Below are 230686 nucleotides of genomic sequence, written 5' to 3' on the forward strand. Positions count from 1 at the left end.
GACTGGGTGACCATGGTCGCCGCATCGACCCCGTAGAGCTCCCGGACCCGCACGCAGGTGTCCCAGGTGCGGTACCCGTGCGGATCGGCCGTCACCAGCTCGGCGGGGACGCCCTGTTCCACGAGGTAGTCGGTCATGGTGTCGGTCTCGCGGCGGGAGACCTCGCGGTTGTCGCCGGAAACCAGGACCCGGTTGACCTTGCCGGCCGCCACCAGCCGAACGGCCAGGTCCAGGCGGCGGGCGAGCAGGGGAGAGGGCCCGTCGGACCAGGCCGCGGCGCCGAGCACCACGGCGACCGGCCGGTGCGGGACGGTGTCGACGGTGCCGCGCCGGCCCGTGCTGGCGAGGTAGGTCCAGGCGAAGGGGCCGAGCCCGAGAGCGCACACCCCAGCGCCGATCGCCGCGATCCACATACCCACTGACCCGTGACCTCCCGCTCTCCGCGCGGCCCCTGCCGCGCCCCACCATCATGGCGCACGGGGGGAGCCCTCGGTCCGGTTCGTCACGGTCGTCCCGGGGTGCTTAACCGCTCGGCACGGGTCGTCCGTGCGGGGGCGTCGGGGTCAGCCGAAGAGGTCGGCCCACCCGCCCTGCTTCTTGTGCCGCACCCGGAGGGTGCCGCCCTGGCTCTTGCCGGTGATGACGAAGTGCGGCGCGTTCGGGCGGCGGATGGAGTCGATGTCGGAGCGCAGGCTGCCGAACCAGGAGGAGTCGACGTCGACCTCGGCGGTGGCGCCCTCGGGCAGGATCAGGTCCGCGCTGCCCCAGGAGGTGTCCAGCCAGACCTCCACGACGGGGGTGGTGAGCTGGGCCTGGCGGAAGTCGAGTTTGGTGTTGTTGAAGCGGGCGTCGACCTCGACCCGGTGGGGGACGGTCCACTCCCCCTTGCGCACGACGGGGTGGCCCTGGGCCTTGAGGACCAGCGGCTGTCCGCCCACGAGGGGGCCCGCACCGAAGGCCGGGAGCGTGGCGCCCGCGGCTGGCCGGGCGATCTCGGGGCTGCTGATGCCGCCCGCCCCGGCGGGGAGGTCGAACACGATGGGTTCGAGGTCGGCGTAGGTCTTGGCGGCGTAGACCGCGCTGAGGCGTTCGTCCAGTTCGTCGAGGTCCAGACGCCCCTCGCCCGCGGCCTCGCGCAGGATCTCGGCGACCTGGTCGCGTTCGGCGTCCGAGATACGCATGCGGCTCTTGTCGTTGGGGGACACGTGCTCGGCCCGCTCCTTCCACCCGGTTGGTCGCGTCCAACGTTAGAGCATGGTTCGCGCGCGCAGGGAGCCGCGAACCCGGCGGAGCGGTCGGCGGCCGGGGACGGTTCTGTCACAGCCGTGGGGCAGGATGTCGGGAAAGGTCGGCCGGAGTCCCCGCTTTGGACGGTACCGGGACTGGGTACCGCTTCTCTAGGGTGGTTGAGGACTCTGCCGGGGTAGGACGGACCCCGGCAGAGTCCTGAACCACGCGTACTGCTTCCCCCGGGTGTGTCCACGATCCCGCACCGCGCCGCTTCCCGCACAGAGCGTGTCCGCAACCGGCCAGACAGCGATATCGCGGCACCGCAGTCCCGTGTTTCCCGCCTCTTTCCCGACCCGGGAGCCCTCCTTTCCCGCCCCGGGGAGCCTTCCTCGGTTTCGGCCTCCCCGCCCCCTGCCGGGCCGATCCGCCTCCCCACCCGGTCGGAACAGGCTCACGCCCACTCGGGGTCCGAGTTTCGGTCAGCAATATAACCGCCCTTTCGGCCACCACCGCACCCCAAGGAAGCGCAGGTCACGGAAAGCCTTCCCCAGCCCCGTGGAAAAGCCACGGAACGATCTCGAACACCCTTGCGTAAAACATCATTTGAACTGCGCAGACACGGAACCGCAAGCGATCCGGGGAGCTGCCGAGAATCGTCCCCCGAGCGGCGTTTGCCCAAATTCCACGGCGAGCATGTCTCAGGTGTGAGCGAAGCCCGAAAACAGGCTTTCCCGTACACGAGGACCACCCGCTCCGAACGTCCGCTCCGACCGTCCAGAAGAGCCGCCACCAGGTCGAAGACCGGAGGAATCCACAACGTGTCCGCCCTCGCGATCGCACCGACGTTTCTCAGCGACTTCACCCGCCTCACCCCCGACGTCCAGCTCGACACCCTGGCCGTGATGCGCGCCTACCAGGCGGGTGACCGTCCCGGGCTGGAGTCCGTCGCCGGCGCCGCCGACCCCCGGGTCCGGGTCGTCACCATCGCCCGTGACTGGTCCGGCGTCGTCGTCCCCGACCCCGACGCCGCCCCCGGACCCGATGAGGCCGAGGAGGCCGGCTCCGACGACCCGCCCTACCGGCTGCTCACCGTACGACCGCGTGCCGAGGCCCTCCGCTACGCCCGGAGCCTGCGGCCGGAAACCCTGCCAGACGCCCCCGCCGGGGCGGACGCCGCCGCCCCCGCCCCGGTCGGCCCGCCCGAACTCGCCGGCGCGCTCAACGCCCCCTTCGCCCAGTGGCAGATCACCCTGCACCCGGACCAGCACCAGGTGACCGAGGGCCACTTCAACGGATCGGTCCAGGTCACCGGGGGTCCCGGAACCGGCAAGACCGTGATGGCACTCCACCGCGCCGCGCACCTGGCCGAACTGGACGCGGCGGCCCACCCCGAGGACGCCCGCGAGTCCGTACTGCTCACCACCTACAACCGCGGGCTGGCCCAGTCCCTGGCGGAGCGGCTCGACCAGCTGCTGCCCGACCCCAGCACGCGCTCCCGGGTGCGGGTGTCCACCATCGACAGCCTCGCGCGCACGGTCGTGCAGTCGCACACCGGTGTGGCGCCCCGCATGGCGAGCAGGGACGAACTGGCCCAGCGCTGGCGTGCGGTCGCCCTCGCCGACGGACTGCCCTTCTCCGGGCGCTTCCTGGTCGACGAGTGGGAGCAGGTCATCCTGGCCAAGGGCCTGGAGCTGCTGCCCGACTACATCCGGTGCGAGCGCAGCGGCCGCGTCCAGCACCTGGCGCCCGAGCACCGTCGCCAGGTCTGGGAGACGATTCGGCGCTACGCGGGTGCGATGCGGGTGGAGGGCCTGTGGTCCTACCCGCAGCTGGCCGGTGAGGCCGCCCGCATGCTGGGCCGGTCCGGGCCGCTCTACCGGCACGTGGTGGTGGACGAGGCCCAGGACCTGCATCCGACGCAGTGGCGGATGCTGCGCGCCGCGGTCCCGGAGGGCCCCGACGACCTGTTCATCGTGGGCGACCCGCACCAGCGGGTGTCCGACAACCGGGTTTCCCTGGCCTCGCTCGGCATCAACGTGCGCGGCCGCGGCCACCGGCTGCGGGTCAGCTACCGGGTCACCCAGGAGATCCTGGACTGGAGCATGCCGGTCCTGGGCCGCCGGTCCGCCCTGGGGATGGACGACGACGCCGACACCCTGGCCGGGTACCGCTCGCTGCTGCGCGGGCCGGCGCCGGTGGTGCGCGGCTGCGCCAGCCGGGCCGAGGAGCTCAACGCGCTGGGCGAGTGGGTCCGGGTGTGGTTGGAGGCCGGGGTGAACCCGAGCGAGATCGCGGTGGCCGGGCGCAACCACTGGGTGGTGCGCGGCATCGCGAAGGAGCTGGAGGCCCGCGGGGTGGCGACCACGCCGTTGGAGGGGGCCGGAGCCCTCTCGGCGGTCCGGGTCGGGACGATGCACCAGCTGAAGGGCCAGGAGTTCCGTTGCGTGGCCCTGCTCGGGGTGAGCGAGCACCTGCTCCCGCCCAGGGCCGCGCTCGAGGCGGCCGAAGGCGACCAGGTGGCGTTGGAACACGTCTACCAGCAGGAACGGACACTGCTGTTCGTGGCCTGCACCCGGGCCCGGGACGCGCTGTACGTGTCGCACGTGGGCCAGCCCAGCCAGTTGATCTCGCAGGAGTGGTGACCGGGTCAGGGCGCCCGGACCGGGTGCCCTGAGCCGCCCGGCCGCACACGGCAGGACGGGGGCACCGCGTTCACGGTGCCCCCGTCCCCTGCCTGCGTGCTCTCCCCGCGGGTCCGGCGGGAAGGTTCGAGGTGGTCAGGCGCCCCCGCCGTACTGGCCGTCCAGGTCGGGGATGGTCATGGTGTCGGAGGACGCCATCGGGTTGGCCACGTCCACATCGGTGACGTACATGATCGGGAGCAGGAGCGGCGGCGGGAAGTCCGGGGTGAAGGTCAGTGGGATACCGAGGATCCGCACGTGCATTCGGGTCACGTGCATCTCCACGTCACCGGTGAGGTTCATGGTGGGCAGGCCGAGGCTTCGGCGCGCGCCCGCGTCGTCGAACCACAGTTCGCCGTTGCTGACGTCACCGCTGCTCATCGTGAGCCGGAGGTAGCGCCGGGGGCCGTCGGCGGTCGGGCACTCGACCACGCCCCCGTACCAGGCTCCGTACATGGTGAGGCTGTCGGCGGTGAGACCGGAGTCCCGGACCGACCCCCGGAAGCAGTCGTAGTCGGAGTCGACCATGACCTCCGGGAGATCGTCCTCCTCCTCGGCGGCCTGGCACGCAGTGACCGCGTCGAGGAACTCCTCCTCGTCCTCGACGACGGCGGCGTCTCCGACCCGCAGTTCGCACTCCTCGGGGTTGCCCTCCTCGGGCTCCTCGGCGGCCTCCTCGTCCTCGGGGCCCTCCTCCTCGCCGTCGGTCTCCTCCCCGTCCGGGCCCCCGGAGCCGTCCCCGTCGGGGGCGGTCCCATCGGGTTCCTCGGAAGGCTCCCCGGAGGGCTCCTCGGAGGGCTCCTCGGAAGGCTCCCCGGAGGGTTCCCCGGACGGCTGTTCCTCGGACTGCTCACCGTCGTCGGGGAAGAACCAGTCCCAGGGCCAGCCCGCGGCGGGGGCAGGCGCCGAGGCGAGGGTGACGGCCGCGGCGAGCGGCAGGGCGACCGCGGCCAGGGGCCGGTGCCCCCCGCGCGGATCGGTGACGGTCGAGGCCCGGTGGGACCCGGGGCCGTCGTCCTCGGACGCTTCGGCGCGGGTTTCGGTGCCGTCTCCGGCGGAGGGTTCGTCGTCCTCCGGCCCGGGGTCCGCGGGGTCCTCCTCGCGGCCCCCGGTGTCATCGGGGGCCGGTGCGCCCGCCCGGCGGCGCCTGCGGGGGCGCCGCCGGACGTGGGGGGCCCACGCGAACATGAGAGCTCCGCCGACGATGCCGAGCAGCATCCCGATGACGAACCCACCGAAGTTGGAGGTCACGAAGGAGACCAGCGCGAGCATGAGTCCGACCAGGCCGAAGAACACGTGCTGTGCGGGCTGGAGCCAGCCCAGCACGCCGAGCGTGATCAGCAGGAGGGCGATCAGGGCGCCGGAAACCCCGGCGATGCCCGCGTAGATGATCAGGTCGATCGGCAGGATCAGGCTCTGCGCGGCCGGTGCGACCAGCAGCTCGACTCCGGCCGCGATGAGGAGGACGCCGCCCCAGAACGGACGGGTCCGTCGCCAGTCACGGAACCGTCCCCATCCCGAGCGGAGCAGGGTCAGTGGGTGGGCCATGGGATCAGAAGCACTCGTGGTTGCCGGGCTTGACCGCCAGGTTCAGCCCGGTCATCCGGAGCGAACCCGAGCTGACCGCCCACGAGGTCATCTCCATGTCGGAGACGGTGATGGAGTCGGCCTGGAGGCCGAAACCGCCCTCGGGCCCCTGCCCGTTCTCCGCCTTGTCCAGGGTGCTGGCGTCACGGCCGATCTCGATGGCGCTGAACTCGGCGTTGCCCTGGAGCTGTTCGATGTCGATGACCATGTTGCTGCCCTCGACCGGGCTTTCGGCACCCGCGTTGATCACCAGGGTGGCCTCACCGATCGGCAGGTCCCACAGGGAGGACAGGCACAGGTTCTCCAACTCGGAGGAGTTGACCGTGGACAGGCCGACCGCGCGGGAGGAGCCGTCCACCGAGTTGGCGACATCGCCGTACTGGCTGAAGCCGCTCCCGGAGAACGAGTCCGCGGACAGCTTGAAGCTGTCCCCGGAGACCGCGAAGGAGGCCGCGAGAAGACCCTGGGTGGTCATCCCGCCGAGAACCGCGGCCGCCACGAAACCGGGGACCGCGACGAGGGCGAACCTGCGCCAGCGTGTTCCGCCACTGCCTTCGTGCTGCTCAGGCGCTTCCTGAGGCACCTCGGGGGCCTCATCGTGGGCCTTGGGCATGTGTACCTCCAGTGTTCCGTCGCGGGAAGGGCGACGAGGGGGAACGAAACTTGCGCCGAAGCACGCCACGCGTGTTACATGGAACACACCTTACTCGGCGGTAGTGACGAACATTACAATATGAATTGTCACATTTCTAGATGGCGCATTCATCGTTGCGGACTCGTATCCGGCGCATTACGGGCATCCGCTCCTGACCTGGAGAGAGACCCCACCCATGTCCCCTGAGCGCACAGAAGCCCCCGCCGCCGACGGAGCCCCAGCAGCAGACGGTTTCGACTACGACGTCCTCGTGGTCGGCTCCGGTTTCGGCGGCTCCGTGAGCGCCCTCCGCCTCACTGAGAAGGGTTACCGCGTCGGCGTCCTGGAAGCGGGCCGACGTTTCACCCCCGAGACCCTGCCGTCATCCTCCTGGGACCTGAAGAACTTCCTCTGGGCCCCGAAGGCCGGCATGTACGGCATCCAGCGCATCCACCTCCTGCGCGACGTGATGATCCTGGCCGGAGCCGGTGTCGGAGGCGGTTCGCTCAACTACGCGAACACGCTCTACCACCCGATGGACGCGTTCTTCCAGGACCCGCAGTGGCAGCACATCACCGACTGGAAGTCGGAGCTGGCGCCCTTCTACGACCAGGCCCGGCGCATGCTCGGCGTGCGCACCAACCCCACCCTCACCCCTTCCGACGTCCACCTGAAGGCCGTCGCGGAGGACATGGGCGTCGGTGACACCTTCAAACTCACCCCGGTCGGTGTGTGCTTCGGTGACGGCGACGACGGCGAGGGCAACAAGGCCGCCCCCGGCGAGTCCGTCGGCGACCCCTACTTCGGCGGGGCGGGACCCGAACGCAGGGCCTGCAGGGAGTGCGGCGAGTGCATGACCGGCTGCCGGCACGGGGCCAAGAACACCCTCACCGAGAACTACCTGTACTTCGCGGAGCGCGGCGGCGCCGAGGTGCACCCCCTGACCACGGTCGAGCGGCTGCGCGAGCTCCCCGGGGCCCGGGGCGGCGGATTCGCGGTCGACACCGTGCGCACCGACGCGCCCCGGCGCCGGGAGAACGCCCGCACGTTCACCGCGCGCCAGGTCGTGGTCGCCGCCGGGACCTACAACACCCAGACCCTGCTGCACCGGATGCGGGACAGCGGAATGCTCCCCCGGCTCTCCGCGAAGCTGGGCACCCTGACCCGGACCAACTCCGAGGCCCTGGTCGGCGCCATGAGCAAGCAGGTACCGCCGCCGGAGGACCTCACCCGCGGCGTGGCCATCACCTCCTCCATCCACCCGAACGAGAACACCCACATCGAACCGGTCCGCTACGGCAAGGGCTCCAACGCGATGGGGCTGCTCACCGCGATCCAGGTACCGGGCGGCGGGAGGATCCCGCGCTGGCTGCGCTTCCTCGGCCTGGCCGCGCGCCACCCGTACGTGTTCATGCGCAGCCTCTCGAACCGGCGCTGGTCCGAGCGGATCATCATCGGCCTGGTGATGCAGTCCCTGGACAACTCCCTGACCACCTCCGTCAGGCGCGGCCTGTTCGGCGGGAAGAAGCTCACCTCCCGCCAGGGCCACGGGGAACCCAACCCCACCTGGATCCCCGAGGGCCAGGAGGCGGCCACCCGGCTCGCCGAACGGATCGACGGATACCCGGGCGGCACGGTCGGCGACATCTTCAACATCCCGATGACCGCGCACTTCCTGGGCGGCTGCCCGATCGGCGACAGCCCCGAGAGCGGTGTGATCGACCCCTACCACCGGCTGTACGGGCACCCCGGGCTACACGTGGTGGACGGTTCCGCGGTCACCGCGAACCTGGGCGTGAACCCGTCCCTGACCATCACCGCACAGGCCGAGCGGGCGATGTCGATGTGGCCGAACAAGGGCGAGGAGGACACCCGGCCGGAGCAGGGCGCGGAGTACCGGCGCACCAGACCGGTCTTCCCCAGGGAGCCGGCGGTCCCGGCCGGCGCCTTCGCCGAGCTCCGCTTCACGAAGTCGCTGCCGCTGTCGGTGGTCGACTCCACCGGAGCCGCTGAGGAGTCCGCCGAGGGGTCCGGGGGGAAGTCGGCCGGGGTCGCCGCCGAGGAGCCCGGAGCCCGGTAGATCGTTGCAGCCGACTCCTGGGGTACAGGTGACGGTGCTTGTTGGGGCCCGGACACCGCCGGTCGAGCACGGCGAGCCCGAACTCCGCGGTGTCGGGCCAGGAACCGTGCTTGGGAGCGTGGTGGATCTCCAGCCGCTGGGCCGGCGCGAGTGCCTCGGATGACCCGAAGGCCCCATACAGCGAGGCGGTGGTGCGGGTGTTGGAGGTGTCCGCCACCAGCACCACCGCCTCGGCGCCGGAATGGTCCACGGTGAGCGCGACGACGTGCTTCCCCAGCAGTCGCAGTGACCTCGGGCGCGCCGGGTCGGCGGAGCCGAACAGGCCGGGGGGGGCGGTCCGTCGGCGCCCTCGCCGGGCCGCTTCTCCCGGGGCACGTCTTTCTCCAGACGCCGGAGCCCCGCTTCGGCCTCCAGCGAGATCTCGGACCGCCGTCCGCACACGTAGTCACGGACCGTCGAGCACGGCTCCTGCTCAAGAATCCACCCACGCGGCCCGTACACCCACGTGCTCCTGACACGAGCGTGGCCAACGCAGCACAGCGCGGTCCGGCCGATCAGTCCAAGGCCCCCGTTGCTCCGTCAGTGGCACGTGGCACACCTTGGAAACAAGGTTTACGACGCACGGCCGACAAGGCCTGCACCTCCCCCGTGCGCCGCATCACCGGCGTCTCCCAGTTGGCGCAAGCCCCGCTTGAAGACGGCGCTCAGCCTCCTTCGAGTTCCCGGCGCACGGTAGCGGCGATGCGGGTGAGTGCGACCCCGAGATGGCGGCGCTGAGCGGCACTGAGCGGATCGAACACGAGCCGTTTGACCTGCGCGACGTGTTCCGGGGCGCTCTCGACGAGTTTCTGCCGACCGGCGTCGCCCAGGACGGCGAGGGTGTATCGACCGTCGCCGGGGTCAGGCCGGCGGGTGACCCAGTCGCGGGCTTCGAAGCGGTCCATCACCTTCGACAGGCGGGGCTGGGTGCTGTCGCAGACCCGGGCCAGGTCACCGAGGCGCATCGTGCCCTCGTCCGCCATGGACAGTTGGGCCAGCACCCCGTACTCGAAGTTGGAGATGCCCGCGTCTCGCTGCAACTGACGATCGAGGGAAGCCGGGAGGGCGATGACAACCGTGAGGAGCGCCTGCCATACGTCCTGTTCGTCGTCGTCAAGCCAGGCTGAATGGGTGTCCATGAACCCCACCATACTTGCCCGGGCAACTCGAATCACTTGCCTAGGCAACTCAAGATGAGCTACTTTTTACTTGCCCAGGCAAGTGAAGGAGCTGATTCCGATGACCGACACGAGCAACCTGCCCCCTCCGGAGGGCCTGACTTCCCCCTTCCCGTCACGCGCACCAGCTGCGGCCTACGACGACCTGCTGGCCAGGGCCCTACCGCAGACGCACGAGCAGCGCGTCTGGACCCCCTCCGACGGCCCCCTGCCCAGCCTCTTCGTCAGCCACGGGGCGCCGTTCACCCTCGACGATCCACAGTGGCTCGGCGACCTCTTCGGCTGGGCCCAGTCGATGCCCAAACCCCGGGCCATCGTCGTCGTCTCGGCACACTGGGAACGGGCGCCGGCCGCGATATCCGGAGCCGCGGCGGGCACCCCGCTGCACTACGACTTCAGCGGGTTCCACCCCCGCTACAAGACCCTTCCCTACGCGACCCCGGACGCCACCGACCTGGCTCGGCGACTCACGGGCCTGCTGGGCCGGACGCCGGTGCACGAGTTCACCGACCGCGGTCTCGACCACGGCGCCTACATCCCGCTCATGGCCATGTACCCCGCGGCCGACATCCCGGTCGTGCAGCTCTCGATGCCCAGCCTCGACCCCGGCGCACTGCTCAAGCTCGGGGCACGCCTGCGGCCCCTGCGCGCAGAAGGCGTTCTCGTTCTCGGCTCGGGCTTCATGACGCACAGCTTCGCCGTCTTCCGCCAGCCGGAGCTCGCAGCCGACACCACGGCCTTCGACGAATGGGTTGTCGACACTCTCACTCGAGGCGACGTCGACGCCCTCACCGACTACCGCGACAAGGCACCCAGCGTCGCGGTCGCCCACCCGACGGCCGACCACTTCGTCCCGCTGCTGCTCGCCGTCGGTGCCGCCGATGACCCCGGCAGTGCCGTGAGCGCCATCGACCGCATGGTGACGGGCAACTCCATCCGGTCGGTGCAACTGGCCTGAGCGCATCGAAGCGCCTCACCTTCCCGCCTGATCGCCTCATCCCTCGGCGACGACATCAACACACCCCTGGAGGAAAGTGCCATGAAGGCAATGCGTTTCCACGAGTTCGGCAGCAGAGAGGTCCTGCGCTACGAGGACGTCGATCGTCCGGTTCCCGGCCCCGGGCAGGTTCTGGTGCGGGTGGCGGCCACGTCGTTCAACCCGGTCGACGATCACATCCGTGCCGGCGCCCTGGCCGGGATGCTCCCGATCGCGCTTCCGTACGTGCCGGGGCTCGACCTGGCTGGCACGGTCGCTGAACTCGGCGCGGACGTGACAGGCCTGGAGATCGACGACCGGGTCGTGGCGATGCTGCCCCTCGACTCCGCTGGCGGTGCCGCCGAGTACGTGCTCGCCCCGGCCGGGTCCCTTGCCCCGGCGCCCCGGACGATCGAGCTGGTCGACGCAGCGGCGCTGCCGCTGACCGGCCTGGCGGCCTGGCAGACGGCGTTCGAACTCGCCGAACTGAAGCCCGGTCAGACCGTCCTGGTCAACGGGGCAGGGGGCGCGGTGGGCAGCCTCGTGGTGCAGCTCGCCGTCGACGCGGGAGCGCACGTGACCGCGGTGGACTCGCCACGGCACGCCGACCGCCTCCGCGGCTACGGCGCGGACCGGGTCGTCGGCCCCCTCGCGCCCACTGCGGGCCCGGCCGCCGTGGGCGGTCCGTTCCAGGTCGTGGTGAACCATGTGCGCGTTTCCCCGGAGGAGCTCGCGCGCCTGACGAACTACGTCGCCGACGGCGGGATCGCCGCCAGCACGGCCGGCCCGATTCCCGGGGCCCCCGACCGGGGGGTGCGCAGCGCGAGCCTGTGGGTCCGCAGCGACGGAGCCCAGATGACCGAGCTGGTCGCCAAGGTAGACGCAGGCAAGCTCCGGCTCCACGTCGCCGCCCACCGCCCGGTGGCCGAGCTGGCCGCCGTGCATGAGGACTTCGGCGCCGGGCGGCTGCCCGGCAAGACGGTCGTGCTCGCTCCCTGACCACACCCTGACCGCGCCCGACCGGGCCGCCCGCCGTTACCGCTCCCGCCGGTGGGCGGCCCGGAAGTCCTGACAGCGGACGCGACCGGTCCCCGTCGGCACCGGCGAGGCCCGGACCGCCGCATCGGCGGCCTCGGGGTCCCCGACGCCGAACCCACCGCATGGCAGCGCGCCGCCGACGCCGGCCAACGGCAGGTCGAGTGACGGTTCACCACCGAAGACGCCCACGTCGAACTCCGTCACCCGTATTCCAGGAGTCAGCTGCGAGGATCTACTGGTTGTACTGACCGGAGGCGTTCGCGGCGTGCTCCGGGGGATCTCTTCTACGAAGGTCTTGCTCGTGGTGCGGTCCTCGCGGTGGGGACAGCGCTGGGGGCGGAGGTCGGGTGAGCCGAAGCGCTGGGGAGGCCGTCCGGCGGTTCCCCGGGGGCCGGAGGAGGCACGGGGTCCGGGGGTGCTCAGCAGGACTCAGGAGGGGCCGGGGAGGCCCTCCATGTCCTGGCCCGCCTGGTCCTGCGTCTGAAGGTGCTCCATGGCCTCGGCGAAGTGGTCGCCCAGGACGTTGGTGAGGTGGTGGGCCATCTCCTGGGCCAGGACCGCGTCCACGGCCTGCTGGGCCAGGGGGCGCACCCGGCGGATGAGCTCGGCGATCTGGGCGACGTCCTCGCTCTGGATCACGGTCCCGGGGGCGTGTTCGGTGATGATGTGGTCGGCGACCAGCCGGACCATGTGCTCGGAGACGTCACCGATCTTGAGCCGGAGGTTCTCCGCGATGTCCAGGACCGAGTCCACCGTCATGCCGAGCTTGACCAGTTCGACGCCGGCGTGGAAGAGGCGGGGGCTGGGGACCCGGAAACGCAGCCCGTCGCGTTCCAGCACACCGAGGTCCAGAGCCCGCTTTATGGTCTTGGGGGTCACCCCCTTGCCGAACAGTTCCCGCAGGTCCCCGAGGCTGACGTAGTCGGCTATCTCGTCGCTCCAGGCGTCCCCCACGGCGGACTCGAAGCCGAGGATCTCGGAGAGGTCGCCGCCGCGCTCCCACACCTGGAACATCTCGCCGATGTTGGCGAAGGTGTAGCCGCGGCGGAGCAGTTGGCCGATCAGCCGCAGACGTGCCAGATGCGCTTCGGAGTAGATGCCCACCCGGCCCTGGCGCCGGGGCGGCGCGAGGAGTCCTCGGTCCTGGTAGACCCGGACGTTGCGCACCGTCGTGTCGGCGAGCCGGGCGAGTTCGTCAATACGGTATTCGGCCATGGAACCAGCCTAGAGACCCCGGAGAGCCGTACTCATCAGTAAATCCGTCCCTCGGCGCCGTTGAACGTTGTCAACAGAGATTGTAACGTTCTAGAAAATCGGAGTGAACGGGGTCACATAACGCGAACCGCCCGTTCGGCGCGCCTCCGGCACGGAACACCCCCTGGAGGGATCCATGTCCGCGGGAAACGTCCGCACACCGAAGCTCACCGACCGCGAGGACATCGCCAAACGCCTGCTGCGCGGCTCCGCCAAGGCCTCCTTCGACCCCCTGGTGGAGATCGACTGGGAGGCCCCCCTCGATGACAAGTGGGGCATGCGCCCGGAGCGGGTGTCCATCTACGGCACCCACCTGTGGGACCGGCTCAGCGAGGACCAGCGCAGGGAACTGTCCCGGCTGGAGATGGCCAGCACCATGGCCACGGGCATCTGGTTCGAGACCATCCTGATGCAGATGCTGGTCCGGCACGTCTACCACAACGATCCCACGTCGCTGCACGTCCAGTACGCCTACACCGAGATCGCCGACGAGTGCCGCCACACGGTCATGTTCGCGAAGGCGATCGAGAAGCTCGGTTCCAGGGCCTACCGGATCGACCCCGTGGCCCACGTCCTGGGCAACGTCTTCAAGGCCCTCGCCCACGGACCGCTGATCTTCGCCGGCGCGCTCTTCGTCGAGGAGATCCTCGACCAGCTCCAGCGGGAGATGATCGACGACGAGAGCATCGAGCCGGTCGTGCGCTCCACCTCCCGGATCCACGTGATCGAGGAGGCCCGGCACATCCGCTACGCCCGCGAGGAGTTCCACCGCGACTGGATCGGGCGCGGCAGGCTGGACAAGGCCTACAGCAGGCTCGTCCTCGGCCTGGTCACCTACTACTCGGCCACCCGGCTGGTGCACCGGAAGGTCTACGAGCGGGTCGGCCTCGACCCGCGGGAGGCGCACCGGACGGCCCGGCGCAACCCCCGCTTCATCGACAGCAAGACCGAACTCTCCCGCAAGGTCGTGAGGACGCTGGACACCGCCGGGGCGATCTCGGGCCTGGGCCGGTACTTCTGGAAGAAGGCCGGGCTGCTCGGCCGATAGTGCCCCGATCGTGACCGGGGCGGACTCCGGGGTCGCGCGCCTGTTCGCGCGGCCCCGGAGCCGTGTCCGAGCACATCCGCCCCGACCTGCGACTGAGCCCCCGGGCGCCGACCGCCCCCACCCGGGCCGGGACACGGCGCCCGGCGCCGACCGGCACCCCCGAACCTTACTCGCGAGTAAATTTCCGGCTACTACCCATTGCATTGTGACAATGGCCGTTGTAACGTTCCGGCAATGACTGTGGAGGAGATCACATGACGACCCCCTTGCCGCGCCACCTGAGCCGGCTGTCCGGCCAGAACGCCATCGTCACCGGCGCCTCCGGCGCGTTCGGCAGCGCCACCGTGGCGGTCCTCCGCCAGCTCGGTGTCAACGTCGTCGGCATCGACCGCAAGGCCGCCCCCGGTGTCATCGCCTGCGACATCACCGACGACCAGCAGGTGCGCGAAGGGGTCGCCGAGGCGATCGAGCAGCTCGGCGGACACCTGGACCTGCTCGTCCACTACGCCGGGGTCGGCCCGTCCGTGGACATCGGCCACATGCCCGACGCCCACGCCCACCAGGCGCTGGAGGTCAACCTCCTGGGCACCTGGCGGGTCACCGCCGCCGCGATGCCCGCCCTGCTCCAGAGCCGGGGCCGGGTGATCGTCACCGCCTCGCTGCTGGCCAACCTCCAGGTCCCCCTGGCAGGCGCCTACACCGTCTCCAAGCGCGCGGTGACCGCCTACTCGGACGCCCTGCGCGCCGAGTACGGCACCCACGTCGGCGTGACCACGGTCTACCCCGGCTTCGTCGACACCCCCATCCACGAGAGCTCGCGCGCCACCGGCGCCTCGCTGGACGGGGTGGTCCCCGCCGAGACCAAGCGGGACACCGTGATGACCGTGGTCCGCGCCGCGGCCGCCAAACGCCCCCCGCGCGACGTCGCCTGCACGGCCTTCGGGACCGCGGCCCTCCACCTGACCAAGCACTTCCCCGCCACCACCGAACAGATCGTGTCGCTCCAGCTCGGCCTGCTCCTCACGGACGGCGCCTTCGCGGACGCGGAGATCGCCCAGGGGCTCCACGCACGCCACGGTTCCCCGCACGCCAAGACCAGCGTTTCCTGAGGAGGAACGAGAGATGACCGCCGAAGTAGTCGCCAAGCCCAAGGTCACCGACCGCGAGGACATCGCCAAGCGCCTCCTGCGCGGCTCCGCCAAGGCCTCCTACGACCCCCTGGTCGAGATCGACTGGGACGCCCCGGTCGACCCCGACATGTGGGCGATCCGGCCCGAGCGCATCTCGATCTACGGCACCCACCTGTGGGACCAGCTCAGCGAGGACAAGCGCAAGGAGCTGTCCCGCCTGGAGGTCGCCAGCGTCGCCACCATCGGCATCTGGTTCGAGACCATCCTGATGCAGATGCTGGTCCGGCACGCCTACCACAACGACCCCACGTCGCTGCACGTCCAGTACGCCTACACCGAGATCGCCGACGAGTGCCGCCACACGGTCATGTTCGCGAAGATGGTGCGCAAGCTCGGCTGGGAGACGCACCGGCTCGACCCGGTCACCTTCCACCTCGGCCGCGTCTTCAAGGCGATCGCGCACGGACCGCTGATCTTCGCCGGCGCGCTCTTCGTCGAGGAGGTCCTGGACCAGCTCCAGCGCGAGGCCGTCCCGGACGAGCAGATCCTGCCGCTGGTGCGCGCCGTGGCCCGCATCCACGTGACCGAGGAAGCGCGCCACATGCGCTACGCCCGTGAGGAGTTCCAGCGCGACTGGCCCGAGCGCAGCGCCCTCAACAAGGCCTACAGCCGGATCGTGCTCGGCCTGGTCGCCTACTACTCCGCGACCCGCCTGATCAACCCGAAGGTCTACGAACAGGTCGGACTCGACCCCAAGGAGGCCTACCGGGTCGCCAAGGGCAACACGCACTGGGTCGAGACCAAGACCTGGGCCGCCCGCAAGGTGGTCAACACGCTGGACACCGCCGGGGCGATCTCCGGCCTGGGCCGGTACTTCTGGAAGAAGGCCGGGCTGCTCGGCAGCTAGCCGACTCCCCGAGGGGCACTCCCCCTCCCAAGAACGCCGCCGTCGGAAGGCGAAACGCGCCACGTCTTCCGGCGGCGGTCCCCCAGACGTCGGGGGCTGAGAGCGGACGCGCCACGCGCTCAGCCCCCGACACCCTCCCCCCGGGGGCGAAACGCGCCACGTCCCCGGGGACCATACTTACCGGTCGGTACGCAAGACTCCACGGCCGAACCGGGACGCACGAAGGGAACAGCATCGTGACCGAAGCAGTGCCGCACTACCGGGTCGCCGTCATCGGCACCGGATTTGCCGGGATCGGTATGGCTGTCCGCCTCAGGCAGGCCGGTCTCAAGGACTTCGTGATCCTGGAGAGGGCCGACGGCATCGGCGGCACCTGGCGCGACAACTCCTACCCGGGCGCCGCCTGCGACGTCCCCTCGCACCTGTACTCGTTCTCCTTCGCGCTCAACCCCGACTGGAGCCGGACCTTCTCTCCGCAGCCCGAGATCTGGGACTACATGAAGCGGGTCGCCGGTGAACACGGCGTGGACCAGCACGTCCGCTACAACAGCGACGTCCGGGCCGCGCACTGGGAGCCCGGGGACAACCGCTGGCGGATCGAGACCACCGACGGCACCGTCACCGCGCAGTTCCTGGTCAGCGGCGCCGGCCCCCTCGCCGACCCCACCTACCCCGACATCAAGGGCCTGGACACCTTCGAGGGCAAGCTCTTCCACTCCGCCGAATGGGACCACGACCACGACCTGACCGGACGCAGGGTCGCCGTGATCGGCACCGGTGCCTCCGCGATCCAGTTCGTACCGAAGATCCAGCCGAAGGTCGGCAGGCTGACGCTGTTCCAGCGCACCGCCCCGTGGGTGATGTTCCGCCACGACCGCGACATCACCAAGGCCGAGAGCTGGCTCTACCGGAACGTCCCCGGCGCGCAGCAGATCGCCCGCAAGAGCATCTACTGGGGCCGCGAGAGCTACATCTTCGGCTTCGCCAAGAACCCCAGGCTGCTCGGGATCGTGGAACGCCTCGGCCGGGCCAACATCAACCGCAGCGTCAAGGACCCCGACCTGCGCGCCAAGCTCACCCCGAGCTTCCGCGCCGGGTGCAAGCGCATCCTGATGTCCAACGACTACTACCCCGCGCTGGCCCGGCCCAACGTGGACGTGGTCACCGACGGCATCGTCGAGGTCCGGCCGAACTCCGTGGTCACCCGGGACCCCTCCGGCGAGGAGACCGAGCACGAGGTCGACACGATCATCCTCGGCACCGGCTTCCAGGTCACCGACCCGCCGATCGCGCACCGCCTGTACAACTCCGAGGGCCGCTCGCTCGCCCAGCACTGGGGCAGCAACGTCCAGGCCTTCCGCGGCACCACCGTCAACGGGTTCCCGAACGCGTTCGTGCTCGCCGGCCCCAACACCGGCCTGGGCCACACCTCACAGGTGTTCATGATCGAAGCGCAGATCCGCTACACGATGGAGGCGCTCAAGTACGCGTGCCGCAACCGGGTCGACCGCCTGGAGCCCCGCCCCGAAGCCCAGCGCGCCTACAACAGGATGATCGACAAGTCCATGCAGGGAACCGTGTGGGTGACCGGGGGCTGCGACAGCTGGTACCTGAACGAGGAGGGCCGAAACACCACCCTGTGGCCCACCTTCACCTGGAACTACGCCCTGCGCACCCGCTGGTTCGACCCGCACAACTACGACCTGCGCCGTGTCCCGCGGGGCGGCGGAAAGCGCAAGGACGCCGTCCCGGCCTGACGGGACCAGAGAAGGAGAAGCATCATGAGCGGGTTCGACGACGGGGAAGAGGAGTACCGGGGCACGGTGACGGTCCTCCTCTCCGAGGAGTCCTCGGAGGACTTCGAGGTCCAGGCCCACCTGGCCGGGCACTTCTCACCGCTGACCGGTGACTACCGGTGGAAGGGCCGCCTGTCGGCCGAACCCGGGATCACCAGGGCCTACGAGCGCGGTGTGCGCACCGTCATCGTGCGCACACCCGACGGCCACGAGGGGGTCGGCACACTCGACACCCCCAACCTCTGGGGCGGGCACCCGGTCAACGGGTCGGGCACCCCGCCCTTCGCGGTCCCCCAGATCGACCTCGACGACTGAGGCCGCCCCGAAGACGTCCCTCCAGTTCACGCGCCGACCTGGAGGGACACCCCCCGCGCCGCGGCGGTCGCACCGACCGCCGCGGCGCTCCCCCGAGTGAGAGGTAACCCCTGATGGCGACACGACACGTGGGCCACGCCCAGGAACTCAAGGTGCGTTCCGCCGACGGCACCCGGCTGCACGTCGAGGTACGCGGACCAGCCGACGGCCCGACGGTGGTCCTCTCCCACTGCTGGGCGACCTCCCTGGCCTCCTGGGGGCCCGTGGTCCGGGAACTGGACCCGAGCCTGCGGGTGGTCCTCTACGACCAGCGCGGGCACGGCCGTACCCAGACCCCCATCACCCGAGCCGGGTACGGCACCGAGAAGCTCGCCGACGACCTGTGCGCGGTCCTGGAGGCGACCGTGCCGGAAGGGCGCAGGGCCCTGGTCGCCGGGCACAGCATGGGCGGCATGACCGTGATGGCCGCGGCTCCGCGGGAGACCTTCAAGGAGAAGGTCGGCGCCGTGCTCCTCACCAACACCGGATGCACCGACCTGCCGAGGAAGTCCAGCGCCATTCCCCTCCCCGGTGCTCTCGGCACCCTCGGCGCCAGGATCTTCCTGACCGCGCCCCTCCCCCTGGGCCCGCCCAACGCCCTGTCCGCGGAGATCTTCAAGTTCCTGGTCATGGGCAGGAACACGGACAAGGCCACCAAACGCCTGTGCGCCAAGCTCGTCCACGACTGCGGCAGCATCCCCCGCGGCGAGTGGGGCAGGGTCCTCACCGAACTGGAACTGGACGACTCCACCCGTCAGATCACCGCCCCGACCGTGGTCGTGGGCGGAGACGAGGACAAGCTGACCCCCGCGTGGCACGCCCACCACATCGGAGACCTCGTGCAGAACTGCGAGGAGGTCCGGGTGCTCCCCGGTCTCGGGCACATGGGACCGCTGGAGGCGCCCAAACCCCTCGCCGAGCTGATCGACAAGCTGACCTTCACCCACATCGTGTCGGCCTGACCTCCCCACCCCAGAAGGTCGTCCGGGTGACGGCTCCCCGCCGCAGCCAACCCCTGGGGTTCTGCCGCGCCGCTCAGGCTCCTGCGCCCCAGGGCCATCCGCCGCAGTAACCCGCACCACCCCAACCCCCTGCACCCCAGGGGGTTGAACGTGCACCTCCAGGTGACAGACCCCAGGGGATCATGAACCCGGACCATGCGCCGTAGTAACCCGCACGGCCCCGACCCCCTGCGCCCCAGGGGGTTGAACGTGCACTTTCCGGTGGCAGCACCCCAGGGGGTTCAGGCCCTCATCATCCGCCGTAGTAAGCGGCACAATCCCGATCCCCTGCCCCCCGGGGGTTGAGCGTGCGCTTCCAGGTGGCAGCACCCCTGGGGGTTGTGAACCTCCGCTTTGCGCTGTCGTAAGCCGCACGGCGCAAACCCCCTCAACCCCAGGGGGTCACAGAACGTGCGCCTTGTGTGTCCTCCCCCGGTGGTGGGGGTTGGCCGAAGAGCGGTGGGCGGCGCCCGGACACAGGGGGTTTTCGCCAGTGCTGGGGACACGTGTCTCCAGAACACACCAGTAGTCCAGGGGGGGTTGGCGAGCTACGGGCCTCGCCCTTTTCCAGAACCAGACGTAGCAAGATCAAGCACGTCCCGCGAGGTGCGTAGCGGCCTCTGAGTACGCCCTACACCAGCCCCCACAGGGCCCAGCCGGACGAACACCGGGCTCAGACCACCCCAGGGGGGTGTCCTGAACCCCCACCACCAACCGTTTGAACCCGCACCCACGCAGACCCCCGCACCACAACAGGTCTTGAACCCCCACCACAACCCGCCCGAACCCGCACCCGCACACCCCTCAGCTTTCCCTGACCAGGGTTGGGATCACGTGCTCGGAAACCTCCGAGTGCACCTGGTGCAGGCGGGCCTGGACAGCCCTCCTCAGTTTGGCCAGACACTCGACCAAGGTGATGTCGTCACCGACCAGCCCGCCCTTGGCCACCACGGGCGTACCGTCCAGCGGGCCCCCGCTGAGGTGACCGTGGACGGCGAGCGGGACGATCTCACCGCCGACGTCGAAGGCGTGCACGTCCAGTTCGTCCAGGAGGCTGGCGACGAGGTCGCCGCCGGTCAGGTACAGACCGCTGGGCAGCGCCTGGGCCCCCACCGTGTCGGCGAGCTCGTTGACCACGTCCGCGACCAGACCCGCGATCCGGCCCGGCAGTTCGGCGCGGGCCTGGGCGGGGAGCTCCCGGACCCGTTCGGCCGTGGTGACCATCCGCAGCACACACAGCTCGGGGAAGCCCGAAGAGGACAGCTGTGTGGTGAGTTCTTCGGCAACCTCGTCGGCGTGGTCGCTCTCGGGGTCCGCCAGGGCTACCGCGTCCACGTCCACGAACCGCACGGCGCCGGTACGGGCCACTGTGGCCAGTTGGCGGCGGGTGAGCTCGGTGGTGCTGCCCGCGACCGCGAGCAGCGGTCCACGGGAACCGGCCTGGCCGCGCAGGCGCAGGGCGTAGGCGAGCAGGGCGCCTGTGGGTCCCGGGTCGACGGCCACCCAGACGGTGCCGTCGGAGTGGTGTGCCGCCGCTGCGGCCTCGGCGATGTCGGTGAGGTGCTGCTCGCTGCTGGCGTCGCAGACCACGATCGGTTCGTCCCCGGCCAGGAGCTCCGCGGTGAGCATCTCCTGGGTGATCTGACGGACCGGCACATGCCGGACGGCGAGATCGGTCTGGGCTCCGAGGATGTCGGCGACCACGCTGGTGGTCATCGGGCAGAGGGGGTCGACCGCGAGTTCCGTGCGTTCCAGCGGTGTCCCGTTGAGCAGCTGCACACCGTCCTCGGTGATCCGACCGGAGCCGGGGAAGGCGGGGGTGAACAGCACCCGGACCCGGGTTTCGGTGGGTACCCGGTCGCGGACCGCGTCGTAGGCGGCCTGGATCTCGGCGCCGATGTTGCCGCGCAGGGTGGTGTCGGTGCGTTTGACCACGAGGCCGACCGGCCATACCGCCTCAACCACGTCGGTGACCAGGTCAGCGGCCTGTTCAGCGGGGACGTGCCGGCTGTCCAGGTTGGCGACGACCACGTCGTAGTCACCGGCGACCCGGCTGACGTGCTCGGGGGTCACCGTGGCCACGCGCATCCCGGTACGTGCGAAACGGGCGCCGGTGGCGTTGGCACCGGTGAGATCGTCAGCGACCACGAGAACCTGGGCCACGGCGCTTCTCCTTCGGTGTGGGAAACCCTCGATCAACCTCCTTCCAACATAGGCCCAAGGTGAGGGGCCGGGGACCTTGTCCACAGGCCGGTTCCCCGTTGACCGATCCCGGAAAGCGGACGGGGGCGGCCTCGGGAAGGTTTCCCGGCCCCGGAAAACGCAGGTCCCCTTCCTTCAGGACCCGCGCACCCCTCCCACGAAGTCGGGTGGAAGGGGTGCGCGGAAGCGGACCGGTCGACCGCGTGCAAGCAACCCGGTCAACCTGCTCAAGACACTCAGACGAACGCCCTCTCCCGGGGCAGGTTCACCAGCACGAGCCCGCCGACGGCGACGAGCAGGAGCGTGAAGTGCACCTGCTGGACGGGGCCGAAGCTGATCCAGTAACCGAACCAGAGGCCGCCGACCAGGAACATCAGCGCCAGCCCGGCGAGAGCGCTCAGTGCGACGTTGCCGAGCCGGGTGGCGCGTGTTCCGTCGCCCCGGCCCAGAGCCAGGAGCAGGTGGGCGGCGGCGGCCCACCAGAGCAGCGCGGAGGAGACCGCCTGGTAGGCGATCACCCCGTACAGGGCGGGGGCGGCCAGGTCACCGGAGAGAGCACGGCCGAGCAGCCCCTGTCCCTGGTGGGGGTTGCCGACCATGTCCTCCATGGTGAGGACTCGACCGATCAGGTGGATGTTGGTCCCGCTGTCGGTGATGTTGTTGATCATGATCAGCGTGAGCCAGGCGGCCATGCCGACCAGAACGAGCAGTTGGGGCAGGATCAGGCCCGTCCCGGTGCCGGTCGGGGACGCTCGCCTGTGGGGCTTGGTTTCCGTGGTCATGCACGGTCTCCTGTCGTGGTGGGGGTCAGGGGGTGGTTCGACGGTGCGGCCCAGAGGGCGAGCGCACATCCGCACACGCATTCGGAACCGTGGCCGCCGGGGGGTGCGGCAGGGGCGGGGTCGTGCACCCGGGGCCAGCCCCGTTGCGAGGCGTGGCCGAGCAGTGCCGGATCGCCGTCCGCCCGCACGTGCGGATGGCCGACCGCCTCCAGCATCGGAAGGTCGCTGATGTGATCGCCGTAGGCGTGGCTCGATGCCGGATCGAGCCCGTGCCGCTGGGTGTACTCACGTACGGCCTCGCCCTTGGCGGGCCCGATCATCGGCCGTTCGACCTCGCCGGTCAGCCGCCCGTCCACGACGAGGGGGCGGGTTCCGTGGAAGGCGGTCGCGCCCAGTGCCCGGGCCAGCGGTTCGAGGCAGGGGGCGAAGGATCCGGACAGGAGCACCACATGGGCCCCGTCGGCGAGGTGTCCGCGCAGGGCCAGCGCACTTCCCTCCAGGAAGAACCCGGGTACGGCGGCGCGGGTGGCGAACCACCGGCGGCCGGAGGCCATCAGCTCCTGTTCGGAGGCGCCCCGGTAGAGACGGTAGTACTCCCTGTTGATCTCTTCCCTCGGAGCCCCGGAGGCGGCCAGTTCTCGCAGTTCCGCGGCCGATTCCGTGTAGGCGCTCGGGGGGCTGCCCAGTTCGGCCAGGCGGAAGGCGAGGAAGTCGAACATGCTCTTGACCGGAATGAGCGTCTCGTCCACGTCGAAGAACGCACCTGTCCGCGCGCCGACCACGCCCGCATCGAACACTCCCGTACCTGCTCCTACGCCCGCATCCGCGCGAGCACCATTCCCGACGGCGCCGTCACCACCGGCACCGACCGCTCCCGTGGTACCGCCCATCAGCGGGCCCCTGCGGAGACGAGGGCGCCGCTGGAGGACTGAACGGCGTACTCCACGGCGCGGTCGGCGCGGCGGTGCTCCACACGCTTGAGCCTGGCGGTGTCGAAGGCGGTGAAGGAGACCTCGGTGCTGGCCGCGCGGCGGCCGGCCTGGTGGAGGTCGATCCGGGCGGTGAACCCGAGACGTTCGGGATCGTCGAGATCGGCGCTCTGGACCAGGTAGAGGATCTCCGCGTCGAGGGGGAAGAGGAAGTTCTCGAAGGTCGTGGAGATCGAGTCGATGACGAAGTAGTACCGCCGTCCGGGCCAGCGGTGCGTGTAGTACCGTTCCGTCACCGCCAGGAACATCTGGCGAGCCGCCTCGACCACGACCATCCCCTGGACGTGTTGTCCGGTCTGGTGGTCCAGGAGCAGCTCATTGTCGGCGTTCAGCAGCAGGGCCGCCTGGAAGAGCTGGTCGTCGCGTCTACCGAGGTCCGCGATGAGTACGTTCTGCTCCCGATGCTTGTGCGCCTCCGCCCGGCGGGCGGGGTCGAGGCGCGAGGGTCGAATCCGGACGCGGTCATGGATGTCCCGCCGCTTGACGGTGTCTTCCAGGTACTGCCACTCGTAGGTGCTCATCCCCTGGCCGCCCCGGACCTCCAGATTTGTTCCGGGGCCGTCGTGGTGGCCGAGCTGGATCTCGGCGACGAGTTCGGAGAGGGTGCGGATGTTCTCGTGTACGGAGAACCCCGCGAACCTCTGGCCTACGACGTACACGAGTTTCTCGTTCTGCTGCTGCATTGCTGTCTCCACTCCGTGGTTCTCGAACCGGTGCTTGACGGGGACGCCCGGCGGGCGTCCCCCGGGGGCGGACACGCCCGGTTTCGGGGGCGTCCGCCCGGGGGCGACTGGCACGTAACACCTGGCACACAACGCCCGCGGCGCGACACCTGCTCCTGCGGCACCCGGTGCGCAACGCCCAGTACGTGACGTGGTGTGCGCGGTCAGTCCCCGGCCCGTCGGAGGAGGGCCGCCAGGGCCAGCGCTCCCCCGACGGCCAGGACGGCCGCCGTGCCGAGGGCGACCGCGGTGAATCCCAGACCCGACAGGACGGTGGCGAGTTGGGGACCGAGTCCCGCGCCGACGAACAGCGCGAAGGTGTAGAGGGCCGTGGCCGAGCCGCGGGCGGCACCGGCGCGCATGCCGATGGCCTGGATGAGCGCGGGGGCGGCGACGGCCACACATCCCGCGAAGGCCAGCAGGCTCGCCCCGAGGGCCACCGGCCCCAGGTCGGCGACCAGTCCCGTCACGGCTGCCGTGACCGCGGCGCCGGTGAGGGCTGCGGGGACCCTCGTCCCGGGCGAGTAGCGGGCGAGCCGCGAGCTGAGGAGCGGTACCGCGAGCATGGCGGGCAGGGCGGTGGCGCGCAGGGTGAGCAGCGCTTGGGCGTCACCGGTGAGCCAGGCGGGGCCGGAGAGTTGGAGGCCGCTGTAGACACCGACGAAACCGAGCAGGACGGTGGTCGTGGCTCCGTAGAGCAGGAGGAGCCTTCGGTCCCGCAGCAGTCCGAGCATCCCGCTGACAGCCCCGCCTCCGGAGGGCTGCGGGCTCTGGTCGGGAGCCAGCACGAAGCGCAGACCGAGGGCGGCCACGGCCAGGGCCACCGCGGAGGCGGCGAAGACGCCCTGCCAGCCGATGCTCTGTTCGAGGGCTTGGGCCGCGAGTTGGCCGATGACGGCGGCCGCGAGGAAGGAACTGGTGAGCCAGGTGATGGCGGTGACGCGGCGCTCGGCTTCGACCCGGGTGGCGATGTAGCTGAACGCCGCGGGGGCGAAGGAGGCTGCGGCGAAACCCTGGAGTGCTCTGAGCGCCAGGCCCGCGGCGGCTCCGGGAGCCAGTGCGACGGCTCCGGTGAGGGCCGCGGTGGCCAGGCCTCCGGCGATGATCACCCGGCGGGGGCCGAACCGGTCCGCGGCGGGACCGGAGACGAGGAAACCCGTGGCGTAGGCGATGGCGAAAGCGGTCACCGTCCAGGCGACGGTGCTCTGGTCCGCGCCCCAGTCCCGGGCGACGGGCGCCAGGAGCGGAAGGACGGAGTAGAGCTGGCCGACGACGAGAACGCCGGTCAGGGAGAGCGCGGTGACGGCGAACGGACGGGACGCCGGTGCCTGTCGCCTGTTCACTTCGGCGTTGGGCTGTGTGGTGGACATGACCACCATCATTGAAAACCAACCAGTTGGTTGTCAATCGATTCCGCCATTCCGGAGCGGACCGCTTCCGGCCAGCGTGAAACAAGACACAGCCTTCCTGCACCCCAAGTAACCAACCAGTTGGTTATAGTTTACGATTGTGGCATGAGTAACACCTCGCGAACCGAGAACACCCGCACCCTGCTGCTCCAGGCCGCACGGCACGAATTCGCCGCGCACGGTATCGCCGGAGCCCGGGTGGACCGCATCGCAGAGCGTGCCGGAGTCAACAAGCAGCGGATCTACGCGCACTTCGGCGACAAGGAACAGCTGTTCAGACACGTGGTCGGAGGGGCGGTCGACGAACTCTCACAGGCCGTGACCCTCACCGACGACAGCGATCCGGCCTCCTACGTCACCCGGATCTTCGACTACCACCGTTCCCACCCCGACCTGCTGCGCCTGCTGTTGTGGGAGGCCCTGCACTACGGCGACTCCCCGGTGCCGGGAGAGGAGGAACGCGCGGGGCTCTACGACGCCAAGGTCGCCTCCCTCACCGAGGCGATGGGCGGATCGGCCTCCGACACCGACGCACGCCACCTGCTCCTCACCCTGATCGGCCTGGCGGCCTGGCCCCAGATCACCCCTCAACTGACCCGGCTCGTGCTGGGCCGGGACCCCTCCGACGAAGAGGTCCGGGACCAGATGCGCGAACACCTGGAGAAGTTCACCCGGAACGCGGCGGCGCCCCCCACGACAAGCGCGTAACAGGGCGAACACAACGGGGCGGACCCCGGAAGCGGCACAGCGATCCGGGGTCCGACCGTGTACGGGACCGGCACCCCCGAACGCGAACCGGCGGGGCCGGGTCCGTCCGTGTACGGGACCGGCACACCGGTAAGCGAAACCGGCAGGATCGGGACCCCCGCCGCGGAGGGTCCCGGACCTCACCCCGGGTCGGCGACGGCGGCCGGAGCCGGGGGGTGCTCACCCGTACCCTCGACCGCGGCGATCCACCTGTCATGGAGCCACATCTGGGTGGACCTGCGCTGCGCGGAGGAGTCCCAGGTGACGTCGCGCTCGAAGGTCACGATCCGGGCGCCGACCCCCACGACCACCCAGGCGTAGCGCCCGTCGTCATGCCTGGTCTTGACCTTGACACCGGGGATGACCCGTTCCCGTCCCCCGGCGTCCACCACGACCTCGTCATGCCGGTCCACCCACTGCTCGGTCAGGCCCTCCAGGTAGTCCGAATCCTGCCGTGCCAGCCAGTTGTAGGCCGCCTCGCGGACCTGATCGTGGGTGGGCAGGTCGTCGGGGTCGTTAGCGGCCGCGGCGTCCAGAAGGGTGACACCCACGATCCGGCCGTCCTCGCCCAGCACGACACTCAGATGGCTCTCGCCGAGCACCCGCTCACCGCCGACCTGGTAACGCCGTACCGTGACCTCCTCGTCGTCGTGGAGCGCGGTGCGCTCGTCGGCCTCCACCCAGCCCTCCGGAAGCTCCACCCCGGTGCCCCGCAGTGCGGGGTCGGTGTCAGCCCCGCTCCCGGTGCCGTCCCCTGTTCCGTTCCGAAGCTCGCTCGTCTGGTCCACGGTCTCCTCCTCGCTGGCGTCCGTCACGTAGTCGGCGGGCTCCGGTCCCCCGCGTGTACCGGCGTAGGCCCAGAGCGACGTGCCGAGCACGACCGCCGTCGACGCGGCGACGCCGAGCACCACCGCCCGGGAGCGCGGACGCACCGGCACCTCGTCTGATCCCCGTGTCATGCCCTCTCCTCTTCAGTTGTCGGGCCGGACAGACTCATAAAACCAACCAACTAGTTGGATGTCAATGCTCGGAGTGACACCGCGAACACCGAGGGCCGAGCCCCCTCAGGGGCCCGGCCCGTGTTGTCTCGCGTGCGGTCGGCTCCGCGTTTCCCCGTGTGCGGTCAGTGCCGCGCCAGCTCCACCACCGACCCGGTTCGGGCACTGTGCCGGGCCGCCTCGATGACCTCCAGGCCGTGGATCACCTCGTGCAGGTCCACCGGCAGCGGTTCACCCTCACCGACGGCGTCGCGCACCCCGGCGTAGAACTCCGGGTAGGCGCCGCGCTCACTGGGCACCGGCTTGGTCCGGCCGTCGGCCCCGAGCAGGCCCCACTCCTCCTCCGGGACCACGCCCCAGTCGGGCGCGTCCGCGCGCTCCCCCGCGGCCAGCCGGGCCTCCTGCCCGTCCAACCCGTGGCTGACGAAGGCCGCCTCGTCCCCGAGCACCCGGAAGCGGGGGCCGTTCTGGGCGCTGAGAGCGCTCATCCACAGGTGGGAGCGCGTACCGCGGACGTGCTGCAGGGCGAGGAAGACGTCGTCGTCAGCCCGCACGCCCTCACGCAGGGAGTCGATCTCGGCATGGACGGAGGCCACCGGGCCGAACAGGTTGACCGCCTGGTCGATGAGGTGCGGACCCAGGTCGTACAGCAGGCCCGCACCGGCCTCCACTCCCCCGCTCTCGCGCCAGGTCCCCTTCGGCTCTGGGCGCCACCGCTCGAAACGCGACTCGAAGCGGTGCACCCGTCCCAGGGAGCCCTCCTCGATGAGCTGCCACAGGGTGAGGAAGTCGGCGTCCCAGCGACGGTTCTGGTAGACGGTGAGCACCTGGTCGAGCTCACCCGCCAGCTCGGTGAGCTCCCGCGCCTGGGCCGAGGTGAGCGCGAACGGCTTGTCCACGACCACCGCCATGCCCGCTTCCATCGCGGCACGGGCCAGGGGCGCGTGGGTGTCGTTGGGGGTGCTGACGACCGCGATCTCGTAACGCCCGGCGTCGGCCCACAGGTCGGCGGCGGTGGGGTACACGGTGACCCCCGGGTACCGTGCCTGCGCGGCCCGCCGGCGTTCGGGCGATCCGGTGACCACGGCGGACAGGCGCAGCCCCGGCACAGCGTCGACAAGGGGGGCGTGGAAGACCTCCCCGCCCTTGCCGTAGCCGATCAGGACGACGTGCAGTTCGGGTCCGTCATGTCCGGTTGTGCCCTGACCAGGGCTGGTGGGTGCGTCAGCCATGCCCCCAATGTACGGCGCACCGCCGGTGTCCGGACCCGGGCCCCGCACCGAGGCCCGAGCCGACATCCCACCTTTCCGATAACAAAACCCCTGTCCACACGACTCACCTGCAAGATTTCAGATCGTTACGCAAGAATTTGCGCAGAGCATGGACAAAATCCCCGAATGCGACTTTCATCGAAGGGCGCATGACCTGAATCACATCCGCAACACCGGCGGGTGTGCGTGCCGAAGGAGTGAACGCCCATGCCCAGTCCGGTCCACCGACGCACTCTGGCCGCGGCCGCCGGAGGCCTGGCCCTCCTGGTTTCCGGGTGCTCCTACCTCAGCGGAGGCGACAGCAGCACCGTCGACACCTCCGACATCGACTGCTCTCCCTACGAACAGTGGGAGGGCACCGGGGGCACCGTCTCCGTCTACGCCTCCATCCGTGACGAGGAGGGCGACCTCCTGGAAGAGTCCTGGGCGGACTTCGCGGCCTGCAGCGGCATCACCGTCCAGTACGAGGGCAGCGGTGAGTTCGAGGCCCAACTACCGGTCCGCCTCGACGGCGGCAACGCGCCCGACCTCGCCTTCATCCCCCAGCCCGGCCTCCTGGAGCGCGCCGCCAACGACGGCCACGCCCTCCCCGTCGCCGACGGCGTGCAGGGCAACGTCGAGTCGGGGTGGAGCGAGGACTGGCAGGGCTACGCCTCCGTGGACGGCGACCTGTACGGCTCCCCGCTCGGCGCCAACATGAAGTCGATGGTCTGGTACTCGCCCGGCTACTTCGCCGAGAACGGCCACGAGGTCCCCGAGACCTGGGACGAGATGATCGAACTCAGCGACGCCATCGCCGCCGACGGCACCAAGCCCTGGTGCGTGGGCTTCGAGTCCGGCGACGCCACCGGCTGGCCCGGCACCGACTGGATCGAGAACGCGCTCCTGCGCACCTCCGGCACGGACGTCTACCACGACTGGATCTCCCACGACATCGCCTTCGACTCCCCCGAGGTCGAGGAGGCCTTCGACCTGGCCGACGGGGTCGTCCGGAACGAGGACTACGTCAACGGCACATTCGGCGGCGTCGACAGCATCGCCGTCACCTCCTTCCAGGAGGCCGGGATGCCCCTCCTCGACGGCGGCTGCGCGATGTACCTGATGGGCTCCTTCTACGGCGCCCAGTTCGAGGACGACGTCGAGATCGGCGAGGACGGCGACGTCTACGGCTTCGTCATGCCCCCGTTGGAGGCCGGCTCCGACATCCCGATCATGGGCGGCGGCGAGTTCGTCGTCTCCTTCGACGACCGCGACGAGGTCGTGGCCATGCACGAGTACCTCTCCTCGGCCGAGTACGCCAACCAGCGCGCCTCCCTGGGTTCCTGGGTCTCCGCCCACCAGGAGCTGGACCAGTCCCTGCTGGCCGACCCCACCGACCAGTTCACCGCCGAGGTCCTCAACGACCCCGACACCGTCTTCCACTTCGACGGCAGCGACGCCATGCCCTCCTCCGTGGGCACCAACGTCTTCTGGAGCGGGATGGTCGACTGGGTGACCGGCGCCGACACCGCCACGGTCCTGGAGAGCGTCGAGTCCGCCTGGCCGTAACTGTGTTTGCTTCGGGCCTCCGCTTCGGCCCGTGTTCGGCGCCGTTGCGGAGGGATCCGGGTTGTAGCAGGCACAGCATCCTCGTCCACGCCTTGCTCGTTCCTCGCTGGCGGCTTGACTCCTCCTGCAGAACCCTCCCCGGCGCTCGAACTGACACCCCGGCCGCGCGGCGTCACTGACGCCGCGCGGCCCTCTCCGCCCTCCCGTCCCACCTCTCCAGGCACCACCAAAGGTCTTCCATGGAGTTCTCCTTCCTGAACGAGCTGCCCAAGCTCGTGTGGATGCTCATCGGGATCGTCGCCTTCCTCGGCGTCATCGGCCTGATGCTCGTCCTGCTCGACGCGCCCCGCAGCAAGCGGGACCGGTGGCAGGCGGCCTTCTTCCTCGGCCCGGCCGCGGTCCTCATCCTCGGCGGGCTCGTCTACCCGGTCATCCGCACCACCATCCTGTCCTTCCACGACCGCAACGGCGACGTGTTCGTGGGACTGACCAACTACCTCTGGATGTTCCAGCGCCCGGAGATCCTCCAGGTCCTGGTCAACACCATGCTGTGGGTACTGTTCGCCCCGGCCATGGCCACGGCGGTCGGCCTGCTGTACGCCGTGCTCATCGACCGCTCCCGGTTCGAGTCCGTGGCCAAGTCGCTGGTGTTCATGCCGATGGCGATCTCGTTCGTCGGCGCGAGCATCATCTGGCGGTTCGTGTACGCCTACCGCCCCGCCGACCAGGAGCAGTACGGGCTGTTCAACCAGATCGTCGTGTGGTTCGGCGGCGAGCCCCGGCTGTGGCTGCTCGAACAACCCCTCAACACGTTCCTGCTGATCCTGGTCCTGATCTGGGTCCAGGCCGGGTTCGCGATGGTGGTCCTGTCCGCGGCCATCAAGGCGATCCCCGCCGAGATCGTGGAGGCCGCGCGCATCGACGGCGCCGGCCCCTGGCAACTGTTCAGCCGCATCACCCTGCCGTCGGTCTGGCCCACCCTCCTGGTCGTGCTCATCACGATCTCGGTGCAGACCCTCAAGATCTTCGACATCGTCCGCACCATGACCGGCGGCAACTACGGCACCAGCGTGATCGCCAACGAGATGTACAGCCAGGCGTTCTCCCAGGGCCAGGTCGGTCAGGGATCGGCCCTGGCCGTGTTCCTGTTCGTCCTGGTCATCCCGTTGGTCGCCTTCCAGATCCGGCGCAACCGCAAGGCCAGGGAGCTGACATGAGCACGAACGACACCCTCCCCGGGGCCGCCGCGCCCGCCGACCGGGGCGCCGCCGACCGGGTCCGCAAACGGCTCAGCGGCGGCGCGGCCAGTCTCGCGGCGCTGGTCATCGCCGTCGTGTGGACGCTGCCCACCGCCGGGCTGTTCATCTCCTCGTTCCGGCCCGCCGAACAGATCCGCAGCACCGGCTGGTGGACGTTCTTCGGCTCCCCCGAGGTGACCCTGGACAACTACCGGGACGTGCTCTTCGGCAACGCCAACGACGGCCGTCTGGCCAGCCACTTCGTGAACTCGTTCGTGATCACCCTGCCCTCGACGGTGTTCGTCCTGGGGGTCGCGGCCCTGGCGGCCTACGCGCTGGCCTGGATCGACTTCCGCGGCCGTGACTGGGTGTTCCTCGGGATCTTCGCGCTCCAGATCGTCCCGCTCCAGATGTCCCTGGTCCCGCTGCTGCGTTTCTTCTCCCAGGGTGTTTCGGTCGGCGGCGCCCAGATCCTCCCCGCCTGGGAGCTCTCCGGCGCCATGGCGTTCACCAACGTGTGGGTGGCGCACACCATCTTCGGTCTGCCGCTGGGCATCTTCCTGATGCACAACTTCATCTCCCAGCTACCGAAGTCGCTTTTCGAGGCCGCCCGCGTGGACGGTGCCGGACACGGGACGATCTTCCGCAAGGTGGTGCTTCCGCTGATCGCCCCCGCCCTGGTCTCCCTCGGCATCTTCCAGTTCCTGTGGGTCTGGAACGACCTGCTGGTGGCGCTGATCTTCGCTGGCGGCGACACCGCGACCGCGCCGCTCACCGTCCGGCTGGCCGAACTCGCGGGGACCCGCGGCGAGGCATGGCACCGGCTCACCGCGGGGGCGTTCGTGTCGATCATCGTCCCGCTGATCGTGTTCTTCCTGCTGCAGCGCTACTTCGTACGCGGGCTGCTGGCCGGCAGCGTCAAGGGCTGACGGCCCGGTGGGGGCGGCACGGGCGCCGCCCCCACCGTGGCGGGCACCGGAGCACGGATCAGCCGGCGCGGTACGCGGTACGCGCGGCCTCCAGAGCGGTGGTCCGGTAGGCGGCTCCGAACAGGCACACGTGCACGAGCAGAGGGTGCAGCTGGTGCAGGGCCACCCGGCCCCGCCAGCCCGAGGACAGCGGAGCGACCTCGTTGTAGGCGTCGCGGACCCGGTCCAGGTAGGGCAGGCCGAACAGGGCGAGCATCGCCAGGTCCGCCTCGCGGTGGCCGCCGTGCGCGGCGGGGTCGATGAGCACCGCGTCGCGTTCACGCCAGAGCACGTTGCCGTTCCACAGGTCCCCGTGGACACGGGCCGGTGGTTCCGGTTCCCCGGCCAGTTCCTCGACCGAGTCGACCACCTTCTCGACGGCACGCGCGTCGGCGGGGGTCAGCGCACCCTGGTCCAGGGCCTGGCGCAGGTAGGGGCGCAGCCGCTGCTCGGCGTAGAAGCGCGGCCAGTCCCGGGAGGGGGTGTTGTCCAGGGGAAGCGGACCGATGTAACCGGTCCAGTCCGCGCCGAAACCGTCGGCCCCGGTGAGGTGGGTTCCGGCGAGCTGTCTGCCGAGCCGCTCGGCCGCGGCGGGTGTGGGTTCGCGCTGTTCGATCCACGGCAGGACGAGCAGGTGCGAGTCCCATCCCAGGGGCACGATCGCCGGGGAGCCGAAGCACCTCCCGAGCCATTCCAGGCCGCGCGCCTCGGCGACCAGCGCCCCCGTGGGCTCGGCCACGCGCGCCAGGGACTTGACGAACAGCCGGGTACCGTCGGCCAACTCGGCGTAGGACAGGGTCCAGTCGTGGCTGCTCCCGGCCCTGGCGGCCCGCCGGACCTCCCGGCCGAGCAGGGCCGAGACGCGTTCGGCGAGGGTCCCGGTCAACGGGTCCCGGCGCGGCCGCTCCGGCCCGTCCCCCGGGCCCCCGGGTCCGAAGGACCGCACGATCATCTCCCTGTCCAAGCGGCTAGCCCCGCAGCCGGGAGACGAGTTCCCCGGTGAGCCCCTTGGCGGCGGCCTCGACCATGTTCAGGACGGCGGTGAACCCGTCGTCTCCCCCGTAGTAGGGGTCGGGGACCTCCGGATTGGGGCCGCACCCGGGGGCGAAGGAGCGGAACAGTCGCAGCCGGGAGACGTCGAATCCGAGCTCGGCCCCCCGTTCGTCGACGGCACGGCGCACCTCGTCCAGGTTGTCCAGGTCCATCGCCAGAACGAGGTCCCTGGTGGCGAGGTCCTCGGGGTCGAACTGGCGGGCAGTGTGTTCGGTCAGGTACCCGTGCACACGCAGTGTGGCGGCGGCGCGGGGGTCCATGCCGCCGCCCACGTGCCAGTCGCCCGTGCCGGAGCTGTCGACCTCCACGAGGTCGCTCATTCCGGCGCGTTCGAGGTCTGCGGTGAGCACCTTCGCCGCCATGGGCGATCGGCAGATGTTTCCCAGACACACCACACTGACGCGGTAGGGACCAGCGGGTTCACGAGGTTCCGGCAGGCTCATGCCCTTACCGTAACGAAAAACCGCCGCACCCACCCGGTCCGGCGCGGTGAGTGCGGCCCTCGTCCCCGGATCCGGAGCCCGGATCAGCTCTTGGGGAGCCGGACGACGGTGACGAAGAAGTCGTCGATCTGGCGCACGACCCTGATGAACTGCTCGAAGTCCACGGGCTTGGGCACGTAGGCGTTGGCGTGCAGGCGGTAGCTGCGCAGCACGTCCTCCTCGGCCTCCGAGGTCGTGAGTACCACGACGGGGATGTGCGCGAGGTTGTCGTCGCTCTTGACCTCCTCCAGTACCTCCCGGCCGTCCTTACGCGGCAGGTTGAGGTCCAGGAGGATCAGGTGGGGGCGGGGGGCATCAGCGAACTCACCCTCGCGACGCAGGAAGCGGAGCGCCTCGACGCCGTCCGAGACCACGTGCAGCCGGTTCCCCAGCTTGTGTTCCTCGAACGCCTCCTTGGTCATCAGGACGTCACCGGGATCGTCCTCGACCAGCAGCACCTCAATGGGATGCACCAACATGACCTCGCTCAAGCTTTCAGACCCCTATACGGGCCCCGCCCCGCGACCGGGGGGAGCCGTACCGCCAGCACCGCCGGGCAGGGGACGGGGTTCCCCTCCGGGTTCTCGACCCGTGGGGAGCCCGGCCTCCGGCTCGTTGCCGCTGGACTCTCGTGTGGCCGTCGGCGTCTCGTCCGCGGGGGCGGACTCGACTGCCTCGGTGCCCTCAACATGGTTATCGGTATCAGCGGTCGATCCGGTTCCCTCCACGGCAACCGGATCTTCCTCCTCCGCCTGTGTGTCGACGGGCAGGGTCCAGCATATGCGGGTTCCGGTCCGGCCGGAGTCCGCGCCCTCGGCGGTTTCGGCCCCTTCGGTGTCCTCTGCGCCCGTGTCCAGCCACATGCGTCCGCCGTGGAACTCGATGATCTTCTTGCACATGGCCAGGCCGATACCGGTACCGGTGTACTTCTCCCTGGTGTGCAGGCGCTGGAAGATGACGAAGATCCGCTCGGCGTACTGCGGTTCGATGCCGATGCCGTTGTCCGTGCAGCAGAACACCCATTCGTCGTCCTGGCGTTCCACGCTGACGTGGACCTTGGGCGCGTCCTCGCCACGGAACTTGACCGCGTTGCCCACGAGGTTGAAGAAGACCTGGGTGAGCAGGGTGCGGTCGCCCGCGATGGTGGGCAGGACGTCGCCGGTGATCTCGGCGTCCGCCTCCTCCAGTCGGGTCTCCAGACTGCTCAGCGCGTCGCCCAGGGCCACGTTCAGGTCGACCGGCGCGAAGTTCTTGGTGCGCCCGACCCGGGAGAAGGCCAGGAGGTCGTTGATGAGGGTCTGCATGCGTTTGGCGCCCTCGACCGCGAAGTCGATGTAGGAGTCCGCACGCTCGTCCAGCTGGCCGTGGTAGCGGCGCTGGAGCAGCTGGCAGAAGCTCGCCACCTTGCGCAGCGGCTCCTGGAGGTCGTGCGAGGCGACGTAGGCGAACTGCTCCAGTTCCAGGTTGGACCGGCGCAGCTCCTCCGTCTGGTGCTCCAGCAGGCTGGACTGCTCCTGGAGCTTGCGCCGCGCCGAGGCGACCTCGTCCAGGTCGTGCACGATGCGCTCGCGCATGGCGTCCACGTCCTGGCCCAGCTGGACGATCTCCGGCGGCCCCTGCAGGGAGATGCGGTGGGCGTAGTAGCCCTCGGAGACCTGGCGCATGTGCCCGGCCAGGTCCTCCAGGGGGCGCAGCACCCACTGCTGGAGCATCACCCAGAGGAAGACCGACAGGAACACCACGACCAGGCCGACGAGCACCAGGAGGGCCACGACCTGCTGGGTGGCCAGGGTCAGTCCGCTCTGGGCCTCCTGGATCTCGCTCTCGAGGTGGTTGGTGGTGGCGTCGGCGGCCCGGTTGAGCTCCAGGAACAGCACCCGGCCGCGCTGGAGGTCCTCCTGGGTCGGTGTCTGGCCGGTACGGACCTGTTCCAGGACCGGTTCGGCGAACTCCTCACTCCAGACCTCGCCGGCCTCGATGAGCTCCTCCACCTTGGGCGCGACGTCCTCGTTCTCCTCGGCCAGGGTGGTCAGGGCGCTCCGGTACTCGGCGAGGGACATCCGCTGCTCGACGAAGGGCTGGAGGAACTCGCGGTCGCCGGTGAGGATGTAGCCGCGCAGGGCGTGGTCCTGGCTGAGGTAGGCCGAGCGGGTCTGCTCGACGGTGCTCAGCCCCGGCGTGAGCGTGTCGACCTGGCGGGTCAGGGAGTCGCGTGCCTGGAAGGCGGCGAGGGTGATCACCGAGACCGCCAGCACCAGGACGACGGCGACCACCGTCAGCAGGCTGGTGACCCGGCGGCGCAGGCTCCAGGAGTGCCCGCTGGAGTGCACCCGGCTGCGGAGGGAGGCGCTGACGGAGGAGGCCCCTCCGAAGGGCCTCCGGGCTCCTTCCCCCTCCCCGGGGGCCGAATCCGTTCCGGGCTCGTTGTCCATGGTGCGGTGTCCCTCCCCGGTGGAGCTCACTCGGGCTCTCCGTGGTTGACGAGCAGCATCGCCACGTCGTCCTGGAGCGGGCCCCCGTTGCTGCGCTCCGCCTCGTCCACCAGGTGCTCGGGCAGGTTGTTCAGGGCCACGCCCTGGGTGAGCGCCCCGTTCACCATCCGGCGCAGACCCGCGACCTCCAGGCGCGCGGGCGGTCCGCCGTCGTAGGCGTCGACCAGGCCGTCGGTGTAGAACAACATGCTCGCGCCCTTGGGCAGCACGATCTCGGCCGCCTCGTCCTGGTCCACCGGGAAGACTCCCAGCGGCGGCTGCGGGACGGCCTGGATCTCCTCCGCCACACCGTCGGTGACGACCATGGGCGGCGGATGGCCGAGGACGCGCACCCGGGCCCGGTCACTGCCGGTGTCGAGGCTGGCCATGCACAGCGTCGCGTACATCTCCTCCTGGGCGCGCTCGCTGACCAGGAGGTCCTCCAGGTTGGGCAGGACGCGTTCCTCGGCGACCCCGCTCATGACCAGGGTGCGCCAGGCGATGCGCAGGCTGACGCCGAGGGCGGCCTCGTCCGGGCCGTGTCCGCTGACGTCGCCGATGATGACGTGGGTGGTGCCGTCCTTCTCGACCGCGTCGTAGAAGTCGCCGCCGACCAGGGCGCGTTTGCGGCCGGGCCGGTAGTAGGCGCGGTGGCTGAGCGGCGATCGGCCGAGCAGGACCTGGGGCAGCAGGCCGCGCTCCAGGCGCATGTTCTCGCGGGCCCGCATCCGCGCCTCGCGCAGCTGGCGGGCGTTCTCGTCGGCGCGGCGCCGCTCCAGGGAGTAGCGCAGGCTCCGGGCCAGCAGGGAACCGTCCACCTGGCCCTTGACCAGGTAGTCCTGGGCGCCCGCGGCGACCGCGGCGATGCCCTCGTGTTCGTCGTCGAGACCGGTGAGGACCACGACCGCGGCTGAGGGCGCACTGCCGAGGACCTCGCGCAGCAGGCCCAGGCCGTGCCCGTCGGGGAGGTTGAGGTCGAGCAGGACGCAACCGCGGAAGTCGGTGAGGTGTTCGCGGGCCGCCTTGAGCGTGGAGACCCAGGTGATGCGTGTGGTCAGTGCGGTGTCCGCGAGGAGTTCCTCGGCGAGGAGGGCATCGCCGGGGTCGTCTTCGATCAGCAGGACGTCAACCGATTCGACGGTAGCCTCCACCCGGTCGTCCAGGACGGTGTCGTCACCCGGGGCGGCGCTGCCGTGTGTCGCAGCGCCGTCGGCGGCGTCGGCCGCTTCGTCACCGATCACCGTCACGGGATCGTGCCCTGTTCTCCTGGTATCCACTCATCGCCTCAAGGTTCGCGGGTCCGTGGGGTGCGTTGTCATGCCGGAGGCCCGAGGCGGACACCTCGGGTCTTCCCGGCGGTTCGGACCGCACGACACCCAAACGATAAACGCCCTGGCGACCAGTTGACCAGCGGACGAGACGAGACACACCCAACGCCGGGGGGACACGGCCGACACTCCCTGTGTGCGCGCAGGCCCGGGCACGCGGGGCATCCGGATGCGGGCGGCGGTCGCGTAGGTGGTCAGAGCGTGCAGGTGCGCGTGCAGGAGCGCGTGAATCATGTGACACAGGGCACTCCGAACGAGCCCTGCACCCCTTTTTATATGACAGAGCGTCGTATCCGCCTTGACAGCGCCGCGCACCTAAATGACATGATGTCATAAAGTTCCCGGAACGAGAGGCGGACAGTGCCGATGAGCACCACGGCCGAGGCCCCCGCGACGGCCGCCCCCACCGTCGGCGAACCGTTCTCCGAACGGCTCAGGGCCGCCACCCGGGGCGACCACGCCACCGCCGAGCAGCACGGCTTCACCGAGGCCCTGCTCGCGGGCGAGCTCCCGCGCGCGGGCTACGCCGAGATGGTCGCCCAGCACCACTTCGCCTACGTGGCACTGGAACGGGTCGGCCGCGCCCTCCGCGAGGACCTCGTCGCAGGCCGCTTCCACCACCCGGAGCTGGAGCGCGTCCCCGCACTGGAGGCCGACCTGGAGCACCTGCTCGGCACCGGCTGGCGCGGGCTGGTCTCCCCGACCCCGGCCACCAGGACCTACGTCGCGCGCATCGAGCAGATGGCCGACCACCCCGCAGGCTTCGTCGCCCACCACTACACCCGCTACATGGGCGACGTCTCCGGCGGCCAGTTCATCCGCCGGATCGCCGAGAAGGCCTACGGTCTCACCGCCGACGCGGGGGCGGCCTTCTACGCCTTCGACGCCCTGGGCAGCCTCCCGAAGTTCCGTTCCGGGTACCGCGACCGCCTCGACTCCCTGGACCCGGACGAGGCCACCGCGGAGTTCCTCGTCCGGGAGACCCGCCTGGCCTACCAGCTCAACACCGAGGTCCTCGCCGACCTGGGCAGGCAGCACACCTGACCCGCCCCTCCCCTCCGGCCCCGCCGCAGCTCCGACATGCCGGTCCGGCCGCCGCAGCGTGCCACCATAGGGGCATGCCCAAGATCACGGCTCCGACCATCGCCGCCCACCGTGCCCGCACCCGGGACCGCATCATGGACGCCGTGGACGGGCTGATCAGAACACAGGGGATCGACCGCGTCTCCATGACCGACGTGGCCAACGCCGCGGGCATCACCCGCACCGCGCTCTACAACTACTTCCCGGACAAACCCGCCCTGCTCCTGGCCTTCACCGAACAGGTCAACAGCGCGTTCGTCGAGCGGTACAAGCGCGAACTCCCCTCGGGGGTCTCGGCGGCCCGGCGCCTGTCAGCCTTCGTGCGGCTGCAGCTGGAGGGCCTCGTCGCCCACCCGCACCCGCCCGCCGCCGAACTGGGCGCCAGCCTGGGGCCGGACGCCTACCAGGCCCTGGCCGCACACGTCGCCCCGATGCAGCGCCTGCTCACCGAGATCATCGAGGAGGGCGTCACGGCAGGGGAGTTCGACCACCTGCCCGCCGAGCGCACCGCCGGTCTCGCCCTGTCCATGGTGGGCTCCCAACGACTGCCCCTGGTCAACGACGAGATCGACCTGGACGGGACCCACGCCCTGGTCACCCGGTTCGTGCTCCGCGCCCTCGGGGTGGCGACCGAAACCGTGGACACCATCCTCCCCTCCACCGCCAGGAAAAACACCGAGAGTTCCACATGATGCACCCTCAGTGATAAAGGTCAGGACCTAACCGGAGCTGGCCAGGAGCGGCCACCCCCGATCTGCATGAACGCGACGGAACCGGGGAACTATCCGCCCTGCCCGGAGCCCCCGCCCGGGCACCTCCATCCGCCCGGATCCGAGTCCCGTTAGGCCCTCCTCCCGTGTCCCTCGCACTGATCGCCGTCGGCGCCGTCCTGGTGTCGATCGCCCTGTTCAACAAGGTCCCCCGCCTCAGCGCCGGGCGCCTGCCCGCCCCCCGCCCCGGCGGCGGGGTCGCCACCGCCCAGCGCGTCAGCGCGCCGCCACGGCTGCGCCTGGCCCCCGCCCGGCTCACCGAACAGGGCCGGGCCCTGCTCACCACCGTGGGCGGCAGCGCACTGATCGTGGCGTTCTTCCTCACCCTGTCCGGTCTGTGACGCCCCGGACCGGGCCGACTCCCTGACGGGTCCCGGGCCCCGGGTTCAGCCCGCGCGGCCCCGGAGACCGCCGCGTCCGCCCGCCATGCGCACCAGCAGGCCGCCCGCGACCGTGGCCGCGACCCCTCCGGTCACCGCGGCGGCCGCGGCCACCCGCTCCCACAGCCTGGAGTCGCGGTGCGCGGCACTCTCCGCGGCCGCCCGGTCCACCGCCCCGAAGGCGCCACCGCACAGCGCGGCGTCCAACTCGGCACCGCGCCAACACGCCTTCCACTCGTTCAGGGGCTCCAGCCCACCGGGCTCCGGGGTCGTGCGAGGCTTCCAGCGCACCGGGCCGTCCACGGGCTCACCGCCCCGGAGGACCAGGGGCGGCGGCCCCGCGTAACGCAGTTCGCCGGGCGCGTTCGCGATCATCTCCACGAGCAGCCTGGCGCAGGCACGGGCGTCGCCCAGGGCGGTGTGCTGCCCCGTCGGCCAGGACCCGCTCAGCAGGTGGGTGGCGCGCGGCAGCGAGTAGCGGGGGAGGTCGATCTGGGCGCGCAGGGCCCTCAGCGTGCACAGGCCCGACTGGCCGCGCGGCAGACCGGCGGGAACCAGCTCAGCGGCGAGGAAGCGCTCCTCGAAGTCCAGGTTGTGGCCGACCACCACCGCCCCGGAGAGCAACTGGGCCAGGCGGGGGACGATCTCGGCCACCCGCGGGGCCCCGATGACATCGCCCTCACCGATCCCGTGGAACTCCTGTCCGGCCACCGGGGCCCGGGGGTCCACCAGCGTGCTGAACTCGTCCACGAGCTCTCCGTCACCGCGCACCCGCACCACGGCGACCTCGACCAGACGCGCGCCCTCACGCGGGTCCAGGCCGGTCGTCTCGACGTCGAGCACCGCGTACTCCAGGTCCGCCGCACGCGTGCCGACCCTTCTCCGGGTCAGTTCGCCCGTCCGCAGCGTTCCCATCGCCAGTCCCACTCCCTTTGTCACGCCGATGTCCCGGCAGGTGTTCCAGCAGGTCGTCCCGGTGCGTCCGGCACCCGCCCGCCGTCGGTCCCCGACCTTACTGCCCGCATCCGACACCGGGCGCACACCCTGGTGCGGCGCCGCCGGCACCGCAGAGCGCGGGCAGAGCCGCTGGCGGCCCCGCGAGCCGCACACCAGACACGGGAAGAACCGAGGGTGTGTGTACGTTTTGACGCGTGCCTGCCGTCGGCGGGCACACACCGCGATTCCCCCACAGCCTCACCGGCGAGGAGAAACCACATGAACCAGGCTCCGCTGCCCAGCTACGCTCCCCTGGCGGAAGTCGTCCGTTCCGGAATGCGCGAGGGCGTGCACTACGGCGCGGTCGTCGGGCTCTCGGCCGAGGGTGAGATCGCCTACGCGCGCGGGCCCGTGCACGACGCCATGTTCCCCCGCTCCTCCGCCAAACCCTTCCAGGCCCTGGCCGCGCTGCGCGCCGACGCCCCGCTGGAGGGGACCTCCCTCGCGATCGCCGCGGGAAGCCACGGGGGCGAGGAGTTCCACGCAGCCGAGACCGAACGGATCCTGGCCGCGGCCGGACTCACCGCCGAAGCCCTCCGGTGTCCGCCTGCCGTCCCCGGCGGAGCCGCCGCCCGGAAGGCCTTCCTCGCCGCGGGCCGCTCCCCCGAGCGCCGGTACATGAACTGTTCCGGCAAGCACGCGGGCATGCTCGCCGCCTGCGTCGCCCAGGGGTGGAGCACCGAGGACTACCTCGACCCCGAGCACCCGCTGCAGGTACTGGTACGCGAAGCGACCGAGGACATGTGCGGCGAGCGGATCGCACACACCGCCGTCGACGGCTGCGGGGCGCCACAACTCGCGGTCTCCCTGGTCGGCCTCGCCCGAGGCGTCCAGGGCATGCGCCTGTCCCCCGAGGGCAGCGCCGAGCGGACCGTCCTCGAAGCGATGAGCGCCCACCCCGAGTACGTCTCGGGTACCGACCGCATCGACACCGAACTGATGACCCGTATGCCCGGCCTGGTCTCCAAGATCGGCGCCGACGGCGTACTCGTGCTCAACGTGCCCACCGGTGAGACGGTCGCCGTCAAGATCAGCGACGGAGACGCAGAGGAACGCTCACGGGTCCTCGTCGGCCTCACCGCCCTCCAGGCCCTGGGCGTGGACGTCACACCCGTCAAGGAGCACCTGACCACTCCCATCCAGGGCGGCGGCCGGACCGTCGGCGAAGTCCGCGGGCTCTGAGAGGTGAAAGGAAACACGGTGTCGGACACCCTGAACGAGATCGTCATCGCCGGTGCGGGCATGGCCGGGCTGCACGCGGCGGAGGCCCTGCGGGAACACGGCTTCGAGGGACGTCTGACCCTGGTCGGGGAGGAGCCGCACCGGCCCTACTCACGACCTCCGCTGTCCAAGGAGGTCCTGACCGGGGTCGGGATGGACCCCGCGCACGGCGGCCCGGGATGGCTGGTCGGACACCGCGCCCTGCGGCTGCGTGAGGACTCCGTGGTCGAGGGCCTGGAACTGGACTTCCGGCCGAACACGCGGGCGGTCGGGCTGGACCCGGCAGCCCGGGAGCTGCGCGTGTCCGGACCCGGCGGCGGGGGTTCGCTGAGCTACGACGGGCTGATCGTGGCCACCGGGGCGCGGGCCCGGCGCCCCGGCACCGACCTGGCCGGTGTACACGTCCTGCGCACCCTGGACGACGCCGAGGCGATCCGTTCGGCCTTCGGCTCCGGCGGACACCTGGTGGTGGTCGGCGCGGGGTTCGTCGGGGCCGAGGTCGCCGCGAGCGCCCGTGCCGTGGGGATGGAGGTCACCCTGGTGGAGGCCGCGCCCACCCCGCTGACCAGGGTGGTCGACCAGCGTGTCGGGGAGGTCCTCACCGACCTGCACCGGGAGAACGGTGTGGACGTGCGTCTGGGCGCGGGTGTGACCGGGTTCGAGGGCGCCGGCCGGGTGGAACGCGTCCGGTTGGCGGACGGTACCGCGGTCGAGGCCTCCCTGGTGGTGGCCGGGGTGGGTGTCCACCTCAACACCGAGTGGCTGCGCGGTTCGGGCGTGGAGCTGTTCGACGACGGCTCGGTGGTGTGCGACGAGTACTCCGCCACCTCGGTGCCGAACGTGTACGCGGTCGGTGACCTGGCCAACTGGCCGCACCCGCGCTACGGCGGCCGGATCCGGCTGGAGCACTGGACCAACGCGAGCGAACAGGGCGAGGCGGCCGCCCGCAACCTGCTCGCCGGGACGGGGCGGACGCCCTTCACCCCGGTGCCCTATTTCTGGTCCGACCAGTACAAGAAGAAGGTCCAGCTGCTGGGGCAGGGCGCCCCCGCCGATGAGGTCGCCTTCGTGCACGGGTCGCCGCAGGACCGGAAATTCGTCGCGTTCCTGGGGCGCGGGGGGATGCTCACCGGGGTGCTCGGCCTGCGCTCCACCCCGCGCACCATGCGCTACCGCGGCCTGCTGGAGAAACCCACCACCTGGGAGGAGGCCATGGCCGCGGCCGGGGCTACCCCGTCACGGTGATGGCTCCCTTGGGGCACATCCGCTCCGCCCTGAGCACCTTCGCGCGAAGCTCCTCGTCCGGCTCCTCGGCGAGGAGGTAGAGGAAGTCGTCGTCCCTGACCTCGAACACCTCCGGGGCCGCGGCCATGCACAGGGCGTTGCTCTCACACCGGTCGTAGTCGACCTCGACTCGCATGCTGCCTTCCTCTCGTCCGCGGGCCGCCGCCCGGCAACGGGCGGCGGCCCTGGGGGGCACGGGTGGCCTCACCCTAACCACGACGCGCCCGGACCCCTACTCGGCGAAGCGGTCGGTCGCCTCGATCAGCTGGTGCAGGATGCCGGGCTCGCTGAAGGCGTGCCCGGCGTCGTCGACGACGTGGAACTCCGCCTCCGGCCAGGCCCGGTGCAGGTCGTGGGCGGTGCGCATCGGGGTGCACACGTCGTAGCGGCCCTGGACGATCACCCCGGGGATGTGCCGGATCCGTTCGGTGCCCTCGATGAGCTGTTCGGGGTCGAGGAAGCCCCTGTTGTGGAAGTAGTGGTTCTCGATCCGGGCGAAGGCCAGCGCGTAGTCCTCGTCCGCGTGGTGTTCGCGCAGAGCGGGGTTGGGCAGCAGCGTGATCGTCGACCCCTCCCACACGCTCCACGCGCGGGCGGCCTCCAGCCGCGTCCGGCGGTCCTGGGACTCCAGGCGGCGGGCGTAGGCGGCGATGAGGTCGTCGCGCTCCCCCTCCGGGATGGGGGCCAGGTAGGACTCCCACAGGTCCGGGAAGAGCTGGGAGGCGCCCTCCTGGTAGAACCAGCGCAGCTCCTGGTCGCGCAGGGTGAAGATGCCGCGGACGACCAGCTCGGTGACGCGCTCGGGGTGCTTCTGCGCGTAGGCGAGGGCCAGGCAGCTGCCCCAGGACCCGCCGAAGACCTGCCAGGCGTCCGCGCCGATCATCTCGCGCAGGCGCTCCATGTCCTCGACCAGCGCCCAGGTGGTGTTGGTGGCCAGGTCGACGTCCATACGGCTGGCGTGCGGGGTGGAACGCCCGCAGTTGCGCTGGTCGAACAGGAGGATGCGGTACCTCTCCGGGTCGAAGAGCCGACGGTGGTCGGGGGTGCAGCCGCCGCCCGGGCCACCGTGCAGGAACACCACGGGCTTGCCCGCGGGGTTGCCGCACAGCTCCCAGTAGACGCGGTGTCCGTCACCGACGTCGAGCATGCCCGAGTCGTACGGCTCGATGGGCGGGTACAAGGTGCGCAAGGCGTGGGCCCTTTCGTGCTGTTCGTGGCTGGGTCGTGTTCGGGGCCGGACCGGGTTCAGAGCCGCCCCAGGAGCTCGGCCTTCTTGGTGCCGAACTCCTCGTCGGTCAGCAGCCCCTCGGCGTGGAGGTTCCCGAGCTCCCGGATCTTGGCGAAGATCTCGTCGCTGTCGTCGGCCGCGCCCGCCGTCAGGGCGACGGGCTCCTCCCCGGGCTCCTGGTCCGCCAGGGCGATGCGGCTGTTGACCGTGGCGGCCATCAGGAGGGTTTCGTCGCTGCCCTTGGGTCCGTGCGAGACCAGGGTGAAGAAGTCGTGTTCGAGGCCGGAGGCCTCGGGGATGGCCGCTCCGCGCAGGACCACGCGGAGGAAACCCTCACCGAAGTCGACCTGCGGGGACCACTGTAGGGACCCGATCTCGGAGAGCGGGAACTCGCGCGACTTCTCCTGCCCCTTGGCGGTGCTCGCCATCCAGCCGTCCCAGTGCAGCCGTACCCGTTCCCCGTCGAAGGAGACGGAGCCCTCTCCGGTGCGCGCCTGGAAGGGCGGCCTGACCACCAGCCCCAGGGCGACCTCCGAGAGGTCGAGCGGTGCCCCTCGGACCTCGCGTGCGTAGCGGGCGGACTCGGCGAGCCGGTCGGCGCAGTACTCGGCGACCAGCTCCCGGTCATGCGGCCCGGTCAGCACCAGTGGTGTGGCGGGGGCGGCGGTGCCCACGGTCTCCAGGTCCGCGTAGGGGTCGGCCCCGTCCACCAGCCGCACCCGGAGCCGCCACCCCTGTTTGCGGTCGCCGGGGTCGAAGTCCACCTCGCGTACGGCGGCCAGCGGAACCGAGCACTGGCCGAGCGCCCTGAACAGGTGAGGCACCTTGCGCCCGGTGCCGAACCCGATGCGCACCCTCTCCTCGTCGAAGCGCCAGATGGCGTGGTGCCCGCGTAGTTCCTCCATGGGGAGACATCCTAGAGGTGCCGGTGCGCGGCGGGCAGGCCCCGGCCGCACCCGGCAGCCCCCCGAAAGCACCGGCGTCGGCGGGGCGATGGGTCGGGGCGGCCCGTTGCGGGTAGAACCGCAGGGGCACACCCCGCCCCATCCGCTCGCACGGCGGTGGGGGCCCGTGGGCGGCGCGCTCGGCGCGCCGTACCCGAAACGGAGGCCTTCGATGTCGAAAGAGATGTCCGAGGGGGCACGGGAGTTCCGCGCCGCGCGGGACCTGCTCCTGCAGCACCGGGAGGACCAGGAGACCGCGTGCCGGGAGTTCGAGTGGCCCAGACCGGAACGGTTCAACTGGGCGCTGGACCACTTCGACCTGGTGGCGGCCACCCGCCCGGACCGGACCGCGCTCTGGCTGGTGGAGGAGGACGGCACCGGGGTCCACCACACCTACCGGCAGATGTCGGAGCGGTCCAACCAGGTGGCGAACTGGCTGATCGGCCAGGGTGTGCGCCCCGGGGACCGGATCATGCTGATGCTCGGCAACCAGGTCGAGCTGTGGGAGACCATGCTCGCCGCGATCAAGCTGGGCGCCGTGGTCACCCCGACCGCGACCAACCTGTCCGAGAGCGACCTGGTGGACCGGCTGGACCGGGGCGACGTCGCGCACGTGGTCTGCTCCCCCGCCGAGACCGAACGGTTCGAGCACCTGGACGGGCACTGGACGCGGATCTGCGTGGGCTACATGGACGGCTGGCTCAGCTATCCGGACTCCGAGCACGCGGGGCTGGACTTCACTCCGCCGCGGCCCACCGGGCCGGACGACCCGCTGCTGCTGTACTTCACCTCCGGCACGGCAGCGCGCCCCAAACTGGTCACCCACACGCAGCGCTCCTACCCCGTCGGCCACCTGTCCACCATGTACTGGCTGGGCCTGCGCCCCGGCGACGTGCACCTGAACGTCTCCGCCCCCGGCTGGGCCAAGCACGCCTACAGCAGCGTGTTCGCGCCGTGGAACGCCGAGGCGACGGTGCTGGTGGTCAACCGGGAGCGGTTCGATCCGGCGGCTCTGCTGGACGCGGTGGTGCGGTGCGGGGCGAGCAGCCTGTGCGCGCCGCCGACGGTCTGGCGAATGCTCCTGCAGGTAGGTCCGGAGGCGTGGGAGGTCGGACTGCGTGAGGCGGTGTCCGCGGGGGAACCGCTCAACCCGGAGATCGTGGACCGGATCCGTGCGGCGTGGGGGATCACGGTACGCGACGGGTTCGGTCAGACCGAGACCACCATGGTCATCGGCAACGGCCCGGGCCAGGAAGTGGTCCCGGGCTCGATGGGACGGCCGCTGCCCGGCTACGGCATCGTCCTGATCGACCAGGAGACCGAGGAGCGTTCGGACTCGGGGCAGATCTGCGTGGACCTGGCCAACGAACCCGTGGGGGCGATGCGAGGGTACTCCGACGACCCCGAGGGCACCCGGGAGGCGACCCGGCGCGGCATGTACCGCACCGGCGACATCGCCACCCGGGATTCGCGCGGTTACATTACCTATATCGGCCGGTCCGACGATGTGTTCAAGGCCTCGGATTACCGCATCTCACCATTTGAGCTGGAAAGTGTTCTGGTCGAGCACGAATACGTGGCCGAGGCCGCGGTCGTCCCCTCCCCGGATCCGCTGCGGCTGTCGGTCGCCAAGGCCTACGTGGCCCCGGCCGAGGGCGTGCCGCCCGACGCCGAGACCGCCCGCGCCGTCCTGGAGTACGCGCGCGGACGGCTGTCCCCGTACAAAAGGGTGCGCCGCCTGGAGTTCACCGAACTTCCCAAGACCTCCTCGGGTAAGATCCGACGGGTGCAGCTGCGCCGGGCCGAGGCCGAACGCGGCACGGTCACCGACGGCACGCGCAACCCGCGCGAGTTCTGGGAGGAGGACCTCCCGGAGCCGGGGGACTGAGCCACCGCCCTCCGCAGTGCCTTCGGAGGAATGGCCACCGCGCATTTTTGTCTCAATCAATGAGACACCTTCTTCGGAAATGCCCTGGTGTGGCCTTTCCCATCCTCAGCCCGCCGTCGAAATGCCGACGCGGACGCACCGGCCGTGTGCGACCGCGCTACGGTTTTGTTGCGAGACGACCAACCCGACGGGACCTAGGGGAGACGATGACGAGCACCAACGACACACGGGTGGCGAGTTACAAGCCACTCATCGCCCCCCGGGACCTGCTCGCGGAACTGCCGATGAGCACCCAGAGCACGGAGCTCGTGGAGAGTTCGCGCACCGAGGTCAAGCGCGTACTGGACGGTACGGACGACCGCCTCCTGGTCGTCGTCGGCCCCTGCTCGGTGCACGACACGGAGTCGGCCCTGGACTACGCCCGCCGGCTCAAGGAGCTGGTGCCCTCGGTCAGCGACGAACTGTGCGTGGTCATGCGGGTCTACTTCGAGAAGCCCCGCACCACGGTGGGCTGGAAGGGCCTGATCAACGACCCCGGCCTGGACGACACCTACGACGTGCACCGCGGCCTGCGCACCGCCCGCAAGCTGCTGCTGGACATCAACGCCATCGGACTGCCCGCGGGCACCGAGTTCCTGGACCCGATCACCCCGCAGTACATCGCCGACGTGGTGTCCTGGGGCGCGATCGGCGCCCGCACCACCGAGAGCCAGGTGCACCGCCAGCTCAGCAGCGGCCTGAGCACCCCGGTCGGTTTCAAGAACGGCACCGACGGTGACGTACAGGTCGCCGTGGACGCCGTGGGCGCCGCGGCCGCCTCGCACACCTTCTTCGGTGTGGACCCCGCGGGAGCGGGTTCGGTCGTGGTCACCGACGGCAACCCGGACTGCCACGTCATCCTGCGCGGCGGCCGCAGCGGCCCCAACCACGACGCCGCTTCGGTCGGTTCGGCCCTGGGCGTCATCGAGGGCGCCGGTCTGCCGCGACGCCTGATGATCGACGCCAGCCACGCCAACAGCGGCAAGGACCACGTCCGCCAGGCGGCCGTGGCCCGGGAGATCGCCGCCCAGGTCGCCGAGGGCGAGAGGGGCGTCGTCGGTGTGATGCTGGAGAGCTTCATCGAGGAGGGCGCGCAGAAGCTCGGCGACCCGGCCGAACTCACCTACGGCCAGTCCATCACGGACAAGTGCATGAGCTGGGAGACCACCGGGGGCGTGCTGGAGAACCTCGCCGAGGCCGTGCGCCAGCGCCGCAAGAACGCCGTCTGACCGTTCCGGGGTCCGGCGCGATCCGCCGGATCCCGGACAGAGCGGACCACGGGGGCGGGGCTACCGCGCGGGGAGAGCCTCCAGCGCCACCAGGAGCTCACGGCCCAACGGTTCGCTCAGGACGGCGTCGCCCGCGTCCTCGAGCTCCAGCCGGAGCGCGAACGTGTGCAGGTCGTCCCCGCGTTCGACCCAGCCGACCCACCAGCCCGGCACGGATTCGACCTCCGCGCCCAGACCGGTCCGACCGAAGAGCTGGTGGTCCGGGCCCTCCTCGATCATCAGCAGTTCGCGCATCGCGTGCTGGTGGCCGACGTCCACGGGCAGCGCGGCACGGGCCAGTTCGGCGATGAAGGTGGCCTGCTCCAGCGCGGAGACCTCCAGCGGACCCTCCAGCCAGAAACGGTCCATCCTGTCCTCTTCGCCGACCTGCCGGTTGCCGTAGTCGAACCGGTCCACCCAGGCGGTCATCTGCTCGTGCCCGATCCGGTCGGCGATCTCCCGGTGGACCGGCACGTCGGAGGAGGGCAGGGACTCGCGCAGGCTCATCTCCTCCCCCTCCTCGGGGGAGACGACCTCGTCGATGTCGGCCACCTCGCCGGTCTGGAGGGCGATGAGCGTGTTCGGCAGCTTGAAGGTGGACGCGGGCACGGCCCGCTCCCGGGCGCCCTCCGGGTTCACCACGACCGCGGACCGGTCCTCGGCGTCGAAGAGCACGAACGTCCCGTCCACCCCGGCCTCGGCGAAGACCGCTTCGAGGTCGGCGCGCTCCACGGTCTCCACGTCGCCCAGCGCGACGGGTTCACCGGCACGCCCCTCGACCCGTTCGGCGGTCTGGCCGTCCCCACCGCAGGCGGACGCGGCCAGGCTGAGGGCACAGCCCGCCGCGCCGGCGGCGAGCCGGGCCCGGGGCCGCCCGGACCTGCCGGGAACGTGTTCGGTGTCGGTACGCACTCGTCTCCTCCACAGGGTGTCCGAAGGAACGTCCCCACCAAGCTAGGGCATGCCCGACGGCCGCGTACCCCGCTTCGCGAGACCCCGAACGGGCCGCCCCGGTCGAACCGTTCCCGAAGCCCGCCGGCGGACCGCCGCCCCACCGTGCCGCCCCCGCTGCCGGTCCGCCCGGCTGTGGGGCCGAACCGGTCGGTCAGTCTTGGGCGCCCTGTGACGCCGCTGCTAGGCTGAACGTGTTGCTGACCCCGTACGGGAGAGAGTCCGCGTATCCAGCGTGGGCCGCCGAAGGAGCAATCCTCCCCGATGACAACCTCTCAGGCACAGCGGACCGTACGGGCGAGACCACTCTGGAAAGCAGGGACCTGCTCCCTCGCCGAAGGTGCAAACCACGCCGAGCGCGCGGTGAAGCTCTCAGGCACCCATGACAGAGGGGGAGGATGGCAACGCCTTACGCACGACACGACGCCCATCCTCTCGGGAGTGCCCATGTCAGAGCCCACGCCCGCGCCACGTCTCACGGCGCTGCACAAGACCCACGAAGAGGCCGGGGCCACACTCGTCGACTTCGCCGGGTGGCTGATGCCGCTCCGCTACTCCAGCGAGACCGTCGAGCACAACGCCGTCCGTGAGGCCGCCGGACTGTTCGACCTCTCCCACATGGGCGAGATCCGGCTGACCGGACCGCAGGCCGCCGAGGCCCTCGACTACGCCCTGGTGGGTTTCCTCTCCAGGGTCAAGGTGGGGCGCGCCCGCTACACCATGATCACCGCCGAGGACGGCGGCGTCCTGGACGACCTCATCGTCTACCGGCTCGGCGAGCAGGAGTACCTGGTCGTGGCGAACGCGGCCAACGTGCCCGTCGTCGCCTCCGCCCTGGCCGAGCGCGCCTCGGGCTTCGACGTCGAGGTCGCGGACGAGTCCGCCGCCTATTCGCTCATCGCGGTCCAGGGCCCGCGCGCCGTGGAGATCCTCGCCCCGCTCACCGACGCGAACCTCGACGAGATCCGCTACTACGCCGGGTACGAGCACACCGTGGCCGGTGTCCCGGTCCTGCTCGCCCGCACCGGCTACACCGGCGAGGACGGCTTCGAGATCTTCGTCAAGCCCGCTGACCGGGCGCCCGAGGTCTGGGCCGCGCTGACGGCCCAGGGCTCCGAGCACGGGTTGGTCCCGGCCGGGCTCTCCTCCCGGGACACCCTCCGGATGGAGGCCGGGATGCCGCTCTACGGCCAGGAACTCACCTCCGAACTCACCCCCTTCGACGCCGGGCTCGGCCGTGTGGTCAAGTTCGACAAACCGGGCGACTTCGTCGGCCGCGCAGCACTGGAGGAGGCCTCGCGTACCGCACGGGAGCGCCGCCTGATCGGGCTCGCCGCCCGCGGCCGCCGCCCGCTGCGCAAGGGCCAGGACGTGCTGCGCGACGGGACCGTCGTCGGAGTCACCAGCAGCGGCGCCCCCTCCCCCACCCTGGGACGCCCCATCGCCATGGCCTACGTGGACGGCGACCTCGACACCTCGACCGGCACGTTCACCGTGGACGTGCGCGGGCGGGGCGAGGAAGTCGACGTGGTCGAGCTGCCGTTCTACAAGCGGCAGTCGTAGGAAGCGGGGGTCCGGCGAGGGCCCCCGAGAGCCTGCACGCACCGCACGGCTGGATCCCCACGAGGGACCGGCACGGTCGGGGCGTGGCCGGGCGTAGGCCGGGCCGGGTCGCCGTACGGGCGCACGGCAGACAAATGGAACACCTCCAAGGAGAGTTGAAGTGAGCGTTCCCACGGAGCTGGGTTACACCGCCAAACACGAGTGGATCGTGGTCGAGGACGGGATCGCCACAGTCGGGATCACCTCGTTCGCCGCCGAGTCGCTGGGCGACATCGTCTACGTCGAGGCCCCCGAGGTCGGCACCGAGGTCACCGCGGGTGAACCCGCGGGCGAGGTGGAGTCCACCAAGTCCGTCAGCGACGTCTACTCGCCCGTGAGCGGAGAGGTCGTGGAGGTCAACGAGGCCCTCGAGGACGCCCCCGAGACGATCAACTCCGCCCCCTTCGAGGGCGGCTGGCTGTTCAGGGTGCGGATCTCCGAGGAGCCCGCGAACCTTCTCTCCGCTGAGGAGTACACCAAGCTGACCGAAGGCGAGAACTAGCATGACCAGCGACAACCTGCTCAACCAGAGCCTGAGCGAGCTGGACCCCGAGGTGTCGGCCGCGGTCGACGCCGAGCTGGGCCGCCAGCGCGACACCCTTGAGATGATCGCCTCGGAGAACTTCGCCCCCCAGGCGGTACTGGAGGCCCAGGGCACCGTCCTCACCAACAAGTACGCGGAGGGCTACCCCGGCCGCCGCTACTACGGGGGGTGCGAGCACGTCGACGTGGTCGAGCAGCTCGCGATCGACCGCGCCAAGGACCTGTTCGGCGCCGAGCACGCCAACGTACAGCCGCACTCCGGCGCCCAGGCCAACACCGCCGTGTACTTCGCGCTGCTCAAGCCGGGCGACACCATCCTGGGCCTGGACCTGGCCCACGGCGGCCACCTGACCCACGGCATGCGGATCAACTACTCCGGCAAGATCCTCAACGCCGTGGCCTACCACGTGCGCGACGAGGACGGCACCGTCGACTACGACGAGGTCGCGGCGCTGGCCAAGGAGCACCAGCCGAAGATGATCGTCGCGGGTTGGTCCGCCTACCCGCGCCAGCTCGACTTCGCGAGGTTCCGCCAGATCGCCGACGAGACCGGCGCGCTGCTCATGGTGGACATGGCGCACTTCGCCGGTCTGGTCGCGGCCGGGCTGCACCCCAACCCGGTGCCGTTCGCCGACGTGGTCACCACCACGACGCACAAGACCCTCGGCGGTCCGCGCGGCGGCATGATCCTGGCCAAGGCCGAGCTGGGCAAGAAGATCAACTCCGCGGTCTTCCCCGGCATGCAGGGCGGCCCGCTGGAACACGTGATCGCGGCCAAGGCGGTCTCGTTCAAGGTCGCGGCGAGCGAGGAGTTCGCCGAGCGCCAGCGCCGCACGGTGGCCGGCGCCCGGATCCTCGCCGAGCGGCTCACCCAGCCGGACGCGGCCGAGGCCGGGGTCAAGGTCCTGACCGGCGGCACCGACGTCCACCTGGTCCTGGTCGATCTGGTGGACTCCCAGCTCAACGGACAGGAGGCCGAGGACCGGCTGCACTCGGTCGGCATCACGGTCAACCGCAACGCGGTCCCCAACGACCCGCGGCCGCCGATGGTGACCTCGGGGCTGCGGATCGGCACCCCGGCCCTGGCCACACGCGGCTTCGACGAGGGTGACTTCACCGAGGTCGCCGACGTCATCGCCGAAGCGCTCAAGCCGGAGTTCGACGAGGCCGCCCTGCGCGACCGGGTCAGCGCCCTGGCCGCCAAGCGCCCGCTCTACCCGAACCTGTAGCAGTACCCAGCCGTGTGGGTCGCCAACGGCCCACACGGCGCCGCCCCCACGGCCCGACCCCTGTGCTCAACGAGGAGGACAGCATGGCCATCAGCGTCTTCGACCTGTTCAAGGTCGGTATCGGACCGTCCAGTTCACACACCGTCGGCCCGATGAAGGCGGCCCGGACCTTCGTGTCCGGTCTCCGTTCGGAGGGAGTCGTGGGGCGTGTCCACCACCTGCGCGTGGAACTCTACGGTTCCCTCGCACTCACCGGTAAGGGGCACGGCAGCGACACGGCCGTGGTCCTGGGACTGATGGGGCACACCCCCGAAGGGGTGGACGTGGACGCGGTCCCGGACCTGATGGAGGGGGTCCGCTCGGAGCGGACCCTGTACCTGGGCGGTCCCGACGGTCCCCCGGTGGCGTTCGACCCCTCCGTCGACGTGGACTTCCGCCGTAAGGAGAGCCTGCCCGACCACCCGAACGGGATGCGGTTCGTGGCACTGGACTCCTACGGGGCCGAGGTCGCCGCCAAGGTGTACTACTCGGTGGGCGGCGGTTTCGTCGTGGACGAGCGGGCCGCGGGCGCGGACCGGATCAAGGCCGACGACACCGTGGTCCCGTACCCCTTCGACAGCGCCGAGGAACTGCTGCGCCTGTGCGAGCGGACGGACATGTCGATCAGCGCCCTGATGCTCGCCAACGAGCAGGCGTTCGGCCGCACCCCGGACGAGATCCGCTCCGAACTGCTGGAGATCTGGACGGCGATGCGCCAGTGCGTGCGCCGCGGGGTCATGACCGAGGGCAGCCTCCCCGGCGGTCTGAAGGTGCCCCGCCGGGCGCACCGCCTGTACCGGCAGCTGGGCGGCAACTGCGACGAGCACGGCCTGCTCGCCCCCACCCACGTGGATCCGGACCCGATGCGCGGCAGTGACTGGATCACGCTGTACGCCCTGGCGGTCAACGAGGAGAACGCCGCGGGCGGGCGCGTGGTGACGGCCCCGACCAACGGCGCGGCGGGGATCGTTCCCGCGGTGCTGCACTACTACCTGCACTTCAGTCCGGGCGCGGGTGACGAGGGCGCGGTCCGGTTCCTGCTGACCGCCGCGGCCATCGGCATCCTGTTCAAGCAGAACGCGTCCATCTCCGGCGCCGAGGTGGGCTGCCAGGGAGAGGTGGGTTCGGCCTCCTCGATGGCCGCCGCCGGCCTGGCCGAGGTGCTGGGCGGGTCCCCCGCACAGGTGGAGAACGCGGCGGAGATCGCCATGGAGCACAACCTGGGCCTGACCTGCGACCCGATCGGCGGTCTGGTCCAGATCCCGTGCATCGAACGCAACGCGCTCGCCTCCGTCAAGGCGATCAGTGCCACCCGGATGGCCCTGCGCGGCGACGGCAGCCACTTCGTGAGCCTGGACAAGGTCATCAAGACGATGCGCGACACCGGCCGCGACATGATGGACAAGTACAAGGAGACGAGCCGCGGCGGCCTCGCCGTCAACGTCATCGAGTGCTGAGGGCCCAGATCAGAGCTTGTTAACAAAGGCGCGCACTGGAGTGCGCTTGAACAGTGCGGCCGTCGTGTGTACCGTTGTTCTTGAAAGACGGTGCACCCGGCCGCGTGCGCGATGAGCCGGTCGTCGGGGTCTGGAAGTGCCACCCCGGAAAAAGCCGTGCCCCGGGCGGCGTGCTGAGCAGAGGCGAACCCGGGGCTTACACAGCCAACGATACCAAACGCCCTCGCCCCCTGTCCTCTCGCGCCCTCAGCCGAGATAGAACGAAGGTCATCGTGAGCACCGGCATCCCGGAATGGATGGTCTGCGCCTACTCTTCTCCCCGCCTCGCGCCCTACCTCCGGCACAGCGGGGGCGACGCGGTTCGCGCCGTGAATTTGTACCACTGGAACGTCATGGTCTCCGCGGCCTTCTACGGTCCGCTCCACACGTTCGAACTGGCTCTGCGCAACTCCCTCCACAACCACCTGAGCACGCACTTCGGGCAGGAGGACTGGTGGAACGGGGCACCGCTGGACAACGAGGGCCAGCGTCTCGTCCGCCAAGCGCGAGCCCGCTGCCACCGTTCGGCCACGCCGGACGACATCGTCACCGAACTGTCCCTGGGTTTCTGGTCTTCACTGGTCGCTCGCAGGTACGACCGCGACCTCTGGGTCCCCGCCCTCCACCGGGCGTTCCCCGGTTACCGGGGGCCGCGCCGCACCCTCCAGGACCAGCTCTACTCCCTGCGGCTGCTGCGCAACCGCATCATGCACCACGAGCCGATCCACCACCGCCACCTGGAGGCGGACCACGCCAAGCTCTACCTCGTGCTCTCGTACGTCAGCCCCGAGGCCGCCTCCGGCATCAAGCCCTTCGACCGCGTTCCCGAGGTGCTCTTGGTCAAGGACCAGGTGTGCCGGGGCGAACTCCGGCCCAGCTTCTGAGGAGGCCACTGTGAGCAAGAACAGGCCGACCTTGGTGTCACGCGCGCAGCTCGCCCGATACGCCGAGGTCAGTCGGGCGGCGGTCACCAACTGGCGCAAGCGCGGACCCGGCTTCCCCGAACCAGCGGATACCGAACGGGAGCTGTTCGACCTCGACCAGGTCATCGGTTGGCTGTCCTCGCGTGCCGTACCCGCCAACGCCCGTCATCCGCACGAGCCCGTAGGGACCACCTACGCGGACCGTGTCCGCGCCGCAGTGGCGGCCTGCGCCCCGGGAGCGACGTCAGCGCCCAAGCACCGATCCCCGGTCGACACGGACGGCATCGACGGCACCGTCTTCCGTTTGCTGGACGACCTTCGGGGTTTGTGCGCACCAACCGAGTCCGCTCTGCTCATCGCAGTACTCGTCTTCCTCCGTTCCTCACATACCGACCAGTGGGGCCTTCTACGGGAACGGACCGGTCACGGCACCGTTGACGGGTCCGTGTTCGCGGCCGACTTCTGCGACCACCTTCCCCCTTTCGTCCCCGGTTCTCTCCAAGGGCTGGGACCTGACGCCTTCACCACGGCGGTTCGCGGAGTCGACACGATCGACACCCAAGGCCAGGAGCAGGACATCCTGTTGGCTGGCTTCAACAGCGCTCTCTCCTTCCTGGAAAGAGACTGGCTCTCCCGCCACTCGGATCTGCGCACCCCGGAGTCAGTGGTGCGCATGATGGTGGCCCTCCTCACGTCCGGCAATCCTTTCGACAGTGTCTATGACCCTTTCTGCCGGACGGGCGAGTTCCTGACCGAGGCCGTACGAGCACAAAAGGAAACCGACCCGACGCGGATCCCCCGTGTCAGCGGTACCACTTTCAACGAGTTGGCCTTCGGTATCGCCGGTATGAACATGCTGCTGCACGGCATCGAGGCCGAGTTCGGCCACCGTCCCGGATTTCCCTGGGACCGCGACGCCGCACACGGCACCGCAGATCTCGTCCTAGCAAATCCGCCGTTCAACCTGAGCAGCCCCCCCGGAGACTCCACCCGCGAGAGCTTCCGCTACGGAGAACCACCGAAGGAGAACGCGAACTTCCGCTGGCTCCAGCACGTGATCGACCGACTTTCTGCGAACGGTAGGGCGGGCGTGGTGATGGCCAACGGCGCATCAAGCTCGGCCAACGCCAGAGAGGTCGCGATCAGGGAGAACATGGTCGAGGACGGTGCCGTGGAGTGTCTCATCACCCTCCCCGGCCAGCTCTTCCAGCACACCGCCATCCCCGTGACCCTGTGGATACTGAAAGCTCCGACAGGTAGGTGCGAGGAGATCCTCTTCATCGACGCCAGCGGACTCGGCCGTATGACGTCGCGTACGATCCGAACTCTCCGGGAGGAGGACATCGCACTCGTCCAACACGCTTACAACGGATGGCGTAACGGGGAGCGAGATGACTCCGGGAGTGAAGCATCGAGTATCAGCTACGTCGCGACAATTAATAAAATACGCGACAAAAAGTACTCGCTTAGGCCATCGATCTATGTGACCGGACGTGCACCGCAGACGAGCCAGGCAGAGCAAGCGGAGGTGCTGACGTCACTCATCCGACGCCTGGACTCTCTGGAGGCACAGATTCCCTACGTCGATGCCAGAAGCAGTCAGGCGCTCCAGGAGGCACGGAAGTGGATTCGCTGATCGGCCCGCTACCCGACGCTTGGAGAGAACATCGGCTGGACGAGGTCTGCGAGATCCAGGCAGGCCCCTCCGGTGCGAGCCTGCCCTCCCGGGAGTTCGGCAAGCAGGGAACCCCGCTGGTCAGACCCGGTGACATTGCCGACCGGCGAGTGTCGGACACCGGTCTGGCCCACATCACCCGCACGACGGCTGGACGACTGCACCGCTACCGGCTCCGCTCGGGCGATATCGTCGGCACCCGAACCGGAACACTCGGCAAATTCGCCCGGGTCACCTCGGATCAACAGGACTGGCTGTACAGCACCCAACTGCTTCGTGTGCGTCCGTCCGAACGTATGGACCCCGTGTACCTGGTGCACTATCTGGCCCTGCCCACCGTCCAGCGCTGGATCGACAGACACGCCTCTGGAAGCACGGTCAGGTCGCTCACGATGGCCACACTGCGATCGCTCCCTACAGCGCTACCTCCCCTGCACGTTCAGCAGGAGATCGGTGCGTCCCTCGAAGCCCTAGACAACAAGGCTCACCTGCACGCCGAAATCAGCCGAACCACGAGCGAACTGCACGATGCTCTGGCCCCCATGCTGTTCTCCGGTCGAGCACACGCTTCGACAACCAACACATGAGACCCGGTCCCCGCAGGAGTAGACCCCGGTCGAGGATTTCCCGTCCTCTCCGAGGCAGTACGGCGGCATGTGGTTAACCGTTGCACTGGACAAGGCCATCAAGACGATGCGCGACACCGGCCGCGACATGATGGACAAGTACAAGGAGACGAGCCGCGGCGGCCTCGCCGTCAACGTCATCGAGTGCTGAGGGGGCGCCCCTGTCCGGTCCTCCCACCGGGGCCCGTCGGCCGAATCGGTGCTTCCGGGCAGGAATGCTCGAAGGACATTCGGGGTTGTACCGGACGCACGGCCAGTGACCGGGCTTGAGCCTCCCACCCGCTCGCCCATGCTGGTCGTCACCCCGGGTCTGGTGGCTTGAGCCCAGCTCGCCACCAGACTCGCCCCTTTTCCGCACCGACCTACCGGGGCGACGTGTTCGGCGCGGGTTGGAACAGCACGCTGACCTCGTCTGGGAAGGCGTCTATCCGAAACACACGGTCGCCGTGGCACCGGAGATCCGCTCCGTCTGCGGACATGTGGCGCAGGGGCCCGTGGAAACGGCTGAGGGGGTCGGCCCGGGAGAGAACGAAGGACACCTGAGCGACGCGGCCCACACGCCCCTGACCACATCCGGCCACCAGACGCGAACCGGGCAGGAACACCCAGGGGACCCGTTTCCGGCTGTGGTAGAACAAGCTTCCGTGAACCCCATTCTCTCCGTCCCCACACCGCGCCTGTTGGTGCCCCTTGCCGCCCTGGTGCTGGCGGCCACCGGCTGCGGCCTCGTCGGCGCTTCGTCAGGTGAAGAGGAGTCCACGGCCGCCTCGGCCGACGCGCCCGCCGACGAAAACGCCCCCCGGGAAGAGGGCGCCGAGGAGGAACCCCAGGAAACGCCCTCCCTGGCCGACCCCGGCATCCTCACCGCGAACTGCGACGCGTCCGAGGGCTGGGTCGAGTACACCCTCTACTCCTCCGACAACGCCGACGAACTCCTCCACGTCGGATTCGACATCATGGGCAGCGACCGCGGCGAATCCGAGGACCTCTCCCACGGCCGCATGGTGGACGCGGGCATCGTACTGGGCTCCTCCTGCCACGAGAACCAGCGGCCGCCGCTGTTCCCCGAGCGCAACCTCGTCATGGCCACCTTCACCGAGGAGGTGAACGGCAACGAGGTCAAGGGATTCGGGGTACTGTCCGCGGACGGCATGTTCACGGCGCTCACCCCCGAGCAGGAGGTCGACGACTTCGGCACCCCGATCGACTACGTCCACCCGGTGGCCGACCCGGAGCGCGACCGGATCGTCTTCGTGCAGGACGAGGGCGGGAGCGAGCACACCATCCACGCCATGGACCTGGAGAGCGGCGAGATCACCGACCTCGGTGCCACGTGCGCCAGTACGCGGTGCGAGCAGCTCACGGTCGTGCCGGGGATCGACGGCGCCGTGCTCTACGGGAACTACTTCAACAGCATGGCGGTGGTCCTGGACGGTGCGGGTCTGGTCGGGAGCCTCGATAACCGCGCCCTGCTCTACTTCGACATCAGTGACCAGGTCGGTGCCGACGTGGTCGACCTGACCCGAGACACCATCTATCCGGACCGCTCCCCCGAGGTCCCCGTGGACAAGCGGTCCGGCTTCCAGGCCCTCGACGACGGCACCCTGCTCTTCGCCGACGACGAACTGAGCGTCATCGAGTTCACCGCGGACACCCCCGAGACCTACGAGGCGGAGAACGAGGGCGTCCTCCACCACGAGTTGGAGCCGCTGCCCACCGAGCGGACCCTGATCCCCGAGAGCACCCGGTCCAACTCCGACCCCGTGCTGTCCCCCGACGGCTCCGAGGTCCTCTTCCGCTCCGAGCCACAGACCGGGGACGTTGACTGGTACAGGGTTCCCACGGACGGGTCCAGCGAACCGGAGGAGTTCCCCGGGCTGCCCGCAGACGTCCACAAGGTCCTCGCCTGGAGGTAGAACAACAAGAAAAGGCAGGAATGTCCGATCGTGCTCCCGGGTTGCACCGAGGGCACGGCCGGAGTCCGGGCTCGAGCCTCCCACCCGCTCGCCCGTACCGGCCGTCACCCCGGGTCTGGTGGCTTGAGCCCAGCTCGCCACCAGACTCGCCCCCTCCCGGCAGAGGGCTCCTGATCCCTCAGGCCAGACTGCGCCTGGGGTTCTTGGCGGGGGCGGTCATCGACATCCGGATGACCGCGGGCACCTGGTCCAGTCCGAGGGAGCCGCGCAGGTTGGCGAGCGCCTCCGAACGCACCCTCTTCCAGACGTGCGCCACGTCCGCGTCGTCCTCAAGGGTGAGCGCCAGGCGCAGGTGCGGTTCGTCACTGGACTCGGTCAGCCGCGCCCGGGCCCTGCGGACCCCGGGGTAGTCGGCGACCTCCTGTTCCAGGGCCCCGCGGGCCACGCTCTCGGACATCTCCACGTTGCCCGCGTCGTCGCGCTCCAGGAAGAGACGGCCCACCGTGTCGTTCATGCCCTGCACCATCAACCACCGCAGGGCGAGGAAACCCGCCACGAAGGCGACAGCCACCACCGCGTACGGAACCCACTGCTGCGCGAGCAGCTCGTTGAGGCGATCGCCGACCAGCGGTGCGGACGCCAGGTCGCCGCCGAGGAGCCCCTGCCCCACCGCCAGTGCGGCCAGGCCCGCCGCCAGAAGCACCGACCCCACGATGACCAGGCCCAGGCGGTTTCCCCGGGCCGACCTCCGACTCCTGTCGCGCGCCATCGTCAACCCTCCGCGTATCGAACGTGCGTGGCGATCCGCATGCTGCGCAGCGGGGCCAGCTCCTCCAGTCGGCGCTCCACCGCCGAGGTCACCTCGCCGGGCAGTTCGCGCGAATCGCGCATGCCAGTACGTACGTGGACCTTCAACCTGTTGCCGCGCACCGCCACCTGGACCCCGTCGACACCGCTCACGCCCTGGGCCGCGGCGGACACCGCGCGGCGCAGCGCGGGCCGGGTCAGACCGACGACCAGCGCCGGGTCGTCGGTGCGCAGGGCGGTCCACCGGCCCCGTCCGGGCGCCAGCGCCACCACGATCAGAGCCAGCCCGATCAGGGCCAGGACCGCCGAGGCGATCTGCACGGACGGTTCCGACCAGGTGGTGGTCTCCGCGTAGTCGGTCGCCGCACCGACGGGGATCAGCCGCAGCGGGTTCCCCGCGAGGGCGGCGATGACCTCGGCCGCGGCGACCACGGCGACCACGAGGATCACGAGGCCGGTGAGCACCGCCGGCCAGGACCTGCGCGGACGGAACGTGTGCACGGCGACCCGCCTTGCGCGGCGGTCCGTCCCCTGGCTCGGACGACCGAGCACCTCTTCCACGGTGGTCATGTCAGCGCACCAACTCCGCGATCTCGATGTCGATGTGGTGGACCTGTTTTCCGGTGATCCACTCGATCCGGCCCTTGACGTGTTCCCGTACCGCTCGGGCGACCTGGAGCGCCGGCCGCGGGTAGCTCACCTCGATACGCAACCGCAGGAGGACCACCTCCCCGCTGACCCGGGCGCGAGCCGCCCTCGAACGTGCGGCCCGCGCCCCGGAGACCTCGCCGACAGCCGTGGCCGCCGCCTTCTCGATGACGTCCCCGGGTATGTCCGTGCGGCCTCCGGGGTCCCGGGGGCGGACGTGCCTGCCGCCCTCCCGGTCCCCCGCGGGCGCGGCATCCCGCTGGCGGGGGACCGTGTCGCTTCGAACCCCGACCACGACCTCACCCCCGTCTACGCCGAACGCCGTGTGAACATCTCGGCGAGATCGATCTCGCCCTCCATCGCCCGGCCCGCGACGAACCCGACGAGGCCGAGGACCAGGACCAGCGCGAAGGCGGGGAACCCGCCGAACGCCGCCGCGAGCCCGAGCACCGTCCCGTAGGACAGTCCAACGATGGGCCACATGGCTACCCCCTCTAATCAGCACGCCCTGTTTGTAGGTCTTGTTCAGCTGGCCGCGCGTGTACCGTCGCCGAGACCGGCGACCACGTCCTCCACCGAGATGTGGACGGCGCGGCCGCCGGCCAGCGGGGCCAGGCCCCGTCGGATCTCCGCCGAGATCTCCGGCAGCGGCCGCCCGTAGCGGACCACCACGCCGATCTCGACGTGGCCGTCGCGTACCGCCACCCCCCGGATCCGGCCCCCCGGCACAGCGGTGCTCAGGGTGCCGAAGGAACCGGAGGACAGTTCGACCACGTCGGGAAAGCCCGCGGTCGACTCCGCGATGGCGCGTGCGGTCTCACCCGGTGTGTCGCCGCCGGCCACGACTAACGGACCCTGGGCTCGGAGTCGCCGTCGTCGGCGTCCTCGTCGTCCCCGGGCAGGTGGATGTCGTCCACCTTGATGTTGATCTCGGTGACTTCGAGGCCCGTCATCCGCTCGACCGCGGACGTGACGTTGCGGCGCACGGCGGCGGCGAGGTCCTGGATGGCGGCGCCGTACTCGACGACGAGGTCGATGTCGACGGCGGCCTGCCGCTCCCCGACCTCGACGGCGACGCCCTGCGCCACCGAACCGGAGGAGCTGCCCCGGCTCACGGCGTCACGTACCGCACCGACCATGCGTGCGGTCCCGCCGCCCATGGCGTAGACGCCGCCGATCTCCCGAGCCGCCATACCGGAAATCTTGGCGACGACGCCGTCGGCGATGTGGGTGCTTCCCTGGTCGTTCCTGCCGGCGGCCTCGCGCTTGCCGCCGGACTCACGGGCGCTCGGCACCGCGGATTCGGTCTTGATGTCCGACACTGGTCCCCCTACGCAGTGTGCAAACCGTCCTGGACGCGTCTACTTCTTCTTGAAGACGCCCTTGATCTTGTCCTCGGCCTGGTCCTTGAACTCCTCGGCCTTGTCCTTGGCCTTGTCCACGGCGTCCTTGGCCCCGGACTTGGCCTGGTCGGCCTTTCCCTCGAACTCGGTGCCGCGGTCTCCGGCAGCCTTGCCGACGGCTTCCTTGCCCTTGCCCACGGCGTCATCGAAATGCTTGCCCATTTGTGCCCCCTACTCAGAGCCGCTTCGACTCAGGGTTATGGACCGAAACCCGGAGCCACCCCGGGACGGGGTAACCGAAGAGGTTTCGACCTCATCACACCATATACGCACTCTATGTAGCCAACAAGGCACTGCATGCGACGAATTGCTGGTGGGAGGGGTCATGGCCTTACCAGACCTGCCCCAAAACCACACCCGGAACCCCGACTGGGCAAGAAAAAACCAGGGGCGCCCGTAGGTACCCCTGGCCGTCCGAAAATCAAGTTGTCCCGGCCGCGTCGCCGACCCGAGGGCCGACCGCACCAGCCGCGCGGCGGCGCACCGCCTAGCCGAAGATGACCGTCTTGTCCCCGTTGAGCAGCACCCGACGCTGGGCGTGCCAGTTCACCGCGCGCGCCAGTGCCACCGACTCCAGGTCACGGCCGATGGCGGTGAGCTGGTCAGGGCTGTGCGTGTGGTCGACCCGGGAGACCTCCTGCTCGATGATCGGACCCTCGTCCAGATCGGCCGTGACGTAGTGGGCGGTGGCACCGATCAGTTTCACGCCGCGCGAGTGCGCCTGGTGGTAGGGGCGGGCACCCTTGAAGCTCGGCAGGAAGGAGTGATGGATGTTGATGATGCGCCCGGACATCTTGGTGCACAGCTGCTCGGAGAGCACCTGCATGTAGCGGGCCAGCACCACCAGGTCGACGTCGTAGGAGTCGACGAGCTCCAGGATCCGCTCCTCCTGGACCCCCTTGGTATCCGGGGTGACCGGCAGGTGGTGGAAGTCCACACCGTAGGAGTCGGCGAGGAACTCCAGGTCGGGGTGGTTGGAGACCACCGCGGCGATGTCGATGTCGAGTAGGCCGCTGCGCTGGCGGTAGAGGAGGTCGTTGAGGCAGTGCCCGAACCTGGAGACCATCACGATCATGCGCGGACGCACGTCCGAGGCCTGCAGGGTCCACTCGACGAACGACTCTCCGGGGCCGCCGAAGTCCCCGGCCAGTGCGGCGAAGGCGCCGCGCAGAACGTCCTCGCCGACCACCCCGGAGCGCCCGGACTCGGCCACGAACTGCATCCGCAGGAAGAAGCGTCCGGTGAAGTGGTCGCCGTACTGCTGGCTCTCGGTGATGTTGCACCCGTGGTCGGCCAACAGGTTGGCCACGGCCGCCACGATGCCCCGACTGTCGGGGCAGGAAAGGGTCAGGACGTACTCGCGTTCGCTCATGTGTGGCACCACTCCCGGGGTCGACCGGCCGATCAGCCGTGACGCCCCAGGATATCGAGCGTCCGGAGCCCCGGGGACGCCCCGGGGCGTCCCGTGTCACCTGCGGTTTCCACAGAAGCCGCAAAATCGGTCCCTTTAGGGAATATGAAAGACATTCATGTTCTGGCATCCTCGAAGGCATGACTAGCCTGCGTGAGAAGTACGAGGCCGCGACGCGCGAAATCCAGGCCCCCTTCGCCATGGTCGACCTGGCCGCCTTCCGCGCCAACGCGGCCGACCTCACCCGCCGCGCCCACGGCCGCCCCGTCCGCGTCGCCAGCAAATCCGTGCGCTCCCGGGAGCTGCTGCGCACGGTGCTGGCGATGCCCGGCTACGCGGGGATCATGGCCTTCACCCTGCCCGAGGCCCTCTGGCTGGCCACCGGGGACCGGGAACCGCTCAGCGACGACATCCTCGTCGCCTACCCCACCGCGGACCGCCCCGCCCTCGCCGAACTCGTCCGCGATCCCGTCGCAGCGCGCACCATCACCCTGATGGTCGACTCCCCCGCCCACCTCGAACTCATCAGCGCGGCCGTGGCCGAGGCCGGGCGAGGGCCGCACGCCCCGCCCGTCCGGGTGTGCCTGGACATCGACACCAGCTGGCAGCCCCTGGGCCCGGGTACCCGGATCGGCTCCTACCGCTCCCCCGTCCGCACCCCGGCCCAGGCCGCCTCCCTGGCCCGCGCCGTCGTACACCGGCCAGAGCTGGAGCTGGACGGGATCATGGCCTACGAGGGCCAGATCGCCGGGGTGGGCGACGCTCCCCCCGGCAGGCCGCTCTACGGGCGGCTGCTGCGCGGCGTCCAGCGCCGCTCAGCCCTGGAACTGGCCAAGCGCCGGGCCGCGATCACCCGCGCCGTCCGCGAGGTCGCCGACCTGCGCTTCGTCAACGGAGGCGGCACCGGAAGCCTGCACACCACCGGACGCGAGCGGGCCGTGACCGAACTGGCCGCCGGCTCCGGGCTCTACCAGCCACACCTGTTCGACCACTACAGCTCCTTCCGCGGCCGCCCCGCAGCCCTGTTCGCGCTGCCCGTGGTCCGCCGCCCCGCACCCGACGTGGCCACCGTCCTGGGCGGCGGCTATCCGGCCTCCGGCCCCGTCGACGCGCACCGCCCGCCGGTCCCCCACCTGCCCGAGGGCCTGGCCTACAGCGCCAACGAGGGCGCGGGCGAAGTCCAGACACCGCTGATCGGCGAGGCCGCACGGGGACTGTCCGTCGGGGACCGGGTGTGGATGCGCCACGCCAAGGCCGGGGAGCTGTGCGAACGCTTCGACACCCTGCACCTGGTCGACTCCGACACCGGGACCTATGAGGGGTCCGTCCCCACCTACCGGGGCGAGGGCCGGACCTTCCTCTGAGCCCGCACCCTCCACCCATGGGACGGGGCCCGCGCGACGTACGCGCGGGCCCCGTCCCGTCAGGGCTGTGCCTGCGGCTACTTCCGCTTGCGGCGGACCGCCCAGGCGACGACGCCGACCGCGAGGACCGTCCCGACACCGGCCGCGAGGATCATCGCCTCGGGGGGCAACTGGCCGCGTGACTGGTAGGTCGTGACCACCTTGTCATCGCCCTTGAGGACGATGCTGCCCTCCTCGGGCTCCACCGGGTGGCTCTCCACCCGCACCGCGCCGCCGCCGAGGACGAGCGCCCGGGCCTCGTCGAAGATCCGGGTACCCCGGTCCTTGGCCTTCGTGAACTGGCGCCGGGCGATGTTCGCCGGGCGGGCCTGTTCGCCGAGCTCGCTCAGGGTCTCGGCAAGCTGCCGCTGCTCACGGTCGATCTCGGCCTGGACCTCGGCTGCGGTCTGGCGCGGTTCGGTGTCGCTTCCCGTCATAGGGGTGCCTTTCTGCCCTAGGGCACGGTTGTCTGAGAGCCCGTGTCCGAGCCGGTGTCCCGGCCCTGCTCCTCCGCGCCGTCGGACGGACCAGAGAATCTCAGCGCGCCGTCGATTCCGTCGACCACACGGAAGAAGTCCCGTGTGGACAACCACAGTTTATAGATGATGGCGATCTCGAAGGCGAGCAGCAAAACGCCCGCAAAGGCCGTGATCCACCCGATTACCGGCGGACCGAAGAGGGCCGCGGCGACGGGGGAGAGCACGAAGACCGCCAGCTGGAACTCGATCCCGCCCACCAGGTGGGTGCGCACCCGCCGGTTGTTGAGGGACCCCCAGAACCGCTGGTACCAGGGGAAACGCGTCCGGAACTCCTGGTGCAGGTCGACCTTGGGCAGTGTCAGGTCCGGCTGCTTGCCCGCGGTGCGCTGGTTGCGGGCCTCCCGCTCGTTCTGGCTGCGCAGGATCTGCTCCAACACACCGATGCCGTGTCGCAGCACCGCCTGCTCGCCGCCGTCGCTCATCGTCCGGCCGCCGCGACCGGTCGCGCGGCCGGTGGCGTCGCCCTCGGGTTCGAGCATGGACAGGGTCGCGCGCGCCCGCTCCAGTGCGGCCGCCAGGTGCGAGCGCATCTCACGGCGCACCTTGTACACCTGGAGCGCGTTCAGATAACGCAGCATGTCCAGGAAGACCACGGCCAGCGCCAGCCAGAGGAACGCCACGTGCCCGGTCTCCCGGTACTGGCCTCCCATGAGGGCGACCACGCACACCAGGACCCGGAAGCGGTCCGAGACGTAGTCCATCCAGGAACCGAACAGCGACTCCGAACCGGTGAGCCGGGCGAGCTTGCCGTCCGTACAGTCCACGAGGAAGCACAGGTAGTACAGCGCGGCACCGATGAGGAGCAGCTGCCAGTAACCGAACGCGAAGCACACGGCGGCGCCCAGGCCCAGGAAGAGGGCGGCCACGGTCAGTTGGTTGGGGGTGATCGGTGTCCGGTTCGCGATCTGACGCACGATCCGGACCGCGAACGGGTCTACGAGGTAGACCGTCAGCCAGGAGTCTCGTTCCTTGAGCGTACGAGCCCTGACCTCGTCGAGTGTGAATCCAGGCATCGTGGCGAACTACTCCCAAAGCGAAGCGGATGTGTCCCGGTCGGTGGCCGCCGGACACACCGTCGGGCCCCGGGCGACCCGCGCACGCTACGCCATGACCCAGAGGACGGCCAACCTATAGCACATGGTCAACAATAGGCGATCGGACTCCTGGTCACTCCCAAAGCGGATGAACCGAACCGCAATCGCAACCGAAGAGCCCTGTCCACGGCCACCAGCACCGACGAAGCGGCCAGGCACTCCCGGGGCGCGCATCTCGTAATGTGAGGCGTGAACGACCCGGTCCGGCGCGCCGGACCGCCAGAGGCAGAACAGGAAGACACCACGTGAGCGAAACCATCCGTCTGGAGCCCGGCGACCAGGCACCCGACTTCACCCTCAGCGACGCCGACGGCCAGCCCGTCTCCCTGAGCAAGGTCCTGGCCGACACCGGCAGCAGCGTCGTCCTGTACTTCTACCCGGCCGCCATGACGCCCGGGTGCACCACCCAGGCCTGCGACTTCCGGGACAACCTCACCGAGTTCGCGGACGCCGGGTTCACCGTACTGGGCGTCTCCCCGGACGAGCCCGAGAAGCTGGCCCGGTTCCGGGAGAAGGAGAGCCTGACCTTCACCCTGCTCGGCGACCCCGAGAAGGAGACCCTGCGCGCCTACGGCGCCTTCGGTGAGAAGAAGAACTACGGCCGCGTCGTCCAGGGCGTCATCCGCTCCACGGTCGTCGTGGGCGCTGACGGCAGGGTCGAGAAGGCCTTCTACAACGTGAAGGCGACCGGCCACGTCGACCGGATCAAGAGGGAACTGGGCGTCTGACCCGGTGCGCCGGTCGTCCGCCCGAGCACGGGGCCGGACGACCGGTCCCCTCTCCGATCCCGGTAGAGTGGCCCCGTCGGGGCCGTAGTCCAACTGGCAGGAGACGGCAGCTTTAGGTGCTGTACAGTGCGGGTTCGAATCCCGCCGGCCCCACTCACGAACCTCGGGCGGCGCCCTCGGCCCGAGGCCCCGTCCCAGACGCCGACCCACGCGGCCGGCGGGGCGAGGCCCGGCCGCGCCCCGGCAAGCCGACGGTCCGCGCCGTGGGCTACAGGCCGAACAGGGCCCACATGACCAGCGCCAGCAGCGCGACCACGCCCAGGCCGACACCGGCCGCCACCGTCAGGTGGCTCCGCTCCGAGTGCTTTCCCGACTTGGTCAGGCCCAGCGTCTCCGTGGACTCACGGATGGACAGCATGATCGAGTTCATCGCCTCCGGGCTGTGCCGCAGCCGGTCACTGATGGACTCGGCCAGCACGTGGGCACCGGCGCGGAAGTGCTCCCTCGCCGTCTCCGGCTCCTCGTGATCACTGTCCTCCCCGGCCTCCGTGTCCCCGCCCCCGGCGGCGGCCCCCTCCTCGGAGGTGCTCCCGTCGCGCTTCGGGGACCAGGGTGCCAGGGCCGCGATCCTCAGCATCTTGGCGGCGTTCTCCGCGGTGAGCCGTTCACCGGGCTCGACCCTGAGCATCCCGGCCAGCACCGGGGCGAGCGGGCCCGCGTTCGCGGCCTCCTTGGGTTCGTCCAGCTGTTCCTGGCGCAGGATCTTGATGTAGCCCTTGCGGTCGTAGGGCGGGTAGCCCTCGACCGCCGCGTACAGGGTGGCGCCCAGCGACCACAGGTCGGACTCCGGGCCGACCGGTCCGGCCTTGGCCCGCTCCGGCGGAATGTAGGCGGGCGAACCGATGATGCGGCCGGACGCGCTCAGGGCGGACTCACCGTTCCAGGCGGCCAGCCCGAAGTCGGTCAGCACCACCCGTCCGTCCTCACTGATCATCACGTTGTCCGGCTTGACGTCGCGGTGGACGATGCCCTCACCGTGCGCGACCTTGAGCGCGTCGATCAGTTGGAGCCCGATCTCGGCCACCCGCTGGTAGGGCAGCGGACCGCCCACCTGGATGATCTCCTCCAGGGTGGAGGCCTCCAGCAACTCCATGACGATCCACGGCCGCTCGTCCTCGTCGACGACGTCCAGGACGGTGACGAGGCTGGGGTGGGTGAGCCGTCCGGCGACACGTGCCTCACGGGTGGTGCGCTGGACGAGCGACTCGCGCTCGGAACGGCTCAGCTCCGAGGGCAGCCGGAGCTCCTTGACCGCGACCTCACGTTTGATGACCAGGTCGGTGGCGCGCCAGACCGTTCCGACACCGCCGCGGGCGATCTCGGAGGTCAGCTGGTAGCGGCCCTTCAGCAGCCGGCCATCGGCCTCCGACTCAGCCACGGAGGACTCTGGACGCGCGGGGTCGAGCGACGTCTGTGGCCGCTGCGTGTGAGGGTTGTCTAGGGAGGACACGGTTATCCACGGGTCCATTCACCGGCCATGGTGGCCTCCTGCGGAGCATTGCGGTCGCTGTCACCACGTAGGTGCACGGATCACTCGTTATACCAGCACGGCGCGGAGGCCGGGCCACTGGTTGCCGGATGGCTGACACATAGGTTCGGTTTCGTTATGTCCGAGGAAAGGCCGCACATGCCATGACGAGGGTCTCCCTTGCCAATTCTTGACCTCGGCCGGGTTTCGTGCACGTGCGCCGGCGCGTGCACGAAACCCCCGGACATCAGCTCCAGAGGGACTCCGGAGTCCGCACCTCGACCGGGCCCACCCCGGTCTCGGTGAGCGGACCGCGCAGGCTCCCGGCGTCACCGACCACCACCACGACGGCTTCCTCCGGGCGGAGGTACTCCACGGCGGCGCTGTTCATGTCCTCGGCGGTGAGCTTCTCGTACCCGGCACGGGTGCGGTCCACGTGGTCGTCGGGCAGGTCGTGCACCACCATGTCGACGAGCGCCCCGGCCATGCTCCGAGCGGTCGAGTAGCTGACCGGCAGCCCCACGGTGTTGGATTCGCGGACCGTGGACAGTTCGTCCTCGGTGACGCCCCCGGCGCGCAGCTTGTTCATCTGCTCCAGGGAGGAGGTGACCGAGTGGGCCGTGGTGCCGGCCTCGACCTGGGTGGACATGAAGAACACCCCGCTGTCGCGGCGCAGGTCGAAACGGCTCCCGGCACCGTAGGTGTAGCCCAGGCGCTCGCGCAGCTCCATGTTGAGGCGGGAGGTGAACATCCCGCCGAGGACCTCGCTGATGCCCTCGGCGCGCGGCAGGTCCACCTGCGAACGCGAGGGGGCGCGGTGCGCGATGACCAGGGCCGACTGGACCGACCCGGGGCGGTCCACGACGAGTACGCGGGGCAGTTCACCGGGCGGCGGCGCGGGCTCGGTGAGCGCGCGCTCCGGCGCGGGCGCGGCGTCGCCGAAGACGGTCCTGCCCAGCTGCTCCAGGTCGACGCCGGCCAGGTCGCCGACGACCACGAGGGTTCCGGCGACCGAGGCGATCGAGTCGGCGTGGAAGCGGGCGACCGTCTCGGGGGTGACGTCGGCCAGTTTGACCGGTCCCCCGGCCAGGGGCGTGGCGTAGCGTCCGGTGAACAGCTGACCGCCCAGGCTGCGCATGGCCAGGGTGGAGGCAGAGGAGGCGTCCAACCAGAAGCGTTCCAGGAGCTGGTCGCGGCGGCGCACGATGTCGTCGGCCTTCAGGGCCGGTCGGCGCACGGCGTCGGCGAACAGGCGGACGGCCTCGCCGAGGCGGTTCGTGGGCGCGTCCAGGCCGGTGATGAAACCGTCCCAGCTCACGCGTGAGATCCACTCCGCGCCGTGGCGCTCCATCGCCGGGGCCAGCGAGCTCTGGCCGTCGGGTCCGTCCTCGAGGACCTCACTGGTGAGGGCGCTGACACCCATGGCTTCGAGGGGCTCGACGGCACCGCCGAAGGGGTGCACGAGGCGGAGCGAGGCCAACTGCTGGCCGGGCACGTCGATGGCGACGACCGTGCCGCCTCCGACGCTGATCCGCTGGGGTTTGGGAAAGGTGTAGGAGGCGGGGGCGCCGAGGTCCGGGCGGGTCTGCTGCATGCTCTGCGGCTCTTTCTGCGGCTTGACGGGAACGGAGCGGTTACGCCGGCGCGTCGGCCGCGGCGTCGGCCCCGGCTTGCGCGCTGATCGTCTCGGCGGCGGTCTCGGGCTCGGGGTCGAAGCGGACGACGAGCATGTTGTCGTCGACGAGCAGGCGCTCGGCCGCGGCACGGACCTCCTCGGAGGTGACGTCCGCCCAGCGCCGGGGCCAGGTGTAGGCGAGCTCGGGGTCGCCGAGCAGCTGGGTGCAGTTGCCGATGGCGTCGGCCAGCCCGGAGGGGCTGGCGAGGGAGTGCAGGTGCTCGCGTTCCAGGACCGCGCGGGCCCGGTCGAGTTCGGCGTCGGTGACCCCCTCCGCGAGTTTGGCGACCTCCTCGCGGATGGCCTGTTCCAGGAGGTCCCCGTCCACGCCCTCGCGGGCGAGCATGTTCACCAGCAGCAGGCTGTCGGTGTAGCGGAACGGCAGGAGGTCGGCGGAGCCGCCGCCGTCGTCGGCGGCGATGGGCCGGTCCACGACCAGCGAGCGGTACAGGCGGCTGCCCTGGCCCTGGCCGAGGACCGCGGCGGCCAGCTGGGCGACGTCGTGCCCGCGCTCTCCGTAGGCGGGGACGCGGAAGCCGATGAACACCCCGGCCGCCGGAACCGTCTCGGTGACGGAGTCGCGCACCGGGCCGCCCAGCGCGGCGTGCAGCGCGGGGTCGGGGGTGTCGGGGACGAGGTCGCGGGCGGGGATGCCGCCGAAGTACTTCTCCACCCGGGCGAGGACGTCCTCGGGCTCCAGGTCGCTGACGACGGTCAGGACGCAGTTGTCCGGGCCGTAGTGCGCCTTGTGGAAGGACTTGACGTAGTCCAGGTCGGCGGCGTCCAGGTCGGCCATGGAGCCGATCGTGGGGTGGTGGCAGGGGTGGCCCTCGGGGTAGGCCAGGCGCAGGATGCGCTCCAGGGCCGTGCCGTAGGGCTGGTTGTCGTAACGCTGGCGGCGCTCGTTCTTGACGACGTCGCGCTGGTTGTCCAGGACCTCCTGGGTCATGCCCTCGCGCAGGGTGGCCAGGCGGTCCGCCTCCAGCCACAGGATGGTGTCCAGGGCGTGCGTGGGGACCGTCTCGAAGTAGTTGGTCCGGTCGGTCGAGGTGGAGGCGTTGATGTCTCCGCCCAGCCGCTCGACCACGTCGAAGTGCTCGCCCTTGGTGACGTTGCCGCTGCCCTGGAACATCAGATGCTCGAACAGGTGCGCGAACCCGGTGCGACCGGGCACCTCGTGGCGGGAACCGACCCCGTACCAGAGGTTGACCGAGGCGACCTGGCCGGTGGAGGCCGGAGCCGTCACCAGACGCAGTCCGTTGTCCAGTGTGTACTGATCGACCCGTCCCGCCGTTCCCATGGTGGTCACCAGCGCATGCACCCCATCAAGTTCCGTTGACTGCTTGACCGGTTACGAGCCTATGGCCTAACCGCACCGTGGGGACACTCGGTTCGGGTAATCCGTCGGGGATTCGGCCGGGCGGGGGTCCCCTCCGGACCCCGGGCCGGCGGACGGGTCAGGAGCCGGCGCGGTAGGCGGTGGTGTCCATCGACGCCGCGATCTCGTCGTAGACGGCGCTGTACTGGGCGTCGGCGGACCAGACGTAGAGCAGCACGTCGCTCTGCGGGAGGAACCACATGCGTACCTCGAAGGTGTCCTCGTTGTCGCAGGTGACGCTCCACACCGAGTGGTGGGACTTGAGGCCGTCCGCGTGCTCGAAGACCGCGCCCCGGTCCGTGGTCAGGGTGGCGCTGTCGACCCCGATGCTGCCCGAGGCGGCGGTGTTGAGGCTGCGGCAGCTGTCGGTGTTGTCCGCCCAGCCGCCGTCGGCGTAGAAGGCGTCATCCTTCTTGGGCCAGTTCCGCGGGTGCTTCTCCGCCTGGTGGGGGACCAGTCGGACCGACCCGTAGGCGCAGGCGCTCTGGCCGGGCGGGGTCATGCACAGCTGGCCGTCCTCGTTCTGGACCTCCCAGCCATCGGGGACGTCGACCTTCACCCCGGCGACCTCCGCGCTGTCGAAGCCCTCCGGACCGGGAGGGTCGATCGAGGGCATCATCCCGCTCTCGCCGCGCTCCAGCTCGATCTCCTCGGCCGATTCGGCGGAGCAGGCGCTCAGCGCCAACAGGGCCGCCGCCGCGACCGCGGCTACCCGGCCGCCCCCCGCACGGTGCCGCACCTCGTCCGTCGTGCCCGCCATCGAACGTCCCGCCCTTCTCTGCGATGCCCGACCACGCGTATGACAGGTCGGAGCACAGACCATAGCGTCCCCGGCGCACCCGCCGCACCGGGGAAGGAGCCGCACTACCCTGGGTCCATGGTGGACCTCGCGAAGATCACTGAGCCCTTGTCCCTCAACCGTTTCGGCCCCCGCTCCCGCGGACCGCTGGTACTGGAGCTGGACCTGACGGAGGGGGTCGCCGACGAGTCGCAGGGCGATCCCCTCAGCCAGCTCATGAACCGACGCAAGCAGCACTACCTCGACGTGCTGGAGGGCATCCGCAGAGGGGCCCGCGACCCGGGGGTGGGCGCCCTCGTCGTGCGGGTGGACTCCCGCTCCCTGAGCCTGGCCCAGGTGCAGGAGCTGCGCGACACGGTCGCGGACTTCCGGTCCGCCGGAAAGCCCGCGGTGGCCTGGGCGGACACCTTCGGCGAGGCCGGGGACGGGAACCTGTCCTACTACCTGGCCACCGCCTTCTCCCGGGTGGTCCTGTCCCCCACCGGGCTGGTGGGGCTGAGCGGCCTCAGGTCGCGCTCCACCTTCTTCAAGGGCGCCCTGGACAAGCTCGACGTGAAGTTCGAGGGCGGGGCCCGCCACGAGTACAAGAACGCGATCAACCCGTACACCCAGACCGGCTACACCGACCCCCACCGCGAGGCCATGGGCCGGATCGTGGAGTCCCTGAACGACCAGATCGTCGAGGCGGTCGCCGAGACCCGCGGGCTCACCCGGGAGCGGGTCCGCGAACTCGTCGACACCGCCCCGACCCTGGCCGGGGAGGCCCTGGAGGCCGGGCTGGTCGACCGGCTCGCCTACCGGGACGAGGTCTACGCCGAGCTGGACCGGGAGGTGCGCGGCAAGGAGGAGGGCTCCCCCGAGCCCGAGCTCCGGTTCGTCACGCGCTACCACCGCAAGCACACCCAGCAGTCCGGACCGAGGCTGGCGGGCGGTGGCGACCACATCGCCCTGGTCTCCGCCAGCGGCGGCATCAACCTGGGCAAGAGCCGCCGGTCCCCGCTGGGCGGCGGCACCGTGATGGGTTCGGACACCGTCTGCGCCGCGTTCCGCGCGGCCCGGAAGGACCCCCGGGTCAGGGCCGTGGTGTTCCGGGTGGACAGCGGCGGCGGCTCGGCCATCGCCTCGGACCTGATCCGGCGCGAGAGCCAGCTGACCCGCGAGGCGGGCAAGCCGGTCATCACGACGATGGGCGGCCTGGCCGCGTCGGGCGGCTACTACGTCGCCCTGGGTTCGGACGCGATCGTGGCCCAGCCCGGCACCATCACCGGCTCCATCGGCGTGCTCACCGGCAAGCCGGTCCTGGGCGCGCTCAAGGAGCGGTACGGGATCACCTCGGACTCGGTGAGCCAGGGCGCGCACGCGGGCATGTTCGACACCGACGAGGGCTTCAGCGAGTCCGAGTGGGAGCGGCTCAACAAGCTCCTGGACACCATCTACGACGACTTCGTGAGCAAGGTGGCCGCGGCCCGGGGACGGACCTGGGACGAGATCCACGAGGTCGCCAGGGGGCGGGTCTGGACCGGGGCGGACGCCCGGGAGCGCGGCCTGGTCGACGAACTGGGCGGGGTCGAGACGGCCGTTCGGCTGGCCCGGGAGAAGGTGGGCTCCGGGGCGCTGCCGGTGCGGGTGTTCCCGCGCCCGAACCCGCTGGACCGGCTCCGCCAGCACGAGTCCAGCGAGGACCTGGCCTCCGCCGAGCCGCAGACCGTCCTGAGCGCCTGGGGGCCGTTGGAGCACCTGGCCGCCCGGCTGGGCCTGCCCGCCGCCGGTCCGCTGAGCGTCCCCGGGACGTGGGAGATCCGTTGAGTGTTGCGAGCGGCGCCTACCTGGAGGCCATGGCACTGTTGCCGACCGGGGTGAGCGTGGTGACCATCGCGGACGGCCGCGACGACATCGGGGCGACGGTGAGCGCCTTCGTCTCGGTGTCCGCGAATCCTCCGGTCGTGATGTTGAGCGCGGACAGCCAGGGCTACGTCGCCGAGGTCGTCGAGTGGGTGGGCGCCTTCGCGGTGAGCGTGCTCGCCGACGACCAGCGCGCCCTGGCGGGGCGGTTCTCCGCCGAGGGGCGGCCGAGCGCGCGGCTCCTGGTGTCCGGCCAGCCGCACCACCGGGGGGAGCGCACCGGAGCGATCGTCCTCGACGGTGCGCTGGCCGCGCTGGAGTGCTCGGTGCGCCAGAAGGTGGAGGTCGGCGACCACACGGTGTTCTTCGCGGACGTGGTGGGGCTGCCCGAGGTGGGGGCCGACCGGCCCGGCCGCGCGATGGTGCGCTGGGGCGGGCGCTACCACGGGCTCGGCTGAGCGGCGGCGGGGCGGGGCTCGGTGCCCCGCCCCGCCGTCGGCTCCTCCGCGGCCCGGCGGCCGTGCCGGGGGTCCTCGCACGGTCCGAAGCGGGCCCCGGGGCAGGAACGCTAGTCCAGGCCCTGCTCCTCCAGCCACTCCTGGGCGACGTCGGCGACGTTCTCGTTCTGGATCACGACGCGCTCGTTGAGCCGGGTGAGCTCCTCCGTGGTGAGGGCCGCGGAGACGGCGTTGAGGGCGGCGCGCGCGGTGTCGTCGACCTGGTCGCTGTTGATGAGCGGGGTGACGTTCTGCGCACCGAAGAGGTTCTCCGGGTCCTCCAGGACCACGAAGTCCTCCACCGCGATCTGCGGGTCGGTCGTGAACAGGTTGGCGGCCTGGATGTCGTCGTCCAGCAGCGCCTGGGTCAGCAGCGCGACCTCCAGCGAGCGGAACTCCGCGAACTCGACACCGTAGACCGACTCCAGGCCCTCGACGCCCTGGTGGCGGGTCTCGAACTCGGGCGGGCCGCCCAGGACGAGCTCGTCGGCGACGTCGGCCAGGTCGGCGAGGGTGGTCAGGTCGTACTCGTCCGCGACCTCCCTGGTGACGGTGACGGAGTCCTTGTTCTCCGCGCTGGAGGAGTCCAGGATCTCCAGCCCGGCGGGCAGGGCCTCCTCGACCAGTGCGTTGGTCTCCTCGGAGTCGGCGGTGGGCGCCCCCTCGTCGAGGTAGGCCAGGGTCGCCCCGTTGTATTCGGGGAACACGGAGAGGTTGCCCGACTCGATCTGCGAGTAGTACACCTCGCGGCTGCCGATGTTGAGCTGGTACTCGACGTCGACGCCCTCGGCCGCCATGGCCCGGCCGTAGAGTTCGGCGAGCAGGGAGCTCTCGGGGAAGTCGGCCGAACCGATGACGACCGCGCCCGACCCGCCGTCGCCGCCGCCGTCCTCCTCGAAGGGGTCGCTGCCACCGCACGCGCTCAGGAGAACCACCAGTGGAAGCCCGATGAGGGCGAGCTTCTTGTGCATGTCCACAACCTTCTCTCTGGAAAACTTCCTCTGCGGGCGGCACCGACCGCCCCGGTCAGCGCACCGCCGCGGCCTCGGCACGCAGGCCGGGAGCGACGAGGAGCCGTCGCAGCCCGGCGAACAGGAGTGTGGTGGCCACGGCGAGCGCCACCACGAGCACGGAGCCGCCCAGCATCATCGTCAGGTCCTGGCGGGCCTGGCCGTCGACGATATAGCGCCCCAGTCCGCCCACCCCCACATAGGCGGCGATGGTGGCCGTGGCCACCACCTGGACGGCGGCGGTGCGCATCCCGATGAGGATGAGCGGTGTCGCCACCGGCAGCTCCAGTCGGAACAGGACCTCGCGGCCGCGCATACCCATGCCCAGCGCGGCGTCCCGGAGCCGGGGTTCGACGCCCCGGACGCCCTCGTGGGTGTTGACGAGGATCGGCGGTACGGCCAGTGCCACCAGGGCGGCGACGACCGGGACCAGCCCGATCCCGGCGGCCAGCACGATGAGGAACAGCACGCCGATGGTGGGCAGGGCGCGGGCGAAGTTGGCCAGGCTCGCGGTGAGGAAGCCGCCCGCCCCGGTGTGCCCGGTGAACAGGCCGATCGGCACCGCGACGACCGTCGAGATCAACAGCCCCAGCAGCGAGTAGTGGACGTGTTCACCCAGGCGGGCGGGGATGCCCGCGGGGCCGGTCCACTGCGCGGGGTCGCTGAACCACGCCACGAGTTCGTTCAGGATGTCCATGGCTACCTCTCCCCCGACGTTCGCGGTTCCGGGGCCGGGGGCACGGCGGCCGTGGGCGTGCCCGTGGCGACGGTCCGTCCGCGGCGCGGCCGTCCGCGTCTCCCGTCCCCCCGCGCCCAGGGTGTGAGCAGGTACTGGGCGAGCACGAGCAGGGCGTCGGTGACGAACGCCAGCAGGACGACCAGCACGATACCGACGACGATGGGCGCGTCGAACTGGCGGCGGAAGCCCTCGCTGAGGATGAGTTGGCCGAGCCCGCCCAGGCCCACCAGGGAGGCGACGCTGACCATGCTGATGGTGGCCACCGAGGCCACGCGCAGCCCGGCGATGATGACCGGGACCGCGACGGGCGTCTCGACGGCCACCAGGCGCCGGAGCGGGCTGAACCCCATCGCGACCGCCGCCTGGCGTACGTGGTCGGGGACCTGGCGCAGCCCGTCGACCACGTTGGGCAGCAGGATCACCAGGGTGTACAGGGACAGCGGCACGATCGCGGTCCAGTCGCTGAACCCGGTGTAGGGCAGGATGAGGAAGAACAGCGCGATCGAGGGGATGGAGTAGAGCACGTTCACGCCGGTGAGCACCGGCGGATAGAGCGGGCGCCACCGGGCGCACGCCAGGCCCAGCGGTAGCGCGATGACCAGTCCGATGAGGATGGACAGGTAGGACAGGCGCATGTGTTCGAGTACCAGGGGGCGGATGCCGCGGTCGGGTTCGCCCGGGTAGCTCCAGTTGGCCGTGCCCCATTCGGTGACGCGGACGACCCACTCCCAGGCCCCGAGGGCCCAGTTGCCGCCCTCCGCGGCGATCACTCGGCCACCGACCAGAGGGCGGCGCCCAGGTCCTCCTGGGAGACCACCCCGACGACCCTGCCCTCGTCGTCCACGCCGACCGCCCGGCCCGCGGGGGAGAGCACCGCCGCGTCGAGGGCGGCGCGCAGGGAGTCGGTCCCCACGTCGAAGGTGTGGCCGTAGGGTGCGAGTTCCAGCGTGCCCAGGGGCACACCGGTGGGTTCGCGGAGCAGCTGTGCGGCGCTGACCCACCCCCTGGGCAGCCGGTCCCCGTCCACCACCAGCGCCCACGGCTCGCCGCCGTCGCCGACGGTGGTCAGGGCGCGCTCGACCCGGTCCTCGTCGTCGAAGACCACGTCCTCGCGCAGGGAGAGTGCGCTGGCGGGGAAGAACGAGAGCCTGCGCACCCCGCGGTCGTAGCCGATGAAGGACTCGACGAACCCGTCCACGGGCTCGGCGAGCAGGCGTTCGGGGGTGTCGTACTGCGCCAGCTCCCCGCCGGGGCGGAAGACCGCGATCCGGTCACCCAGGCGGACCGCCTCGTCGATGTCGTGGGTGACGAACACGATGGTCTTGTTCAGTTCCCGCTGGAGCCGGATCAGCTCGTCCTGGAGGCTGGTGCGCACGATCGGGTCGACGGCGCTGAAGGGTTCGTCCATCAGCAGGATCGGCGGGTCCGCGGCCAGGGCGCGGGCGACGCCGACCCGCTGCTGCTGTCCGCCGGAGAGCTGGTGCGGGTAGCGCTTGGCCTGGGCGGGTTCGAGCCCGACCAGTTCCATGAGTTCGGCCGCGCGTGCGCGCGCCCTGCCGCGCCGCCACCCCAGCAGCAGGGGCACCGTGGCGATGTTGTCCAGGACGGTGCGGTGCGGGAAGAGCCCCGCCTGCTGGATGACGTAACCGATGGAGCGGCGGAGCCGGGCGGGGTCCTGCTCGCGGATGTCGGCGCCGTCGATTCGTACGGTGCCGCCGGTCGGCTCGACCATACGGTTGATCATCCGCAGCGAGGTGGTCTTGCCGCTACCGGAGGGCCCGACGAAGACCGTGGTCTTCGCGGTCTCGACGGTGAGGTCCAGGCCGGCGACGGCGACGGTGCCGTCGGGGTAGACCTTGGCGGCGCCCTCGAATGTGATCATCGCGGGGTCGTCTCCGTTCGGGGGCCGGGTGGTGTTGCCGGGGGCGTGCACGGGTTCGCGTTCCCTCCCGCGCCGGGGCGCACGGGAGTGGGTACCGCGCCGTGGGTCGGACCGCGGTCCGGTCCTGCTCCTGGTTGTGCTGGGGAGGGTATCCGGGGCGCGCGCGGTCCGGACGGGACGACACGCCGAACGAATCGAACGGGAGTATGACCCCGGCCACGGGCGGGCGCGGGTCCGGTCGTGGGTCCGGTGCCGAACCCGGCCCTAGTTCCGGTCGGCGATCCAGTCGGCGAGCTGGTGCAGGTCGTCCACCACCGCGTCGGCCGCCTCGGCGTCGGGGGTTGCGGAGTGGCGGTACCCGTAGATGCCCCGGCGCAGCAGGACGGCGCCCATCCCGGCTTTGCGGGCGGGGAGGACGTCGTTGTCGGTGCGGTCGCCGACGTAGAGGATCTGCTCGGCGGTGGTTCCGGGGCGGCTCCGGGCGGCCAGTTCCACGACCCGGTCGAAGAAGTCCGGGTGGGGTTTGTGCACGCCCCAGTCGTCGGAGATCCCGATACCGTCGACGCCCAGCTCCATGGCGGCCAGGGCCGGCCCGGCCTCGGAGGGCTGGTTGCCCGCGATGACCAGGGACAGTCCGGCGGAGCGCATCCTGCCGAAGGCGGGACGCACGTCGGGGTAGAGGTCGCGCTCACCGAAGTGCTCGCGCTCGCCGTGGGGGTCCTCCGCGCGCCAGCGGGCGCTCTCGCTCTCCAGGTCGAAGCCGGGAACGAGCAGCCGGAAGCCCTCGGTGAGGGTGCCTCCGGAGGCGATCACGCCGCCGATGGTGCCGAAGAACGCCATGTGCGGGATCCCGAAACGGTCCGCCCAGCGCGCGAAGATGCGCGTCTCGTCGATGAGTGTCTCGCCGACGTCGAACACCACAGTACGAATTGCCACGATTAGGGAGTGTACACAGCGTGTGCGACCACGGGGTGCGCGACCACGGACCCGTCACCCGGGCGGCCTCAGTACCGCGAAGGCGTCGGTGACCTCCAGTTCCCGCGCGCGGAAACGGAACAGCGCCGCGGGACGCCCGCCCGAACGGCCGGAGGGCACCGAGCGGCCGGTCTCCTCGATCTGTCCGCGCCGCAGCAGGACCCGGCGCAGGTTGGTGGCCGCAACGTCGTGTCCGAGGGCGGCCCGGTAGTGGGCCGACAGTTCGGACATGGTGAACTCCGGCGGCGCCAGGGCGAAGCCGACGTTGGTGTAGCTGAGTTTGGAGCGCAGGCGCCGTCGGCCGGAGCGGACGATGGCGGCGTGGTCGAAGGCCATCGGCGGCAGGTCGGCGGCGGGGTGCCATCCGGTGTCGGCGGGGACCACCGGGTCGATGTGCGCGGGCACCAGACCCAGGTAGGCGGTGGCCAGGGTGCGGCGCTGGGGGTGGCGTCCGGGGTCGCTGCGGGTCTCCAACTGTTCCATGTGGCTCAGGTCGCGGACGTCGACCTTCTGGGCGAGCTGTCGGCGGATCGAGGCGCCGAGGCTCTCGTCGGCGCCGAGGCGCCCACCGGGCAGGGCCCACTCCCCCTCGCAGGGCGGGAGGGCCCGCCGCCACAGCAGCACGGACAGTTCGCCCTCGCGGATCTGCAGGACGACGGCGAGCACCTCGTGTGCCGAGAGCACCGCTCCCCCGCCGCCCCCGGCGGGCGATCCCGCTCCGGCCGCCACAGCCCGTCCGTTTGCTTCCGGTATATCCACCCTGTCCCTTCCGTCCCACGTCATGTTAAGCTTCAGTAGGTTTGTGCCTGATAGACAAAAACTTGATTCCCGCACTGACCTCCCACGGCACGGCATCCGTACGACGTGCCCACAGCCTCAAGGAAGTAGTAGGACATGGCATCGGTCACCGCGACGGCGGACACCATGACCAGGCAGGAATGGGCCGCTGAGGTCCACCGCCTGGCAGAGGAGCGCGACGCTGTCATCCTCGCGCACAACTACCAGCGCCCGGAAATCCAGGACGTCGCCCACCACACCGGCGACTCCCTGGCCCTGTCCCGCCTGGCCGCGAGCGTCGACGCCAGCACCATCGTCTTCTGCGGCGTGCACTTCATGGCCGAGACCGCCAAGATCCTCGCGCCGGAGAAGACCATCCTGCTGCCCGACCCCAACGCGGGCTGCTCGCTGGCCGACACCATCACCGCCGAGGACGTGCGCGCCTGGAAGGCCGAGCACCCCGGAGCGGTCGTCGTCGCCTACGTCAACACCACCGCGGCGGTCAAGGCGGAGACCGACATCTGCTGCACCTCCTCCAACGCCGCGGACGTCATCCGCTCCATCCCGGAGGACAAGGAGATCCTGTTCCTCCCGGACCAGTTCCTGGGCGCCCACGTCAAGCGGGTCACCGGTCGCGAGAACATCCACATCTGGATGGGCGAGTGCCACGTGCACGCCGGGATCGACGGCCACACCCTGCGCGAACGCGTGGCCTCCGAGCCCGACGCCGAGGTGTACGTCCACCCCGAGTGCGGTTGCGCCACCTCTGCCCTCTACCTCGTCGGCAGCGGCGCGGTCCCCGAGGACCGGGTCAAGGTCCTCTCCACCGGCGGAATGCTGACCGCCGCCGAGAACACCAGTGCCAAGAAGGTGCTCATCGCCACCGAGACCGGCATGCTGCACCAGCTGCGCAACGCCAACTCGACCACGGAGTTCGAAGCGGTCAACTCGCGCGCCGAGTGCCACTACATGAAGATGATCGACGCCGACAAGCTGCTGAACTCGCTCCGCCACGGCACGAGTGAGATCACGGTCGACGCCTCGACCGCCGAGCGCGCCCGCCGCTCCGTGGAGCGGATGGTGGCGATCGGCCAGCCCTCCCGGGGCGGCGAGTAGTCCCTTCGGGGTCGGCCGGGGCGAGCCTCCGGTCGGCCCCGAAGGCGCGGAGACGGTAACAGAAGTCTCACCTTCAAGCTACAGCTGAACGATTCACCCACACCAGAGCGCTCCCCTCGCTAGCGTCACCACAGAACGGGGGGAGAATCGTGACCAGAGGTAACGAAACAGACGTACCGGCGACCGAAGCCGTCGAGGCACTCCACGACACCTTCGCGCAGCAGCTGTACCGGTACGCGTGGTCCCTCCTGGGCGACCCCGAACGCCACGGCGGCGGGGACCGCACGGACGAGGACCCGGTCACCGACGCCGTACACGAGGCCCTGGTCGCCGGAATCGGGCTCGCGGCCGAGCTCACCGACCCCGCCGACCGGGGGCCCTGGCTGTACGCCCTCGTCCGTGTTGCCTGCCAGCTCCGCGGCTTCGCGCACACCTGCCCCTACACACGCCTGGCGACCGTGCCCGCGGAGGTCCCGGTCGCCCGGATGTTCTCCCGGCTGCCCGCCAGCCACCGGGAACTGGTCGAGCTCAACCTGCGCCACGCGCTCTCCACCTCGGCGGTCTCCCGAGTCCTGGGCCTGGAGCCGCGGATCTGCGGCGAGCTCTCCCGCTCCGCGATCCGCAGGGCCGCGGAGGGCCTGGACGACCTCTCCGCGACCGCCCCCGAGGAGGAGGCCCCCGGCGCGCTCTGGCGCACCCAGGTACAGCAGGTCTCCTCCGCCCTGGCCCTGCTGCGCCCCCCAGGCGCCCCGCCCGGCCTGCGCGCGCGGGTCGTGCACACGTGCACCGCGCCCGAGACCGCCCAGGAGCGCGCCCGGATCGCCGCCGCCATGCGCCCGCTCACCGCTGACGGCTACCCGGTCCACCGCTCGTACCCGTCCGGCGCCGCCGTGGTCGAGGAGTCCGAGGATTCCGGCGGCGGCACGGTCGAGATCCCGCTCCCCCGGGCCCTGCCCGGCGACCGCGTGACCACCGGCGACCACCCCGTCCGCGACGACGCGCGCTCCCCGCTGCCCGCCCCGGACCACGACCCCCTCGACGAGGTGAGGACGCCCGGGCACCGGCGCTGGCCGCTGCCGGCGGTCTCCGGCCTGGCCACGGTCGCGGTGGCGGTCGGACTGTGGTGGTGGGCCGGCTCCGTGGACGGGCCCTCCACCGTGATCGACACGGGTCCCGCAGCCCAGGGCGCCCGGTCGGGCACGGGACGGGTGGAGGCGTCGTCGACGGCCTCCGACGGCAAGCCGGGAACGGAGCGCAGCACGGCCTCGGCCCCGGGCGCATCGGTTCCGGAGGCCCCCGAGGACCCGGAACGGGACGCTTCGGAGGGCGAGGAGTCCGGACCGCCGCAGGAGCCCTCTGGCGAGGAGCGCGACGGAGGCGGGGACGGCGCGCAGGAGAGCCCCGAGGAGGAGCTGACGGACGCACCGGTCCCGCCCACGGCTCCGGGGGGCGAGCCGCCCGGGGACGGTGGTCAGGAATCCGGGGACGGGGAGGTCGGCGGAGACGGGCCCGGGGACGACGACTCCGGCAGCGGGTCGGACGGCCTGCTCGACGGCCTGCTCGGCCTGCTGTTCGGCAGCGGCCGGAGCCAGTAGCGGCCGGAGCCGCGGCTGCGGTCAGAAGGAGGCGAGCAGGCGCTCGGCCGCGACCTGCAGACGGCGTTCGGCGCCGTCGATGTCGCGGCGGCCCTTGAGGATCTCCACCAGCTCGAAGATCCACACGCTGGTGAGCGAACCGACCAGGACGTAACCGGTGCTCTCGCGGTCCACGCCGGTACCGGCCTCGGCGGCCTCCTCGTCGGTGGCGCCGGCCCCCTCGAGGTTGCCGGTGGCCACCCGCCACACCAGGTCGCTGATGCGTACGTCGAGTTCGATCTTGACCTCGGCCATGATCAGGGAGCGCACCAGGGCGTCGGCGAGTTCGGGCTCGCGCATGAGGCCGCGGGTGGCGCGCAACAGGACGTCGACGGCCCGGCCCGAGGCGCTGGCCGCAGTGGGCGGACGGCGGACGATACCGCCTTCGAGGAGATCGAGCTCCTCGGTGACCACGGCGACGACCAGGTCCATCTTGGAGGGGAAGTAGCGGTAGAGCGTACCGAGGGCGACACCGGCGCGTTCGGCGACCGAACGCATCTGCATGGCCTCCACGCCACCGCGCACGGCCAGGGCGGCCGCTGTCTGGACGATGCGCCGACGACGCTGGGTCTGACTCCGCGTCATCGTTCCGATCGGTGCCTGCACCGCCACTGGATCTCCCGTTCGTCTTCGGTCCGCGTGCCGCCGGTGTGCCACGGACCGGGTACCAGCTCTACCGGGCCGGTACGCCACCCCTGACAGACCGGCCCCACGAGAACACGTTATCCAAAGAATTCCCTCTGCCGCAGCGCTTCGAACCCATGATCCGCGCCTCATCACCCGATGTGGCAGAGGCAATACGAGATCTTGGCCCAAGCTTTCAGGGCACCCGTCAGACCTTTGTAGAATATGTTCTATTTTGTCTGGCCGATATGCCCCGGACCGCGCCGCACCGATCAGGGCACCCACCGCCCGAAGGCCCCGGACGCCCCTTCCCTAGAATCGAACCAGATTCGGTTTTCAGCGGAGAGGTCGGCCCAGGATGCGTGACGTTCCCCCAGTAGAGGACCTAGGTGAAGGGCTGTGGAGCATCCCCGTCCCGGTCCCCGGCAACCCGATCGGGTTCACCTACGTCTACGCGGTCTCCGCCCCGGGCGGACCCGTCCTCGTCGACACCGGCTGGCACCACGACGAGTCGTGGGAGGCCCTGGTCAGCGGCCTCGAACAGACCGGCCACGGTATCGACGAGGTGCAGGGCGCCGTCCTGACCCACTTCCACGCCGACCACGCGGGGCTCACCGGCCGCCTGCGCGAGGCCTCCGACGCCTGGGTCGCCATGCACCCCTCCGACGCCGAGGTCCTGCGGCGCCTCGGTGAGCGCACCGACGACGAACGGAGCGCGTCCGTCATCGAACAGATGGTCCGCGCGGGCTTCCCCGAGGAGGACGTCGAGACCTTCCGTTCCTCTCCCTCCGTCTTCCCCTCGCCAGCGCTCCCGGACCTCGCACTCGGCGACGGAGAGCGCGCCGACGTCCCCGGCCTGGACCTGCGCGCCGTGTGGACCCCCGGTCACACCCCGGGCCACCTCTGCCTCCACCTGGTCGAGCGCGACCTCCTCTTCACCGGCGACCACGTCCTGCCGCGCATCACCCCGCACGTGGGCCAGTTCCCCCTCGACTCCGCCGACGGCGATCCCCTGGGCGACTTCCTGGGCGCCCAGGCCCGGATCGGGCGCATGCCCGGAGCGGACCGCCTCCTGTGCCTTCCCTCACACGAGAGGCGTTTCACCGGCCTCCCGGCGCGCACCGAGGAGATCGTCGACCACCACGAGGAGCGCCTGGAGTCCATGGCCCGACTGCTCGACCGGGGAGCCACGACCCTGTGGGAACTCACGTCGAGCCTGGAATGGCGCCGCCCCTGGACCCAGATGCGGATCATGGCCCGGCACATGGCCGCCTCCGAGACCGCGGCGCATCTGCGCCTGCTGGAAGAGCGCGGCCTGGTCCGCCGGAACGGTTCGGCCGAGCTCCCCCGCTGGGCCAGCGTCACCCGGGCGCACGGCCCCGAATAGGATCCCCAGTACCTGATCCCGGCGCCGACCCCGAATGAACTCGCGAGTAACATATGGGGGCGCCACACCGTCCCACCGGCGAATCGACCCGCCTCCGGACGGCCTGCGCCACCGGCGCCGGAAACCCGGCGGCACACGGCGGCGACCGGGCACGCGACCCAACGAAGAGGTGGACTCTTGACCCAGTCGGGCACAAGCACGGGACCGACACCACGGCCCTCAGGCGACCGCCCCCTGCGCGTCGCCCTCCTGTCGTACCGGAGCAAACAGCACGTCGGCGGCCAGGGAGTCTACGTCCGCCACCTGTCCCGGGAACTCGCCGCGCTCGGCCACCAGGTCACCGTCTTCTCCGGACAGCCCTACCCGGCCCTCGACGAGGGCGTCACCCTGGAGAAGATCCCCTCCCTCGACCTCTACAACGACGCCGACCCCTTCACCGCCCCGCCCCTGCGCGAGTGGCGCGACTGGATCGACGTGCTGGAGGTCGCCACCATGTGGACCGCCGGCTTCCCCGAACCCCTCACCTTCTCCCTGCGCGCCAACCGCGAGCTGCGCAACCGCCTGGGCGAGTTCGACGTCGTCCACGACAACCAGACCCTCGGCTGGGGCCTGCTCGGTATCAGGTCCGCCGGGATCCCCCTGGTCACCACCATCCACCACCCGATCAGCGTGGACCGCCGCATCGAGCTCGAGGAGGCCCGCGGCCTCCAGAAACTCTCCAAGCGCCGCTGGTACGGGTTCGTGAGGATGCAGGCCAGAGTGGCCCGCAGACTCGACCCGATCCTGGTCCCCTCCCAGTCCTCCGCGGACGACATCGCCCGCGAGTTCGGCGTCGACCCCGCCACCATGGAGGTCACCCCGCTGGGCGTGGACACCCGCTACTTCCACCCCCGTCCCGAGGTGGAGCGCGTCCCCGGCCACATCGTGTGCACCGCCAGCGCCGACAGCCCGCTCAAGGGCGTCAGCATCCTCCTGCGCGCGGCAGCCAAACTCGCCACCGAACGCGACATCACCCTGACCATCGTCAGCAAACCGAAACCGGGCGGCCCCACGGACCAGCTCGTCGACGAACTGAACCTGCGCGAGAAGGTCGAGTTCGTCAGCGGCATCGGTGATCAGGAGCTGGGCGAACTCATCTCCAGCGCCCAGGTCGCGGTCATCCCGTCCTTCTACGAGGGCTTCTCCCTCCCCGCCGTGGAGGCCATGGCCTGCGGCACCCCGCTGATCGCCAGCCACGCGGGCGCCCTGCCCGAGGTCGTGGGCACCGACGGCGGGGCCGGACGCCTGATCCCCCCGGGCGACTCCGAACTGCTGGCCGCCGAGCTCGCCTCCCTGCTCGACGACGACACCGAACGCGAGCGGATGGGCGCCGCCGCCTGGCGCCGTGTCCAGGAGCGCTTCACCTGGCGGGCCGTGGCCGAGCTGACCGCCCAGCGCTACGCCTCCACCATCGACTCCGTCGCGGGAACCGGTGCCGGTACCGACGACGAGAACCGACCCGCGCCCGTGCGGGCCCGCGCGAACGGCGCCTGACCCGGCAGGCCGCGCACACCACGACCCGCAGCACCGTCCCTAGGGAGCCTCCACTGATCACCGTCGACTTCAACCTGTTCCCCGTCGGCCCGGGCGACCGCGTTCTCGACCTCGGCTGCGGCGGTGGCCGCCACGCCTTCGAGATCTACCGCCGCGGCGCCGACGTGGTCGCCTTCGACCAGAACGTGAGCGACCTCGCCGAGGTCGAGACCATGTTCGCGGCCATGGCCCAGGAGGGCGAGGCCCCCGAGTCCGCCAGGGCCGAGACCGTCAAGGGCGACGCCCTCGACATGCCCTTCGACGACGACAGCTTCGACCGCGTCGTCGCCGCCGAGATCTTCGAGCACCTGCCGCACGACACCGCCGCCATGAAGGAGCTCCACCGGGTCCTCAAACCCGGGGGGATCGCGGCCGTCACCGTGCCGAGCTTCCTGCCCGAGCGCCTCTGCTGGGCCCTCTCGGAGGAGTACCACACCAACGAGGGCGGCCACATCCGCATCTACACGCGCGCCGAGCTGGAGGCCAAGCTCAAGGCCACCGGTTTCGAGATCGGCCCGCACCACCACGCGCACGCCCTGCACGCGCCGTACTGGTGGATCAAGTGCGCGGTGGGCACCGACAACAACGACCACCCGCTGGCCAAGGCCTACCACGAGCTCCTGGTCTGGGACATGCTCCAGGCCCCGAAGGTGACCCGCGTGGCCGAAAGGCTCCTCAACCCGGTCATCGGCAAGAGCGTCATCGTGTACGTACGCAAGCCGCGCGCCGGCGCGGCCTCCTGATGGCGGCCGCGCCGGCGCCCTCCGACCCGGCGGCCCTGCGCCTGCCCGGTGTCCTCAGCTCCGAGCAGCTCTACCTGTCCGCGCACTACCTGGCCCGTTCCCAGGAGCCCGGGGGCGCGATCCCGTGGTTCCCCGGCGGCCACACCGACGTGTGGGACCACGTGGAGTGCGCCATGGCCCTGACCGTCACCGGTCTGCTCGTCCCCGAGCACGCCGAGGCGGCCCGCCGCGCCTACCTGTGGCTGGAGGGCAGCCGCCATCCCGAGGGCGGCTGGCCCGCCAAGTTCCGTCAGGGCCGGGCCGCGACGGAGCTGCGTGAAGCCAACCACGCCGCCTACCCGGCGGTGGGCCTCTTCCACCACCTGCTCACCACCGGCGACACCGCGTTCGCCGAACGGATGTGGCCGACGGTGGAGAGCGGGCTGGAGTTCGTCCTGGCCCTACGCGGCAGCCGGGGGGAGATCCTGTGGGCCCGCTCCGAGGACGGCGCTCCGGGCGACCACGCCCTGCTCACCGTGTGCGCGAGCGTGCACCACGCACTGCGCTGCGGTGCGGCTCTGGGGGCCCGTCTGGGCCGGGACCGGCCGGAGTGGTCGGCGGCCGCGGAACGGCTCGGCGTACTCATCAACGAGGACGAGGGGCTCTTCGCCGACCGCTCCCGTTTCTCGATGGACTGGTTCTACCCGATCCTCGGCGGCGCGGTGCGGGACGGCGCCGCCAAGGAACGGATCGCCGAACGCTGGGACACCTTCGTCATGCCCGGCCTGGGCGTGCGCTGCGTGAACGACCAGCCGTGGGTGACCGCCGCGGAGTCCGCCGAGCTGGTCATGGCGTTGGCCGCGATGGGCGAGACCGAGGCGGGCGTGCGCATCCTGCGCGACGTGCAGCACCTGCGCGACGCCGACGACGGCGTCTACTGGACCGGCTACCAGTTCGCCGAGCAGGTGCGGTGGCCGGTGGAGCGCAGCACCTGGACCTCGGCCGCCGTCATCCTGGCCGTGGACGCGCTCACCCGCACCACCCCCGGCTCCCGGGTGTTCCTGCACGGCTGGGAGCAGGAGCCGGTCGGCGTCTGAGCACCCGCACGCCCCAGGGCGACCACAGAGGGCCTCGGTACCGGATCCGGTACCGAGGCCCTCTCGCTGCGCGGGGAGGAGCTACCGCTACTCCTCCTCTTCCCCCCGGCTCGGCGGGGGCTCGGGGATCCCCGGTTCCTCCGTGTCACCGGGGTCTCCGGGCTCACCCGGCGTGACCGGAACACCCGGCTCCTCGGTTTCGATCGGGTCGACCGGTTCCGGGGGCTCGACCGGGTCGACCGGCTCCTGGGGCTCGGTCGTGTCGACCGGCTCCTGCGGTTGCTGCGGTTCCTGGGTCGACACGTCCGGGGCCCAGTCCTCAGTGTTCCCAGCGAATGCGGGGCCGGGGAAGGAGGCCGGTTCGAGGCCCTTCACCGCCTCCTGCATGTAGCGGTTCCAGATCTGCGAGGGCAGACCGGTACTGGAGATGTTCTGCCCGGGGATGGTGAAACTGCGGTTGTTGTCGCTGTACACGCCGACGGACGTCGACAGCTGCGGGGTGTATCCCACGAACCAGGCCGCGGAGGTCCCGCCGTTCTGCTCGTCCCGAACGGTCCCCGTCTTGCCCGCGGTGGGGTGGTCCGGGTTCCACAGGTTCGCGGTCCTGCCGGTTCCGCTGTCGGCCACGCTCTTCAGGGCGTAGGTGAGGTCCGCCGCGACGGAGTCGGAGAACGCCTGGTTGCTCTCCACCTCCGGCCGCTCGTCCTCGCCTGCCTGGTTGACGAGCTCCTTGATGACGTGCGCCTCCACGTGGACGCCGCCGTTGGCGAAGGTCGCGTACCCGCTGGCCTGGTCGACGGGCCGGACGCTGTTGGCGCCCAGGGGCATGACCGGAACGAGCTGGTTGTCCTTGATACTGCCCTTCTTCAGGCCCGCGTCGTAGGCGGTCTCGCGGATCTCCTCGTAGCCCACCCTCTGCGCGAGTTCGATGTATCCGAGGTTGTTGGAGACCTGGGTCGCCTCGGTGAGCGTCATGATGCCGCCCGGTGCGTTGCCCGCGTTCTGGATGGGCGAGCCGTTGATGTTCTGCGGGCCGCGCCCGTCCACCCTGGTGTTGAGGCCGATGCCCTGCTTCAGGGCGGTGGCCAGCACGTACGGCTTGAACGCCGACCCGGCCTGCGCGGAGCCGAGGAAGGAGCTGTCGTACTGGTTGTCGTTGTAGTCGTGTCCGCCGAAGAAGGCCAGGACCTCGCCGGTCGCCGGATCCACGGTGCTCAGACCGATGTTGATCCCCTCGGGCATCTCCTCCTCCGAGACCATCCCGTCGACGGCCTCGTAGGCGGCGTCCATCATGTCCTTGTCGAACGTGGTGACGATCCGGTAGCCCTGCCGGTTGATCATGTCCTCGGTGTAGCCGAGCCGGTCGAGCTCGCTCATGGCCTCCTGGAGCATGTACCCGTGGTAGCCGCTGACGTTCCCCGTGATCTTCTCCGGTTCGGGGGCCGGGAACTCCATCTCGTCGGCCTCGTCCTGACTGATCGCCCCGGTCGTGACCATGCCGTCGATGACGTACTGCCAGCGGCTCTCCATCTCGGGAGTGGTCTCCACGTCCGCCTGACCGAAAGGTGTCGGCTGCTGGATGGCGGCGGCCAGGAAGGCGGCCTCCTCCGCGGTGAGCTCGTCGACGTCCTTGTGGTAGTACGCCTGCGCGGCGGCCTGGACGCCGTAGGACATGCGACCGAAGTAGATGGTGTTGAGGTACTGCTCCATCACCCACTCCTTGTCCTCGCTCTGATCCACCTTGATGGAGATGATGATCTCCTGGATCTTGCGGGACACGGTCTGTTCCCGGGAGACGCCCTCGTAGTAGTTGCGGACCATCTGCTGGGTGACGGTGGAGCCGCCCTGGACCTGTTCTCCGGTGATCGTGGACCACACGGCACGGGTGGTGCCCTTCACCGAGACGCCGGGCTCGGTCCAGAACCCCCGGTCCTCGGCGGAGATGACGGCATCGACGATGTGGTCGCCGCCGGCGACCATCTCGTCGTAACTGATGACGTCCCGGTCGGTGCCCCGGTAGGCGAACTCGGTCTCACCGTCGGCGAAGTAGAAGGTCGACCCCTGCTCGACCGCGTCGGCCTTGGCGGCGTCGGGCACCTCGACGGTGGTGTAGAAGTACGCGAAGGCACCGCAGCCCAGGATGACGATCAGGCCGGTGACCAGCAGGAAGGCCCGCAGGAGGCGGAACCACAGCGGCTTCTTGCGCTTCTGTTTCTTCTTTCCGGAGCCGCCGCCGGGCCCCTGCGGCCCGCCGGGGCCGCGCGGCGGACCCTTGGGCCCGCCGGGCCCCTGCGGTCCGCCCGGAGCGCCCGCGCCGTGCTCGGCGGATTCCCCCTGCCGGGGGCCGCCCGCTGCTCCGGAGGCGTTTCCCGGTCCTGGAGGCGTGGCTGCACCGCCCGATGCCGCACCGGCCGCACCCGCCGCGGTCGCCGCTGCAGCACCGTCAGAGGAGTCCTCGGACTCGGGCCTGTCGGTGACGTAGTCGGACAGGCGGCGGGGCTCAGGCCACAGCGCGGCGGTCTCCTTGTCGGCACCGTCCTCGGAATGCTGCTCCTCGGAACGCTGCTCCTCGGTCCGCGGTGCGTCCTCACCGTTCTCGGCGCCCTCCTCCGGAGGGGCTCCGGCGAAGGACACCGCGCCCGGAGCGGGCGCGGGCATGGCCTCGGTCCGGACGGGCTCGTCCGGTTCCCCGTCCTCGGCGTCACCAGCACCGTCGTTTCCGGAGCTCTCGTTTCCGGAGCTCTCGTTTCCGGCGCCCTCGGCCCCGGAACCGGTCTCCGTGCCGACGGAGGGTTCGGCACCACTGGCAGGCGTGTCGTCGTCACCGGTTCGGAGGGGCTCGGTCTCGGGAAGCGAACCCGCCTGGGTCGCGGCCTCGGCCGCCGCGTCACCGGTTTCGGGCAGCGCTTCGGTACGGACCTCGTCCGCAGAGACGCTCTCACCCCTGGAAGCGCCCTCCTCCGCCGGGGAGGTGTCCCCGGTGTCAGGGACGGCGTCCCGTTCGGGTTCGGCAGCGTCCTGGATCGGGATCTCCTGCGTCTCGGGCTCTGGTTCGTCTCCAGCCCCGTCCCTGGCATCCTTTTTGTCGGAATGCTGGTCAACGTCTCCGGGAACCGTCTCGGAGGCCCCCGCCCCGTCAGAGTCCTCCTGCGGCGCCCCGTCCTCCGCGTCCTGCTGGACGTCGGCCACGACGCCGGCCTCCGAAGAGCTGCTGTGCTCCGTCTCGCCGCCCGTCTGCTCGCCGGAGTCCTCGGAGCTCAGTTCACCAGGCTCGAAGCCCTGTTCGGCGAGGGTTCGCGCCACGCGCTCACGGAAGAAGGTGCCACTCGTCTTGAAAGTTATCGGCTCTGCGATGAACTCCGGTTCGGGCTGCCCGTCACTCTCGGGATCCGAAACCGGGGTCTCCCCCTCTGATTGATCCTCACCTGTGGTGGGTAGATCATCACCCTGGGGGCTCGCCTGACTGGACAGATCCTCGGTAGAGGTGTCGTTCGTCTCCGGCCTGTTCGAGTCAGGACGCTGTCCATCCGTCCCGCCACTGCCGTGTGTGCTCTCGCTCAGCTCCCCGCCCCCATGGCAAATCACGTCCGGCACCGTGCCGTCCTGATGTTTGACGCGCGAGTGCCCCTGATCGGTTCAGTTCGAGTCAGGACTGAAGCGGTATTTCGGGGAAATCGTCACCATCGCTCAACCCTCACCGACACGATACCCGCACGTAACCGCGTCAAGGTCGGATCCGTAACCACGCAATCACTTCTTACCGAAGGCTTACCCTCCGGACGCGTGTAACTTGCCGAATGTTGGATCACTCACTTTCAGCCATCCGGAGTTTTCGCGTGCTGATTCGATCACGGTCCGTACTTTTTTGTCTGCGGTCCACCCCGACCGATCGGCTCGGGCCTCCGGCCCGTGGAAAACCGCTCCGGAACAGGCCCGGAGGACAGGTGGCCCCACGGCCGGCACCTGCCGGATCAGACTCCGCCGTCCCGGGAGACACACTCCAGAACACGCATGGATCCGACCACCCGGACCTCCTTGAACCTCCCGGAGTCGAGGGCCCGGCAGTAGATGTTGTAGGGCGGACGCCCACCGTCCTCCGGGTTCGGAAACACGTCATGGATCACGAGTGCGCCACCGACGGCGATGTGCGGGGTCCAGCCCTCGTAGTCGTTCTGCGCGGCGGTCTCGCTGTGGCCTCCGTCGATGAAGAGCATTCCCAGTTCGGTGCCCCAGACCGCGGCGACGTCGACCGAGGCCCCCGCGATCGCGATGACCTCTTCCTCCAGCCCTGCCCCGACGATCGTGTGCCGGAAGTGCGGGAGGGTGTCGAACCTGCCGGTGACCGGGTCGATGAGGGAGGTGTCGTGGTACTCCCAGCCCTCCTGGTGCTCCTCCGAACCCCGGTGGTGGTCGACGGTGATGATCTTCGTGCCGGTGACACGGGCGGCCGCACCGAGGAAGACGGTGGACTTGCCGCAATAGGTGCCGATCTCCACCACGGGACCGCGGTCGGCGTACTCCAGGGCGGTCTCGTAAAGCGCCAGGCCCTCGTCGGTGGGCATGAAGCCCTTCGCCGCCTCGGCAGCGGCCAGCAGCTCGGCAGGGATTGTCTTCGTCATACCGAAATTCTCCCACCAAGGGAGAACACCCTTGCCAGCAACCCCTATTTTCACATGTTCACAAACCACCACAAAAAAAGAAGGGGGCCGCCATAACAGCAACCCCCTCCCTCTTCTTCAAGAAAAACCGTGGCAGCGACCTACTCTCCCACCCCACCACAGGGCAGTACCATCAGCGCAAGGAGACTTAACGACCGGGTTCGGAATGAGACCGAGTGTGACCCTCCTGCTACAACCACCACGGAAACCAAACACCCACAACCACCACTCAACCCCACAAAGAGGGAACGATGACCACGAGCAAGCTTCGTGTGAATACAGTGTGCGCGAACATCCAATTATCTGCAGCGGACAAGCCCTCGGCCTATTAGTACCGGTCAGCTCCACCCCTCACAAGGCTTCCACACCCGGCCTATCAACCCTGTCGTCTACAGGGAGCCTTACCCTCTCAAGGAGGCAGGAGACCTCATCTCGAAGCAAGCTTCCCGCTTAGATGCTTTCAGCGGTTATCTCTCCCGAACGTAGCCAACCAGCCATGCCCTTGGCAGGACAACTGGCACACCAGAGGTTCGTCCGTCCCGGTCCTCTCGTACTAGGGACAGCCCTTCTCAAGTCTCCAACGCGCACAGCGGATAGGGACCGAACTGTCTCACGACGTTCTAAACCCAGCTCGCGTGCCGCTTTAATGGGCGAACAGCCCAACCCTTGGGACCAACTCCAGCCCCAGGATGCGACGAGCCGACATCGAGGTGCCAAACCATCCCGTCGATATGGACTCTTGGGGAAGATCAGCCTGTTATCCCCGGGGTACCTTTTAGCCGTTGAGCGACACCGCTTCCACACGCCGGTGCCGGATCACTAGTCCCAGCTTTCGCTCCTGCTCGACACGTCCGTCTCACAGTCAAGCTCCCTTGTGCACTTACACTCAACACCTGATTACCAACCAGGCTGAGGGAACCTTTGGGCGCCTCCGTTACTCTTTGGGAGGCAACCGCCCCAGTTAAACTACCCACCAGACACTGTCCCCGAACCGGATCACGGTCCAAAGTTAGATGCCCGAAACAGTCAGAGTGGTATTTCACCAACGCCTCCACCGCCACTAGCGTGACGACTTCACCGGCTCCCACCTATCCTACACAAACCATCCCAAACACCAATGTCAAGCTATAGTGAAGGTCCCGGGGTCTTTCCGTCCTGCTGCGCGAAACGAGCATCTTTACTCGTAGTGCAATTTCACCGGGCCCATGGTTGAGACAGTGGGGAAGTCGTTACGCCATTCGTGCAGGTCGGAACTTACCCGACAAGGAATTTCGCTACCTTAGGATGGTTATAGTTACCACCGCCGTTTACTGGCGCTTAGATTCCTAGCTTCGCCGGGGCGAACCCCAACTAACCAGTCCTCTTAACGTTCCAGCACCGGGCAGGCGTCAGTCCGTATACAGCGTCTTACGACTTCGCACGGACCTGTGTTTTTAATAAACAGTCGCTTCCCCCCGCTATCTGCGACCCCACCCAGCTCAGGCCGTAAAGACCGTCACCAGACAGGGCTCCCCTTCTCCCAAAGTTACGGGGACAATTTGCCGAGTTCCTTAACCATGGTTCACCCGAACGCCTCGGTATTCTCTACCTGACCACCTGCGTCGGTTTAGGGTACTGGCCACACACGAACTCGCTAGAGGCTTTTCTCGACAGCATGGGATCACTCACTTCACCAAAAACGGCTCGGCATCACGTCTCAGCCCTGATGAGAGGCGGATTTACCTACCCCCCGGCCTACACGCTTACCCCCGGACAACCACCGCCGGGTAGAGCTACCCTCCTGCGTCACCCCATCACTTACCTACTACAAGCTCGGGTCCCAGACCAGATACAAACAATCTCCCGAAGGATTTTGCAAGATCCAGCGTGGTTAGCATCACCTGATTCAGTATTGGACGCTCGTGCACGGGTACGGGAATATCAACCCGTTATCCATCGACTACGCCTGTCGGCCTCGCCTTAGGTCCAGACTCACCCTGGGCGGATTAACCTGCCCCAGGAACCCTTAGTCAATCGGCGGCAACGTTTCTCACGTTGCTTTCGCTACTCATGCCTGCATTCTCACTCGCACACCCTCCACCACACGATCACTCGGCAGCTTCACTGGATGCACGACGCTCCCCTACCAACCCAGCCCTCAAGGGGCTGAACTTCACAGCTTCGGCGGTGTACTTAAGCCCCGCTACATTATCGGCGCAGAACCACTTGACCAGTGAGCTATTACGCACTCTTTAAAGGATGGCTGCTTCTAAGCCAACCTCCTGGTTGTCTGGGCAACTCCACAACCTTTCCCACTTAGCACACGCTTAGGGGCCTTAGCTGATGATCTGGGCTGTTTCCCTCTCGACTACGAAGCTTATCCCCCGCAGTCTCACTGCCACGCTTCACTTCACCGGCATTCGGAGTTTGTCTGACGTCAGTAACCTTGTCGGGCCCATCAGCCAAACAGTAGCTCTACCTCCAGCAAGAAACACGTGACGCTGCACCTAAATGCATTTCGGGGAGAACCAGCTATCACGGAGTTTGATTGGCCTTTCACCCCTACCCACACCTCATCCCCCAGATTTTCAACTCTGGTGGGTTCGGGCCTCCACGAGGTCTTACCCCCGCTTCACCCTGGACATGGGTAGATCACTCCGCTTCGGGTCCACAGCATGCGACTCAACCGCCCTATTCAGACTCGGTTTCCCTACGGCTACCCCACCCGGGTTAACCTTGCCACACACCATGACTCGCAGGCTCATTCTTCAAAAGGCACGCCATCACCAGGAACAAGCCCCAGCTCTGACGGCTTGACAGCACACGGTTTCAGGTACTATTTCACGACCCCTCACCGGGGCACTTTTCACCTTTCCCTCACGGTACTAGTGCACTATCGGTCATCAGGACGTATTTTGGCTTAGCAGGTGGTCCTGCCAGATTCACACGGAATTTCTCGGGCTCCGCGCTACTCGGGAACACACCAACACCTAGACTCTTCCTTCACCTACGGGACTCTCACCCACTCCGGTACCGCTTCCCAACGGATTCAGCTAGAAGAACCATCAGCGCTCCAGGCCGACAGACCTGGAAAGATGCACCCCACAACCCCGCACACGCAACGACTGCCGTCTATCACACGCATACGGTTTAGCCTCTTCCCCGTTCGCTCACCACTACTAGGAGAATCACTGTTGTTTACTCTTCCTACGGGTACTGAGATGTTTCACTTCCCCGCGTCACCACCAACTACCCTATACATTCAGGTAGCGGCAACCCGACACAACTCGGGCTAGGTTTCCCCATTCGGACACCCGCGGATCAAAGCTCGGTTGACAGCTCCCCGCGGCCTATCGTGGCCTCCCACGTCCTTCATCGGCGCCTGATGCCAAGGCATCCACCGTGTGCCACTATCACTTGGCCACTACAGATAATAAGATGCTCGCGCACACTATTCACAAGTCAAAACACCCACCACAAACTCCCCTACCTCACACCACAACCACCAACCCGAAACAACGGGCCCGTGGCGTGGGAGTTACTGGAGGTGGCACTGGGAAACCAACCCACAAGGGATTGCTTCCTCAGATACCCAACAGCGCGCCCCCCGATGCTTCTAGTCACCAGGGGTTAAGTTTCATTTCCTTCAGCCACTCCCGAACACCTGCCAGCCATCAAGACCAGCACGCTCGGGTCCACTTTCGAGTCCGACCAACGATAGGAAAAAGTTGGCCTTCAAAAGACTCCTTAGAAAGGAGGTGATCCAGCCGCACCTTCCGGTACGGCTACCTTGTTACGACTTCGTCCCAATCGCCAGCCCCACCTTCACTCATTCCCTCCCCGAAGGGTTAGGCCACAAGTTTCGGGTGTTGCCGACTTTCATGACGTGACGGGCGGTGTGTACAAGGCCCGGGAACGTATTCACCGCGGCGTTGCTGATCCGCGATTACTAGCGACTCCACCTTCATGGGGTCGAGTTGCAGACCCCAATCCGAACTGAGACCGGCTTTAAGGGATTCGCTCCACCTTACGGTATCGCACGCCCATTGTACCGGCCATTGTAGCATGTTTGCAGCCCAAGACATAAGGGGCATGATGACTTGACGTCGTCCCCACCTTCCTCCGAGTTGACCCCGGCAGTCTCCCATGAGTCCCCACCATTACGTGCTGGCAACATGGAACAAGGGTTGCGCTCGTTGCGGGACTTAACCCAACATCTCACGACACGAGCTGACGACAGCCATGCACCACCTGTCACCCACCAACTAAATGACCCTGTATCTCTACAGGTCCACGGGTGATGTCAAACCTTGGTAAGGTTCTTCGCGTTGCGTCGAATTAAGCAACATGCTCCGCCGCTTGTGCGGGCCCCCGTCAATTCCTTTGAGTTTTAGCCTTGCGGCCGTACTCCCCAGGCGGGGCGCTTAATGCGTTAGCTACGGCGCGGAAACCGTGGAAAGTCCCCACACCTAGCGCCCAACGTTTACGGCATGGACTACCAGGGTATCTAATCCTGTTCGCTCCCCATGCTTTCGCTCCTCAGCGTCAGGTAAGGCCCAGAGACCCGCCTTCGCCACCGGTGTTCCTCCTGATATCTGCGCATTTCACCGCTACACCAGGAATTCCAGTCTCCCCTACCTACCTCTAGCATGCCCGTATCCACTGCAGAACCGGGGTTAAGCCCCGGTCTTTCACAGCAGACGCGACACGCCGCCTACGAGCTCTTTACGCCCAATAATTCCGGACAACGCTCGGACCCTACGTATTACCGCGGCTGCTGGCACGTAGTTAGCCGGTCCTTATTCCCCACCTACCGTCAACCCCGAGAGAACCCGGGGCCTGCGTTGGTGGTAAAAGAGGTTTACAACCCGAAGGCCGTCATCCCCCACGCGGCGTCGCTGCATCAGGCTTTCGCCCATTGTGCAATATTCCCCACTGCTGCCTCCCGCAGGAGTCTGGGCCGTGTCTCAGTCCCAGTGTGGCCGGTCGCCCTCTCAGGCCGGCTACCCGTAATCGCCTTGGTAGGCCTTTACCCCACCAACTAGCTGATAGGCCGCGAGCCCATCCCTGACCGACAAAACTTTCCACACACCACCAGGAGATGGTGTGTCATATCCGGTATTAGACGGCGTTTCCACCGCTTATCCCGGAGTCAGGGGCAGGTTGCTCACGTGTTACTCACCCGTTCGCCGCTCGTGTACCCCGAAGGGCCTTACCGCTCGACTTGCATGTGTTAAGCACGCCGCCAGCGTTCGTCCTGAGCCAGGATCAAACTCTCCATAAAGGTCAAACAACCCTACCCGGCGACCCGGGGGTCTGCCTGGGACGGGTAAACCTAGAAGAAATCCTGACCAACCAACTCGCGTTGGTTAATCAAAGGAACCCTACGCACCGTGGTGCGTCGGGGCCAAAACAAACATGGCTTAAAGAAAATCAAACACGCGCTGTTGAGTTCTCAAGAAACAATCGCTTTTCCCGTACAAGCGCCGTAACTTGCGTTGCGGCTGCTCTTCCGTGGAAGGCTTTGTCGCGGTCCGGCCGCTGTTGCGGCTTTCTCGCTGTGTTGTGTCTTTACTTTATCAGGTGTTCCGCGCCCCGCCAAATCGGCGGTTTGTGTCATTCCTGATCGGGGTAAAGCCCGTGTGCTTCATTATGCCTTTGCGTTTCCGCCGTGTTGGCTTCCACCGGGCTTTTGAAGCGACTCTCCGAAGTTTACATGCCCCGAGCACCGCTCGAACCACCGTGTTTCGGAAGAGGTGTCTGTGATCGCGGCCCGGTTCCGGGCTGGAACCCCGAAGTGGCTCCGCCCGCCGTCCCGCAGCGACTCGGTGAGTCTAGGTAATCGACCCGGAGACGTCAAATCCGTCCGGACCGTGGAGGGAACCCCGATCTGCCCGGACGTTCCGCGTCGGCCTGGGAGCCCCCGTCATCTCGGGTTCTCGCCCTGGTCCGCGGAGCGACGCCTCGATTCGCTCGGCCCACACCCGGGGCCTGTGCTTAGCGTGGCTTGCTTGTCAGACAACAGCCATCCTCCCCAGGCAGGAGCCAGGCCAAACCATCGGATCGAGGTTTTTCCCGGAAGCAGGTGAGGGGCGGGTGCACGGCCCGTTCGGGCCCCGCATCCGCCCCCGGTCACACTGCTCGGCGCCGACCGCAGGTCAGACCATCTCCGCCAGCTCACGGGCGAGCTGACGGAAGGCGATGCCCCGGTGGCTGATCGCGTTCTTCTCCTGCGCGGAAAGCTCTGCCGTGGTGCGGCTCTCACCCTCGGGAACGAAGACGGGGTCGTAGCCGAACCCGTTCTCCCCGCGGCGTTCGCTGACGAGACGGCCGCGCAGCACGCCTTCGGCGACGGCCTCGGTTCCGTCCGGCATCACCAGGACCGCGGCGCAGACGAACTCCGCCCCCCTGCGCTCAGCGGGGGTGTCCGCGAGCTGGTCGAGCACCAGGTCCAGGTTGGCCCGGTCCTGGTCGCCCTTCCCGAAGCGGCCGGACCAGCGGGCGGACAGCACCCCGGGCATCCCGCGGAGCTCGTCCACGCTCAGTCCGGAGTCGTCAGCGATCGCGGGGAGTCCCGTGTGCGCCGCGATCGCCCGCGCCTTGAGCAGGGCGTTGCCGATGAAGGAGGGTTCGGTCTCGGGCACCTCGGGCGCGTCCGGGAACGCGTCCAGGGCCAGGACCTCGGCCTCCACCCCGGCCTCCGCGAGGATGGCGCGCATCTCCGGAACCTTCTTCGCGTTGCGTGTGGCCAGAACGAGTTTCACCGTTCCTCCTTCACCGGGAACGCCGCCGATCCGGACTCCGACGCCGCTCGCGGTCCTCACTCCGACAGTGCCTTCTTCTGGATGGCGGTCAGTTCCTCGCACCCGGCGGAGGCCAGGTCGAGCAGCTTGTTGAGCAGTTCACGGTCGAAGGCGGCTCCCTGCCCCTCCGCCGTGCCCTGGATCTCGACGAACTTGCCGTCGCCGGTCAGCACGACGTTCATGTCGGTGTCGGCGACCGAGTCCTCCAGGTAGTTCAGGTCCAGCCGGGGCTGGCCCTGCACCACACCGACGCTGACCGCGGAGATCGAGTCGATCAGCGGGTTGTTCTTGAGCTTGCGGCGCTTGCGCAGGTACTTCATCGCGTCGGCCAGCGCCACGTAGGCACCGGTGATCGCCGCGGTACGGGTACCGCCGTCGGCCTGGAGCACGTCGCAGTCCAGGGTGATGGTGTGCTCCCCCATCGCCTTGAAGTCGACGACGGCGCGCAGGGAACGGCCGATCAGCCGGGAGATCTCGTGGGTGCGCCCACCGATCTTGCCGCGCACCGACTCACGGGCGCCGCGGGTGTCGGTGGAACGGGGAAGCATCGCGTACTCGGCGGTGACCCAGCCCTCGCCGGTGCCCCGGCGCCATCGGGGCACACCGTCCTCGACGGAGGCCGCGCAGAGCACTCGGGTGTCCCCGAACTCGATGAGCGCGGAGCCTTCCGCGTGGCGGAGCCAGTTGCGGTGGATGTTCACGGGGCGGAGTTGGGTCGGAACGCGTCCGTCAGGTCGGGCCATGGACACGAGCGTATATCCGGACGGCGCCCCGGGGTGCTGGGCGGGGACGTGCCGGGTCCGGTGGGACCCGTGCCACACGTTCCGCGTCCGGGTGGTCTCACGACACGGGTCAGGCGCCGATCTCGCGGACCTGCCCGCCGCGGGCCAGCTCGATGGGGCCGTCGAAGGTGGTGCGCGCCTCGGCCATCGTGACCTCGTCGTCGTTCCACGGCACCAGGTGGGTGAGCAGCAACCTGCGGGCACGGGCCCGGGTGGCGTGGTCACCCGCCTCGCTGCCGGTGAGGTGCATGTCCTTGGGGTGCTCGCGGTGGTCGTGGAAGGCCGCCTCGCACAGGAACAGGTCGGTGTCGCGGGCCAGCGCGACGAGGGAGTCGCAGGAACCGGTGTCCCCGGAGTAGGTGAGGCTGGCGCCCTCGTGCTCCAGGCGGATGCCGAAGGCGTCGACCGGATGGTTGACCCGGTCGACGCGGGCGGTCATCGGGCCGATCCGGAACTCGCCCGGGGTGAGCTCGTGGAAGTCGAAGACCTCGGTCATCCCGGGGTCCGGGTCCAGCCCGTAGATCTCGGCGAGACGGTTCGCCACGCCCTCGGGCCCGTAGACGGGGATGGCCGACTTGGCGCCGTCCGGCGAGTACATGCGGGCCACCCAGTAGGCGCACATGTCCGCACAGTGATCGGTGTGCAGGTGGCTGAGGAAGACGGCGTCGACGGAGTACAGGTCGACATGGCGCTGCAGGGCGCCGAGCGCGCCGTTTCCCAGGTCGAGCAGGAGGCGGAAGCCGTCGGCCTCGACCAGGTAACAGGAGGCCGGGCTGTCCGGCCCGGGGAAGCTCCCGGAGGACCCGATAATCGTGAGTCGCACGTCGTCGTCGCCTTTTCGATCGGCCGCGCTGTCTCCGTGGCCCCTGGGTGATGTGTGCGGGGAGCGCGGGGAGCGGCTGGTTCTGCGGATGTCCCGTTGTTACGGGTGTACCCCAATGGCCGCCCGGGTGGTACAAAATGTGGCCCGCATCTCAGGCGACGTGTATCACGTGTGAATTTTTCACACTGATTGACCAGCTTTGACTGTTTCCCCGAGTGGTAGTTCGGGATACGCCGGAGGCCGATCCCCTCATCGGGTGATCGGCCTCCGCAACGGGTCGGGCCCCGAACCGTCCGGGTTCAGGCCCAGAGCTGACCGTCCAGGCGTTCCTCGGCCTCCTCGAGGGTTCCCTCGTAGGCGCCGGTGGAGAGGTACTTCCAACCGGCGTCGGCGATGACGAACGCGATGTCTGCCGCGCGCCCCTCCTTCTCGGCCTTCCTGGCCATGCCCAGTGCGGCGTGCAGGGCGCCGCCCGTGGAGATGCCCGCGAAAATGCCCTCCTTGTCCAGGAGTTGCCGGGTCCGCTTGAGGGCGGCGTCCGAGGGCACCGAGAAACGGGTGGTGAGAACGGACTCGTCGTAGAGCTCGGGGACGAACCCCTCGTCAAGGTTGCGCAGCCCGTAGACCAGTTCGCCGTACCGGGGTTCGGCGGCCACGATCTGCACGCCGGGTTTGTGCTCGCGCAGGTAGCGACCCACCCCCATGAGGGTTCCCGTGGTACCCAGACCCGCCACGAAGTGGGTGATCTCCGGCAGGTCGGTCAGCAGTTCGGGCCCCGTGGTCTCGTAGTGGGCCCGGGCGTTGGCCAGGTTGCCGTACTGGTAGAGCATCACCCAGTCGGGGTTGGCCGCGGCCATCTTCTTGGCGACGCGGACGGCCTCGTTGGAACCGCCCGCCGCGTCGGAGAAGTGAACCTCGGCGCCCCACATGGCGAGCAGTTGCCTGCGCTCCGCGGAGGTGTTCTCCGGCATGACGCAGACCATCCGGTAGCCGCGCAGCTTGGCGACCATGGCCAGCGAGATGCCGGTGTTCCCCGACGTCGGCTCCAGGATGGTGCACCCGGGTGAGAGCAGCCCGTCCTTCTCGGCTTGCTCGATCATGAAGTACGCGGCGCGGTCCTTGATCGAGCCGGTGGGGTTGCGGTCCTCCAGCTTCGCCCACAACCGCACGTCCGGCGAGGGTGAGAGCTGCGGCAGACCGACCAACGGCGTACCGCCGAGGGAGTCGAGCAGGGAGTCGTAGCGCATGGCTTCCTTAGCGGGAGCCGCCGGCGACGGCGGGAAGGACGGTCACGTTGTCACCGTCGGAGAGCTTGGCCTCAAGCCCGCCGACGAAGCGGACGTCCTCGTCGTTGAGGTAGACGTTGATGAAGCGGCGCAGCTTGCCGCCGTCCACCAGACGCTCGGCGATGCCGGGGTAGCGGCTGTCCAGGTCGGCGACCAGCTCGCTGATGGTGTCGCCGGTGCCCTCGACGACCTTGGCGTCGTCGGTCAGGTTGCGCAGGATGGTGGGGATGCGGACCTCGATGGCCATGAAGGTGACTCCGTAAACGGTCGTTGTTGTGCGTTCATGTCCAACAGGCGGCCTGCCGCTCCCATTCCGGTGTCCCCGGCGGTGCTGCGAGCGGCGGTCCTGTCGGTCGCGGTACCTACTGGTCGCCGCTGGTTTCGGTGATCTCCACCGGTTCCTCGGTGACCTCGCCGTCGATGATCCGGTACGAGCGGAACTCGACGCTGTCCGCCTCCCGGGTGGACACGAGGACGTAGTGGGCGTCGGGTTCGGAGGCGTAGGAGACGTCGGTGCGCGAAGGGTAGGCCTCGGTCGCGGTGTGGGAGTGGTAGATCACGACGGGAACCTCGTCGCGGTCGTCCATCTCGCGCCAGACCTTGAGCTGTTCGAGGGAGTCGAAGCGGTAGAAGGTCGGTGACCGTTCGGCGTTGATCATCTCGACGAACCGCTCGGGGCGGTCGGAGCCCTCGGGCCCGGCGACGACACCGCACGCCTCGTCCGGGTGATCACGGCGGGCGTGGGCGACGATCTGGTCGTAGATCGAGCGGTCAATCCTCAGCATGCTTCCAGACTACCGAAGAACTTTTCTCTACCAACCAGGTGGGTATTGTTGCCCGGGGGTGCCCGGCCCCGCGGCTCGCCGCTGCCGGGGCGCCCGTCGGGGCCCGGCCCCGAACACATAGGCTCGCCCCTATGAGCGAGGACAGCAGCAGCGCGCTGCTTACCGACCACTACGAACTGACGATGCTCCAGGGAGCCCTGCACAGCGGGGCCGCCGCCCGCCGGTCGGTGTTCGAGATGTTCGCCCGACGCCTGCCCGAGGGGCGCCGCTACGGGGTCGTGGCGGGGACCGGACGCTTCCTGGACCTGTTGGAGCGCTTCCGCTTCCGCAGCGAGGAGCTGGACTTCCTGTCCGACAACGGGGTCGTGGACGAGCCCACGCTGAACTGGCTCTCCGAGTACCGCTTCTCCGGGAACGTGTGGGGCTACGGCGAGGGTGAGGCCTACTTCCCCGGGTCACCGATCCTGGTGGTGGAGAGCTCCTTCGCCGAGGCCGTGGTCCTGGAGACACTCGCGCTGTCGGTGTACAACCACGACAGCGCGATCGCCTCCGCCGCCACCCGGATGTCCGTGGCCGCGGGCGATCGTCCCCTGATCGAGATGGGCTCCCGGCGCACCCACGAGCGCTCCGCGGCGGCCGCGGCCCGTGCCGCCTACGTGGCCGGTTTCGCGACCTCCTCCAACCTGGAGGCCGGACGCAGCTACGGGGTACCCACCGGCGGGACCGCCGCACACGCCTTCACCCTGCTGCACGACAGCGAACAGCACGCCTTCAAGGCGCAGTTGGAGTCCATGGGAGCCGGAACCACCCTGCTGGTGGACACCTACGACGTCGAGCGTGCGGTACGCCACGCGGTGGAACTGGCCGGGCCCGGACTCGGCGCGGTCCGGATCGACTCCGGCGACCTGGCGGCGACCGCTTCCCGGGTACGCGACCAGTTGGACGCCCTCGGAGCGACCGGAACCCGCATCGTGGTCACCGGCGACCTGGACGAGCACTCGATCCAGGCCCTGGCGGTGGCACCCGTGAACGGCTACGGAGTGGGTACGTCCCTGGTGACGGGTTCGGGCGCCCCGACCGTCTCGCTGGTGTACAAGCTGGTCGCACGGGCCCGGGGCCTGGAGCCGAACGCCCCGTTGGAGCCGGTCGCCAAGCGTTCGATCGGCAAACCCAGCCGGGGCGGCCGCAAGTGGGCGGTGCGACGGCTGGACGACAGGGACGTCGCCGTGGCCGAGGAGGTGTTCCCGCACGAGCCGCCCGAGCTGGTCGGGACCCGGCCGCTGCTGCGACCGCTGGTCACCGACGGCGAGACGGTGGGGCGCGAGAGCGTGCACGAGGCGCGCGAACGCCACCGCGCGACCGTGGCGGAGCTCCCCGAACAGGCGCTGCGAATGTCGCGTGGTGAGGCCGCGCTGCCGACGGTCTTCCACTGACCCCGAGCGACAAGGAAGAGAGGTGCGGGGATGACCAGGGCACTCATCGTGGTGGACGTGCAGAACGACTTCTGTGAGGGCGGCAGCCTGGGCGTCGACGGAGGCGCCCGGACCGCGGCCGCCGTCACCGAGTACGCGCGCGCCAACAGCAACGAGTACGACCACGTGGTGGCCACCCGCGACCACCACATCGACCCCGGAGCGCACTTCTCCGACGACCCCGACTTCGTGGACAGCTGGCCCCGGCACTGTGAGGCGGGCACCCCCGGCGCGGAGTTCCACTCCGACTTCGACCCCTCGGTGGCCGACGAGGTCTTCAGCAAGGGCCGGTACTCGGCGGGCTACAGCGGTTTCGAGGGCACGGCCGGGGACGGCGGGGCGGACCTGGCGGCCTGGCTGAGGACCCGGGGCGTGGACGAGGTGGACGTGGTGGGCATCGCCACCGACCACTGTGTACGCGCGACCGCGCTGGACGCCCGGAAGGAGGGCTTCCGGACCCGGGTGCTGCTCGGGCTGACCGCTGGTGTGTCCGGGAGCACGGTGGACGCCGCGCTGGAGCAGCTGCGCGAGGCCGGGGTGTCACTGGAGGGCGAGCCGCTGGTCGGCTGAACCCGCTCGTACGACGGAAGGGGCGGGGGCGACCTGGTCGCCCCCGCCCCTCGGCGCGTGTGCCGCTAGTCGATACCGATGGCGGCCCGGACGTCGCCGAGCACCCGGCGCGCCCGCGTGCGGGCGCGCTCGAGGCCGGAGGCGAGGATGTCGTCGAGTTCGGTCTCGGAGGCCATGAGCTCCTCGTAGCGCTCCCTCTTGGGGCCGAGTTCGGCGTTGACCGCCTCGAACAGCTCCTTCTTGAGGTCGCCCCAGCCCATACCGCCCGCCTCCAGGCGCTTGCGCACGTCGGCCACCTTGTCGGCGCCGGCGAAGTGCGTGAGGAGCTGGAACGGAACGGAGGAGTCCGGGTCCTTGGGGTCCTCGACCGGGGTGGAGTCGGTGGGGATCCGGTTGATGGCCTTGCGGAGCTTCTTCTCCGGCAGGAAGAGCGGGATGTGGTTGTCGTAGGACTTGCTCATCTTGCGGCCGTCGACGCCGGGCAGGATGCTCGCCTCGCTGTCGTCGATGACGCCCCTGGGGATCGGGAAGCTGTAGCTGTCCCCGTAGCGGTGGTTGAAGTACCCGGCGAGGTCGGCGGTGTACTCGATGTGCTGGGACTGGTCGCGCCCCACGGGGACGCGCTGGCCCTCCATGATGAGGATGTCGGCCGCCATGAGGATGGGGTAGTTGAAGAGCCCCATGTTGATCCCGGCGTCGAGCTCGGTGATCCCGGCCTCGTTGTTGCGGTCGCGCGCGGCCTTGTAGGCGTGCGCGCGGTTCATGAGCCCCTTGGGGGTGAGGGTGCTCAGGATGGTGGTGAGCTCGAAGGTCTCGGGGATGCTGGACTGGCGGTAGAAGACCGTGCGTTCGGGGTCGAGGCCGCAGGCCAGCCAGGTGGCAGCGCCCGACCGGATGCTCTGGCGGAGTTCGTCCGCGTCCTTGATGATGTTGAGCGCGTGGTAGTCCGCGATGAAGTAGAAGGTGTCGTAGACCTCCGCCGCCGCCAGGGCCGGCTTGATCGCGCCGATGTAGTTGCCCAGGTGGAAGTCGCCGGTGGGCTTGATCCCGGTCAGATAGGTGTTCGCTGCCATGGGTCCAGCCTAGCGGCGCCCGGCGTCCCCTTCCCGCCCGGCGGGGCGCGGGCCGTCGGCCCGCGGTCCCGGCCGCCCTACCGCGCGGAACCGTCGCGGAAGGCGACCCAGTGCTCGACCATGCGGCGGGCCTGTCCCCGGGTGAAGTGGGTCATGCAGGCGTCGTCGCTGTAGTTCATGAAGTTGGTGACGGGGTCCCTGCCCGGGAGGCCGGGGCAGGTGTCCCGGCCCTTCGGGCAGCCCGGGGCGGCCTCGCGTTCGTAGGGGGTGTCGTCCACGTAGTCGCCCGGGTTGCGGCAGCCGTTCTGGAAGGTGTGGAACAGGCCCAGCCAGTGGCCCACCTCGTGGGTACCGGTGTGCCCCTCGTCGAAGCGGTCCCGGCCGCCGCCGGGGAGGGAGTCGTGGGCGAGCACGACACCGTCCTGGTCCGGCCGGGCGGAGTGGTCCTGGGGGAAGGTGGAGTAGCCGAGCAGCCCGGAACCGAGTTCGGCGGTGTAGACGTTCAGGGTCTCCGCGCCGCCCTGGCGCAGGCGGGCCCGGATGGTGTCGCGGTGCCGGTTGAAGTCGTCGAACCAGGTGTCGTCGGCCGTGCGGGTGATCTCGGAGAGTTCGAAGCGGAACCCCGTGTCGGCGCCCTCGGAGCCGACCGCGTAGCCGCCCCGGTAGGCGCGGTTGAGGACGTCGACCTGTTCCCGGATCCGACGGTCGCTCACCTCGCCCCGGCCGTCCTCGGCGGAGATCACGTGCACGACCACCGGCACGGTGTACGGCGGGGCGAGCTCGTGTCCCCGCAGGGGGACCAGGGCCTGGTTCAGCTGTTCCTCGTACTCGGCGGCCTGCTCCGGGGTGACCTCCGCCTCGGCCCCGACGGCCGCCCCCGGGTCGGCGACCCTGGCCGGTGTGCCGGGCGGCGCCGCGGGGCCCGGTTCCGTGCCCGGCGGGCAGAAGGCGTCCGGGGCCGCCGTGCCGGCCCGCGCGGGCCCGGGGTCGTCGGGGCCGGGCAGCGTGCTCGCCACCAGACCAGTCAGCGCGAGAGCGCACAGGGCCAGTCCGGACCGGGTCGCGGCTGAGCCGCCGCGCAGGCTTCGTCCCATCACCTCACGGACTGTAGCCATTTGCTTGCGTGCTGTTTTGGAGCCTTGCGCGGCCTTGCTAAGTATTTGCCCGATTTCGCCGAGCGGCGGCCGTCTGCGCACCGCCCCCGGCGCCCTACTTCTGGCCCACGGCCCAGGCGCGGATCTTGGCGATACGCTCCCGGATCTGCGGCGGGGTGGCCTGCGCGACCTGCGGCCCCCCGCATGCGCGGCGCAGTTCGTTGTGGATCACCCCGTGCGGCTTCCCGGTGCGGTGGTGCCACGCACCGACCAGGTTGCTGAGTTCCTTGCGCAGCTCGGCGAGGACCTCGTGAGTCGGCCCCGAGTCCTCTTCGGGTTCGGCCCTGCCCTTGGCCCGGAGCTCACTGGCCTTGAGGTCGGCCTTGCGCTTGCGCAGCAGCTGGGAGACCTGGTCGGGGTCGAGCAGCCCCGGAAGTCCGAGGAAGTCCTCCTCCTCACTGGATCCGGGCGCACCGCTGCCGTACTCCAGGCCGTCGTAGAGGGCCCGGTCGAACTCGGCGGCGGACTCCATCGTCTCGAAGGGGAGCTCCTCCCCCGCGTCCGGGGTGTCCTTCTTCTTGTTGGCCTCCTTGAGGAGGTCCTCCTCCGGGTACTCCTCGTCGGAGGGCTGTCTGTCCAGGACGTGGTCCCGCTCGCGTTCCATCTCCCCCGCGTACTCCAGCAGGGTCGGGACCGAGGGCAGGAACACCGAGGCCACCTCGCCGCGCTGGCGCACCCGCACGAAACGGCCGATGGCCTGTGCGAAGAACAGCGCCGTGCTGGTGGAGGTCGCGTACACGCCGACCATCAACCGGGGCACGTCCACCCCCTCGGAGACCATCCGGACCGCGACCATCCAGCGGTCGTCGCCCTGGGCGAAGCGGGAGATCTTCCTGGAGGCCGTGGGGTCGTCGGAGAGCACCACGGTGGCGCCCTTGCCGGTGATCTGGCGCAGGATGCGCGAGTAGGCCCGGGCGTTCTCGTGGTCACTGGCGATGACCAGGCCGCCCGCGTCCGGGTGGGTCTTGCGCACCTCGGTCAGGCGGCGGTCCGCGGCGTGCAGGACCTTCTTGATCCAGTCGCCCTTGGGGTCGAGGGCGGCACGCCACGCCTGGGACAGCGCGTCCTGGGTGAGGGGCTCGCCGAGTCTGGCGGCGAGCTCGTCGCCCGCCCGGGTCCGCCAGCGCATCTCACCGGAGTAGGCCATGAAGATGACCGGGCGCACGACCCCGTCCTCCAGGGCGGGCGCGTAACCGTAGCTGTAGTCCCACGAACAGCGGCGCACCCCCGCGGCGTCCTGGACGTAGTCCACGAACGGGATGGGGTTGATGTCGGAGCGGAACGGGGTTCCGGTCAGCGAGAGCCTGCGCGTGGCCGGCTCGAAGGCCTCCCGGACGGCGTCACCCCAGGAGAGGGCGTCGCCCGCGTGGTGCACCTCGTCGAAGATGACCAGAGTCTTGCGCGCCTCGGTGCGGTTGCGGTGCAGCATCGGGTGCGCGGCGACCTGGGCGTAGGTGACGGCCACACCGACGTACTGGCGGCCGAGCGCGCCCTGCCCGTTCTTGAAGTCGGGGTCGATGGCGATGCCGAACCGGGCGGCCGCCTCGGCCCACTGCTTCTTGAGGTGCTCGGTCGGGCAGACGATGGTGATGGCGCGCACAGCGTGCCTCTGGAGGAGTTCACTGGCCAGGGTGAGGGCGAAGGTGGTCTTGCCCGCGCCGGGCGTGGCCACCGCGAGGAAGTCGCGTGGCTGCCGCCGGAAGTACTCCTCGAAGGCCTCCCGCTGCCAGGCCCGAAGGCCGCGCAGGCGATCCTCCGGTGTGGTCTGCGTCACCGTCATTCGTTCCGTCCCCCGTTGCTCACCTGCTTGAGGTTAGCGGCCGCCGGGCACCGGACCGGGAGCCCCGGCCGTGGTGCCGCGCACAGCGCACCGCCCCCGCGTGCCCCACGACAAGCGGCACGGTGCTCACCCCACCGCGCCGCACGTCGTTCGAAAACCGTTGCCTAGGCCCCGTCGCTCTCCTCGGGTGCCTCCTCCGTCGCCGGGCCCTCTCCCTCGACGGCGTCACCCTCGGCCCCGGCACCCTCGGAGGCGTCCTCGCCCGCGGGAGCCTCGGAGCCGATCCCGGTCGTGTCCACCGCGCCGTCGTTGAACGGCATGTGCGGCGAGAGCGCCGGGAAGGCGAAGAACCACAGCAGTGCGGCACCGCCCGCCAGCAGGCCCACCGCCATGATGAACTTGGAGGCCCACGGGCCGGGCAGGATACGCCAGATCAGACCGTACATTCGTGCGTCCCTCCCGCTAGGCTTCCGGCGCCATGTGGGCGATGCTGTCGGGCATGCCCTCGGACTTGGGTGTGGTCTCGGCCAGCTCCGCCCACACGATGAGCCGGTGGGTGTTGTTGAGTTTGGGAGCGCACGTGGTGAGCGTGAGCAGCGCCCGTCCGGGCTCCTCCTCGGAAGCCTCCTCGAAGGGGTCGGGGTTGACCACCCAGAAGTCCTCGGGCAACACGGTCTCCTCCCGGAAGACCTCGTAGGTGTAGAAGTTCTCACCGTCCTCCAGCACCATGACGTCGCCGTCCTCCAACAGGTCCAGGTCCCAGAACAGGCCGGGGGTGCGGTGCGCAGCGATCCCGTAGTTGCCCAGCTCTCCGGGGGCGCTGTCGTACTGGGTGTAGCGGCCGGGGCTGTACTGGATGTCGTCGGGCTCGGTGCCGTTGACCACGACCCAGTCCAGGTCCAGCTCCGGTACGTACAGGCGGCTGTCCGCGCTGCCCGGCAGCGGCTCGGAGTCCGGCCCCCGCTCCTCGGCGGCCTCCCACGCCTCGTCCAGGCCCTCGGCCAGACCCTCCTGTTCACGGTCGGTCTCCCACTGGGAGCCGTACACCTCGTAGGCGGCGTAGAAGAGCATCAGCAGACCCGCCGTCAGGAGGATCTCGCCGAAGAACCGGACCACTCCCCGGACGACGTCGCCCGGAGTGGCCCTGGGTTTGCGCGCGCGCCGCCGCCGGCCCCGCGGGGGACGCTGCCGCCCATGGTCCGAGGAGCCGGGCTCATCGTGCGACTGCCGTTCAGTTGTGGACACCAATACGACCTACTCCTGTGGACGCTTTCGTGTGCACCCGGGTGACCGGAGGGGTACGACGAGCGGGACCCCCGTACGCGGATGCGGCAGGACTTCAACCTCGTGCTGGTACACGGCGCTGAGGAGCGACGCGCCGAACACGTCGTCGGAAGTTCCCCGCGCAGCGATCTGCCCTCCGGAGAGTACCGCCACACGGTGCGCGTACGCGGCCGCAAGCCCCAAATCGTGCAGGACCACGATAACCGCCCCACCACGGGACGCCAGCGTACGCGCGACGGACGGACGAGTTCCCGGCGGCGGATGTCCGGAACCGCGGCCGGTTCCTCGGGAAACAGCACGCCGGCGCCCTGGGCCGACACCCCGGCGGGCGTCACGGGTGCGGAGCGCACCGGGGCACGACCGCGCCGCGGGAGCCGCGGCCCACCGAACACGAAGGGCCCCGGTTCACCCCGCAGGGGGCGGGCCGGGGCCCTTCACGCACGACCGCGGGGGTCGTCACTTCGTCATTTCCTCGTAGGCCCTCTTGCAGTCGGGGCACACGGGAAACTTCTTCGGGTCCCGGTTGGGCACCCAGACCTTGCCGCACAGGGCGATCACCGGGTCGCCGGTCACCGCGCTCTGGGTGATCTTCTCCTTCTGCACGTAGTGGGCGAACCGCTCCCGGTCACCGTCGTCGTGCGAGATGTCCGGCCTGGTCTCACTGTCCGGAAGAACCTTGTTCAGCACATCCATCGACATCGTCCTCACACCTTTCAACGTCCGTGTACCACGGTATAGGGTGCCGCGGCCCGGCACGGCGCTCCCGGGAACCGTTCAGTTCATGGCGGGGTCGTCGGGGTAGGTCGACAGCAGGGCCAGTTCACCGCCCTGGCGACGCAGCACGCGCGACCAGAGGCCCTCGGGGGCGCCCCCGAAGAGATCGTCCGTGAAGGCGTCGGCCACGTACCAGGCGCCCTCCTCGATCTCACCCGCCAACTGCCCGGCGCTCCAGCCCGCGTAACCCGCGAACACGCGCAGACCCCCCAGGGAGGCACCGAGGACCTCCGTGGGGGCGTCCAGGTCCACCAGCCCGACCCCGGCCAGGTCCGGGCCGGGGGCGCTCTCCAGCGGGGACCAGCCGGGCGGGGACTCGTCCGGCGCGGCGGTGCCCAGGGCGATGCCGGAGTCGGTGCCGACCGGCCCCCCGGAGAACATCACCGCCGGGGCGCTCGCGTAGGCGCCCCAGTCGGTCACCACCTCGTCCACCGGCAGCTCCAGCGGGCGGTTGAGGACGACCCCGAGAGTGCCGTCGTCGGCGTCGTCGACGACGAACACCACCGAACGGCGGAAGGAGTCCTCCTGGAGAAGGGGGGCGGCCACCAGCAGGCGCCCGGTCAGAGTCGACTGGTTCATGCTCCCTCCCTACCCCGTTCCGGGGCCGGTGCCCGACCCCCCGCGCCTTCGCGGAGACCTACTCGGCCGATCCCCGCTGGGCCACCTCGCGAACGGCGGTGGCCACGTGGTTGGACAGCTCCGGGTGGAAGACGCTCGGGATGATGTAGTTCGGCCCCAGCTCGGCCTCGGTGACCACGTCGGCGAGTGCCACGGCGGCGGCGACCATCATGTCGGAGGTGACGTGGTGGCTCTGGGCGTCCAGCAGGCCGCGGAAGAAGCCGGGGAAGACCAGGACGTTGTTGATCTGGTTCGGGTAGTCGCTGCGGCCGGTGGCGACCACACCCGCGTGCAGGTGCGCGACCTCCGGGTCGACCTCCGGGTCCGGGTTGGCCAGCGCGAAGATGATCGAGTCCTCGTTCATCTGGGCGATGTCCTCGCCGCTGAGCAGGTTCGGGGCGGAGACGCCGATGAAGACGTCGGCTCCGGCCACCGACCCCTTGAGGTCCCCGCTGTAACCCTCGGGGTTGGTGTTCTCCGCGATCCAGCGCAGGCTGCTGTCCAGGTCCTCACGGCCCGTGTGCACGGCACCGTGGATGTCGCTGACGATGACGTCGCGCGCACCGGCGTGCATGAGCAGTTTGAGGATGGCGGTGCCGGCCGCGCCCGCGCCGGACATGGCGATGCGGACCTCGGACAGCTTCTTGTTGACCACGCGCAGGGCGTTGCGCAGGGCGGCGAGCACCACGATGGCGGTGCCGTGCTGGTCGTCGTGGAAGACGGGGATGTCCAGCAGTTCGCGCAGACGGGCCTCGACCTCGAAGCAGCGCGGGGCGGAGATGTCCTCCAGGTTGATGCCGCCGAAGCCGGGGGCGAGCAGCTGGACGGTGCGGACGATCTCGTCGACGTCCTGGGTGTCCAGGGCGATGGGCCACGCGTCGATGTCGGCGAAGCGTTTGAACAGGGCGGCTTTGCCCTCCATGACGGGCATGGCGGCCTCGGGGCCGATGTTGCCCAGGCCGAGGACGGCCGAGCCGTCCGTGACCACGGCGACGCTGTTGCGCTTGATGGTCAGGCGGCGGGCGTCGTCCTTGTTCGCCGCGATGGCCTGGGAGACGCGGGCCACGCCGGGGGTGTAGGCCATGGAGAGCTCGTCGCGGTTGCGCAGCGGCACCTTGGACTTCATCTCGATCTTGCCGCCGAGGTGCATGAGGAAGGTGCGGTCGCTGACCTTGTGGACCGCGACCCCCTCGATAGCGCCGAGGGCGTCAACGATGGCCTGGGCGTGCTCGGTGTCGCGGGCGGCGCAGGTGACGTCGATGCGGATGCGCTCATGCCCAGCGGCCGCCACGTCCAGGGCGGTGATCATGCCGCCGACCTGCTCCACCGCGTTGGTGAGGCTGCCGACAGCACTGCCTCCGGCGTCCAGTTCGAGACGGACGGTGATGGAGTACGAAACGCTGGGAAGGGTGGCCACGTATTGCTCCTTGGCTTTTGCTGATGTCATGCGTCCGCGGGGCACACCGGCGGCCCCTCCCGTGGACGTACGGGCCGACGTCGGGACTCTCCACCGGGGGTCGGGCGAACGGCCCTGCACTCCGTGGCCTGGCCCGGCGGGGCCTCGTCGGCGCCTGCGCGCCGTTCGGACCCGGGTCCGCGACGGTCACGCGTCCAGCCGCGGGACACCCGGTCATCGGGTGTTCCACGCGGACCTCGGCCATGGGCCGGGGGCTGTACACGAGAGCCCAAGACCGAGTCGCCTCACCTTACCCGAGTCAAGGGGGTAGCGTCAGCACAAGGCGACAATTAACGCATTCAGAAAAATTCGCATAAATTCATGCACTGTCAGAGGTGTCCGGCCGGTGAACTCACCCCGAGCCCTCGGCCCGGTCAGCCGCAGCGCGTACCACCACGTCGGCGCAGGCGTCGGTGGAGAGCGCGGTGGAGTCGATCACCAGGTGGTAGTGGCCGGGGTCCGCGGGGTCCGCACGGTAGAAGCGGCGCACGTAGGCGGCCCGGGCCCGGTCGTTGTCGTCCAGGAGCCGGGCGGTGGGCGGGGCGGGCCCCCAGCCGTGCCCGCCGCACTCCCGGCTGTCCCCCGCGTCCCAGAAGCTCAGGGCCCTGCGCAGGCGCGCCTGGCGGTCCCCGTCCAGCCGGACGTGGAGGGCGCCCGGGTGGTCGGCGAGGACCACCGCGGCGGCCCGCCCCAGGACCACGCCGCCGGTGCGCGCGACGTCCCGGATGACACGTTCGGTCTGCTCGACGAACTCGTGGTCGTAGAGGAGCCGCCCCTCCTCGTTCGTGGTGCCGATGAAGGCGGTGTCCACGCTGCCCAGAGTGACGGTGGGCAGGCGGGCAGCGCTGGCGAGGAGCCGTTCGAGACCGCCCGGGGCACGGTCGTCGCGCCGGAGCGCCTCATCGAGGGAGCAGCCGATCTCCGCGGCCACGGCGCTGGGGACCGCGCGGTCGAGGAAGGGGACGTTGAGCCGGGCGGCCACGGCGGGGCCGATCACGCTTCCTCCGGCCCCGAAGGTCGCCGAGATCGTGACCACGGGGTCACCGCCGTGCGCACGGGGGGCGTCGTTCGTCGACATGGGCACCTACCGGGTTCGCCGCGGGCCGGTGGACCGCTGTTGCGGATCTCCTACCCGGCGTCGGCGGCGCTACCCCCGCGATCTTCAAAACGGTAAATACGTGATGTTTTGCTACACACGAGGCCACTCAGTGAGCTTCGTGGATTTTCGTGAGAAAAGCCCCGGAACAACCCGTGCGGGTCGTTCCGGGGCTCGGGATCAGAACAGCGCCGAGGTGAGTTTGCGGCGGGCCGCGTTCACTCGGGGGTCGGCCGCGGGCAACAGGTCGAAGAGGGACAGCAGGTGTTCACGGACCCTGTCGCGGTCCTCGTCCGCGGTCTGCTTGACCGTCCGGATGAGCCGGTCGAAGGCCTCCTCGAAGTTGCCGCCGTACATGTCGATGTCGGCGACGGTGATCTGCGCGTCCACGTCCGTGGGGTCCTCGGCCGCGGCCTGGCGTACGGCGGGGCCGTCCACGTCCTGGAGGCGGCCGATCAGGCGGACCTGGGCGAGTTTGGCCTTGAGCTCGGGGTTCTTGGGGTCGGCCCCGAGAGCCTTCTCGAACACGGCCGCGGCGGCGTCGAAGTCGCCGCGCTCCAGGGCGGCCTGGGCTTCCGCGCCCACCGGGTCGGCCTCGGGCTCCGCCTCGGGTTCCTCCTCGGCCGTCTCGGAGGGGTCGCCGTCCACCGTGCCGGGGTGGCCGGGGGGCAGCATGCCCTGCTGGGCGAGGGCGGTGAAGACCTGGGTCAGGCCCTCACGCAGCTGCTCCTCGGTGGCCGGGCCCTGCATCAGGGGCATGACCTGCCCCTGGACCGCGATGATGATCGTGGGGGTCCCGGAGACCCGGAGCGCCTGCACCAGCTGCGGGCTGGCGTCGCCGTCGACCTTGGCCAGGAGCCAGTTGCCGCCGGAGCCCTTGGAGAGCTTGTCGAGGGCCGCCTCGACCTGCTTGGACTGCTCGGACCAGCTCGCCAGCACCGCCAGCACCACCGGGGCGGCCATCGACCGCTCCAGCACCTGCTGGAAGTTGGACTCGTCGACGTGGACGGAGTAGGGATTGGTTCGACCGGCCGACTCCTCGGCGCGCTGCTTGGCCTCACGCTCCAAGGCCGCCTTGCGCGCCCCGAGGTCAACCGCACTGTTCGGTGAAAAGTCCGAAGGCTGCATACTCCCTATCCTGCCGCATCCCGGGCAGGCTCGGAGACCACACGGAGATGACGCCCCGCTCACACCAGCCACAGGGGCACAACCGTCTCACTCACCCCGGCCGCAGCAGGAGCACCCCCTCACTCACCCCGGCGGCAGCAGGAGCACCCCCTCACTCGCCTCGTCCGAAGCAGAAGCTCAGCCCCAGCGGGCGTGCCTCCCCACCTCAGCCCCAGTGGGTGCCCCTGCCCGCTCACCTTCACCCCAGGGGGTGTTCTTTCGTTCGAGCGCCGGGGAGGGTTCTGCAGGAGGAGTCAAGCCGCCAGCGAGGAACGAGCCAGGCGTAGACGAGTCCGAAGAATCCCTCCGCAAAGGCGCCGAACACGGGCCGAAGCGAAGCGGAGGCCCAAAGCAAGCACGAAGCCCAGAACAAACACAGCCCCCATCAGAACTGCGGGTCCTCGGTGTAGGTGCCGAACTCCTCTCCCATCGCGGCGCAGATCTCGCCGAGGGTGGCCTCGGCCCGGGCGGCGTCCATGATGAGCGGGATGAGGTTGCCGTCGTCGGCGCGGACGCCTTCGAGGAGGCGGTCCAGGGCCTGGTCGACGGCGGCCTTGTCACGCGTGGAGCGCCGTTCGGCGAGGGCGCGCTTCTGTTCGCGCTCGACCTCGTGGCTGATCTTGAGGATGTCCAGTTCGCCGGAGACGGTGCTGGTGTGGCAGTTGACGCCGACGATGCGCTTGTCGCCCTTTTCCAGGGCCTGTTGGTACTGGAAGGCGGACTCGGCGATCTCGGAGCTGAAGTAGCCGTTGTCGATCCCGGCGAGGATACCGGAGGTCATCGGGCCGATCCTGTGTTCGGCTTCCTCTCCGCCGCCCATGCGCAGGATGTGCGCGAAGATCCGTTCGGCCTCGGCCTCGATCTCGTCCGTGAGGGCTTCCACGTACCAGGAGCCGCCGAGGGGGTCGGCGACGTTGACGACGCCGGTCTCCTCCATGAGGACCTGCTGGGTGCGCAGGGCGATCTCGGCGGACTGCTCGGTGGGCAGTGCCAGGGTCTCGTCCAGGGCGTTGGTGTGCAGCGAGTTGGTGCCGCCGAGCACCGCGGACAGTGCTTCCACGGCGGTGCGCACCACGTTGTTGTAGGGCTGCTGGGCGGTGAGGGAGACCCCCGCGGTCTGGGTGTGGAACCGCAGCCACTGGGCCTTCTCCGTCGTGGCCCCGTAGGTGTCGCGGATCCAGCGGGCCCAGATGCGCCGGGCCGCGCGGAACTTGGCGATCTCCTCGAAGAAGTCGATGTGGGCGTCGAAGAAGAAGGACAGCCCGGGTGCGAAGCGGTCGATGTCCAGGCCTCTGGACAGGCCGAGCTCGACGTAGCCGAACCCGTCGGCCAGGGTGTAGGCCAGTTCCTGCGCGGCCGTGGCGCCGGCTTCCCGGATGTGGTAGCCGGAGACCGAGAGGGGTTTGAAGGCGGGGATGTGCTCCGCGCAGTACTCCATCAGGTCGCCGATGAGGCGCAGGTGGGGCTCGGGCGGGTACAGCCACTCCTTCTGGGCGATGTACTCCTTGAAGATGTCGGTCTGGAGCGTGCCGTTGAGCGTGCCGATGTCCACGCCCTGCCGTTCGGCGGCGACGAGGTACATGCAGAAGGCCGGGATGGCCGGGCCGCTGATGGTCATGGACGTGGTGGTCTCACCGAGGGGGATGCCCTCGAAGAGCAGGTCCATGTCGGCGACCGAGTCGATCGCGACGCCGCAGTGGCCGACCTCGCCGAGGGCGTGCTCGGAGTCGGAGTCGTGTCCCATGAGCGTGGGCATGTCGAAGGCCACGGAGAGTCCGCCGCCGCCCTGGGCCAGGATCATCTTGTAGCGCTCGTTGGTCTGACGGGCGTTGCCGAAGCCGGCGAACTGGCGGATGGTCCAGGCGCGACCGCGGTAGCCGGTGGGGTGGAGGCCGCGGGTGTAGGGGTATTCGCCGGGCCAGCCGATCCGTTCGAAGCCGGGGACCTCGGCGTCCGGTGCGGGCCCGTAGACGGGTTCGAGCGTGCGCCCGGACAGGGAGGTGAAGTCGGCGTCGCGTTTGCGGGCGGAGTCGTAGCGGCGCTGCCAGCGGTCGCGTCCCGCTTCGATCTCCTGGGCCCCGGCGTCGTTGGTGGGGTCGCCTGTGGTGTTCGACATACCAAGATAGTAGGACGTCCAACTAAATATGTACAGAAGAGGCACCCGTGGCGCTGACGCGGCCGGAAAGGCCGGGGTCAGCCGCGCTCCGCCGCCTCGGCGGCCGGAACCGGGAAGTCACCGAAGTCCACCCTGAGCCGGGTGAACATCTCGTGCATGCGCCAGAGTTCCTCGTCGGAGTAGCAGCCCAGGCCGAAGTCCATGCCCAGGAGCGCCTGGGTGGCCTCCTCGGTGACCTCGCGCCCGGCGTCGGTGATCTCCGCCAGCACGCCGCGGCCGTCGCTCGGGTTGGGACGGCGGAGCACCAGGCCCTGCCCCTCCAACCGGTCGATGGTGTTGGTGACGCTGGTGGGGTGCACCATCAGGCGCTCACCGATCTTGCCCAACGGCAGTGAGCCGGAGGAGCTGAAGGTGAGCAGGACCAGCGCCTCGTACCGGGCGAAGGTCAGACCGAACGGCTTGAGGGCACCGTCCAGTTCGCCGATGAGGATCTGCTGTGCGCGCATGAGCGAGGTGACCGCCGCCATGGCGGGCGAGGCACCCCATCTCTGACTCCAGTTGTCGTGAGCGCGCTCGATCGGGTCGAACGGAAGGTTCAAAGGGTTTCCCACGCCGTCACTCTAGTCGCGAACCACCACCCCGAACCCGCGCCCTTCGAGAGCCGTGCGGCAAGCACCCCAGCCGACGCCCGAGGCGCTTCACTAGCACACCTAGGTCATGTGGGCAAGATTTCACCTTGGCCACAAGGGGACATTTAAGGCACTCGGTACCGGTCCAGCTCCCCAACTCGGAAAACCCGCTTCACCCACGGACCGGAGGAGCCCGACCCCGGAAAAGGCGAAGAAAAGCAGCGAGCTTTCGTTGACTCGCGGGGAAACTATTAGTTAAGTTTCCTAAAAATTAGTTCCCCCACTTCAGAGACGATATGGCCCGCTCACCACCGTCCTTGAACCCGAACTCAGAGCCGACGCCTCCCTACTCCGCAAGGACTCACGCCGCAACCCGGAGCACCCGCTCCCTCCGCGGTCGTCCCGCAACCACCCCCCGACTGGAGCCCCCTCCGTGAGAGCACGCCATCTGAGAAACCGGATCGCCGCGCTGGTCACAGCGCTGCTGATCGCCCCCCTCGTCCTGATCCCGACACCGGTGGCCGCAGCACCCGGCGACGTGACCGTCACCTACGTCGAGACGTCCCGGTGGGACAGCGGCTACGGCGGACAGATCACCATCCAGAACGAGACCGCCAGCGAACTCACCGACTGGACGGTCAGCTTCGACACCCCCTCCGGTGTCCAGATCACCAGCCTGTGGAACGCCGTCCACACCTCGAGCGGCAGCACCCACACCCTCACGCCGCCGTCCTGGGGCGCCCCCGTCCCCGCGAACGGTTCGTACCAGATCGGCTTCAACGGCACCCACGGCGGCGGTGACACCACCCCGGCCAACTGCACGGTGAACGGCGCCCCCTGCTCCGGGGGCAGCACCGAACCCGACTCGGAAGCGCCATCCGTCCCCGGCGGCCTGACCGTCGGCGAGATCACCTCGAACACCGTCGCCCTGTCCTGGGACGCGGCCACGGACAACGTCGCGGTCGCCGGCTACGAGATCGTCTCCGGCGGCCAGGTCGTGCGCTCGGTCGGCACCGACACCCTGACGGCCACGGTCGGCGGCCTGGAGCCCCTGACCCAGTACGACTTCACGGTCCGGGCGTTCGACACGTCCAACAACCGCGGCGGGGAAAGCGCGGCGGTCACCGCCACCACGTTGGAGGGGGGCGGCACCACGCCCACCGGCGAGCGCCGCGTCGCCTACTTCACCCAGTGGGGCATCTACGACCGCGGCTACCTGGTCCGCAACCTGGAGACCTCCGGCACCGCCGCGGACCTCACCCACATCAACTACGCGTTCGGCAACATCAACGCCAACGGCGAGTGCTTCATGGCCAACCAGCTGGGCCAGGGCGACGCCTGGGCCGACTACGGCCGCTCGTTCCGCGCCGACGAGAGCGTGGACGGCGTCGCCGACACCTGGAACCAGGACCTGCGCGGCAACTTCAACCAGCTGAGGAAGCTCAAGGAGATGTACCCGGACCTGAAGGTCAACATCTCCCTCGGCGGCTGGACCTGGTCCGAGCACTTCTCCGACGCGGCTCTCACCCCCGAGTCGCGCCAGCGCATGGTCAGCTCCTGCGTGGACCAGTTCCTGCGCGGCAACCTGCCCCTGTTCGACGGCGCGGGCGGCCCGGGCGCGGCGGCCGGCGTCTTCGACGGTATCGACCTCGACTGGGAGTGGCCCGGCTCCGCGGGGCACGAGCACAACACGATCCGGCCCGAGGACCGGGAGAACTTCACCGCCCTGGTCCAGGAGTTCCGGGACCAGCTCGACGCCCTGGGTACCGAGACGGGCCGGTCCTACGAACTGACCGCGTTCCTGCCGGCCGACCCGGAGAAGATCGAACTGGGCTTCGAGATGAACCAGTTGATGCCCAACTTCGACTTCGTCACGGTTCAGGGCTACGACTACCACGGAGGCTGGGAGAACACCACGGCGCACCAGTCCAACACGGTGTTCGACACGAACGATCCGAGCCCCCGGCAGTTCTCCAGCGAGATCGCCGTCCAGGAGTACGTCAGCCGAGGCGTCGACCCCGCGGACATGGTCCTCGGCCTGCCCTTCTACAGCCGCGGCTGGACGGGCGTCGACCCCGGCCCGAACGGGGACGGTCTCTTCCAGAGTGCGACGGGACCGGCTCCGGGCACCTATGAGCAGGGCATCGACGACTGGAAGGTCATCAAGGACCTGCCCGGCTTCACGCTGCACCGGGATGACGCCCGGGGTACGGCCTGGCTCTACGACGGCAACACCTTCTGGACCTACGACGACGAGATCGCGCTGACCCAGAAGACCGACTGGGCGCAGGCCCAGGGCCTCGGCGGGGTCATGATCTGGTCGATCGACGGCGACGACGCGAACGGCAGCCTGATGAACGCCGTGGACACCGCCCTCAACCAGTAACCCTTCCGCACCACCAACCGCATGAGAAGTAGGAGCCCCGGCTGACCCAGCCGGGGCTCTTACCTTGCCGAAAACTGTCGTGTCAAGGCTTTCCCGTGGCCACAAGGGGACAGCCCCGGCCGTGACCCGCTGGTCCGGCCCGTCAACTCGACAGGTCCGCCCCGGAAGCGTTCACCGCCCCCGGAATCCGGCGCGGGAACGCGGAAACCCCCCGATAGGCGTTGACGGCGCCCGTAATTATTAGTTAAGTTTCCTAAAAATTTATCCCCCCACGTCAGGGCCGCGTACTCGGGCCCTCGACCCCTCAGGAGAACTCGCGACGTGAGCTCACGACGACTCAGAAACCGGCTGGCGGTGCTGGCCGCCGCCGCGCTGGTGGCCCCGCTCGCCCTGTTCGTGTCCCCGGCGACCGCCGAGGAGGCCGACGCCGCCGACCTCACGGTGACCTACGTGGAGTCGGCCCGCTGGAACACCGGCTACACCGGCGAGATCACCGTCCACAACGCCTCCGGGGCCGACCTCACCGACTGGACCCTCGAATTCGACCTCCCCGAGGGCAGCCGGATCCACGAACTGTGGAACGCCGCCCTGGAGGGATCCGCCGAGGACGGCTACACCGTGACCCCGCCGGGCTGGGGCGCCGTGGTCCCCGCGGGCGGCACCTACGAGTTCGGGTTCAACGGCGTCCACACCGACGGCAACAGCCACCTCCTCGACTGCACCGTCAACAGCTCCCCCTGCGCCGGTGAGCCCGACGAGGGCCCGCAGCACGGGGACCTCAGCGTCGCCTACTTCACCCAGTGGGGCGCCCAGGAGCGCGACTACCACGTCCGCGACCTCGTCGACTCGGGCAGCGCCGAGAAGCTCACGCACATCAACTACGCGTTCGGCAACGTCGGCTCCGACGGCGAGTGCTTCATGACCAACGAGCCCGACCAGGGCGACGCCCGCGCCGACTACGGCCGGGCCGTTCCCGCCTCGGAGAGCGTCGACGGCGCCGCCGACGGCCCGGACCAGCCCCTGCGCGGCAACTTCAACCAGCTCCGCAAACTGAAGGAGCGGTACCCGAACCTGGCCGTCAGCGTCTCGCTGGGCGGCTGGAACTGGTCACGGCACTTCTCCGACGCCGCGCTCACCCCCGAGTCCCGCGAGCGCATGGTCTCCTCCTGCATCGACCTGTACCTGCGCGGGAACCTGCCCGTCATCGACGGCGCGGGTGGCGAGGGCGTGGCCTACGGCGTCTTCGACGGCATCGACCTGGACTGGGAGTGGCCCGCCACCAGCGGCAACCCGCACAACGTCGTCCGTCCCGAGGACCGGGAGAACTTCACCGCCCTGGTCCGGGAGTTCCGCGAGCAGCTCGACGAGCTCGGCGAGGAGACCGGCCGCCACTTCGAGCTCAGCTCGTTCATGCCCGCCGGCCCCTGGCGCATCGACACCGGCTACGAGCTGGACGAGATCATGCCAGACCTCGACTTCATCACCGTCCAGGGGTACGACTACCACGGCACCTGGGAGGACAGCACCAACCACCAGTCCAACCTGGCCGCGGACCCGCGTGACCCGGGCGCCGTGATCTCCACCGAGACGACCGTGCAGGCCTACCTCGACCGCGGCGTCGACCCCCGCAAGGTCGTCCTGGGCGTGCCCTTCTACGGCCAGGGCTGGACCGGTGTGGAGCCCGGCCCCGAAGGCGACGGACTCTTCCAGCCCGCTGCGGGGCCGGCTTCCGGCACCTACGCCGACGGCACCGAGGAGTACCGGAACCTGAAGGAGCTGACCGGCTTCGACCTGTACCGCGACGACGACCTCGGCACGGCCTGGCTCTACGACGGCGAGACCTTCTGGACCTACGACGACGAGACCGCCATGACCCAGAAGACCGACTGGGTGACCGGCAACGGCCTCGGCGGGGTCATGATCTGGTCGATCGACGGCGACGACGCGAACGGCAGCCTGATGAACGCCATCGACGCGGCGCTCGGCGGCTAGGGCCACAGACCCCCGCCCGGGCTCCGGCCCGGTCGGGAACCGACGGCGCCGGTGCTCTGATCCGGGGAGCACCGCCGCCAGGGCCGGGGCGGACCGACGTGCGACGGTTCCGCCCCGGCCACCCCTTTCCACGGGTACCGCGCCGTTCAGGCGTCCGGGTCCGCGCCCAGTTCCCGCAGCAGGAGGTCGGCCGCGGCGTAGGGGTCGCGCTCACCCGCGGCGACCTCGCGGGCCAACCCGTCCAGGCCGCTGTCGGCACCCACCCCGCCCATCCGGGCGCGCAGCAGGTCGAGCACGATCGCCTGCACCTCGTCGCGGGCACGCGCTCGGCGCCGCTCTCCGAGCTCGCCGGACTTCTCCAGGTGGGCGAAGTGCTCCTCGACCCGGTCCCAGAGCTCGCCGACCCCCTCGTCCCGGGCGGCGACCGTCATCACGATCGGCGGCTTCCACTCCTCGTCGGTGCGGTCCTTCATCGCGATCATCTGGCGCAGTTCGCGCAGGGTCACCTTGGCGCCGTCCCGGTCGGCCTTGTTCACCGCGAACACGTCGGCGACCTCCAGCACACCGGCCTTGGCCGCCTGTACCGAGTCGCCCATGCCCGGCGCGCACAGCACGACGGTGGTGTCCGCCTGCCCGGCGATCTCCACCTCCGCCTGGCCCACACCGACCGTTTCCACGAGGATCACGTCGAACCCGGCGGCGTCCAGCACCCGCAGCGCGTGCGGAGTCGCCCACGACAGGCCGCCCAGGTGCCCGCGGTTGGCCATGGACCTGATGTACACGCCCGGGTCGGTGGCGTGCTCCTGCATCCGTACCCGGTCACCGAGCAGGGCACCGCCGGTGAAGGGCGAGGAGGGGTCCACCGCCAGGACCGCGACCGAGAGCCCCCGGGCCCGCACCGCGCGCACCACGGCGTTCGTGGTGGTGGACTTGCCCACCCCCGGGGAACCGGTGAACCCGACCACCCGGGCCCGGCCGGTGTGGGGCGCCAGCCCCGCCATGATCTCGCGCAGTTCGGCGGCACCGTTCTCGACCAGGGTGATCGCACGGGCCAGCGCCCTGCGGTCACCCCCGCGAACCCGTTCGACCAACTGGGGGGCTTTCATGCGACTCCTCGATTTTGACGAGCAGATAGAGACAGGGCGGGGGCTTGTGGCCCCCGCCCGTACGTTCTCACCTGTGGCCGGTCCGCGCACGGACCGGGGTGGTCGTCCGCGTCCGCCGCGCCGCCACACCACGGTGCCTGCTGGAACTACTCCGCGGGCACCGTGAACAGCAGGGCGTCGCCCTGGCCGCCGCCGCCGCACAGGGCGGCCGCACCGAGCCCGCCACCGCGGCGGCGCAGCTCGTGGACCAGGTGCAGGGCGATCCGGGCACCGGAGGCGCCGATCGGGTGGCCGATCGCGATGGCGCCGCCGTCGACGTTGACGATGTCCTCCGAGACCCCGAGGTCCTTGGTGGACTGGATGCCGACCGCGGCGAAGGCCTCGTTGATCTCGATCAGGTCCAGGTCCTCGACCGACCTGCCCGCCTTGGCCAGCGCGTGCCTGATCGCGTTGGAGGGCTGGGAGTGCAGCGAGTTGTCCGGGCCCGCGACGTTCCCGTGCGCGCCGATCTCGGCGAGGACCGGAACACCGAGCTCCTCGGCCTTGGCCCTGCTCATCACGACCACGGCGGCGGCGCCGTCGGAGATCTGCGAGGAGGAACCGGCGGTGATGGTGCCGTCGCGGTCGAAGGCCGGGCGCAGCTTGCCCAGGCTCTCGGCGGTGGTGTCGGGGCGGACGCCCTCGTCAGCGGAGAACACGACCGGGTCGCCCTTGCGCTGCGGGATCTCGACGGGGACGATCTCCTCGTCGAACCGCCCCTCGGCGGCCGCGGCGGCGGCGCGCTGGTGGGAGCGGGCGGCGAAGGCGTCCTGTTCGGGGCGCTCGATACCGAGCTTGCCGTTGTGGCGCTCGGTGGAGGCCCCCATCGAGTCACCCTCGAAGGCGTCGGTGAGGCCGTCGTGCGCGGTGGCGTCCAGGACCTCGACGGAACCGTACTTGTAGCCCTTGCGCGCGTTCGGCAGCAGGTGCGGGGCGTTGGTCATGGACTCCATGCCGCCCGCGACCACGATGTCGAACTCACCCGCGCGGATGAGCTGGTCGGCCAGGGCGATGGCGTCCAGGCCCGACAGGCAGACCTTGTTGATGGTCACGGACGGGACGTCCATGGGGATACCCGCCTTGACCGCGGCCTGGCGGGACGGAATCTGTCCGGCACCGGCCTGCAGGACCTGTCCCATGACCACGTATCCGACCTGTTCGCCGCTGATACCGGCACGCTCCAGCGCGGCCTTGATCGCGAAGCCGCCCAGGTCTGCGGCGGAGAACCCGGCGAGGGAGCCGAGGAGTCGGCCGGTGGGGGTCCGGGCCCCACCGACGATGACGGAACCGGACATCTTAACTGGCCTCCAAGTGATGGGTGACGCACCTGGTCTGCAACGATACCCACACAGATCACACCGACGTTCGGGAGGTTCCCCAGTGAGTGCCGCACCCAGCCCCACCGGCCCGTTCTCCGGGCTGACCCGACTGGACCACGTGGGGATCGCCTGCCGCGACCTCGACGCCTCCATCGAGTTCTACCGGACGACGTACGGCTTCGAGGTCGAGCACGAGGAGGTCAACGAGGAGCAGGGCGTCCGCGAGGCGATGCTCCGGATCAACGGCACGGACGACGGCGGCGCCACTTTTCTGCAACTCCTGGAACCGACCCGGGACGACTCCCCGGTGGCCAAGTTCCTGGCCCGCAACGGGGAGGGTGTGCACCACATCGCCTTCGGCACCTCCGACGTGGCCGCGAGCGCGACCGGAATCGGGGAGAGGGGCGTGCGGGTGCTGGACTCCGAGCCCCGCACCGGAACCGCGGGATCACAGATCGTCTTCCTGCATCCGAAGGACTGTGGCGGGGTCCTCACCGAGTTGGTACAAAGCACCCACTGAGGGTGGCCGGAACACCCGACCAGCGCGGACAACGTCACGGGGACGTTCCGGACTCATCACAGCTTGAGTTCCCCCGGTATGACTGACCACAGGCACCGCCGGAAGTTACCCGAAACCCCCTTCCCAGGGGTTCCACGCTTGATAAAGTCGGCTAGCTGCCGGATGTACTTTTCTTCCGGCGTGATCCATGTCTTGCAGTCCGGTTCGTGAGCCGGGTCGGCCGCACCCTCCGTGTCCACCGCACCAGGGCGACCGTCGGAGGCGGTCAGGGTCATTCGAGAACCCGTCGCACCGGTCCGCCTGCACCTCGGCTCGCTCACCCCGGGCAACAACCCGTCCCTCCTGGGGCACAAGCAGCCGCCCTCCTGCCGCCCCTGGCAGTTTGCAAGTAGCCGTCTCGCACCCGTTCAGGATTCCGCCACATGTCGTCAAACAACAACATCGACACCCAACTCAACAACATCTTCGACGAAGACAACACCCCGCCCGAGTTCGACGTGGTGCTGCGTGGCTTTGACCGCACCCAGGTGCAGGACTACCTGGACGGCCTGCGCAACGAGGTCAAGCAGTCCAACAAGCAGCTCGAGAAGATGAAGTCGGAGCTGACCGCGAAGAGCCGCCAGCTCCAGGAGCGGGAGCGTCCCTCCTACTCCGGTCTGGGCTCGCGCATCGAGGAGCTGCTGCGGCTCGCCGAGGAACAGGCCAACGAGCTGGTCCAGAGCGCGCAGATCGACGCCAACGACATCCGCTCGGCCGCCCAGATCGAGGCTGCCGAGATGCGCGCGGCCGCCGAGTCGGAAGCCACCGAGGTCCGCACGCTCGCCCAGCGCGAGGCCGACGAGCAGCGCCAGGCAGCCGAGTCCGAGGCGGAGGAGATCAGCACCACCGCCCGCCGCGAGGCCGACGAGCTGGCCTCCACCACCGAGCGCGAGGTGCAGAAGAAGCGCTCGGCCGTCGACCACGAGATCGCGGAGAAGCGCGCCACCTTCGAGGGTGAGATCGCGAAGCTGCGCACCACCACCGAGCGTGAGTGCGCCCAGGCCCGGGCCGCCGCCAAGCGCGAGCGCGACGAGACCATCCAGTCGGCCAAGAGCCAGGCAGAGGAGCTGCGCAAGAACGCGGAGCGGGCCTACGCCGAGTCCGAGGCGCGCCGCACCGAGACCGAGGACCAGTTCGAGCTCCAGCTGGCCGACCGCCGGGCCGAGGCCGAGCGCCAGGACGCCGAGCGCCTGGCCGCCGCCCAGGCCGCCACGCAGAAGATGGTCAACGAGGCCGAGGAGCGCGCCGCCAGCGCCGAGCAGCGCGCCACCAACGCCAGCCAGCAGGCCGAGCAGACCCGTCGCGACGCCGAGAACCACGCCAAGCAGCTGGTCAGCAACGCCAAGAAGAACGCCGGGCAGATCGAGGCCGAGGCCAAGTCCAAGGCCGAGCACCAGCTCAGCGACGCCAAGAGCGAGGCCAACCGGATCATGACGGCCGCCAACAAGGAGGTCGACGAGCTCAACCGCCAGCGCGACAGCATCCAGTCGCACCTCCAGCAGCTGCGTCAGCTGCTCGGTGGCGGCGGCGGTGCCGCCCCGGCGGCTCCCGCGGCTCCGGCCGCTCCGGCCGCTCCGGCCCCCGCCGCGATCCAGCAGGAGGCCGCCCCCGCCGAGGAGCCCAAGCAGCCGGCCGCCTCCGGCAAGGGTGCCGACGACGAGGACTGGTGGCAGGAGTAGCGATCGGCCGCCACTGAGCGCGCCCCGGTCGTACTGACACGACGAAGGGCCCGGTCCCCCTCAGAGGGGGTCCCGGGCCCTTCCGTCTGTCCGCACCCCGGTCACGTTCATCTCCCCTCAGCCACAAGGGGAGTGCTTCCCGCTCACCCCGGCCCCAGGGGGAGCACCCTCCCACTCACCTCCGCCCAAGGGGGAACCTCTTCCCACTCACCGTCACCCCAGGGGGAGCCTCTTCCCGCTCACCTCCGCCCCAGGGGGTGTTCTTTGGTTCGAGCGCCGGGGAGGGTTCTGCAGGAGGAGTCAAGCCGCCAGCGAGGAACGAGCCAGGCGTAGACGAGTCCGAAGAATCCCTCCGCAAAGGCGCCGAACACGGGCCGAAGCGAAGCGGAGGCCCAAAACTACACGCCGTCCTTCTCCCAGGGCCCGTCCCATTCGGTGGGCAGCGGGTGTGCTGCGGGGTTGACCCTTTTGACGATCTCGTTGAGGACGCGGCGCACGTAGGGTTCGCCGACCCACAGGTGTTTGGCGCCGTCGACCCCGATGACTTCGGCTTGGGTGAGCGGCGCGAACCGTTCACGGGCCTCGTCGGGCCTGAGGAAGTCGTCGTGTTCGGGGACGAGCGCCATGACCGGCTTCCCGGAGTCCGCCCACACCTTCATGTCCGCCTCGTCGGCGCGGTGGAGCGGTGGGGACAGCAGAAGCGCCCCCCGGATCTGCGGGTCGCAGCCCCATTTGAGGGCGAGTTCGGTTCCGAAGGACCAGCCGAGCAGCCAGGGTTCGGGGAGTTCCTCGAACTCGGTGAACTCGATGGCGGCGAGGACGTCGTGTTTCTCGGTCTCCCCTTCGCCGAACTCTCCTTGGCTGGTGCCGTGGCGGGAGGACGTACCGCGTGTGTTGAAGCGCAGGACGGCGACGTTGGCCAGCGCGGGAAGCCGGAAGGAGGCCTTGCGCATGACGTGGCTGTCCATCATGCCTTCGGCGGTGGGCAGAGGGTGCAGGCACACGAGGGTGGCCGCGGGCCGACCGCCCTCGGGGAGGGCGAGTTCACCGATGAGTTCCAGGCCGTCGGCGGTGTGCAGGGTGATGGGTCGTCGCACGGCGGGCAGCACCGTGGTGGCTCGAATCTCCATGGCTCCTCTTTGGTCTGGTCCGGGTCAGTACCGGGGAGAGCGGTGGGAGCGCCGGTCCCAGCAGGAGGAGTGCCAGTGCCGCCGGTCGCCGCCGTCGCCGTAGGGGCGCCAGGCGACGACGTGGGCCATCCCGGTCGGGATCTCCTGGACGCAGCCGGGGCACCGGTAGACCTTGGTGGCGGCCGCGCCGGGTATCCGTCGGGTCACCCATTCGCCGTCCGGCCCTGTCTCCCTGCGCTGTCCTCCGGTGATGCGCAGCATGAGGGCGTCCTCGTCGGGGGGACCGCCGGGGGCGTTGCGGCCCCGGGAGGATTTGCGGCGGGGGCTGTTACGGCGCGGGCTCACCCTTCAAGGGTAGAAGAAGACCGCCAGTGGCCGCCGTCACACCGCGGGGGTGTGGCGGCGGCCGGGGACCGCTGGAGCGGGCTCCGCCGGGCGGGACCCGGTGACGGGGCCTAGCTGCCGCAGGCGCAGCCGCCGCTGCCGTGCGAGGTTTCCTCGTCGGAGTCGGGCAGCTGGTCCATGAGCAGCGGGGCGGGCACCGCGATGGTGGTGAGGCTGTACTCCGACATCGCCACCAGGGTGGTGATGACGGACTCCGCACCGCGCTCCTGGAGGAGCTCGGTGGGGCCCTTCGGGTAGCCGCAGCCGAACCGCATGGCGGTGTCGACGTCCTTGGCGGAGGCGTAACCGTCGCCGATCATGCGCAGGGCGTCGTCGATCTGCGGCGCGATGAGCATCTCGCCCAGGTCGAGGGTTTCCTCCTCGCGCACCATCTCGGCGAGGCGACCGGTCCGCTGGGGCTCGGCCGGGTCGTCCTTGCCCGTGTAGAAGCCCTGGCCGACCTTACGGCCCAGGTGCCCTGCCGCGACCATGCGGCGCAGCAGCGGGGAGGCGACGTAGCGCGGGTCGCGGAACTCGCCCCAGAGGACGTCCATGACGGCCAGGCACACGTCCAGGCCGACCATGTCGGCGAGGGCGAGCGGGCCCATGGGAAGGCCGGCGGCCTTCTTGACGGACTCGTCGATCTCCTCGCGGGTGGCGATCCTGCGCTCGTAGAGGCGGATCGCGTCGTTGATGTAGGGCACCAGCAGGGCGTTGGCGACGAAACCGCCGCGGTCGCCGACCGCGACCGGGGTCTTGCCGATGCGTTTGGCGACCTCGGTGACGATGTCGGTGGTCTCCGCGCTGGTGGAGACCGTGGTGATGACCTCGGCCAGCTTCATGACCGGGGCCGGGTTGAAGAAGTGCAGACCGACGACCTTTTCGGGGCGGTCGGTCAGCGCCGCGATCTCGGTGACCGAGAGCGAGGAGGTGTTGGTCGCCAGGATCGTGCCCGGCGCACAGATCCGGTCGAGGTCGCCGAACACGTCACGCTTGATGTCCATGCGTTCGGGGACGGCCTCGACGACGAAGTCCGCGTCCGCGAGCTCCTCGCGGGACGTGGAGAAGGTCAGGCGGGCGTCGATCGCCGCGCGCTCCTCCTCGGTGAGTTTGCCCTTGCTGACCGCACGCGAGAGGGACTTGTCCACGTGACCACGGCCGCGGTCGAGGGCGGCCTGGTCGATCTCGACCCCGACGACGTTGAACCCGGCCCTGGCGAACACCTCAGCGATGCCCGCACCCATCGTGCCCAGTCCTACGACGCCGACCTTGTCAAATTCCTGCACCATGGGCCCCACCTTAGACGCCTCGGGCCCCCTGCCCGCGCATGGGGACCACATCTGTACTACCGCGTGGTAATACGGCGTGGTCCGCCCCGGGGGCCGACCGGTACCACGGCCACGGCCAGGGCGGAGAACACCGCGGCCACCGCGAACACGGAGGGCAGTCCCGCGAGTGTGATCACCGCGGCCATCAACACGGGGGTCAGGGTCGTGCTGATCGCCTGGAGCCAGTTCTGCACGGCCAGGGCCCGCCCCGCCCATGCCGTTCCGGCGATCTCCGCCACGGAGACGAAGGTCAGGCCGTTGTGCCACATCGTGAGTACCAGGCAGGACAGGACCAGCGGCACCGCCGTCCACCCCCAGGCGTGCGGCAGCAGGGTGAGCAGGACCAGGGCGGCCCCGGAGGCGACGGCCAGCCACCGGACCGGACGCATCCGGTTCCCGGTCCGGTCCGACCACGCCCCGAGGAACAGGCGCCCCGCCGCCCCGGGGACCTGCGCGGCAGCGACCACCGCTCCGGCGGCCGGCGGGCCCCACCCCTGTTCCTGGACCAGGTAGATCACCGTGTAGACCATCAGAGTAATCTGCGGGACCCCGAGGAGCATGCTCACGCCGTGCACCCGCCAGATCGGCCACCTGCGGTAGGGCGAGTCACCCGGAGCGGCGCCGGCCGCGGCACCCGGGGTGTCCGAGGGTTGTTCCCGGCTCCGCTCCGCGGGCCCCGGGGCCGGGGCCGGGGCCGTCGCAAGCACGAGCGGGACGGCGGTCAGTGCGAGCGCGGCCGGGAGCGTCATCGCCCCGACGAACCCCCACGCCTGGGCCGCCCAGGGCATCACCAGGGCGGAGAGCCCCACGCCCAGCGGCAGTGCGGACTGGCGGATCCCCATGGCCAGCCCGCGCTCCCGCCGGACGAACCAGGTCAGGACCAGGCGCCCGCTGGCCGCGTTCACCGGGCCGCCGACCGCCCCGACGAGCAGCAGGACCACCGCCGCGCTCCACAACTGCGACACGGTCCACAGCAGCCCGAGCGCGCCCGCCGTGAGGAACAGGCTCAGAGCCATCGTCGCCCGCTCGCCCACCCGGTCGATGACCACGCCCCACAGCAGGAGCGTCAACAGCAGCCCGAACGAGGGCAGCCCGGCCAGCACGCCCGCCTGTGCCGTGGTGACCCCGAAGGCCTCCCGCAGCTGCGGCAGCACGACCGGCACCCCGAACATCGCCGAGACACTGGCCACCTGGGCGACCATGCTGATCGACAGGACCGTCCAACGATTTCGCACCGGCATCCGGACAGCCTAGGCAGGAGCGGCGCCCTCCCCCGCCCCGGTTCACCCGCGAACCGGCTCCGTGTACGCGGCGGAGGCGGTAACGTGACCTCCCGTGCGTCTCGTCATCGCGCGGTGCAGCGTCGACTACGTCGGCCGGCTCACCGCCCATCTGCCCATGGCTCCCCGCCTGATCCTCATCAAGGCCGACGGGAGCGTGTCCATCCATGCCGACGACCGGGCGTTCAAGCCGCTCAACTGGATGAACCCGCCGTGCAAGGTCCGCGAGGAGGCGGTCGAGGACGGCCCCGACGTGTGGACGGTCACGCACAGCAAGTCCGGTGAGAAGCTCGTGCTGACCATCGAGGAGGTCATGCACGACTCCTCGCACGAGCTGGGCAAGGACCCCGGCCTGCAGAAGGACGGCGTCGAGGCCCATCTCCAGGAGCTGCTCGCCGAACACATCTCCACGCTCGGCGAGGGCTACACGCTCATCCGCCGCGAGTACCCCACCGCCATCGGCCCCGTGGACATCCTGTGCCGGGACGGGGAGAGCAACACCGTCGCGGTGGAGCTCAAACGGCGCGGGGACATCGACGGGGTGGAGCAGCTCACCCGCTACCTCGAACTCCTGAACCGGGACCCCTCGCTGGCCCCGGTGACCGGCGTGTTCGCCGCCCAGGAGATCAAACCCCAGGCGAAGGTCCTCGCCGAGGACCGCGGCATCACCTGCGTGGTCCTGGACTACGACGAGCTGCGCGGCATCGAGCCCGACACCCTGCGCCTGTTCTGACCCGGCCCGGCTCCGGCCGTCACGGACCGCCCCCGCACCCCGCCGCCCCCGGCTGCGCGCCCCGCGCCCGGGGGCGGAGTGCTGTCGGCACCCGGGGCGTGCCTCCGGGCGGACCCGTGTCCTCCGCCCGGAGGACACGGGTCCGCCTTCCCGGCGGATACCCGGGCGCGCCCGGAGACGGGAGGCTCGGAACATGAGCGAGACAGTCATCGAGGCCGAGGGCCTCAGGAAGAAGTACGGCGGCACCGAGGCCGTCGCGGGGATCGACCTGAGCATCGCGCGCGGCGAGATCTTCTCCTTCCTCGGCCCCAACGGCGCAGGGAAGAGCACAACGGTCGAGATCCTGGAGGGCTTCCGTCACCGCGACGGCGGCTCCGCCCGGGTCCTGGGTGAGGACCCGGGCAGGGCCGGACGCGAGTGGCGCTCCCGCGTCGGCATCGTCTGGCAGCAGGAGACCATGGTCCCCAAGCTCGCGGTGCGCGACGTCGTCCGGCACTTCGCCGGGTACTACCCGCTCCCCCACGACCCCGACGCGGTCATCGAACTGGTCGGGCTGGCCCACAAGGCCAAGGATCTCGCCGAGTCCCTCTCCGGCGGTCAGCGGCGCCGCCTGGACGTGGCCCTGGGCATCGTCGGCCAGCCCGAACTCCTCTTCCTGGACGAGCCGACCACCGGTTTCGACCCCCGGGCCAGGCGCGAGTTCTGGGGGCTCGTCCGGGACCTGGCAGCCGGGGGCACCACCATCGTCCTGACCACCCACTACCTGGAGGAGGCCGAGGAGCTGGCCGACCGGGTGTGCGTGGTCGCCCACGGCCGGATCCGGGCAGTGGACACCCCCGCCGCACTGGGCGGACGCGCCTCCGCCCAGGCCACGGTCGGCTGGCTGGAGGACGGCGGGCGCCGGGAGGTCCTGACCGACGAACCCACCCGGGTGGTATCCGAGCTGGCCGGGCGCTTCACCGGTGAGGTGCCGGAGCTGAGCGTGCACCGTCCCACCCTCGAGGAGATCTACCTCGGGATGGTCAAGGACACCGACGAGGCCGAGGAGGCCGCGGTATGAGCACCCCGACCACTGACCGCAGCCAGCTGTCGACCGGGGCCGTCCGGACGCCCGGCCCCCGCGGCCGTCCGCCCGGTGTGCTCCGGGTGGGGATGTCCCGGGGCTGGCTGGAGATCCGCACGTTCTGCCGCGAATGGGAGAGCGTGGTCTTCACCTTCTCCCTTCCCGCGCTGATCCTGGCCATGTTCGCGTCCATCTTCGACGGCATGTTCGACATGGGCATGCCCGCGGTCGACTACTACCTGCCCGGCCTGATCGCCATGGGCCTGATGTCGGTGAGCTTCCAGACCCTGGGCACCACCATCGCGAGCGAGCGCGAGTACGGCGGGCTGCGCAGGCTGCGCGGCACCCCGATGCCGCCCGGCGCCTACTTCGTCGGCAAGACCGTCCTGGTGCTGTTCCTCGCCCTGGGCCAGGTCGGCCTGCTGCTGGGGATGGGGTGGCTCCTCTTCGACGCCAGCCTGCCCACCACCGTGACGGCGTGGGCCACCATCGCCTGGGTGTTCGTGCTCGGCACCGTCAGCTGCTCCCTGCTGGGTATCGCGGTCAGCTCGCTGGCCCGCACCACCCAGGCCGCCTCGACCGTGGTCGTCGTCCCGTTCCTGGTCCTGCAGTTCACCTCGGGCGTCTTCGTCCCGGTGATCGCCCTGCCCGACTGGGTCCTGACCGGGGCCTCCCTCTTCCCGCTGCTGTGGATGGCCCAGGGGCTGCGCGCCGCGTTCCTCCCCGAACGGATGGCCGCCGTGGAACCGTCCGGCGCCTGGGATCTGCACCTGGTCGCCGTGGCCCTGGGGGCCTGGTGTGTGGTGGGCTTGGTGCTGACCCTGCTGACGTTCCGCTGGAAGACCCGTAAGGACGGATGACCGCGATGAGGGACCGGGCCCCGGAACCGGACGAGACCGTACCCCCGGTGTCCGCCGTTCCCGGACCGGGTACCGAGGGGGCACCGGTCGAAAGGCACGCCTTCGAGCCCGGCGTCTGGTGGGACGTGTACTTCACCACCGCGATGTGCGGCATCGTCGTGCTCGCGCTGGTCACCGGCCCGCAGGAGTGGCGGTGGCTGACCGCGGCGCTGATGGTCACGGTCATCGTCGTGTACTACGCCCTGGCCAGGAGCTACGTCGCCTCGGAGGGAGAGCGTCCGAGCTGGCTCGGCCCCCTGGCCCTGGCGCTCGCCCTGCTCGCGCCGACCGTGCCCGCGGTGGTCCTCAACCCGTCGCTGACCTTCATCATGGTGGCGATCAGTCCGCTCGCCTTCATGGCTCTGGGCAGCCGTCTCGCGGTCCCCGTCATCGGCGTGCTCCTGCTCCTGCCCGCGCTGCTCCAGGGCCTGACCGGACAGCGGGACTGGGGCGGCGTCGGGGTGACCTTCCTGATCAACGGCGTGGTACTCGGCTTCGCCCTGTGGTTCGGCACCTGGTTCGAGCGGATCGTCGTGCAGAGCGCCGAGCGGTACGAGCTGATCGAGGAGCTGCGCCGCAGCCGCCAGGAGGTCTCCCGCCTGTCCCAGGAGGCCGGGGCGCTGGCCGAGCGCGAGCACCTGGCCCGGGAGATGCACGACACCCTGGCCCAGGGTTTCACCAGCATCATCACCCTTACCCAGGCCGTGGAGTCGGAGCTGGACAGCGACCCCGCGACCGCCCGGCGCCACCTGGCCCTGATGCGCGAGACCGCGGCGGAGAACCTCGCCGAGACCCGCGCCATGGTGGCCGCCCGCCAACCGGTCCGATTGGACGACGAGGGCCTGGACGCCTCGATCCGGCGCATCTGCGAACGCCTCGGCCGCGAACTCGGCATCTCCGTGGCCGCCGAGGTCACCGGCCCCCCGGAGGAACTCCCCAACGACCTCCGGATCTGTCTGCTGCGCACCGCGCAGGAGGCCCTGGCCAACGTCCGCAAGCACTCCGGGGCCGGCAACGCCCGGGTCGTCCTCGCCTACACCGACGTCGGCGTGCGGTTGACCGTCGAGGACGACGGACTGGGCTTCGATCCCGCGCGACCCGCCCACGGCAACGGCCTGGCCAACATGCACCACCGCGCCGAGAGCGTGGGCGGCGTCCTGGAGATCGGTTCCGCCCCCGGCCGCGGCACCACCGTCCGCCTGGTCCTGCCGCACGAGGAGACCGCCGATACCGAGTCCCGCGGCGGGTCCGACGGCCCCGACGGGGCCGGGCACCAGGACCGGCCCCGCACCGCCCGAGAGGAAACCGCACCATGATCCGCGTCCTTCTGGTGGACGACCACCCCGTGGTCCGTGAGGGCATCCGCGGCATGCTCAGCGCCGAACCCGACCTGGACATCGTCGGCGAGGCCGGTTCCGGCCCCGAGGCCGTGGCCCGGGTCGCCGAACTGCGGCCGCAGGTCGTACTCATGGACCTGCGTATGCCCGGGGGCGACGGTGTGGCGGCGACCGAGCGCATCCGCGCCGGGTACCAGGACGTGCACGTCCTGGTACTCACCACCTACGACACTGACACCGACATCCTGCGCGCGGTCGAGGCGGGCGCCACCGGCTACCTGCTCAAGGACACCCCGCGCGCGGAGTTGGCCGACGCCGTCCGTTCGGCCGCCCGGGGCGAGACGGTGCTGAGCGGCCGGCTCGCGGGCAAGCTGCTCACCGGGATGCGGCAGCGCACCGAACCGGAGGGGCCCGCGCTCTCCCCCCGCGAGGTGGAGGTGCTGCGGCTGGCCGCGGACGGGCGTACCAACGCGGCGATCGGCCGGGCGCTGCACATCAGTCCCACCACGGTGAAGACCCACCTGATGCGGGTCTACGAGAAGCTGGGGGTCGGCGACCGGACCGCCGCGGTGTCCCGGGCGCTCCGCCGCGGACTGCTCCCCGAGCAGTAGCCCCCGTCCGGCCCCTGACCGGGCGCCCCGAACTTCAGGGGTGCCTCAGGGGGTTTCCCCGATGCCGCACCCTGCCGTGAGGCGAAGAATCGGCATATGGTGGAACCGATGAGCCAAATCACCCCCCACGAGGACGGGAACGGTCGGATGCGCGCCTCGGACGCCGACCGTGACGCCGTCGCGCACCTGCTCCGCGAGGCCCTGGCCGAGGGCCGCCTGGACCCCGACGAACACAGCGACCGGCTGGACTCGGTGTACCGGGCCAAGACCGTCGGCGAACTCGTCCCCCTCACCGAGGACCTGCCGAGCACCGGTTCCTCCACCGCGAACGCTCCGGTCCCGACGGACTTCCGTTCACCCCGACCGGTCTACGGTGCGAGCCGGATCGTCGACCAACCCGCCACCAGCCGCAGCGCCCTCGTCCTCATGGGCGGCGCCGACCGGTCCGGGAACTGGGTCGTTCCGCCCGTGTTCGTCGCCGCCGCGGTGATGGGCGGTATCGAACTCGACCTGCGCGAGGCCCGGTTCACCCAGCGCGAGACCACCATCTGGATCTGCACGGTCATGGGCGGCGTCGGGATCGTCGTGCCCGACGACATCCAGGTGCGCGTGCACGGCCTGCCGGTGATGGGCGGTTTCGGGGTCGAGGGGAACACCCCCAGCGTGGTGGACCCGGACGCCCCGATCGTGCACGTCCGGGGCGTCGCGGTGATGGGCGGGGTCGGTGTCGAGTACCGGGCGCGCAAGCACCAGGAAGGCGAGTAGCCGCCAGCCTCGGAACCCCTTGCGATAAGACGATTTGGGCGGTTTGGGTCGTCTATCCAACCACAGTGTGCACCCTTTGCGTAAGGTCTGTGGCTGATTGTGGCAATGTCCCGGTCCATGTCTTGCCGCGGGCCCCCACGGCTGCGAGGCTTCTCCGGTACCTCGCCCACCCCAGGTGTCCATCCCCCAACACCATGGAGCGGTGGACCCCCGTGAACCGGAGGAAGATCGTGCATCCGAGCAACCCCGGGCACTCGCTCGACAGAGCGGGTTCGTCCCTTTCCCCCCGGCGGCGCACCGCGACGACAGCGGGAATCGCCGCCCTGCTGATGGCCGCGGGCACCCTGGCGAGTTCCCCCGCCCACGCCGACGAGGTCGCGCTCCCCGACCTGGTGACCGCGGACGCCATCGAGTCCCACCTGGTCAACCTCAACACCATCGCCGAGTACAACGGCGGCAACCGTGCGACCGGCACCCCCGGCTACGACGTGGCCGCGATGTACATCGAGGACCAGCTCGAAAGAGCCGGGTACGAGCCCTACAGACACGACTACGAGTACGAGTCCTGGGGCGAGAACACACCCGCCGTACTGGAGCAGACCGCGCCGAAACGGCACCCGTACGAGCTCGACGAGGACTACGTCACCATGAGCTACTCCGGTGCCGGTGACGTGACCGCCCCGGCGGTCGCGGTCAGCCCCGACAGCTCGGAGAGCGGCTGCTCCGCGGACGACTTCGCCGACTTCCCCGAGGGCGCGATCGCCATCACCGTCCGCGGCGCCTGCGCGTTCGCGCAGAAGGTGCAGAACGCCGCGGACGCCGGCGCCTCGGCGGCCCTGGTGGTCAACAACGAGGACGAGGTCTTCCTCGGCACCGTCAGCGAGCTGTCCGACATCCCCGCGGTCGGCGTCTCCGGCCTGGTCGGCGCGGACCTGCTGTCGATCCCCGACCTGGAGCTCCGGGTCGCCGTCGACTCCGAGGTCGAGCAGCAGAGCTCCTACAGCATCCTCGCCGAGACCCCCGGCGGCCGTGACGACAACGTGGTGGTCGTCGGCGGCCACCTGGACAGCGTCGAGGACGGGCCGGGGATCAACGACAACGGCAGCGGCTCGGCCTTCCTGCTGGAGACCGCCATCCAGCTGGCCCAGCAGGAGGCCCCGAACAACAAGGTCCGTTTCGCCTTCTGGGGTACCGAGGAGGACGGCCTGGTCGGCTCCACCGAGTACGTGGCCGACCTGACCGAGGACGAGCTCGACGACGTCGCGCTCTACCTCAACTTCGACATGATCGGCTCGCACAACTACGGCCGCTTCGTGCTCGACGGCCGGATGGAGCTGCCGGAGTCCGGCGGCGCCCCCTCGGGCTCCGGCGCGATCGCCAAGGTCTTCGAGGACTACTTCGAGGGGCAGGGCCAGGTCAGCGAGCCCGGCGTGCTCAGCGGCCGCAGCGACTACCTCGCCTTCATGCAGGCGGGTGTGGCCTCCGGGGGCCTGTTCAGCGGCGCCGACGGCGTCAAGACCGAGGAGCAGGCCGAATGGTACGGCGGTACCGCGGGCGAGACGTTCGACCCGTACTACCACACGGCGGACGACACCCTGGAGCACGTCAACTGGGACGCGGTCGCTGAACTGTCGGCCGCTGGCGCACACGGCGTGGAGTTCTTCGCCGACAGCACACTGCCCGTCAACGGTGTGCTGACCATGTCGGCCGTCGAGGTCGACCTGCCCCGCAAGGGCGACGCCTGGGTGCGGTAACACACGCCCCGTAGCCGGAGCCCCGGAGCGACCCGTCCCGGACACGGGTGAGGGCGGGCGGCGTGAACCCCCCGGTTCCACGCCGCCCGCCCTTCGCGGTGCCTCCCCTCCACACGGTCTCCCGGGCAGCCCCCTCTGTTCCACCCGGGTGCACCTTGCACGGACACCGCCGGAAACTACGGTGAGTAGCTCCCTCATGCCAAAAGGTATCAGTGAGACAGGTCACCTTCACCCCTTGAGACTGAACAGTTATCCTCTGTGATACCTCCGTGCTCCACCCCTCCCCCAGGGTCGGGAGTCCCCCACCCCTAGGGTGAGTGCCATGACCAAACGGGACACTGACAAGCCGGTCGTGCTGTCGAAGATCTACACCCGCACCGGTGACTCCGGCACGACGGCGCTCGGCGACATGAGCAGGACCACAAAGAACGACACCCGGCTCGTGGGCTACGCGGACACGGAGGAGGCCAACGCCGCCATCGGTGTCGCACTGGCCGTGGGAGACCTGCCCGAGGACGTGCGCGTCCTGCTGGGGCGCGTGCAGAACGAGCTCTTCGACCTGGGCGCGGACCTGTCCACTCCGATCGTGCCCGACCCCGAGTTCCCCCCGCTGCGCGTACTACCGGAGTACGTCACCCGGCTGGAGGAGGCCTGCGACGCCTACAACGAGGGCCTGCCGACCCTGCGCAGCTTCATCCTGCCCGGCGGCTCGCCCACCGTCGCCCTGGTCCACACGGCCCGTATCGTGGTCCGCCGCGCCGAACGCGCCGTCTGGGCGGCGATCGAGGAGCACGGGGACAGCGTCAACCCGCTCACCGCGCAGTACCTGAACCGGCTCTCGGACCTGCTGTTCATCCTCGGCAGGTACGTCGCCCGAGACGGCGACGAGGTCCTCTGGCAGCCCGGAGGGGAGCGGTAGGACATCTCCGCGGGCCGGAAGGACCACGGACCTGTCCGCCGCAGAACCCCGCCGTCCGAGCGGGCCCGGCGCCCCGTCGGTGAAACCGTACGGAGCTGGCCCCGGGAGCCCACGCCCGGCCGGGGCACCGGCCCACGAGTTCTACCGGAGGTCGTCGAGTTCGCGCTCGACGGCCTCCACCTTGCTGTGCAGCCCGTCGGTGACGCCCTTGCGCACATCGGCCTTGAGGGTCATGCTCACCCGGTCAGCACCCTCGCCCGCGGCCTCCACCGCACGCCTGACGACTTCCATGACCTCGTCCCACTCGCCTTCGACGGTGGTGAACATGGCCGAGGTCTCGTTGGGAAGGCCGCTCTCACGCACCACCTTGACGGCGCGTGCCACGGCCGGGGCGACGGACTCGCCGGTACCGAGCGGGGATACGGAGAAAGCGACGATCGTACTCATGGGCCCATGCAAACACACGGGCCCGCCCATGTGAACCTGCCACGGCGTCATGCCTCCCAGCGGGTTCCGGGGGGCATCGACTCGATCCACGACAGGAATCCGGTGAGCACGCTCTCGCCCATGGCGACCTCGTAGGTCGCCTCGCGGGGCTCACTGCCGTCCTCGGCCAGCCAGCCGATCTCCAGAACGGTGACGTCGGCGGGCAGGTGGGCGTCCTCCGCCCCGGGGGAACGGCGCCCCACAACGACGAGACCGCGGCGCGACAGCCTCGCTGTCGGCCGCGGTCTGAGCGAGAGGATCGGGAACCAGCCCAGGTGCTCCGAACCGTACCGGCCGAAACCGATCCGCCAGGAGCCCCGGCGTCCCTTCGCCCCGCGCGCACGCAGGTAACACTCGACGGCACCGCCGCTGCGCAGCAGCACGAACCGTCGCATCGCGCCGACGACCAGCACCAGCGCGGCGGCGACGAGGAGGGCGAGGCCCACCCACCACAAGGACTCCAACCACGACGTTCCCTGCAGCGGTTCCACACCCACGTCTCGTTGCCCCCTGACTCGGCTAGGCGACTTCCTCGCCAGCGGCACGCAGGCGGCTGCGCGCACGAGCCGCGGCCAGGCTGTCGCCCGACTCGCTCGCACCCTTCAGCGCCTCGCGCGCACGGTCCACATCGATGTCCTCGGCGAGCTCGGCGCTCTCGGCGAGAACGGAGATCCGTCCCTCGCCCGAGACCGAGACGAAACCGCCGTGGGCGGCCACCCGGACCTCGCCGGTCTCACGTGCGCCCAGGACACGAACGACCGCGTCCTCGGCCAGAAGCGACAGCACCGGGACGTGCCCGGGCTGAACGCCGATCTCGCCCTCGACGGTCTTCGCGATGACCATGTCGCCCTCGCCCGCCCAAACCTCACGGTCCGGAGAGACGATCTCGACGAAAAGCTTCTTCGACACTGCCACAAACTCCTCGGCTAGCGGGTGGGTTCGGCGGGGTCGAGTACGAACCGATACCCGACCCCGCCTGGGAACTAGCCCCGCCCGTCGCCCTCCGCTCCCGGAGCGGGGGGACACTGACGCGCAGTACTAGCCTTCCTGCAGCTTCTTGGCCTTCTCGACGACCATGTCGATGTTGCCGACATCGAGGAAGGCCTGCTCGGGAAGGTGGTCGTACTCACCGTCACAGAGCGCCTTGAAGGAGGCGATGGTCTCCTCCAGCGGCACGAACACGCCCGGGTTGCCGGTGAACTTCTCGGCGACGAACATGTTCTGCGAGAGGAAACGCTCCAGACGACGCGCCCGGTTGACGATGATCTTGTCCTCTTCGGACAGCTCGTCCATACCCAGGATGGCGATCTGGTCCTGCAGGTCGTTGTTGCGCTGCAGGATCTCCTTGACCCGCTGGGCCACCGCGTAGTGCTCCTCGCCCACGTACTGCGGGTCGAGGATACGGGAGGTGGAGGCCAGCGGGTCGACCGCCGGGTAGATGCCCTTCTGCGAGATCGGGCGGGAGAGCTCGGTCGTCGCGTCCAGGTGGGCGAAGGTGGTCGCCGGAGCGGGGTCGGTGTAGTCGTCCGCGGGGACGTAGATCGCCTGCATCGAGGTGATCGAGTGGCCCCGCGTCGAGGTGATCCGCTCCTGGAGCTGACCCATCTCGTCAGCCAGGTTGGGCTGGTAACCCACGGCCGAGGGCATACGGCCCAGCAGCGTGGAGACCTCCATACCGGCCTGGGTGAAACGGAAGATGTTGTCGATGAAGAGCAGCACGTCCTGGTTCTGGACGTCGCGGAAGTACTCCGCCATCGTCAGAGCCGAGAGCGCCACGCGCAGACGGGTGCCCGGGGGCTCGTCCATCTGGCCGAAGACGAGCGCGGTGTCCGGGAGGACGCCCATCTCGTCCATCTCCAGGAAGAGGTCCGTACCCTCACGGGTGCGCTCACCGACACCGGCGAACACGGACACACCACCGAAGTTACGGGCGATACGGGTGATCATCTCCTGGATGAGCACCGTCTTGCCCACACCCGCACCACCGAAGAGGCCGATCTTCCCACCGCGCACGTACGGGGTGAGGAGGTCGATCACCTTGATGCCCGTGACCATCATCTCGGTCTTGGACTCGAGCTGGTCGAAGGCGGGAGCCTTGCGGTGGATCGGCCAGTACTCGGTCGCGCCGAGCTCGGCCGAGGGCACGTCCATGGACTCGCCCAGGGTGTTGAACACGTGGCCCTTGACGACGTCGCCGACGGGCACGCTGATGGGCGCGCCGGTGTCGCGGACCTCGGCGCCACGGACCATGCCGTCCTGAGGGGCGAGGGAGATGGCCCGCACCAGGTTGTCACCCAGGTGCTGGGCGACCTCCAGGGTGATGACCTTGTTGGTGCCGCCGATGCTGACATCGGTGTGCAGGGCGTTGTAGATGCCGGGCAGGGAGCCGACGGGGAACTCCACGTCGACGACCGGGCCGGTGACCCGGGCGATGCGGCCGGTGGCGGTGCCAGCGCCGGCCGAACCTTCAACTGTCGCAGTCACTTCTGTTACTCACTTCCCGCGCTGGACCCAGAGAGCGCATCGGCACCGCCGACAATCTCACTGATCTCATTGGTGATCTCGGCCTGACGTGCCTGGTTGGCCAGACTGGTCAGGTTCTTGACGAGTTCTTCCGCGTTGTCGGTCGCGGCCTTCATGGCCGCGCGACGGGACGCCTGCTGGGAGGCGGCCGCCTCGAGGAGGGAGGCGTAGATCCGGTTGACCACGTACTGCGGGAGCAGCTGGTCCAGGACCTCCTCCGCGGAGGGCTCGAAGTCGTAGAGCGGCAACGCGTTGCCACCCTGGGACTTCTCGAGCTCCTCGTCCTCGACCTCTTCCACCTCCAGCGGAAGGGCGCGGACCACCCCGGCCCGCTGGGTCAGCATCGACACGAACTCCGTGGAGACCACGTGGATCTCGTCGACGCCGCCCTCAGCGGTGTCCTGGGAGAACTTCTCCATGAGAACGGAGCCGATCTCCTGGGCGTGCGCGTAGGTCGGACGCTCGGTGAAGCCTTCCCACGACTCCTCGACCTCGCGGCCGCGGAACTTGTAGAACGCCGCACCCTTGCGACCCACCATGTAGGTGAGGACCTCCTTGCCCTGCTCCCGCAGGAGCTGGGTGAGGGCCTCGGCCTCCTTGATGACGTTGGTCGAGAAGGCGCCGGCCAGACCCTTGTCACTGGTGATGACCAGGACGGCCGCGCGGGTGGGGTTCTCGGCCTCGACCAGCAGCGGGTTGTAGGTCACCCGGCTGGCCAGGGCAGACACCGCCCGCGTGATCTCCCGTGCGTAGGGACCGGCAGCTTCGGCCGCACGCTGCGCCTTGGTGATGCGCGTGGCGGCGATGAGCTCCATGGCACGGGTGATCTTCGCCGTCGCCTTCGTCGCGCGGATCCTCCGGCGATAGACGCGAAGCTGTGCACCCATCGGTTACTTCCCGCCCTTGGCGACCTTGATGGTTTCCTGACCGACCTTCTCCGGCGAGAGCGCCTCGGTCTCCTCGGTGCCCAGCAGGGTGCCGGCGGAGGTCTGGAAGCTCTGCTTGAACTTCTCGATGGCGCTCTGGAGGGTCTTCTGGCTGTCGTCCTCGAACTTGCCGGTGTCCCGGATGGTGTCGAGGACGCCCTTGTGCTCACGGTCCAGGAAGGACAGGAAGTCCTCCTCGAAACGGCGCACGTCCTCGACCGGGACGTCGTCGATCAGGCCGGTGTTGCCCATCCAGATCGAGACGACCGTCTTCTCCATGGAGAAGGGCGAGTACTGGCCCTGCTTGAGGAGCTCCATCATCCGGGCGCCGCGCTCCAGCTGCTGCTTGGAGACGGCGTCCAGGTCCGAACCGAAGGCCGAGAACGCCTCGAGCTCGCGGTACTGGGCCAGGCCCAGACGCAGCGTGCCGGAGACCTTCTTGGTGGCCTTGGTCTGGGCCGCGCCACCGACACGGGAGACCGACACACCGACGTCGATCGCCGGACGCTGGCCCTGGTTGAACAGGTCCGAGTTCAGGAAGACCTGACCGTCGGTGATGGAGATGACGTTGGTGGGGATGTACGCCGAGACGTCGCCCGCCTTGGTCTCGATGATCGGCAGGGCCGTCATCGAACCGGCGCCCAGCTCGTCGGAGAGCTTCGCGCAGCGCTCCAGGAGACGGGAGTGCAGGTAGAAGACGTCACCCGGGTAGGCCTCACGGCCCGGCGGGCGGCGCAGCAGGAGGGAGACCGCACGGTAGGCCTCGGCCTGCTTGGTCAGGTCGTCGAAGACGATGAGGACGTGCTTGCCCTCGTACATCCAGTGCTGGCCCAGGGCCGAACCGGTGTACGGGGAGAGGTACTTGAAGCCGGCCGGGTCGGACGCCGGGGAGGCGACGATGGTGGTGTACTCCATCGCGCCGGCCTCTTCGAGGGCGCCGCGCACGCTGGCGATGGTCGAACCCTTCTGACCCACCGCGACGTAGATGCAGCGCACCTGCTTCGTGGGGTCGCCGGTCTCCCAGTTCGCCTTCTGGTTGATGATCGCGTCGATACCGATCGCGGTCTTACCGGTCTGCCGGTCACCGATGACCAGCTGGCGCTGGCCGCGGCCGACCGGGGTCATGGTGTCGATCGACTTGATACCGGTCTGGAGCGGCTCGCCGACCGGCTGGCGCTCCATGACCGTCGCGGCCTGGAGCTCGAGCTCGCGGCTCTGGGTCGTCTCGATCTCGCCCTTGCCGTCGATGGGTTTGCCCAGGGGGTCCACCACACGGCCGAGGAAGTTGTCGCCCACCGGGACCGAGAGGAGCTTGCCGGTGCGACGCACCTTCTGCCCCTCCTCGATGCCGGTGAAGTCACCCAGCACCACGACACCGATCTCGCCGATCTCAAGGTTCTGGGCCATGCCCAGGGTGCCGTCCTCGAACTCCAGCAGCTCGTTCGCCATCGCCGAGGGAAGGCCACCGACGCGGGCGATGCCGTCACCGGAGTAGGTGACGGTTCCGACCTCTTCCGCGCGGGTGGCGTCAGGCTCGTACGACTGGACGAAGCGCTGTAGCGCGTCCCGGATCTCATCCGGCCGGATCGTCAGCTCCGCCATCTCTACGTTGTCCTTGCTCTCAAATGGCGCCGGGCTGGCGCCGTGCGTGCTTGCCTTGCGTGTGTTCGCGTGTGTCAGCCAGCCAGACGGCGCTGGACCTCAGCGATGCGCCCGGCGATGGTGCCGTCGATGACCTCGTCGCCCACCTGGATGGAGAGTCCACCCACGATTTCGGGGACGACCTCGGTGTTCAGGTGGATTTCACGGCCGTACTTGCGCGTCAGGAGCGCCCGCAGACGCTCCTGGTGCGCCTCGCTCAGCGGAACCGCGCTGCGCACCACTGCGATGTAGCGCTGGGCGCGCTCGGCGACCAGTTGCCCGAAGTTCTGGAGCGCCTGCTCCAGGGTACGTCCCCGGGGCCGGGTGACCGCTTCGCTGACCAGGGCCAGCGTCGCGGAGCTCACCTTGCCCGACAGCAGGTTCTCCACCAGCGTGTGCAGGTGCGAGGGGGCCACGCCGTCGCGGGTGAGCGCCGACCGCAGGTCCGGCTGCGCGATGACGATCCGTTCGAAACGGAACAGTTCGTCCTCGAGCTCGTCCAGACGGGTGCCCTCGACGGAGGCCACGGTCGCGTAGACCGCGAGGCGCTCCAGGGCGTCCACCATGTCGCGGGGTCCGGCCCACGGCTGGGACACGACGTCGTTGACCACGATGACCGTGGACGGCGACGCCTTGCCCTCGAGGATCTGACCGATCAGGCCGGTCTTCTTCTCCGCCGGGTTGGCCTGGTCCGCGAGCCAGCGGCGCAGCGAGTGCTCACCGCCGAGCAGGGCGACGACCTCGAAGAGCTCGCCGCCGAGGGAGACCGCGTGCTGGGCGGCGTCCGCCGGCGCCAGGACGTTGTCGTCCAGGCGCCGGGTCACCTCAGCCAGGGAGCTACGGCTGATACCACGCATCAGCGCACCTCGGCTTGCTTCGCGCTCTCGTCCTGCTCCAGCTCCTCCAGGAACCGGTCCACGACGCGGTTCTGAGCGGCGCCGTCGCTGAGCGTCTCACCGACGATGCGGCTCGCGAGCTCAGTGGAAAGGGCGCCGATCTCGCCGCGCAGCTGGACGACGGCCTGCTGCCGGTCGGCCTCGATCTGGGCCTTGGCGGACTCGATGATCCGGTTGGCCTCGGTCTGGGCCTCCTCGCGAGCCTCGGCGATGATCACCGCGCGCTGCTCCTTGGCCTTCTCGAGCTCCTGGGCGTACTCGCGGTGCGACTCCTCGAGCTTCTCGCGGTACTGCTGGCGGATCTCCTCGGCCTCGGCCTCGGCCCTCTTGGCCCGCTCGATGCCGCCCTCGATGGCGTCGTGACGCTCGTCGAGGACCTTCATCACCCTCGGGACCGCCTTGCGGACCACAAAGAAGTAGATCACGGCGAGCGCGATCGCACCGAAGGTGAACTTCACCCAGTCGATCCGCAGAATGTTGTACTCGGCTGCCAACTCCACCAACATGGTCAGCCCTCCTTCGCGTCAGTTGCCATCAGAAAACGGTTGGCAATCTCCGACTAGGCGCCGGCCGGGGCCGCGAAGGCGAGCACGAAGCCCAGAATCGCCAGGGCCTCGATCAGGGCGAAACCGAGGTAGATGTTGGTCTGCAGCGGTCCGCGGGCCTCGGGCTGGCGGGCGATGGCCTGCATACCGAGACCGAAGACGATACCGACACCAATACCGGCGCCGATGACGCTGATGCCGTAACCGATGGTGTTGATGTTGCCGGTGATCGCAGCGATGTCCATTGTGTTTCCCTTTACTCGACGTCCGGCGTTGCGGTACGCAATTGGTCAGTTCGCCGGTGTGGACGGGTCTGAAGCACTCCTCGTCCCTGGTCCGACCGGGGGGCCGGGGGAACGCGGAGGGGGTCTAGTGAGCCGCTTCGAGCGACTGGTTGATGTACAGGCTCGCCAGGAGGGTGAAGACGAAGGCCTGGATGAGCATGATCACGATCTCGAAGACGAAGAAGGCGATGTAGCCGAGCAGCGCGGCGCCCGAGTAGAGCACCGAGACGCCGGCCAGCAGGGGCTCCGCCGTCAGGTTGAGCATGTACCAGCCGCCGTAGGCGAACACGGCCAGCAGCAGACTGCCCGCGAACATGGTCGCGAACAGACGCAGGGCGTGCGTCACCGGACGGATGAGGAAGACCGAGAGGATCTCGATCGGGGTGACCAGGACGTAGATCGGCTTGGGCATCCCGGGCGGGAAGATCTGGTTCCTGAAGTAGCCCCAGCCGCCCTGGTTACGGACACCGATCACGATGGTCATCACGTAGATGACCATTGCGAACATCGCCGTGAAGGCGAGGTTGCTGTTGACCGGAATCATGCCCGGGATCAGCCCGGTGAAGTTCATGGCCAGGATGAGCGTGAAGATGCCCGTCATGAACGGGATGAAGCTGTCGCCCTTGGCACCCATGGTGGGTCGGGTGATGTTGTCCCGGATGAACAGGACCAGCATCTCGCCGACACTCTGCCTGCGGCCGGGGACGAGGCTCAGCTTCTTGCTGAACCACGACCACAGAAGCAGGACGGCACCGACCGCGACGAGCAACAGAACCAGGTACAGGTCGATGCCAGCGCTGCCGGGGATACCGGTGTACCACGGCTCCGGGAAGAACATCCCGATGGTGGGGGCCTCGAACCCGCAACCGTTGTCACCGAAGAGATGGCAACCCGGTTCGGCCGCGAGAATGCGCACGTCAGCACTCACGGCGAATCCTTTCGTCGTGACGCAAGAAAGCCTCGTTGATGGTTGTTACTGCAGCGTCGTCGCGCGATGGGCGACGCGGGACTAAGGGGGTGCTTCAGGCCTGGCGCGTCTTGACGACGATCAGGTAGATCGCCCCGACCATGCCGAGAACGGCCCCGATCGGCAGGAAGAGTGCCTGGAAGCCCAGGAGCCTGTCCGCGCCCCAGCCGACCGCGCTCCACAGGAGCACACCCGCGAGCAGAGTGGAGAAGAGCGCCCAGCCGTCGGCCTCGCGCGGCGCCGGGGGCGCGCTGGAGTCCTTCTTCTCGGTGGGTTCGCTGCTCATCTCGCTCCGGAATATAGCATGTGGGGCTTGGCTGGGACATGGCCGTCCGCCTGCCGTGGAACAGGTTATTACGCCCGTTCCGACGGGCCGCGGCGGGGCACCCCATCACGTGTTCTCCGAACTCTCGTTCGGCTCCACGTGCAGGATCTTCGCCTTGGAGGTGGCCCAGGTCTGCCCGCCCAGCCAGACCAGAACGACGGCCAACGCGCTGTAGACGAAGGCGTTGTTGCTCAGGTCGGTGATGAGGGGGCTGCGCCCGAGGGTCACCAGGAGAACACCCAGCAGCGCCATCTTGACGACGAAGCCGAGGAGGTTCGCGGCGAGGAACAGGTCCTTGTTCCGGCGGGTCACCATGATGACCGCCCACTGCCCCAGGCCGAAGCACGCGAGGACGATCCCGACCGCGAGAGCTGAGCTCGCAGCTCCGGCAGTGCCCGCGAAGAGGGCCGAGACCGCAATGGCCAGGACCCCGCACGCGGCGCTCGGAAGCGCGGCGCCGCGGAGAATCCGGGCGTCGTGTTCCTGCATGACGAAGCTCCGTGGGGTTCAGTGGGTACCTGCTCGTGAAAGCTATCACAAGGTTTTTGGTGCCAAATCCAGGGGTTCCTTAACGCGACCTTAACGCCTCACGAAAGACCCGTTCCCGGGCGCCTTCGGACCTTGTGTCACCTTGACCACATTTGCCCCGACCTTCGCACCAGTGCACATTCAGCATCCCGGAGGGGACCTCCGCCCCGAACGTGACCAGGCATTTATCCATCGGTTGACGGATGGTGATCCGCCTTCTTCCCCGCCGCCCTGTTCCGGCCCCGGGGCAACAGTCCGCGACGGCGGAGTCGCGGTAGGGCGATGAGACCGACCGCACAGGTGGCCACCAGCAGCGTGACCGTCAGAACGATGAACGCGGAGTCGAAGATGGACAGCGCAACCGCGGCGAAGGCGACGATCCCGGCCCACAGGTACATCAGCAGCACCGCGCGTGTGTGGGTGTGCCCCATGTCGAGAAGGCGGTGGTGGAGGTGGCCCCGGTCGGGGGCGAAGGGCGACTTCCCGGCCAGGGTCCGGCGCAGGACCGCCAGGACCAGGTCGGACAGCGGCAGCGCGATCACCAGCAGGGGCAGCGCGATCGGCAGGAAGACCACCAGACCGGAGGAGTTGAACTCCTCCCGGGCGGTGTTGGCGTCGAACTGGCCGGTCACCGTGATGGTGATCGAGGTCAGCAGCAGCCCCAGGAGCATCGACCCGGTGTCGCCCATGAAGACCCGGGCCGGGTGGAAGTTGTGGAAGAGGAAGCCCACGCAGGTCCCGGCCAGGATGATGGCGATCATCGCGGGGTAGGACTGGCGGACGAAACCCTGCTCGACCGCGACCACGTAGTAGTACGCGAAGAAGGCCAGGGACGAGATGCCGACGATGCCCGCGGCGAGGCCGTCCAGGCCGTCCGCGAAGTTGACCGCGTTGATGGTCACCACGATGAGCAGGATCGAGACCATCGCTCCCAGCCAGGGCCCCAGGGACAGCTGGGTTCCGGGCAGCGGCAGCCACAGCAGCTGCACGCCCTGCGAGACCAGGATGCCCGCCGCGGCCACCTGACCGGCCAGTTTGCTCAGGGCGTCCATCCCCCACCGGTCGTCGACGACGCCGATGGCCGTGATGAGGCCGCCCGCCAGCAGCAGGCCGATCCAGGTTTTGGCGACGAACACGTTCTGCAGGTGCGGCAGCTGCGCCGAGATCAGCAGCGCCGCCGCGAACCCGCCGTAGATCGCCAGACCGCCCAGCCGGGGAATCGGTTCGGTGTGCACGTCGCGGTCGCGCACCGGGGGTGCGGCACCGAAGGCGATGGCCAGTCGGCGCACCAACGGGACGAGCAGGTAGGTCACCGCTGCCGCGATGACGAAGGTGAGCGCGTACTCCCGCACGGCCTGACCCCTCTAGCTCTTGGAGCGGTCTGTGCCCTCGGGCCCGTCGGCCTCCGGTTCGGTACCGGCCCGTTCCGCCTCCGCGGTACCGGGCCCGGTCGCGTCGGTGCCGGTGCCCCCGGTCTTCACGTCCCCGGACTCGGCGGCCCCGGACTCCACCGCACCCGCCTGGGCGGCCTCCGCGGTTCCGGGGCCGTCAGCGGCCCCGGCGTCCTCGTCCTCGGCCTTCCTGGGCTTGGCGCGGCCCTTGCGCAGCTCCCCGATCACGGTGCCGCAGACCGCGCGCAACCGCTCGATGGAGATCGCTCCGGAGCGCAGCACCCGCGGGACCGCGTAGGTGAGGTCGACGATGGTGGAGGCCACCGGGCTCTCGCTCTCGCCGCCGTCGAGGTAGACCGCGACGTCCTCGTCCCCGAGCTGCTCGATCGCCTCCCCCGCGGTGGCCGCTGCGGGCTGTCCGGACTTGTTGGCGCTGCTCACCGCCATCGGCCCGGTCTCCTTGAGGAGTTCGAGGGCCACCGGGTCCATGGGCATCCGCACGGCCACGGTGCCCTTGGTGTCACCCAGGTCCCAGGACAGGCTGGGGGTGGCGGTGCACACCAGGGTGAGCGGTCCGGGCCAGAACTCCTCCATCAGGTCGCGGCCGTGGTTGCCCAGGTCGTCGATGAGCGCGGTGGCGGCCCGGATCGATCCCACCAGGACCGGTGGCGGCATGTCCCGGCCCCGCCCCTTGGTCTCCAGGAGGTTGGCCACGGCCTTCGGGCTGAAGGCGTCGGTGCCGATGCCGTACACGGTGTCCGTGGGCAGCACCACAAGATCGCCTCGGCGTACCGCGGACGCGGCGTCGGCGATCCCGTCCTTGCGGGCGGTCTCGTCCGCGCAGTCGTAGATGCGGCTCACCTGCGTTCACCTCAATCTCGTGCGGGTCGGCCGGACGGGGTGTCGGTCCGGCGCTGGGGTTGGGGCGGGGGCGGACGGCGCTAACCCTCGTCCTCGGCCCGGCGCATGACCACGAAGCGGTCGCGCCTGGCCATGTCCTTGCGGTTGAGGACGTCGCGCCAACCCCTGTCCTCGGGGAACAGCCAGGGGATGTCGATGCCCTGACCGTCGTGGTGCTCCACGGCCATGGCGCCGCCGGGGCGGAGCAGCCTGCGGCCGACCCCCTCCAGGGCGCGGATCATGTCCAGGCCGTCCTCGCCCGACCACAGCGCGGGCGCCGGATCGTAGTCGCGCACCTCGGGCGGGATCACGCCCGCCTCGTCGGTGGGGACGTAGGGCGGGTTGCTGATGAGCAGGTCGACGCGGCCGTTCAGTTCGGGCAGGGCGGTGCGCATGTCGCCCTGGTGGGAGGTGACGCGGTCGGCGTGCCCGCTGGCGTCGATGTTGCGGCGGGCCCACTTCAGGGCCCCGGGGTCGATCTCGACGGTGTGCACCCGCGAGCGCGGGACCTCCTGGGCGATGGAGATCGCGATGGCGCCGGAGCCGGTGCCGAGGTCGACCACGAGGGGGTCGGCCACGTCCATGGCGCGCAGGGTCTCGATCGCCCAGTCGACCATGATCTCGGTCTCCGGCCTGGGGACGAAGACACCCGGACCCACCTGGAGTTCCAGGTAGCGGAAGTAGGCGCGCCCGGTGATGTGCTGGAGGGGCTCGCGCGCCTCACGGCGGGAGACGCACTCCCAGTAACGCGCGTCGAAGTCGGCGTCGGCGACGGCGTGGATTTCCCCTCGACGGACACCGTGCACGAACGCCGCGAGTTCCTCGGCGTCCGTACGGGGTGAGGCCACGCCAGCCTCCGCGAGCCGCAGCGTGGCGCGGGCGACCTCGTCGAGCAGGAAGTTCATCGGTTTGCTGGGCGTGGAAACCCGGTCCTTCAGGACCGGGAGAAGACGCCCTCCCCCTTCCAGGTGTAGGCGTAGCCGTCCGCTCGCTGGAGCAATCGCACGTGCTTGTGGCCAATGCCCTGGACGGTGCCCTGGGTGGTAGTGATGTTGAATTTCCCCGAGGCGCGTACCGCGACCCGCCCGGTGTGCGTGCCCGCCTTCTTGCCCTTGGGCACGACGGCGCGAACCAGGTCGCCGGTGGAGAACCCGTAGAACCCCTTGGTGCGGGGCAGAGACAGCCGAGGGAACCCGTGCCGGTCCGGTGTAGCGCGCGCGTACCGGCCACGGCCCGCACACCCGGCGACCAGTACCCGGGCCACAGTCTGGGTGATGGCCTCGGCCTTGCCGACGGCCAGGGCGTCCAGGGTGTGGGTTTTGGGCAGGTGGTTGCGGGTGCGGTTGAACTTGGTGCGCCCGCCCGAGGCCACATGGGTGGGCAGGCGCTGATCGAGTTCTTGCCAGAGCGCCCACCGGGTGGACTGTACAGCGGCCGCATCACGCAGCGGCGCCTGCGCCTGCGCCAGGATGCGCGCGGCGGCTTTGGGAGCGAACTCCTCCACGGGCTGGTTGTCCTTGGTCTGGTTGCAGGGCACGCACGCCAGCACCAGGTTGGACACCCGGTCGGACCCGCCCCGCGAGCGGGGATACACGTGGTCGAGGTTGAGGGGCACGTTCATGGCCCCGCAGTACACGCAGGCCCGGTCGAACTTGGCCAGCAGGTACTCGCATACCTCGTACCCGGCCAGGGTGCCCTGCTGGTAATCCGCGCCCTCCAACGGTTTGCCAGCGGACAGGGCGTGGGTGTCGAAGGCGACCCGCTCCACGTGTACCGCCTTGACCGGCGCCCACCGACACAGCCGCTCCACCCAGGCGAGGGTCGTGCGCACCCGGTGCCGCAGCGAGGGAGCCAACCACCCCTGGGGGCGGGCCCGGTTGAGAAAGCGTGGGGCGCGGTGGCGCAGGTTCGCGCTCCGGCGCCGCCGCCGGTACCCCGCACGTTGTTGCATCTTCTTGCGGATCTGGGCGCCCCGGTGGTCGAGCTGCAGGGCATACCGGCCCCGACGCTCACCCGCTTGGTGGGTGAACACAGCGATACCGGTGTGCTTGGATCCGGGGTCGACCCCGACCTGAACACCGTCGACCTCGGACTCCTCTACGGTGCGGTCGGTGAGGCGGACCGTGAAGGGGGTGTGTCGGGCCACCACCGCACGCCCTTTGGTCAACAGCTTGCGGGCCCGGGCAGGTGGGCACGGCTGCAGGGGGATGTGGTTCTTGTCCAGGACGAAAACGTAGGGGTCGCTCTTTTTGGTGTGGGCCTCACGGCCCTGCTCCCCAACAGGGTTGGGGGTGACGCCACCGACACCAGGTGAGGTACTGGTGATCTCCCCTCGACCATGTTCCACACCGGGTACCGCCTGGTGGCGGTGTCCGTGCCCCGTTTCGTTCCCGATCCGGGGAGAGTCTGCTGGCACGGATTCCAGAGCAGGCCGCTGAGGAAGCACGGCCTGGTGGGTCTGCTGTCCTGTGCGGAACGTAGCCATCGAGGTCACCTCCTCAAAGGTGATGGCTGGGTCTGGTAAAGGCGGCCTCCAACCACGCGGGCTGAAAACCCGGACCTTCAGGCCCGGGATCCCTTTACGACTGAGCGGCTTCGAGCCTTTCCTTGGTGTCCGCGTCCACCAGGGCCTTGACCACACCGTCCAGTTCCCCGTCGAGGACCTGGTCGAGGTTGTAGGCCTTGTAGCCGACCCTGTGGTCGGAGATGCGGTTCTCCGGGAAATTGTAGGTGCGCACGCGCTCGGAACGGTCCACGGTGCGGACCTGGCTCCTGCGCTCGGCGGAGGCCTCGGCGTCCGCGCTGGCCTGGGCCTCGGCGTAGAGGCGGGAACGCAGGATGCGCATGGCCTGCTCCTTGTTCTGGAGCTGGCTCTTCTCGTTCTGGCAGGAGGCCACGATGCCGGTCGGCACGTGTGTGATGCGGACCGCTGAGTCGGTGGTGTTGACGCTCTGACCGCCGGGGCCGGAGGAGCGGTAGACGTCGATCCGCAGGTCGTTGTCGTTGATGACGACCTCGATGTCCTCGGCCTCGGGGACCACGAGGACCCCGGCGGCGGAGGTGTGGATGCGGCCCTGGGACTCGGTGACCGGAACGCGCTGCACCCGGTGGACACCGCCCTCGAACTTGAGCATGGGCCACACGCCCGCGCCGGGTTCGGGGGTGCCCTTGTTCTTGAAGGCGATCGTGATGTCCTTGTAGCCGCCCAGATCCGAGTGGGTGGCGTCGATGACCTCGGTCTTCCACCCCTGGCGCTCGGCGTAGCGCAGGTACATGCGGACGAGGTCGCTCGCGAACAGGGCGGACTCCTCGCCGCCCTCGCCGGCCTTGACCTCCATGATGAGGTTCTTGTCGTCGGCGGGGTCGCGCGGGACCAGCAGGACGCGCAGGCGCTCGGTGAGCTGCTCGGCCTCCTCGGTCAGCCGGTCGGCCTCCTCCGCGAAGGAGGAGTCCTCGACGGCGAGCTCACGCGCGGCGTCGATGTCGTTCTCGACCTCTTTGAGCTGGCGGTAGGCCTCGATGATCGGGGTGAGCTGTGAGTAACGCTTGCCCAGCGTGCGCGCCTTGGCCTGGTTGGCATGCACCTCGGGGTCGGCGAGCTGTTGTTCCAGCTCGTAGTACTCCCCAAGAAGGTCGTCCAGCTTCACTTTCCCACGTTCCCGTCTGTTCGCTCGCCCTGTTCGTCTCCCCAGCTCAAGGGGGCCTGGCCCGGCGGCGCCGACCGCCCCGGAAGGGAGGCGGCGCCGCCGGACGAAGGGCAGCGCTACTTGCGCTTGCCGAAGCGCTTCTCGAAGCGGGCGACCCGGCCACCGGTGTCGAGGATCTTCTGCTTACCGGTGTAGAACGGGTGGCACTCGGAGCACACGTCGGCGCGCACCCGGCCCTCGGGGTTCGTGCTCCGGGTGACGAACTTGGCCCCGCAGGTGCAGGTCACCTCGGTCGGGACGTACGTGGGGTGAATGTCGGCCTGCATGTGTGTTCTCCTTCTCAGGGCGCGACCGCCGGACGCATGACGACCGCACCACCGTCGGGGGTGGGGCGGTGTTCGTTGACCATGCGCGAACCGGTGCCGCGGCGATCCAGGTAAGAGGGCGGCGTGCTCTCCCGGGCGGGAGGACGGCCGTTCCCTGATACCAGTTTGCCAGACCCACAACCATGCCGGGACCAGTACCTATTCCCGGACCCGTCCCACCCGCCTCCCGGGAGGGTACGGCGAGGCCTGCGGGCCTCGTCCCGGAACGGGTGAGGGCACCCTCCCCGGGCGGGGAGGGTGCCCTCACTTCGTTCCCGCGGCCCACGTGGCCCGTGTGCGGCGGGCCACGGCCGACGCGCGCCCCGCGGACACGCGCCCTGCCGGGCGGGGCCCTAGCGCTCGGGTCCCACCGTGGTCTTCTGGATCTGCATCAGGAACTCGGCGTTGCTCTTGGACTCCTTCATCTTGTCCAGGAGCAGCTCGATGGCCTGCTGGGTGTCGAGGGCGTGCAGCACCCGGCGGAGCTTCCAGACGACGTTCAGCTCCTCCGGCGACATCAGGATCTCCTCCTTACGGGTGCTGGAGGCGTCCACGTCCACGGCCGGGAAGATCCGCTTGTCCGCGAGGGACCGGTTGAGCTTGAGCTCCATGTTGCCGGTGCCCTTGAACTCCTCGAAGATCACCTCGTCGGCGCGCGAACCCGTCTCGACCAGTGCGGTGGCCAGGATGGTCAGCGAGCCGCCGCCCTCGATGTTGCGGGCCGCACCGAAGAAGCGCTTCGGCGGGTAGAGGGCGGTGGAGTCCACACCACCGGACATGATGCGTCCGCTGGCGGGCGCGGCCAGGTTGTAGGCGCGGCCCAGGCGGGTGATGGAGTCGAGCAGGACGACCACGTCCATGCCCATCTCCACGAGGCGCTTGGCGCGCTCGATCGCCAGGTCGGCGACGACCGTGTGGTCCTCGGCCGGGCGGTCGAAGGTCGAGTGGATGACCTCACCCTTGACCGTGCGCTGCATGTCGGTGACTTCTTCCGGTCGCTCGTCGACCAGGATCACCATCAGGTAGCACTCGGGGTTGTTCTCGGTGATCGCGTTGGCGACCGCCTGCATCACCATCGTCTTGCCCGCCTTGGGGGGCGAGACGATGAGACCGCGCTGGCCCTTACCGATGGGCGCGACGAGATCTATGATGCGCGTGGTGAGGATGTTCGGCTCGGTCTCCAGGCGCAGGCGCTCCTGCGGGTAGAGCGGGACGAGCTTGGAGAACTCCTGGCGCCCCCGGGCCTGGTCCGGCGACATGCCGTTGACCGAGTCCAGGCGCACCAGCGCGTTGAACTTCTCGCGCCGCTCACCGTCACGGGGCTGGCGGACCGCACCGACGATGTGGTCGCCCTTGCGCAGACCGTGCTTGCGCACCTGGGCCAGAGAGACGTAGACGTCGCTCTGTCCGGGCAGGTAACCGGTGGTGCGGACGAAGGCGTAGTTGTCCAGGATGTCCAGGATGCCCGCGACCGGCAGCAGGACGTCGTCCTCACCGATCACCGGTTCCTGTTCCTGGCCGCCGCCGCGTCCGCCACGGCGGTCCCGGCGGTCCCGGCGGCGTCCCCGCCTGCGGCCACCACCGAAGTCGTCGTCGTCGTTGTTGTTGTTGCCGCGGCCCTGGTTCTGGCCGCCGCCCTGCTGGCGATCGGAGTTGTTGTTCGAGTTCTGGTCGTCACCGCCGCGGTTGCGGTTGCGACGGTTGCGCTGGCGCTCGCGACCCTGCCCGGACCTGGTGTCACGGTCCTCGGAGTCGGGGCCGTTCTTCTGGGGGGTGCTGGATGTCTTGGTCACGCTGCTCGCGGAGGTTGAGGAGTCGGTGCCGTCCGAGCGGGGCTGTTCACCGGACTCGTCGCCGCGCCTGCGGGACGAGCGGCGGTTACGGGAGGGCTTGTCACCCTTCCCACCCTGGGTCTCGGTCACGGCCTGGTCCGACGACCGCTCACCCGCGCTTTTGCGCGGGGCCTCGTCCGTGCCCGACTTGGCGGGAGACTGGGCTTCGGCCGGGCCGTCAGTTGCCTCGACCTTACCGGCCTTGGGAGCGGTGTCGGCTTTCTTTGCTGATTTGGCCTTCCCAGGGCTGCTGACCGGGCCTACCGGGCCGCCCTGCTTGGCCTCGATCGCAGCGATCACATCGCTCTTGCGCATGCGCCCCGTGCCGGTGATACCCATGCTCGACGCGAGCTTCTGGAGCTCGGGGAGCTTCTGGGCGGCGAGCCCGGTACCGCGCGAGGCCGCGCGGGACCGTGGGGCAGTCGCGGCTTCGCCGGCCTCCGAGGAGGCGTCAGCGCTCTTCTTGCTGTCGACCGCCGCGTCCGTTCGGAGTTCGGTGGTGTCGCTCACTAAGGGTCCTTCCCAAGGAGCGGGCTTCGGCCGTCAGCGGTTTGCTTGAGCGGCCGGCCCGGTGGTGCGAACCGGCAGGGGCCGGGTAGGGCGTGCCCCACGTGGATGTCGGAAACCGGCGAAAACGGTCCCCTACCCAATCGCGGCGGGCTCTGGGTACAGCCAGACGTCGGGGCGGATGGCTCGGAGGTGATGCCCGTCAACCGTGGTGACACGCTCATCCGAGGAGGAGCGGACTTCGCAGACGTGGGCACAGTCGCGGTGAAACCGCGGACTCGACACTTTGGCCACCGCTTCCGACAGGTCGAGAGATCGGACCGCCGGAGTATGGGATGCGGAAGCCGTTGTGGCGGATGAGCACACGCCCCGCAACGGGGCATCTGGTGCTTCACCCAGCCTAACATCACCAGAGGCCACGGCTATTCCTCGACACAGATGCTACGGATGGGGAGATGGGGTCCGCACCCCCGCCGGCTCGATGTGCAGGGGGCGTACGTCCCAATCATTACCCGCCCGCTGACGGATCGAATCAACCTGTCGGGTGATTTCCGGCGAATCCTCCGTAGCCGCCCCCACCGCCACCGAGCACAGCACGAGCACGGTGGGGCCCGCACCGGAGACGACGGCCGGGAGTTTCTCGTGTTCGCGCAGGTCACCGATGAGCTTGAGGGTGCGGGGCATGGCCGGGGCCCGGTACGCCTCGTGTAGCCGATCCTCGGTGGCCGCGTACAGGGATCCGGGTTGGCCACAAACGGCCGCCGTCATCAGCGCGGCGCGGCCGGTGTTGAAGGCCGCGTCGGCGTGGGAGACGGTCTCGGGAAGGAGCCCGCGGGCGCGTTCGGTGGACAGCCGCCACCCCGGTACGCACAGCACGGGCAGGACCCGCTGGTCCGGGGTGAGCCGGGCGACGCCCCAGGAGCCGCCGTCCCGGTAGGCGACGGTGTACCCGCCGTGGACGCAGGGGGCCACGTTGTCCGGGTGGCCCTCGATGTCCGCGGCGACCTGGTAGATCCAGTCCCGGTCCGGGCCGCCGTCGGGCCCGGTACGGCCCAGCAGGGCCGCGGCCGCGGCGACCCCGCCGACGATCGCGGAGGAGGACGAGCCCAGGCCCCGGGCGTGCGGGATGCGGTTGACGCAGCGCAGGTCCAGGCCGGGCAGCTTCTCACCGGCCCGGTCGAAGGCCTCGGCCATGGCCCGGACGACCAGGTGGCGCCGGTCGAGCGGTACCTCGCCCGCGCCCTCCCCCTCGACCCGGATGCGGAGTTCGCCGTCGTCGCGGACCGCGGCGTCGAACTCGTTGTACAGCTGGACGGCCAACCCGAGGGCGTCGAAGCCCGGTCCGAGGTTGGCGCTGGTGGCCGGGGCCCGGACGGACACCCGGTCGGGGCGAGGTGAGGTCACGATGTGCTCCATACAGGCGATGGTCCTGCCACCGGAGGCGGTCTCGTCGCCGGTCCCGCCGCTGGGGGGCGGGATCGTCCCGGAGGGCGGCTAGGCGAGGTCGAGGGCCTTGGCGGCGGCCTGGGCGTCGACGGGGACGGTGGTGGCGGAGGAGGCTCCGGCCAGCGCCCAGTCGGGGTCCTTGAGGCCGTTTCCGGTCACGGTGCACACGATCCGGCTGCCCTTGGGGACCTGCCCGGCCTCGACGGCCTGGAGGAGTCCCGCCACGCTCGCGGCGGAGGCGAGTTCGACGAACACGCCCTCCTCGGCGGCGAGGAGCTTGTAGGCGGCCATGATCTGGCGGTCGGTGACCTTGTCGATGAGGCCGCCGGACTCGTCCCGGGCCTGCTCGGCGAGCTTCCAGGAGGCCGGGTTGCCGATGCGGATCGCGGTGGCGATGGTGCTGGGGCTGGTGACCGGTGCGCCGTTGACGATGGGTGCCGAACCACTGGCCTGGAAGCCGAGCATCCTGGGGGCCCTGGTGGAGACCCCGTCCCGGGCGTACTCGGTGTAGCCCATCCAGTAGGCGGTGATGTTGCCGGCGTTGCCGACCGGGATGCAGTGGATGTCCGGCGCGTCGCCGAGGGCGTCCACGATCTCGAAGGCCGCGGTCTTCTGTCCCTGGAGACGGTAGGGGTTGACCGAGTTCACCAAGGCGACCGGGTAGTCGACGCTGAGCTTGCGCGCCAGTTCGAGGCAGTCGTCGAAGTTGCCGTCGACCTGGAGCAGCCGGGCGCCGTGCACGAGGGCCTGGGCGAGCTTGCCCATCGCGATCTTGCCCTGGGGCACCAGCACGGCGCAGGTCATGCCCGCACGGATGGCGTAGGCGGCGGCGCTGGCGCTGGTGTTGCCGGTCGAGGCGCAGATGACCGCCTTGGCGCCGTCCTCGGCGGCCTTGGTGATGGCCATGGTCATCCCGCGGTCCTTGAACGAACCGGTGGGGTTGAGGCCCTCGACCTTGAGGAAGACCTCGCAGCCCGTGAGCTCGGATACGCGCGTGGCAGGCAGCAGGGGGGTGCCGCCCTCCTGGAGGGTGACGACGGGGGTGTTCTCGTTGACGGGAAGGCGGTCGCGGTACTCCTCGACGATGCCTCGCCACGCCCGTGCCATGCTCACGACGGTGTCCCTTTCGGGTGGATTCGGTTTCGCTTGACGCGCGATGGATGCGGGTGGGGCGTCGCGAAGGCGTTCCGTCCCCACCAGCTACGAGTCTACGACCCTGCCCGAGTCGTCTTGCATCCCGGGCACATCTTTCTCACTATATGGACTCCGGGGTCCGTGTCAGGACACGGACCCCGCGTGGTCCGGCTACTCCTGGAAGGTCTCCACCCGCATCACGCTGGCCACCTCGCGGACCATCGGGTGCCGGCTGAGCTCCTCGACGGTACTGCTGAGCGCGGCGTCGGGTGCGGGGTGGCTGACCAGCACGAGCTGGGCGTCGTCCCCCGTGCCCTCCTGGCGCACGTTCTTGATGGACACCCCGTGGTCGGCGAAGATCTCGGCGACCTTGGAGAGCACACCGGGCCGGTCGGCCACGTCCAACGACACGTGGTAGCTGGTGATGGTCCTGCCCATGTCGTGCACCGGCAGACCGGTGTCGTGGCCGCCCTCGCCCACCGAGGTGTCGGCGAGGCGGTTGCGGGCCACGGCCACCATGTCGCCCAGGACCGCGCTGGCCGTGGGGGTGCCCCCCGCGCCGGCGCCGTAGAACATGAGGCGCCCGGCGGACTCCGCCTCGACGAACACCGCGTTGTAGGCCTCCTTGACGCTGGCCAGCGGGTGCTCGACCGGCAGCATCACCGGGTGGACGCGCACGCCCACCGAGTCGCCGTCCTGCGAGCGCTGACAGATCGCCAGGAGCTTGACGACACAGCCCATCGCCCGGGCGCTGGCGATGTCGGCGGCCGAGACCCCCGTGATCCCCTCGCGGTGGACGTCGGCCGCGGTGACCCGCTGGGTGTGGAAGGCCAGCCGGGCCAGGATCGCGGCCTTGGCCGCGGCGTCGAAGCCCTCGACGTCGGCGGTCGGGTCGGCCTCGGCGTACCCGAGGGTCTGGGCCTCCTCCAGGGACTCGGAGAACCCGGCCCCGAGGGAGTCCATCCGGTCCAGGACGTAGTTCGTGGTGCCGTTGACGATGCCCAGGACCCGGTTGACCCTGTCCCCGGCGAGGGAGTCGCGCAGCGGGCGCAGCAGCGGGATCGCACCCGCCACGGACGCCTCGTAGTACAGGTCGACCCCGGCGTCGCGGGCCGCGGCCTGGAGTGTCTGTCCGTCCTCCGCGAGCAGGGCCTTGTTGGCCGTCACCACGGACTTGCCCGCCTTGATCGCGGCGAGCATCAGCGAACGGGCCGGTTCGATCCCGCCGATGACCTCCACCACGACGTCGATGTCCGGGCGGGTGACCAGCGCCGTGGCGTCGGTGGTCAGCAGCGCCGGGTCGACACCGCGGTCGCGGTCCAGCCGGCGGACCGCGATGCCGCCGATCTCGATCGGCGTGCCGATCCGCGCGGCCAGTTCCTCGGACTGCTCGTTGACCAGGCGGACGACTTCCGAACCCACAACGCCGCATCCGAGCAGCGCCACCTTCATCGCCATTTGGGCGTGACTCCCACTTCTCTCGTGTCCGACCTTGCCGGGCACCGGTGCGGCACCCGCGGGGCGGACGGTTCAGCCTACGTCGAGGCGGAGGAGGTCCTCCTCGTTCTCCCTGCGCACGATCACCCGTGCGCTCGCGTCCCTGACCGCCACCATGGCGGGGCGGGGCAGGTGGTTGTAGTTACTCGCCATGGAGTAGCAGTAGGCGCCGGTGGCGGCGACCGCCACCAGGTCGCCCGGCCGCAGGTCGGCGGGCAGGTAGAGGTCGTGCACGATGATGTCACCGCTCTCGCAGTGCTTGCCGACCAGACGGGAGAGCATCGGCTCGGCGTCGCTCTCCCGGGACACCAGCTGGCTGGTGTACTCGGAGCCGTACAGGGCGGTGCGGATGTTGTCGCTCATACCGCCGTCGACGCTGACGTAGGTGCGGATGCCCTCGACGTCCTTGACGGTGCCGACCTCGTAGACGGTGACCCCGGCGGGGCCGGCGACGGCGCGTCCGGGCTCCACCGCGATACGCGGCACGGGCAGACCCGCTTCCTGGCACTCGCGGCGCACGATGGCGGTGAGGCTGGCGGCGATGGTCTTGGGGTCGAGCGGGTCGTCACCGGAGGTGTAGGCGATGCCCAGGCCGCCGCCGAGGTCGAGTTCGGCGAGGGTGACGTCGAGTTCCTCGTGGATCCGGGTGAGGAACCGGGTGACCCGCCGGGCGGCGACCTCGAAGCCCGAGGTGTCGAAGATCTGCGAGCCGATGTGCGAGTGCAGGCCGACCAGGTCCAGGTGTCCGGCTGCGAGGACGCGGCGGACCGCCTCGGCGGCCGCGCCCGTGCTCAGCGCGAAGCCGAACTTCTGGTCGTCGTGCGCGGTGGCGACGAACTCGTGGGTGTGCGCCTCCACGCCGGTGGTGACCCGGATGAGCACCTTGGGGCGGGCGCCGTACTCGGCGGCCACCGACTCCAGGCGGTCGATCTCGTCGAGGGAGTCCAGGATGATCCGCCCGACCCCGGCCTCGACGGCACTGCGCAGCTCGGCGACCGACTTGTTGTTGCCGTGCATGGCGACGCGGTCCGTGGGGACCCCGGCTGCCAGGGCCACGGCCAGCTCACCGCCGGAGCACACGTCGAGCTTGAGCCCCTCCTCGACGACCCAGCGGGCGACGGCCTTGGTCAGCAGGGCCTTGCCCGCGTAGTAGACGTCGGCGTCGGCGAAGGCGGTGGAGTAGTCGCGGGCGCGGGTCCGGAAGTCCTCCTCGTCCATGACGAAGAGCGGCGTACCGTACTCGGCGGCGAGGGCGCGCACGCCGACACCGCCGATGGTGACCTCACCGTCCGAACGGTGCGCGGTGGCGGGCCAGACCCGCGGGTCCAGAGTGTTGAGGTCCTCGGGCGGCAGCGGCGGGTTTTCCTCCGGCAGGACCTCCGCGTGGCGGGATCCGGCGGGGTGGGCGTAGCGGCTCATGACGGTCTTTCGGCTGGGACTTCGGTACGTCTGGCTGTGCTGTGTCGTGGCTCTGCTGTGGAGACGGACGGTCGGCGGCACGGGGTCCGCGCCGACGGCGCCGACCGGCCCGCGGGGCGCGCCCGCCTCCATTGTCCACCAAGACGATCGGAACACGGGGATTGGGATCGTCCAACGGGTCCGCGACAGCGGGGCGTCTACAGCCTTGTGGGCGCTGACACCCCGAGCAGGAAGAGGCCGGTGCGGAGCACACCGGCGACGGCGGCGGGCAGCGCCGGGTCGGGGGCGGCCCGCGTCGGTTCCGCTTCCGACGCCGGTCCGGCCCCGGCAGTGGAAGCCGTCCGCCACTCATCGTAGGCACTGGTCAGCGCCTCCAGGTATCTGACCAGGATATGGGGTTCCTCTCGGCGGGCAGCGGTGTCCAGGACACTGGGGCCGTCGAAGAGGAGTCCGCGCACCCCGGCCCCGTGCGTGTGAGGGCACCCGCCCGGTTCGGCGGCGGTGCCCCGGTCCGCCCACCGGAGACTGCTCAGGGCGTGGGCGTGGGCGTAGCGCAACCGGAAGGCGGGGTTGGCGTCGGTGAGCCGGGACCAGGCCCCGGGGTTCTCCGCGGAGGGCAGCACGGGCAGGCCGCGGCCGGTGGTCTCGTTCTCCTTGGGGTGTTCGGGGACCGAGCGGCAGAAGGCGACACGGGCACTGTCCTCACCGACCCTGCCGAGCAGACGGCCGGCGGGGGTGAACAGCCCGGCGCGGTCGGTGTCCAGGTAGCGGTCGCGCCAGGAGACCTCGCCGACGGGGCCCGGAGGCGGGGCCGGTCCACCCGCGGCCATGGCGATCCGGGCCCGGGCGTCGGCGCGGGCGTAGCGGCGGGCCTGGGCGAGGGGGCCCGCCTCGTGCAGCTCGGAGCGTGGCCACTCCCCCGTTCCCGTCCAGTCCCGGCCGGTGAGGAAGCGGGGGCCGTCGGCCGCGGCGCGCAGAAGGCCGCGGCGCTGTTCGCAGGTGAGGGTGAAGTGGGCGAAGCCGCGCTCGTCCGAAACGATCCGGGCGAACCCGGCGTCGGGCTCGCCCTCCTGTGCCATCGCGCTGATCTGGGCGACGATTCGCCCGCAGACCACGGCCCGGTGGGTGCCCTCCGCGTCCCTGGGCAGTTCGCCGCGGACCCGGCCGACCAGGCGCGGGGCCAGGGCGACGGCTGCGTCGGAGCCCTCCACGGCGTGGTCGCAGCGCGGCCAGACGAAGGGGACGTCGGCCTCAGCGAGGCCGAAGGCTCGCACGGCGGCGCGGCGGACGACCGCCTCCAGCCTCCGTGGGGTCACGCCGCTCCCCCGATTCCGCCGTCACCCTTCCCGTGCAGGGCCCGGATGAGGTCGACCAGTTCGTCGGGGTCGAAGGGCTTGGTCAGGTAGTCGTCGACGCCGATCCGCTCCCCGCGTCTGCGGTCGTCCGCCTGCGCGCGGGCGGTGACCATGATGATGCGGCGGTCGTAGCCGTCGGAGCGGAGGCGTTCGACCGTGGTCCAGCCGTCGAGTCTGGGCATCATCACGTCCATGGTGATGACGTCGGGGGCGATGTGCCCGACCCGCTCCAAGCAGTCCTGGCCGTCCATGGCGGTGAACACCTCGAACCCCTCAAGTTCGAGGTTGAGGCGGATCAGTTCGCGGATCACCTCGTCGTCCTCGACGACGAGAACCCGTACGGGAAGGGCGTTCACGCCCGTGACACTACCGCCGCGGGGCGCGGCGGCACCACTGGAATCCGGTATCGGCCGGGGTCTGCCCGCGCGTGCCGCAAAAGGGTGCACGAGCATCCCGGAACCCCTGCTACAGTTGTTCACGCAGCAGCGCGCCCCCTTAGCTCAGGGGATAGAGCACCGGCCTCCGGAGCCGGGTGCGGAGGTTCGAATCCTCCAGGGGGCACAGCAAAGACGGGAACACCTTCGGGTGTTCCCGTCTTTCGTGTGCCCCTCCCCCTCCTGCGCTCCGCCGCCTGCGCCTCGGTTCCTTCGCGCCCGGACCGCCCCGGTCGGCCCCACCGCCTCTCGGCCCCGGCCGGAAGCGCTGCGGGGCCCGGGCGGCCGGGGTCAGGTGGCGGCGGGTACCAGCGGCCAGGAACCGTCGACCACCGCTTCGGGGTTCCTGCGGCGCAGGTACTCCTGGAAGCTGGCGGCCTGTTCGGCCTTCCACTTGACCTGGGCGGCGTGCAGGTCCGCGGCGGACATCTGCGCGATTTCGGGGTTGGCCGCGGCGATCCGCCAGGCGAGCCGGGCCGAGGCCAGGGCGTCGGCGGCCGCCCCGTGAGCCTCCTCCCGGGGCAGGGGGACCTCGTAGTGGGCGCAGACGTCGACCAGTTTGCGGGAGCCCCGGCGGAACGTGTCTACCTGTTTGTCCAGGACCAGCGGGTCCACCACCAGGGGCTGCGCGGCCAGGGGGGTACCCGGGCGGTGCAGCGCGAGTTCGCGGTCCAGGAGGGTGAGGTCGTAGGGCGCGTTGTAGACCACCACGGGCAGCCCCTCGGCGGTGACGGCGTCCAGCGCCGCGGCGATCTCGGTGACCACGTCCACGGCTGGGCGGCCCTGGGCACGGGCCTGTTCGGTGGTGATGCCGTGGATCTCGGCGGCCTCGGCCGGGATCTCGATCCCGGGGTCGGCGAACCAGGTGGTGACCTCCTTGGTCCCGTGCGCGGGGTCGATGCGCCACAGGGCCGCGGTGATGATCCGGTCGCTCTCCACGTCAAGGCCGGTGGTCTCGACGTCGAAGGCGGCCATGGGCAGGTGGTGCCAGGGAGTGTTCACATGATTCCTTGTGTGGTCGGTTCCGCGGGAGCGGGCTCGGTGTACGCGGATGTGGCGGGTGGGGCCACGGTGGCGAGCGGGGTTGGAGCGGATGGTGTGGCGGTGAGGGCGGTGACACAGGCGCGGACCGCCGGGGTTTCGGCGTCCGCGCGCCACACCGCCCTGATGGTCCTGCGGATCGGCGGGTCGGTGGGCACGAACCGGACCCCCTCGGGAGCGGTGCGCCGGCCGAGGTCCGGAACCAGCGCCACGGCGAGGCCGGAGGCCACCAGTTCCAGTTGGGAGGGGATCTCGGCGAGCCTGTACCTGATGTCGGGTTCCACTCCCCGGGCCCGCAGGGCCTGGAGGATCGCCTCGTAGGGTTCGGTGCCCGCGGGGCAGCTCGCCCAGGGCAGACCGACCGGGTCGCCCGTGGCTGCCCCGCCGAGTTCGGCGATGCGCACGCTCCCCCGGGCGCCGAGGGGATGGCCGGGGGGCAGCGCCAGGCACACCCTCTCGTCCAGGAGTTCCACCGTCCGGACCCCGGCGGGTAGCGCGACCGGGCGGCTGGACCAGCTCTCGGCCAGGATCAGGTCCAGTTCCCCGCGCAGGAGCGGCGGTAGCAGCGAGACGACCTCCCCGTCGCGCACGGTGGGGGTCAGCCGCGGATGCGCGGCCAACAGGACGGACAGCGCACCCGGGAGCAGGGTGCGCACAGCGCTGCCCACACCGCCCAGGCGCAGCGGACCGAGGATCTGGCGGTCGAGGTCGGCGAGGTCCGCCTGCGCCTCCGTGACCTGGGCGAGCACCCGGTCGGCGTGCCCGGCGAGGACCCGGCCCGCGTGGGTGAGCCGCACGGTGCGGCCCGCCGGTTCGAGCAGGCGCTGGCCCGCCTCCCGCTCCAGCTTGTTGAGCTGCTGGGACATCCCCGAGGGGGTCACGTGCAGGGCTCTCGCCGCGTGCGCGATGGAGCCGTGGGTCCGTACGGCGGCCAACGCCCTCAGTCGTTCGATGCTGAACACATAAGAAACAGTACCGATTACTGACGACAAAACATCGCTTTTATTTCCTGGTCGGGGTCGTCAGGCTGGACTGTGCACCTGGTGGACGGACGCGGAGGGGACGGGGCCATGGCGGGTACGGGCACGGAGCGCACGCCCCGGCAGGGCTCGGTACTGGACCGGGCGAACCCCGTCGTGCTGGCGGTGGCCGGTTCCGGTTGCACCTCGGCCACGGGTGTGTTCGTCAAGCTCTCCGGGGCCAACACGGGCACCGCGGCCTTCCTGAGGTGCGCGTTGGCGCTGTTCGTGCTGGTCCCCATGGCCGTGGCCGAACTGCGCCGGGTCGGCCCGCGGGCGCTGCGGCTGGTGGGCCTGGACGCCGCGGCGGGGCTGCTGCTGGGCGTGGACTACGTGTTCTGGGTGGCGAGCATCCAGCAGGTGGGCGCGGGGATGGCGACCGTGCTGCTCAACGTCCAGGTGGTGGTCTTCCCCCTGCTCGCGTGGGTGTTCCTGGGCGACCGGGCGCCGCTGAGGTTCGTGGTCGCGGTGCCGGTGATGCTGGCCGGTCTCGCCCTGGCCTCCGGGGTCGCCGGTCCGGGCGGTACCGCGGTCCCGGACTCCGGGGGCGGCCCGTGGCTCGGACTGGCCTACGGCTGCGCGGCGGGGGCGGCCTACGCCGGTTACCTCTTCCTGTCCCGGCTCGGCGGCGGACGCGGGCACACGGTGACCCCGGTGTGCGTCTCCACGTCGACCGCGGCGCTGGCGGCCGGTGCGCTGGGCGCGCTGTGGAGCGGGATCGACCTGGCCTCCCAGGACGCGCGGGCGTGGCTGTGGCTGGCGCTGTTGGCGCTGACCGGGCAGGTACTGACCTGGCTGCTGATCGGTTCGGCCCTGCCCCGGCTGGCCGCGAGCACCGGCGCGGCGGTCCTGGTACTGCCGCCGGTCCTGGCGGTGGCGATGGGCGCCGTCTTCCTGGGCGAACGGGTGACCCCCGGCCAACTCGGGGGTTGTGCGCTGGTGGTGTCCGCGATCTGGCTGTCCCAGCGCGGGGGCCGCCCGTCGACCTGACCGGGGCGGCCCCGGGACGGGAGGTCAACGCGTTCCGGTTGCCTGCGGAACCGGTTCGGAACGGGCGTACTCTCCCCCGCGCAGGCGCACGGCCACCGCGATCACGGCCAGCCCCGCCAGGGTGATCAGGGCACCCGCCCACAGTGGCGAGGTGTAGCCCAGCCCGGCGGCCAAACCGAGGCCGCCGGCCCAGGCCCCCAGGGCGTTGCCGAGGTTGAACGCGGCGATGTTGGCTCCCGAGGCCAGCGTCGGAGCCTTGGCCGCGAAGCCCATGATGCGCATCTGGAGCCCGGGCACGGTCGCGAAGCCGAGGAAGCCCATGGCCAGCAGCGCCACCAGAGCGGCCCACCTGAGGTGCGCGACCAGGGCGAAGGCGGCCAGGACCAGGGTGAGCAGGGCGAAGAGCACCAGGAGTGTCCGGCCCGGGTTCCGGTCGGCGGCGCGGCCGCCGAGGAGGTTGCCCGCGAAAAGGCCCGCTCCGAAGAGCACCAGCAGCCACGGCACGGCGGTGGCGGGGAACCCGCTGACCTCGGTGAGGGTGAAGGCGATGTAGGTGAACCCGCCGAACATGCCGCCGAAGCCGAGGACGGTGGCGGCCAGGGAGAACCAGACCTGGGTGCTGCGGAAGGCGGAGAGTTCGGCGCGTAGGCGGGGCGCGGAGGCTGTCGGGGCGGCGCCACCGGTGCCGGCCCGCGCGGAGGGCCTGTGGGTGGCCGGGACCAGGGCGGTGATGCCGGTGAAGGCGAGCACACCGATCGCGGTGATGGCCCAGAAGGTGGAGCGCCAGCCGAGGGCCTGGCCGAGGAAGGTGCCGAAGGGCACGCCGAGGACGGTGGCGGTGGTGAGGCCGGTGAACATGATCGAGATCGCGGCGGCCCTGCGGTTCACGGGGACCAGGTCGGCGGCCAGGACCGCGCCGATCCCGAAGAACGCTCCGTGGCACAGGGCCGCGAGGATGCGCCCGGCGAGCATGGCCTCGTAGACGGGTGCGAGCGCGGAGGTCAGGTTGCCCGCGATGAACAGGCCCATGAGCAGGAGCAGCGCGTGTTTGCGGTCGACCCTGTTGAGCAGTGCGGTCAGGCCGACGCCGCCGACCGCCACCGCGAGGGCGTAGCCGGAGATGAGGTGTCCGGCGACGGTGGGGGTGACCCCGAAGTCGGCACCGACCTCGGGCAGGAGCCCCATGATGACGAACTCGGTGAGACCGATACCGAAGCCCCCGATGGCGAGGGCGTAGAGCGCGAGCGGCATGAGGAGCACTCCAGGAGAGGGTATTAGTTGCGCGCGCACTAGTTGCATGCGCAACAGAAATAGTTGCACGCGCGTTCTATATGCGCAAGCTAAGATGATCTGCGAGCAGCCACGAGGAGATGGGGCGCCCATGGGGATCGCCGACGACGCCGTAGAGATCCGTGCGCACGGATGGCGCACGCTCGCCGCCGTCCACGGACTGATCGAGACCGCGCTGGAGCGCGCCCTGCAGGCGGAGCACGGGATCTCCGTGGTGGAGTACACCGTCATGGACGCCCTGAACCGGCAGGACGGCTGGCACATGCGGATGCGCCAGCTCGCCCGCGCCGCGGCACTGTCCAACAGCGCCACCACCCGCCTGGTCACCCGGTTGGAGGACCGGGGCCTGCTCACCCGGGTCCTGTGCGCCGACGACCGGCGCGGCATCTACACCGAGCTCACCCCCGCCGGGATGGAACTCCTCGCCCGGGCACGCCCCACCCACGACACGGTGCTGCGCCTGGCCCTGGACGAGGCCGCACGGACCCCCGAACTCGCCCCGCTGGTGGACGCCCTGCGCGGCCTCTCCCCGGGGCCGGAGCCCGCCGGGGGACAGGCCCCGGGCCCGGCCGGGGGCTGACCGGCCGGTCCGGCCGCGGTTCCTGTGGCCGCACGGGGCCTTCCGTTAGCGTCGGTGCATGAAGTTCCTGGTACGCGAACGCGTTTTCGACATCGGCGACGACTTCTGGGTGACCGACGAACACGGCACCGAGGTCTTCTGGGTGGACGGCAAGGCGCTGCGGATGCGCACCACCTTCGAGCTCAAGAACCCGGAGGGCGAGGTCCTCACGGTGATCCGCAGGAAGCTCTTCAGGCTCCGCGACCAGATGCGTGTCGAGCGCGGCGGCAGGACCGCCGCGACCGTGCGCAAGCGGCTCTTCACCCCCGTCCGGGACAAGCTCGACGTGGAGCTCGAGAACGGCCCGGACTGGGAGGTCGCCGGGAGCTTCCTCGACAAGGAGTACTCGATCAGCGACGGTCAGGGCACCGTCGCGGTCGTATCCCACAAGTGGTTCCGGATGCGCGACACCTACGCGGTGGACGTCGACACCCACCGTCAGGATCTCGGCGGCGACCCCGCGCTGGTGGTCAGCGTCGCGGTGGCCGTGGACGCCCTCACCGGAGAGGACGGGGACGACTGACGTACGTGCGGCTCAGTGGCCGGTGGCGCCGTCGATGCTCTCCCTCAGCAGGTCGGCGTGACCGTTGTGCCGGGCGTACTCGGCGATCAGCTTCACCAGGACGGCCCGCAGTTCGACGGGCTCACCGGAACGCGCCTCCGTCCCCGCCTCGTCCAGCGAGCCGGCCGCCGCGACGATCTGCCGGGACCGTTCCACCTCGGCCCGCCAGACGGCGAGGGCCTCGGCGGGGTCGCCGTCCAGCCGATCGAAGTCCTGGTCGGGGTCCTCGTCGGAGTAGTACAGCAGCGGAAGGTCCTCCCCCGCGAACTGGATCCGCAGCCACCAGCGCTCGACACCGGCCAGGTGCCGCACCAGCCCGTGCAGGCTGAGCGAGGAGGCGGCGACGGATCTCGCGGAGAGCTGTTCGGAGGTGAGCCCCCCGCACTTGGCCTCCAGGGTCCTGCGGTGCCAGTCGAGGTAGCCGCTGAGCACCTCGGCCTCGGTGCCGCCCCGGGGCGGCGCGGGGCGGCCCTCGGCGGGCCAGAGCTCGGAGAGGTTCTGCGGCGGGATCCGGTTCATGGTGCCAGTGTGCACCCGGGCACCGACAAGGGACCGCGGGAACCGTGCGGCTCAGCCCTCGGCTCCGGCGTGCCCGGCCGCCTCCTCCCGGGCCCTGCGGCGGGTGAGCAGGGCGCCCGCCGCGGCGGCCGTGAGGAACATCAACACACCGTAGACGGCGGAGGGGACGGCGATCTCGGTGCTGTCGAGGACGGTCACCGCGATGGTGAGCGACAGGGTGGTGTTGTGCAGGCCGATCTCCATGCAGGAGGAGATGGCCTCGCCGCGCCCGGTCCCGACCAGCCGGGGCGCCCAGTAGCCGATGGTGAGGCTGACCAGGTTGAAGACGAGCACCATGAGGCCGACCGAGACGATGTACCCCGGCAGGTTGGCCCACTCGGCGGCGAGGGCGCCGACGATGACCGCGACGAGCACGAGAACGGACCCGAGCTTGACCGGCCGCTCCATGCGTTCGGCGAAGGACGTCATCCTCGCCCGGACGAACATGCCGACGGCCACGGGCACGAGGATGACCGCGAAGACCTGGACCATCTTGTCGGTCTGCAGGCCGATGGACCCGCCCTCGGTGAAGTAGCCGAGCGAGAACCCGGTGATCAGGGGCAGGGTCACCAGGGCGGTGAGCGAGTTGATCGCGGTCAGCGAGATGTTGAGCGCGACGTTGCCCCTGAACAGGTAGCTGTACAGGCTCGCGGTGGTGCCGCCCGGGGAGGCGGCCATCAGCATCATGCCCACCGCCAGCAGCGGGGAGAGGTCGAGGTACCTGACGAAGACCAGGACCAGGCCGAAGCAGAAGGCCGGCAGCAGGATGATCTGGCAGCCCAGGATCAGGACGATGGTCCAGGGCATGGAGAACAGGCGGGTGAAGTCCTTGACGGTCAGGGACAGGCCGAGACCGAACATGATGACGCCGAGGGCGATCGGGAGGCCGATCGTCGTGAGGGCGGAGTCCATGGGGCACCTTGGGGGAAGGGCCGCCGGAGGCGGCGGCGCGGACGGCCGGGCAGGCGCGGACCGCGTTCGGTGCACGGTGCCGACGTGGGAGTGACCGCGGCGTCCGGAGCGCGTCCCGGCAGGGTTCCGGGAAGCGCACGGAATCGCACCGTTCCGTGATCTACGCCACAGTTACCCGTAGGTAGAAAATAGTGGCACGCGCCACGACCGGTGGCAAGAGCGGGTTCCCGGCGCCCCGGGCCGTGCCCGGAGCGCCCTCAGGCCGCGGGCCAGGAGCTTCCGGTCATGTCGTAGGCCAGGTGGAACCACACCTTGCGGATGCTCGGGTGGCCGTTGTCCCCCCAGGTGGTGGCGAAGCTGTCGATCAGTGCCAGACCGCGCCCGTCCTCGGCGGTCAGACGCTCCTCGGGGGGCGAAGCGAACAGCTGGCCGCCCTCGCCCCTGAGGGCGTTCACGGGGGTCCCCTGGTCGCGGCAGGTGACGGTCAGCCCGTTCGGCCCCCGGTCCACCCGGAGCACGAAGGTCTGACCCGGCTCACCCGAACGGCTGTGCCGGATCGCGTTGGTGGCGAGTTCCGCCCCGAGCAGGGTGAGGACGTACTGGTAGTCGGAGTCGCGTCCGGCGGCACAGGTCTCCAGGAAGGCACGGACCAGCGGCACGCTGACCGGTTCGCCGGCGAACTCCCAGCGGCGTTTGGTGAACGGGACCGGCGCCCGGCCGTTGAAGTAGTGCCGGTACTCGTCCGGGACCCTCTCGAGGACGGTGTCCCCGGCCTTGGTGAGGGCGGGCACGGCAACGAGCGTGGGCATGGCTGACTCCTTCGGCGGGGCGGCTCAGTGGACGGGCGAGCCGGAAACGGGGGCGGCTGCGGGAGTGTCCGAGGGGCGAGAGGGCTCGAACCGGTATGACCTTACGCGATGACATCGTCGCGGAACAGGGGAGGCCGGTGTGGCGAGTTCCCCGAATCAACCGTGTGAGCCCCTATTCGGGCGCCGTGCGGCCCCGCCCCGGTGGCCGGTCCCGCGTCCTCCCCGCCCGGCACCGGCCACCTTCCTTCCCGGGTCCTTAGTCCACCGCGGCCAGGGCCTCCTTCGCCGCGGCCTCCGCCAGGTCCCGGTCCGTGTCGACCAGGGCGATCCGAGTCCGCCGTTCCAGCAGGTCGGCAACGTTCAGCGCGCCCTCGTGGCGCACCCCGAAACGCAGTTCCGCGGGGGTGATGCCACGGACGACGGGGGTGAGCAGCGCGGGGTCTCCCCCGGCTTCGGCGACCACGTCGACCGCCTCGGTCCCGTACCTGGCCACCAGGTGGCGGGGCGCGTCCAGCGCGTCGAGCTCCCCGTGCGGGGCCGCGCCCACCAGCGGCACCTCCCGGGTGCGGCAGGGCCCCGCGGCCAGCCGGTGCGTTTGGACCAACGCGTCCACGGCCTCCTCCGCCATGGCCCGGTACGTGGTGAGCTTGCCGCCGACCACGGTCACCGTGCCGTTGGGCGCGACCGACACGGAGTGTTCGCGGGAGAGGTCGGCGCTCGTTCCGTCACCGTGCAGCAGCGGCCGCAGGCCCGCGAAGGAGCCGATGACGTCCTCCCTGGTCAGCTCGGTGGACAGGGCCCGGTTGAACTGTTCGAGAAGGAAGTCGACGTCCCGCTGCGGCACCCGGGGGACCCGTTCGGCGGGGCCGTCCACGGGCTCGTCGGTGAGCCCGGCGAAGACCCGGCCGTCGGGTTGGGGGAGGGCGAACACGAACCGGCTCACGCTGCCGTCCAGCGGAACCGTCAGCGCGGCCCTGGGGCTGCCGAGCGCCGCCCCGTCCAGGACCAGGTGGGTGCCTCGGCTGGGGCTCAGCCGGATCCGTGGGTCGAGTGCGTCGGCGTGGACCCCGGTCGCGTTGACCACGGCGCGCGGGCGCACCGGGAGGAGTCGGCCGTCGGTCTCGTCGCGCAGGACGGCCCCGTCGGCGCTGACGCTGTCGGCGGAGCAGCGGGTGATGATCCGGGCGCCCTCGCGGGCCGCGGTGCGGGCGATCCCCAGGACCAGGCGGGCGTCGTCGACGAGCTGGCCGTCGAAGGACAGGATGCCCCCGAGCAGCCCCTCGGTCCGGACCGCGGGCAGCAGACGCCCGGTCTGGCGGGCGTTGAGGATCCGGGGTCCGGGGAGCACGTTGGCGGGGGTTCCGGACAGGACCCTCAGGAGGTCGCCCATACCCGTCCCGGCACGGACGAAGAGGGCCCGGGCCAGGCCGGTGCCCCGGTGGACGGGGATCACCATGGGCACGGGCCGGACCAGGTGCGGCGCGGTGACGCGCATGAGGACGTCGCGTTCGCGGGCGCTCTCGTAGGCGATGCCGACCTGTCCCTTGGCGAGGTAGCGCAGCCCGCCGTGCACCAGCTTCGAGCTCCAGCGGCTGGTGCCGAAGGCCAGGTCCTCGCGTTCGACGAGCACGGTGGACAGGCCGCGCGAGGCGGCGTCCAGGGCCACTCCGGCCCCGGTGACTCCCCCGCCGACCACCAGGACGTCCACCTCGGGACGTGCCTCCAGGTCGGCGAGGTCGGCGGCCCTGCGGGCGGCGTTGAGGGAGGTGGACCGGGTGTGCTGACGCATCGGGGCGTCCTTTCCGGGGGATGGTGGTTCGGTTGCGCGCGGATCCGGGAGGGCGGTGGCCGGGCCGGTGCGGTCAGGGACTCAGGTATCCGTCGAGCAGCACGGACAGTTCGTCGACCAGCCCGTCCTGGTCGAGCACCTCCGTGAACAGGCGGCGGGAGGTCACGGTGTTCTGCACGGTGACCATGAACAGGTGGGCCAGGACGCCGGGGTCGCCCTCGCGGACGGAACCGTCGGCCTGGCCTTCGGCCAGGGCCGGTTCGAGCAGTTCGAGTGCGGCCCGGTGGCTGCTGCCCAGCCGGTGGAACGTGTAGGTGGCCAGGAGCTCGGGTTCGGTGTCGACGATCCGGCCGACCAGGGGGTGGGCGAGCATGGCGCGGGCGACCCCGGCGGCGTGCCGCACCAGCCGGGTCCGAACGTTCTCGGCCGTACTGTCCTGCTCGGCGGCCACCTCCTCGGCGATGAGGATGCGCCGGAGCTCGCGGGTGAGCAGCTCCGCGACCAGGGCGGTCACGTCGGGCCAGCGCCGGTAGACGGTGGGGCGGCTGACCCCGGCGCGGCGGGCCACGTCGGTCAGGGTGGTGCGGCGTACCCCGAAGGCTTCGACGCAGGTGCGGGCCGCGTCGAGGATTTCGTCCTCTACGTTACGTTTTGACGCCATGTGTAAAACTGTAGAGCATGACCCACGATGCTCGCACTGAACACGCCCCGGCCGCCTCCGACGGCACCGCACCGGACATGAGCTGGTTCGCCTGGGGCGACCCCGCCAAGGCCGGGGAACTCGACCCCGGTACGCGCGAACTCGTCTCCCAAGTGCTGCGTACCCGGACCGAGGACATGCCCCCGGTGGCCGAGGATGACGTGGTCCTGTCCGAGTCCCGCCTGGACGAGCGGCTCCGAGAGGTGTTCGCCGAGGTCGTGGGGGCACCGCAGGTGCGCACCGACGACACCGCCCGCCTGCTGCACAGCGGCGGCAAGAGCACCCCGGACCTGCTCGCCCGCCGGGCCGGGAAGGCCTCCCCCGCACCCGACGCGGTTCTGTACCCGGCCGACCACGACCAGGTGGAGCGGGTCCTGGCGGCCTGCTCGGCCGAGCGGGTGGCCGTGGTGCCCTTCGGCGGCGGGACCAGCGTGGTGGGCGGGCTCTCCCCGGTCGACGGCGGCCTCCGGGCCGTGATCAGCCTCGACCTGCGCCGCCTGAACCGGCTGGTCTCGCTGGACGCCACCTCGCTGACGGCCGTCCTGGGCGCGGGTGTGCGCACCCCGCACGCCGAGGAGATGCTGGGCGAGCACGGGCTCACCCTCGGTCACGTGCCGCAGAGCTACGAGTACGCGACCATCGGCGGGTACGCCGCCACCCGGTCCAGCGGCCAGGCCTCCGCCGGGTACGGCCGCTTCGAGGACATGGTGGTGGGCCTGCGGGTCGCCACCCCGCGCGGCACCCTGGAGGCCGGTGGCCCGCCGGCCTCGGCCGCCGGCCCGGACCTGCGCCGGCTCCTCGTGGGCTCGGAGGGCACCCTGGGCGTGATCACCGAGGTGGCCGTGCGAGTGCGGCCCAGGCCGGAGCGGGTTCTGGACGAGGCCTGGTCCTTCCCCGACTACGCCACCGGGGTCGATGCGCTGCGCGCTCTCGCGCAGTCGGACACCCGGCCCACCATGGCCCGGCTCTCCGACGAGACCGAGACCTTCGTGAACGCGGCTCTCGGCGGGCGTGAGGCCGTCCCCGGCTGTCAGGCGGTGCTGGGTTTCGAGGGGACGGACGCCGAGGTCGAGTCACGCTCGGCGGTGGTGCGGCGGCTGCTGGAGGCCGCGGGCGGTACCCCGCTCGGACCGGACCCCGTGGCGCACTGGCGCGAGACCCGCTTCCACGCGCCCTACCTGCGCGACACCCTGCTGTCCGCGGGCGTCCTCGCCGAGACGCTGGAGACCGCCGCATCCTGGAGCGACCTGCTACCGCTGCACGCGGCGGTGGTGGGCGCGCTGACCGGCGCCCTGGACGACGACGAGAGCGGCGCGGTGGTCCAGTGCCACGTCTCGCACACCTACGCGACCGGCGCCTCGCTGTACTTCACCGTGGCCACGGGCGCGGGCGAGGACCCGGCCGGGCGCTGGGAGCGCGCCAAGCGTGCGGCCTCGGACGCGATCGTCGCCAACGGCGGAACGATCACCCACCACCACGCCGTGGGCACCGACCACCGGCCGTGGATGACGGCCGAGCTGGGTCCGCTGGGCGCCGAGGTGCTGCGCGCGGTGAAGTCGGCGCTGGACCCGGAGGGCGTGCTCAACCCGGGCAAGCTCATTCCCGAAGCCTGAGCCGTAGGCCGGGGCCGACCGGTTCCCCCGGTCGGCCCCGGCCCGCCGCCCCCGCCGGTTCGGGCCGGGCAGTCCGCCTGCGCCCGTTTCCCGGCCGCGCCTACCTCTCGGCCAACCGCGGGAGCTGTTTGGCCACAGCCCCCAGCGCCGCCTCGGTCCTGTCGTAGATCTCCTCGATCTCCGGGCTCGACGAGGCGTCGGAGTAGTCGACGGTCAGGGCGAGGACCGCGTTCTCCTGCCGGGCGACACCCATGCCGAACTGCGACATGTAGGCGTCGCCGCCGGGATCGACCGATCCGAGAACGAGGCTCCGGTCCCCGATCGACGATTCGTCCCACAGGATCTGGACCGTGCGGGTGTTCGTGCCGAAGGCGTGCTCGGTGACCTCGCCGGGCGGGATCTCCTCGTCCTGCATCAGATTGCCCCCTTCGCCCTCCAGGTCGAAGGCGCGGTCCATGTCCGACTCCCGGTCCGACTCCTCGCGGTCGTACAACTGGACGTGGACGCCCAGTTCGACCCCGTTCGCCGAACCCGAGCAGAACAGCATGCCGTGGAGGCCCTCGTCGGCGGGGTCCTCCCGGCTGAACTCACCGTCCAGGCTCGGGACCGTACCTTCGAAGACGTCGTTCAGGAGGTCGTCGCCGACCACCTCCGAGCAGTCGTCGGGCAGCGCGAGGTAGTCACCGCCGGAGTTGACGTACACCAGGGTGCCGCCGATGACCGCCAGCACCACCGCCCCGACCGCGCCGCCGATGATCAGCCCGGTCCTGCTCTTCCCGGGCGCTCCGGCCCCCGGGCCCTGCGGGCCGTGGCCGGGCGGGTACTGGCCCGGCGGCGGGTACTGCCCGGGCGGCGGGCCCTGCGGCGGCATCCCCTGCTGCGGCTGACCCGGGTGCCCGGGGAAGGGCCCCTGCGGGTACTGCCCGGGCGGACCCTGCGGGGGCGTTCCTCCCTGCGGGTACTGCCCGGGCGGACCCTGCGGGGACGGCGGGCCCTGCTGGCCGTACCCGGGCGGCGGACCCTGCGGCGGCTGTCCGGGCTGCCCCGGGAAGGGGTCCTGCGGGCCGTACGGGGGCGGGGGCTGTCCCATGGGGAGGTACCTCGTGGTGTGCGCTGTCGAAAAGGATCATCCAGTTCTATCGGACACAGGCCGCACGAAGGCAGCGATAGGCCGCTTCCGGTCACCCGGAGTCGCCGGGATCACACCGGAACCGCACCGGGAGCACACCCCCGGACCCACAATGGGAGGCGTGAAAGGAAGACTCCGCATCCACCTGGGTTCCGCCCCCGGTGTCGGGACCACCCACCACGCGCTGGCCGAGGCGCGCCGCCGGGCCGAACTCGGGGCCGACGTCGTGGTCGGCGCGGTGCACACCCACCGTCGACTCCACACCTCGGAGCTCCTCGAGGGCCTTGAGACCCTCCCGCCGCACCCCTCCGGTTCGGTGGACACCGCCGCGGTGATCACCCGCGCACCCCAACTGGTCCTCGTCGACGACCTGGCCCGGCCCAACGGTCCCGGCGCCCCCAACCCCACCCGCTGGCAGGACGTGGAGGAACTCCTCAACGCGGGGATCGACGTGCTGTCCACGGTGGGCGTCCACCACCTGGACTCCCTCTACGACGTCGTCCACCAGATCACCGGGGTGCGGCCCGAGCACACCGTCCCCGACCGGGTGGTGCGCGAAGCGGAGGAGATCGAGCTCGTCGACGTCACCCCCCAGGAGCTGCGCCGCCGGATGGCCCGCGGCGACCTGCACCCAGCGGAGCGGGTGGACGCGGCGCTGGCCGACTTCTACCGCGAGGGCAACCTGGCGGCCCTGCGCGAACTCGCCCTGCTCTGGACCGCCGACCGGGTCGAGGAGGGACTCGCCCGATACCGGGGCGAACACGAGATCCACAACACCTGGGAGGCACGGGAGCGTGTCGTGGTGGCGCTGACCGGGGGACCCGAAGGCGAGACGCTGATCCGCCGCGCCGCCCGGGTCGCGGCCCGTTCACGCAGCGGCCGCCCCCAGCCGAGCCACCTGCTCGCGGTGCACGTGGTCCCGCCGAACGGCATCGGTGAACGGCCCACCGGTGAGCTGCTACGACAACGGCACCTGCTCGCCGAGCTGGGCGCCACCTACCACCAGGTGGTCGGGGCCGACGTGCCCTCGGCCCTGTTGGAGTTCGCACGCGGCGTCCACGCCACCCAGATCGTCCTCGGTTCCTCGCGCCGCCGCGCCTGGCAGTACGTGTTCGGGCCCGGGGTGGGCACGATCGTGGCGCGGGAGTCCGGCGACATCGACGTGCACATCGTCACGCACGAGGAGGTGGGCCGGGGCCGCTGGCCGCTACCCGCACCGGGCCGGGGCCTGAACGGGCACCGCAGGGTGTGGGGGTGGGCGCTGGCGCTGATGGCCCCGCTCCTGCTGACCCTCGTGCTGGCGCTGCCGGTCTTCGACGGGGTCGGCCCGGCCTCGGACCCCCTGCTGTTGTTGCTCATCACGGTGGTCACCGCCGCGGTGGGGGGCCTGCGCCCGGCTCTTGCCTCGGCGCTGTGGAGCGCGGTCCTGCTCACGGTGCTGTTGTCGCCGTTGCACGGACGGCCCTCGGTGTCCCTGGACAACTTCCTGGCGATGGCGGTGTTCGTCCTGGTGGGGTCACTGGTGGCGGTGATGGTGGAGATGGCGGCCCGCCGCTCGGCGCAGGCGGCGCGCGGCCGGGCCGAAGCGGACGCGATCACCCTGTTGGCGGCGAGTGTGCTGTCCGGGAACGAACCGCTCCAGGCGCTGCTGCGGCGGATCCGGGAGACCTTCGGGCAGCGGTCGGCGACCCTGCTGGAGCGGTTGGAGGACGGCCGCTGGCACGCGGTGCACAGCGTGGGCACCCCGGCCTGTGAGTCCCCGGAGGAGGCGGACGCCCTGGTTTCGGTCTCCGACACCGTGGCTCTGGGGCTGCGCGGCAGGGTGCTGCCCGCCGCCGACCGGGGGGTGCTGGGCGCCTTCGCCACGCACGTGGGCATCGCCCTGGAGCACCGGCGTCTGGCCTGGGACGCGGCCGAAGCGCGCGGCCAGGTGGCGGGCAACCGGATTCGCACGGCGCTGCTGGCAGCGGTCTCGCACGACCTGCGCACCCCGCTGACCTCGATCAAGGCGAGCGTGTCCAGCCTGCGGGCCACCGACATCGAACTCTCCGCGCAGGACCGCGCGGAGCTGTTGGAGACCGTCGAGGAGTCGGCGGACCGGCTGAACCGGCTCATCGGGAACCTGTTGGACATGAGCAGGGTGCAGACCGACAGCGTGCGGCCCAAGCTTCGCGCGGTCGCGTTGGACGAGGTACTCCCGGCGACCCTGCTGGGGGTGCCCGGCGACGCGGTCGTGGTGGACGTCCCGGAGGGTCTGCCGCGGGTGCGGGTGGACGCGGGCCTGCTGGACCGGGCCGTGGCCAACGTGGTCACCAACGCGGTGCGGTACAACCCCGACCCCCGGACACCGGTGCTGGTGGCGGCGAGCGCGCACGGCGACAGCGTGCAGTTGCGGGTGGTGGACCGCGGCCCGGGGGTCTCGGACGAGGCCAAGCAGCGGATGTTCGAGGCCTTCCAACGCCTGGGCGACGCCCCCCAGGGCACGGGGGTGGGACTGGGGTTGGCGGTGGCGCGTGGTTTCGTTGAGGCGATGCACGGCACCCTCGCCCCCGAGGACACCCCCGGCGGCGGACTGACGATGGTGTTCACCCTGCGGGCGGTGGACAGCGGTGACGAAGAGGAGAGGCATGCGCATCCTGGTCGTTGACGACGACGTGCAGATCATCCGGGCGATGCGGATCAACCTCCGGGCACGCGGTTACGACGTGGACACCGCCGCGGACGGTGCGGGCGCGCTCCGGCTGGCCTCGGAGAACCACCCCCACGTGGTGCTGTTGGACCTGGGCCTGCCGGACATGGAGGGCGTCGAGGTCATCCAGCGGCTGCGCGGCTGGTCCCAGGTGCCCATCCTGGTGCTGTCGGCCCGGCACTCCGCGAGTGAGAAGGTGCGGTGCCTGGACCTGGGTGCGGACGACTACGTCACCAAGCCGTTCGGGATGGACGAACTGCTGGCGCGTATGCGGGCCGCCGAGCGCCGGGCCGTCCTGGTGGAGGAGGCCCCGGTGGTGCGCACCGACTGCTTCGACGTGGACCTGGGGGCCAAGCGGGTGCTGCGCGACGGCGAGGAGGTGCGGCTCACTCCCACGGAGTGGCACATCCTGGAGCTCCTGGCCCGCAACGCCGGGCAGTTGGTCAGCCAGCGCCAGCTGCTGCACGACGTGTGGGGGCCCAGCTACCAGAACGAGACCAACTACCTGCGGGTGTACCTGGCCCAACTGCGCCGCAAGCTCGAACCGGACCCGGCGCACCCGCGCTACCTGATCACCGAGGCCGGTCGCGGCTACCGCTTCGAACGCGAGGGCTGAGCGATCCCGGTGGACGACGACGCACCGAACGGCGGGGACAGCGGCGGCGTCCACGTGGGCAACGCGGGTGAGGACTCGGCTCTGGACCGGGGGTGGCTGCTCGGCCACTTCAAGGATCCCGCCGACCCCCGCCACAGCGAGGACGTCGAGATCAAGTGGGGCGCGCACCCGGCGGGCGACGAGCGGGCCGCCTGGGTGTCGGCGGAGGAGCGCACCGCGTTGCTGGTGCTGACCAGCGGACGGTTCCGGGTGGAGTTCCCGGGCCGGAGCGTACTGCTGCGGCAGCAGGGCGACTACGTGGTGTGGGGGCGGGGGGTCGGCCACTCCTGGCTCGCCGAGGAGGAGTCGGTGGTGCTGACCGTCCGCTGGCCCTCGGTGCCGGGCCACCAGGCGCCGGGCCCCCGGATCCCTCCCGGGGACGCCCCGGCACATCCCGCGGACCGAACCGTCAGGTGGTCACCCCGCACAGGTCCATCATCAGGTCGAACTCCACGGAGTCGGTCTGGCCCCGGTTGACCTTGGCCACCGCGAAGCAGGGCGCGAAGGCGCGCACCCACTCCATCATCCGGCCGCCGTCCACCGCCATCACGTCGGAGAGCACACCCACGCGGCGCTCCACCTCGGGGATGCTCTCGGCCTTCCACACGGCCCAGTCGACCGCGTCCGCGGCGCTGTCGCCCAGGCAGGCGCGCGGGTCGAGGACGACGAGTCCGCGTGCGCCGCCGTCGATGACGTTGCCCGGGTGCAGGTCCCCGTGCAGCGGGACGACATCGACCGTCCCGTGGGCCAGGTCCCTGGCGGATGCGGCGCCCCGGTGCATCAGCGCGGCCGGAACGACGTCCGAGGCCGGTCCCTCGTCGCGTTCCCTCCCGCACACCTCGAACACGTACTGCACGCGCGCGGAGAGCGGACGCAGCTCCATCCGCTCGGCTGGGCTGACCTGGACCGCGTGCAGTTGGGCGATGAGACCCCCGATGGTCTCCATCGGGGGGACCACGCCCGTGCGCGCGACCGTCTCGCCCTCGATCCGCTCCATCAGGATCGCCCCGCTCCCGGCGTCCACGCCCCACACGTCGGGGACGCGTGCAGAGGACTTCCACATCCGCAGGAGCCCAGCCTCCGATGTGGCGAGTCGGCTGTCCGGGGAGATCTTCAGGACCCCCTCGCTGCCGTCGGCGCAACGGACGTAGATGACGACGGACGTACGACCGTGCGGAGCGGGGCCCTCGACGGTCAGTCCCCACTCGGCGGCGAGCTTCTCGACGATCGCGGGCAGTTCGGTGAGCCATCCGGCGACATGGGCCCCGAAGCGCCGTTCGAGACGGCGACGCTGTCGGCCATCGACGAACTGCGCTGTGACGTCGTTCATACATCCACCTTAGGTTCGCTCGCGTCGACGGCCGCCGGAGCCCGGCCCCGTCTCGCGCCAACGGACGGGGAGGTCCGCGGAGGACGAGCGTCTTCGGGGCCCGAACCGGCCTCGGGAGGAGCTCCGCACCGGGCTGACACGCACGAACTTCCTGGAGGGGCCGTGCCCGAACCGTCTCCGCACCACTGGGGTGTCGGCACGTCGGCGGGTACCGCGCTGCGGGTGTGGGGAGTTCCCACCCGTGGGTCTCCTACCCACCCGCGTGGCCCGGGTAACGATGTCGTGGCTGTTCTCAGCGGTGATGTCACCTCGGGTGCCGGAACACGTACGTCAGGTGAGCCGCCTCTTGGCCGCCCGGTGCTGGGCCAGGAGCGTGTCCACGACCAGTTCGGAGGGCCACAGCGGGGCCGTGATGGCGGTGGCGTCGAGCCCGCGCAGCAGGTCGAAGTCGGGACCGTCGACCAGCCGCCAGGCAGCCACCGCGACCCGGTCGCGACCGTCGCGGCGCAGTCGGTCGACCGCGTCGAAGACGGAGGGCGCCCAGGTGCGCAGGTATCCGACCTGGACCGGCGAGGAGAGCCTGCGGCTGAGCATCCGGGCCACGTCCATGACCACCTGGCGCTCCTCCGCGCCGGTGGTCCCGTCGGCCGCGAGGACCACGCCGTCCTCGGTCTTCCATCCGGAGTCGGCGAGGCGACCCGCGAGGTCGGCGACGATGGAGGGGACCGCGCCCAGGGGCGAGGTGTGGCAGGAGTTCTCCAGTTGACCGAGGTCGAGGCGGGAGAGCAGGTGGGCGCTGGCTACGTCGCCTCCCGCGACGAAGGCGGGCACCACCACCTTGGGGCCGCGGACGGAGTGAATCGCGGCGCTGACCTCGGCGGGACTGCCGAAGGCTGCCGTCACGGGCGCCTCACCGCGTTCGGCCACCGCTTCCGCCAGCCCGCACAGGGCCTCGCGTCGGTGGGCGTCACGCGAATCATCGGCTACGAGGACCATCGTGGGGACCATGCCCGGCTCCTTGGGTCGCTGTGAGTTCTACCGTCACCCGCCGAGCGTAAAGGGACACAGTTTCAGGGGAGTGCCCTTGTGTTACGCGGATGAAAACAGCAGACAATGGCTTACTTGGTTATCACCTGGGGAAGCCTTGGTGAATCATAACAATCCATCAAGAACAGCCCCGTGTCCACTTCCCCCGGAGGTGTCGTGCGTCTCCGGGCACCGCACGGAGAACGCAGCCAACCCCTCAGACACCGCACGCAAAGAGCACTGACCTCGCATAACATAAGAAGTCGGCATACGCCCCCAGAAACTACCGGCGAGTAGAACGTGCTGGACGCCACTTTTCCGATATCGGGCACCGGACGGCCCCGGGATCTCCCTAGAGAAATCCGACCCGGAAAACCGCTAATGCAAATGCACGGGCCAGGTGCACGTGCGACGGAATGAGCACGGCCGCAGCGCCGGAAAACCGCGTTCGGACCGCGGCCGTCGAAACGGTCCGTGTCCGCGCCGCGGGGGTCCGGGCCCGTGTCGGCGAACCGCACATCCCGTGCCACAGGCCCGCTCCCGCTGTCAAGGGTGCGAGCTCCCCCTCCCCGCCATAACCGCACACCACTTGACGTGGGGGGACAGGGTGAGAGTCCGGCGTGATCACTTGCCATCATCCGGCGCCACGACCACACTTGGGAAACAACGGAGGGCCGCAGGGCCCCACCAGCACCTCGGCGCCAGTTCCGCCACGGGAGCGGGAGGGCCCCGTACGGCGCACCGACTCGACCTCCGTTCGACACGCACCGTAAGCCACCACCGAACCGTCCCAGACTGGAGTGAGCATGGCCGTCCACCCTCGGGTGCAGACGCTGACCCAGGCTTTCCTCGCCAACGCTGACCAGGAGGCCCCCGGACTGGTCCAGGGCCTCTACCTGACCGGTTCGGTCGCTCTCGGCGACTTCCGTCCGCACACCAGCGACGTCGACTTCGTCGCCGTGACCGGCCGCCGCGTCGAGCAGGACGACCTCGACGCCCTGCGCCGGATCCATGCCCGGACCCGGCAGGAGGTCCCCCGCCCCCAGTTCAACGGCATCCACGTCACCCCGGAGGAGCTCAACCGGGACCCCGCCGACTGCGCCCCCGTCCCCTCCGTCGTCAACGGCAGGTTCCGCCACCGGGCCTCCGCCGACGTGAACCCGGCCAACTGGCACGTCCTGGCCGACCGCGGCGTCACCGTGCGCGGACCGCACCCCGTGGAACTGGACGTGTGGGACGAACCGGAGAGCCTGCGGACCTGGTCCCTGGGGTCGCTCGACGAACAGTGGCGGCGCTGGCGGGAGAAGGCGGGACGCCTGGTCACCCCGCGCGGCCTCGCCGTCCTCGGCTCCCTCGCCCCCTCGTGGAGCGTGCTGAGCGTCAGCCGCCTGCACTTCACGCTCAGAACCGGCGAGATCACCTCCAAGTCCGGCGCGGGCCTGTACGCCCTGCACGCCTTCCCCGAGCGCTGGCAGCGCATCGTCAACGAGTGCCTGCGCGTCCGCCGCGGGGTCCAGGCGCCCTCCCTGTACGAGAGCGCCCTCGCCCGCCGCCGCGCCGCCCTGGACTACATCGAGATGGTCCTGGACGAGTCCCTGCGCCCCGGCCTGGCCACCTGAACCGCTCCCCCGCCACGAGCCCCGTCCACGCACCGGCTCCCACCCCCGGGGACAGTGCGCCCCGGCCTCCCCCGCTCCGTGCCCGGGAACTGGCGGCCTGCAACTAACCTGTTCGCATGACCATGCGCCCCATCGTCCGCTTCGGCGATCCCGTCCTCGTGACCAGGACCGCACCCGTGACCACCTTCGACCAGCGCACGGAGAAGCTGGTCCGCGACCTCCTCGACACGGTGGACGCCCCCGGGCGCGCCGGCGTCGCCGCCACCCAGATCGGGGTGGGTTCGCGGGTGTTCAGCTACTCCGTCGAGGACCGGATCGGCTACGTGATCAACCCGGAGATCGTCGAGCTGTCGGCCGAGCTCCAGGACTGCGACGAGGGCTGCCTGTCCATCCCCCGGCTCTGGTACCGGACCGAGCGTGCCGAGCGCGCCGTGGTCAGGGGCGTGGACCTGCGCAACGAACCGGTCACCGTCGAGGGGACCGGGCTGATGGCGCAGTGCCTCCAGCACGAGACCGACCACCTGGACGGCATGCTCTACATCGACCGGTTGGACGCCGAGAACCGCAAGCGGGCACTGCGTGACATCCGCCGCTCGGACTGGTTCCTGCCCGCGGACAGGCCCGCCCCGACCACCTCCGTGCGCCTGCCCAGTGCCTTCGGCGGCAACGGCTGATCCGAACGGCGTTCACGGACCCGGGCGTCCGGCGCGGTCACCCGGCCCGGGTATCTTCTGGACAGACCCCCGCCATTTCCCCCACAGCAACGCGAGTCGACTCACTGTGCACGTAACGCCAAGATCTCGTATGGTCTGCTGAGCAACTCCCCTCCCGTGACGGCACAGCCCGTCCCCCCGGCGTAGCGGATGCTCTCAGACCGTCCACGGAGCAGACAATGACATCCACTCCTCGTAACGCCCCTCGCCACGGCCGGATAACGGCGTCCCTCGCCGCTCTCACGGCGCTGGCCCTCCTCGGTCTGCCCGGTGCGGCCCATGCGGAGCCGGACGACGACGTGGACATCGACGAACTGAACCAGCGTGCCGAGGAGCTGGAGGAGACCTACGACGGCGAGCTGCTCCAGTACACCGAGATCAAGGACCGGGTGGAGGCCGCCGAGGCCGATCTGGAGGACCTCGACAAGCGTCTGGAGGACTCCCGCGGCGGGGTGTCGGCCATCGCCGCGGCCCGCTACAAGGGAGACGGCTTCGACCCGACCCTGCAGATCGTCTTCTCCAGCGAGCCCGAGAACATGTTCAGCGACGCCGCGACCATGGAGTACCTCGGGGACAGCCAGGCCGAGCAGATCTCCGAACTCATCGACCTGCGCGACGAGCAGGCCGAGGTCACCGAGGAGCTCCAGGACGAGCTGAGCGAGGCCTCCGAGCTCGTCGAGGAGCTGGAGGAGCAGCGCGAGGACGTCGAGGCGCGCATCGAGGAGTACGAGGCCGAGCAGATCCCCGAGACGCCCGGCAACGGTACGATCCCCGCCAGCGCGCGCGGCGGCGGCTGGGAGCAGACCACGCCCCGCATGGCGGCGATCCGCGACGAGATCATCATGAAGTTCGGCGCGCCCTACCCGGTGGGCTGCTGGCGGCCGAGCGCACAGGACCACGGCACCGGCCGGGCCTGCGACTTCATGATGAGCGCCAACGGTGCCGCGCCCTCAGCCGCGAACAAGGACCTCGGGCAGCAGATCTCCGACTACGGGATCGCCAACGCCGATCGGCTGGGCATCAAGTACATCATCTGGGAGCAGCAGATCTGGCAGTCGACGTCGCGCCAGTGGACGTGGATGAACGACCGCGGTGACCTGACCCAGAACCACTACGACCACGTGCACATCAGCTCGTACTGAGTCCGGACCGCCCCGGCGCTCGGCGGCGCCGCAGGGCGAGCGGGAGGACGGCGGTCAGGGCGACGGCCACCGCCGCGAAGGCCGGGCCGTAACCCGTGAGCTGGATGACCAGGCCGAGGCCGATCGCCCCGGCCCCGGTGCCCGCGTCGTAGCCGATGTTCCACACCGCGCTGGCCCGGCCGTACCCGGCCGGTCCGGCGCGGTCCAGCATCACGGTGACGGTCTCGTTCTGCACCGCGCCGAAGCCGAGTCCGAACAGCGCCGTGCCCGCCAGCACCAACAGGGCGACGCCCGCGCCCGGCGCGCCGTCTCCGTTGGCCCACAGCCCGGCGGTGAGCAGTCCCGCACCCACGGCCGCGGCGGCCGTCCCGGGCAGGAGCAGCAGGGTGCGCCGGTACCGGTCGTACACGACCCCCGCGGTCCAGCGGCCGGTGACGAGCGTGAGCGCGTAGGCGGCCAGCAGGGCGCTGACCAGCCAGGCCGCCTGTTCGAGCGGGATCGCGAGGAAGGTGACGACCGCGCTGGCGGCCGAGGAGACCACCAGCATGATGACCAGTGGCGCGGCCAGGGCTGCCAGGAGCGGAAGTCCGCGGGGGGACTCCGGCCCGCCGTCCCCGCCCGGCTGACCGGCGCCCGCGTCCGCACCGCGCAGCGCCGCCCGGTTACGGCCGCCGTCGGCGAACCAGATCCCGGAGGCCAGTACCGCCGCGACCACCCCGCAGATCCCGGTGAGCCAGAAGGCGGTACCGAAGCCGATGTTGAGAGCCAGCGCCACCCCGCCCGGCAGGATGACGATCTGCGGCAGTCCGACGGCGAGGCCGTAGTAGCCGGTGGCCCGGCCGACCTGTTCCTTGGTGACCAGGCGGGCGGCGAGTGCCGTCCCGGCCACGGTGACCATTCCGAACCCCACTCCGCGTACCGCCGAGACCGCCACCAGCGGGCCGAGTTCGGTGGTGAGGGCGAACAGCGGCATGGGCAGGCCCATGACGAGGGAACCGACGGGGAACGTCCACCGGTAGCCGCCCGCGTGGTCCAGCAGCCAGGGCATGCCCAACTGGGTGAGGACGGTGGTGAGCATGAACGCGGCGGTGGTGCCGCCCGCCCCGAACTCGCCCGCGCCGCCCCGGCTCGCCCACAGGGGCACGAGGGGCAGGACGGCGGCGAACCCGCACAGGCCGACCGCTGTGGCCATGATGAGCAGGGCGAAGCCCCGCCCTCGCAGGCCGGGAAGGTCCGCCTCGGTGAACTCCGGGGCCCCGGTGCCGGTGGAGGAGGAGCCAGATCGGATCATCCGTCCTTTCTAGCCGAGTCGCGGTGGGCTGTCGATGCGCCCCCGGACCCCCGGTAACCGGTCCGGCCGGGACCGGACCGGCCCCAGCCGCCGGGACCGGTTACCGGGGCTGTTCCCGCGGGGGCAGCCGCTCGCCGATCCACCGGCGCAGCCGGACTGTCAGCTCGGGGGTGACCGCCCGCTCCGCGTGGCCCATCCCGGGGATGATCCACAGCTCCTTGGGTTCGCGTGCGGCGTCGTGGATGGAGGTGGCGTGCGCCACCGGGAAGTAGCTGTCGGCGTCGCCGTGCACGACCAGAAGCGGCGCGGGTGAGACCTCCCCCGCGACCTCACGGGGCTCGGCCGGGGTGGGGTTCCAGCGCTGGTCGGTGACGCGGACCTTGCGGAAGCGCTTCAGGAAGGCGCGGCCGAGCGTCCTCCCGATCCCCAGGTGGAGCAGGCGCATCGCCCGGGTGCCCCGGTAGTACCAGCGGCTGGGCCCGCTCACGGACACCACCGCACAGGTTCCGCCGTAGATGGCGGCGTGCCGGACGGCGACCGCCGCCCCCATCGAGAAACCCACCACGGCGATGTGCGTGTAGCCGAGTTCACGCAGGCGGTTCACCACCGCCTCCAGGTCGTGGATCTCGGCGTTGCCGACGGTGCTGTGGCCGCCGGAACCGTGGTGTCCCCGGAAGTCGAAGGTCATAACGTCGCCGACGGGCAGCAGTCCCTCGGCGATGGCGCGTGTGTGCGGGCTCCGGTAGGTGCCGGTGAAACCGTTGGCGACGACCACCGCGGTGGTGCGGGACCCGGCGCGGCGCAGCAGCACGGCGTCGATCCCCACCCCGTCCGAGGTGGTCAGCCAGAAACGGTTCTCCTCGGGCTGTGCGATGGAGTGGTCGATGGCGTCGGACACCACTCCATCGTGCACGATCAGTTCCGGTAGGGGACGCCCGGCCCCGGTGTGTCGCCCTCGGACCGGTGGGGCCGGGGATCGCCGGAACCGTACACGGGCGGTGCCGCCGGGTACTGGTCCGAGGGCCCCGCGGGCGGGTGGGGGTGCGGGCCCTGTTGCCGGGGGTCGGGCGTCCCGAAGGCGGGCGTCCCGAAGGCGGGCGTCCCGAAGGCGGGTGTGCCGGTGGGCGGGGCCTGCTGGTGCGGCGCGGGTGTCCCCGGCGGCTCCTCCCCGGACCCGGCCGTTTCGAACTCCCCGGTCCGACCGTGCCCCTGCTCCTCGGGCCCGTACTCGTCGTACCCGTACCCGTCCTCGTAGGGGTCGTCCTCGTAGGGGTCGTCGTCATAGTCGCGGTGGGCGGCGTCCTCCGCGGCCCGGCGTTCCGAGGCCGGCGGGAAGACCACCGAACGCAGGTTCAGGGCCACGTGGACGAGGACCGGGACGACCAGGCTCCCCGTACCCAGGTACAGAACGGTGAACAGGGTCCCGGAGAAACCCGCGCTGAGCAGCCCCCACCAGCCCTGGTAGGCGTGCGCGACGGAGAAGAGCAGGATCGACAGCACTGCGGCGGACCAGAGCGGGACGCCCATGCTGGCGACCAGGGTGATGAACAGGCCACGGTAGAGGAGTTCGCCGAACACGCCCCCGGTGACCGCCATCCCCGCGGCCAGGCCCTGTTCCCTGCGGGTGCGCGGCAGCAGGAGGTACTGCTGGTGGCCGGGCTCGGGCAGACTCGTCGGCCTGCCTGCGCCCCGGCGCCCCCGGTGACCGCTCGCGCGGCGTCCGCGGCGGCCCGACCGGCCCTGCCCGGACTCGGCCCCCCTGGCCGCACCGCGCCCGGACAACCTGCCCAGGAAGGGGATGCGGTCCCTGGCGGGCAGGCCGTTGACCAGCACCCAGAACGCGGCCAGCGCGAGGAGCCCGCCGACTGCGGCGCCCACGATCGGAGCGAACGCGTCCGGGATGCGCAGTCCCAGGTCGACCAGGTTCAGCTCGGGCGACAGCAGCAGGACCACGAGGACCAGCAGTCCCCACAGGACGTGGACCGCCATCGTGACGGCGTACAGCAGCCCGAGGGCGCGCTCGTCGCCCTCACGGCGGTGGGACAGCCACGTGAACGCGCGGCGTCCGAGCAGGGGCTCGCCGAACGCCGCGAAGAACAGCAGCAGGACCGTCAGAAGGGTCCCGGCGAGACTGAATTGAGGAAGACTCTCCGACCATGGCACGGGCAACAGCCTAGAAGAACAAGTCGGTTCATAGGCACTCAGATGGCGCCCTCCGACGATGTCCGGCCGATGACCTCTTGTGGTCGGGCCCGGGACAGGCGACCGTAGAGAGTGTCACAGGTCACACTTTCGGTGGTCCTGGTCGACCACCGCTCGGATCCCGAAGGGCTGGGTAGCAGGGATGGTAGACCGAGCCGTAGCCGTGCCCGGGGCCGACAGGCCCCAGAACATCCGCAACGTCGCGCTGGTCGGACCGACCGGCGCCGGAAAGACGACCCTGGTCGAGGCGCTGCTCCACGCCGCCGGGCAGATCAAACGCCCCGGCAGCGTGGAGGAGGGCACCACCGTCAGCGACCACGACGAGGTCGAGATCCGCCAGAGGCGATCCGTGCACCTGACCGTCAACCCGGTGATGGTCGGCGACGTCAAGGTCAACCTGCTGGACACCCCCGGTTACGCCGACTTCGTCGGGGCGATGCGTGCGGGGCTGCGCGGCGCCGACGCCGCCCTGTTCGTGGTCTCCGCCCTGGACGGGGTGGACGGTCGCACCCGGATGCTGTGGGAGGAGTGTGCCGCCGTGGGGATGCCCCGCGCCGTGGCCGTCACCAAGGTCGACCACCCCCGGGCCGATTTCGACGAGGTGGTCGGGCAGTGCAAGGAGGCCTTCGGCCCCGGGGTGCACGCCGCCTACGTGCCCGCCGTGGAGGGGTCGGGCGACCAACGCGAACTGGTGGGGCTCTGGGGCCTGGTCTCGGAGCGCTACTACGACTACTCCGACGGGGGCGGGCCGGGGGCCGCCCCTTCCTCGCGCCCGGCCCCCGGGTGGCTGCGCGAACAGGCCGGGCCGCTGCGGGAGACCCTCATCGAGGAGGTCATCACCGAGAGCGAGGACGAGGCCCTCATGGACCGCTACATGGCGGGCGGCGGACTCGACCCCGACCTGCTCATCGAGGACCTCAAGAAGGCGGTGTCCGCGGGCGGCTTCCACCCGGTGCTGGCGACCAGCCCGACCCGGGGCGTGGGCGTGCGCGAGCTGCTCCGCGAACTCCCGCTCTCCTGCCCGGACCCGACCCGGCGCCCGTTCCCCTCGGTGTCCCGACCCGACGGACGCCCCGTCGGGGGCCTGTCCTGCGATCCGGAGGGGCCGCTGGTCGCCGAGGTGCTCAGCACCACCAGCGACCCCTACGTGGGCCGGATCAGCCTGGTGCGGGTCTTCTCCGGAACTCTGGCCCCCGACACCGGCGTCCACCTGCACGGCCACGGGGTGCGCACGGGACTGGGCAATGCCGAGGAACTCGACCGGACCGGCGACGACGAGCGGTCGGGGTCGCTGTCGGTGCCGCACGGCCGCCGGACCAGCCCGGTCGGCGAGGTGATCGCCGGCGACCTGTGCCTGGTGTCGAAGCTGTCCGCCGCGCGGACCGGCGACACCCTGTCCGCGCCCGAACTCCCGCTCCGGGTGTCGCCCTGGCGGTTTCCCGACCCGATGCTGCCGGTGGCCGTCTCCGCGGCCTCCGCCTCCGACGAGGACAAGCTCTCCCAGGCGGTCTCCCGGCTCCTCGCGGAGGACCCGTCACTGCGGGTCCGGGTCAACCCGGAGACCCACCAGATGGTCCTGTGGAGCCTGGGAGAGGCTCACCTGGACGCGGCGCTGGACCGCCTGGAGCACCGCTACGGGGTGCGGGTGCGGACCGAGGAGGTCAGGATCCCGCTGCGGGAGACCTTCACCGTCCCCGGGCAGGGGATGGGCCGCAACGTCAAGCAGAGCGGCGGGCACGGCGAGTTCGGGGTGTGCCGGATCAGGGTGGAGCCGTTGGAGTCCGGGGCCGGTCTGGAGTTCGTCGACCGGATCGTCGGCGGTGTGGTCCCCCGCCAGTACGTCCCCTCGGTGGAGAAGGGGATCCGCGCCCAGATGGCCGACGGTGTGGATGACGGTTACCCGCTGGTGGACCTGCGCGTCACCCTGTACGACGGCAGGGCGCACTCGGTGGACTCCTCCGACATGGCCTTCCAGAAGGCCGGTCGGCTCGCGCTGCGCGACGCCGCCTCCGCCTCGGAGCTGGCCGTCCTGGAACCGGTGGACACCGTGGCCGTGGAGGTCGACGACGCCTTCCTGGGCGCGGTCCTGAGCGACCTCTCGGCCCGGCGCGGCCGGGTGGTGGGCACCGAGGCGGTGGCGGGCGGCCGGATCGTGATCCGCGCGGAGGTGCCCGAACTGGAGATCGTTCGTTATGCCGTCGAGCTGCGGTCCGTTTCGCACGGGACCGGGGTGTTCACCCGCGACTACCTGCGCCACGAGCGGCTGCCCGAACACGTGGGACACCGGATGGCCAGGGCCCGAAACACGACGTAGCCAGCCCGCCCCAGCCGCAAGGGGAGGACTGCCCGCCCACCCCAGTCACAGGGGAAGCACCCTCCCACGCACCGTCACCCCAGGAGGTTCCCCTGCCCGCGCACCCCGACCCCAGGGGGTGCCCCTGCCTGTTCACGGTCACTCCAGGGGGTGTTCTTTCGTTCGGGCGCGGGAGTGTTCTGCAAGACGAGTCAAGCCGCCAGCAGGGACGGGTACCGCGCCGTAGGCGTCCGTTGAGGGTGGCGGCGGGCGACGGGTGGGCGAGCCAGGCGCAGACGAGGATGAAGAACACCTCCCCTCAGGCGCCCGAACACGGTCCGAAGCGAAGCGGAGGACCCAAGCAAACACAGCGGAGGCCCCAGGCAGACACAACTCTCACAGCACCCGCCCCGGCCGGGTGCGGTCGGCCAGGGCCGCGAACCGGAAGGTGTTGACGGGATGGCTGGACAGGAAGTTGACCAGCAGCACGAAGAAGCCGGTGTCGGTGTGGGCGCGCGCGGCGATGTCGTCGAAGTCCACGGCCGGGTAGAGGTACTTGCCCGCGGCCAGTACGCGCATCCCCTGCACGCCCTCGGGGCAGAAGTCGTAGGCGTGGTTGTCGGCGGTGTATTCCTGGGCGCGTCCCAGTGTGCTGCCCACCCCGGGGATCACCTGGGCGATGGATATGGCGAACTGCCGCCAGAACGAGGTGTGGCCCGCCGCGATGTGGCCGACCTCGTGGCCGATGACGAACCGTAGGGCGTCGGGGTCGCCCAGCCGGCCGCCGACCTCGAACAGGTCGCTGTGGATGGCCACGTACCGGCGGAAACCGTGCCCGGAGGCGAAGGCGTTGATGACGCCGTTGCCCAGGACGATGTAGGCCTCCGGGGTCCGTCTCATCCCGAAGTGCGCGGCGGCTTCGGCGACCATCCGGTGCGCCTCCGGGAACTGGGCCTCGGTGATGCGCACCCCGTTGACGCGCTGGCGGGCGTAGAGCTGCCCGCGCACGAAGTAGACCAGTGCGGGGATGCTGAGGAGCAGTAGCGGCTCGTTGGGGTCGCCGGACAGGGCCCGGCTGACGGCGCCCACGACCGCCAGCACCGTGACGGCGGCACAACCGGCCAGGAGGATGTTCTCCCGGCGGTGCCGCAGGGTGCGGCGCACGTGGGGGTCACCCCATTGGCACGGGACGACCCCCACGCTCGGTCAGAGCCGGTACTGGGAGTCGGGCAGGTCGTCGTCGGGGCCGGGGGGCGGCGGGGCGTTGTGCGCGCTGCCCGTGGGCGGAGGCCCCCCGTAGGAGGGCCCTGCGGGCGGACCGGGGGGCGGCGCGGGCGTCTCGTCCTCGTCCAGGATCGAGGCCATGTCCGCGGACAGGGTCGATTCCTCGGCCTTCTCGCTGCGCCACTCGTCGCGGATTTCCTGGTCCTGCGCCCCTGTCACCGAGTCCGTGTCGGTGTCGTGGGTGGTCTTGGCGGGGTCCTCCGGCCAGGAGGAGGACAGGAACGCGCTGTCGTAGGCGTCGTTGGCCCTGTCCGAGAACCCCGGCTCCGGGGGACGCGGCCCGGTCAGGGGGTCCGAGAGCGGGTCGAACGGTGCGGGGGCCTCCGCCTGCGGCGGCGTGTCCAGCGGGCGGTCGGAACCGTCCAGGCCGTCGAAGCTCGCGCCCGGGTCGGTGTGACCGCGCGGGTCCGCGGTACCGGCGGGTGCCGGGCCGGGGAAGGCGGAGCCCGTCGGGGCGGCGGAGGCCTGGTCCAGAGCGGAGGGCTGTGGGTTGTCGCTGCCCAGGTAGGAGAGGGCGGCGACGGTCAGCGCGGCGAGTCCCGCCCGCAGTGTGGGTTCGCGGTCGGGTGAGAAGAACGGCGAGTGGTTGCTCGGGACGTTGCCCATCTTCTCGTAGGGCGTGTCTCCGGGCGCCGACTCCCAGACGTCGTGCGGGGTGGCGCCGACGAACCAGAACACGTAGGGGATGGGCTGCGGGTCGCCGGGCAGGCCGTAGCGGCAGAAGTCCTCGGTCGACGGGGACGGGTCCGGCAGGTGGATGACGTATTCGTCGCCGAAGTACGCGTGGTGGGCCGCTGCCACGTCGGCGGTGCTGGCGGGGTCGTTGTGGGTGACCCCGCTGCCCTGGAAGCGCTCGACCCGTGGTTCGCGACCGGCCCCGGAGGCCGCTGCCTCGGCGCGCACGACGCGCTCGATGGCCTGTTCCAGTTGGGCCTCGACGTTGTCGTTGAGGGCCCTGGTGTTGATCTCCAGGTACGCCTCGTCCGGGATGATGTTGGCCTTGGTGCCCGCCTGGATCCTGCCGACCGTGAGCACGGCCATCTCGCTCGGGCTGATCTCGCGCGAGACGACGCTCTGCAGCCGGGTGACGATGTTCGCGGCGATGAGCACCGGATCGACGGTGGTGTGCGGCTGGGAGGCGTGGCCGCCCTCGCCGAAGATCCGCACCCGGTAGGAACTGGAGGAGCCGAGGATGATCCCGGCGCGGTGGGAGATGAGTCCGGCGGGCTGCGGGCCCAGGTGCTGGCCGAGGACGACGTCGGGACGGCCGAAGCGGTCGAACAGGCCGTCGTCGATCATCCGCTGGGCGCCGTCGAGGGTCTCCTCTCCCGGCTGGGCCACGACCATGACGGTGCCCGCCCACTCCTCGCGTGTCTCCGAGAGCAGGTCGGCGACCCCGACCAGGCACGCGGTGTGCGCGTCGTGGCCGCAGGCGTGCATGACGGGGACTTCGGCGCCGTCGGCGTCCATGGCGCGCGCCGTGCTGGCGTAGGGCAGCCCGGTCTTCTCCTCCAGGGGGAGGGCGTCCATGTCCGCGCGGAGCATCACCGTGGGACCGGGGCCGTTGCGGAGGATGCCGACCACGCCGGTGCCTCCGACGCCCTTGTGGACCTCGTAGCCGGTTCGGTTCAGCCATTCCGCGACAACGCTGGCGGTGCGCTGTTCGGAGTGGGAGAGCTCCGGGTTCTTGTGCAGGTCGACGTAGACCCCCTCGACGAGCGGGAAGAGCTCGTCGAGGAGTCGCATGACCACACTCCCGTGCTGGGCTGCACGGTTGGGATCCACCGCGTGCGGCACGGTTTCCACCGCCTTCTTCGTTCTCGACTGGCGGGCACTGAAAGGACTGAAAGGGGGTCAGCCGCCTGGGGCAGCCTATCGGCGCGTCCGCAGACGGTTCACACCGCCGTGTTCGTGCGGGGGTGCCCGCGGTGGGACCCGTGGGTTATGGTCTGAATACGGTAAGCCATCATCCGTCCCCTTCAGTGGCCCGCGATCCCGCGCACGAACCGCTTCCCGGATCCGAGTACACCTCGTGGACTTTTACCTGATTTGCGCGAACCACTGGCATACCGCAGCATGTCTCAGTAATGTAACGGAACCGTGTTTGCCGAAGTGAGACGCTCGGTGCCCCCTCGCGCGCCACGCGGCACCGGGCCCTCGGCCTGTCGGCTCCGACCCGGTCGAACGGCCCCGGCCCCGCACGCGGAGGCCGCCGGACCGACGTCCAAGCCCCAGAAATCCGCGACCTCGGAGACCCCAGTGGCCTCATCCGCAACCAGTCAGGCGCCCCGTCCCCCGGATGACGGGCCCGGCGCGACCGCCCGGACCCCCGGAGGACGGTCCGAGGCGACAGCACGGCAGCCGGGTCGCGACGCCCGTCTGGACAACGCCAAGTTCATCCTCATCGCGCTGGTCGTCGTCGGTCACGCGATCCAACCACTCACCGGCTACGGGCCCGCCGGTGCCCTCTACTACTGGATCTACTTCTTCCACATGCCCGCGTTCATCCTGATCAGCGGCTACCTGTCCCGGTCCTTCGACGCCTCGTCGAACCGGGTGGAGAAGCTGGTCCTGTCGCTGGGCGTGCCCTATCTCCTCTTCTGGACCGCGCACCAGGCCATCTACACGGTCCAGCGCGGCGGCCTGCCGGACACCCTGTCGGTGCTCAAACCGACCTGGACCCTGTGGTTCCTGGTCGCCCTGTTCCTCTGGCGCCTGAGCGTGCCGGTGTGGCAGCGGCTTCGCTGGCCGGTGACGATCGCGGTGGCCGTCTCCGTTTTCGGGGCCACCTCCACCCTGGGGGAGACCCTGTCGATGGGGCGCGTCGTCAGCTTCCTGCCCTTCTTCGTGCTGGGGCTGAGCCTGCGCCGAGAACACTTCGCGTACCTGGACCGGTTGTGGGTCCGCCTCTGCTCGGTGCTGGTCCTGGGCGTCACCGCGCTCCTGGCGGTACCGATCTCGGACCGCCTGAGCCGGGACTGGCTGTTCTGGCGGGCCAGCCTCACCGACCGTGACATCGACCCGCTGCTGCCGAGCATCGGCATCCGGCTGGCCTTCATGGGCCTGGCCCTGGTCATGACCATCGCGGTGCTGGCGCTCACTCCGAAGCGGCGGACCTGGTACACGTCGTTGGGCGCCTACACCCTGTTCGTGTACCTGGGCCACTCGGTGTTCCTCCTCCTGTTGAAGAACACCCCCTGGTACGACGTGGTGTCCGGCCCGGTGGGCCTGTCCGTCACCGTGTCCCTGGCCCTGGCCCTGATCCTGCTGCTCTGCACCCCGTGGGTGCGCGGGGGCATGCGGTGGGCGGTCGAGCCGCAGGCGACCTGGTTCCTGCGCCAGGACGGGAAGGGTCTCGCCGGCAGGGCAACCGGGGCCAGGACGCGGACGGCGGAGGCTGGACGGGAGAGGAGTTCCGTCTAGGGCCAATGCTGTTCAGTTAAGGGTTGTGGTGGTCCGTCAACCCTGACCCAGACGAAGAAGGGGCTCCCTGGTAGGACAGCTGTATCTCACCCCAGCTGTTCCCAAGGAGCCCCTTGCCCGACCATTGTGTCACGACCCGACAGACCCACCACGCACCCGGCGCCCTGGCCCCCGGCCACCTGGGAGAACTCACCCAGATCGTGCCTTTTGAGATGGTCGATTCCGTCCTGGAGGAATCCAACAGCCACCAACGACGCTCACGCCTGCTTCCCTCCCGCGTGGTCGTCTACCTCCTGCTCACAGCCGGACTCTTCACCCACTGCGGCTGGCCCGCCCTGTGGCGCAAACTCACCGCCGGGGTGAGCCTGTGCACCCAACCGGCCGCCTCCGCACTGTTCTACGCCCGCAAACGCCTGGGCCCAGCACCCCTCAAAGCTCTGTTCGAGCTGCTCTCTGGCCCCACCCACAGCGCCCACCGCTTCCACGGGCTGCTGGTGTGCGCCATCGACGGCACCCTGCTGGACGTACCCGCCACACAAGCCAACCGGGCCGTGCACCGCTCCAGCGGAGCCACCCGCTGGGCCGGGGCCGGCTACCCCCAAGTACGGTTGCTCGCCCTGGTCGCCACCGGATCCCGGGCACTGCTGGGCGCGGTCTTTGGACCCGTCACCCAGGGCGAGACCACCATGGCCGCCCGTCTGCTCCCAGCCATGGGTCCGGGCCAGCTCATCCTGGCCGATCGCGGGTTCGACGCCGCCGACCTGCTCAAAGATCTTCATGCCAGCGGGGCCCAGCTCCTGGTTCGGATGGGCTCGCAGAGCAAACCCCGCCGCCTTCGTCGTTTGGGCGATGGCACCTGGCTGGTGCAGCGCGGCAAGGTACGGATGCGGCTCATCCAAGCCCAGATCACCATCGCCACAGACCAGGGCGAGCGCACCGGCTCCTACCGGCTGGCCACCACTCTGACCGATCCCGACCTGTATCCGGCCACGGGTCTGGTGGCGCTCTACCACCAGCGGTGGGAGATCGAGACCGCCTACTGCGAGCTGAAGTCGGCCCTGCTCGGGCGCCGGGTGCTGCGGGCCAAGGACCCCGAGGGGCTGGAACAGGAGGTGTGGGCGCTGTTGGCCACCTACCAGGTGGTGCGGTGCGCGATCGCTGACGCGCTGACCGCTACCGGGCACAGCCCGCTGCGGGCGAGTTTCGCGGTGGCGGTGGAAAGCGCCCGCGACCTGCTGGTGCGGGCCGAGAACGTCATCGCTGGCGAGCGCATCGACGTGCGGGGGTTGCTCGGGCGGCAGGTGTTGGCGAACCTGCTGCCCGAGCGGCGTCTACGCACAGTGCCTCGGGTGGTCAAACGCGCGATCTCCAAGTACCACGCCCGCTCCAACGGGGTGGATCGGACCACGTACAAGGCCACCGTGGACATCGCGGTGTTGACAGACCCTTGAACGCCTTAACTGAACAGCATTGCGTCTAGGGCCCAGGAGCCCCGGTCAGCTCAGCTCTCGCCGCCCGCCGCGGTCGGGGCCGCCGTGGACAGTTCGCGACGGCGCGCCTCGAAGCGGCGGGTCTCCTTCCACAGGCGCAGCACCAGCACCACCTCGAAGAAGGCCAGGGCGAGGACGGAGAAGACCGCCACCGGGATGACAAGGCTGTTCAGCGGGGTGAAGAAGGAGACCAGCACGGTCGCGGGCGCCAGCACGCACAGGAACATCTCGAACTCGATGCCGCTGAACAGGTGCGGGCGCACCCGGTGCCGGAGGAGGAAGTTCCGCACCCGCGGGTAGAGGCCCCTGGGCGCGGGGGCGTCCGCGGCCGCCGGGGCGTCCGCCATCTCCTCGTCCTCGGGGTCGGCGTCGCCGGGCGCCTCGGCACGCAGTGGTTCGGGCTCGCCCGAGGCCGCGGCGAGGGTCTGCTTCATGCTCTTGCGGGTCTTGGCGACCTGGGCCCCGTTGAGGTAGCGCAGCAGGTCGAAGAAGACCACCACGGGGGCGACGAGCAGATAGGCGGGGTTGTCCGTGACCAGCCACTGGCCCACCAGGAGGGCCAGCACACAACCGAAGAAGCGGATGCGGTCGAAGACGAAGTCGACCCAGCTGCCGAAGACCGAACCGGTGCCCTTCAGCCGGGCGATCTTGCCGTCCATGCAGTCCAGGACGAAGCTCAGGTGGAACAGCAGCGCCCCGGCCAACAGCCAAGCCCAACCGGTCGCCTCCGCCCAGACGGGCGCCGCGAAACAGATCGCGGACAGCAGCCCCAGCACACCGGCGCCCAGGGTGAGCTGGTTCGGTGTGATGCTGGTCCGGTTCGCCGTCCAGACCACCAGCCGACCCGCCAGCGGGTCGACCAGGAAGACCGTCCACCAGGCGTCCTTGGCCTTGTAGGTCTCTTCCTTGACTTGCGCGAGAGTGAAACGCGACATGCGGGGTTCTCCTGGAGGGCCGGCGCCCCCGAACGCCGACGGCGCACGGTTGACGGTCACCGTTTCACGGCAGGGGCGAAGGCCGGGTCGGGGCGGGAATCGAGTCATCATGCCAGACGGAGGTACCTCCGACCTAATCGGTGACGGCATACTTGACTGGTAAGAGGGGGATCAACAGGGTGCCGCCCGTGCCTCACGCGGCGGAGTGGTCCACCCCCTTCGGTCTCGACCGAGGTAGAGCCATTGCGTTTTCTCAACGACCAGGTCCCCAGCCAGGACCTGACCTACAGCGACGTGTTCATGGTCCCGGGCCGCAGTGCCGTCGGCTCCCGGCTCAGCGTCGACCTGTCGTCTCCGGACGGCACCGGTACCACCGTGCCGCTGGTCGTCGCGAACATGACCGCGGTCGCGGGCCGCCGGATGGCCGAGACGATCGCCCGCCGCGGCGGCATCGCGGTCATCCCGCAGGACATCCCGATCGACGTCGTCTCCGACGTCGTCGCCTGGACCAAACAGCGCGACCTGGTCTACGACACCGCCATCACCCTCAATCCGGCCAGCACCGTCGGTGAGGCGCTCAACCTGCTGCCCAAGCGGGCGCACAACGCCGTGATCGTCGTGGACGGGGACCGGCGTCCGGTCGGCGTGGTCACCGAGGCCGACTGCGCGGGGGTGGACCGCTTCTCGCAGTTGCGCGACGTGATGTCCACCGAGCTGCTGACCATCCCCGCAGGAACCGAGCCGCAGGAGGCCTTCGGAACGCTGCACGACTTCCGGCACCGGCTGGCCCCGGTCGTCGACGGCGAGGGCGCCCTGGTGGGTGTGCTGACCCGTACCGGCGCCCTGCGCTCAACGCTATACAAGCCGGCCGTGGACTCCCGGAACCGGCTGCGGGTGGCCGCCGCCGTGGGCATCAACGGCGACGTGGTGGGCAAGGCCTCCGAGCTGTTGGCAGCCGGGGTGGACACCCTGGTGATCGACACCGCGCACGGCCACCAGGAGAAGATGATCTCGGCGATCGGGAGGGTCCGCGCGCTCTCGCCGGACGTACCGATCGTCGCGGGCAACATCGTGACCGCCCAGGGCACCCGCGACCTCATCGAGGCCGGGGCCGACATCGTCAAGGTCGGCGTGGGACCGGGCGCGATGTGCACCACCCGGATGATGACCGCGGTGGGCCGCCCGCAGTTCTCCGCCGTTCTGGAGTGCGCGGCCGCCGCCCGTGAGCTGGGCGGGCACGTGTGGGCGGACGGCGGTGTGCGGCACCCGCGTGACGTCGCCCTGGCCCTGGCCGCGGGTGCCTCCAACGTGATGGTCGGTTCGTGGTTCGCGGGCACCTACGAGTCGCCCGGCGACGTCATGCGGGACGCCCAGGGCCGCCAGTACAAGGAGAGCTTCGGGATGGCCTCGGCCCGCGCGGTGCGGCTGCGCACCTCCGAGGACTCCCCGTTCGAGCGGGCCCGCAAGGCGCTGTTCGAGGAGGGCATCTCCACCGGCCGGATGTACCTGGACGCGGAGCGTCCCGGTGTCGAGGACCTGATCGACCAGATCATCGCCGGTGTGCGCAGCTCCATGACGTACGCGGGCGCCACGTCGCTGGCGGAGTTCCACGAGCGCGCCGTGGTCGGTGTGCAGAGCGCCGCCGGGTACAACGAGGGCCGCCCCGTGGAGAACGGCTGGTAGTCCGGACCCGGAGAGGGCGGGGGGAGGGGTCTTCGGACCCCTCCCCCGCTCCGTTCCCGGGGGCGCTGCTCCGTTGCCGGGTCCCTACCCGCCGGCGGCGTGTTCCTTGCGGTACCGGCCGCAGAGCCGGTCCGCGTGCCGGATGGGTTCGGGGATCCGGTACTTGGGCGACAGCCGCAGGATGAGATCGGCGGACCCCGCCAGGTCCACGCGGTGGCCCACGGAGACGTAGACGGGCCTGGTCCTGGCCCGGGTGCGCAGGACCCGGCCGATGACCTCGGCCCCCTGGGCGGCGAGGGGCTCGGTGTCCTCGACGAGTTCGGAGCGCCCCGCGACCATGGGCTTCCACGAGCCGCGCTCCTGACCGGGCATGGAGTTCCTCCCGTAGAGCACGGTCTTGGCGGAGCCGATCACCGGTGCGTCGATCAGGACGCCGAGGTGGCTGGCGACCCCGAACCGGCGGGGGTGCGCCAGGCCGAAGCCGTCGCTGACGAAGACGTCGGGGGACACGGAGAGCCCTTCGATGGCTCTGAGGACCGGCGGCAGTTCCCGGAAGCCGAACAGGCCGGAGATGTAGGGGAAGGACGGGGTGTCGGCGATCAGGGAGGTGTCGACCACCTCCAGGGTGCGTGCGTCCAGGACCACGGCGGCCGCGGCGAGCTCCTTGTCCCCGACCCCGTAGCTGACGTCCAGCCCGGCGACGTAGCGCACCGAGTCCGGGTCGAGGGGCTCGGTGCGCACCCGGTCGGCCAGCAGGCGCTGACGGGCCACGGCCTCCTTCGGGTCGTCCGGCCAGTTCTCCGCGTTGTCCAGGGCTTTGGCCGCCCGTTCCGCGATGTCGTGCACGTTCTCTCCCCCGATACCCGTTCCGAGCGACCTCCGGTGCGGTCTCCAGCCGCAGTCTAGGGCGGCCGCAGGCGTCAGCGGGGGGCCGGTCCGGGCGCGTCGAAGACCTCGCGGCCGGCGGGCAGGCCCACACCCGTCCAGGTGAACGGGATCCCGTGGGCGAGGCTGAGGTCGGGGTGGTCCATGAGGTGGAAGTGCAGGTGGGGCTCGCTGGAGTTGCCGGAGTTCCCGCACCGCCCGATCAGCTGCCCGGCGGTGACCCGGTCCCTCGCCGAGACCTCCGCCGAGCCCCTCCTGAGGTGGGCGTACACGGCGTGGACCCCTTCGCCCAGGTCCAGGACCACGTGGTTTCCGACGATCCTGCGGGCACCGCCGAACATGCGGACGATCCCCTCGAACACCAGGTAGAGCAGGGCCGGGTAGGAGTTTCGGCTGAGGTGGTCGCGTTGGCTGTCCGAGACGGCCACGACCGTGGCGTCGGCGACGGCGTACAGGGGCCGACCGAAGGCGGGGAAGTCGCTGTTGGGTCGCATGGGCGGCCACCAGCCGGTGCCGGGGCGTTCCCCGTCCGCGGGCTCGGCGACGACATCGATCGCGTACGCCTGGCCGAGTTCGCGTGTGCCGTGGCTGGGCACCCGGTCCGCGGGGCTGTTCAGGGCCGACCAGCGGCCGTGTACCGGCGGGGCCACCTCAACGGCTCCGGGTTCGTGACCGGGCCGGGCCGCGTATCCGGCCGCCAGGGACGCCAGCCACACGCAGACCACCGCCGGCGGCAGCAGGAACCACCAGGTCGGGACCGACACGAAGGCGTCGGTGACGATGAGGGCCAGGACCGCCGCCAGCCCCCACACGAAGAGGCTCCGCAGCACCTGCGCGGTCCTGCGCATCCTCGGTCCGCCACTGTCCACAGCCACCCGCACCCTTCGGTCGCCACCTCTTCTTCATCAATTATTACGTAATTACGAAATAACAGCAAAAAGCCCCACCGCCCCTCGAACCCTCTCCCACCGAGACTCCGCACTGTGCCGGAGCACACACGCCGGAACGCCCGGGACCACCACCCCGGAGCAGTAGCGTGGAGCCGTAAATTTGTACTGACTGGTCAGTTCAAAAATGGGAGGCCGCAAGGATGCGTCGGGCCACCGGAGCTCGCGTGCACGCCGAAGGCGTCACACTCACCACCCGGGAGGGCCCCGTCTACACGGGGGTCGACTTCACCGCCCGACCGGGAACGCTCACCGTCTTCCAGGCCGACTCCGGGGGCGGGCGCAGCGCGCTGCTGCTCACCCTCTCCGGCCGGATGAAACCCACCGGGGGCACCCTGCACGTGGACGGCTACACCCTGCCCGAGCAGGCACGGAAGGTACGGCGGATCAGCTCGATCGGACTGATGGACGACGTCAACGCACTCGACGACCGCCTTCGGGTACGGGAGCACCTCTCCGAAGCCCGCCTCCTGCGTGCCCGACCCGCCGCGCGCACCGTGGCCGACCAGGCCATGGCCGCGGCGGGGCTGGCCGAACTCGACCGCCGGACCCTGGTGAAGGAGCTTCCGATGCTGGACCGGCGACGCCTCGGCGTGGCCCTCGCGCTGGTCAGCGAACCGCGCCTGCTCGTGGTGGACAACGTTGACGGCGGCCTCGGCCCCGAACACCAGGCCGACATGTGGCGGTCCCTGAAGGACCTCACCGACGAGGGGCTGACCGTGATCGCCACCTGCGCCGACGCCCGACAACTCGACGCCGTGGCCGGCACCGACACCCAGGGCCCCCTCCGGATCCGGCAGGGCGGGGCCGACACGGAGGAGACCGCCCCGGACGGGACCGCGACCCACGGGGCCGGCGCGCGGGGAGGTGAGCGCGGTGACCAGGCGTAGGAAACCCAAGGCGCCCGCCTACCGCTTCATGGCCGTCCCCAGGCTCGGCCTGCTCACCATGCGGTCCTTCCTGCGGTCGCCGCTGCCCACCGCGGCGCTCGCGGCCCTCATGCTCATCCCCCTGCTCTACTCCGGGATGTACCTCTGGTCGTTCTGGGACCCCTTCGACCGGATGGAGCACCTGCCGGTCGCCCTCGTGAACGAGGACGAGGGGGCCGAGGTCGACGGCGAGGAGGTCAACGCCGGCGACGAGCTCACCGAGACCCTCCTGGACCGCGGCGACCTCGACTGGCACGACGTGGACGCCCAGACCGCCGCCGCGGGGCTCGGCGACGGTACGTACTACGTGACGCTGACCATCCCGGGCCACTTCAGCGAAGCCGTCACCTCGCCCTCCCGCGACCGTGAGGACCCGGTCCCCGCGCTGCTGGTCGCCAACTACAACGACTCCAACAGCTACATCGTGCGCCAGCTCGCCGGAAGCGCCTTCAAGGAGATCCGCGCGGCGACGGCGAACTCCGCCACCAGCGACTACCTGGACCAGATCTTCCTGGGCTTCAACGAGATCCACGGCAGGACGGAGGAGGCCTCGGAGGGAGCCGACCAGATCGCCGACGGCGCGGACGACGCCGAGGACAAATCGGGGGACCTCTCCGAGGGCATCGACGACGCGCACGAGGGCGCCGGCTCGCTGAGCAGCGGGATCAACGAGCTCCACGAGGGGTCCAAGACGATCGCCGACGGCGCCGCCACCGCCTCCGAGGGGGTGTCCGAGAAGGTCGACAGACTCGACGACCTCGCCGACGAGTGGCTGCCCCAGCTGGAGGAGGACATCCCCGAAATCCAGGAGCACGCCGCCACGGCCGCGACGGTCTCCGCCGCGGTCTCCGAGGCCCTGGCGGAACTGCCCGACGAAATCGACGTCACCGCGCTGAGCGAGGTCGACGGACGCCTCGACGACTACCTGGCGCAACACCCGGAACTTGAACAGGAGCAGCCCGAGCTGTACACCCTGTTGACCGACCTGCAGGAGTCCATGGACACCGCGCTGTCGGTGGCCGGGTTCGTCAACGACAACCGCCAGGAGATCAACGACACCGCCGACGCGGCCGCCGACCTGAGCGAGAAGGCCGCCTCGCTCTCCGAGGACCTGCCCGACATGGTCGAGGACGCCGAGGCGGCCCGGGACCAGGCCGACGAACTCGCCGAGGGGCTGGCCGACCTGGCCGAGGGCTCCGGCGAGCTCCGCGACGGGCTCGCCGACGCCGCCGAGGGAGCGGGGGAACTCGACACCGGTCTGGGCACGATCAGCGACGGCGCGGGCGAATTCCACGAAGGTCTGGGAAGCCTGGCCTCGGGCTCCGACGAGCTCGCCGAAGGGCTGGCCGAGGGGACCGAGGAGATCCCCACCTACTCCGACGAGGGCCGTGTCAGCGCCGCGGACATGATGAGTGAGCCGGTCCGGTTGGACAGCGAGGTGGACAACGAGGTACCCGACTACGGGACCGGGTTCGCACCGTTCTTCGTGCCCCTGTCGCTGTGGGTCGGCGCCATGGTGGTGTTCATGGTGCTACCCGCTCTGTCCAGCAGGGCGCTGGCCTCCTCCTCCGCCTCCTGGCGGGTCGCCCTGGCCGGACGGGTCGTCCCCCTGCTGCTCGGCTGGGCCCAGGTGGTGGTCATGATGGCCGTCCTGCACCTGGGGTTGGGGCTGGACACCCGGAACTGGCCGACGCTCATCGGGTTCCTGCTGCTGACCTCGGCCGCCTTCACCGCGACCGTGCAGTACCTGAACGTGAAGTTCAACGCTGCGGGCCGGGTGGTCGCGCTGGCGCTGCTGGTACTCCAGCTCACGTCGGCGGGCGGCACCTACCCGATCGAGACCAGTCCGGCGTTCTTCCAGGCCATCGGCCCGTTCCTGCCCCTGCACTGGGCGGTGACCGCCGTACGCCACCTGATCGGCGGAGGCGACACGGACCTGGTCTGGCAGGCCGTCGGGGTGATGTCGCTCTGGCTGGTGGTACCCCTGCTGCTCACCTGGTTGGCCGTGGCCCGCAAACGGGTGTGGACGATGTCCGCGCTCTACCCGGCGCTGAAGATCTGATGTCCGGGCGGGGCCCGACCAGTGCAGAATGGCAGAGTTGACTTCCTCCCCACGCCTAAAGGCGGGGGATTGCGGAACCACCTACCGGTGGCTCAGGGCTCGCGCCCCGTCGCGGGTCGCCCCACGGCCTTCCTGCTTCGACACCGGCCGCCCCGTCCGGGAGGACTCCCGTTGAGGTCTTACACCAGCTCCCCAGGCAGATGCCGCCAGCCCGGCGGCCTTGATGTTGATCGCCGCGTTCACGTCGCGATCGTGGGTGATGCCACAGTCACAGGTCCACTCGCGCACGTTCAGCGGCAGCTTCTCCCGCAACGCCCCGCACCCCGAGCACAGCTTGGAGGAGGGCAAGAACCGGTCCACCACGACCAGCTCCCGGCCGTACCAGGCAGCCTTGTACTCCAGCATCGTTCGGAGTTGTGTCCAGGCCGCGTCCGAGATCGCACGAGCGAGTTTGCGGTTCTTGACCATGGCGCGCACGGTCAGGTCCTCGACAACGACCACTTGGTTCTCACGGACGAGTCGAGTCGAGAGCTTGTGCAGGAAGTCGCGCCTGCGATCGGTGATACGAGCATGCACCCGCGCTACTCTCTTGCGGGCCTTGTCCCGGTTCGCCGAGCCCTTGGCCTTGCGGGACAACTCCCGCTGAGCACGGGCCAGCCTGGTCCGGTCCCGGCGCTCGTGCCGGGGGTTGGTGACCTTCTCCCCGGTGGACAACGCCACCAGGCTGGTGATGCCCGCGTCCACGCCCACCGCCCGGTCCGACGGGGCATGGTGGGCCACGGTGTCCTCACACAGGATCGACACGAACCACCGGCCCGCACTGTCCCTGGACACCGTCACCATCGAGGGTCGAGCTCCCTCGGGCAGCGGACGCGACCACACGATCGCCAAAGGGTCGGACATCTTCGCCAGCGTGATCTGCCCGTCGCGGTAGGTGAACCCCGACCGGGTGTACTCCGCCGACGCCCTGGACTTCTTCTTGGCCTTGAAACGGGGGTACTTGGCGCGCTTGTCGAAGAAGTTCCGAAACGCCGTCTGCAGATGCCGCAGCCCCTGCTGGAGCGGCACCGAGGACACCTCGTTCAGGAACGCCAGGTCGGGGTCCTTCTTCCACTCGGTCAGAGCGGCCGAGGACTCGTTGTAGTTGACCCGGCGCTGCTGGGTGAACCACGCCGTGGTGCGTTCGGCCAGGGCACGGTTGTAGACCAGGCGCACGCACCCGAAGGTCCGCGACAGCTCCGCTGCCTGCGCATCTGTGGGGTAGAAGCGGTACTTGAACGCCCGCTTCACCATCGACCCGGTCATGCTCACATTCTACCGAATGTTCTTGTAACCCAGACCAGGAAGGAGGAGGGCGTTTCCTCCCCATGGCTAAAGCCGGGGGTATCCACGCCCAACAACCTGATGAACGCGAGCACACCCGAACCGGCGAGACCAGTCAGCGGCCGCCGCGAGGCCACACGACGCAAACTGTTCGAGGCGGCCGTCACGCTGATCTCCGAGCAGGGTTACGGAGCCACCACGGTCGACGAGATCGCCGAACGGGCCGGGGTCGCCAAGGGCACCGTCTACTACAACTTCGGCGGTAAGAACGAGCTGTACGCGGCCCTGATGGAATGGGGCGTGACCCGGCTGGCCGACACCCTGAGGGAGGCCGTGCCCGCCGCCGGCCAGGACGTCGGACCCCGCGAGGCCCTGGCCGAGGTGCTGCGGTCCGGCGTCGTCTTCATCAGCGCCCACGAGGCGCTGGCCCGGCTGCTGATGGCCGAGGCCTGGCGTACCAACCAGTCCTGGTACGCGACGGTCCGCCAGATCCGCACCGAAGCGATCGGGGTGATCACCGGCCAACTGGACGCCATGGTCGAACGCGGGCTGACCCGGCCGGACCTCGATACCTCCCTGGCCGGGTCAGCCCTGTTCGGCATGGTGGTGACAGTGGCCCTGGACTGGCGTACCCTCCAGCCGGAACGACCCGTCGAGGAGATCCACACCACCCTGGCGCACATGGCCGACGGACTCATCGGGTCCCCCGCCTCCCCGCAGTGACCCCCGTACGAAGAACCCGGAGAGGAGGCCCGCCATGGTCGACCTGTACCCGCTGCTCCCCCTGACCGCCGGCGTGGTCCTGCTGTGGATCGTCACCCGTGACACCCGCATGGAAGTACGCCTGGTCCGCAACGGTGTGCGCGCCAAGGGCAGGGTGATCGGCTACCACGAGACCTCGATGGCCTCCCGGATGATCGTGCAGTTCCAGACCGAGGACGGCGAGGAGGTGCACGCCGAACACGAGAACACCGGCTGGATGGCCTCCCGGGCCGGTGAGATCGTCACCGTCTCCTACGACCCCGAACTGCCCGAACGGGCCCGCATCGTCTCCGGTCCCTGGCTGAGCCACTGGGTGCGCGCGATGTTCGGCGGCCTCGGCCTGGTGCTCCTCCTCACCGGCCTGCTCCTGGGGTATCTGCACTGGTCCGAGTAGTTTCCGCCGTGTTCGTTCCGGACCTGCGCCGCAGGGCCGCGCGGATGCCGGCCGCGGCGCCTCGGGCCGTGCCCGGGGTGCGCTCCACCGCGGATCACCGCCCCCTGATATCGGGATACGATGCCTGAGCGCACGGACCGCGACGCCCCGAAGCGGTCTCGGCGCGTGTATCCGCAGTCAGAACGAACTGAGGGCCCTTTCCGTGTCCCTGCTCGAAGCGGTCGTCCTTGGCCTGGTCCAGGGTCTGACCGAATTCCTCCCGATCTCCTCCAGCGGGCACCTGCGCGTGGTGTCCGCCTTCTTCGGCTGGCCCGACCCCGGCGCTGCCTTCACGGCCGTCAGCCAGATCGGCACCGAACTCGCCGTGGTGATCTACTTCCGGCAGCGCATCTGGGCGATCCTGTCCACATGGACCAGGTCCCTGGTCAACCGCGAGCTGCGCGGCGACATCAACGCCCGCATGGGCTGGTACGTCATCCTGGGCTCGATCCCCATCGTGGTGCTCGGCCTGCTCCTCGAGGACCAGATCGAGAGCGTCTTCCGTGACCTGCGCCTGGTCGCCCTGAACCTCATCGTCTTCGGTGTCTTCCTGGGCCTCGCGGACCGGTACGCGCGCAAGCACCGCGACCTGGAGGAGCTCAACGTCCCCCGGGGCCTGGGCTTCGGTCTGTTCCAGGCGCTCGCGCTGATCCCCGGTGTCTCCCGCTCGGGCGGCACCATCACGGGCGGTATGCTGCTGGGCTTCAACCGCAAGGACGCCGCCGAGTACGCCTTCCTGCTCGCCCTGCCCGCGGTCTTCGGCTCGGGCGTGTACAAGCTCACCGACATCGGCGGCGACGAGTACGCCGGCTGGGGCGCCACCATCGTGGGCACGGTCATCGCGGGCGTGATCGGCTTCGTGGTGATCGCCTGGCTGATGCGGTTCATCTCCACGCACAGCTTCATGCCCTTCGTCTACTACCGCGTGGGGCTGGGCATCCTCATCCTGGCGCTGGTGAGCTGGGGCGCGCTCGACCCCCAGGGCGGCGCGGAGTCCCAGCAGAGCCGCAGCGACATCGTCGTCACGGAGGAGACTCCCGGGCAGGAGACGGAGGACGACTCCGAGCCCGCCGCCGGTTCCTCCCCGGAGCCCGTAGAGGAACCGGAGCCGACGCCGGAGCCGGCGCCGAGCGTCGACCCGGTGACCGGATGGGAGATCGACCCCGAGGTGGGTCTTCCGCGCAACCCCGAGACCGGCCTGTACCACGATCCGGAACTGGGGATGGACGTGGACTACGACGTCTCGACCGGGATGGCCACCAACCCGGTCACCGGCGAGCAGTACGACCCCGCTCCCCTGGACTGACGACCGGGACCGGTGGCCCGGGCGCCTTCTCCGCCCGGGGCGTCTGCCCGGGGGAAGACGCCCCGGGCAGGAAACGGGGAGGACACCCCTCGGACCGGGCCTGCCGTACGGGACCGGGCAGCACGGGCTGCGCCCGGGATCCCGGGTGCCGGGGCCCGCAGAGGCCCCGGCGTCTCAGAGGCGGGCCGGGACCTCCGGCGGGGGGACGTAGCGCACGAGTCGGCGGGGCAGCCCGCCGTCGAGACTGGAACGGGTACGGACCCGCAGGCGGCAGAGCAGGTCGGCCAGGCCCGCACCGTCCGGGCGGACCACCGCGGTGCTGGCGTGCGCTCCGACGACGGCCAGTGCGAGCCAGGGGGACCCGAACGCGATCAGGACGGCCACCGGCACGGGCAGCAGCAGTGCGCGGGCGGTGACGCGGCGGCGGGCGGCCGGACGGGGCACGGACCACTCGGTCAGGGCCAGGTGCACGGCGGCCCGGCCCAGGGTGCAGCGGTCACGGCGCAGCAGGGGCAGGAGGAGCCCGAAGAGGGCCGCCAGTCCCAGGAGGGTTCCGGTCAGGACCTCTTCCTCCGTGCCGGGGCGGGCCACACCGTAGGCGTGCAGCAGGGCGACCAGCGTGGCCGCGCCGAACCACCACAGCCCGAGGTCGATCAGGGCGCCGAGCATGCGGCGGGTGAGGTCGGGGGCGACCCGGTCGGGGACCGCGACGGGCCAGGAGCGGTGCGGGCCGAACGGCCACAGCGGAGGCACCCACCGCGCGAGGGTCCAGCCCAGGAGGGTTCCGGCGACACCGACCCCGGCGGCCTCGAAGGCGACGGTGTCGTAGGCGCACGGGTAGAGGCCGAGGATCCCGGTGGCACGGACCACGGCGGCCGCGAGCGCCAGGGCGGCGCCCAGTGCCAGGGTGGTGAACAGGCCGCGACGGAACCGGGACCGGGACAGCAGTCCGACCGGCAGGAAGAGCCCAAGCGCCAGGGCGGCCTCACGGAGCGACAGGGGCGGCACGGGTTCGGGTTCGACGGGGCAGAGCCCGTCCGCTGACGCGGGCAGGGGCCAGACGGCGTACACGGCCAGGCCGACCCCGGTGAGCAGGGCGGCGAGGGTGAGCTGCGCCGGCCAGCCGACCAGACGCCCGTAACGCCGGTGCTGTCCGCTCAGGTAGAGCGCGGATCCGACGACCACCAACAGCGGTACGGCGGCTACCGCCACCTCGATGGCGGCCTGTCCGCCGCCGAACAGTTGCCCCATCGCCTCTACGTTCCCCCTGCTCGTTCCCGGGGCGCCAGGCTAGTACGGGCCGCTCCGGCGCGGGGCGGGAACGGGGATATCCGAGGGTCCCCTCGGAGCGAACCAGAGATACGCATGTGACGTTTGTCCCATAAGGTACACACAAGCGTGGACACCCCTCGCACAGGCGTCATACCTGCTCTTGTGTGACCATTTCACAACTTCATGGCAGACTGCCTGAGTCCCCCGGATAATCCGCCGTTTCCCAGGCGAGATACGATCCCCAACGCCGAACCCCCCGTTTGTGGCTACTCTGCGGTAAGTCCGGCGTCGACCACCCCCACAAGGTACGGGCGCGGCCCGCAGGGTGGGCAGGGCTGCGCACGCGCGCGCCGGCCCCCCGAAGCAGGCCAGGCGACCCCGGCCCCCGACGCCACCCGAGAAGACTTTGACGCGGATCGACAGGAGAACCGTGCAGGCAGTACCGAAGAAACGCGGGCGGACGATCGCCGCCCGTATCCGCGCCATGGTCATGATCCCCACCGCCGCGCTGGTCGCGCTGTGGCTGGCCCTCACCCTCGCCCTCGGCGGCGACGCGGTCTACCAACTGATCCGGTCCAAGGCCACCGACGAGCTCGTCACCCCCGCGGCCGTGGGCCTCGTGGACGCGATGTCGGAGCGGTCCGCGACGATCGCCTACATCGAGAACCCCGACAACGCCGACCTGGCCCAGGAGCTGGAGGAGGCCCGGCAGAACACCGACGGCTCCCTCGGGGCCGTCGTCGAGGACCTCATCGGGTTCGCCGACCTCTCCCCTGGCGACAGCGGCATGCATATCGAGATGCTGCACGGCATGTACCAGGAGATCGGTGATATCCGCGAGGCCGTGGACTCCGGCAGCGCCACCCGGGCCGACGTCCTGGACTACTACAACGAACTCGTCCTGCACGGTGCCGACAGCTTCGACAGCCAGGGCCGCGCGGGCAACCAGGACGGCTCCACCAGCCCCGGTTTCACCGCCGTCTACATGTTCCGCACCGTGGACGTGGTCGCGCGGGCAGACGCCCAGATCGCCCGCGGCTTCGCCACCGGTGAGCTCACCCTGGAGGACCAGCGCGAGTTCACCGAGCTGATGGGCTCCTTCCAGACGCTCCTGGACGCCAACGCCCCCTACCTCTCGGACGAGGGCCACCGGGAGCGGTACGAGACGCTGCTGGAGAGCCCCGAGTACGCCGCCTTCACCTCCCTCTCGAACGAGATCATCGAACGTCAGGTCGAGGCGCAGACGGTCACCAACCCGGAGACCTTCACCCTGGAGACCGTCGACGACCTCTCCATGCCGGTCGACAAGGCCGAGTGGCACGAGGCCTACGACCCCGTACTGGCCGAGCTCACCGCCCTCGGGGCGGACGAGGCCATGTACTCCGCCCAGGTGAACCGGGAGAGCGCCAACGGGGCCGTGCTGCTCGCCGTCGGCGGCAGCCTCGGCGTCGCCGCCGTCATCGTGGTCGCGTTCTACCTGGCCCGCCGGTCCTCGCGGAACCTGACCGAGCGCCTGCTCACCCTGCGCGAGGAGTCCCAGGACCTCGCGGAGAAAAGGCTGCCCGACATCATGGGGCGGTTGCACCGGGGCGAGCGCGTGGACACCTCCAGCTCCCTGCCCGAGCTCAGGATCGATGACGACGAGATCGGCGACGTCGCCCGGGCCTTCAACACCGCCCAGCACGCCGCCATCGACGAGGCCGTCCAGCAGACCGAGCTGCGCCAGGGCGTCAACCGGGTCTTCCTCAACATCGCGCACCGCAGCCAGACCCTGGTGCACCGCCAGCTCCGGCTGCTGGACCGGATGGAACGCGAGCAGGAGGACCCGGAGCAGCTCGCCCAGCTGTTCAAGCTGGACCACCTCGCGACCCGCTCCCGCCGCAACGCGGAGAACCTGCTGATTCTCGGCGGTGAGGCGCCGGGCCGCACCTGGCACCGCCCGATGCCGCTGATCGACGTACTGCGCGGCGCGATCTCGGAGTCCGGTGACTACACCCGTGTCAAGCGGGAGCGCATCGCCCGGGTGAACCTCAACGGTCCGGCCGTCGCCGACGTCATCCACCTGGTCGCGGAACTGGTCGACAACGCCGCCATGTTCTCGCCGCCGCACACCCAGGTGCGTCTGAGCAGCGAGGACGTTCCCAACGGGGTGACGATCGAGATCGAGGACCGCGGCCTGGGCATGACCGACGGCGAGTTCGACTCGGCCAACGCGCTGCTGGCCGACCCGCCCGAGTTCGACGTGATGCGCCTCAACGAGAAGATGCGCCTCGGCCTCTTCGTGGTCTCGCGCCTGTCCCACCGCCACGGCATCCGGGTGCACCTGCGCCCCTCGCCGTACGGCGGCGTGCAGGCCATCGTCCTGCTCCCGCAGGAGATCATCTCGGGCGACCGCACCCCGCTGCCCTCCTCGGAGGAGAGCGGGGAGGACATCTGGGAGGTGCGCGAGATCGTCGACCGCCCCGGCCCCGCGCTGGAGTCGGGCCGGGCCGGGCGCTCCGGCAAGCCCGTCCTGACCTCGGTGTCGACCTCTCCCGCAGGTTCCGGACAGGAACGGCGATCCGCCAAAACGGACGGCGATCCCGAGGCGAACGCGGAACCGCAGGCGCCGATCGCTCCGGCCGACAACCCCGGGGACGACCTCCTCGGCACCCCGGACAACGACGACACCCGTCCCCCCCTGCCCACCCGCAACTCCCGGATCAGCGCGGTGCCCGACGCCCCCGGGACGTCCCCCGTCAAGGAGACCAAGCAGCCCGAGACCGTCGAGGCCGGCGGCGGGCGCCCCGCACTGCCCAAGCGGCGCCCGCAGGAGAACCTGGCCCCCCAGTTGGCGACCTCCCCCGCCGGTGACGGGGCCGCCGGCCCCGCGGCCGGCGGCGCCTCCTCCGATGCGGCCCCCGACAACACGGAACGGCTGGCGCGCCTGCGCCGGAACATGTCCGCGTTCCAGAAGGGGACGGACCGCGGGCGGCGCGACGGCAAGCAGAACACCAACGACACCGACAAGGACGCGTAACCGTGACGAGTACCGAAAGCGCCGAGCGCGGCAGCGGAAGCGCCGCGGGCAAGAAGGACATCAACTGGCTGCTCGACGAGCTGCTCGACCGCGCCGTGGGCTCCCGCCACGCGATCGTCCTCTCCGCTGACGGCCTGCTCATCGGCCGCTCGCGTGACCTGGTCAAGGAGGACGCCGAGCACCTGTCCGCGGTGGCCTCCGCGTTCCAGAGCCTGGCCCGGGGCACCGGCCGCCACTTCGGCGGCGGCGAGGTCCTCCAGACCGTGGTCGAGATGGAGAGCGCCTACCTCTTCGTCACGGGCGCGGGACGCGGCGCCTGCCTGGCCGTCCTCGCCGAGGAGAGCTCCGACGTCGGTCTCATCGCCTACGAGATGAACGTCCTGGTCGAGCAGGTGGGCCGTTACCTCGACGCCGCGCCCCGTAGCGAGGGTGCGGCCGGGGACTCCGGGGAAGCCACGCGATAGGGGTCGGTATGCAAGCGCACAACGAGTTCGATCCGGGCGACATACCGCACGGTCTGCCACAGCGTGACGCAGTCGGCGGTTACGGCGAGCCGGACGGCGGTCCCGACGACGCCGCCGGGGCGGAGGAGGCGGGACCGCTCGTCCGCCCGTACGTGATCGCGCAGGGCCGCGACCACGCCGACTCCGTCCAGCTGGACATGATCAGCGTGGTGATCGCCGCCAAGCGCGCCGAGGTCGACGAGATGGCACTGGAACCGGAACAGCTCCGGATTCTGGAGCTGTGCCGCCGTCCCCAGTCGGTGGCCGAGGTGTCCGCCCACCTGGACATCCCGGTCGCCGTCGTCAAGGTCCTGCTCAGTGACCTGCTCAACCGCGGCCTGGCCCTGGCCCGCGCCCCCTACACAGCTAAGAGCCCGGTGAGCCGGGACGTACTCCAGGCGGTTCTCGATGGCATCCAGAGACTCTGACCCGGGCACCGAGGCCCCCGTTCCCTCGGCACTGAAGATCCTGGTGGCCGGTGGCTTCGGCGCCGGAAAGACCACGTTGGTCGGCGCGGTCAGCGAGATCGCCCCGCTCAGCACGGAGGAGGTGATGACCGAGGCCAGTTACGGGGTCGACGACCTGTCCGGGGTGGAGGCCAAGACGACCACCACCGTGGCGCTGGACTTCGGTCGCATCACCATCAGCCCCAGTCTGGTGCTGTACCTGTTCGGCACGCCCGGCCAGGAGCGCTTCTGGTTCATGTGGGAGGAGCTGTCCGAGGGGGCCCTGGGCGCGATCGTCATCGCCGACACCCGCCGCCTGGAGACCTGCTTCGCCGCGGTCGACTTCTTCGAGCGGCGCGGGGTGCCGTTCGTGGTCGCGGTGAACTGCTTCGAGGGCGCCCACGAGTACGAGGCGGACGAGGTACGCGAGGCGCTGAGCCTGAGCCCCGAGATCCCGGTGGCCCTGTGCGACGCCCGTCGGCGCGAATCCGCCAAACAGGTCCTGCTGACCCTGGTGAACCGGGTCGCGGAGCGCGTCACCGCCTAGTGCGCGTCCGGCGGCGGGTGGCGGGGGATCCGGATCCCCCGCCACCCGCCGCCGTTTTTCCGGGAACGTTCCGGGCACGGTTCGGATGCAGGGACGGCGCATCCCGCCGGGGGCCTCTGTACACGCGAAGCGTCCAGGTAAAGTGCGGGGCGTCGCAACGTCTGTGTCGGGTGTTCCGGTGCCCGACGACCATGGTCCCGTCCCGGGCGGGCCCGGACGAAGGTGGAGTTCCCGTGAAGCGTTTCGAGTGGCGCGACAAGATCCACGGCCTGGACGCCGAGGCGGACTGTGAACAGATCGTCCGCATCCTGGGCACGTACGAGTTCCCCTGGGACATCGAGCAGGCCCTGGGGCTGGCGCTGTACCGCACCTACGCCGTGCCCTCCATCGGCGAGCTGCTCGGCCGGACCCGTGAGTTCACCGAGCGGACCCAGCACCGCTACGACGACACCGCACTCATCCTCAACGACATCCTGGAGCACGGGTTCGGGCCGGGCCGCGGCCGGGACGCGCTGCGCCGGATGAACCAGATGCACCGCTCCTACGACATCGGCAACGACGACTACCGGTACGTGCTGAGCACCTTCGTCGTCATGCCGGTGCGCTGGCTCAACGACTACGGCTACGGCTGGCGGAAGCTGTCCGACCACGAGATCAGCGCGATCACGAACTACTACCGCAAGCTCGGCAGGCACATGGGGATCAAGAACATCCCCGAGACCTACGCGGAGTTCCGCGAGCTGATGGACTCCTACGAGGCGGAGCACTTCGCCTACACCGAGGGCGGCCGCGCGGTCTCCGACGCCACCCTGGAGCTGATGGTCGGCTTCTATCCGGCCTGGCAGCGGCCCCTCGTCCGGCCCTTCACCAGGGGCCTGCTGGACGAGCCCCTGATCAGGGCCTTCCGCTACCCCGAGCCCTCGGCTTTCTGGCGCAGGTCCGGCGACCTGGCGCTCAGGCTGCGCGCGAAGGTCGTGCGGCGGATGAAACCGCGCCGGGAGCCGCGCTGGGCCCGGATGAGCCCCAACATCCGCAGCTACCCCGACGGCTACGAGCCCGACCGCATCGGCACCTTCCCCCAGGGCTGCCCGGTCCCCCACGACATGCGCACCCGGGAGGTCCCGGCGACCGGCGCCAGGGTGCCCGCCGCAGGTCAGGCCGTCGCCTCCCGAGCACCCGAAGCGGAGTCCCCCGCCTCCCCGGAAACCCCCGCGACCTGACCGGGGTCCCGCCCCTCCCCCGAGCCCTGCGCTCCCAGAATCCAGCACACGGCCCAGCCGCGTGTTGCCACCCCCCTTCCACCATCCCCACTTCCCCCGAAGGAACCGCGAATGAAGCGCTTCGACTGGCGAGACGAGATCCACCGCCTGGACGCCGAGAAGGACTGCGTGCGCATCATGCAGATCCTCAACTCCCACGAGTTCCCGTGGGACATGGGCCGGGCGCTGGGTATCGCGCTGTACCGCACCTACGCCGTGCCCAGCATCGGCGAACTGCTGGGCAGAACCGACCAGTTCACCGGCCAGACCCAGAAGCGCTACGACGACACAGCGCTCATCCTGGGCAACATGATCCGGCACGGGTTCGAACCGGGTAAGGGCCGGGACGCGCTGCGCCGGATGAACCAGATGCACCGCTCCTACGACATCAGCAACGACGACTACCGGTACGTGCTGAGCACCTTCGTGATCATGCCGGTGCGCTGGCTCAACGACTACGGCTACGGCTGGCGGAAGCTGTCCGACCACGAGATCAGCGCGATCACGAACTACTACCGCAAGCTCGGCAAGTACATGGGGATCAAGGACGTCCCGGAGACCTACGAGGGGTTCCGCGAGCTCCTGGACGGCTACGAGCGGGAGCACTTCGCCTACACCGAGGGCGGCCGGAGGGTCTCCGACTCCACCCTCGACCTGATGGTGACGTTCTACCCGCCGCGGGTGTCCGGTCTGGCCCGCAAGTTCTCGATGGCGATCCTGGACGAGTCGCTGATCGAAACCTTCCGCTACGACCCGCCCAGCAAGGCCTGGCGCAGGTCCGCGGACATCGCGCTCAAGCTGCGCGCGAAGGTCGTGCGGCGGATGAAGCCGCGCGAGGAGCCGTTGTGGGCGGACATGAACCCGAACATCCGCAGCTACCCCGACGGCTACGACGTGAACGGGATCGGCACCTTCCCGGCGACCTGCCCGGTACAGCACAACGTGGACCCGGTGGCGCACGAGGAGCTGTACGGCGAGGAGGGCGACCGGCCCGCCGGGAACGGCGAGAACGCCGAGACCTCTTCCGAGGGGGCCGGGAAGCCCACCGCCGACACGGCGTCGGACGGGCGCGCGTGACCACGACCGACAGGGCCCCGTCCACCGCGGGCGGGGCCCCCGTTGCGGGCACCGGACCGGCGTCCGGCCCCCTGTCCCGGTCGGTGCACGCCTGGTACGGCAGCGGCGCGGTGGCCATGGGGGTCTTCAACACGGTCCCCGGGCTGCTGCTGCTGATCTATCTGACCGACACCCTCGCGGTGAGCCCGGCCCTCGCCGGGGCGGTGATCTTCCTGCCCAAACTGGTCGACCTTCTGGCCAGTCCGTACATCGGGATCTGGTCCGACCGGACACGGTCCCCCTGGGGCCCGCGACGGCCGTGGATGCTGGCGGGCGCGGTGACCCTGCCGCTGTTGTTCGCGGCCATGTTCGCGGGGCCGCCGTTGGAGGGGGCTCAGGCCGCCGCCTACGTGGCGGTCCTGTTCGTGCTGGCCGCGCTGGCCTCGTCCGCCTTCGTGGTGCCCTACACCGCGATGCCCGGCGAGATCACCGCGGACTACCACGAGCGCTCCACCCTGAACACGTGGCGGACCGCCTTCGCGGGCCTGGCACTGCTCCTGGGCGGGGCCCTGGCACCCGTCGTCCAGACGGCCCCCCAGGACCCCGTGGTGGGCTACCGCCTCATGGGTCTGATGATGGCCGCGGTACTCGTGCTGTCCATGCTCGGCTCGGTCGCCGGTACCCGCCGGGCGCCGCGCCCGGTCTTCCGGCCCCGGAGCGAGGGGCTGCCCGCCCAGCTCAGGGTGGCCTTCGGGCACCGCGACTTCCGGGTCCTGTTCCCGGCCAACCTGCTCATGGCGGTGGCCAGCGGCACGATGGTGGCCGGTGTGCCGTACGTGACCGCGAACGTCATGGGCGAGCCCGCCTACACGAGCATCCTGATGGTGTGCGTGCTGGTCCCGCTCATGGCGGCGGCTCCGCTGTGGAAGCGGTTGTCGGTGCGGGTGGACAAGCGCCGCGCCGCCGGCTGCTCGGCGCTGGTGTTCGTCCTCGGCGGGGTCGGCCTGTTCCTGATCCCGGTGCTGGGCGTGCCGGGCGCGGTGGCCTCCTCGGCGCTGGTGGGCGTCGGCCTGTCCGGGACCATGATGCTGCCCGCGTCCATGCTGGCCGACTGCCTCGCCACCGACGACGGCTCCGGTCGGCGCCAGGGCGGGGTGCTGTCGGGCGTGTGGACCTCGGGTGAGGCCATGGCCCAGGCGGTGGGCACCGGCCTGCTGTCCCTCTCCCTGGCCCTGAGCGGTTACGTGGAGTCCGGCTCGGGAGAGGTCGTCCAGCAGAGCGAGACGGCTCTGCGGGGCATGCTGGTCGGCAGCAGCCTGGTACCCGCCGCCGTGATGCTGTGCTGCCTGGTGCCGCTGGTGTTCTACCGGATGCGGGCCCCCGGTACGGGCGCGCAGGGGTGACCGGGCGGGCCGGGGCCGGGAGAACCGGCCCCGGCCCGCCGGGTCCCGGTCTACTCCGGCCTCATCCCGCGGCCCGGTCCGTGGATGCGCAGGAAGGCGTCCACCCCCGAGCGGACCATCGCGACCCGCTCCTCCTCGGGCAGCGGGAGCGCTCCGAAGAAGGACCGGCTGTTGGCCTGGGTGCGCACCAGGGCCAGGTAGTGTCCGGCGGCGGCCTCCTCACCGCCCTCCCCGATCTCCAGCAGTCCCCGGTCGGCCAGGGCGCGCAGGTGTGCGGCCAGGTCCTGGACGACCAGTTCGGAACCGCTGTCCGACCAGGCCCTGGCGGCGTCGGGAAAGTGCGCGGCCTCCCCGATCAGCAACCGGACCAGGGCCGTGTGGTCGGCGCGGCGGCCCCGCGGGGACAACCACTCGTCCCCGAACCCGACCAGGGCCTCACGCGCGTCCTCGGCTTCCCGCAGGTGGCGGGCGGCGATCACGGCGTGGTCGGCCGCGAGGGTGGCGCTGCTCTGGGAGACGATCCTGAGGAACAGGTCCCGCTTGTCGTCGAAGTGGTTGTAGATGGTGCGCTTGGACACGCCCGCGTCGGCGGCGATCGCGTCCACGCTGGCCCGTGCGTAGCCCTCCCTCAGGAAGACCCGCAGCGCGGCCTCCGTGATGGCCTCGTGCTTGACCGCCGACCTGCGATCGCGTCCGTCCGCGCATGTGTCGGTCAACTCTGGTCCCCTGTCCTCGCGGGTGCTCGGTCCTGGAAGAACACAGTTCCCAAAGGAAACTGCACCGTGTAGTTTACCTTGTATGGCGAAGCAAGAACCCACCTCTCCATCCGCCGGTTCCACCGGTCCCGCCAGTTCCCTCCCCCCGGCGCCCCAGCGGCTCGACCGCCCGCTGCTCAAGCTCGCCTCCGTCCTCCTGGTCGGCGCCATGGCAGCACTCCTGGACACCACGATCGTCAACGTGGCCGTCGACCACCTCTCCCGGGCCCTGGACGCTCCCGTGTCGACCGCGCAGTGGGTGGCCAGCGCCTACCTGCTCTCCACCGCCTCGGTGATCCCGGTGACCGGCTGGGCGATCGACCGCTTCGGCCAGCGCGCCACCTGGATGACCGCGCTCGCGCTGTTCGGAGCGGGTTCGCTGCTGTGCACCACCGCCTGGTCGATCGAGAGCCTGATCGCCTTCCGGGTGCTCACCGGGCTGGGCAGCGGCATGGTCCTGCCCCTGGTCATGACGATCCTCGTGCAGGCCGCGGGACCGCAGCGCCTCGGAAGGGCGATCGGCCTGCTCAGCGTGCCCATCCAGATCGCGCCCGCGCTGGGCCCCGTGCTGGGCGGGATCGTCCTGGACACGTTGGGCTGGCGGTGGATCTTCGTGGTCGCGCTGCCCTTCATCCTGCTGGCCGTGGCTCTGGCCGTGCGCGGGGTGCCCAAGGGGAGTCCGCGGGCCGCCGAACGGCTCGACCTGGTGGGGCTGCTCCTGCTCTCCCCCGGGATCGCGACCCTGCTCTACGGCCTGTCCGTGCTGGGCGACTCCCGCCACGCCCTGGTGTTCGCGGCCGTCGGCCTGATACTGATCGTCGGTTTCGTGGTGCACGCCCTGCGCGAGCGGCCCGGAGGCCCTGCCCCGGTGATCGATCTGCGCCTGTTCCGGAACCTGCTGTTCCGGCTGGGCGCGCTGCTGATGTTCGTGTTCGGGATCTGCATCTGGGCGGGCATGTTCCTGCTCCCGCTCTTCTTCCAGCAGGTACAGGACACCTCCGCGCTGACCGCGGGGCTGCTCATGGCACCGATGGCCGCGGGGGTGGCCGTGGTGAACCTGTTCATCGGGCCGATCGCGGACCGCACCGGGCCGCGTTACCTGGTGCTGGGCGGTCTCCTCGTGGGCGCGGCCGCCACCGCACCGTTCGGCCTGGCAGGGCCGGACACCCCGGCCGCCCTGCTGGCCACCGCGATGTTCGTCCGCGGTCTGGGCCTGGGCGCGGCGATGGTGCCGATGCTGGCCACCGCCTACCGGGGGCTGCCCTCGGACCGGGTGCCCCGGGCCAGCAGCGCCCTGAACGTCACCCAGCGGCTCGGTGCCGCCGTCGGCACCGCCGCGCTGGCCCTGCTGCTCGCGTCCCTGCTCGCCGACGCCGCCCGCCCCGAGACGGCCTTCCAGGCGACCTTCTGGTGGATGACCGGTCTGACCGCCGGGGCGATGGTCCCCGCGATGTTCCTGCCGAGCACCCGCCCGGACCTCACCGAGCGGTCCGGCTAGCGGAGGAGTTAACGGCCGGGGAGGCGGACCGGGGGGGCTAACGCCCCAGGCGGCGCCACAGGGCCCGGGGCACCATCCGCATCCCCGTGAACACCGGTCGCAGCACGCGCGGCGCCCAGACCGTGGTGGCGCCGCCGCGCAGACCCCTGGCCACGGAGTCGGCCACCTGGCCGGGAGTGGCGGGGAACGGCGCCGGGTCGACGTGCCGGGACATCCGGGTGGCGACGTAGCCCGGCCGGACCACCAGGACCCGCGCTCCGGTCCCGTGCAGCGAGTCCGCCAGCCCCTGGGCGAACCCGTCGAGCCCCGCCTTGGCGGAGCCGTACACGAAGTTGGCCCGGCGCACCCGGACCCCGGCCACCGACGACAGCACCACGAGCGCCCCGTGGCCCTGTTCCCGCAGGCGGGCGGCGACGGCCAGCCCGACGGACACGTGCCCGGTGTAGTTCACGGTGGCCGCGCGGGCGGCGGCCAGGGGGTCGGCCTCGTACTCCGCCTGCTCGCCCAGCACCCCGAAGGCGTCCACCACCACGTCCAGGTCGCCCACCAGCTCCACGGCGGCGGCGACCACGGCGGTGTGGGTGTCGGCGTCCTCGGCGTCGAACTCCAGCGAGTGGACGGTGGCACCGAGGGCCCCGAACACGCTCGGTGCCCCACCCGTCCCGCCCCGGGCGGCGAGCACCACCTCGCGGGCGCCCTCGCGCACCAGCCGTTCGACGACGGCCAGGCCGATCTCACTGCGACCGCCGAGCAACAGGACGGTTCGTACGCTTCCCAGCGAGTCGCGCATGGGCGGGTCCTTCCGGGTATCGGGGCGCGGGGCGGCTGCCCCGGGCCGGTGTTCACACGAGTCGGAGGCGGCGGGCCAGGTCGGACACGAGTACGCCCCCGGGGTCCGCGCGTGCCCGCGTGGCCTGCCAGGAGGGGACTTCCGGGTACATGGCGTGCACGGTCTCCGCGTCGGCCCGGCTGTCCTTGGCCAGGTACAGGCGCCCGCCCGCCGCCAGGACCCGTTCGTCGAACCCGCGCAGCAGCCGCGCCAGCCCGGGCAGCTCCGCGGGCAGGTCCAGGGCGAGCGTCCACCCGGGCCGGGGGAAGGACAGCGGGCCCGGTGTCGGCTCGCCCATCCGCTTGAGGACGGCGAGGAAGGAGGGCGCACCCGCCCCGGACAGCCCCGCCACGACGGCGCGCAGGGTGTCCTCCTCCCCGAAGGGCACGACGAACTGGTACTGCACGAACCCGTGCGGCCCGTACATCCGGTTCCAGCCCCGTACCGAGTCCAGCGGGTGGAAGAACCCGCCGATCGGCCGGGTCTGGCCGCGCCTGCGCTGGGGGGCGGCGTTGTAGTAGGCGGTGTTGAAGGCGCTCACCGTCCACCGGTTGAGCAACCGCGGCGGCGCCCAGGGCGGCGCGGGCAGCGCTGGCCCGGTCCGGTACCGCAGGGGTTCGCGGCGCTGCGGCGCGGGCAGGTCGGCGGGGCGGGCGTGGTGGGCGCGGGTCAGCACCCCGCGGCCCGTGGCCGCTCCCCTGGCGAGCAGGTCGACCCAGCAGACCGTGTACCGGTAGGCGTGGTCGGTGCGCGCCATCAGCTCCAGGGTGGAGTCGAGGTCGCCGGTGCGGTCGGTGTCCACGCGGACGTGGGCGGTCTCGACCGGGTGCACGCCGAGGGTGGCCTCGGTGATGACCCCGGTCAGCCCCATCCCGCCCACGGTGGCCCAGAAGAGTTCGGTGTCGCCGTGGTCCGGGCCGAGCCGGTGCACCTCGCCGACCGGGGTGAGCAGGGTGAGGGAGCGCACGTGGGCGCCGATCGAGGAGTCGGCGTGGTGGTTCTTGCCGTGCACGTCGGCGGCGATCGCCCCGCCCAGGGTGACGTGTCTGGTCCCGGGGGTGACGGGCACGAAGTACCCGCGGGGCAGCAGGTACGCGATGATCCGTTCGAGGCTGGTCCCCGCGGGCGCGGTGACCTCCGCCCGGCCGGTGTCCAGGCGCGGCGGCCCGGCGAGTCCGGTGCAGTCCAGGACGAGTCCGCCCGCAGCCTGGGCGGCGTCGCCGTAGGAGCGCCCCAGGCCCCGGGCGAGGGCGCCGCGCGGCCCCGCACGGGACAGCGCCTGCGCGGCCTGTTCGAGGGTGCGCGGACGCACGACGCGGGCGGCGGTGGGGGCGGTGCGGCCCCAGCCGGTGAGGAGGGTCGGTCGACTCACAGGTAGATCCCCAGTCCGACCAGGAGGGCGAGGGCGGCGAGGACGAGTTGGAGGGGGCGGTCCCCCAACGCGATCTCCTCGGGTTCCTCGCCCGCGCCCCGGTCCACGAGCAGGTTGTAGCGGAGCACGAACATGACGAACGGAACGATACTGACCGCGTGGAACACGGAGTGCGGACCGCCGTCCTGCTCCAGGGCCCACAGGCAGTAGGTGACGATCATGGAACCGGAGGCGATGGTGCGCATCTGGGAGAGGTAGCTGGTGGTGTAGCCCAGCAGCGCCGCGCGGGTGGGGTGCGCCTGGCGCTCCCGCGCCCCGGGGCCGTTCCGGGGAGCGTCCCGGGCCCCCGGTCCCCCGTCCGGAGCGTACAGGCGCAGTTCGGCCTCGCGTTTGCCGACCACCACCAGCAGGGCGGCCAGCGAGACCACGATGACGAACCACGAGGTCAGCTCCACGCCGGCGACGATCCCGCCCGCCACGGCCCGCAGCACGTGGCAGGAGGCGACCGCGACCAGGTCGCAGACGACGACGTCCTTGAGCAGGTGCGTGTAGGCCAGGGTGAGCAGCACGTACACGGTCAGCAGCAGGGTCAGGCGCCAGTTGCCCAGGGCGAGGGAGGCCAGCGGGGCGGCGGCGGTGAGCACGGCCCCCGCGGTCGCGGCGACCGGCACCGGGAGGTCGCCCGAGGCGACGGGGCGGTGGCGTTTGCGGGGGTGTTCGCGGTCGCGGTGCAGGTCGCGGACGTCGTTGAGCAGGTAGGTGCCGCTGGCGGCCGCGCAGAAGAGGACGAAGGCGGCGGCGCACAGCAGCAGGGTGCGGGGGTCGCCGAGCGCTCCCGCGGTGCCGGGGGCGGCGAACACCAGCAGGTTCTTCAGCCACTGGCGGGGGCGGCAGGCCCTGAGCAGGGGCAGGGCCCGGAGCGGGCGGGGGCGCGACCCCGTGACGGTGCTCCTCCCGGGCCGGTTTCCGGCCCCGGGGGTCGTGGTCGGTGCCATGGCCTCCCCCTGTCTTCCGTCTGTCGGGGCCCTGTGGGAAGTGGATGCCGGACCGCCTGCGGGGGGTTCAGGCGGTCCGGCCGATCGGGGTGCCCGGGTCAGGGGGCGCGGGTCGGGTTCGGGGGGTGTGTCCTCGGGGGTCGGGGGCCGGTCGGTGCCGTGCTAGTGCTGTTCGGGACGGCGACCGGTGACGAACAGGACGATGGCGACACCGATGAACCCGGCACCGACGATCAGCGCGCCGATGGGCAGCGTGGTGTGCAGCAGCGGGAGGACCGTGCGGGCCTGTTCGGAGTTCTCGATCGCGGCGGCGCGGGTGGCGTCGTCGAAGCGGAGTTCACCGCTGAGCAGGGTCAGGACCTCCTCGCCGTCGACGACGACGACACGGTGGTGGTCCTCGCTGATGTCGATGGGGGAGCCGCTGACCGGTTCGATCCAGTAGGTCCGGGTGATGGAGAAGGTCTCGTCTCCGACGACGTCGCCCTCGCCCTCGAGTCCGGCGACCGAGCGCGGGATCTCGCGCTCGTCGATCACGGTCGGCTCGACGGTCTGGACGAACTTGTAGGCCTCGACGCCGTCGACCTCCTCGACGCCCTCGAACTCCATGGGGACGTTCTCCTGGACCGTGGTCTCGAAGAAGTCGTGGTCGCGCTGTTCGGTGAAGAAGGGGAACTTCCACCCCTGGCCGGTCTGGGCGACGGCTTCGTCGTTGATCATGGCGTCGCAGCAGTCGACCAGTTCTCCGGTGACGCGGTCGTGCCCGGCGCGGCGGTTGGTGGAGCTGATACCGAAGTCGGTGTCAGCGTCCTTGATCCAGGTGAACTGGTCCCACACCACCACGTCGTCGGTGCTGGAGGCCACGTCGGCCCGGATGGTCGAGTGCGCCTCCACGTCGGCGTCCTCGACGAGTTCGACGTCCTCGATGTTGAAGTAGGTGACCTCTCCGGTGTTGACGGTGGCGTTGTAGTAGTCCAGTGGAGTCTTCATCAGGGAACTGGACATCCACGTGCGCATCATGGGTGCCAAGGCGAGACAGAAGACCCCCAGCGCGATGAGAACAACCGCAACGGTACGGCGCATGTGCCCTCCTGGGCGGATGAGAGTCCAGAGCTGGAACTAGGTTCAGTTCCGGGTAGAGTACTGCCCAGTAGTGAACGACGTCACCTGGGCGTGTCTGAATTTTTATAACACGTTCTAGTAGAACACGTTTCGGTTCCCTCCCGTTCTGGAAGGCCCCATGGCGCCCACTCCCTCCGCGCCCGAGGTCACCCCCTCCGGCAGCCCTCGGACACCCCCCGCCGACCGGACGCGCCTGCTTCCACAGGTGAGCGGTCGGCACCACGCCCTCGACGGGGTGCGCGCCCTGGCCTGCCTGATGGTCCTGGTGGTGCACGTGTCCACCGAGACCGGCGACGCACTGGCCCCCGGCCCGGTGGGGGCGCTGCTCAGCGCCTCGGCCCTGGCGGTGCCCCTGTTCTTCGCGCTCTCGGGAGTGCTGCTGTACCGGCCGTGGGCCCGGGCCGCGCTGGACGGCACCCGCGGTCCGCACACCGGCGCCTACCTGTGGCGCCGCCTCATGCGCGTCTTCCCCGCCTACTGGGTCGTGGCCGTCGTCGCCCTGTTCCTGTACGCGGGCGAACACCTGTCCTCGGCACGGCACTGGTTCGAGGTCCTCACCCTGACCTTCCCGTTCAACACCGCCCCCCACTGGGCCGGCCCGGGCCCGGAGGGACTCGGCCAGATGTGGAGCCTCTCGGTGGAGATCGCCTTCTACGTCACCCTCCCGCTCCTGGCGGTGTTCCTGGGCCTGTGGGCCAAGGGCGGCAAAACGGTCGACGCCCGCGGCCGGAGGCTGCTCGGCGGGCTGGTGGCGGTCACGGTGTTGGCCTACCTGGCCCTGATCCCGCAGTACTATCCGGAGCCCCGCGAACTCATGCACTCCTGGCTGCCGCGCTGCATGGGCATGTTCGCGGTCGGGATGGCACTGGCCACGCTCTCGGAGTGGGCCTGGCGGGAAAGCGGCCCCGACGGCCCCGTCCGCCGGTTCTGCCGCACCGTCGGTACCGCGCCCGGCCTGTGCTGGACGGTCGCCGCGGCCTTCTACGTGCTGGAGGCGACCCCGGCCGCCGGGGGCAGGTTCTTCGAGCCCGGCAACCTGTGGATGTCGATCGTCGAGTCGACCGCGAGCATCGGCTTCGCCTTCTTCGTCGTCGCCCCGGTGGCCCTGGCCCCGCCCGCGCCCGACGGCCCCCGCCGCCGCCTCCGCTCCCTGGCCACCTGGACCGAGGGCGCCTGGCTGGACGGGCTGATGCGGCACCCGGTGATGGTGTACTTCGCCCCGATCAGCTACGGCGTGTTCCTCTGGCAGTTCGTCGTCCTCTACCTGTGGCGCGACTTCACCGGTCAGGAGATCTTCACCGGGTCGTTCTGGCTGGACCTGGTCCCGGTGCTGATCGGCAGCGTGCTGCTGGGCAAGCTCACCTACCACCTGGTCGAGGAGCCGAGCCGGAGGTGGTCGCGGGAGTTCCTCGCCTCCGGGGGACGCGCCGGGCGCGGCCGGAGGCGGCGCCGAGAGGACGGACGGGACCCGAGGCCGCCCGCGCAGGACCGCTCCCGGGGCTGAGCCGGGGCCGGGGCCGACCGGTCGGCCCCGGCCGGGCCTCACTCGTCCTCGCCGGCGTCCTCCGCCCCGTCCTCCTCAGCGCCTTCCCCGGCTGCCTCGGCCGCCGCCTCCTGCTCCGCGACCTGGCTCGCCGGGGCGAGCTGACCCAGTGAAGCCCAGGTCACGCAGGTCTTCCCCGCGTCGGTGAACAGGGTGAACTTCGTGTCGCGCTCGCTGACGGGCACGTACCAGAAACCGCCCTCGGGGGCGGCTGGGAGCTCGGTCCGGACCTCCTGCTCACCGACCACCACGACCAGGTCGGCGTCCTCCTCGGAGGTGTAGCCGATGGTCGCGACCTGCGCGACCCCGCCGACCTCCCACACGTTCCAGGACATCAGGCCGTCCCAGCTCTCCATGCACTCCTCGCCCTCCTCCGGGCGGAAGGCGTTGGCCCAGGAGATCGGCGCGGCCTCCACCAGGTGCCCGTCGTCGTCGAAGACGTAGGCGCTGTCGGACTCCTCCGGCGTGTACATCCGGTCGGCCACCTCGCGGTCGGCCAGCGGGGCCAGGACGTAGGAGCTGAGCCTGCGGGGCCCGTTCCACTCCAGGACGAGGTCTGTGGGGACCGGTCGGCTGTACAGGCCCGCGTCCCCGGGCACGTCCTCCAGGGACTCCCGCACGTTCGCCAGGTACTCGCGCTGCCGGTCGCCGCTCAGGGTCTCGGTGTAGGTGTGGGTCGAGTAGGACGCCGAACCCGCGTAGACGAGCGTGACGGCCGTCGCGGCCACCCACACGCCCCGGGTGTGGCGCAGGAGCTGGAGCCGGCTCCGGCCGCGCTCCTCGCCCGCGTTGCCGACCCACTCCCGGGCCCGCTCCTCCCGGGTAGCCAGGAAGGCCAGCGCCAGGACGAGGGCGAAGACCAGGGCCGCGTCGGCGACGTAGCGCGGGTCCGAGCCGACCTCGCCGTACATCCGTCCGCGGGCGATGACGGTGGGAAGCGCGTCGACGAACACCAGGTAGCCCGCGAGCAGGGCCCAGGCCCGCCAGGACGCCCGCCGCACCCGCACACTGGCGAGCACGATCGCGACGAGGACGGCCCAGGCGCCGATCAGCACGACCCCGGGAGGATCCACCAGGCCGCCGGCAGGGGTGACCGGCCCCCACTGGAAGGGCCCGCCGAGCGCACCGGTGGGGAAGACCTCGCCGAGCATCCGCCCCAGCAGTTGGACCACGACCTCGGACTCGGGCACCGAGGCGCCCTCCCCCGAGGTCGAGGCGCGCTGTCTGACCAGGTAGAGCAGGAGGTAGCCGCCGGTGACCGCGACCATCGAGAGCCAGTACACGCGGTGCCGCCGGAAGGCGTGGCCCAGCGCCGTGAGCAGGCCGCCGGGGTAGAGGAAGGCGACCGCGAACACCAGCGCCAGGGACGGCAGGAACAGCGCCTTGACGGAGAACAGCATCCCGAACACGACGGCGCCGCCCGCCCACCAGGCGAAGAGCGGGGTTCCGGTGCGCAGGTAGCGGACGGTCCACAGCAGCGCCAGCACGGTCGCCAGCTGGAGGGGGACGGCGTTGAGCGCGGCCGCCCACCAGCCCAGGACCGGGATCGTCAGGGGCGCCAGCGCGTACACCGTGAGCGGGACGAGCAGGGCCCAGCGGCGGCCGAACAGCTCCCACAGCAGGCGGAGGAAGGCCAGGATCGCCACCGCCTGCAGGAGCAGCATGGTGCCGGCCGCGGACGCCCAGTGGTAGGGGCCGAAGGCCGTCTGGACGTACACCAGGAAGAGCCCGCCGGGCATGAAGTGGCCCTTGTGCAGCTCCAGCAGGTACGCGGGGGCGAGTTCGCTGGTGCGCGCGCCGGCGAAGAAGAGGAAGTCGTCCTCGACGAAGTAGGACTCGCTGAGCACGTACACCTTGAGCAGGAGGGCGGCGAGAACGACCAGGAGACCGGCCTGGAGGACCCGGTCCCGCAGCACCCCCCGCAGGGAGGCGATCGAGTCGCCCAGCACGTCGCCGTACGTGGGCTCCTGGTCGTCGGCCTCCTCCACCGGTCGGCGTAGCCTGGTGGCTCCGCCGTCCTCTGCGCGCCCTGTGGGGGAATCAGGCGACATGGGTACTCTCCCCGACGTAGGTTGGCCAACCCGGAAAATGGGTGCCAGAATACAACACGTTCCACTTTTTCCCTGACCCTTGGCGCAGGTCCTGATGACCCGCGTGCCCATAACAGGAACAAGCTCCAGTCGGAGCTGCCCGGTGGGCGGTCGCAAGCACTGTGGGGGTGATGTCGGTGGGGCTCGAACAGGTCCGCCGCGACTGGACCCGGCTGGGTTCCACCGAGCCGCTGTGGGCGGTCTGCGTGGACCCTGACAAACGTGACGGCGGGTGGGACGACGACGAGTTCCTCGCCTCCGGCCGCGCCGACATCGACCCGGCGATCGCCCGTCTGGACGAGCTCGGGCTGGCGCCGGAACGCGGCCGTGTCCTGGACTTCGGCTGCGGGGCGGGACGGCTC

At 70.3% G+C, this 230686-nt stretch carries 205 protein-coding genes, 2 tRNA genes, 3 rRNA genes, 1 pseudogene and 1 riboswitch (2 of these 212 only partly in view); of the genes and pseudogenes, 85 read left to right on the forward strand and 126 right to left on the reverse strand.

Annotated elements, in window-relative coordinates:
- Positions 1 to 419: the 5' portion of a SanA/YdcF family protein gene (locus tag AC0VYD_RS20070; RefSeq protein ID WP_475477004.1), read on the reverse strand. 202 nt of this gene lie to the left of the window's left edge; the window shows 419 of its 621 coding nt (coding positions 1–419); it begins with the start codon at positions 417 to 419; its stop codon lies beyond the left edge, outside the window.
- A gap of 144 nt (positions 420 to 563) precedes the next feature.
- Positions 564 to 1205: a DUF1707 SHOCT-like domain-containing protein gene (locus AC0VYD_RS20075; protein ID WP_475477005.1), complete on the reverse strand. Its 642-nt coding sequence runs from the start codon at positions 1203 to 1205 to the stop codon at positions 564 to 566.
- 843 nt (positions 1206 to 2048) lie between these two features.
- Here AC0VYD_RS20075 and AC0VYD_RS20080 point away from each other — a divergent pair.
- On the forward strand, positions 2049 to 3872 hold the full coding sequence (locus AC0VYD_RS20080; RefSeq protein ID WP_475477006.1) for a UvrD-helicase domain-containing protein: 1824 nt from the start codon (positions 2049 to 2051) through the stop codon (positions 3870 to 3872).
- Positions 3873 to 4007: 135 nt separating this feature from the next.
- On the opposite strand, the gene AC0VYD_RS20085 is transcribed toward AC0VYD_RS20080, so the two are convergent.
- Positions 4008 to 5459, reverse strand: coding sequence for a DUF6114 domain-containing protein (locus AC0VYD_RS20085; protein WP_475477007.1), 1452 nt, complete (start codon positions 5457 to 5459; stop codon positions 4008 to 4010).
- A 4-nt stretch (positions 5460 to 5463) separates the two neighbouring features.
- Entirely contained in the window at positions 5464 to 6111 is a 648-nt protein-coding gene (locus tag AC0VYD_RS20090; RefSeq protein WP_191274893.1) for a DUF6230 family protein, read from the reverse strand.
- 217 nt (positions 6112 to 6328) lie between these two features.
- Here AC0VYD_RS20090 and AC0VYD_RS20095 point away from each other — a divergent pair, with 217 nt between their 5' ends.
- Positions 6329 to 8212, forward strand: coding sequence for a GMC oxidoreductase (locus tag AC0VYD_RS20095; protein WP_475477008.1), 1884 nt, complete (start codon positions 6329 to 6331; stop codon positions 8210 to 8212).
- 704 nt (positions 8213 to 8916) lie between these two features.
- Here AC0VYD_RS20095 and AC0VYD_RS20100 read toward each other — a convergent pair.
- Positions 8917 to 9390, reverse strand: a complete 474-nt coding sequence (locus AC0VYD_RS20100) for a MarR family winged helix-turn-helix transcriptional regulator (protein WP_475477009.1) — start codon at positions 9388 to 9390, stop codon at positions 8917 to 8919.
- Positions 9391 to 9490: 100 nt separating this feature from the next.
- Between AC0VYD_RS20100 and AC0VYD_RS20105 the strand changes: the two genes are divergently transcribed.
- Together AC0VYD_RS20105 and AC0VYD_RS20110 are read left to right on the forward strand one after the other, a co-directional pair.
- Positions 9491 to 10387, forward strand: coding sequence for a DODA-type extradiol aromatic ring-opening family dioxygenase (locus AC0VYD_RS20105; RefSeq protein ID WP_475477010.1), 897 nt, complete (start codon positions 9491 to 9493; stop codon positions 10385 to 10387).
- 81 nt (positions 10388 to 10468) lie between these two features.
- Positions 10469 to 11404, forward strand: coding sequence for an NADP-dependent oxidoreductase (locus AC0VYD_RS20110; RefSeq protein ID WP_475477011.1), 936 nt, complete (start codon positions 10469 to 10471; stop codon positions 11402 to 11404).
- A 36-nt stretch (positions 11405 to 11440) separates the two neighbouring features.
- On the opposite strand, the gene AC0VYD_RS20115 is transcribed toward AC0VYD_RS20110, so the two are convergent.
- On the reverse strand, positions 11441 to 11647 hold the full coding sequence (locus AC0VYD_RS20115) for a hypothetical protein (protein ID WP_475477012.1): 207 nt from the start codon (positions 11645 to 11647) through the stop codon (positions 11441 to 11443).
- Positions 11648 to 11872: 225 nt separating this feature from the next.
- A complete protein-coding gene (locus AC0VYD_RS20120; RefSeq protein WP_475477013.1) occupies positions 11873 to 12658 on the reverse strand; it encodes a MerR family transcriptional regulator in 786 nt (261 codons plus the stop codon).
- Between the two features lie 175 nt (positions 12659 to 12833).
- Between AC0VYD_RS20120 and AC0VYD_RS20125 the strand changes: the two genes are divergently transcribed.
- From AC0VYD_RS20125 to AC0VYD_RS20150, 6 genes are all read left to right on the forward strand, one after another.
- Complete coding sequence (locus tag AC0VYD_RS20125) at positions 12834 to 13745, forward strand: AurF N-oxygenase family protein (protein WP_475477014.1); 912 nt, start codon at positions 12834 to 12836, stop codon at positions 13743 to 13745.
- 254 nt (positions 13746 to 13999) lie between these two features.
- Positions 14000 to 14854: an SDR family NAD(P)-dependent oxidoreductase gene (locus tag AC0VYD_RS20130; protein WP_475477015.1), complete on the forward strand. Its 855-nt coding sequence runs from the start codon at positions 14000 to 14002 to the stop codon at positions 14852 to 14854.
- 13 nt (positions 14855 to 14867) lie between these two features.
- Positions 14868 to 15782 carry an AurF N-oxygenase family protein gene (locus AC0VYD_RS20135; RefSeq protein WP_475477016.1) on the forward strand — a complete coding sequence of 305 codons (915 nt, stop codon included), beginning with the start codon at positions 14868 to 14870 and terminating at the stop codon, positions 15780 to 15782.
- Between the two features lie 236 nt (positions 15783 to 16018).
- Positions 16019 to 17539, forward strand: a complete 1521-nt coding sequence (locus tag AC0VYD_RS20140; protein WP_475477017.1) for a flavin-containing monooxygenase — start codon at positions 16019 to 16021, stop codon at positions 17537 to 17539.
- A gap of 24 nt (positions 17540 to 17563) precedes the next feature.
- Positions 17564 to 17893 carry a DUF4873 domain-containing protein gene (locus AC0VYD_RS20145; RefSeq protein ID WP_475477018.1) on the forward strand — a complete coding sequence of 110 codons (330 nt, stop codon included), beginning with the start codon at positions 17564 to 17566 and terminating at the stop codon, positions 17891 to 17893.
- Positions 17894 to 18006: 113 nt separating this feature from the next.
- Positions 18007 to 18894, forward strand: coding sequence for an alpha/beta fold hydrolase (locus AC0VYD_RS20150; protein WP_475477019.1), 888 nt, complete (start codon positions 18007 to 18009; stop codon positions 18892 to 18894).
- A gap of 843 nt (positions 18895 to 19737) precedes the next feature.
- Here the strand turns inward: AC0VYD_RS20150 and AC0VYD_RS20155 are convergent.
- The 5 genes from AC0VYD_RS20155 to AC0VYD_RS20175 all read right to left on the reverse strand — a co-directional run bounded on the left by AC0VYD_RS20155 (position 19738) and on the right by AC0VYD_RS20175 (position 24998).
- Positions 19738 to 21096, reverse strand: coding sequence for a four-carbon acid sugar kinase family protein (locus AC0VYD_RS20155; RefSeq protein ID WP_475477020.1), 1359 nt, complete (start codon positions 21094 to 21096; stop codon positions 19738 to 19740).
- 275 nt (positions 21097 to 21371) lie between these two features.
- Positions 21372 to 21917, reverse strand: a complete 546-nt coding sequence (locus AC0VYD_RS20160; protein ID WP_475477021.1) for a DUF2165 family protein — start codon at positions 21915 to 21917, stop codon at positions 21372 to 21374.
- Entirely contained in the window at positions 21914 to 22714 is an 801-nt protein-coding gene (locus AC0VYD_RS20165; protein WP_475477022.1) for an HAD family hydrolase, read from the reverse strand. Before AC0VYD_RS20165 ends, AC0VYD_RS20160 begins: the two co-directional genes overlap by 4 nt.
- Positions 22715 to 22806: 92 nt before the next feature.
- A complete protein-coding gene (locus AC0VYD_RS20170) occupies positions 22807 to 23589 on the reverse strand; it encodes an AfsA-related hotdog domain-containing protein (RefSeq protein WP_475477023.1) in 783 nt (260 codons plus the stop codon).
- A 203-nt stretch (positions 23590 to 23792) separates the two neighbouring features.
- Complete coding sequence (locus AC0VYD_RS20175) at positions 23793 to 24998, reverse strand: MFS transporter (RefSeq protein WP_475477024.1); 1206 nt, start codon at positions 24996 to 24998, stop codon at positions 23793 to 23795.
- A 144-nt stretch (positions 24999 to 25142) separates the two neighbouring features.
- Here AC0VYD_RS20175 and AC0VYD_RS20180 point away from each other — a divergent pair, with 144 nt between their 5' ends.
- Positions 25143 to 25745 carry a TetR/AcrR family transcriptional regulator gene (locus tag AC0VYD_RS20180; protein ID WP_452544877.1) on the forward strand — a complete coding sequence of 201 codons (603 nt, stop codon included), beginning with the start codon at positions 25143 to 25145 and terminating at the stop codon, positions 25743 to 25745.
- Positions 25746 to 25924: 179 nt separating this feature from the next.
- Here AC0VYD_RS20180 and AC0VYD_RS20185 read toward each other — a convergent pair whose 3' ends face one another.
- Entirely contained in the window at positions 25925 to 26743 is an 819-nt protein-coding gene (locus AC0VYD_RS20185; protein WP_475477025.1) for a hypothetical protein, read from the reverse strand.
- A 164-nt stretch (positions 26744 to 26907) separates the two neighbouring features.
- The gene (locus tag AC0VYD_RS20190) at positions 26908 to 28014 is read right to left on the reverse strand and encodes a Gfo/Idh/MocA family oxidoreductase (RefSeq protein WP_475477026.1); all 1107 of its coding nucleotides are present in this window, start codon (positions 28012 to 28014) and stop codon (positions 26908 to 26910) included.
- A gap of 246 nt (positions 28015 to 28260) precedes the next feature.
- On the opposite strand from AC0VYD_RS20190, the gene AC0VYD_RS20195 reads away from it, so the two are divergent.
- From AC0VYD_RS20195 to AC0VYD_RS20205, 3 genes are all read left to right on the forward strand, one after another.
- Positions 28261 to 29601: an ABC transporter substrate-binding protein gene (locus AC0VYD_RS20195; RefSeq protein WP_475477027.1), complete on the forward strand. Its 1341-nt coding sequence runs from the start codon at positions 28261 to 28263 to the stop codon at positions 29599 to 29601.
- Between the two features lie 239 nt (positions 29602 to 29840).
- Positions 29841 to 30818, forward strand: coding sequence for a carbohydrate ABC transporter permease (locus AC0VYD_RS20200; RefSeq protein WP_475477028.1), 978 nt, complete (start codon positions 29841 to 29843; stop codon positions 30816 to 30818).
- Positions 30815 to 31768 carry a carbohydrate ABC transporter permease gene (locus AC0VYD_RS20205; protein WP_475477029.1) on the forward strand — a complete coding sequence of 318 codons (954 nt, stop codon included), beginning with the start codon at positions 30815 to 30817 and terminating at the stop codon, positions 31766 to 31768. The genes AC0VYD_RS20200 and AC0VYD_RS20205 overlap by 4 nt, the downstream gene beginning before the upstream one ends.
- A gap of 58 nt (positions 31769 to 31826) precedes the next feature.
- On the opposite strand, the gene AC0VYD_RS20210 is transcribed toward AC0VYD_RS20205, so the two are convergent.
- From AC0VYD_RS20210 to AC0VYD_RS20230, 5 genes are all read right to left on the reverse strand, one after another.
- On the reverse strand, positions 31827 to 32759 hold the full coding sequence (locus AC0VYD_RS20210) for a fructosamine kinase family protein (RefSeq protein WP_475477030.1): 933 nt from the start codon (positions 32757 to 32759) through the stop codon (positions 31827 to 31829).
- 16 nt (positions 32760 to 32775) lie between these two features.
- A complete protein-coding gene (locus AC0VYD_RS20215) occupies positions 32776 to 33303 on the reverse strand; it encodes a low molecular weight protein-tyrosine-phosphatase (RefSeq protein ID WP_475477031.1) in 528 nt (175 codons plus the stop codon).
- 83 nt (positions 33304 to 33386) lie between these two features.
- Complete coding sequence (locus tag AC0VYD_RS20220) at positions 33387 to 33821, reverse strand: response regulator (RefSeq protein ID WP_191275227.1); 435 nt, start codon at positions 33819 to 33821, stop codon at positions 33387 to 33389.
- A 24-nt stretch (positions 33822 to 33845) separates the two neighbouring features.
- Complete coding sequence (locus tag AC0VYD_RS20225) at positions 33846 to 35804, reverse strand: sensor histidine kinase (protein ID WP_475477032.1); 1959 nt, start codon at positions 35802 to 35804, stop codon at positions 33846 to 33848.
- Positions 35801 to 37060 (reverse strand): PP2C family protein-serine/threonine phosphatase, encoded by a 1260-nt coding sequence (locus tag AC0VYD_RS20230; RefSeq protein WP_475477033.1) that lies wholly within the window; start codon positions 37058 to 37060, stop codon positions 35801 to 35803. Before AC0VYD_RS20230 ends, AC0VYD_RS20225 begins: the two co-directional genes overlap by 4 nt.
- Before the next feature lie 447 nt (positions 37061 to 37507).
- Between AC0VYD_RS20230 and AC0VYD_RS20235 the strand changes: the two genes are divergently transcribed.
- The 3 genes from AC0VYD_RS20235 to AC0VYD_RS20245 all read left to right on the forward strand — a co-directional run bounded on the left by AC0VYD_RS20235 (position 37508) and on the right by AC0VYD_RS20245 (position 39335).
- The gene (locus AC0VYD_RS20235) at positions 37508 to 38185 is read left to right on the forward strand and encodes a biliverdin-producing heme oxygenase (RefSeq protein WP_475477034.1); all 678 of its coding nucleotides are present in this window, start codon (positions 37508 to 37510) and stop codon (positions 38183 to 38185) included.
- Positions 38186 to 38259: 74 nt separating this feature from the next.
- A complete protein-coding gene (locus AC0VYD_RS20240) occupies positions 38260 to 38916 on the forward strand; it encodes a TetR/AcrR family transcriptional regulator (protein ID WP_475477035.1) in 657 nt (218 codons plus the stop codon).
- A 164-nt stretch (positions 38917 to 39080) separates the two neighbouring features.
- Positions 39081 to 39335: a hypothetical protein gene (locus tag AC0VYD_RS20245; RefSeq protein WP_475477036.1), complete on the forward strand. Its 255-nt coding sequence runs from the start codon at positions 39081 to 39083 to the stop codon at positions 39333 to 39335.
- Positions 39336 to 39380: 45 nt separating this feature from the next.
- Here AC0VYD_RS20245 and AC0VYD_RS20250 read toward each other — a convergent pair whose 3' ends face one another.
- Positions 39381 to 40289, reverse strand: a complete 909-nt coding sequence (locus AC0VYD_RS20250) for a 3'-5' exonuclease (RefSeq protein WP_475477037.1) — start codon at positions 40287 to 40289, stop codon at positions 39381 to 39383.
- A gap of 300 nt (positions 40290 to 40589) precedes the next feature.
- Here AC0VYD_RS20250 and AC0VYD_RS20255 point away from each other — a divergent pair, with 300 nt between their 5' ends.
- Both AC0VYD_RS20255 and AC0VYD_RS20260 read left to right on the forward strand, forming a co-directional pair.
- Complete coding sequence (locus AC0VYD_RS20255; protein WP_475477038.1) at positions 40590 to 41552, forward strand: asparaginase; 963 nt, start codon at positions 40590 to 40592, stop codon at positions 41550 to 41552.
- Positions 41553 to 41570: 18 nt separating this feature from the next.
- Entirely contained in the window at positions 41571 to 42836 is a 1266-nt protein-coding gene (locus AC0VYD_RS20260; protein WP_475477039.1) for an NAD(P)/FAD-dependent oxidoreductase, read from the forward strand.
- Here the strand turns inward: AC0VYD_RS20260 and AC0VYD_RS20265 are convergent.
- From AC0VYD_RS20265 to AC0VYD_RS20275, 3 genes are all read right to left on the reverse strand, one after another.
- Complete coding sequence (locus tag AC0VYD_RS20265; protein WP_475477040.1) at positions 42820 to 43011, reverse strand: ferredoxin; 192 nt, start codon at positions 43009 to 43011, stop codon at positions 42820 to 42822. The genes AC0VYD_RS20260 and AC0VYD_RS20265 overlap by 17 nt on opposite strands.
- 96 nt (positions 43012 to 43107) lie before the next feature.
- Positions 43108 to 44064, reverse strand: coding sequence for a prolyl aminopeptidase (gene pip, locus AC0VYD_RS20270; protein ID WP_475477041.1), 957 nt, complete (start codon positions 44062 to 44064; stop codon positions 43108 to 43110).
- Between the two features lie 56 nt (positions 44065 to 44120).
- Entirely contained in the window at positions 44121 to 45008 is an 888-nt protein-coding gene (locus tag AC0VYD_RS20275) for a DUF4429 domain-containing protein (protein WP_475477042.1), read from the reverse strand.
- A gap of 211 nt (positions 45009 to 45219) precedes the next feature.
- Between AC0VYD_RS20275 and AC0VYD_RS20280 the strand changes: the two genes are divergently transcribed.
- Together AC0VYD_RS20280 and AC0VYD_RS20285 are read left to right on the forward strand one after the other, a co-directional pair.
- Positions 45220 to 46935, forward strand: a complete 1716-nt coding sequence (locus AC0VYD_RS20280; RefSeq protein ID WP_475477043.1) for an AMP-binding protein — start codon at positions 45220 to 45222, stop codon at positions 46933 to 46935.
- 206 nt (positions 46936 to 47141) lie between these two features.
- Positions 47142 to 48203, forward strand: coding sequence for a 3-deoxy-7-phosphoheptulonate synthase (locus tag AC0VYD_RS20285; protein WP_475477044.1), 1062 nt, complete (start codon positions 47142 to 47144; stop codon positions 48201 to 48203).
- Between the two features lie 60 nt (positions 48204 to 48263).
- On the opposite strand, the gene AC0VYD_RS20290 is transcribed toward AC0VYD_RS20285, so the two are convergent.
- On the reverse strand, positions 48264 to 49154 hold the full coding sequence (locus AC0VYD_RS20290) for a penicillin-binding transpeptidase domain-containing protein (RefSeq protein WP_475477045.1): 891 nt from the start codon (positions 49152 to 49154) through the stop codon (positions 48264 to 48266).
- Positions 49155 to 49394: 240 nt separating this feature from the next.
- Positions 49395 to 49495, forward strand: a riboswitch (glycine riboswitch).
- Positions 49496 to 49640: 145 nt separating this feature from the next.
- Between AC0VYD_RS20290 and gcvT the strand changes: the two genes are divergently transcribed.
- From gcvT to AC0VYD_RS20335, 9 genes and pseudogenes are all read left to right on the forward strand, one after another.
- Positions 49641 to 50756: a glycine cleavage system aminomethyltransferase GcvT gene (gene gcvT, locus AC0VYD_RS20295; RefSeq protein ID WP_475477046.1), complete on the forward strand. Its 1116-nt coding sequence runs from the start codon at positions 49641 to 49643 to the stop codon at positions 50754 to 50756.
- 160 nt (positions 50757 to 50916) lie between these two features.
- The gene (gcvH, locus tag AC0VYD_RS20300; RefSeq protein WP_475477047.1) at positions 50917 to 51297 is read left to right on the forward strand and encodes a glycine cleavage system protein GcvH; all 381 of its coding nucleotides are present in this window, start codon (positions 50917 to 50919) and stop codon (positions 51295 to 51297) included.
- Position 51298: 1 nt separating this feature from the next.
- Positions 51299 to 52567, forward strand: a complete 1269-nt coding sequence (locus AC0VYD_RS20305) for a serine hydroxymethyltransferase (RefSeq protein ID WP_475477048.1) — start codon at positions 51299 to 51301, stop codon at positions 52565 to 52567.
- Between the two features lie 83 nt (positions 52568 to 52650).
- Entirely contained in the window at positions 52651 to 54063 is a 1413-nt protein-coding gene (locus tag AC0VYD_RS20310; protein ID WP_475477049.1) for an L-serine ammonia-lyase, read from the forward strand.
- A gap of 272 nt (positions 54064 to 54335) precedes the next feature.
- Positions 54336 to 54986 (forward strand): hypothetical protein, encoded by a 651-nt coding sequence (locus AC0VYD_RS20315; RefSeq protein WP_475477050.1) that lies wholly within the window; start codon positions 54336 to 54338, stop codon positions 54984 to 54986.
- Between the two features lie 10 nt (positions 54987 to 54996).
- Positions 54997 to 56661, forward strand: a complete 1665-nt coding sequence (locus AC0VYD_RS20320) for an N-6 DNA methylase (RefSeq protein WP_475477051.1) — start codon at positions 54997 to 54999, stop codon at positions 56659 to 56661.
- Positions 56649 to 57287 (forward strand): restriction endonuclease subunit S, encoded by a 639-nt coding sequence (locus tag AC0VYD_RS20325; protein WP_475477052.1) that lies wholly within the window; start codon positions 56649 to 56651, stop codon positions 57285 to 57287. Before AC0VYD_RS20320 ends, AC0VYD_RS20325 begins: the two co-directional genes overlap by 13 nt.
- A 79-nt stretch (positions 57288 to 57366) precedes the next feature.
- A pseudogene (locus AC0VYD_RS20330) lies at positions 57367 to 57477 on the forward strand (L-serine ammonia-lyase, iron-sulfur-dependent, subunit alpha); the annotation flags it as partial.
- 493 nt (positions 57478 to 57970) lie between these two features.
- Positions 57971 to 59242 carry a hypothetical protein gene (locus tag AC0VYD_RS20335; RefSeq protein WP_475477053.1) on the forward strand — a complete coding sequence of 424 codons (1272 nt, stop codon included), beginning with the start codon at positions 57971 to 57973 and terminating at the stop codon, positions 59240 to 59242.
- A gap of 178 nt (positions 59243 to 59420) precedes the next feature.
- Here AC0VYD_RS20335 and amaP read toward each other — a convergent pair whose 3' ends face one another.
- From amaP to purU, 8 genes are all read right to left on the reverse strand, one after another.
- Positions 59421 to 60011, reverse strand: coding sequence for an alkaline shock response membrane anchor protein AmaP (gene amaP / locus AC0VYD_RS20340; protein WP_475477054.1), 591 nt, complete (start codon positions 60009 to 60011; stop codon positions 59421 to 59423).
- A gap of 2 nt (positions 60012 to 60013) precedes the next feature.
- The gene (locus tag AC0VYD_RS20345; RefSeq protein ID WP_475477055.1) at positions 60014 to 60619 is read right to left on the reverse strand and encodes a DUF6286 domain-containing protein; all 606 of its coding nucleotides are present in this window, start codon (positions 60617 to 60619) and stop codon (positions 60014 to 60016) included.
- A gap of 1 nt (position 60620) precedes the next feature.
- Positions 60621 to 60992, reverse strand: a complete 372-nt coding sequence (locus AC0VYD_RS20350; RefSeq protein WP_475477056.1) for an Asp23/Gls24 family envelope stress response protein — start codon at positions 60990 to 60992, stop codon at positions 60621 to 60623.
- A gap of 14 nt (positions 60993 to 61006) precedes the next feature.
- Positions 61007 to 61180, reverse strand: coding sequence for a hypothetical protein (locus AC0VYD_RS20355; RefSeq protein WP_017546417.1), 174 nt, complete (start codon positions 61178 to 61180; stop codon positions 61007 to 61009).
- 42 nt (positions 61181 to 61222) lie between these two features.
- Positions 61223 to 61540 carry an Asp23/Gls24 family envelope stress response protein gene (locus AC0VYD_RS20360; RefSeq protein WP_452544825.1) on the reverse strand — a complete coding sequence of 106 codons (318 nt, stop codon included), beginning with the start codon at positions 61538 to 61540 and terminating at the stop codon, positions 61223 to 61225.
- 2 nt (positions 61541 to 61542) lie between these two features.
- Complete coding sequence (locus tag AC0VYD_RS20365; protein ID WP_473038414.1) at positions 61543 to 62019, reverse strand: Asp23/Gls24 family envelope stress response protein; 477 nt, start codon at positions 62017 to 62019, stop codon at positions 61543 to 61545.
- 39 nt (positions 62020 to 62058) lie between these two features.
- Entirely contained in the window at positions 62059 to 62262 is a 204-nt protein-coding gene (locus tag AC0VYD_RS20370; RefSeq protein WP_475477057.1) for a CsbD family protein, read from the reverse strand.
- A 325-nt stretch (positions 62263 to 62587) separates the two neighbouring features.
- Positions 62588 to 63472, reverse strand: coding sequence for a formyltetrahydrofolate deformylase (purU, locus tag AC0VYD_RS20375; protein WP_475477058.1), 885 nt, complete (start codon positions 63470 to 63472; stop codon positions 62588 to 62590).
- Positions 63473 to 63651: 179 nt separating this feature from the next.
- Here purU and AC0VYD_RS20380 point away from each other — a divergent pair, with 179 nt between their 5' ends.
- On the forward strand, positions 63652 to 64875 hold the full coding sequence (locus tag AC0VYD_RS20380; RefSeq protein WP_475477059.1) for an amino acid deaminase/aldolase: 1224 nt from the start codon (positions 63652 to 63654) through the stop codon (positions 64873 to 64875).
- 77 nt (positions 64876 to 64952) lie between these two features.
- Here AC0VYD_RS20380 and AC0VYD_RS20385 read toward each other — a convergent pair whose 3' ends face one another.
- Positions 64953 to 65351, reverse strand: a complete 399-nt coding sequence (locus tag AC0VYD_RS20385) for a DUF3618 domain-containing protein (RefSeq protein WP_475477060.1) — start codon at positions 65349 to 65351, stop codon at positions 64953 to 64955.
- Positions 65352 to 65368: 17 nt separating this feature from the next.
- Positions 65369 to 66466 carry a CDP-alcohol phosphatidyltransferase family protein gene (locus tag AC0VYD_RS20390; protein WP_475477061.1) on the reverse strand — a complete coding sequence of 366 codons (1098 nt, stop codon included), beginning with the start codon at positions 66464 to 66466 and terminating at the stop codon, positions 65369 to 65371.
- Between the two features lie 326 nt (positions 66467 to 66792).
- Here AC0VYD_RS20390 and bcp point away from each other — a divergent pair, with 326 nt between their 5' ends.
- Both bcp and AC0VYD_RS20400 read left to right on the forward strand, forming a co-directional pair.
- Positions 66793 to 67275, forward strand: coding sequence for a thioredoxin-dependent thiol peroxidase (gene bcp, locus AC0VYD_RS20395; RefSeq protein ID WP_475477062.1), 483 nt, complete (start codon positions 66793 to 66795; stop codon positions 67273 to 67275).
- Between the two features lie 78 nt (positions 67276 to 67353).
- A tRNA-Leu gene (locus AC0VYD_RS20400) sits at positions 67354 to 67428 on the forward strand.
- Between the two features lie 115 nt (positions 67429 to 67543).
- On the opposite strand, the gene AC0VYD_RS20405 is transcribed toward AC0VYD_RS20400, so the two are convergent.
- From AC0VYD_RS20405 to AC0VYD_RS20420, 4 genes are all read right to left on the reverse strand, one after another.
- The gene (locus AC0VYD_RS20405; RefSeq protein WP_475477063.1) at positions 67544 to 68803 is read right to left on the reverse strand and encodes a serine/threonine-protein kinase; all 1260 of its coding nucleotides are present in this window, start codon (positions 68801 to 68803) and stop codon (positions 67544 to 67546) included.
- A gap of 247 nt (positions 68804 to 69050) precedes the next feature.
- Entirely contained in the window at positions 69051 to 70397 is a 1347-nt protein-coding gene (locus AC0VYD_RS20410) for a M16 family metallopeptidase (RefSeq protein ID WP_475477064.1), read from the reverse strand.
- 40 nt (positions 70398 to 70437) lie between these two features.
- Positions 70438 to 71778, reverse strand: coding sequence for a M16 family metallopeptidase (locus tag AC0VYD_RS20415; protein ID WP_475480321.1), 1341 nt, complete (start codon positions 71776 to 71778; stop codon positions 70438 to 70440).
- Between the two features lie 157 nt (positions 71779 to 71935).
- A complete protein-coding gene (locus AC0VYD_RS20420) occupies positions 71936 to 72616 on the reverse strand; it encodes a hypothetical protein (protein WP_475477065.1) in 681 nt (226 codons plus the stop codon).
- Between the two features lie 117 nt (positions 72617 to 72733).
- Between AC0VYD_RS20420 and sppA the strand changes: the two genes are divergently transcribed.
- Positions 72734 to 74461, forward strand: a complete 1728-nt coding sequence (sppA, locus tag AC0VYD_RS20425; RefSeq protein WP_475477066.1) for a signal peptide peptidase SppA — start codon at positions 72734 to 72736, stop codon at positions 74459 to 74461.
- Positions 74458 to 74955 carry a flavin reductase family protein gene (locus AC0VYD_RS20430; RefSeq protein WP_475477067.1) on the forward strand — a complete coding sequence of 166 codons (498 nt, stop codon included), beginning with the start codon at positions 74458 to 74460 and terminating at the stop codon, positions 74953 to 74955. Before sppA ends, AC0VYD_RS20430 begins: the two co-directional genes overlap by 4 nt.
- 110 nt (positions 74956 to 75065) lie before the next feature.
- Here the strand turns inward: AC0VYD_RS20430 and AC0VYD_RS20435 are convergent, their stop codons facing one another.
- The 6 genes from AC0VYD_RS20435 to AC0VYD_RS20460 form a co-directional block, all read right to left on the reverse strand.
- Positions 75066 to 75965 carry an ABC transporter substrate-binding protein gene (locus AC0VYD_RS20435; protein ID WP_475477068.1) on the reverse strand — a complete coding sequence of 300 codons (900 nt, stop codon included), beginning with the start codon at positions 75963 to 75965 and terminating at the stop codon, positions 75066 to 75068.
- A 55-nt stretch (positions 75966 to 76020) separates the two neighbouring features.
- A complete protein-coding gene (locus tag AC0VYD_RS20440; protein ID WP_475477069.1) occupies positions 76021 to 76701 on the reverse strand; it encodes an ABC transporter permease in 681 nt (226 codons plus the stop codon).
- A 2-nt stretch (positions 76702 to 76703) separates the two neighbouring features.
- Positions 76704 to 77513 (reverse strand): ABC transporter permease, encoded by an 810-nt coding sequence (locus tag AC0VYD_RS20445; protein ID WP_475477070.1) that lies wholly within the window; start codon positions 77511 to 77513, stop codon positions 76704 to 76706.
- Complete coding sequence (locus AC0VYD_RS20450; protein WP_475477071.1) at positions 77510 to 78625, reverse strand: ABC transporter ATP-binding protein; 1116 nt, start codon at positions 78623 to 78625, stop codon at positions 77510 to 77512. The genes AC0VYD_RS20445 and AC0VYD_RS20450 overlap by 4 nt, the downstream gene beginning before the upstream one ends.
- Before the next feature lie 264 nt (positions 78626 to 78889).
- Positions 78890 to 79561, reverse strand: a complete 672-nt coding sequence (locus AC0VYD_RS20455; protein ID WP_475477072.1) for an HAD family hydrolase — start codon at positions 79559 to 79561, stop codon at positions 78890 to 78892.
- Positions 79562 to 79615: 54 nt separating this feature from the next.
- Positions 79616 to 80359, reverse strand: coding sequence for an NUDIX hydrolase (locus AC0VYD_RS20460; RefSeq protein ID WP_475480322.1), 744 nt, complete (start codon positions 80357 to 80359; stop codon positions 79616 to 79618).
- 135 nt (positions 80360 to 80494) lie between these two features.
- Here AC0VYD_RS20460 and nadA point away from each other — a divergent pair, with 135 nt between their 5' ends.
- Complete coding sequence (gene nadA, locus AC0VYD_RS20465; protein ID WP_475477073.1) at positions 80495 to 81493, forward strand: quinolinate synthase NadA; 999 nt, start codon at positions 80495 to 80497, stop codon at positions 81491 to 81493.
- Positions 81494 to 81642: 149 nt separating this feature from the next.
- Positions 81643 to 83088, forward strand: coding sequence for an RNA polymerase sigma factor (locus AC0VYD_RS20470; protein WP_475477074.1), 1446 nt, complete (start codon positions 81643 to 81645; stop codon positions 83086 to 83088).
- Between the two features lie 21 nt (positions 83089 to 83109).
- On the opposite strand, the gene AC0VYD_RS20475 is transcribed toward AC0VYD_RS20470, so the two are convergent.
- Complete coding sequence (locus AC0VYD_RS20475) at positions 83110 to 83739, reverse strand: TetR family transcriptional regulator (RefSeq protein ID WP_473038394.1); 630 nt, start codon at positions 83737 to 83739, stop codon at positions 83110 to 83112.
- A 370-nt stretch (positions 83740 to 84109) separates the two neighbouring features.
- Between AC0VYD_RS20475 and AC0VYD_RS20480 the strand changes: the two genes are divergently transcribed.
- The 4 genes from AC0VYD_RS20480 to AC0VYD_RS20495 all read left to right on the forward strand — a co-directional run bounded on the left by AC0VYD_RS20480 (position 84110) and on the right by AC0VYD_RS20495 (position 88529).
- Entirely contained in the window at positions 84110 to 85138 is a 1029-nt protein-coding gene (locus tag AC0VYD_RS20480) for an MBL fold metallo-hydrolase (RefSeq protein WP_475477075.1), read from the forward strand.
- Between the two features lie 177 nt (positions 85139 to 85315).
- Positions 85316 to 86671 (forward strand): glycosyltransferase family 4 protein, encoded by a 1356-nt coding sequence (locus tag AC0VYD_RS20485; RefSeq protein ID WP_475477076.1) that lies wholly within the window; start codon positions 85316 to 85318, stop codon positions 86669 to 86671.
- 53 nt (positions 86672 to 86724) lie between these two features.
- Positions 86725 to 87453: a methyltransferase domain-containing protein gene (locus tag AC0VYD_RS20490; RefSeq protein WP_473040872.1), complete on the forward strand. Its 729-nt coding sequence runs from the start codon at positions 86725 to 86727 to the stop codon at positions 87451 to 87453.
- On the forward strand, positions 87453 to 88529 hold the full coding sequence (locus tag AC0VYD_RS20495; protein ID WP_475477077.1) for a glucosidase family protein: 1077 nt from the start codon (positions 87453 to 87455) through the stop codon (positions 88527 to 88529). The genes AC0VYD_RS20490 and AC0VYD_RS20495 overlap by 1 nt, the downstream gene beginning before the upstream one ends.
- An 87-nt stretch (positions 88530 to 88616) precedes the next feature.
- Here the strand turns inward: AC0VYD_RS20495 and AC0VYD_RS20500 are convergent, their stop codons facing one another.
- From AC0VYD_RS20500 to AC0VYD_RS20550, 11 genes are all read right to left on the reverse strand, one after another.
- Complete coding sequence (locus tag AC0VYD_RS20500; RefSeq protein ID WP_475477078.1) at positions 88617 to 91832, reverse strand: transglycosylase domain-containing protein; 3216 nt, start codon at positions 91830 to 91832, stop codon at positions 88617 to 88619.
- Positions 91833 to 92500: 668 nt separating this feature from the next.
- Positions 92501 to 93148 carry a class I SAM-dependent methyltransferase gene (locus AC0VYD_RS20505; protein ID WP_475477079.1) on the reverse strand — a complete coding sequence of 216 codons (648 nt, stop codon included), beginning with the start codon at positions 93146 to 93148 and terminating at the stop codon, positions 92501 to 92503.
- A 127-nt stretch (positions 93149 to 93275) separates the two neighbouring features.
- A 5S ribosomal RNA gene (gene rrf / locus AC0VYD_RS20510) occupies positions 93276 to 93391 on the reverse strand.
- 103 nt (positions 93392 to 93494) lie between these two features.
- Positions 93495 to 96590 (reverse strand): 23S ribosomal RNA (locus AC0VYD_RS20515).
- A 327-nt stretch (positions 96591 to 96917) separates the two neighbouring features.
- Positions 96918 to 98450, reverse strand: a 16S ribosomal RNA gene (locus AC0VYD_RS20520).
- The 16S, 23S and 5S rRNA genes sit together here, the layout of an rRNA operon.
- Before the next feature lie 874 nt (positions 98451 to 99324).
- Positions 99325 to 99930 carry an RdgB/HAM1 family non-canonical purine NTP pyrophosphatase gene (gene rdgB / locus AC0VYD_RS20525; RefSeq protein WP_475477080.1) on the reverse strand — a complete coding sequence of 202 codons (606 nt, stop codon included), beginning with the start codon at positions 99928 to 99930 and terminating at the stop codon, positions 99325 to 99327.
- Positions 99931 to 99986: 56 nt separating this feature from the next.
- Entirely contained in the window at positions 99987 to 100712 is a 726-nt protein-coding gene (rph, locus tag AC0VYD_RS20530; protein WP_473038387.1) for a ribonuclease PH, read from the reverse strand.
- A 109-nt stretch (positions 100713 to 100821) separates the two neighbouring features.
- Positions 100822 to 101574 (reverse strand): MBL fold metallo-hydrolase, encoded by a 753-nt coding sequence (locus AC0VYD_RS20535; RefSeq protein WP_475477081.1) that lies wholly within the window; start codon positions 101572 to 101574, stop codon positions 100822 to 100824.
- Positions 101575 to 101873: 299 nt separating this feature from the next.
- Positions 101874 to 102821: a PLP-dependent cysteine synthase family protein gene (locus AC0VYD_RS20540; protein ID WP_475477082.1), complete on the reverse strand. Its 948-nt coding sequence runs from the start codon at positions 102819 to 102821 to the stop codon at positions 101874 to 101876.
- Between the two features lie 7 nt (positions 102822 to 102828).
- Positions 102829 to 103107 (reverse strand): MoaD family protein, encoded by a 279-nt coding sequence (locus AC0VYD_RS20545; RefSeq protein WP_473038384.1) that lies wholly within the window; start codon positions 103105 to 103107, stop codon positions 102829 to 102831.
- Between the two features lie 115 nt (positions 103108 to 103222).
- On the reverse strand, positions 103223 to 103645 hold the full coding sequence (locus AC0VYD_RS20550) for a M67 family metallopeptidase (protein WP_475477083.1): 423 nt from the start codon (positions 103643 to 103645) through the stop codon (positions 103223 to 103225).
- A gap of 131 nt (positions 103646 to 103776) precedes the next feature.
- On the opposite strand from AC0VYD_RS20550, the gene AC0VYD_RS20555 reads away from it, so the two are divergent.
- Together AC0VYD_RS20555 and AC0VYD_RS20560 are read left to right on the forward strand one after the other, a co-directional pair.
- On the forward strand, positions 103777 to 105078 hold the full coding sequence (locus AC0VYD_RS20555) for a nicotinate phosphoribosyltransferase (protein ID WP_475477084.1): 1302 nt from the start codon (positions 103777 to 103779) through the stop codon (positions 105076 to 105078).
- A gap of 30 nt (positions 105079 to 105108) precedes the next feature.
- Entirely contained in the window at positions 105109 to 105687 is a 579-nt protein-coding gene (locus AC0VYD_RS20560) for a nicotinamidase (RefSeq protein ID WP_475477085.1), read from the forward strand.
- Between the two features lie 65 nt (positions 105688 to 105752).
- On the opposite strand, the gene AC0VYD_RS20565 is transcribed toward AC0VYD_RS20560, so the two are convergent.
- From AC0VYD_RS20565 to AC0VYD_RS20620, 12 genes are all read right to left on the reverse strand, one after another.
- Positions 105753 to 106760, reverse strand: a complete 1008-nt coding sequence (locus tag AC0VYD_RS20565; protein ID WP_475477086.1) for a tryptophan--tRNA ligase — start codon at positions 106758 to 106760, stop codon at positions 105753 to 105755.
- Positions 106761 to 106837: 77 nt separating this feature from the next.
- Positions 106838 to 107803, reverse strand: a complete 966-nt coding sequence (locus AC0VYD_RS20570; protein ID WP_475480323.1) for a zinc metalloprotease — start codon at positions 107801 to 107803, stop codon at positions 106838 to 106840.
- Positions 107804 to 107969: 166 nt separating this feature from the next.
- A complete protein-coding gene (locus tag AC0VYD_RS20575; RefSeq protein ID WP_475477087.1) occupies positions 107970 to 109694 on the reverse strand; it encodes a DEAD/DEAH box helicase in 1725 nt (574 codons plus the stop codon).
- Positions 109695 to 109858: 164 nt separating this feature from the next.
- Positions 109859 to 110140 carry a hypothetical protein gene (locus tag AC0VYD_RS20580; protein WP_475477088.1) on the reverse strand — a complete coding sequence of 94 codons (282 nt, stop codon included), beginning with the start codon at positions 110138 to 110140 and terminating at the stop codon, positions 109859 to 109861.
- A 16-nt stretch (positions 110141 to 110156) separates the two neighbouring features.
- Positions 110157 to 110942, reverse strand: coding sequence for a class E sortase (locus tag AC0VYD_RS20585; RefSeq protein WP_473038378.1), 786 nt, complete (start codon positions 110940 to 110942; stop codon positions 110157 to 110159).
- Between the two features lie 492 nt (positions 110943 to 111434).
- Positions 111435 to 111677 carry a DUF3039 domain-containing protein gene (locus AC0VYD_RS20590; protein WP_191274589.1) on the reverse strand — a complete coding sequence of 81 codons (243 nt, stop codon included), beginning with the start codon at positions 111675 to 111677 and terminating at the stop codon, positions 111435 to 111437.
- Between the two features lie 75 nt (positions 111678 to 111752).
- Positions 111753 to 112331 carry a YqgE/AlgH family protein gene (locus tag AC0VYD_RS20595; protein ID WP_475477089.1) on the reverse strand — a complete coding sequence of 193 codons (579 nt, stop codon included), beginning with the start codon at positions 112329 to 112331 and terminating at the stop codon, positions 111753 to 111755.
- Between the two features lie 58 nt (positions 112332 to 112389).
- Positions 112390 to 113787, reverse strand: a complete 1398-nt coding sequence (locus tag AC0VYD_RS20600; RefSeq protein ID WP_475477090.1) for an NAD-dependent malic enzyme — start codon at positions 113785 to 113787, stop codon at positions 112390 to 112392.
- Between the two features lie 391 nt (positions 113788 to 114178).
- Positions 114179 to 114904, reverse strand: coding sequence for a cytidylate kinase-like family protein (locus AC0VYD_RS20605; RefSeq protein WP_475477091.1), 726 nt, complete (start codon positions 114902 to 114904; stop codon positions 114179 to 114181).
- A 198-nt stretch (positions 114905 to 115102) separates the two neighbouring features.
- Positions 115103 to 116050, reverse strand: a complete 948-nt coding sequence (locus tag AC0VYD_RS20610) for a co-chaperone YbbN (protein ID WP_475477092.1) — start codon at positions 116048 to 116050, stop codon at positions 115103 to 115105.
- A 424-nt stretch (positions 116051 to 116474) separates the two neighbouring features.
- Entirely contained in the window at positions 116475 to 118205 is a 1731-nt protein-coding gene (locus AC0VYD_RS20615; RefSeq protein WP_475477093.1) for an acyl-CoA mutase large subunit family protein, read from the reverse strand.
- A gap of 77 nt (positions 118206 to 118282) precedes the next feature.
- Complete coding sequence (locus AC0VYD_RS20620; RefSeq protein ID WP_475477094.1) at positions 118283 to 118804, reverse strand: MarR family winged helix-turn-helix transcriptional regulator; 522 nt, start codon at positions 118802 to 118804, stop codon at positions 118283 to 118285.
- Between the two features lie 463 nt (positions 118805 to 119267).
- On the opposite strand from AC0VYD_RS20620, the gene AC0VYD_RS20625 reads away from it, so the two are divergent.
- Together AC0VYD_RS20625 and AC0VYD_RS20630 are read left to right on the forward strand one after the other, a co-directional pair.
- Positions 119268 to 121220, forward strand: a complete 1953-nt coding sequence (locus tag AC0VYD_RS20625) for a glycosyl hydrolase family 18 protein (RefSeq protein WP_475477095.1) — start codon at positions 119268 to 119270, stop codon at positions 121218 to 121220.
- A 321-nt stretch (positions 121221 to 121541) separates the two neighbouring features.
- Complete coding sequence (locus tag AC0VYD_RS20630; RefSeq protein ID WP_475477096.1) at positions 121542 to 123212, forward strand: glycosyl hydrolase family 18 protein; 1671 nt, start codon at positions 121542 to 121544, stop codon at positions 123210 to 123212.
- 146 nt (positions 123213 to 123358) lie between these two features.
- On the opposite strand, the gene meaB is transcribed toward AC0VYD_RS20630, so the two are convergent.
- On the reverse strand, positions 123359 to 124318 hold the full coding sequence (gene meaB, locus AC0VYD_RS20635) for a methylmalonyl Co-A mutase-associated GTPase MeaB (protein WP_452547366.1): 960 nt from the start codon (positions 124316 to 124318) through the stop codon (positions 123359 to 123361).
- 146 nt (positions 124319 to 124464) lie between these two features.
- The gene (locus AC0VYD_RS20640) at positions 124465 to 125652 is read right to left on the reverse strand and encodes an acetyl-CoA C-acyltransferase (protein ID WP_473038371.1); all 1188 of its coding nucleotides are present in this window, start codon (positions 125650 to 125652) and stop codon (positions 124465 to 124467) included.
- A gap of 85 nt (positions 125653 to 125737) precedes the next feature.
- On the opposite strand from AC0VYD_RS20640, the gene mce reads away from it, so the two are divergent.
- Positions 125738 to 126196, forward strand: coding sequence for a methylmalonyl-CoA epimerase (gene mce / locus AC0VYD_RS20645; protein WP_475477097.1), 459 nt, complete (start codon positions 125738 to 125740; stop codon positions 126194 to 126196).
- A 422-nt stretch (positions 126197 to 126618) separates the two neighbouring features.
- Complete coding sequence (locus AC0VYD_RS20650; RefSeq protein ID WP_475477098.1) at positions 126619 to 127914, forward strand: DivIVA domain-containing protein; 1296 nt, start codon at positions 126619 to 126621, stop codon at positions 127912 to 127914.
- 398 nt (positions 127915 to 128312) lie between these two features.
- Here the strand turns inward: AC0VYD_RS20650 and AC0VYD_RS20655 are convergent, their stop codons facing one another.
- The 4 genes from AC0VYD_RS20655 to AC0VYD_RS20670 all read right to left on the reverse strand — a co-directional run bounded on the left by AC0VYD_RS20655 (position 128313) and on the right by AC0VYD_RS20670 (position 131997).
- Positions 128313 to 129044 carry an alpha/beta hydrolase gene (locus tag AC0VYD_RS20655; RefSeq protein WP_475477099.1) on the reverse strand — a complete coding sequence of 244 codons (732 nt, stop codon included), beginning with the start codon at positions 129042 to 129044 and terminating at the stop codon, positions 128313 to 128315.
- A gap of 24 nt (positions 129045 to 129068) precedes the next feature.
- Positions 129069 to 129305 carry a hypothetical protein gene (locus AC0VYD_RS20660; RefSeq protein WP_475477100.1) on the reverse strand — a complete coding sequence of 79 codons (237 nt, stop codon included), beginning with the start codon at positions 129303 to 129305 and terminating at the stop codon, positions 129069 to 129071.
- Positions 129306 to 129499: 194 nt separating this feature from the next.
- Positions 129500 to 130717 (reverse strand): 3-hydroxyacyl-CoA dehydrogenase, encoded by a 1218-nt coding sequence (locus tag AC0VYD_RS20665; RefSeq protein ID WP_475477101.1) that lies wholly within the window; start codon positions 130715 to 130717, stop codon positions 129500 to 129502.
- Positions 130718 to 130773: 56 nt separating this feature from the next.
- Entirely contained in the window at positions 130774 to 131997 is a 1224-nt protein-coding gene (locus AC0VYD_RS20670; RefSeq protein WP_475477102.1) for an MFS transporter, read from the reverse strand.
- A gap of 94 nt (positions 131998 to 132091) precedes the next feature.
- On the opposite strand from AC0VYD_RS20670, the gene nucS reads away from it, so the two are divergent.
- From nucS to AC0VYD_RS20710, 8 genes are all read left to right on the forward strand, one after another.
- The gene (gene nucS / locus AC0VYD_RS20675) at positions 132092 to 132769 is read left to right on the forward strand and encodes an endonuclease NucS (RefSeq protein WP_452547360.1); all 678 of its coding nucleotides are present in this window, start codon (positions 132092 to 132094) and stop codon (positions 132767 to 132769) included.
- Positions 132770 to 132962: 193 nt separating this feature from the next.
- The gene (locus tag AC0VYD_RS20680; protein WP_475477103.1) at positions 132963 to 133829 is read left to right on the forward strand and encodes an ABC transporter ATP-binding protein; all 867 of its coding nucleotides are present in this window, start codon (positions 132963 to 132965) and stop codon (positions 133827 to 133829) included.
- On the forward strand, positions 133826 to 134692 hold the full coding sequence (locus tag AC0VYD_RS20685; protein WP_475477104.1) for an ABC transporter permease: 867 nt from the start codon (positions 133826 to 133828) through the stop codon (positions 134690 to 134692). Before AC0VYD_RS20680 ends, AC0VYD_RS20685 begins: the two co-directional genes overlap by 4 nt.
- On the forward strand, positions 134689 to 136047 hold the full coding sequence (locus tag AC0VYD_RS20690; RefSeq protein ID WP_475477105.1) for a sensor histidine kinase: 1359 nt from the start codon (positions 134689 to 134691) through the stop codon (positions 136045 to 136047). Before AC0VYD_RS20685 ends, AC0VYD_RS20690 begins: the two co-directional genes overlap by 4 nt.
- Positions 136044 to 136679, forward strand: a complete 636-nt coding sequence (locus tag AC0VYD_RS20695; protein ID WP_475477106.1) for a response regulator — start codon at positions 136044 to 136046, stop codon at positions 136677 to 136679. The genes AC0VYD_RS20690 and AC0VYD_RS20695 overlap by 4 nt, the downstream gene beginning before the upstream one ends.
- Positions 136680 to 136775: 96 nt before the next feature.
- Complete coding sequence (locus AC0VYD_RS20700) at positions 136776 to 137444, forward strand: DUF1707 SHOCT-like domain-containing protein (protein ID WP_475477107.1); 669 nt, start codon at positions 136776 to 136778, stop codon at positions 137442 to 137444.
- Positions 137445 to 137674: 230 nt separating this feature from the next.
- Entirely contained in the window at positions 137675 to 139198 is a 1524-nt protein-coding gene (locus tag AC0VYD_RS20705; RefSeq protein WP_475477108.1) for a M28 family peptidase, read from the forward strand.
- Between the two features lie 322 nt (positions 139199 to 139520).
- Positions 139521 to 140117 carry a cob(I)yrinic acid a,c-diamide adenosyltransferase gene (locus AC0VYD_RS20710; RefSeq protein ID WP_475477109.1) on the forward strand — a complete coding sequence of 199 codons (597 nt, stop codon included), beginning with the start codon at positions 139521 to 139523 and terminating at the stop codon, positions 140115 to 140117.
- 141 nt (positions 140118 to 140258) lie between these two features.
- Here AC0VYD_RS20710 and AC0VYD_RS20715 read toward each other — a convergent pair whose 3' ends face one another.
- The 25 genes from AC0VYD_RS20715 to AC0VYD_RS20835 form a co-directional block, all read right to left on the reverse strand.
- Complete coding sequence (locus AC0VYD_RS20715) at positions 140259 to 140564, reverse strand: MTH1187 family thiamine-binding protein (RefSeq protein WP_475477110.1); 306 nt, start codon at positions 140562 to 140564, stop codon at positions 140259 to 140261.
- Between the two features lie 47 nt (positions 140565 to 140611).
- The gene (locus AC0VYD_RS20720) at positions 140612 to 141100 is read right to left on the reverse strand and encodes a DUF2550 domain-containing protein (RefSeq protein ID WP_475477111.1); all 489 of its coding nucleotides are present in this window, start codon (positions 141098 to 141100) and stop codon (positions 140612 to 140614) included.
- 22 nt (positions 141101 to 141122) lie between these two features.
- Positions 141123 to 141512, reverse strand: a complete 390-nt coding sequence (locus AC0VYD_RS20725) for a F0F1 ATP synthase subunit epsilon (protein WP_191274534.1) — start codon at positions 141510 to 141512, stop codon at positions 141123 to 141125.
- A gap of 129 nt (positions 141513 to 141641) precedes the next feature.
- Positions 141642 to 143087, reverse strand: a complete 1446-nt coding sequence (atpD, locus tag AC0VYD_RS20730; RefSeq protein WP_475477112.1) for a F0F1 ATP synthase subunit beta — start codon at positions 143085 to 143087, stop codon at positions 141642 to 141644.
- A 5-nt stretch (positions 143088 to 143092) separates the two neighbouring features.
- Positions 143093 to 144013: a F0F1 ATP synthase subunit gamma gene (locus AC0VYD_RS20735; RefSeq protein WP_191274529.1), complete on the reverse strand. Its 921-nt coding sequence runs from the start codon at positions 144011 to 144013 to the stop codon at positions 143093 to 143095.
- A 3-nt stretch (positions 144014 to 144016) separates the two neighbouring features.
- Entirely contained in the window at positions 144017 to 145654 is a 1638-nt protein-coding gene (gene atpA / locus AC0VYD_RS20740; protein ID WP_191274527.1) for a F0F1 ATP synthase subunit alpha, read from the reverse strand.
- 74 nt (positions 145655 to 145728) lie between these two features.
- Positions 145729 to 146550 carry a F0F1 ATP synthase subunit delta gene (locus AC0VYD_RS20745; RefSeq protein ID WP_473038355.1) on the reverse strand — a complete coding sequence of 274 codons (822 nt, stop codon included), beginning with the start codon at positions 146548 to 146550 and terminating at the stop codon, positions 145729 to 145731.
- Positions 146550 to 147092, reverse strand: a complete 543-nt coding sequence (gene atpF / locus AC0VYD_RS20750; RefSeq protein ID WP_473041157.1) for a F0F1 ATP synthase subunit B — start codon at positions 147090 to 147092, stop codon at positions 146550 to 146552. The genes AC0VYD_RS20745 and atpF overlap by 1 nt, the downstream gene beginning before the upstream one ends.
- Positions 147093 to 147148: 56 nt before the next feature.
- Entirely contained in the window at positions 147149 to 147379 is a 231-nt protein-coding gene (atpE, locus tag AC0VYD_RS20755; RefSeq protein WP_191274523.1) for an ATP synthase F0 subunit C, read from the reverse strand.
- 124 nt (positions 147380 to 147503) lie between these two features.
- A complete protein-coding gene (gene atpB / locus AC0VYD_RS20760) occupies positions 147504 to 148334 on the reverse strand; it encodes a F0F1 ATP synthase subunit A (protein ID WP_475480324.1) in 831 nt (276 codons plus the stop codon).
- 106 nt (positions 148335 to 148440) lie between these two features.
- On the reverse strand, positions 148441 to 148671 hold the full coding sequence (locus AC0VYD_RS20765; RefSeq protein ID WP_473038354.1) for an AtpZ/AtpI family protein: 231 nt from the start codon (positions 148669 to 148671) through the stop codon (positions 148441 to 148443).
- Between the two features lie 105 nt (positions 148672 to 148776).
- Positions 148777 to 149199 carry a hypothetical protein gene (locus AC0VYD_RS20770; RefSeq protein ID WP_475477113.1) on the reverse strand — a complete coding sequence of 141 codons (423 nt, stop codon included), beginning with the start codon at positions 149197 to 149199 and terminating at the stop codon, positions 148777 to 148779.
- A gap of 224 nt (positions 149200 to 149423) precedes the next feature.
- A complete protein-coding gene (locus tag AC0VYD_RS20775; RefSeq protein WP_475477114.1) occupies positions 149424 to 150590 on the reverse strand; it encodes an MraY family glycosyltransferase in 1167 nt (388 codons plus the stop codon).
- A 12-nt stretch (positions 150591 to 150602) separates the two neighbouring features.
- Positions 150603 to 151490: an L-threonylcarbamoyladenylate synthase gene (locus AC0VYD_RS20780; protein ID WP_475477115.1), complete on the reverse strand. Its 888-nt coding sequence runs from the start codon at positions 151488 to 151490 to the stop codon at positions 150603 to 150605.
- A gap of 80 nt (positions 151491 to 151570) precedes the next feature.
- Positions 151571 to 152434 (reverse strand): peptide chain release factor N(5)-glutamine methyltransferase, encoded by an 864-nt coding sequence (gene prmC, locus AC0VYD_RS20785; RefSeq protein WP_475477116.1) that lies wholly within the window; start codon positions 152432 to 152434, stop codon positions 151571 to 151573.
- 29 nt (positions 152435 to 152463) lie between these two features.
- Positions 152464 to 153753, reverse strand: coding sequence for an RNA-guided endonuclease IscB (gene iscB, locus AC0VYD_RS20790; RefSeq protein ID WP_475480325.1), 1290 nt, complete (start codon positions 153751 to 153753; stop codon positions 152464 to 152466).
- 355 nt (positions 153754 to 154108) lie between these two features.
- A complete protein-coding gene (gene prfA / locus AC0VYD_RS20795) occupies positions 154109 to 155176 on the reverse strand; it encodes a peptide chain release factor 1 (RefSeq protein WP_452547343.1) in 1068 nt (355 codons plus the stop codon).
- Between the two features lie 116 nt (positions 155177 to 155292).
- Positions 155293 to 155502 (reverse strand): 50S ribosomal protein L31, encoded by a 210-nt coding sequence (gene rpmE, locus AC0VYD_RS20800; RefSeq protein ID WP_191274491.1) that lies wholly within the window; start codon positions 155500 to 155502, stop codon positions 155293 to 155295.
- Positions 155503 to 155894: 392 nt separating this feature from the next.
- Positions 155895 to 157883, reverse strand: a complete 1989-nt coding sequence (gene rho, locus AC0VYD_RS20805; RefSeq protein WP_475477117.1) for a transcription termination factor Rho — start codon at positions 157881 to 157883, stop codon at positions 155895 to 155897.
- A 438-nt stretch (positions 157884 to 158321) separates the two neighbouring features.
- Positions 158322 to 159260: a homoserine kinase gene (gene thrB, locus AC0VYD_RS20810; protein WP_475480326.1), complete on the reverse strand. Its 939-nt coding sequence runs from the start codon at positions 159258 to 159260 to the stop codon at positions 158322 to 158324.
- A gap of 114 nt (positions 159261 to 159374) precedes the next feature.
- On the reverse strand, positions 159375 to 160433 hold the full coding sequence (thrC, locus tag AC0VYD_RS20815; RefSeq protein ID WP_475480327.1) for a threonine synthase: 1059 nt from the start codon (positions 160431 to 160433) through the stop codon (positions 159375 to 159377).
- A 198-nt stretch (positions 160434 to 160631) separates the two neighbouring features.
- Positions 160632 to 161918 (reverse strand): homoserine dehydrogenase, encoded by a 1287-nt coding sequence (locus AC0VYD_RS20820; RefSeq protein WP_191274477.1) that lies wholly within the window; start codon positions 161916 to 161918, stop codon positions 160632 to 160634.
- Positions 161919 to 161990: 72 nt separating this feature from the next.
- Positions 161991 to 163376, reverse strand: coding sequence for a diaminopimelate decarboxylase (gene lysA / locus AC0VYD_RS20825; protein ID WP_475477118.1), 1386 nt, complete (start codon positions 163374 to 163376; stop codon positions 161991 to 161993).
- Positions 163377 to 163573: 197 nt separating this feature from the next.
- Positions 163574 to 164692, reverse strand: a complete 1119-nt coding sequence (locus AC0VYD_RS20830) for a DALR anticodon-binding domain-containing protein (protein ID WP_475477119.1) — start codon at positions 164690 to 164692, stop codon at positions 163574 to 163576.
- Entirely contained in the window at positions 164689 to 165087 is a 399-nt protein-coding gene (locus AC0VYD_RS20835) for a response regulator transcription factor (protein WP_191274470.1), read from the reverse strand. The genes AC0VYD_RS20830 and AC0VYD_RS20835 overlap by 4 nt, the downstream gene beginning before the upstream one ends.
- Before the next feature lie 133 nt (positions 165088 to 165220).
- Here AC0VYD_RS20835 and AC0VYD_RS20840 point away from each other — a divergent pair.
- Positions 165221 to 165292, forward strand: a tRNA-Arg gene (locus tag AC0VYD_RS20840).
- A gap of 164 nt (positions 165293 to 165456) precedes the next feature.
- Here the strand turns inward: AC0VYD_RS20840 and AC0VYD_RS20845 are convergent.
- Positions 165457 to 166167: an exonuclease domain-containing protein gene (locus tag AC0VYD_RS20845; protein ID WP_475477120.1), complete on the reverse strand. Its 711-nt coding sequence runs from the start codon at positions 166165 to 166167 to the stop codon at positions 165457 to 165459.
- Positions 166164 to 167168, reverse strand: coding sequence for a LysR family transcriptional regulator (locus tag AC0VYD_RS20850; protein ID WP_475477121.1), 1005 nt, complete (start codon positions 167166 to 167168; stop codon positions 166164 to 166166). The genes AC0VYD_RS20845 and AC0VYD_RS20850 overlap by 4 nt, the downstream gene beginning before the upstream one ends.
- Positions 167169 to 167249: 81 nt before the next feature.
- On the opposite strand from AC0VYD_RS20850, the gene AC0VYD_RS20855 reads away from it, so the two are divergent.
- A complete protein-coding gene (locus AC0VYD_RS20855) occupies positions 167250 to 168215 on the forward strand; it encodes a DMT family transporter (RefSeq protein ID WP_475477122.1) in 966 nt (321 codons plus the stop codon).
- A 24-nt stretch (positions 168216 to 168239) separates the two neighbouring features.
- On the opposite strand, the gene AC0VYD_RS20860 is transcribed toward AC0VYD_RS20855, so the two are convergent.
- Positions 168240 to 169466: an MFS transporter gene (locus tag AC0VYD_RS20860; protein WP_475477123.1), complete on the reverse strand. Its 1227-nt coding sequence runs from the start codon at positions 169464 to 169466 to the stop codon at positions 168240 to 168242.
- 130 nt (positions 169467 to 169596) lie between these two features.
- Here AC0VYD_RS20860 and AC0VYD_RS20865 point away from each other — a divergent pair, with 130 nt between their 5' ends.
- Both AC0VYD_RS20865 and AC0VYD_RS20870 read left to right on the forward strand, forming a co-directional pair.
- On the forward strand, positions 169597 to 170085 hold the full coding sequence (locus AC0VYD_RS20865; protein ID WP_475477124.1) for a MarR family winged helix-turn-helix transcriptional regulator: 489 nt from the start codon (positions 169597 to 169599) through the stop codon (positions 170083 to 170085).
- A 58-nt stretch (positions 170086 to 170143) separates the two neighbouring features.
- The gene (locus tag AC0VYD_RS20870) at positions 170144 to 170647 is read left to right on the forward strand and encodes an LURP-one-related/scramblase family protein (RefSeq protein WP_475477125.1); all 504 of its coding nucleotides are present in this window, start codon (positions 170144 to 170146) and stop codon (positions 170645 to 170647) included.
- 12 nt (positions 170648 to 170659) lie between these two features.
- Here the strand turns inward: AC0VYD_RS20870 and AC0VYD_RS20875 are convergent, their stop codons facing one another.
- The 5 genes from AC0VYD_RS20875 to AC0VYD_RS20895 form a co-directional block, all read right to left on the reverse strand.
- The gene (locus tag AC0VYD_RS20875; protein ID WP_475480328.1) at positions 170660 to 171205 is read right to left on the reverse strand and encodes a DinB family protein; all 546 of its coding nucleotides are present in this window, start codon (positions 171203 to 171205) and stop codon (positions 170660 to 170662) included.
- Positions 171206 to 171256: 51 nt separating this feature from the next.
- Complete coding sequence (locus AC0VYD_RS20880; protein WP_475477126.1) at positions 171257 to 172156, reverse strand: bile acid:sodium symporter family protein; 900 nt, start codon at positions 172154 to 172156, stop codon at positions 171257 to 171259.
- A 257-nt stretch (positions 172157 to 172413) separates the two neighbouring features.
- Positions 172414 to 172965, reverse strand: a complete 552-nt coding sequence (locus tag AC0VYD_RS20885; protein WP_475477127.1) for an ATP-binding protein — start codon at positions 172963 to 172965, stop codon at positions 172414 to 172416.
- Between the two features lie 256 nt (positions 172966 to 173221).
- Complete coding sequence (locus tag AC0VYD_RS20890; RefSeq protein ID WP_475477128.1) at positions 173222 to 174754, reverse strand: glycerol-3-phosphate dehydrogenase/oxidase; 1533 nt, start codon at positions 174752 to 174754, stop codon at positions 173222 to 173224.
- A gap of 73 nt (positions 174755 to 174827) precedes the next feature.
- Positions 174828 to 175415, reverse strand: coding sequence for a TetR/AcrR family transcriptional regulator (locus AC0VYD_RS20895; protein WP_475477129.1), 588 nt, complete (start codon positions 175413 to 175415; stop codon positions 174828 to 174830).
- Between the two features lie 17 nt (positions 175416 to 175432).
- Here AC0VYD_RS20895 and AC0VYD_RS20900 point away from each other — a divergent pair, with 17 nt between their 5' ends.
- Entirely contained in the window at positions 175433 to 177067 is a 1635-nt protein-coding gene (locus tag AC0VYD_RS20900; protein ID WP_475477130.1) for an FAD-binding oxidoreductase, read from the forward strand.
- A gap of 100 nt (positions 177068 to 177167) precedes the next feature.
- Here AC0VYD_RS20900 and AC0VYD_RS20905 read toward each other — a convergent pair whose 3' ends face one another.
- Positions 177168 to 178157: a hypothetical protein gene (locus AC0VYD_RS20905; RefSeq protein ID WP_475477131.1), complete on the reverse strand. Its 990-nt coding sequence runs from the start codon at positions 178155 to 178157 to the stop codon at positions 177168 to 177170.
- A gap of 151 nt (positions 178158 to 178308) precedes the next feature.
- Between AC0VYD_RS20905 and AC0VYD_RS20910 the strand changes: the two genes are divergently transcribed.
- From AC0VYD_RS20910 to AC0VYD_RS20920, 3 genes are read left to right on the forward strand one after another with little or no spacing between them, the layout of a single operon-like run.
- Positions 178309 to 180843 (forward strand): ATP-binding protein, encoded by a 2535-nt coding sequence (locus tag AC0VYD_RS20910; RefSeq protein WP_475477132.1) that lies wholly within the window; start codon positions 178309 to 178311, stop codon positions 180841 to 180843.
- The gene (locus tag AC0VYD_RS20915) at positions 180824 to 181501 is read left to right on the forward strand and encodes a response regulator (protein ID WP_475477133.1); all 678 of its coding nucleotides are present in this window, start codon (positions 180824 to 180826) and stop codon (positions 181499 to 181501) included. The genes AC0VYD_RS20910 and AC0VYD_RS20915 overlap by 20 nt, the downstream gene beginning before the upstream one ends.
- 9 nt (positions 181502 to 181510) lie before the next feature.
- Positions 181511 to 182017: a cupin domain-containing protein gene (locus tag AC0VYD_RS20920; protein ID WP_475477134.1), complete on the forward strand. Its 507-nt coding sequence runs from the start codon at positions 181511 to 181513 to the stop codon at positions 182015 to 182017.
- Here the strand turns inward: AC0VYD_RS20920 and AC0VYD_RS20925 are convergent.
- Positions 181950 to 182870 (reverse strand): aminoglycoside phosphotransferase family protein, encoded by a 921-nt coding sequence (locus AC0VYD_RS20925; protein ID WP_475477135.1) that lies wholly within the window; start codon positions 182868 to 182870, stop codon positions 181950 to 181952. The two genes, AC0VYD_RS20920 and AC0VYD_RS20925, sit on opposite strands and share 68 nt — an antisense overlap.
- A 330-nt stretch (positions 182871 to 183200) precedes the next feature.
- Complete coding sequence (locus tag AC0VYD_RS20930) at positions 183201 to 183878, reverse strand: sirohydrochlorin chelatase (RefSeq protein WP_475477136.1); 678 nt, start codon at positions 183876 to 183878, stop codon at positions 183201 to 183203.
- A gap of 824 nt (positions 183879 to 184702) precedes the next feature.
- On the opposite strand from AC0VYD_RS20930, the gene AC0VYD_RS20935 reads away from it, so the two are divergent.
- From AC0VYD_RS20935 to AC0VYD_RS20945, 3 genes are all read left to right on the forward strand, one after another.
- On the forward strand, positions 184703 to 185515 hold the full coding sequence (locus AC0VYD_RS20935; protein WP_475477137.1) for an aminoglycoside adenylyltransferase domain-containing protein: 813 nt from the start codon (positions 184703 to 184705) through the stop codon (positions 185513 to 185515).
- A 116-nt stretch (positions 185516 to 185631) separates the two neighbouring features.
- The gene (gene def, locus AC0VYD_RS20940; RefSeq protein WP_473038325.1) at positions 185632 to 186189 is read left to right on the forward strand and encodes a peptide deformylase; all 558 of its coding nucleotides are present in this window, start codon (positions 185632 to 185634) and stop codon (positions 186187 to 186189) included.
- Between the two features lie 218 nt (positions 186190 to 186407).
- Positions 186408 to 187370 carry a coiled-coil domain-containing protein gene (locus tag AC0VYD_RS20945; RefSeq protein ID WP_475477138.1) on the forward strand — a complete coding sequence of 321 codons (963 nt, stop codon included), beginning with the start codon at positions 186408 to 186410 and terminating at the stop codon, positions 187368 to 187370.
- Here the strand turns inward: AC0VYD_RS20945 and AC0VYD_RS20950 are convergent.
- The 3 genes from AC0VYD_RS20950 to AC0VYD_RS20960 form a co-directional block, all read right to left on the reverse strand.
- Complete coding sequence (locus AC0VYD_RS20950) at positions 187357 to 188661, reverse strand: MFS transporter (protein ID WP_475477139.1); 1305 nt, start codon at positions 188659 to 188661, stop codon at positions 187357 to 187359. The two genes, AC0VYD_RS20945 and AC0VYD_RS20950, sit on opposite strands and share 14 nt — an antisense overlap.
- Before the next feature lie 100 nt (positions 188662 to 188761).
- Positions 188762 to 189559, reverse strand: a complete 798-nt coding sequence (locus AC0VYD_RS20955; RefSeq protein WP_475480329.1) for an alpha/beta hydrolase — start codon at positions 189557 to 189559, stop codon at positions 188762 to 188764.
- Positions 189560 to 189576: 17 nt separating this feature from the next.
- Positions 189577 to 190824: a CPBP family intramembrane glutamic endopeptidase gene (locus AC0VYD_RS20960; RefSeq protein WP_475477140.1), complete on the reverse strand. Its 1248-nt coding sequence runs from the start codon at positions 190822 to 190824 to the stop codon at positions 189577 to 189579.
- Between the two features lie 181 nt (positions 190825 to 191005).
- Here AC0VYD_RS20960 and AC0VYD_RS20965 point away from each other — a divergent pair, with 181 nt between their 5' ends.
- Positions 191006 to 193177 (forward strand): elongation factor G-like protein EF-G2, encoded by a 2172-nt coding sequence (locus AC0VYD_RS20965; protein ID WP_475477141.1) that lies wholly within the window; start codon positions 191006 to 191008, stop codon positions 193175 to 193177.
- Between the two features lie 375 nt (positions 193178 to 193552).
- On the opposite strand, the gene AC0VYD_RS20970 is transcribed toward AC0VYD_RS20965, so the two are convergent.
- Both AC0VYD_RS20970 and AC0VYD_RS20975 read right to left on the reverse strand, forming a co-directional pair.
- Entirely contained in the window at positions 193553 to 194320 is a 768-nt protein-coding gene (locus tag AC0VYD_RS20970; RefSeq protein ID WP_475477142.1) for a M48 family metallopeptidase, read from the reverse strand.
- Between the two features lie 42 nt (positions 194321 to 194362).
- Positions 194363 to 196246: an amidohydrolase gene (locus tag AC0VYD_RS20975; protein WP_475477143.1), complete on the reverse strand. Its 1884-nt coding sequence runs from the start codon at positions 196244 to 196246 to the stop codon at positions 194363 to 194365.
- Between the two features lie 453 nt (positions 196247 to 196699).
- Between AC0VYD_RS20975 and AC0VYD_RS20980 the strand changes: the two genes are divergently transcribed.
- The gene (locus AC0VYD_RS20980) at positions 196700 to 197863 is read left to right on the forward strand and encodes an acyltransferase family protein (RefSeq protein WP_475477144.1); all 1164 of its coding nucleotides are present in this window, start codon (positions 196700 to 196702) and stop codon (positions 197861 to 197863) included.
- Positions 197864 to 197976: 113 nt separating this feature from the next.
- Positions 197977 to 199314, forward strand: coding sequence for an IS4 family transposase (locus AC0VYD_RS20985; RefSeq protein ID WP_475476145.1), 1338 nt, complete (start codon positions 197977 to 197979; stop codon positions 199312 to 199314).
- A gap of 50 nt (positions 199315 to 199364) precedes the next feature.
- On the opposite strand, the gene AC0VYD_RS20990 is transcribed toward AC0VYD_RS20985, so the two are convergent.
- Positions 199365 to 200288, reverse strand: a complete 924-nt coding sequence (locus AC0VYD_RS20990) for a CDP-alcohol phosphatidyltransferase family protein (protein ID WP_475477145.1) — start codon at positions 200286 to 200288, stop codon at positions 199365 to 199367.
- Between the two features lie 243 nt (positions 200289 to 200531).
- On the opposite strand from AC0VYD_RS20990, the gene AC0VYD_RS20995 reads away from it, so the two are divergent.
- Complete coding sequence (locus AC0VYD_RS20995) at positions 200532 to 201971, forward strand: GuaB1 family IMP dehydrogenase-related protein (RefSeq protein ID WP_473038315.1); 1440 nt, start codon at positions 200532 to 200534, stop codon at positions 201969 to 201971.
- A gap of 84 nt (positions 201972 to 202055) precedes the next feature.
- On the opposite strand, the gene AC0VYD_RS21000 is transcribed toward AC0VYD_RS20995, so the two are convergent.
- Positions 202056 to 202817, reverse strand: a complete 762-nt coding sequence (locus AC0VYD_RS21000) for an endonuclease V (RefSeq protein ID WP_475477146.1) — start codon at positions 202815 to 202817, stop codon at positions 202056 to 202058.
- 74 nt (positions 202818 to 202891) lie between these two features.
- A complete protein-coding gene (locus AC0VYD_RS21005) occupies positions 202892 to 203725 on the reverse strand; it encodes a M23 family metallopeptidase (protein WP_475477147.1) in 834 nt (277 codons plus the stop codon).
- A gap of 221 nt (positions 203726 to 203946) precedes the next feature.
- Here AC0VYD_RS21005 and AC0VYD_RS21010 point away from each other — a divergent pair, with 221 nt between their 5' ends.
- Together AC0VYD_RS21010 and AC0VYD_RS21015 are read left to right on the forward strand one after the other, a co-directional pair.
- The gene (locus AC0VYD_RS21010; RefSeq protein ID WP_475477148.1) at positions 203947 to 204693 is read left to right on the forward strand and encodes an ATP-binding cassette domain-containing protein; all 747 of its coding nucleotides are present in this window, start codon (positions 203947 to 203949) and stop codon (positions 204691 to 204693) included.
- 28 nt (positions 204694 to 204721) lie between these two features.
- A complete protein-coding gene (locus AC0VYD_RS21015) occupies positions 204722 to 206794 on the forward strand; it encodes a YhgE/Pip family protein (RefSeq protein ID WP_475480330.1) in 2073 nt (690 codons plus the stop codon).
- A gap of 81 nt (positions 206795 to 206875) precedes the next feature.
- On the opposite strand, the gene AC0VYD_RS21020 is transcribed toward AC0VYD_RS21015, so the two are convergent.
- Positions 206876 to 208099 carry an RNA-guided endonuclease InsQ/TnpB family protein gene (locus AC0VYD_RS21020; protein ID WP_475477149.1) on the reverse strand — a complete coding sequence of 408 codons (1224 nt, stop codon included), beginning with the start codon at positions 208097 to 208099 and terminating at the stop codon, positions 206876 to 206878.
- A 99-nt stretch (positions 208100 to 208198) separates the two neighbouring features.
- On the opposite strand from AC0VYD_RS21020, the gene AC0VYD_RS21025 reads away from it, so the two are divergent.
- From AC0VYD_RS21025 to AC0VYD_RS21035, 3 genes are all read left to right on the forward strand, one after another.
- On the forward strand, positions 208199 to 208840 hold the full coding sequence (locus tag AC0VYD_RS21025; RefSeq protein ID WP_475477150.1) for a TetR/AcrR family transcriptional regulator: 642 nt from the start codon (positions 208199 to 208201) through the stop codon (positions 208838 to 208840).
- A 34-nt stretch (positions 208841 to 208874) separates the two neighbouring features.
- The gene (locus AC0VYD_RS21030) at positions 208875 to 209273 is read left to right on the forward strand and encodes a DUF3592 domain-containing protein (RefSeq protein WP_191274400.1); all 399 of its coding nucleotides are present in this window, start codon (positions 208875 to 208877) and stop codon (positions 209271 to 209273) included.
- A gap of 202 nt (positions 209274 to 209475) precedes the next feature.
- Positions 209476 to 210618, forward strand: a complete 1143-nt coding sequence (locus AC0VYD_RS21035) for an undecaprenyl-diphosphate phosphatase (protein ID WP_475477151.1) — start codon at positions 209476 to 209478, stop codon at positions 210616 to 210618.
- Between the two features lie 174 nt (positions 210619 to 210792).
- Here the strand turns inward: AC0VYD_RS21035 and AC0VYD_RS21040 are convergent, their stop codons facing one another.
- Entirely contained in the window at positions 210793 to 211869 is a 1077-nt protein-coding gene (locus tag AC0VYD_RS21040; RefSeq protein WP_475477152.1) for an antibiotic resistance protein VanZ, read from the reverse strand.
- A gap of 451 nt (positions 211870 to 212320) precedes the next feature.
- Between AC0VYD_RS21040 and AC0VYD_RS21045 the strand changes: the two genes are divergently transcribed.
- From AC0VYD_RS21045 to AC0VYD_RS21075, 7 genes are all read left to right on the forward strand, one after another.
- A complete protein-coding gene (locus AC0VYD_RS21045) occupies positions 212321 to 214909 on the forward strand; it encodes a sensor histidine kinase (protein WP_475477153.1) in 2589 nt (862 codons plus the stop codon).
- A 2-nt stretch (positions 214910 to 214911) separates the two neighbouring features.
- Positions 214912 to 215373: a roadblock/LC7 domain-containing protein gene (locus AC0VYD_RS21050; protein WP_191274394.1), complete on the forward strand. Its 462-nt coding sequence runs from the start codon at positions 214912 to 214914 to the stop codon at positions 215371 to 215373.
- A gap of 8 nt (positions 215374 to 215381) precedes the next feature.
- Entirely contained in the window at positions 215382 to 215840 is a 459-nt protein-coding gene (locus AC0VYD_RS21055; protein ID WP_473038306.1) for a DUF742 domain-containing protein, read from the forward strand.
- Positions 215821 to 216405, forward strand: a complete 585-nt coding sequence (locus AC0VYD_RS21060; protein WP_191274390.1) for a GTP-binding protein — start codon at positions 215821 to 215823, stop codon at positions 216403 to 216405. Before AC0VYD_RS21055 ends, AC0VYD_RS21060 begins: the two co-directional genes overlap by 20 nt.
- Before the next feature lie 233 nt (positions 216406 to 216638).
- Entirely contained in the window at positions 216639 to 217625 is a 987-nt protein-coding gene (locus tag AC0VYD_RS21065; protein ID WP_475477154.1) for an oxygenase MpaB family protein, read from the forward strand.
- A 111-nt stretch (positions 217626 to 217736) separates the two neighbouring features.
- Complete coding sequence (locus AC0VYD_RS21070; RefSeq protein WP_475477155.1) at positions 217737 to 218741, forward strand: oxygenase MpaB family protein; 1005 nt, start codon at positions 217737 to 217739, stop codon at positions 218739 to 218741.
- Positions 218738 to 220123 carry an MFS transporter gene (locus tag AC0VYD_RS21075; RefSeq protein ID WP_475477156.1) on the forward strand — a complete coding sequence of 462 codons (1386 nt, stop codon included), beginning with the start codon at positions 218738 to 218740 and terminating at the stop codon, positions 220121 to 220123. The genes AC0VYD_RS21070 and AC0VYD_RS21075 overlap by 4 nt, the downstream gene beginning before the upstream one ends.
- A gap of 50 nt (positions 220124 to 220173) precedes the next feature.
- Here AC0VYD_RS21075 and AC0VYD_RS21080 read toward each other — a convergent pair whose 3' ends face one another.
- Positions 220174 to 220839, reverse strand: coding sequence for a TetR/AcrR family transcriptional regulator (locus AC0VYD_RS21080; protein WP_475477157.1), 666 nt, complete (start codon positions 220837 to 220839; stop codon positions 220174 to 220176).
- An 82-nt stretch (positions 220840 to 220921) separates the two neighbouring features.
- Here AC0VYD_RS21080 and AC0VYD_RS21085 point away from each other — a divergent pair, with 82 nt between their 5' ends.
- Entirely contained in the window at positions 220922 to 222376 is a 1455-nt protein-coding gene (locus tag AC0VYD_RS21085) for an MDR family MFS transporter (protein WP_475477158.1), read from the forward strand.
- 37 nt (positions 222377 to 222413) lie between these two features.
- Here the strand turns inward: AC0VYD_RS21085 and AC0VYD_RS21090 are convergent, their stop codons facing one another.
- From AC0VYD_RS21090 to pgfA, 4 genes are all read right to left on the reverse strand, one after another.
- Entirely contained in the window at positions 222414 to 223166 is a 753-nt protein-coding gene (locus AC0VYD_RS21090; RefSeq protein ID WP_475477159.1) for a decaprenylphospho-beta-D-erythro-pentofuranosid-2-ulose 2-reductase, read from the reverse strand.
- Between the two features lie 52 nt (positions 223167 to 223218).
- Positions 223219 to 224577, reverse strand: a complete 1359-nt coding sequence (locus AC0VYD_RS21095) for an FAD-binding oxidoreductase (protein WP_475477160.1) — start codon at positions 224575 to 224577, stop codon at positions 223219 to 223221.
- The gene (locus tag AC0VYD_RS21100) at positions 224574 to 225572 is read right to left on the reverse strand and encodes a decaprenyl-phosphate phosphoribosyltransferase (RefSeq protein WP_475477161.1); all 999 of its coding nucleotides are present in this window, start codon (positions 225570 to 225572) and stop codon (positions 224574 to 224576) included. The genes AC0VYD_RS21095 and AC0VYD_RS21100 overlap by 4 nt, the downstream gene beginning before the upstream one ends.
- A gap of 162 nt (positions 225573 to 225734) precedes the next feature.
- Positions 225735 to 226652 (reverse strand): cell envelope lipid trafficking protein PgfA, encoded by a 918-nt coding sequence (gene pgfA / locus AC0VYD_RS21105; RefSeq protein WP_475477162.1) that lies wholly within the window; start codon positions 226650 to 226652, stop codon positions 225735 to 225737.
- A 157-nt stretch (positions 226653 to 226809) separates the two neighbouring features.
- On the opposite strand from pgfA, the gene AC0VYD_RS21110 reads away from it, so the two are divergent.
- The gene (locus AC0VYD_RS21110) at positions 226810 to 228195 is read left to right on the forward strand and encodes an acyltransferase family protein (protein ID WP_475477163.1); all 1386 of its coding nucleotides are present in this window, start codon (positions 226810 to 226812) and stop codon (positions 228193 to 228195) included.
- A gap of 38 nt (positions 228196 to 228233) precedes the next feature.
- Here the strand turns inward: AC0VYD_RS21110 and AC0VYD_RS21115 are convergent, their stop codons facing one another.
- Positions 228234 to 230285, reverse strand: a complete 2052-nt coding sequence (locus AC0VYD_RS21115) for a hypothetical protein (protein ID WP_475477164.1) — start codon at positions 230283 to 230285, stop codon at positions 228234 to 228236.
- A 176-nt stretch (positions 230286 to 230461) separates the two neighbouring features.
- Here AC0VYD_RS21115 and AC0VYD_RS21120 point away from each other — a divergent pair, with 176 nt between their 5' ends.
- Positions 230462 to 230686: the start of a class I SAM-dependent methyltransferase gene (locus AC0VYD_RS21120; protein ID WP_475477165.1), read on the forward strand. The gene runs 510 nt beyond the window's last position; the window shows 225 of its 735 coding nt (coding positions 1–225); the start codon lies at positions 230462 to 230464; its stop codon lies beyond the right edge, outside the window.

It is taken from the genome of Nocardiopsis sp. iso_40, from assembly GCF_056173285.1.

Excerpts from the sequence above, each read along its gene's own strand:
- AC0VYD_RS20085 (WP_475477007.1), bottom strand. The coding sequence starts at position 5,459 with ATGGCCCACCCACTGACCCTGCTCCGCTCGGGATGGGGACGGTTCCGT.
- AC0VYD_RS20090 (WP_191274893.1), bottom strand. The coding sequence starts at position 6,111 with ATGCCCAAGGCCCACGATGAGGCCCCCGAGGTGCCTCAGGAAGCGCCT.
- AC0VYD_RS20095 (WP_475477008.1), top strand. The coding sequence starts at position 6,329 with ATGTCCCCTGAGCGCACAGAAGCCCCCGCCGCCGACGGAGCCCCAGCA.
- AC0VYD_RS20100 (WP_475477009.1), bottom strand. The coding sequence starts at position 9,390 with ATGGACACCCATTCAGCCTGGCTTGACGACGACGAACAGGACGTATGG.
- AC0VYD_RS20105 (WP_475477010.1), top strand. The coding sequence starts at position 9,491 with ATGACCGACACGAGCAACCTGCCCCCTCCGGAGGGCCTGACTTCCCCC.
- AC0VYD_RS20110 (WP_475477011.1), top strand. The coding sequence starts at position 10,469 with ATGAAGGCAATGCGTTTCCACGAGTTCGGCAGCAGAGAGGTCCTGCGC.
- AC0VYD_RS20120 (WP_475477013.1), bottom strand. The coding sequence starts at position 12,658 with ATGGCCGAATACCGTATTGACGAACTCGCCCGGCTCGCCGACACGACG.
- AC0VYD_RS20125 (WP_475477014.1), top strand. The coding sequence starts at position 12,834 with ATGTCCGCGGGAAACGTCCGCACACCGAAGCTCACCGACCGCGAGGAC.
- AC0VYD_RS20130 (WP_475477015.1), top strand. The coding sequence starts at position 14,000 with ATGACGACCCCCTTGCCGCGCCACCTGAGCCGGCTGTCCGGCCAGAAC.
- AC0VYD_RS20135 (WP_475477016.1), top strand. The coding sequence starts at position 14,868 with ATGACCGCCGAAGTAGTCGCCAAGCCCAAGGTCACCGACCGCGAGGAC.
- AC0VYD_RS20145 (WP_475477018.1), top strand. The coding sequence starts at position 17,564 with ATGAGCGGGTTCGACGACGGGGAAGAGGAGTACCGGGGCACGGTGACG.
- AC0VYD_RS20150 (WP_475477019.1), top strand. The coding sequence starts at position 18,007 with ATGGCGACACGACACGTGGGCCACGCCCAGGAACTCAAGGTGCGTTCC.
- AC0VYD_RS20160 (WP_475477021.1), bottom strand. The coding sequence starts at position 21,917 with ATGACCACGGAAACCAAGCCCCACAGGCGAGCGTCCCCGACCGGCACC.
- AC0VYD_RS20170 (WP_475477023.1), bottom strand. The coding sequence starts at position 23,589 with ATGCAGCAGCAGAACGAGAAACTCGTGTACGTCGTAGGCCAGAGGTTC.
- AC0VYD_RS20175 (WP_475477024.1), bottom strand. The coding sequence starts at position 24,998 with ATGTCCACCACACAGCCCAACGCCGAAGTGAACAGGCGACAGGCACCG.
- AC0VYD_RS20180 (WP_452544877.1), top strand. The coding sequence starts at position 25,143 with ATGAGTAACACCTCGCGAACCGAGAACACCCGCACCCTGCTGCTCCAG.
- AC0VYD_RS20185 (WP_475477025.1), bottom strand. The coding sequence starts at position 26,743 with ATGACACGGGGATCAGACGAGGTGCCGGTGCGTCCGCGCTCCCGGGCG.
- AC0VYD_RS20190 (WP_475477026.1), bottom strand. The coding sequence starts at position 28,014 with ATGGCTGACGCACCCACCAGCCCTGGTCAGGGCACAACCGGACATGAC.
- AC0VYD_RS20195 (WP_475477027.1), top strand. The coding sequence starts at position 28,261 with ATGCCCAGTCCGGTCCACCGACGCACTCTGGCCGCGGCCGCCGGAGGC.
- AC0VYD_RS20200 (WP_475477028.1), top strand. The coding sequence starts at position 29,841 with ATGGAGTTCTCCTTCCTGAACGAGCTGCCCAAGCTCGTGTGGATGCTC.
- AC0VYD_RS20205 (WP_475477029.1), top strand. The coding sequence starts at position 30,815 with ATGAGCACGAACGACACCCTCCCCGGGGCCGCCGCGCCCGCCGACCGG.
- AC0VYD_RS20210 (WP_475477030.1), bottom strand. The coding sequence starts at position 32,759 with ATGATCGTGCGGTCCTTCGGACCCGGGGGCCCGGGGGACGGGCCGGAG.
- AC0VYD_RS20215 (WP_475477031.1), bottom strand. The coding sequence starts at position 33,303 with ATGAGCCTGCCGGAACCTCGTGAACCCGCTGGTCCCTACCGCGTCAGT.
- AC0VYD_RS20220 (WP_191275227.1), bottom strand. The coding sequence starts at position 33,821 with ATGTTGGTGCATCCCATTGAGGTGCTGCTGGTCGAGGACGATCCCGGT.
- AC0VYD_RS20235 (WP_475477034.1), top strand. The coding sequence starts at position 37,508 with ATGAGCACCACGGCCGAGGCCCCCGCGACGGCCGCCCCCACCGTCGGC.
- AC0VYD_RS20240 (WP_475477035.1), top strand. The coding sequence starts at position 38,260 with ATGCCCAAGATCACGGCTCCGACCATCGCCGCCCACCGTGCCCGCACC.
- AC0VYD_RS20250 (WP_475477037.1), bottom strand. The coding sequence starts at position 40,289 with ATGGGAACGCTGCGGACGGGCGAACTGACCCGGAGAAGGGTCGGCACG.
- AC0VYD_RS20255 (WP_475477038.1), top strand. The coding sequence starts at position 40,590 with ATGAACCAGGCTCCGCTGCCCAGCTACGCTCCCCTGGCGGAAGTCGTC.
- AC0VYD_RS20265 (WP_475477040.1), bottom strand. The coding sequence starts at position 43,011 with ATGCGAGTCGAGGTCGACTACGACCGGTGTGAGAGCAACGCCCTGTGC.
- AC0VYD_RS20275 (WP_475477042.1), bottom strand. The coding sequence starts at position 45,008 with ATGGAGGAACTACGCGGGCACCACGCCATCTGGCGCTTCGACGAGGAG.
- AC0VYD_RS20280 (WP_475477043.1), top strand. The coding sequence starts at position 45,220 with ATGTCGAAAGAGATGTCCGAGGGGGCACGGGAGTTCCGCGCCGCGCGG.
- AC0VYD_RS20285 (WP_475477044.1), top strand. The coding sequence starts at position 47,142 with ATGACGAGCACCAACGACACACGGGTGGCGAGTTACAAGCCACTCATC.
- gcvT (WP_475477046.1), top strand. The coding sequence starts at position 49,641 with ATGTCAGAGCCCACGCCCGCGCCACGTCTCACGGCGCTGCACAAGACC.
- AC0VYD_RS20305 (WP_475477048.1), top strand. The coding sequence starts at position 51,299 with ATGACCAGCGACAACCTGCTCAACCAGAGCCTGAGCGAGCTGGACCCC.
- AC0VYD_RS20310 (WP_475477049.1), top strand. The coding sequence starts at position 52,651 with ATGGCCATCAGCGTCTTCGACCTGTTCAAGGTCGGTATCGGACCGTCC.
- amaP (WP_475477054.1), bottom strand. The coding sequence starts at position 60,011 with ATGGCGCGCGACAGGAGTCGGAGGTCGGCCCGGGGAAACCGCCTGGGC.
- AC0VYD_RS20345 (WP_475477055.1), bottom strand. The coding sequence starts at position 60,619 with ATGACCACCGTGGAAGAGGTGCTCGGTCGTCCGAGCCAGGGGACGGAC.
- AC0VYD_RS20355 (WP_017546417.1), bottom strand. The coding sequence starts at position 61,180 with ATGTGGCCCATCGTTGGACTGTCCTACGGGACGGTGCTCGGGCTCGCG.
- AC0VYD_RS20370 (WP_475477057.1), bottom strand. The coding sequence starts at position 62,262 with ATGGGCAAGCATTTCGATGACGCCGTGGGCAAGGGCAAGGAAGCCGTC.
- purU (WP_475477058.1), bottom strand. The coding sequence starts at position 63,472 with ATGAGCGAACGCGAGTACGTCCTGACCCTTTCCTGCCCCGACAGTCGG.
- AC0VYD_RS20380 (WP_475477059.1), top strand. The coding sequence starts at position 63,652 with ATGACTAGCCTGCGTGAGAAGTACGAGGCCGCGACGCGCGAAATCCAG.
- AC0VYD_RS20385 (WP_475477060.1), bottom strand. The coding sequence starts at position 65,351 with ATGACGGGAAGCGACACCGAACCGCGCCAGACCGCAGCCGAGGTCCAG.
- AC0VYD_RS20390 (WP_475477061.1), bottom strand. The coding sequence starts at position 66,466 with ATGCCTGGATTCACACTCGACGAGGTCAGGGCTCGTACGCTCAAGGAA.
- AC0VYD_RS20405 (WP_475477063.1), bottom strand. The coding sequence starts at position 68,803 with ATGGACCCGTGGATAACCGTGTCCTCCCTAGACAACCCTCACACGCAG.
- AC0VYD_RS20410 (WP_475477064.1), bottom strand. The coding sequence starts at position 70,397 with ATGCAGCAGACCCGCCCGGACCTCGGCGCCCCCGCCTCCTACACCTTT.
- AC0VYD_RS20415 (WP_475480321.1), bottom strand. The coding sequence starts at position 71,778 with ATGGGAACGGCGGGACGGGTCGATCAGTACACACTGGACAACGGACTG.
- AC0VYD_RS20420 (WP_475477065.1), bottom strand. The coding sequence starts at position 72,616 with ATGGCGGGCACGACGGACGAGGTGCGGCACCGTGCGGGGGGCGGCCGG.
- sppA (WP_475477066.1), top strand. The coding sequence starts at position 72,734 with ATGGTGGACCTCGCGAAGATCACTGAGCCCTTGTCCCTCAACCGTTTC.
- AC0VYD_RS20435 (WP_475477068.1), bottom strand. The coding sequence starts at position 75,965 with ATGCACAAGAAGCTCGCCCTCATCGGGCTTCCACTGGTGGTTCTCCTG.
- AC0VYD_RS20440 (WP_475477069.1), bottom strand. The coding sequence starts at position 76,701 with ATGGACATCCTGAACGAACTCGTGGCGTGGTTCAGCGACCCCGCGCAG.
- AC0VYD_RS20450 (WP_475477071.1), bottom strand. The coding sequence starts at position 78,625 with ATGATCACATTCGAGGGCGCCGCCAAGGTCTACCCCGACGGCACCGTC.
- nadA (WP_475477073.1), top strand. The coding sequence starts at position 80,495 with ATGGCATCGGTCACCGCGACGGCGGACACCATGACCAGGCAGGAATGG.
- AC0VYD_RS20480 (WP_475477075.1), top strand. The coding sequence starts at position 84,110 with ATGCGTGACGTTCCCCCAGTAGAGGACCTAGGTGAAGGGCTGTGGAGC.
- AC0VYD_RS20495 (WP_475477077.1), top strand. The coding sequence starts at position 87,453 with ATGGCGGCCGCGCCGGCGCCCTCCGACCCGGCGGCCCTGCGCCTGCCC.
- AC0VYD_RS20505 (WP_475477079.1), bottom strand. The coding sequence starts at position 93,148 with ATGACGAAGACAATCCCTGCCGAGCTGCTGGCCGCTGCCGAGGCGGCG.
- rph (WP_473038387.1), bottom strand. The coding sequence starts at position 100,712 with ATGGCCCGACCTGACGGACGCGTTCCGACCCAACTCCGCCCCGTGAAC.
- AC0VYD_RS20540 (WP_475477082.1), bottom strand. The coding sequence starts at position 102,821 with ATGCGCTACGACTCCCTGCTCGACTCCCTCGGCGGTACGCCGTTGGTC.
- AC0VYD_RS20545 (WP_473038384.1), bottom strand. The coding sequence starts at position 103,107 with ATGGCCATCGAGGTCCGCATCCCCACCATCCTGCGCAACCTGACCGAC.
- AC0VYD_RS20550 (WP_475477083.1), bottom strand. The coding sequence starts at position 103,645 with ATGCTGAGGATTGACCGCTCGATCTACGACCAGATCGTCGCCCACGCC.
- AC0VYD_RS20555 (WP_475477084.1), top strand. The coding sequence starts at position 103,777 with ATGAGCGAGGACAGCAGCAGCGCGCTGCTTACCGACCACTACGAACTG.
- AC0VYD_RS20560 (WP_475477085.1), top strand. The coding sequence starts at position 105,109 with ATGACCAGGGCACTCATCGTGGTGGACGTGCAGAACGACTTCTGTGAG.
- AC0VYD_RS20565 (WP_475477086.1), bottom strand. The coding sequence starts at position 106,760 with ATGGCAGCGAACACCTATCTGACCGGGATCAAGCCCACCGGCGACTTC.
- AC0VYD_RS20575 (WP_475477087.1), bottom strand. The coding sequence starts at position 109,694 with ATGACGGTGACGCAGACCACACCGGAGGATCGCCTGCGCGGCCTTCGG.
- AC0VYD_RS20580 (WP_475477088.1), bottom strand. The coding sequence starts at position 110,140 with ATGTACGGTCTGATCTGGCGTATCCTGCCCGGCCCGTGGGCCTCCAAG.
- AC0VYD_RS20590 (WP_191274589.1), bottom strand. The coding sequence starts at position 111,677 with ATGTCGATGGATGTGCTGAACAAGGTTCTTCCGGACAGTGAGACCAGG.
- AC0VYD_RS20595 (WP_475477089.1), bottom strand. The coding sequence starts at position 112,331 with ATGAACCAGTCGACTCTGACCGGGCGCCTGCTGGTGGCCGCCCCCCTT.
- AC0VYD_RS20605 (WP_475477091.1), bottom strand. The coding sequence starts at position 114,904 with ATGTCGACGAACGACGCCCCCCGTGCGCACGGCGGTGACCCCGTGGTC.
- AC0VYD_RS20610 (WP_475477092.1), bottom strand. The coding sequence starts at position 116,050 with ATGCAGCCTTCGGACTTTTCACCGAACAGTGCGGTTGACCTCGGGGCG.
- AC0VYD_RS20615 (WP_475477093.1), bottom strand. The coding sequence starts at position 118,205 with ATGTCGAACACCACAGGCGACCCCACCAACGACGCCGGGGCCCAGGAG.
- meaB (WP_452547366.1), bottom strand. The coding sequence starts at position 124,318 with ATGAAAGCCCCCCAGTTGGTCGAACGGGTTCGCGGGGGTGACCGCAGG.
- AC0VYD_RS20640 (WP_473038371.1), bottom strand. The coding sequence starts at position 125,652 with ATGTCCGGTTCCGTCATCGTCGGTGGGGCCCGGACCCCCACCGGCCGA.
- AC0VYD_RS20650 (WP_475477098.1), top strand. The coding sequence starts at position 126,619 with ATGTCGTCAAACAACAACATCGACACCCAACTCAACAACATCTTCGAC.
- AC0VYD_RS20655 (WP_475477099.1), bottom strand. The coding sequence starts at position 129,044 with ATGGAGATTCGAGCCACCACGGTGCTGCCCGCCGTGCGACGACCCATC.
- AC0VYD_RS20660 (WP_475477100.1), bottom strand. The coding sequence starts at position 129,305 with ATGCTGCGCATCACCGGAGGACAGCGCAGGGAGACAGGGCCGGACGGC.
- AC0VYD_RS20665 (WP_475477101.1), bottom strand. The coding sequence starts at position 130,717 with ATGGTGCAGGAATTTGACAAGGTCGGCGTCGTAGGACTGGGCACGATG.
- AC0VYD_RS20670 (WP_475477102.1), bottom strand. The coding sequence starts at position 131,997 with ATGCCGGTGCGAAATCGTTGGACGGTCCTGTCGATCAGCATGGTCGCC.
- AC0VYD_RS20680 (WP_475477103.1), top strand. The coding sequence starts at position 132,963 with ATGAGCGAGACAGTCATCGAGGCCGAGGGCCTCAGGAAGAAGTACGGC.
- AC0VYD_RS20685 (WP_475477104.1), top strand. The coding sequence starts at position 133,826 with ATGAGCACCCCGACCACTGACCGCAGCCAGCTGTCGACCGGGGCCGTC.
- AC0VYD_RS20690 (WP_475477105.1), top strand. The coding sequence starts at position 134,689 with ATGACCGCGATGAGGGACCGGGCCCCGGAACCGGACGAGACCGTACCC.
- AC0VYD_RS20695 (WP_475477106.1), top strand. The coding sequence starts at position 136,044 with ATGATCCGCGTCCTTCTGGTGGACGACCACCCCGTGGTCCGTGAGGGC.
- AC0VYD_RS20700 (WP_475477107.1), top strand. The coding sequence starts at position 136,776 with ATGGTGGAACCGATGAGCCAAATCACCCCCCACGAGGACGGGAACGGT.
- AC0VYD_RS20710 (WP_475477109.1), top strand. The coding sequence starts at position 139,521 with ATGACCAAACGGGACACTGACAAGCCGGTCGTGCTGTCGAAGATCTAC.
- AC0VYD_RS20715 (WP_475477110.1), bottom strand. The coding sequence starts at position 140,564 with ATGAGTACGATCGTCGCTTTCTCCGTATCCCCGCTCGGTACCGGCGAG.
- AC0VYD_RS20735 (WP_191274529.1), bottom strand. The coding sequence starts at position 144,013 with ATGGGTGCACAGCTTCGCGTCTATCGCCGGAGGATCCGCGCGACGAAG.
- atpA (WP_191274527.1), bottom strand. The coding sequence starts at position 145,654 with ATGGCGGAGCTGACGATCCGGCCGGATGAGATCCGGGACGCGCTACAG.
- AC0VYD_RS20745 (WP_473038355.1), bottom strand. The coding sequence starts at position 146,550 with ATGCGTGGTATCAGCCGTAGCTCCCTGGCTGAGGTGACCCGGCGCCTG.
- atpE (WP_191274523.1), bottom strand. The coding sequence starts at position 147,379 with ATGGACATCGCTGCGATCACCGGCAACATCAACACCATCGGTTACGGC.
- AC0VYD_RS20765 (WP_473038354.1), bottom strand. The coding sequence starts at position 148,671 with ATGAGCAGCGAACCCACCGAGAAGAAGGACTCCAGCGCGCCCCCGGCG.
- AC0VYD_RS20770 (WP_475477113.1), bottom strand. The coding sequence starts at position 149,199 with ATGCAGGAACACGACGCCCGGATTCTCCGCGGCGCCGCGCTTCCGAGC.
- prmC (WP_475477116.1), bottom strand. The coding sequence starts at position 152,434 with ATGAACTTCCTGCTCGACGAGGTCGCCCGCGCCACGCTGCGGCTCGCG.
- rpmE (WP_191274491.1), bottom strand. The coding sequence starts at position 155,502 with ATGCAGGCCGACATTCACCCCACGTACGTCCCGACCGAGGTGACCTGC.
- thrC (WP_475480327.1), bottom strand. The coding sequence starts at position 160,433 with ATGGCACGGGCGTGGCGAGGCATCGTCGAGGAGTACCGCGACCGCCTT.
- AC0VYD_RS20820 (WP_191274477.1), bottom strand. The coding sequence starts at position 161,918 with ATGGCGATGAAGGTGGCGCTGCTCGGATGCGGCGTTGTGGGTTCGGAA.
- lysA (WP_475477118.1), bottom strand. The coding sequence starts at position 163,376 with ATGAGCCGCTACGCCCACCCCGCCGGATCCCGCCACGCGGAGGTCCTG.
- AC0VYD_RS20860 (WP_475477123.1), bottom strand. The coding sequence starts at position 169,466 with ATGCCGCTCGCGCTCTACGCCCTCGCCATCGGGGGCTTCGGTATCGGT.
- AC0VYD_RS20865 (WP_475477124.1), top strand. The coding sequence starts at position 169,597 with ATGGGGATCGCCGACGACGCCGTAGAGATCCGTGCGCACGGATGGCGC.
- AC0VYD_RS20870 (WP_475477125.1), top strand. The coding sequence starts at position 170,144 with ATGAAGTTCCTGGTACGCGAACGCGTTTTCGACATCGGCGACGACTTC.
- AC0VYD_RS20875 (WP_475480328.1), bottom strand. The coding sequence starts at position 171,205 with ATGAACCGGATCCCGCCGCAGAACCTCTCCGAGCTCTGGCCCGCCGAG.
- AC0VYD_RS20880 (WP_475477126.1), bottom strand. The coding sequence starts at position 172,156 with ATGGACTCCGCCCTCACGACGATCGGCCTCCCGATCGCCCTCGGCGTC.
- AC0VYD_RS20885 (WP_475477127.1), bottom strand. The coding sequence starts at position 172,965 with ATGCCCACGCTCGTTGCCGTGCCCGCCCTCACCAAGGCCGGGGACACC.
- AC0VYD_RS20890 (WP_475477128.1), bottom strand. The coding sequence starts at position 174,754 with ATGCGTCAGCACACCCGGTCCACCTCCCTCAACGCCGCCCGCAGGGCC.
- AC0VYD_RS20895 (WP_475477129.1), bottom strand. The coding sequence starts at position 175,415 with ATGGCGTCAAAACGTAACGTAGAGGACGAAATCCTCGACGCGGCCCGC.
- AC0VYD_RS20900 (WP_475477130.1), top strand. The coding sequence starts at position 175,433 with ATGACCCACGATGCTCGCACTGAACACGCCCCGGCCGCCTCCGACGGC.
- AC0VYD_RS20905 (WP_475477131.1), bottom strand. The coding sequence starts at position 178,157 with ATGGGACAGCCCCCGCCCCCGTACGGCCCGCAGGACCCCTTCCCGGGG.
- AC0VYD_RS20910 (WP_475477132.1), top strand. The coding sequence starts at position 178,309 with ATGGGAGGCGTGAAAGGAAGACTCCGCATCCACCTGGGTTCCGCCCCC.
- AC0VYD_RS20915 (WP_475477133.1), top strand. The coding sequence starts at position 180,824 with ATGCGCATCCTGGTCGTTGACGACGACGTGCAGATCATCCGGGCGATG.
- AC0VYD_RS20925 (WP_475477135.1), bottom strand. The coding sequence starts at position 182,870 with ATGAACGACGTCACAGCGCAGTTCGTCGATGGCCGACAGCGTCGCCGT.
- AC0VYD_RS20930 (WP_475477136.1), bottom strand. The coding sequence starts at position 183,878 with ATGGTCCCCACGATGGTCCTCGTAGCCGATGATTCGCGTGACGCCCAC.
- AC0VYD_RS20935 (WP_475477137.1), top strand. The coding sequence starts at position 184,703 with ATGGCCGTCCACCCTCGGGTGCAGACGCTGACCCAGGCTTTCCTCGCC.
- def (WP_473038325.1), top strand. The coding sequence starts at position 185,632 with ATGACCATGCGCCCCATCGTCCGCTTCGGCGATCCCGTCCTCGTGACC.
- AC0VYD_RS20945 (WP_475477138.1), top strand. The coding sequence starts at position 186,408 with ATGACATCCACTCCTCGTAACGCCCCTCGCCACGGCCGGATAACGGCG.
- AC0VYD_RS20950 (WP_475477139.1), bottom strand. The coding sequence starts at position 188,661 with ATGATCCGATCTGGCTCCTCCTCCACCGGCACCGGGGCCCCGGAGTTC.
- AC0VYD_RS20965 (WP_475477141.1), top strand. The coding sequence starts at position 191,006 with ATGGTAGACCGAGCCGTAGCCGTGCCCGGGGCCGACAGGCCCCAGAAC.
- AC0VYD_RS20990 (WP_475477145.1), bottom strand. The coding sequence starts at position 200,288 with ATGTCGCGTTTCACTCTCGCGCAAGTCAAGGAAGAGACCTACAAGGCC.
- AC0VYD_RS21010 (WP_475477148.1), top strand. The coding sequence starts at position 203,947 with ATGCGTCGGGCCACCGGAGCTCGCGTGCACGCCGAAGGCGTCACACTC.
- AC0VYD_RS21015 (WP_475480330.1), top strand. The coding sequence starts at position 204,722 with ATGGCCGTCCCCAGGCTCGGCCTGCTCACCATGCGGTCCTTCCTGCGG.
- AC0VYD_RS21020 (WP_475477149.1), bottom strand. The coding sequence starts at position 208,099 with ATGACCGGGTCGATGGTGAAGCGGGCGTTCAAGTACCGCTTCTACCCC.
- AC0VYD_RS21025 (WP_475477150.1), top strand. The coding sequence starts at position 208,199 with ATGAACGCGAGCACACCCGAACCGGCGAGACCAGTCAGCGGCCGCCGC.
- AC0VYD_RS21030 (WP_191274400.1), top strand. The coding sequence starts at position 208,875 with ATGGTCGACCTGTACCCGCTGCTCCCCCTGACCGCCGGCGTGGTCCTG.
- AC0VYD_RS21040 (WP_475477152.1), bottom strand. The coding sequence starts at position 211,869 with ATGGGGCAACTGTTCGGCGGCGGACAGGCCGCCATCGAGGTGGCGGTA.
- AC0VYD_RS21055 (WP_473038306.1), top strand. The coding sequence starts at position 215,382 with ATGCAAGCGCACAACGAGTTCGATCCGGGCGACATACCGCACGGTCTG.
- AC0VYD_RS21060 (WP_191274390.1), top strand. The coding sequence starts at position 215,821 with ATGGCATCCAGAGACTCTGACCCGGGCACCGAGGCCCCCGTTCCCTCG.
- AC0VYD_RS21070 (WP_475477155.1), top strand. The coding sequence starts at position 217,737 with ATGAAGCGCTTCGACTGGCGAGACGAGATCCACCGCCTGGACGCCGAG.
- AC0VYD_RS21085 (WP_475477158.1), top strand. The coding sequence starts at position 220,922 with ATGGCGAAGCAAGAACCCACCTCTCCATCCGCCGGTTCCACCGGTCCC.
- AC0VYD_RS21090 (WP_475477159.1), bottom strand. The coding sequence starts at position 223,166 with ATGCGCGACTCGCTGGGAAGCGTACGAACCGTCCTGTTGCTCGGCGGT.
- AC0VYD_RS21100 (WP_475477161.1), bottom strand. The coding sequence starts at position 225,572 with ATGGCACCGACCACGACCCCCGGGGCCGGAAACCGGCCCGGGAGGAGC.
- pgfA (WP_475477162.1), bottom strand. The coding sequence starts at position 226,652 with ATGCGCCGTACCGTTGCGGTTGTTCTCATCGCGCTGGGGGTCTTCTGT.
- AC0VYD_RS21110 (WP_475477163.1), top strand. The coding sequence starts at position 226,810 with ATGGCGCCCACTCCCTCCGCGCCCGAGGTCACCCCCTCCGGCAGCCCT.
- AC0VYD_RS21115 (WP_475477164.1), bottom strand. The coding sequence starts at position 230,285 with ATGTCGCCTGATTCCCCCACAGGGCGCGCAGAGGACGGCGGAGCCACC.